Source organism: Streptomyces sp. NPDC050535 (assembly GCF_044457665.1).
In the GTDB taxonomy this organism is placed as follows: domain Bacteria; phylum Actinomycetota; class Actinomycetes; order Streptomycetales; family Streptomycetaceae; genus Streptomyces.
Map to the genome: position 1 here is coordinate 1 of NZ_JBITHE010000010.1, position 228,847 is coordinate 228,847.

208 protein-coding genes, 2 tRNA genes and 5 pseudogenes are annotated in these 228,847 nt (G+C 70.2%); 157 read left to right on the forward strand and 58 right to left on the reverse strand.

What is annotated here, in order from left to right; all coding sequences use genetic code 11:
* Window positions 1-929, reverse strand: a pseudogene (locus ACIBLC_RS22365) (Fe-S oxidoreductase); the annotation flags it as partial.
* Window positions 930-1,190: 261 nt separating this feature from the next.
* Between ACIBLC_RS22365 and ACIBLC_RS22370 the strand changes: the two are divergent.
* The 5 genes from ACIBLC_RS22370 to ACIBLC_RS22390 all read left to right on the forward strand — a co-directional run bounded on the left by ACIBLC_RS22370 (window position 1,191) and on the right by ACIBLC_RS22390 (window position 6,671).
* Window positions 1,191-2,342, forward strand: coding sequence for an MraY family glycosyltransferase (locus ACIBLC_RS22370; RefSeq protein WP_399212860.1), 1,152 nt, complete (start codon window positions 1,191-1,193; stop codon window positions 2,340-2,342).
* 138 nt (window positions 2,343-2,480) lie between these two features.
* Window positions 2,481-4,328 carry a molecular chaperone DnaK gene (gene dnaK, locus ACIBLC_RS22375; RefSeq protein WP_399212861.1) on the forward strand — a complete coding sequence of 616 codons (1,848 nt, stop codon included), beginning with the start codon at window positions 2,481-2,483 and terminating at the stop codon, window positions 4,326-4,328.
* Window positions 4,325-4,990 (forward strand): nucleotide exchange factor GrpE, encoded by a 666-nt coding sequence (gene grpE / locus ACIBLC_RS22380; RefSeq protein WP_399212863.1) that lies wholly within the window; start codon window positions 4,325-4,327, stop codon window positions 4,988-4,990. Before dnaK ends, grpE begins: the two co-directional genes overlap by 4 nt.
* Before the next feature lie 33 nt (window positions 4,991-5,023).
* Window positions 5,024-6,211, forward strand: a complete 1,188-nt coding sequence (dnaJ, locus tag ACIBLC_RS22385; RefSeq protein ID WP_399212864.1) for a molecular chaperone DnaJ — start codon at window positions 5,024-5,026, stop codon at window positions 6,209-6,211.
* Window positions 6,212-6,218: 7 nt separating this feature from the next.
* Window positions 6,219-6,671 (forward strand): heat shock protein transcriptional repressor HspR, encoded by a 453-nt coding sequence (locus ACIBLC_RS22390; protein ID WP_399212865.1) that lies wholly within the window; start codon window positions 6,219-6,221, stop codon window positions 6,669-6,671.
* Between the two features lie 62 nt (window positions 6,672-6,733).
* Here ACIBLC_RS22390 and ACIBLC_RS22395 read toward each other — a convergent pair whose 3' ends face one another.
* Together ACIBLC_RS22395 and ACIBLC_RS22400 are read right to left on the reverse strand one after the other, a co-directional pair.
* Window positions 6,734-8,788: a PA14 domain-containing protein gene (locus tag ACIBLC_RS22395; protein WP_399212866.1), complete on the reverse strand. Its 2,055-nt coding sequence runs from the start codon at window positions 8,786-8,788 to the stop codon at window positions 6,734-6,736.
* 153 nt (window positions 8,789-8,941) lie between these two features.
* Complete coding sequence (locus ACIBLC_RS22400; RefSeq protein WP_399212868.1) at window positions 8,942-10,657, reverse strand: PA14 domain-containing protein; 1,716 nt, start codon at window positions 10,655-10,657, stop codon at window positions 8,942-8,944.
* A gap of 289 nt (window positions 10,658-10,946) precedes the next feature.
* On the opposite strand from ACIBLC_RS22400, the gene ACIBLC_RS22405 reads away from it, so the two are divergent.
* Entirely contained in the window at window positions 10,947-12,074 is a 1,128-nt protein-coding gene (locus tag ACIBLC_RS22405) for a sugar ABC transporter substrate-binding protein (RefSeq protein WP_399212869.1), read from the forward strand.
* Between the two features lie 46 nt (window positions 12,075-12,120).
* Here the strand turns inward: ACIBLC_RS22405 and ACIBLC_RS22410 are convergent, their stop codons facing one another.
* The 3 genes from ACIBLC_RS22410 to ACIBLC_RS22420 are packed head-to-tail and all read right to left on the reverse strand — an operon-like array spanning window position 12,121 to window position 15,507.
* Window positions 12,121-12,984, reverse strand: coding sequence for a transglutaminase N-terminal domain-containing protein (locus ACIBLC_RS22410; RefSeq protein WP_399212870.1), 864 nt, complete (start codon window positions 12,982-12,984; stop codon window positions 12,121-12,123).
* A gap of 2 nt (window positions 12,985-12,986) precedes the next feature.
* Window positions 12,987-13,919 carry an alpha-E domain-containing protein gene (locus tag ACIBLC_RS22415; protein ID WP_399212871.1) on the reverse strand — a complete coding sequence of 311 codons (933 nt, stop codon included), beginning with the start codon at window positions 13,917-13,919 and terminating at the stop codon, window positions 12,987-12,989.
* Between the two features lie 37 nt (window positions 13,920-13,956).
* Window positions 13,957-15,507 (reverse strand): circularly permuted type 2 ATP-grasp protein, encoded by a 1,551-nt coding sequence (locus tag ACIBLC_RS22420; protein ID WP_399212874.1) that lies wholly within the window; start codon window positions 15,505-15,507, stop codon window positions 13,957-13,959.
* 471 nt (window positions 15,508-15,978) lie between these two features.
* Between ACIBLC_RS22420 and ACIBLC_RS22425 the strand changes: the two genes are divergently transcribed.
* Window positions 15,979-17,055 carry a LuxR C-terminal-related transcriptional regulator gene (locus ACIBLC_RS22425; protein ID WP_399212875.1) on the forward strand — a complete coding sequence of 359 codons (1,077 nt, stop codon included), beginning with the start codon at window positions 15,979-15,981 and terminating at the stop codon, window positions 17,053-17,055.
* On the opposite strand, the gene ACIBLC_RS22430 is transcribed toward ACIBLC_RS22425, so the two are convergent.
* Complete coding sequence (locus ACIBLC_RS22430; protein ID WP_399212876.1) at window positions 16,976-18,022, reverse strand: helix-turn-helix transcriptional regulator; 1,047 nt, start codon at window positions 18,020-18,022, stop codon at window positions 16,976-16,978. The genes ACIBLC_RS22425 and ACIBLC_RS22430 overlap by 80 nt on opposite strands.
* Before the next feature lie 155 nt (window positions 18,023-18,177).
* Here ACIBLC_RS22430 and ACIBLC_RS22435 point away from each other — a divergent pair, with 155 nt between their 5' ends.
* Complete coding sequence (locus ACIBLC_RS22435) at window positions 18,178-18,360, forward strand: hypothetical protein (protein WP_399212877.1); 183 nt, start codon at window positions 18,178-18,180, stop codon at window positions 18,358-18,360.
* A gap of 3 nt (window positions 18,361-18,363) precedes the next feature.
* On the forward strand, window positions 18,364-18,699 hold the full coding sequence (locus tag ACIBLC_RS22440) for a hypothetical protein (RefSeq protein WP_399212878.1): 336 nt from the start codon (window positions 18,364-18,366) through the stop codon (window positions 18,697-18,699).
* Between the two features lie 154 nt (window positions 18,700-18,853).
* Here ACIBLC_RS22440 and ACIBLC_RS22445 read toward each other — a convergent pair whose 3' ends face one another.
* Window positions 18,854-19,270 carry a pyridoxamine 5'-phosphate oxidase family protein gene (locus ACIBLC_RS22445; RefSeq protein ID WP_399212879.1) on the reverse strand — a complete coding sequence of 139 codons (417 nt, stop codon included), beginning with the start codon at window positions 19,268-19,270 and terminating at the stop codon, window positions 18,854-18,856.
* A gap of 213 nt (window positions 19,271-19,483) precedes the next feature.
* On the opposite strand from ACIBLC_RS22445, the gene clpB reads away from it, so the two are divergent.
* On the forward strand, window positions 19,484-22,081 hold the full coding sequence (gene clpB / locus ACIBLC_RS22450) for an ATP-dependent chaperone ClpB (protein WP_399213175.1): 2,598 nt from the start codon (window positions 19,484-19,486) through the stop codon (window positions 22,079-22,081).
* Between the two features lie 152 nt (window positions 22,082-22,233).
* A complete protein-coding gene (locus tag ACIBLC_RS22455) occupies window positions 22,234-22,770 on the forward strand; it encodes a YbjN domain-containing protein (RefSeq protein WP_399212881.1) in 537 nt (178 codons plus the stop codon).
* A gap of 298 nt (window positions 22,771-23,068) precedes the next feature.
* Here the strand turns inward: ACIBLC_RS22455 and ACIBLC_RS22460 are convergent, their stop codons facing one another.
* On the reverse strand, window positions 23,069-24,259 hold the full coding sequence (locus ACIBLC_RS22460; RefSeq protein ID WP_399212882.1) for a pyridoxal phosphate-dependent aminotransferase: 1,191 nt from the start codon (window positions 24,257-24,259) through the stop codon (window positions 23,069-23,071).
* A gap of 392 nt (window positions 24,260-24,651) precedes the next feature.
* Between ACIBLC_RS22460 and ACIBLC_RS22465 the strand changes: the two genes are divergently transcribed.
* Window positions 24,652-25,098: a hypothetical protein gene (locus tag ACIBLC_RS22465; protein WP_399212883.1), complete on the forward strand. Its 447-nt coding sequence runs from the start codon at window positions 24,652-24,654 to the stop codon at window positions 25,096-25,098.
* A 127-nt stretch (window positions 25,099-25,225) separates the two neighbouring features.
* On the opposite strand, the gene ACIBLC_RS22470 is transcribed toward ACIBLC_RS22465, so the two are convergent.
* Together ACIBLC_RS22470 and ACIBLC_RS22475 are read right to left on the reverse strand one after the other, a co-directional pair.
* Complete coding sequence (locus ACIBLC_RS22470) at window positions 25,226-25,669, reverse strand: hypothetical protein (protein WP_399212884.1); 444 nt, start codon at window positions 25,667-25,669, stop codon at window positions 25,226-25,228.
* Between the two features lie 3 nt (window positions 25,670-25,672).
* Complete coding sequence (locus tag ACIBLC_RS22475; protein ID WP_399212885.1) at window positions 25,673-25,963, reverse strand: UTRA domain-containing protein; 291 nt, start codon at window positions 25,961-25,963, stop codon at window positions 25,673-25,675.
* A gap of 100 nt (window positions 25,964-26,063) precedes the next feature.
* On the opposite strand from ACIBLC_RS22475, the gene ACIBLC_RS22480 reads away from it, so the two are divergent.
* From ACIBLC_RS22480 to kynU, 12 genes are all read left to right on the forward strand, one after another.
* Window positions 26,064-26,357, forward strand: a complete 294-nt coding sequence (locus ACIBLC_RS22480; RefSeq protein ID WP_399212888.1) for a hypothetical protein — start codon at window positions 26,064-26,066, stop codon at window positions 26,355-26,357.
* A 404-nt stretch (window positions 26,358-26,761) separates the two neighbouring features.
* Window positions 26,762-27,304: a DUF2617 family protein gene (locus ACIBLC_RS22485; RefSeq protein ID WP_399212889.1), complete on the forward strand. Its 543-nt coding sequence runs from the start codon at window positions 26,762-26,764 to the stop codon at window positions 27,302-27,304.
* A 184-nt stretch (window positions 27,305-27,488) separates the two neighbouring features.
* Window positions 27,489-29,150 (forward strand): polyamine aminopropyltransferase, encoded by a 1,662-nt coding sequence (locus tag ACIBLC_RS22490; RefSeq protein WP_399212890.1) that lies wholly within the window; start codon window positions 27,489-27,491, stop codon window positions 29,148-29,150.
* Between the two features lie 78 nt (window positions 29,151-29,228).
* Window positions 29,229-30,062: an SRPBCC family protein gene (locus tag ACIBLC_RS22495; protein WP_399212891.1), complete on the forward strand. Its 834-nt coding sequence runs from the start codon at window positions 29,229-29,231 to the stop codon at window positions 30,060-30,062.
* A gap of 239 nt (window positions 30,063-30,301) precedes the next feature.
* A complete protein-coding gene (locus ACIBLC_RS22500; protein ID WP_399212892.1) occupies window positions 30,302-31,090 on the forward strand; it encodes an aldose 1-epimerase in 789 nt (262 codons plus the stop codon).
* A gap of 9 nt (window positions 31,091-31,099) precedes the next feature.
* Entirely contained in the window at window positions 31,100-31,648 is a 549-nt protein-coding gene (gene pyrE / locus ACIBLC_RS22505) for an orotate phosphoribosyltransferase (protein WP_399212893.1), read from the forward strand.
* Between the two features lie 72 nt (window positions 31,649-31,720).
* Window positions 31,721-33,313: a recombinase family protein gene (locus ACIBLC_RS22510; RefSeq protein WP_399212894.1), complete on the forward strand. Its 1,593-nt coding sequence runs from the start codon at window positions 31,721-31,723 to the stop codon at window positions 33,311-33,313.
* Window positions 33,314-33,683: 370 nt separating this feature from the next.
* Window positions 33,684-34,706: a class II fructose-bisphosphate aldolase gene (gene fbaA, locus ACIBLC_RS22515; protein WP_399212895.1), complete on the forward strand. Its 1,023-nt coding sequence runs from the start codon at window positions 33,684-33,686 to the stop codon at window positions 34,704-34,706.
* 77 nt (window positions 34,707-34,783) lie between these two features.
* Window positions 34,784-36,304, forward strand: coding sequence for an MFS transporter (locus tag ACIBLC_RS22520; protein WP_399212896.1), 1,521 nt, complete (start codon window positions 34,784-34,786; stop codon window positions 36,302-36,304).
* Between the two features lie 385 nt (window positions 36,305-36,689).
* A complete protein-coding gene (locus ACIBLC_RS22525; RefSeq protein ID WP_399212897.1) occupies window positions 36,690-37,103 on the forward strand; it encodes a DUF3151 domain-containing protein in 414 nt (137 codons plus the stop codon).
* A 153-nt stretch (window positions 37,104-37,256) separates the two neighbouring features.
* Window positions 37,257-38,105, forward strand: a complete 849-nt coding sequence (locus ACIBLC_RS22530; protein ID WP_399212898.1) for a tryptophan 2,3-dioxygenase family protein — start codon at window positions 37,257-37,259, stop codon at window positions 38,103-38,105.
* Complete coding sequence (kynU, locus tag ACIBLC_RS22535; protein ID WP_399212899.1) at window positions 38,098-39,288, forward strand: kynureninase; 1,191 nt, start codon at window positions 38,098-38,100, stop codon at window positions 39,286-39,288. The genes ACIBLC_RS22530 and kynU overlap by 8 nt, the downstream gene beginning before the upstream one ends.
* 113 nt (window positions 39,289-39,401) lie before the next feature.
* On the opposite strand, the gene ACIBLC_RS22540 is transcribed toward kynU, so the two are convergent.
* Complete coding sequence (locus ACIBLC_RS22540; RefSeq protein WP_399213176.1) at window positions 39,402-40,010, reverse strand: TetR/AcrR family transcriptional regulator; 609 nt, start codon at window positions 40,008-40,010, stop codon at window positions 39,402-39,404.
* A 226-nt stretch (window positions 40,011-40,236) separates the two neighbouring features.
* On the opposite strand from ACIBLC_RS22540, the gene ACIBLC_RS22545 reads away from it, so the two are divergent.
* From ACIBLC_RS22545 to ACIBLC_RS22580, 8 genes are all read left to right on the forward strand, one after another.
* Entirely contained in the window at window positions 40,237-41,250 is a 1,014-nt protein-coding gene (locus ACIBLC_RS22545) for an alpha/beta hydrolase family protein (protein WP_399212900.1), read from the forward strand.
* 548 nt (window positions 41,251-41,798) lie between these two features.
* Window positions 41,799-42,797: an alpha/beta hydrolase gene (locus tag ACIBLC_RS22550; RefSeq protein WP_399213177.1), complete on the forward strand. Its 999-nt coding sequence runs from the start codon at window positions 41,799-41,801 to the stop codon at window positions 42,795-42,797.
* A gap of 43 nt (window positions 42,798-42,840) precedes the next feature.
* Window positions 42,841-44,040 carry an acyltransferase gene (locus ACIBLC_RS22555; protein WP_399213178.1) on the forward strand — a complete coding sequence of 400 codons (1,200 nt, stop codon included), beginning with the start codon at window positions 42,841-42,843 and terminating at the stop codon, window positions 44,038-44,040.
* 88 nt (window positions 44,041-44,128) lie between these two features.
* Window positions 44,129-45,619: a sensor histidine kinase gene (locus ACIBLC_RS22560; RefSeq protein WP_399213179.1), complete on the forward strand. Its 1,491-nt coding sequence runs from the start codon at window positions 44,129-44,131 to the stop codon at window positions 45,617-45,619.
* Window positions 45,616-46,287 (forward strand): response regulator, encoded by a 672-nt coding sequence (locus ACIBLC_RS22565; RefSeq protein ID WP_399212901.1) that lies wholly within the window; start codon window positions 45,616-45,618, stop codon window positions 46,285-46,287. The genes ACIBLC_RS22560 and ACIBLC_RS22565 overlap by 4 nt, the downstream gene beginning before the upstream one ends.
* A gap of 183 nt (window positions 46,288-46,470) precedes the next feature.
* A complete protein-coding gene (locus ACIBLC_RS22570; protein ID WP_399212902.1) occupies window positions 46,471-47,817 on the forward strand; it encodes a sensor histidine kinase in 1,347 nt (448 codons plus the stop codon).
* A complete protein-coding gene (locus ACIBLC_RS22575) occupies window positions 47,814-48,497 on the forward strand; it encodes a response regulator (RefSeq protein ID WP_399212903.1) in 684 nt (227 codons plus the stop codon). Before ACIBLC_RS22570 ends, ACIBLC_RS22575 begins: the two co-directional genes overlap by 4 nt.
* An 88-nt stretch (window positions 48,498-48,585) precedes the next feature.
* Window positions 48,586-49,806, forward strand: a complete 1,221-nt coding sequence (locus tag ACIBLC_RS22580) for a cytochrome P450 (RefSeq protein ID WP_399212904.1) — start codon at window positions 48,586-48,588, stop codon at window positions 49,804-49,806.
* On the opposite strand, the gene ACIBLC_RS22585 is transcribed toward ACIBLC_RS22580, so the two are convergent.
* The 3 genes from ACIBLC_RS22585 to ACIBLC_RS22595 all read right to left on the reverse strand — a co-directional run bounded on the left by ACIBLC_RS22585 (window position 49,790) and on the right by ACIBLC_RS22595 (window position 51,107).
* On the reverse strand, window positions 49,790-50,014 hold the full coding sequence (locus ACIBLC_RS22585) for a hypothetical protein (protein ID WP_399212905.1): 225 nt from the start codon (window positions 50,012-50,014) through the stop codon (window positions 49,790-49,792). The genes ACIBLC_RS22580 and ACIBLC_RS22585 overlap by 17 nt on opposite strands.
* Before the next feature lie 144 nt (window positions 50,015-50,158).
* Entirely contained in the window at window positions 50,159-50,350 is a 192-nt protein-coding gene (locus tag ACIBLC_RS22590) for a hypothetical protein (protein WP_399212906.1), read from the reverse strand.
* Between the two features lie 319 nt (window positions 50,351-50,669).
* Window positions 50,670-51,107, reverse strand: coding sequence for an ATP-binding protein (locus ACIBLC_RS22595; protein ID WP_399212907.1), 438 nt, complete (start codon window positions 51,105-51,107; stop codon window positions 50,670-50,672).
* Between the two features lie 189 nt (window positions 51,108-51,296).
* Between ACIBLC_RS22595 and ACIBLC_RS22600 the strand changes: the two genes are divergently transcribed.
* Window positions 51,297-52,169 (forward strand): helix-turn-helix domain-containing protein, encoded by an 873-nt coding sequence (locus tag ACIBLC_RS22600; protein ID WP_399212908.1) that lies wholly within the window; start codon window positions 51,297-51,299, stop codon window positions 52,167-52,169.
* Window positions 52,166-52,369, forward strand: a complete 204-nt coding sequence (locus ACIBLC_RS22605) for a DUF397 domain-containing protein (RefSeq protein ID WP_399212911.1) — start codon at window positions 52,166-52,168, stop codon at window positions 52,367-52,369. The genes ACIBLC_RS22600 and ACIBLC_RS22605 overlap by 4 nt, the downstream gene beginning before the upstream one ends.
* Before the next feature lie 19 nt (window positions 52,370-52,388).
* Here ACIBLC_RS22605 and ACIBLC_RS22610 read toward each other — a convergent pair whose 3' ends face one another.
* Window positions 52,389-54,005 carry an ABC transporter permease gene (locus ACIBLC_RS22610; protein WP_399212912.1) on the reverse strand — a complete coding sequence of 539 codons (1,617 nt, stop codon included), beginning with the start codon at window positions 54,003-54,005 and terminating at the stop codon, window positions 52,389-52,391.
* Window positions 54,002-54,916 (reverse strand): ATP-binding cassette domain-containing protein, encoded by a 915-nt coding sequence (locus tag ACIBLC_RS22615; RefSeq protein ID WP_399212913.1) that lies wholly within the window; start codon window positions 54,914-54,916, stop codon window positions 54,002-54,004. Before ACIBLC_RS22615 ends, ACIBLC_RS22610 begins: the two co-directional genes overlap by 4 nt.
* 103 nt (window positions 54,917-55,019) lie before the next feature.
* Here ACIBLC_RS22615 and ACIBLC_RS22620 point away from each other — a divergent pair, with 103 nt between their 5' ends.
* A complete protein-coding gene (locus ACIBLC_RS22620) occupies window positions 55,020-55,517 on the forward strand; it encodes a GbsR/MarR family transcriptional regulator (RefSeq protein WP_399212914.1) in 498 nt (165 codons plus the stop codon).
* A 20-nt stretch (window positions 55,518-55,537) separates the two neighbouring features.
* Here the strand turns inward: ACIBLC_RS22620 and ACIBLC_RS22625 are convergent, their stop codons facing one another.
* Window positions 55,538-57,121: a hypothetical protein gene (locus ACIBLC_RS22625; RefSeq protein WP_399212916.1), complete on the reverse strand. Its 1,584-nt coding sequence runs from the start codon at window positions 57,119-57,121 to the stop codon at window positions 55,538-55,540.
* Window positions 57,122-57,357: 236 nt separating this feature from the next.
* Window positions 57,358-58,239, reverse strand: coding sequence for a diacylglycerol kinase (locus ACIBLC_RS22630; RefSeq protein WP_399212917.1), 882 nt, complete (start codon window positions 58,237-58,239; stop codon window positions 57,358-57,360).
* Window positions 58,240-58,428: 189 nt separating this feature from the next.
* Between ACIBLC_RS22630 and ACIBLC_RS22635 the strand changes: the two genes are divergently transcribed.
* Window positions 58,429-59,712, forward strand: coding sequence for an adenylosuccinate synthase (locus ACIBLC_RS22635; protein WP_399212918.1), 1,284 nt, complete (start codon window positions 58,429-58,431; stop codon window positions 59,710-59,712).
* A gap of 98 nt (window positions 59,713-59,810) precedes the next feature.
* Here ACIBLC_RS22635 and ACIBLC_RS22640 read toward each other — a convergent pair whose 3' ends face one another.
* Window positions 59,811-61,001: an acyltransferase family protein gene (locus tag ACIBLC_RS22640; RefSeq protein ID WP_399212919.1), complete on the reverse strand. Its 1,191-nt coding sequence runs from the start codon at window positions 60,999-61,001 to the stop codon at window positions 59,811-59,813.
* Window positions 61,002-61,307: 306 nt separating this feature from the next.
* Between ACIBLC_RS22640 and ACIBLC_RS22645 the strand changes: the two genes are divergently transcribed.
* Window positions 61,308-61,598 (forward strand): hypothetical protein, encoded by a 291-nt coding sequence (locus ACIBLC_RS22645; RefSeq protein ID WP_399213180.1) that lies wholly within the window; start codon window positions 61,308-61,310, stop codon window positions 61,596-61,598.
* Between the two features lie 163 nt (window positions 61,599-61,761).
* Here the strand turns inward: ACIBLC_RS22645 and ACIBLC_RS22650 are convergent, their stop codons facing one another.
* From ACIBLC_RS22650 to ACIBLC_RS22660, 3 genes are all read right to left on the reverse strand, one after another.
* On the reverse strand, window positions 61,762-62,412 hold the full coding sequence (locus ACIBLC_RS22650) for a hypothetical protein (protein ID WP_399212920.1): 651 nt from the start codon (window positions 62,410-62,412) through the stop codon (window positions 61,762-61,764).
* Between the two features lie 140 nt (window positions 62,413-62,552).
* The gene (locus ACIBLC_RS22655) at window positions 62,553-63,266 is read right to left on the reverse strand and encodes a GntR family transcriptional regulator (RefSeq protein ID WP_399212921.1); all 714 of its coding nucleotides are present in this window, start codon (window positions 63,264-63,266) and stop codon (window positions 62,553-62,555) included.
* 235 nt (window positions 63,267-63,501) lie between these two features.
* Window positions 63,502-64,857, reverse strand: coding sequence for an aspartate aminotransferase family protein (locus ACIBLC_RS22660; RefSeq protein ID WP_399212922.1), 1,356 nt, complete (start codon window positions 64,855-64,857; stop codon window positions 63,502-63,504).
* A gap of 215 nt (window positions 64,858-65,072) precedes the next feature.
* On the opposite strand from ACIBLC_RS22660, the gene ACIBLC_RS22665 reads away from it, so the two are divergent.
* The 4 genes from ACIBLC_RS22665 (at window position 65,073) to ACIBLC_RS22680 (ending at window position 69,858) form a co-directional block, all read left to right on the forward strand.
* Window positions 65,073-65,699, forward strand: coding sequence for a type 1 glutamine amidotransferase family protein (locus ACIBLC_RS22665; protein ID WP_399212923.1), 627 nt, complete (start codon window positions 65,073-65,075; stop codon window positions 65,697-65,699).
* Window positions 65,696-66,187 (forward strand): MarR family winged helix-turn-helix transcriptional regulator, encoded by a 492-nt coding sequence (locus tag ACIBLC_RS22670; RefSeq protein ID WP_399212924.1) that lies wholly within the window; start codon window positions 65,696-65,698, stop codon window positions 66,185-66,187. Before ACIBLC_RS22665 ends, ACIBLC_RS22670 begins: the two co-directional genes overlap by 4 nt.
* Before the next feature lie 79 nt (window positions 66,188-66,266).
* The gene (locus tag ACIBLC_RS22675; RefSeq protein ID WP_399212926.1) at window positions 66,267-68,237 is read left to right on the forward strand and encodes a protein kinase; all 1,971 of its coding nucleotides are present in this window, start codon (window positions 66,267-66,269) and stop codon (window positions 68,235-68,237) included.
* Window positions 68,238-68,328: 91 nt separating this feature from the next.
* On the forward strand, window positions 68,329-69,858 hold the full coding sequence (locus ACIBLC_RS22680) for a substrate-binding domain-containing protein (RefSeq protein WP_399212927.1): 1,530 nt from the start codon (window positions 68,329-68,331) through the stop codon (window positions 69,856-69,858).
* Between the two features lie 49 nt (window positions 69,859-69,907).
* Here the strand turns inward: ACIBLC_RS22680 and ACIBLC_RS22685 are convergent, their stop codons facing one another.
* On the reverse strand, window positions 69,908-70,666 hold the full coding sequence (locus ACIBLC_RS22685; RefSeq protein WP_399213181.1) for an SLATT domain-containing protein: 759 nt from the start codon (window positions 70,664-70,666) through the stop codon (window positions 69,908-69,910).
* A gap of 314 nt (window positions 70,667-70,980) precedes the next feature.
* Between ACIBLC_RS22685 and ACIBLC_RS22690 the strand changes: the two genes are divergently transcribed.
* The 4 genes from ACIBLC_RS22690 to ACIBLC_RS22705 all read left to right on the forward strand — a co-directional run bounded on the left by ACIBLC_RS22690 (window position 70,981) and on the right by ACIBLC_RS22705 (window position 74,344).
* Window positions 70,981-71,325 carry a YbaB/EbfC family nucleoid-associated protein gene (locus tag ACIBLC_RS22690; protein WP_399212928.1) on the forward strand — a complete coding sequence of 115 codons (345 nt, stop codon included), beginning with the start codon at window positions 70,981-70,983 and terminating at the stop codon, window positions 71,323-71,325.
* 97 nt (window positions 71,326-71,422) lie between these two features.
* The gene (gene recR / locus ACIBLC_RS22695; protein ID WP_399212929.1) at window positions 71,423-72,022 is read left to right on the forward strand and encodes a recombination mediator RecR; all 600 of its coding nucleotides are present in this window, start codon (window positions 71,423-71,425) and stop codon (window positions 72,020-72,022) included.
* A complete protein-coding gene (locus ACIBLC_RS22700; RefSeq protein WP_399212930.1) occupies window positions 72,015-72,674 on the forward strand; it encodes a DUF5063 domain-containing protein in 660 nt (219 codons plus the stop codon). The genes recR and ACIBLC_RS22700 overlap by 8 nt, the downstream gene beginning before the upstream one ends.
* Window positions 72,675-72,781: 107 nt before the next feature.
* A complete protein-coding gene (locus ACIBLC_RS22705) occupies window positions 72,782-74,344 on the forward strand; it encodes a hypothetical protein (RefSeq protein WP_399212931.1) in 1,563 nt (520 codons plus the stop codon).
* Window positions 74,345-74,395: 51 nt separating this feature from the next.
* Here ACIBLC_RS22705 and ACIBLC_RS22710 read toward each other — a convergent pair whose 3' ends face one another.
* Complete coding sequence (locus ACIBLC_RS22710) at window positions 74,396-74,803, reverse strand: hypothetical protein (RefSeq protein WP_399212932.1); 408 nt, start codon at window positions 74,801-74,803, stop codon at window positions 74,396-74,398.
* 78 nt (window positions 74,804-74,881) lie between these two features.
* Between ACIBLC_RS22710 and ACIBLC_RS22715 the strand changes: the two genes are divergently transcribed.
* The 10 genes from ACIBLC_RS22715 to ACIBLC_RS22760 all read left to right on the forward strand — a co-directional run bounded on the left by ACIBLC_RS22715 (window position 74,882) and on the right by ACIBLC_RS22760 (window position 84,433).
* Complete coding sequence (locus ACIBLC_RS22715) at window positions 74,882-75,697, forward strand: helix-turn-helix transcriptional regulator (RefSeq protein ID WP_399212933.1); 816 nt, start codon at window positions 74,882-74,884, stop codon at window positions 75,695-75,697.
* Complete coding sequence (locus ACIBLC_RS22720; protein WP_399212935.1) at window positions 75,694-75,885, forward strand: DUF397 domain-containing protein; 192 nt, start codon at window positions 75,694-75,696, stop codon at window positions 75,883-75,885. The genes ACIBLC_RS22715 and ACIBLC_RS22720 overlap by 4 nt, the downstream gene beginning before the upstream one ends.
* Window positions 75,886-76,031: 146 nt before the next feature.
* Complete coding sequence (locus ACIBLC_RS22725; RefSeq protein ID WP_399212936.1) at window positions 76,032-76,367, forward strand: hypothetical protein; 336 nt, start codon at window positions 76,032-76,034, stop codon at window positions 76,365-76,367.
* Between the two features lie 167 nt (window positions 76,368-76,534).
* On the forward strand, window positions 76,535-76,981 hold the full coding sequence (locus ACIBLC_RS22730) for a hypothetical protein (protein WP_399212937.1): 447 nt from the start codon (window positions 76,535-76,537) through the stop codon (window positions 76,979-76,981).
* Window positions 76,978-79,074, forward strand: coding sequence for a tetratricopeptide repeat protein (locus ACIBLC_RS22735; protein ID WP_399212938.1), 2,097 nt, complete (start codon window positions 76,978-76,980; stop codon window positions 79,072-79,074). The genes ACIBLC_RS22730 and ACIBLC_RS22735 overlap by 4 nt, the downstream gene beginning before the upstream one ends.
* Before the next feature lie 34 nt (window positions 79,075-79,108).
* Complete coding sequence (locus ACIBLC_RS22740; RefSeq protein ID WP_399212939.1) at window positions 79,109-79,222, forward strand: hypothetical protein; 114 nt, start codon at window positions 79,109-79,111, stop codon at window positions 79,220-79,222.
* 317 nt (window positions 79,223-79,539) lie between these two features.
* The gene (locus tag ACIBLC_RS22745) at window positions 79,540-80,832 is read left to right on the forward strand and encodes an aspartate kinase (RefSeq protein WP_399212940.1); all 1,293 of its coding nucleotides are present in this window, start codon (window positions 79,540-79,542) and stop codon (window positions 80,830-80,832) included.
* A complete protein-coding gene (locus ACIBLC_RS22750) occupies window positions 80,832-81,926 on the forward strand; it encodes an aspartate-semialdehyde dehydrogenase (protein ID WP_399212941.1) in 1,095 nt (364 codons plus the stop codon). Before ACIBLC_RS22745 ends, ACIBLC_RS22750 begins: the two co-directional genes overlap by 1 nt.
* Before the next feature lie 432 nt (window positions 81,927-82,358).
* Window positions 82,359-83,027 carry a SigE family RNA polymerase sigma factor gene (locus ACIBLC_RS22755; RefSeq protein ID WP_399212942.1) on the forward strand — a complete coding sequence of 223 codons (669 nt, stop codon included), beginning with the start codon at window positions 82,359-82,361 and terminating at the stop codon, window positions 83,025-83,027.
* Window positions 83,028-83,485: 458 nt separating this feature from the next.
* A complete protein-coding gene (locus tag ACIBLC_RS22760) occupies window positions 83,486-84,433 on the forward strand; it encodes a hypothetical protein (protein WP_399212943.1) in 948 nt (315 codons plus the stop codon).
* A gap of 137 nt (window positions 84,434-84,570) precedes the next feature.
* On the opposite strand, the gene ACIBLC_RS22765 is transcribed toward ACIBLC_RS22760, so the two are convergent.
* The gene (locus ACIBLC_RS22765; RefSeq protein ID WP_399212944.1) at window positions 84,571-85,392 is read right to left on the reverse strand and encodes an SURF1 family protein; all 822 of its coding nucleotides are present in this window, start codon (window positions 85,390-85,392) and stop codon (window positions 84,571-84,573) included.
* 112 nt (window positions 85,393-85,504) lie between these two features.
* Here ACIBLC_RS22765 and ACIBLC_RS22770 point away from each other — a divergent pair, with 112 nt between their 5' ends.
* Entirely contained in the window at window positions 85,505-87,367 is a 1,863-nt protein-coding gene (locus ACIBLC_RS22770) for a prolyl oligopeptidase family serine peptidase (RefSeq protein ID WP_399212945.1), read from the forward strand.
* Between the two features lie 102 nt (window positions 87,368-87,469).
* On the opposite strand, the gene ACIBLC_RS22775 is transcribed toward ACIBLC_RS22770, so the two are convergent.
* Together ACIBLC_RS22775 and ACIBLC_RS22780 are read right to left on the reverse strand one after the other, a co-directional pair.
* Window positions 87,470-89,386 (reverse strand): NAD-binding protein, encoded by a 1,917-nt coding sequence (locus ACIBLC_RS22775; RefSeq protein WP_399213182.1) that lies wholly within the window; start codon window positions 89,384-89,386, stop codon window positions 87,470-87,472.
* Between the two features lie 169 nt (window positions 89,387-89,555).
* Window positions 89,556-90,443 carry a dienelactone hydrolase family protein gene (locus ACIBLC_RS22780; RefSeq protein ID WP_399212946.1) on the reverse strand — a complete coding sequence of 296 codons (888 nt, stop codon included), beginning with the start codon at window positions 90,441-90,443 and terminating at the stop codon, window positions 89,556-89,558.
* 200 nt (window positions 90,444-90,643) lie between these two features.
* Between ACIBLC_RS22780 and ACIBLC_RS22785 the strand changes: the two genes are divergently transcribed.
* Window positions 90,644-91,906, forward strand: a complete 1,263-nt coding sequence (locus ACIBLC_RS22785) for a PucR family transcriptional regulator (protein ID WP_399212948.1) — start codon at window positions 90,644-90,646, stop codon at window positions 91,904-91,906.
* A gap of 225 nt (window positions 91,907-92,131) precedes the next feature.
* Window positions 92,132-93,439: a phytase gene (locus ACIBLC_RS22790; RefSeq protein WP_399213183.1), complete on the forward strand. Its 1,308-nt coding sequence runs from the start codon at window positions 92,132-92,134 to the stop codon at window positions 93,437-93,439.
* A 99-nt stretch (window positions 93,440-93,538) separates the two neighbouring features.
* On the opposite strand, the gene ACIBLC_RS22795 is transcribed toward ACIBLC_RS22790, so the two are convergent.
* Together ACIBLC_RS22795 and ACIBLC_RS22800 are read right to left on the reverse strand one after the other, a co-directional pair.
* Window positions 93,539-94,951 carry a condensation domain-containing protein gene (locus tag ACIBLC_RS22795; RefSeq protein ID WP_399212949.1) on the reverse strand — a complete coding sequence of 471 codons (1,413 nt, stop codon included), beginning with the start codon at window positions 94,949-94,951 and terminating at the stop codon, window positions 93,539-93,541.
* Window positions 94,952-95,117: 166 nt separating this feature from the next.
* Complete coding sequence (locus tag ACIBLC_RS22800; RefSeq protein ID WP_399212951.1) at window positions 95,118-95,666, reverse strand: hypothetical protein; 549 nt, start codon at window positions 95,664-95,666, stop codon at window positions 95,118-95,120.
* A gap of 263 nt (window positions 95,667-95,929) precedes the next feature.
* On the opposite strand from ACIBLC_RS22800, the gene ACIBLC_RS22805 reads away from it, so the two are divergent.
* From ACIBLC_RS22805 to ACIBLC_RS22815, 3 genes are all read left to right on the forward strand, one after another.
* Complete coding sequence (locus ACIBLC_RS22805) at window positions 95,930-97,150, forward strand: amidohydrolase family protein (protein WP_399212952.1); 1,221 nt, start codon at window positions 95,930-95,932, stop codon at window positions 97,148-97,150.
* A gap of 216 nt (window positions 97,151-97,366) precedes the next feature.
* Window positions 97,367-97,561 (forward strand): ferredoxin, encoded by a 195-nt coding sequence (locus ACIBLC_RS22810; RefSeq protein WP_399212953.1) that lies wholly within the window; start codon window positions 97,367-97,369, stop codon window positions 97,559-97,561.
* Entirely contained in the window at window positions 97,558-98,493 is a 936-nt protein-coding gene (locus ACIBLC_RS22815; RefSeq protein ID WP_399212954.1) for an FkbM family methyltransferase, read from the forward strand. The genes ACIBLC_RS22810 and ACIBLC_RS22815 overlap by 4 nt, the downstream gene beginning before the upstream one ends.
* 116 nt (window positions 98,494-98,609) lie before the next feature.
* Here the strand turns inward: ACIBLC_RS22815 and ACIBLC_RS22820 are convergent, their stop codons facing one another.
* The 5 genes from ACIBLC_RS22820 to ACIBLC_RS22840 all read right to left on the reverse strand — a co-directional run bounded on the left by ACIBLC_RS22820 (window position 98,610) and on the right by ACIBLC_RS22840 (window position 106,565).
* A complete protein-coding gene (locus ACIBLC_RS22820) occupies window positions 98,610-99,461 on the reverse strand; it encodes a glycosyltransferase family 2 protein (protein WP_399212955.1) in 852 nt (283 codons plus the stop codon).
* A gap of 208 nt (window positions 99,462-99,669) precedes the next feature.
* Window positions 99,670-103,749 carry a hypothetical protein gene (locus tag ACIBLC_RS22825; protein WP_399212956.1) on the reverse strand — a complete coding sequence of 1,360 codons (4,080 nt, stop codon included), beginning with the start codon at window positions 103,747-103,749 and terminating at the stop codon, window positions 99,670-99,672.
* Between the two features lie 702 nt (window positions 103,750-104,451).
* Window positions 104,452-104,525, reverse strand: a tRNA-Pro gene (locus tag ACIBLC_RS22830).
* A 33-nt stretch (window positions 104,526-104,558) separates the two neighbouring features.
* The gene (locus ACIBLC_RS22835; protein WP_399212957.1) at window positions 104,559-105,353 is read right to left on the reverse strand and encodes a Pr6Pr family membrane protein; all 795 of its coding nucleotides are present in this window, start codon (window positions 105,351-105,353) and stop codon (window positions 104,559-104,561) included.
* Window positions 105,354-105,638: 285 nt separating this feature from the next.
* Window positions 105,639-106,565 (reverse strand): metallophosphoesterase, encoded by a 927-nt coding sequence (locus ACIBLC_RS22840; RefSeq protein ID WP_399212958.1) that lies wholly within the window; start codon window positions 106,563-106,565, stop codon window positions 105,639-105,641.
* Window positions 106,566-106,701: 136 nt separating this feature from the next.
* Between ACIBLC_RS22840 and ACIBLC_RS22845 the strand changes: the two genes are divergently transcribed.
* Entirely contained in the window at window positions 106,702-107,169 is a 468-nt protein-coding gene (locus ACIBLC_RS22845) for a GatB/YqeY domain-containing protein (RefSeq protein WP_399212959.1), read from the forward strand.
* Between the two features lie 350 nt (window positions 107,170-107,519).
* Here the strand turns inward: ACIBLC_RS22845 and ACIBLC_RS22850 are convergent, their stop codons facing one another.
* Window positions 107,520-109,838, reverse strand: coding sequence for a transglycosylase domain-containing protein (locus ACIBLC_RS22850; RefSeq protein WP_399212961.1), 2,319 nt, complete (start codon window positions 109,836-109,838; stop codon window positions 107,520-107,522).
* Window positions 109,839-110,245: 407 nt separating this feature from the next.
* On the opposite strand from ACIBLC_RS22850, the gene ACIBLC_RS22855 reads away from it, so the two are divergent.
* The gene (locus ACIBLC_RS22855) at window positions 110,246-110,584 is read left to right on the forward strand and encodes a WhiB family transcriptional regulator (protein WP_365430232.1); all 339 of its coding nucleotides are present in this window, start codon (window positions 110,246-110,248) and stop codon (window positions 110,582-110,584) included.
* Between the two features lie 204 nt (window positions 110,585-110,788).
* On the opposite strand, the gene ACIBLC_RS22860 is transcribed toward ACIBLC_RS22855, so the two are convergent.
* Window positions 110,789-112,363, reverse strand: a complete 1,575-nt coding sequence (locus ACIBLC_RS22860) for an ArsA family ATPase (RefSeq protein WP_399212962.1) — start codon at window positions 112,361-112,363, stop codon at window positions 110,789-110,791.
* Window positions 112,360-113,337 (reverse strand): ArsA-related P-loop ATPase, encoded by a 978-nt coding sequence (locus ACIBLC_RS22865; RefSeq protein ID WP_399212963.1) that lies wholly within the window; start codon window positions 113,335-113,337, stop codon window positions 112,360-112,362. The genes ACIBLC_RS22860 and ACIBLC_RS22865 overlap by 4 nt, the downstream gene beginning before the upstream one ends.
* 118 nt (window positions 113,338-113,455) lie before the next feature.
* On the opposite strand from ACIBLC_RS22865, the gene ACIBLC_RS22870 reads away from it, so the two are divergent.
* The 4 genes from ACIBLC_RS22870 (at window position 113,456) to ACIBLC_RS22885 (ending at window position 115,921) form a co-directional block, all read left to right on the forward strand.
* Window positions 113,456-113,614 carry a DUF4177 domain-containing protein gene (locus tag ACIBLC_RS22870; protein WP_355686832.1) on the forward strand — a complete coding sequence of 53 codons (159 nt, stop codon included), beginning with the start codon at window positions 113,456-113,458 and terminating at the stop codon, window positions 113,612-113,614.
* The gene (locus tag ACIBLC_RS22875; protein ID WP_399212964.1) at window positions 113,611-114,081 is read left to right on the forward strand and encodes a RidA family protein; all 471 of its coding nucleotides are present in this window, start codon (window positions 113,611-113,613) and stop codon (window positions 114,079-114,081) included. Before ACIBLC_RS22870 ends, ACIBLC_RS22875 begins: the two co-directional genes overlap by 4 nt.
* A gap of 143 nt (window positions 114,082-114,224) precedes the next feature.
* Window positions 114,225-115,094 carry an NUDIX hydrolase gene (locus tag ACIBLC_RS22880; RefSeq protein ID WP_399212965.1) on the forward strand — a complete coding sequence of 290 codons (870 nt, stop codon included), beginning with the start codon at window positions 114,225-114,227 and terminating at the stop codon, window positions 115,092-115,094.
* Entirely contained in the window at window positions 115,091-115,921 is an 831-nt protein-coding gene (locus tag ACIBLC_RS22885; protein ID WP_399212966.1) for an MBL fold metallo-hydrolase, read from the forward strand. The genes ACIBLC_RS22880 and ACIBLC_RS22885 overlap by 4 nt, the downstream gene beginning before the upstream one ends.
* 45 nt (window positions 115,922-115,966) lie before the next feature.
* On the opposite strand, the gene ACIBLC_RS22890 is transcribed toward ACIBLC_RS22885, so the two are convergent.
* The gene (locus ACIBLC_RS22890) at window positions 115,967-116,620 is read right to left on the reverse strand and encodes a nucleotidyltransferase (RefSeq protein WP_399213184.1); all 654 of its coding nucleotides are present in this window, start codon (window positions 116,618-116,620) and stop codon (window positions 115,967-115,969) included.
* Window positions 116,621-116,923: 303 nt separating this feature from the next.
* Window positions 116,924-117,598, reverse strand: a complete 675-nt coding sequence (locus ACIBLC_RS22895) for a Crp/Fnr family transcriptional regulator (protein ID WP_016642758.1) — start codon at window positions 117,596-117,598, stop codon at window positions 116,924-116,926.
* Window positions 117,599-117,928: 330 nt separating this feature from the next.
* On the opposite strand from ACIBLC_RS22895, the gene nth reads away from it, so the two are divergent.
* From nth to ACIBLC_RS22910, 3 genes are all read left to right on the forward strand, one after another.
* A complete protein-coding gene (gene nth, locus ACIBLC_RS22900) occupies window positions 117,929-119,029 on the forward strand; it encodes an endonuclease III (protein ID WP_399212967.1) in 1,101 nt (366 codons plus the stop codon).
* Window positions 119,030-119,149: 120 nt separating this feature from the next.
* On the forward strand, window positions 119,150-119,872 hold the full coding sequence (locus ACIBLC_RS22905) for an NUDIX hydrolase (protein WP_399212968.1): 723 nt from the start codon (window positions 119,150-119,152) through the stop codon (window positions 119,870-119,872).
* A gap of 120 nt (window positions 119,873-119,992) precedes the next feature.
* Window positions 119,993-121,192 (forward strand): MarP family serine protease, encoded by a 1,200-nt coding sequence (locus ACIBLC_RS22910; RefSeq protein ID WP_399212969.1) that lies wholly within the window; start codon window positions 119,993-119,995, stop codon window positions 121,190-121,192.
* Window positions 121,193-121,218: 26 nt separating this feature from the next.
* On the opposite strand, the gene ACIBLC_RS22915 is transcribed toward ACIBLC_RS22910, so the two are convergent.
* The 6 genes from ACIBLC_RS22915 to ACIBLC_RS22940 form a co-directional block, all read right to left on the reverse strand.
* Window positions 121,219-121,398, reverse strand: coding sequence for a hypothetical protein (locus ACIBLC_RS22915; protein WP_399212970.1), 180 nt, complete (start codon window positions 121,396-121,398; stop codon window positions 121,219-121,221).
* Window positions 121,399-121,537: 139 nt separating this feature from the next.
* Window positions 121,538-122,485 carry an alpha/beta fold hydrolase gene (locus tag ACIBLC_RS22920; RefSeq protein ID WP_399212971.1) on the reverse strand — a complete coding sequence of 316 codons (948 nt, stop codon included), beginning with the start codon at window positions 122,483-122,485 and terminating at the stop codon, window positions 121,538-121,540.
* The gene (locus ACIBLC_RS22925; protein ID WP_399212972.1) at window positions 122,482-122,970 is read right to left on the reverse strand and encodes a phage holin family protein; all 489 of its coding nucleotides are present in this window, start codon (window positions 122,968-122,970) and stop codon (window positions 122,482-122,484) included. The genes ACIBLC_RS22920 and ACIBLC_RS22925 overlap by 4 nt, the downstream gene beginning before the upstream one ends.
* Before the next feature lie 43 nt (window positions 122,971-123,013).
* Window positions 123,014-124,417, reverse strand: a complete 1,404-nt coding sequence (gene nhaA / locus ACIBLC_RS22930) for a Na+/H+ antiporter NhaA (protein WP_399212973.1) — start codon at window positions 124,415-124,417, stop codon at window positions 123,014-123,016.
* A 246-nt stretch (window positions 124,418-124,663) separates the two neighbouring features.
* The gene (acs, locus tag ACIBLC_RS22935) at window positions 124,664-126,664 is read right to left on the reverse strand and encodes an acetate--CoA ligase (RefSeq protein ID WP_399212974.1); all 2,001 of its coding nucleotides are present in this window, start codon (window positions 126,662-126,664) and stop codon (window positions 124,664-124,666) included.
* 614 nt (window positions 126,665-127,278) lie between these two features.
* The gene (locus ACIBLC_RS22940; protein WP_399212975.1) at window positions 127,279-129,702 is read right to left on the reverse strand and encodes a SulP family inorganic anion transporter; all 2,424 of its coding nucleotides are present in this window, start codon (window positions 129,700-129,702) and stop codon (window positions 127,279-127,281) included.
* 334 nt (window positions 129,703-130,036) lie between these two features.
* On the opposite strand from ACIBLC_RS22940, the gene ACIBLC_RS22945 reads away from it, so the two are divergent.
* The gene (locus tag ACIBLC_RS22945; protein WP_399213185.1) at window positions 130,037-131,308 is read left to right on the forward strand and encodes a hypothetical protein; all 1,272 of its coding nucleotides are present in this window, start codon (window positions 130,037-130,039) and stop codon (window positions 131,306-131,308) included.
* On the opposite strand, the gene ACIBLC_RS22950 is transcribed toward ACIBLC_RS22945, so the two are convergent.
* Complete coding sequence (locus ACIBLC_RS22950) at window positions 131,298-132,278, reverse strand: ATP-binding protein (protein WP_399212976.1); 981 nt, start codon at window positions 132,276-132,278, stop codon at window positions 131,298-131,300. The genes ACIBLC_RS22945 and ACIBLC_RS22950 overlap by 11 nt on opposite strands.
* Before the next feature lie 101 nt (window positions 132,279-132,379).
* On the opposite strand from ACIBLC_RS22950, the gene ACIBLC_RS22955 reads away from it, so the two are divergent.
* Window positions 132,380-133,204 (forward strand): oxidoreductase, encoded by an 825-nt coding sequence (locus ACIBLC_RS22955; protein ID WP_399212979.1) that lies wholly within the window; start codon window positions 132,380-132,382, stop codon window positions 133,202-133,204.
* A gap of 487 nt (window positions 133,205-133,691) precedes the next feature.
* Here the strand turns inward: ACIBLC_RS22955 and ACIBLC_RS22960 are convergent, their stop codons facing one another.
* Window positions 133,692-134,516: an HAD family hydrolase gene (locus ACIBLC_RS22960; protein ID WP_399212980.1), complete on the reverse strand. Its 825-nt coding sequence runs from the start codon at window positions 134,514-134,516 to the stop codon at window positions 133,692-133,694.
* Window positions 134,517-135,093: 577 nt separating this feature from the next.
* Here ACIBLC_RS22960 and ssd point away from each other — a divergent pair.
* Together ssd and ACIBLC_RS22970 are read left to right on the forward strand one after the other, a co-directional pair.
* Window positions 135,094-136,188: a septum site-determining protein Ssd gene (gene ssd / locus ACIBLC_RS22965; RefSeq protein WP_399212981.1), complete on the forward strand. Its 1,095-nt coding sequence runs from the start codon at window positions 135,094-135,096 to the stop codon at window positions 136,186-136,188.
* On the forward strand, window positions 136,185-137,234 hold the full coding sequence (locus ACIBLC_RS22970) for a TadA family conjugal transfer-associated ATPase (RefSeq protein WP_399212982.1): 1,050 nt from the start codon (window positions 136,185-136,187) through the stop codon (window positions 137,232-137,234). The genes ssd and ACIBLC_RS22970 overlap by 4 nt, the downstream gene beginning before the upstream one ends.
* Here ACIBLC_RS22970 and ACIBLC_RS22975 read toward each other — a convergent pair.
* Window positions 137,120-137,521, reverse strand: coding sequence for a helix-turn-helix domain-containing protein (locus tag ACIBLC_RS22975; RefSeq protein WP_399212983.1), 402 nt, complete (start codon window positions 137,519-137,521; stop codon window positions 137,120-137,122). The two genes, ACIBLC_RS22970 and ACIBLC_RS22975, sit on opposite strands and share 115 nt — an antisense overlap.
* 140 nt (window positions 137,522-137,661) lie before the next feature.
* Between ACIBLC_RS22975 and ACIBLC_RS22980 the strand changes: the two genes are divergently transcribed.
* The 48 genes from ACIBLC_RS22980 (at window position 137,662) to ACIBLC_RS23215 (ending at window position 170,082) form a co-directional block, all read left to right on the forward strand.
* Entirely contained in the window at window positions 137,662-137,904 is a 243-nt protein-coding gene (locus tag ACIBLC_RS22980; protein WP_399212985.1) for a helix-turn-helix domain-containing protein, read from the forward strand.
* Window positions 137,901-138,089: a hypothetical protein gene (locus ACIBLC_RS22985; RefSeq protein WP_399212986.1), complete on the forward strand. Its 189-nt coding sequence runs from the start codon at window positions 137,901-137,903 to the stop codon at window positions 138,087-138,089. The genes ACIBLC_RS22980 and ACIBLC_RS22985 overlap by 4 nt, the downstream gene beginning before the upstream one ends.
* Before the next feature lie 83 nt (window positions 138,090-138,172).
* Window positions 138,173-138,952: a hypothetical protein gene (locus ACIBLC_RS22990; RefSeq protein WP_399212987.1), complete on the forward strand. Its 780-nt coding sequence runs from the start codon at window positions 138,173-138,175 to the stop codon at window positions 138,950-138,952.
* Window positions 138,949-139,596, forward strand: coding sequence for a hypothetical protein (locus tag ACIBLC_RS22995; protein WP_399212988.1), 648 nt, complete (start codon window positions 138,949-138,951; stop codon window positions 139,594-139,596). The genes ACIBLC_RS22990 and ACIBLC_RS22995 overlap by 4 nt, the downstream gene beginning before the upstream one ends.
* Entirely contained in the window at window positions 139,593-140,105 is a 513-nt protein-coding gene (locus ACIBLC_RS23000; RefSeq protein WP_399212989.1) for a hypothetical protein, read from the forward strand. The genes ACIBLC_RS22995 and ACIBLC_RS23000 overlap by 4 nt, the downstream gene beginning before the upstream one ends.
* Window positions 140,102-140,470, forward strand: a complete 369-nt coding sequence (locus ACIBLC_RS23005; RefSeq protein WP_399212990.1) for a hypothetical protein — start codon at window positions 140,102-140,104, stop codon at window positions 140,468-140,470. Before ACIBLC_RS23000 ends, ACIBLC_RS23005 begins: the two co-directional genes overlap by 4 nt.
* A gap of 70 nt (window positions 140,471-140,540) precedes the next feature.
* Entirely contained in the window at window positions 140,541-141,134 is a 594-nt protein-coding gene (locus tag ACIBLC_RS23010) for a hypothetical protein (protein ID WP_399212992.1), read from the forward strand.
* Complete coding sequence (locus ACIBLC_RS23015; RefSeq protein ID WP_399212994.1) at window positions 141,131-141,673, forward strand: hypothetical protein; 543 nt, start codon at window positions 141,131-141,133, stop codon at window positions 141,671-141,673. The genes ACIBLC_RS23010 and ACIBLC_RS23015 overlap by 4 nt, the downstream gene beginning before the upstream one ends.
* Window positions 141,674-142,073: 400 nt before the next feature.
* The gene (locus tag ACIBLC_RS23020) at window positions 142,074-142,472 is read left to right on the forward strand and encodes a hypothetical protein (protein ID WP_399212996.1); all 399 of its coding nucleotides are present in this window, start codon (window positions 142,074-142,076) and stop codon (window positions 142,470-142,472) included.
* A complete protein-coding gene (locus ACIBLC_RS23025) occupies window positions 142,469-142,708 on the forward strand; it encodes a hypothetical protein (RefSeq protein ID WP_399212997.1) in 240 nt (79 codons plus the stop codon). Before ACIBLC_RS23020 ends, ACIBLC_RS23025 begins: the two co-directional genes overlap by 4 nt.
* Window positions 142,709-142,791: 83 nt before the next feature.
* Window positions 142,792-144,135 (forward strand): hypothetical protein, encoded by a 1,344-nt coding sequence (locus tag ACIBLC_RS23030; RefSeq protein ID WP_399212998.1) that lies wholly within the window; start codon window positions 142,792-142,794, stop codon window positions 144,133-144,135.
* Window positions 144,136-144,154: 19 nt separating this feature from the next.
* Window positions 144,155-144,484, forward strand: a complete 330-nt coding sequence (locus ACIBLC_RS23035; protein ID WP_399212999.1) for a hypothetical protein — start codon at window positions 144,155-144,157, stop codon at window positions 144,482-144,484.
* A complete protein-coding gene (locus ACIBLC_RS23040) occupies window positions 144,481-145,002 on the forward strand; it encodes a hypothetical protein (RefSeq protein WP_399213000.1) in 522 nt (173 codons plus the stop codon). Before ACIBLC_RS23035 ends, ACIBLC_RS23040 begins: the two co-directional genes overlap by 4 nt.
* On the forward strand, window positions 144,999-145,367 hold the full coding sequence (locus tag ACIBLC_RS23045; RefSeq protein WP_399213002.1) for a hypothetical protein: 369 nt from the start codon (window positions 144,999-145,001) through the stop codon (window positions 145,365-145,367). The genes ACIBLC_RS23040 and ACIBLC_RS23045 overlap by 4 nt, the downstream gene beginning before the upstream one ends.
* A 108-nt stretch (window positions 145,368-145,475) precedes the next feature.
* Window positions 145,476-145,826 carry a hypothetical protein gene (locus ACIBLC_RS23050; RefSeq protein ID WP_399213004.1) on the forward strand — a complete coding sequence of 117 codons (351 nt, stop codon included), beginning with the start codon at window positions 145,476-145,478 and terminating at the stop codon, window positions 145,824-145,826.
* Window positions 145,819-146,736: a hypothetical protein gene (locus ACIBLC_RS23055; RefSeq protein ID WP_399213005.1), complete on the forward strand. Its 918-nt coding sequence runs from the start codon at window positions 145,819-145,821 to the stop codon at window positions 146,734-146,736. The genes ACIBLC_RS23050 and ACIBLC_RS23055 overlap by 8 nt, the downstream gene beginning before the upstream one ends.
* Before the next feature lie 158 nt (window positions 146,737-146,894).
* Window positions 146,895-147,269 carry a hypothetical protein gene (locus ACIBLC_RS23060; protein WP_399213006.1) on the forward strand — a complete coding sequence of 125 codons (375 nt, stop codon included), beginning with the start codon at window positions 146,895-146,897 and terminating at the stop codon, window positions 147,267-147,269.
* Between the two features lie 145 nt (window positions 147,270-147,414).
* Entirely contained in the window at window positions 147,415-147,822 is a 408-nt protein-coding gene (locus tag ACIBLC_RS23065; protein WP_399213007.1) for a hypothetical protein, read from the forward strand.
* Between the two features lie 234 nt (window positions 147,823-148,056).
* Window positions 148,057-148,302, forward strand: a complete 246-nt coding sequence (locus tag ACIBLC_RS23070; RefSeq protein ID WP_399213009.1) for a MerR family transcriptional regulator — start codon at window positions 148,057-148,059, stop codon at window positions 148,300-148,302.
* A 95-nt stretch (window positions 148,303-148,397) separates the two neighbouring features.
* The gene (locus tag ACIBLC_RS23075) at window positions 148,398-148,655 is read left to right on the forward strand and encodes a hypothetical protein (protein WP_399213010.1); all 258 of its coding nucleotides are present in this window, start codon (window positions 148,398-148,400) and stop codon (window positions 148,653-148,655) included.
* 12 nt (window positions 148,656-148,667) lie between these two features.
* Window positions 148,668-148,955, forward strand: a complete 288-nt coding sequence (locus ACIBLC_RS23080) for an HNH endonuclease (RefSeq protein ID WP_399213011.1) — start codon at window positions 148,668-148,670, stop codon at window positions 148,953-148,955.
* A 2-nt stretch (window positions 148,956-148,957) separates the two neighbouring features.
* On the forward strand, window positions 148,958-149,254 hold the full coding sequence (locus tag ACIBLC_RS23085; RefSeq protein ID WP_399213012.1) for a hypothetical protein: 297 nt from the start codon (window positions 148,958-148,960) through the stop codon (window positions 149,252-149,254).
* A gap of 6 nt (window positions 149,255-149,260) precedes the next feature.
* Window positions 149,261-149,455, forward strand: a complete 195-nt coding sequence (locus tag ACIBLC_RS23090; RefSeq protein ID WP_399213013.1) for a hypothetical protein — start codon at window positions 149,261-149,263, stop codon at window positions 149,453-149,455.
* Window positions 149,456-149,457: 2 nt separating this feature from the next.
* Window positions 149,458-149,898 carry an AAA family ATPase gene (locus ACIBLC_RS23095; RefSeq protein WP_399213014.1) on the forward strand — a complete coding sequence of 147 codons (441 nt, stop codon included), beginning with the start codon at window positions 149,458-149,460 and terminating at the stop codon, window positions 149,896-149,898.
* A 315-nt stretch (window positions 149,899-150,213) separates the two neighbouring features.
* Window positions 150,214-150,525 (forward strand): hypothetical protein, encoded by a 312-nt coding sequence (locus tag ACIBLC_RS23100; protein ID WP_399213015.1) that lies wholly within the window; start codon window positions 150,214-150,216, stop codon window positions 150,523-150,525.
* Entirely contained in the window at window positions 150,522-152,084 is a 1,563-nt protein-coding gene (locus ACIBLC_RS23105; RefSeq protein ID WP_399213017.1) for a terminase, read from the forward strand. Before ACIBLC_RS23100 ends, ACIBLC_RS23105 begins: the two co-directional genes overlap by 4 nt.
* Window positions 152,066-152,269 (forward strand): hypothetical protein, encoded by a 204-nt coding sequence (locus ACIBLC_RS23110; protein WP_399213018.1) that lies wholly within the window; start codon window positions 152,066-152,068, stop codon window positions 152,267-152,269. Before ACIBLC_RS23105 ends, ACIBLC_RS23110 begins: the two co-directional genes overlap by 19 nt.
* Window positions 152,259-152,504 carry a hypothetical protein gene (locus ACIBLC_RS23115; protein ID WP_399213020.1) on the forward strand — a complete coding sequence of 82 codons (246 nt, stop codon included), beginning with the start codon at window positions 152,259-152,261 and terminating at the stop codon, window positions 152,502-152,504. Before ACIBLC_RS23110 ends, ACIBLC_RS23115 begins: the two co-directional genes overlap by 11 nt.
* On the forward strand, window positions 152,501-153,820 hold the full coding sequence (locus tag ACIBLC_RS23120; protein WP_399213022.1) for a phage portal protein: 1,320 nt from the start codon (window positions 152,501-152,503) through the stop codon (window positions 153,818-153,820). The genes ACIBLC_RS23115 and ACIBLC_RS23120 overlap by 4 nt, the downstream gene beginning before the upstream one ends.
* Window positions 153,820-154,632, forward strand: a complete 813-nt coding sequence (locus ACIBLC_RS23125; RefSeq protein ID WP_399213023.1) for an HK97 family phage prohead protease — start codon at window positions 153,820-153,822, stop codon at window positions 154,630-154,632. The genes ACIBLC_RS23120 and ACIBLC_RS23125 overlap by 1 nt, the downstream gene beginning before the upstream one ends.
* Complete coding sequence (locus ACIBLC_RS23130) at window positions 154,629-156,086, forward strand: phage major capsid protein (protein WP_399213024.1); 1,458 nt, start codon at window positions 154,629-154,631, stop codon at window positions 156,084-156,086. The genes ACIBLC_RS23125 and ACIBLC_RS23130 overlap by 4 nt, the downstream gene beginning before the upstream one ends.
* A 64-nt stretch (window positions 156,087-156,150) precedes the next feature.
* Window positions 156,151-156,492, forward strand: a complete 342-nt coding sequence (locus ACIBLC_RS23135) for a hypothetical protein (protein WP_399213025.1) — start codon at window positions 156,151-156,153, stop codon at window positions 156,490-156,492.
* On the forward strand, window positions 156,489-156,911 hold the full coding sequence (locus ACIBLC_RS23140) for a hypothetical protein (RefSeq protein ID WP_399213026.1): 423 nt from the start codon (window positions 156,489-156,491) through the stop codon (window positions 156,909-156,911). Before ACIBLC_RS23135 ends, ACIBLC_RS23140 begins: the two co-directional genes overlap by 4 nt.
* A gap of 8 nt (window positions 156,912-156,919) precedes the next feature.
* The gene (locus ACIBLC_RS23145) at window positions 156,920-157,477 is read left to right on the forward strand and encodes a head-tail connector protein (protein ID WP_399213027.1); all 558 of its coding nucleotides are present in this window, start codon (window positions 156,920-156,922) and stop codon (window positions 157,475-157,477) included.
* Window positions 157,478-157,957, forward strand: a complete 480-nt coding sequence (locus tag ACIBLC_RS23150) for a hypothetical protein (RefSeq protein WP_399213028.1) — start codon at window positions 157,478-157,480, stop codon at window positions 157,955-157,957.
* Window positions 157,958-157,960: 3 nt separating this feature from the next.
* On the forward strand, window positions 157,961-158,293 hold the full coding sequence (locus ACIBLC_RS23155) for a hypothetical protein (RefSeq protein WP_399213029.1): 333 nt from the start codon (window positions 157,961-157,963) through the stop codon (window positions 158,291-158,293).
* Window positions 158,290-158,457 carry a hypothetical protein gene (locus tag ACIBLC_RS23160; protein ID WP_399213030.1) on the forward strand — a complete coding sequence of 56 codons (168 nt, stop codon included), beginning with the start codon at window positions 158,290-158,292 and terminating at the stop codon, window positions 158,455-158,457. Before ACIBLC_RS23155 ends, ACIBLC_RS23160 begins: the two co-directional genes overlap by 4 nt.
* Complete coding sequence (locus ACIBLC_RS23165) at window positions 158,457-158,942, forward strand: hypothetical protein (protein ID WP_399213031.1); 486 nt, start codon at window positions 158,457-158,459, stop codon at window positions 158,940-158,942. The genes ACIBLC_RS23160 and ACIBLC_RS23165 overlap by 1 nt, the downstream gene beginning before the upstream one ends.
* A 1-nt stretch (window position 158,943) precedes the next feature.
* On the forward strand, window positions 158,944-159,450 hold the full coding sequence (locus ACIBLC_RS23170; protein ID WP_399213032.1) for a hypothetical protein: 507 nt from the start codon (window positions 158,944-158,946) through the stop codon (window positions 159,448-159,450).
* A 15-nt stretch (window positions 159,451-159,465) separates the two neighbouring features.
* On the forward strand, window positions 159,466-159,912 hold the full coding sequence (locus tag ACIBLC_RS23175; RefSeq protein ID WP_399213033.1) for a hypothetical protein: 447 nt from the start codon (window positions 159,466-159,468) through the stop codon (window positions 159,910-159,912).
* A gap of 140 nt (window positions 159,913-160,052) precedes the next feature.
* Window positions 160,053-162,872: a hypothetical protein gene (locus tag ACIBLC_RS23180; protein WP_399213034.1), complete on the forward strand. Its 2,820-nt coding sequence runs from the start codon at window positions 160,053-160,055 to the stop codon at window positions 162,870-162,872.
* Window positions 162,873-163,832, forward strand: a complete 960-nt coding sequence (locus tag ACIBLC_RS23185; RefSeq protein ID WP_399213035.1) for a phage tail protein — start codon at window positions 162,873-162,875, stop codon at window positions 163,830-163,832.
* A 1-nt stretch (window position 163,833) separates the two neighbouring features.
* Window positions 163,834-164,991 (forward strand): siphovirus ReqiPepy6 Gp37-like family protein, encoded by a 1,158-nt coding sequence (locus ACIBLC_RS23190; protein WP_399213036.1) that lies wholly within the window; start codon window positions 163,834-163,836, stop codon window positions 164,989-164,991.
* A 4-nt stretch (window positions 164,992-164,995) separates the two neighbouring features.
* Window positions 164,996-165,937, forward strand: coding sequence for a hypothetical protein (locus ACIBLC_RS23195; RefSeq protein ID WP_399213037.1), 942 nt, complete (start codon window positions 164,996-164,998; stop codon window positions 165,935-165,937).
* A gap of 1 nt (window position 165,938) precedes the next feature.
* Entirely contained in the window at window positions 165,939-168,509 is a 2,571-nt protein-coding gene (locus tag ACIBLC_RS23200; protein WP_399213039.1) for an SGNH/GDSL hydrolase family protein, read from the forward strand.
* Window positions 168,510-168,635: 126 nt separating this feature from the next.
* Complete coding sequence (locus tag ACIBLC_RS23205) at window positions 168,636-169,556, forward strand: N-acetylmuramoyl-L-alanine amidase (protein ID WP_399213040.1); 921 nt, start codon at window positions 168,636-168,638, stop codon at window positions 169,554-169,556.
* Window positions 169,557-169,573: 17 nt separating this feature from the next.
* Window positions 169,574-169,801 carry a hypothetical protein gene (locus ACIBLC_RS23210; RefSeq protein WP_399213041.1) on the forward strand — a complete coding sequence of 76 codons (228 nt, stop codon included), beginning with the start codon at window positions 169,574-169,576 and terminating at the stop codon, window positions 169,799-169,801.
* On the forward strand, window positions 169,798-170,082 hold the full coding sequence (locus tag ACIBLC_RS23215) for a hypothetical protein (RefSeq protein ID WP_399213042.1): 285 nt from the start codon (window positions 169,798-169,800) through the stop codon (window positions 170,080-170,082). The genes ACIBLC_RS23210 and ACIBLC_RS23215 overlap by 4 nt, the downstream gene beginning before the upstream one ends.
* Window positions 170,083-170,133: 51 nt before the next feature.
* Here the strand turns inward: ACIBLC_RS23215 and ACIBLC_RS23220 are convergent, their stop codons facing one another.
* Complete coding sequence (locus ACIBLC_RS23220) at window positions 170,134-170,676, reverse strand: flavoprotein (protein ID WP_399213043.1); 543 nt, start codon at window positions 170,674-170,676, stop codon at window positions 170,134-170,136.
* Between the two features lie 131 nt (window positions 170,677-170,807).
* On the opposite strand from ACIBLC_RS23220, the gene ACIBLC_RS23225 reads away from it, so the two are divergent.
* From ACIBLC_RS23225 to ACIBLC_RS23240, 4 genes are all read left to right on the forward strand, one after another.
* On the forward strand, window positions 170,808-171,992 hold the full coding sequence (locus ACIBLC_RS23225; protein ID WP_399213044.1) for a helix-turn-helix domain-containing protein: 1,185 nt from the start codon (window positions 170,808-170,810) through the stop codon (window positions 171,990-171,992).
* Between the two features lie 99 nt (window positions 171,993-172,091).
* Window positions 172,092-172,388 (forward strand): hypothetical protein, encoded by a 297-nt coding sequence (locus tag ACIBLC_RS23230; protein WP_399213046.1) that lies wholly within the window; start codon window positions 172,092-172,094, stop codon window positions 172,386-172,388.
* 165 nt (window positions 172,389-172,553) lie between these two features.
* Window positions 172,554-173,435, forward strand: coding sequence for a radical SAM/SPASM domain-containing protein (locus ACIBLC_RS23235; RefSeq protein WP_399213047.1), 882 nt, complete (start codon window positions 172,554-172,556; stop codon window positions 173,433-173,435).
* A gap of 68 nt (window positions 173,436-173,503) precedes the next feature.
* On the forward strand, window positions 173,504-174,562 hold the full coding sequence (locus tag ACIBLC_RS23240; protein WP_399213048.1) for a 50S ribosomal protein L11 methyltransferase: 1,059 nt from the start codon (window positions 173,504-173,506) through the stop codon (window positions 174,560-174,562).
* Window positions 174,563-174,670: 108 nt separating this feature from the next.
* On the opposite strand, the gene ACIBLC_RS23245 is transcribed toward ACIBLC_RS23240, so the two are convergent.
* Together ACIBLC_RS23245 and ACIBLC_RS23250 are read right to left on the reverse strand one after the other, a co-directional pair.
* Window positions 174,671-174,844, reverse strand: coding sequence for a helix-turn-helix transcriptional regulator (locus ACIBLC_RS23245; protein WP_399213049.1), 174 nt, complete (start codon window positions 174,842-174,844; stop codon window positions 174,671-174,673).
* Window positions 174,845-175,336: 492 nt separating this feature from the next.
* Window positions 175,337-176,884, reverse strand: coding sequence for a recombinase family protein (locus ACIBLC_RS23250; protein WP_399213050.1), 1,548 nt, complete (start codon window positions 176,882-176,884; stop codon window positions 175,337-175,339).
* A gap of 87 nt (window positions 176,885-176,971) precedes the next feature.
* Between ACIBLC_RS23250 and ACIBLC_RS23255 the strand changes: the two are divergent.
* The 6 genes and pseudogenes from ACIBLC_RS23255 to ACIBLC_RS23280 all read left to right on the forward strand — a co-directional run.
* Window positions 176,972-177,325: pseudogene (locus ACIBLC_RS23255) on the forward strand (ATPase, T2SS/T4P/T4SS family); the annotation flags it as partial.
* A 51-nt stretch (window positions 177,326-177,376) separates the two neighbouring features.
* Window positions 177,377-178,249: a type II secretion system F family protein gene (locus ACIBLC_RS23260; RefSeq protein WP_399213052.1), complete on the forward strand. Its 873-nt coding sequence runs from the start codon at window positions 177,377-177,379 to the stop codon at window positions 178,247-178,249.
* The gene (locus tag ACIBLC_RS23265) at window positions 178,246-179,034 is read left to right on the forward strand and encodes a type II secretion system F family protein (RefSeq protein ID WP_399213053.1); all 789 of its coding nucleotides are present in this window, start codon (window positions 178,246-178,248) and stop codon (window positions 179,032-179,034) included. The genes ACIBLC_RS23260 and ACIBLC_RS23265 overlap by 4 nt, the downstream gene beginning before the upstream one ends.
* 54 nt (window positions 179,035-179,088) lie before the next feature.
* A complete protein-coding gene (locus tag ACIBLC_RS23270; RefSeq protein ID WP_399213054.1) occupies window positions 179,089-179,298 on the forward strand; it encodes a DUF4244 domain-containing protein in 210 nt (69 codons plus the stop codon).
* Window positions 179,299-179,368: 70 nt separating this feature from the next.
* Window positions 179,369-179,773 (forward strand): TadE family type IV pilus minor pilin, encoded by a 405-nt coding sequence (locus ACIBLC_RS23275; protein WP_399213056.1) that lies wholly within the window; start codon window positions 179,369-179,371, stop codon window positions 179,771-179,773.
* A 203-nt stretch (window positions 179,774-179,976) separates the two neighbouring features.
* Window positions 179,977-180,315: pseudogene (locus ACIBLC_RS23280) on the forward strand (Rv3654c family TadE-like protein); the annotation flags it as partial.
* Window positions 180,316-180,821: 506 nt separating this feature from the next.
* Here ACIBLC_RS23280 and ACIBLC_RS23285 read toward each other — a convergent pair.
* Window positions 180,822-183,275 (reverse strand): DEAD/DEAH box helicase, encoded by a 2,454-nt coding sequence (locus ACIBLC_RS23285; protein ID WP_399213058.1) that lies wholly within the window; start codon window positions 183,273-183,275, stop codon window positions 180,822-180,824.
* An 80-nt stretch (window positions 183,276-183,355) separates the two neighbouring features.
* On the opposite strand from ACIBLC_RS23285, the gene bldG reads away from it, so the two are divergent.
* The 11 genes from bldG to ACIBLC_RS23340 all read left to right on the forward strand — a co-directional run bounded on the left by bldG (window position 183,356) and on the right by ACIBLC_RS23340 (window position 200,099).
* Window positions 183,356-183,709: an anti-sigma factor antagonist BldG gene (gene bldG, locus ACIBLC_RS23290; protein WP_266457251.1), complete on the forward strand. Its 354-nt coding sequence runs from the start codon at window positions 183,356-183,358 to the stop codon at window positions 183,707-183,709.
* Between the two features lie 125 nt (window positions 183,710-183,834).
* Window positions 183,835-184,272: an ATP-binding protein gene (locus ACIBLC_RS23295; RefSeq protein WP_399213059.1), complete on the forward strand. Its 438-nt coding sequence runs from the start codon at window positions 183,835-183,837 to the stop codon at window positions 184,270-184,272.
* A 316-nt stretch (window positions 184,273-184,588) separates the two neighbouring features.
* On the forward strand, window positions 184,589-186,994 hold the full coding sequence (locus ACIBLC_RS23300; protein ID WP_399213060.1) for a sodium-translocating pyrophosphatase: 2,406 nt from the start codon (window positions 184,589-184,591) through the stop codon (window positions 186,992-186,994).
* Window positions 186,995-187,221: 227 nt separating this feature from the next.
* Window positions 187,222-187,821 carry a small secreted protein gene (locus ACIBLC_RS23305; protein WP_399213061.1) on the forward strand — a complete coding sequence of 200 codons (600 nt, stop codon included), beginning with the start codon at window positions 187,222-187,224 and terminating at the stop codon, window positions 187,819-187,821.
* Window positions 187,822-187,993: 172 nt separating this feature from the next.
* Window positions 187,994-189,517 (forward strand): methyltransferase, encoded by a 1,524-nt coding sequence (locus ACIBLC_RS23310; protein ID WP_399213062.1) that lies wholly within the window; start codon window positions 187,994-187,996, stop codon window positions 189,515-189,517.
* Between the two features lie 228 nt (window positions 189,518-189,745).
* Window positions 189,746-189,943: a hypothetical protein gene (locus tag ACIBLC_RS23315; protein WP_399213063.1), complete on the forward strand. Its 198-nt coding sequence runs from the start codon at window positions 189,746-189,748 to the stop codon at window positions 189,941-189,943.
* Between the two features lie 237 nt (window positions 189,944-190,180).
* Window positions 190,181-192,994, forward strand: coding sequence for a type I DNA topoisomerase (gene topA / locus ACIBLC_RS23320; RefSeq protein ID WP_399213064.1), 2,814 nt, complete (start codon window positions 190,181-190,183; stop codon window positions 192,992-192,994).
* A gap of 253 nt (window positions 192,995-193,247) precedes the next feature.
* The gene (gene tmk / locus ACIBLC_RS23325; RefSeq protein WP_399213066.1) at window positions 193,248-196,697 is read left to right on the forward strand and encodes a dTMP kinase; all 3,450 of its coding nucleotides are present in this window, start codon (window positions 193,248-193,250) and stop codon (window positions 196,695-196,697) included.
* A gap of 250 nt (window positions 196,698-196,947) precedes the next feature.
* On the forward strand, window positions 196,948-198,153 hold the full coding sequence (locus ACIBLC_RS23330) for a DNA polymerase III subunit delta' (RefSeq protein WP_399213067.1): 1,206 nt from the start codon (window positions 196,948-196,950) through the stop codon (window positions 198,151-198,153).
* Window positions 198,154-198,302: 149 nt separating this feature from the next.
* Window positions 198,303-199,919 (forward strand): alpha/beta hydrolase, encoded by a 1,617-nt coding sequence (locus tag ACIBLC_RS23335; protein WP_399213068.1) that lies wholly within the window; start codon window positions 198,303-198,305, stop codon window positions 199,917-199,919.
* A 106-nt stretch (window positions 199,920-200,025) separates the two neighbouring features.
* Window positions 200,026-200,099, forward strand: a tRNA-Thr gene (locus tag ACIBLC_RS23340).
* Window positions 200,100-200,454: 355 nt separating this feature from the next.
* Here the strand turns inward: ACIBLC_RS23340 and ACIBLC_RS23345 are convergent.
* A pseudogene (locus ACIBLC_RS23345) lies at window positions 200,455-201,045 on the reverse strand (site-specific integrase); the annotation flags it as partial.
* Between ACIBLC_RS23345 and ACIBLC_RS23350 the strand changes: the two are divergent.
* From ACIBLC_RS23350 to ACIBLC_RS23375, 6 genes and pseudogenes are all read left to right on the forward strand, one after another.
* Window positions 200,966-201,625, forward strand: a pseudogene (locus ACIBLC_RS23350) (radical SAM protein); the annotation flags it as partial. The pseudogenes ACIBLC_RS23345 and ACIBLC_RS23350 sit on opposite strands and share 80 nt — an antisense overlap.
* Complete coding sequence (locus ACIBLC_RS23355) at window positions 201,622-201,789, forward strand: hypothetical protein (RefSeq protein ID WP_399213070.1); 168 nt, start codon at window positions 201,622-201,624, stop codon at window positions 201,787-201,789. The pseudogene ACIBLC_RS23350 and the gene ACIBLC_RS23355, both read left to right, overlap by 4 nt.
* A gap of 78 nt (window positions 201,790-201,867) precedes the next feature.
* Complete coding sequence (locus ACIBLC_RS23360) at window positions 201,868-202,734, forward strand: GNAT family N-acetyltransferase (RefSeq protein ID WP_399213072.1); 867 nt, start codon at window positions 201,868-201,870, stop codon at window positions 202,732-202,734.
* A 377-nt stretch (window positions 202,735-203,111) separates the two neighbouring features.
* On the forward strand, window positions 203,112-205,154 hold the full coding sequence (locus ACIBLC_RS23365; protein ID WP_399213073.1) for a helicase HerA domain-containing protein: 2,043 nt from the start codon (window positions 203,112-203,114) through the stop codon (window positions 205,152-205,154).
* Complete coding sequence (locus tag ACIBLC_RS23370; protein WP_399213074.1) at window positions 205,154-206,554, forward strand: hypothetical protein; 1,401 nt, start codon at window positions 205,154-205,156, stop codon at window positions 206,552-206,554. The genes ACIBLC_RS23365 and ACIBLC_RS23370 overlap by 1 nt, the downstream gene beginning before the upstream one ends.
* The gene (locus ACIBLC_RS23375; protein ID WP_399213075.1) at window positions 206,551-207,765 is read left to right on the forward strand and encodes a DNA adenine methylase; all 1,215 of its coding nucleotides are present in this window, start codon (window positions 206,551-206,553) and stop codon (window positions 207,763-207,765) included. The genes ACIBLC_RS23370 and ACIBLC_RS23375 overlap by 4 nt, the downstream gene beginning before the upstream one ends.
* Window positions 207,766-208,749: 984 nt before the next feature.
* On the opposite strand, the gene ACIBLC_RS23380 is transcribed toward ACIBLC_RS23375, so the two are convergent.
* Window positions 208,750-213,024 (reverse strand): caspase family protein, encoded by a 4,275-nt coding sequence (locus ACIBLC_RS23380; protein WP_399213076.1) that lies wholly within the window; start codon window positions 213,022-213,024, stop codon window positions 208,750-208,752.
* Window positions 213,014-213,841: a hypothetical protein gene (locus ACIBLC_RS23385; protein WP_399213077.1), complete on the reverse strand. Its 828-nt coding sequence runs from the start codon at window positions 213,839-213,841 to the stop codon at window positions 213,014-213,016. Before ACIBLC_RS23385 ends, ACIBLC_RS23380 begins: the two co-directional genes overlap by 11 nt.
* A 2,018-nt stretch (window positions 213,842-215,859) precedes the next feature.
* Here ACIBLC_RS23385 and ACIBLC_RS23390 point away from each other — a divergent pair.
* The 8 genes from ACIBLC_RS23390 (at window position 215,860) to ACIBLC_RS23425 (ending at window position 225,372) form a co-directional block, all read left to right on the forward strand.
* The gene (locus ACIBLC_RS23390; protein ID WP_399213078.1) at window positions 215,860-218,037 is read left to right on the forward strand and encodes a hypothetical protein; all 2,178 of its coding nucleotides are present in this window, start codon (window positions 215,860-215,862) and stop codon (window positions 218,035-218,037) included.
* Between the two features lie 149 nt (window positions 218,038-218,186).
* Window positions 218,187-219,722: a GT4 family glycosyltransferase PelF gene (pelF, locus tag ACIBLC_RS23395; protein ID WP_399213186.1), complete on the forward strand. Its 1,536-nt coding sequence runs from the start codon at window positions 218,187-218,189 to the stop codon at window positions 219,720-219,722.
* Window positions 219,719-221,071, forward strand: coding sequence for a hypothetical protein (locus ACIBLC_RS23400; protein ID WP_399213080.1), 1,353 nt, complete (start codon window positions 219,719-219,721; stop codon window positions 221,069-221,071). Before pelF ends, ACIBLC_RS23400 begins: the two co-directional genes overlap by 4 nt.
* 131 nt (window positions 221,072-221,202) lie before the next feature.
* Window positions 221,203-222,210, forward strand: coding sequence for an SDR family NAD(P)-dependent oxidoreductase (locus tag ACIBLC_RS23405; protein WP_399213081.1), 1,008 nt, complete (start codon window positions 221,203-221,205; stop codon window positions 222,208-222,210).
* A gap of 50 nt (window positions 222,211-222,260) precedes the next feature.
* A complete protein-coding gene (locus ACIBLC_RS23410) occupies window positions 222,261-222,974 on the forward strand; it encodes an NDP-sugar synthase (RefSeq protein WP_399213082.1) in 714 nt (237 codons plus the stop codon).
* Window positions 222,975-222,977: 3 nt separating this feature from the next.
* A complete protein-coding gene (locus tag ACIBLC_RS23415) occupies window positions 222,978-223,883 on the forward strand; it encodes an NAD-dependent epimerase/dehydratase family protein (protein ID WP_399213084.1) in 906 nt (301 codons plus the stop codon).
* Window positions 223,880-224,548, forward strand: a complete 669-nt coding sequence (locus ACIBLC_RS23420) for a spherulation-specific family 4 protein (RefSeq protein WP_399213085.1) — start codon at window positions 223,880-223,882, stop codon at window positions 224,546-224,548. The genes ACIBLC_RS23415 and ACIBLC_RS23420 overlap by 4 nt, the downstream gene beginning before the upstream one ends.
* Window positions 224,545-225,372, forward strand: a complete 828-nt coding sequence (locus ACIBLC_RS23425) for an endo alpha-1,4 polygalactosaminidase (RefSeq protein WP_399213086.1) — start codon at window positions 224,545-224,547, stop codon at window positions 225,370-225,372. Before ACIBLC_RS23420 ends, ACIBLC_RS23425 begins: the two co-directional genes overlap by 4 nt.
* A gap of 96 nt (window positions 225,373-225,468) precedes the next feature.
* Here the strand turns inward: ACIBLC_RS23425 and ACIBLC_RS23430 are convergent, their stop codons facing one another.
* Together ACIBLC_RS23430 and ACIBLC_RS23435 are read right to left on the reverse strand one after the other, a co-directional pair.
* Complete coding sequence (locus tag ACIBLC_RS23430; RefSeq protein WP_399213087.1) at window positions 225,469-225,711, reverse strand: hypothetical protein; 243 nt, start codon at window positions 225,709-225,711, stop codon at window positions 225,469-225,471.
* A 176-nt stretch (window positions 225,712-225,887) separates the two neighbouring features.
* Window positions 225,888-228,650 carry an AAA family ATPase gene (locus ACIBLC_RS23435; protein ID WP_399213088.1) on the reverse strand — a complete coding sequence of 921 codons (2,763 nt, stop codon included), beginning with the start codon at window positions 228,648-228,650 and terminating at the stop codon, window positions 225,888-225,890.
* Between the last annotated feature and the right edge of the window lie 197 nt (window positions 228,651-228,847).

Sequence of the window (228,847 nt, forward strand, 5' to 3'; positions counted from 1 at the left end):
GACTGGCAGCGCCCGCACTCCGTACACGTGGAAAAATCGAGGAGGCCCTTCCAGGAGAACTGCTCGATCTGGGAGACGCCGAAGACGTCGTCCTCACCCGGGTCGGTGAAGTCGATCGCCTTGCCCGCGGACGTCATCGGGAGCAGCGCGCCCAGCGCGACCCCGCCGCGCGCGTCGCGCTTGAACCAGATGTTGGGGAAGGCCAGGAAACGGTGCCAGGCCACCCCCATGTCCGTCTTCAGCGACACCACGATCATCCAGATGAACGAGGTGCCGATCTTGATCATCGCGGTGAGATAGATCAGGTTCTGCAGCGTGCCGGTGTCGGTGTCGCGGAAGAGTGCGACGACCGGGTAGGAGGCGAAGTACGCGGCCTCGTAGCCGTGCACGCCCACGAGGGCGCCCTCCATGCCGCGCAGCGTCATGATCGCGAGCCCGATGATCAGGATGACGGACTCGACGAAGTAGGCCTGGCCCGTGTTCGATCCGGCGAAGCGGGACTTGCGGCCCGGCTTGTCCGACGTGGAGAGCTGGCGGATGACGATCAGCGTGAGGATGCCGAGGACCGTCATCAGGCCGATGAACTCGACGAACACCTCGTACGGCAGCCAGTGGCCGACGATCGGCAGCACCCAGTCGGCCTGGAAGAGCTGCCCGAAGGCGTTCACCAGAGTCGCGATCAGCGAGAAGAAGCCGATGGCGACGAACCAGTGCGCGATGCCGACGACGCCCCAGCGGTTCATCCGGGTGTGGCCGAGGAACTCCCTGACCACCGTGACGGTGCGCGCGGTCCAGTCGTCGGTTCGGGTGTCCGCGGGGACGTCCTGGCCGAGCCGTACGAACCGGTAGATCTGCGCGATGGCTCTGCTGAACAGCGCCACGCCGACCGCGCTGATGACCAGCGACACAATGATCGCGGCGAGTTGCATTTGGGGGCTCCTCGGGCCTGCGAGGTTGGTTCTTGGGGTGGTCTGGATGTTTCTTGGAACAGATGAACAGATTACTAAGCGGTAACTTAGATGTTGTCCGAGACTACCCACTTCTTGCGCCGCACTGTAGCCAGGGGTGCGGTGATCTGCGTCGCTGAGGGTTGCCTGAGTGTGGTGCCCCACATATCGGCTCTGCGCGGACACGTAAAGCTGATCGTGTTATTCGCACAGTATTGTGACATTTAAGCCTAAATTGACGACGTGTTGTATGGAATCGTCGCCGCCATCGCCGCCCTGCTTCTCACCGCCGTGCTCGCCGCCCTGCTGCGGATGTTCGCCCTGCGTTTCGGGGTGGTCGAGCGGCGGCGCCCGCGCGCGGTTCCGCTGCTTGGCGGCGTGGCGGTCGCCGGGGGAACGGCTCTCGTGGCCGGGGCCGGGGTGTGGACGGAGGTCGCTCCGCTGGGAACGGCGGCCGGGCGGCTGCTGGTGGCCGGGATCGGAGTCGCACTGCTCGGGCTGCTCGCCGACCTGCGCGCCGTGCCGCCCGTGGTCCAGGTGGCCGGGGTGGGACTCGCCGCCGCGCTGACCATGCCGTACGGCGAACTCGGCGTGCTCGGCGGGATGCTGGGCGTCGTCCTGACCGTCGTCGGCACGTTCGCCTTCGTCTCGCTCGACCACGCCGACGGGGTGCTGGGGACCGTCGGGGTCGTCACCGCCTTCGCCCTTGCCGGGTGCGCGGCCGTCGAGGTCATGGACGGGACGGCGGTGCTGCTGAGCGTGCTGGCGGCGGCGCTCGCCGGGTTCCTGATGCAGGGGCGGCCTCCGGCGCGGATCGTGCCGGGGCGCTGCGGGGCGCTGTTCGCCGGGTTCGTGCTGGCCTCGGCGGCAGTGCTTGTGCACGGCGGGCGGGAGACGGGATCCGGAGGCGCCGCGCTGTTCTCGCTGACCGCTGTCGGACTGGCCGATCTCGTTCTCGCGGCCCGGCGGCCGGGTGGGCACCTCGCTCATCGGCTCCGGCGGACCGGGCTGACCCGGCGCGGGGTGACCGTGGTGATCGGCGGTGCCGCCTTCGCCGCGGTGGCGGTGGGGCTGCTCATCGACCTGGGGTGGCTGGGCGCGAACGCCGCGTGGTGGGTGGCGGGAGTGGCCGTGGTGGTGGTGCTCGTGGGGCGTGCGGGTCCGGGCCCCCGTGCTCGCCGTCCCCGTGGGTTCCCGGCGTCCAGGGGTTCCGCTCCGCCCAGGGCCCCGGCCGCCCGTCGTTCCCGTGCGTTCCCGGCTCCCGAGAGTTCCGTTCCGCCCGGGGCCCCGGGCGCCCAGCGGGCCCGCTCTCACCTGTTCCCGGCGTCCAGGGGCTCCGCTCCTTCCGGGCCGCCGGCCGCCCGGAGGCCCGACCTCACGTGTCGGACGACCTGAGTGTCCCCAGGTCAGAGGCAAGATGCGCGTAAGGAGGAGATAAGAGTTGAGCCTCCTCGACTCAGCTCTGTTGACCGAGTGGCGAGAGTCGTGCACACTTGAGCCTGTTCCACTCAAGTCATTGCTGGAGGAATTGAAATGGCACGTGCGGTCGGCATCGACCTGGGCACGACTAACTCCGTCGTCAGCGTTCTGGAGGGCGGCGAGCCCACCGTCATCACCAACGCCGAGGGTGCCAGGACCACGCCGTCCGTCGTCGCCTTCGCGAAGAACGGTGAGGTGCTCGTCGGCGAGGTGGCCAAGCGCCAGGCGGTCACGAACGTGGACCGGACGATCAGGTCCGTGAAGCGTCACATGGGTACGGACTGGAAGATCGAGCTGGACGGGAAGCACTTCAACCCGCAGCAGATGAGCGCCTTCATCCTGCAGAAGCTGAAGCGCGACGCGGAGTCCTACCTCGGCGAGAAGGTCACGGACGCGGTCATCACCGTTCCGGCGTACTTCAACGACTCCGAGCGTCAGGCGACGAAGGAGGCCGGCGAGATCGCGGGTCTCAACGTCCTGCGCATCGTCAACGAGCCGACGGCCGCCGCCCTGGCGTACGGGCTCGACAAGGACGACCAGACGATCCTCGTCTTCGACCTCGGTGGCGGCACCTTCGACGTCTCGCTGCTCGAGATCGGCGACGGCGTCGTCGAGGTGAAGGCCACGAACGGCGACAACCACCTCGGTGGTGACGACTGGGACCAGCGGGTCATGGACTACCTGGTCCAGCAGTTCCGCTCCGGTCACGGCGTGGACCTGGGCAAGGACAAGATGGCCCTCCAGCGCCTCCGCGAGGCCGCCGAGAAGGCCAAGATCGAGCTGTCCTCGTCCACCGAGACCTCGATCAACCTGCCCTACATCACGGCTTCCGCCGAGGGCCCGCTGCACCTGGACGAGAAGCTCACGCGCGCCCAGTTCCAGCAGCTCACCGCTGACCTTCTGGAGCGCTGCAAGACGCCGTTCCACAACGTCATCAAGGACGCCGGGATCAACCTCTCCGAGATCGACCACGTCGTTCTCGTCGGTGGCTCCACCCGTATGCCCGCCGTCGCCGAGCTCGTCAAGGAGCTGACCGGTGGCAACGAGGCCAACAAGGGTGTGAACCCGGACGAGGTCGTCGCCATCGGCGCCGCCCTCCAGGCCGGTGTCCTCAAGGGCGAGGTCAAGGACGTCCTGCTCCTCGACGTCACCCCGCTGTCCCTCGGTATCGAAACCAAGGGCGGCATCATGACCAAGCTCATCGAGCGGAACACGACGATCCCGACCAAGCGGTCCGAGATCTTCACCACCGCCGAGGACAACCAGCCCTCCGTGCAGATCCAGGTCTACCAGGGCGAGCGCGAGATCGCGGCGTACAACAAGAAGCTCGGGATGTTCGAGCTGACCGGTCTGCCGCCGGCCCCGCGCGGCGTCCCGCAGATCGAGGTCGCCTTCGACATCGACGCCAACGGCATCATGCATGTCACGGCCAAGGACCTCGGCACGGGCAAGGAGCAGAAGATGACCGTCACCGGTGGCTCCTCGCTGCCGAAGGACGAGGTCAACCGGATGCGCGAAGAGGCCGAGAAGTACGCGGAGGAGGACCACGCCCGCCGCGAGGCCGCCGAGTCCCGCAACCAGGGCGAGCAGCTCGTCTACCAGACGGAGAAGTTCCTCAAGGACAACGAGGACAAGGTCCCCGGCGACGTCAAGACCGAGGTCGAGGCGTCCGTCGAGGAGCTGAAGGCCGCGCTCAAGGGCGAGGACTCCGCCGAGATCCGCACGGCCACCGAGAAGGTCGCCGCCGTCTCGCAGAAGCTCGGACAGGCCATGTACGCCGATGCCAACGCCGCTCAGGCCGCGGGTGACGCTCCCGGCGCCGAGGCGCCGAGGGCCGACGACGACGTGGTCGACGCGGAGATCGTCGACGAGGACCGTGACCGCAAGGACGGTGCCGCGTGACGGAGGAGACCCCGGGTTTCGACGAGAAGCCTGACGTCCCTTCCGGCGCCACCCCTGACGACGCCGAGCCGAAGGCCGCCCCTGAGGGGGCGGCCCCGGCCGGGGACGAATCAGCAGCACAGGCACAGGCCCAACTGGCCGGTCTGACAGCCCAGCTGGACCAGGTGCGTACGGCGCTCAGTGAGCGCACCGCGGACCTCCAGCGGCTCCAGGCCGAATACCAGAACTACCGCCGCCGGGTCGAGCGCGACCGGATCGCGGTCAAGGAGGTCGCCATCGCGAACCTCCTGACCGAGCTCCTGCCCGTGCTCGACGACATCGGCCGCGCGCGGGACCACGGCGAACTGGTCGGCGGCTTCAAGTCGGTCGGCGAGTCCATGGAGAGTGTCGCGGCGAAGCTGGGGCTGCAGACCTTCGGCAAGGAGGGCGAGCCCTTCGACCCGATGATCCACGAGGCCCTGATGCACTCGTACGCTCCGGACGTCACGGAGACGACGTGCGTGGCGATTCTCCAGCCGGGGTATCGGTTCGGCGAGCGCACCATCCGCCCCGCGCGGGTGGCCGTCGCCGAGCCGCAGCCGGGCGCGCAGGCCGTCAAGTCCGAGGACGCCGCGGCCGAGGCGGCGGACGACAAGGAGAGCGGTGGCCCGGACGAGGGCTGACGTCGCACGCACGAGAGAGGAGGGACGTCGGGGATGAGCACCAAGGACTTCATCGAGAAGGACTACTACAAGGTCCTCGGCGTCCCCAAGGACGCCACCGAGGCCGAGATCAAGAAGGCGTACCGGAAGCTCGCCCGCGAGTTCCACCCGGACGCCAACAAGGGCAACGCCAAGGCGGAGGACCGCTTCAAGGAGATCTCCGAGGCGAACGACATCCTCGGGGACCCCAAGAAGCGCAAGGAGTACGACGAGGCCCGCGCCCTCTTCGGCAACGGCGGCTTCCGTCCGGGCCCCGGCGCGGGCGGCGGCAACTTCAACTTCGACCTGGGTGACCTCTTCGGAGGCGGTGCCCAGGGCGGCGGCGGACCGCAGGGCGGCGGCTTCGGCGGCGGCATCGGTGACGTGTTCGGCGGCCTGTTCAACCGTGGCGGCACGACCACCGGCACCCGTACGCAGCCCCGGCGCGGCCAGGACATCGACACCGAGGTGACGCTCAGCTTCACCGAGGCGGTGGACGGCGCGACGGTCCCGCTGCGGATGACCTCGCAGGCGCCCTGCAAGGCCTGTTCGGGCACCGGCGACGCGAACGGCACGCCCCGCGTGTGCCCGACGTGCGTCGGCACCGGCCAGGTCGCGCGGGGCTCCGGCGGCGGGTTCTCACTCACCGACCCCTGCCCCGACTGCAAGGGCCGCGGTCTGATCGCGGAGACCGCGTGCGAGGTCTGCAGCGGCAGCGGGCGCGCCAAGTCGTCGCGCACGATGCAGGTCCGTATCCCGGCCGGCGTCAGCGACAACCAGCGCATCCGTCTGCGCGGCAAGGGCGCCCCCGGTGAACGGGGCGGCCCGGCGGGCGACCTGTACGTCACCGTCCATGTCGACGCCCACCCGGTCTTCGGCCGCAAGGGCGACAACCTCACCGTCACCGTCCCCGTCACCTTCGCGGAGGCGGCCCTCGGCGGCGAGGTCAAGGTGCCCACGCTGGGCGGACCCGCGGTCACGCTGAAGCTGCCGCCGGGCACGCCCAACGGCCGCACCATGCGCGCCCGCGGCAAGGGCGCGGTCCGCAAGGACGGCACCCGCGGCGACCTGCTGGTCACCGTCGAGGTGACGGTCCCCACGGACATGTCGGACAAGGCTCGTGACGCCCTGGAGGCGTACCGCGAGGCGACCGTGGGCGAGGACCCGCGGGCGGAGCTGTTCCAGGCCGCGAAGGGAGCATGAGGACGCCATGGACGTACCCGGCCGTCGACGCAACCCGTACGAACTGACCGAGGAGACGCCGGTCTACGTCATCTCGGTGGCGGCCCAGCTCTCCGGCCTGCACCCGCAGACCCTGCGTCAGTACGACCGCCTCGGCCTCGTCTCCCCGGACCGCACCGCGGGCCGGGGCCGCCGCTACTCCGCGCGCGACATCGAACTGCTGCGCGCCGTCCAGCAGTTGTCGCAGGACGAGGGCATCAACCTCGCCGGCATCAAACGCATCATCGAGCTGGAGAACCAGGTCGCCGCGCTCCAGCAGCGCGTCGGCGAACTCCAGTCGGCGGTGGACGGCGCGGCAGCCGCGATGCAGCAGCGCGAGGCGGCAGTCCACGCCTCGTACCGCCGCGACCTGGTCCCCTACCAGGAGGTCCAGCAGACGAGCGCGCTGGTGGTGTGGCGGCCGAAGCGGCAGCCGGAGTAACCGAGCGCGTGAAGGGGCCGGGAGGTGTTCGACCTCCCGGCCCCTTCGGCGTGCGCCGGGCCCTACTCGGCCCGGGGTGCCAGGGCCGCCCAGGCGTCGCCGGGAGCGGATTCGGTGCCGTCGGCGTGCAGGGCGGTCACCCAGTAGAAGTGGGTGGTGCCGGCGGCTGCCGTGCTGTCGGTGTACGAGAGGCCGGTGACCGGCTCGGCGGTCAGCGGCTCGTACGCGGCGGTCGACGGGTTCCACCGGTACACGCGGTACCCGGTGATGTCCGTCCCGTAGTACGAGCTGGACAGTTTCCAGTCGAGCAGCACGGTGCCGGCGGCGGAATCGGCCTCGGCGTCGACGGTGACCAGCCAGTCGGCCGGCGTCTCCACGGTGGGCCGCAGGTCGTACTCGGTGACGGTGGTGGACACCACGTCGTCGGCCGACGTGTAGTTGGAGTTGCCCGAGGTGTCCACGGCGTCCACGAAGTACGTGTGGGTCTCGCCGTCCTGGAGGTTCGCCGAGTCGACGAGCCGGCTGCTTCCCGCCCCGACCCGGCCCACGTACGTGGTGCCGGTGCCGTCGTCCACCGTGCTGAGCCGGAAGACGTTGTACTCGGCGAGATCGGCCGCCGGACTGTCGTCCCAGTCCAGGACCGTGCCGTACTCGGTGGCGGTGGCCGTGAACCCGGTGACGAGCGGCGGAGCGGTGGCGTCGCCGTAGGAGAACTGGTGGACGCCCGACGGCGCCGACTCGCGCCCGAGGGCGTCGACGCTGGTCACCCAGTACACGTAGAACCCGTCGTGCGGGCTCGGCACGACCGTGGTGTCCGTGCAGGCGTAGGCGTGGCGGGTGCCGTAGGCGGTGTCGGTGAGCTTCGGGGCGCAGGGCACCACCTGGGAGTCGACGACGGCGAACGTGCCCGTCGCGGCGTCGAAGCGCCGCTCCTCGCGGTGCACCCGGAACTCCGTCGGCGAGTGCGGCGAAACCCACCAGGACAGGTCTACGCCGCCGCCGTCCTCCGGGCGGTTCTTACCGCCGAGGAAGTACGGCACGGCGAGCGGCCGGGCGTTGGACACCACGGAGGAATACCCGGTGTTGCCCGCCGCGTCGGTCGCCGCGACCTTGTAGTACGAGGTCTCCCCGTACGGGGCTGTCTCATCGGTCGCCGAGTTGCTCAGGTTCTTCGCGGCCACCGTGAACGGGCCGCCCGGCGCACCGGACCTCAGCAGCTCGTACGTCAGCGATCCCTCGGGGGACATCCACCAGAGGCTCACCCCGTCCAGGGAGGAGTTCCCGAGGACGGTCAGATCGGTGACGGTCGGCGCCACCTTGTCCACCGTGGTGACCGCCTGGTCGGCGGTGCCGGCGGACTCGTTGCCCGCCTTGTCGTACGCGCGGACCTCGTAGAGGAAGGTCGCCCCCGCCTTGGGCAGCGTGCTGTCGGTGTACGAGGTGGCGGTGGTCGTCGCCAGCGGCCTGGTCCCGAAGGTGCTGCCCCGCGGGCGGCGGTAGACGCGGTAGCCGGCGACGTCCATCTCCTGGTTCCTCGACCAGGTGAGCTTGGCCTTGCCGGTGGCCTTGTCGTACGTCGTCGTGCTGCCGCCGGGGGTGAGCGGCTTGACCTTGTCCACGGCGGCAGTGGTCCGCGGCGCGTACGTGAGCTTGACCTTGGCGGAGCCGGTCCAGTTGACGTAGTCGATCCGCAGGGTGTGGGTGCCCTTGGGGATCGTGAGGTTCAGGCTCTTCGAACGTGAACCCGTCGTGTTGGACCAGAGGTCGATCTTGCGGCCGCTGTCCAGATAGACGCGGATCCCGTCCGTACCGGAGGCGGCGATGGTGAAGGGGCCTCCGGACCCGAAGTTCCGGGTGACGGACCAGCGGACGCCGAAGTTGTCCTTCGGCAGGCCGGTGACGGGGGCGCCGCTCCAGCTCTGGTCGACGGCCGAGTCGCAGTCCGTCTTCTTCGGCGACCCGGAGAAGGCGGTGTTCGCGAAGAACTGCCGCTTGTAGACCGGTGATGCGCAACTCGTCGCCGCGCTGGCGGAGTTGGCGGCCACGAGCAGGCCGGCCGCGCTGATGAACACGACGCTGCAGGCGACCGCGGCCGTCGTGGGTCTCGCTGGGTTCATGCGTTCCTTCGCTCCTGGTCAAGCCCTGATCGTCGGCGGCACGGGAGCCGCCGACGATCAGGACTCGCGAGGAGGGAACTTGGTTGTACGGGGCGGGCACGTAGAGGGGGCCGGGAGGTTGATCGCCGCCCGGGCCCTTCGGTGTCGCTCGGGTCACCGCGCGGGTGCGGTGGCCGTCCAGTCGCCCGCCGGCACCGACTCGGTGCCGTCCCCGGCCAGGCTGGTCACCCAGTAGAAGGACGTGGTGCCGAGCTGGGCGCCGGTGTCGAAGTAGTAGGTGACACCGCTGCCGAGGTCGGCGATCCTCTCGTACGTCCCGGTGGCGGGGTTCCAGCGGTAGACGCGGTAGCCGGTCGTCTCCTGGGAACCGGAGCTCCAGTTCCATTCGAGGTGGTTCCCGTCGCCGCCGTCCGCGGCCGACGCGTCCAGCTCCAGCGGGGAGCCCTCCGGAGTCGCGACGCTCGGCGTCACATCGAGTTCCGTCGACACCACGATGTTGGCCTCGCCGGTCCACTTCCAGCTGGAGAGCCAGTTGTCGTCGTACGCGTCGATGAAGAAGCAGGCCTCCTCGCCGTCGGGCAGGGTCGCGTACTCGTACGAGGTGGTGTCGGCGAACAGCCACTCCACCTCGTGCACGGAGCAGACCTTCTCCTCCTCGTCGCCCACGAGTTCACCCCGGTAGACGAGGTACCGCCCGAGGTCGGGCGCCGGGTTCGGGTCCCAGGCCAGCGAGAAGCCGTACTCGGTCGGTGTGGCCGTCAGCCCGGTCACCGCGGGCGGCGGAGTGCTGTCCCGGTATGTGGCCTCGACGGTGGCGGAGCGGGCGGACTCGTTGCCCGCCGCGTCGCGGGCGGTCACCTGGTAGGTGTAGGTGCTCTGTTCCACCGCCGAGGTGTCCAGGTACGAGGCCGTGTTCGCGTCCCCGATCCTGACGTACGCGTTGCTCCCGCTCGGCGCCCGGTACACCCGGTACGACGCCGCTCCGCCGACCGCGGTCCACTTGAGCCGGAGTCCGTCCTCCACGGCGTGGGCCTCCAGCCCGGTGGCCGCCGCGGGCGCCGTCCGGTCGGCGGTGGTGACGGACCTGTCCGCCGTGCCCGCCGACTCGTTGCCGGCCTTGTCGTAGGCGCGGGCCTCGTAGGAGTACACATCCCCCGTCGTGGGGAGCGTGGTGTCCGTGTACGAGGTGGACGTCGTGGTCGCGAGCGGCTTGGTGGGGAACTCCGCCCCCTTGAGGCGGCGGTAGACGCGGTAGCCCGCGAGGTCCATCTCCTTGTTCCTGGACCAGGTGAGCTTCGCCCTGCCGGTGGCTGTGTCGTACGTGACCGCGGTGCCCGTCGGGGTGAGGGGCGTGACCTTGTCGACGGCGGCCGTGGTGCGGGGGGTGTAGGCGAACTTGACGTTCGCGCTGCCGGTCCAGTTCACGTAGTCCACCCGCAGGGTGTGCTTCCCGGCGGGGACGGTGACATTGACGGTCTTCTTCACCGTCGAGGACACGTTCTTCCAGATGTCGACCTTGCGGGTGCCGTCCACGTACACCCGGATGCCGTCCTGCGCGGCGACGGGCAGGGCGAAGGGGCCGCCGGAGCCGAAGTCGCGTGTCACCGACCAGCGGACGCCGAAGTTGTCGGACGGCAGACCCGAAGCGGGCGCGCCGCTGCCCCAGTTCTGGTCGACAGCCGTATCGCAGTCCGTTTTCTTCGGTGTACCCGAGAAAGTGGTGTTCGCGAAGAACTGCCGCTTATAGACGGGTGAGGCGCAGGTGGTCGCGGCGGAGGCCGGAGCGGCGGTCGCGGCGAGCAGGCCGCCGGTGGTGGCGGTCGCCAGCGTCATGGCGAGCGCCGTTCCGCCGCGTCTGACTGGTCTCATGCTTCCCCTGTCACGTGAGGTGGTGTTTTCGGCCACCACCAAGACGCCCGAGCGGGGCGATGGGTTGTACGCGCGCGCACCGAGAACCCTGTGAAAAGAGTGAAACGTGTAAATCACTGAGGTTCGGTGGAAGTGGGCACGCACCCCCTTTCCATCGTGTTCACTTGGGGAACACAGAACGCTGTTGCCATCTCGTTAAGTGGTTAGTCCTTGACGCTCGGGTCATCGCCGCGTTGGCTTTCAGCCACCTGGGTCGCAATGCTGCAACCTCGCCCGGAAGGCACCTGATGTGAACACTCGTAACACCCGTCGGCGGCGGACCGTCATAGCCCTGTCCTGCTCCGCGATGGCCGTCTCGCTCGTCGGCTGCGGTGTCGTGGACGGAATCGGTGGCAGCGAAACCAAGGCCAGCCCCACCAAGGGCGACGACATCAAGGTGGGTCTGCTCCTCCCGGAGACGGAGAACACGCGTTACGAGAAGTTCGACTACCCCATCATCAAGTCGGAGGTGGCGAAGCTCACCGGCAACAAGGGATCGGTGGTCTACGCCAACGCCGGGGCGGACGCGAAGAAGCAGGCCGCCCAGCTCCAGGAGATGGTGGACGAGAAGGTCGACGTGCTCCTCGTGGACGCCGTGGACTCCAAGGCCATCGCGTCCGGCGTGCAGGCGGCCAAGGACGCGGGCATCCCCGTCATCGCCTACGACAGGCTGGCCGAGGGCCCGATCGACGCCTACGTCTCCTTCGACAACGAACTCGTCGGCGAGGTGCAGGGCAAGGCACTCGTCGGTGAGCTGGGCAGTGGCGCCGCCAGCAAGAAGATCATCATGATGAACGGCTCGCTGACCGACCCGAACGCGGCGCAGTTCAAGTCGGGCGCCATGGTCGAGCTCCAGGACAAGGTCAACATCGCCAAGACGTACGACACCAAGAACTGGGACCCGGTCGAGGCCAAGAAGAACATGGAGAAGGCCGTCGCGGCTGTCGGCCTCGACAACATCGCGGGCGTGTACGCCGCCAACGACGGCATCGCGGGCGCGGTCATCGACGTCATGAAGACCATGGGCGTCAACACCGTGCCGCCGGTCACCGGGCAGGACGCGGAGCTCGCCGCGGTGCAGCGCATCGTCAAGGGCGACCAGTTCATGAGCGTCTACAAGTCCTACCCCCAGGAGGCCAGCGTCGCCGCCGAGATGGCGGTGTCGCGGGTCCAGGGCCGCACGATCGAGTTCGACGCCCTGGCGAGCGACAAGGTCGACAGCCCCACCCAGAAGAACGTCCTGGCCGCGCTCGTCCCGGTGGTCGCCCTCACCCAGGAGAACATCAAGGACACGGTCATCCAGGACGGCATCTACAAGATCAAGGAAATCTGCACGGCCGACTACCAGTCCGCGTGCAACGCGCTCGATCTGAAGTAGCGAGCAGGGCCCCGCGGCCGGCAGCGGTCCGTCGCGGTTCGTGGGCTCAGGCCACCCGGGTGAACTCCACCGTCACCTCGGGCGGCCCGCCCGCGACCCCGCGGTAGACCCCCTTGTGCGGCGTCACGTCGTCGTAGTCGCGTCCCCGGCCCACCACCACGTGGGACTCGGCGGCGCGGGTGCTGTTGGTGGGGTCGTAGCCGTTCCAGTCGCCGGCCCAGTACTCGATCCAGGCGTGGCTCTGGCCCGCGACGGGTCGGTGGAGTTCGGCGTCCGGCTCGGGGTGCAGATAGCCGGAGACATAGCGGGTGGGCAGGCCGAGGCCGCGCAGCAGGGCGGCCGTCAGGTGGGTGATGTCCTGGCAGACGCCCGCGCCCTGTTCCCAGGCCTCCATGGCGCCGGTGTTCACCCCCGTGGCGCCGGGGATGTACGAGACCTGCCCGGTGACCAGGGACGAGACGGCAACGGCGGTCTCGTGCGGGTCCAGCCCCGCGGCGGCCGCGCGGGCCCGCTCCACCAGCTTCGCCGACACGGTCGTCCGGCCGGTCGGCGCCGCGAACTCCAACAGGCGTGACCCGGAGGTGAGTTCGGCGATCTCCGACCAGGCGGGGGCGGCGCTCGGCGGCCCCGGCGGTGCCGTCTCCACCAGGCTCGACGCCGTGATGGTCAGATCCGCGTGCGGTTCCATCAGGTCGAAGCCGGTGACCTGGGTGCCCCAGTAGTCCCAGTACGACCAGGTCGGGGTGGTGGGGTTCACCGTCACCCGGGCGTCCAGGGTGGTCTGGCCGGGGAGCGTCAGCGGGGTCATCCGGACCTCGTTGTGCGAGGAGACCGCGGCCTGTGTGTATGAGACACGGGTGGTGTGCCGGATCCGGAGCCGACGGGTCGCCGTGTTCGTGTTCCCGGTCATGGTCATGCTCCTGCCTGGGCCCACTCGACGGGCCCCTGGTTCGGGAAGAACTTCTCCGCGACCGCCTCCGCCGAGGCCGTACACGCCTGCTGCAAGTCCCTCAGGAGAAGCGGGAGTTGCTCCTCCAGCGCGGACAGGTCCAGATACTCCAGCCGGGTCCGCATCCGCCCTATCGGCCGGCGCGCCGGGTCCTGTCTCGGGCGCCCCAGCGCCGCCAGGCACTCCTCCGCGGTGGTCAGCGCGTGCAGCGCCGAGCGCGGGAAGTCCCGGTCCGTGAGGAGGAATTCGGCCACTCTCGGGGTGTCGCCGAAACCGCCGTAGACCCGGGCATACGCCTCGTCGGCGCCGCTCGCGCTGAGCAGTGTCGGCCAGTCGGGAGCGTGCGCGGCGTCCAGCACCCGCACCGACAGCAGCCGTACGGTCATGTCGACCCGCTCGAGGCTCCGTCCGAGGACCACGAACCGCCAGCTGTCGTCCCGGCTCATCGTCGAGTCGGCGAGCCCGAAGAAGAGAGCGGCCCGGCGGCGTACGAGCTCCAGATAGCCGTACGGGCCCGTCCGCCGGGAGGCCAGCCGCTGGTCGGCGAGCGCGTGCCAGGTGGAGTTGAGGCACTCCCACATCTCGGAGGAGACCGCCTCGCGGGCGCTGCGCGCGTTCAGCCGGGCGGCGCCGATCGCGCCCTCGATGGCGCAGGTGGAGCGGGCGTCGAAGGCGAGCTGGTCCAACACCTGCTGCATGTCGACGCGTTCGCCGCCCGCGTCGACGCCGAGGATCGCGTACAGCGACCGGCAGGCCACGTCCTCGTCGCGCCAGGGGTCCTCCAGGAGCCGGTGCAGATAGGCGTCGAGGATGCGGCCGGTGGCGTCCGCCCGCTCCACGTACCGGCCGGTCCAGATCAGGGCTTCGGCTATCCGGGAGAGGATCACGTCGTTCACGGTCGTACCTCCTGGGCCTGAGGAACCGGAGAAGCGGTCACTGCTGCTGGGCCCCTTCCTGTTCGGCGGCGCGGTCGCCGTCGGGGCCGAACTGGCGGGGGACGACGTCCAGGGCGGCGACGGTGCCGGCGGCGAGCGGGGCCGGCTGCTCGGTGGGCCCCTCGGCCAGCACCCAGGTGTCCTTGGAGCCGCCGCCCTGGCTGGAGTTGACGATGAGGTTGCCCTCCTGGAGCGCGACCCGGGTGAGCCCGCCGGGCAGCACCCACACATCGCTGCCGTCGTTGACGGCGAACGGGCGCAGGTCGATGTGGCGCGGTGCCATCCGTTCACCCGCGAGGGTGGGGGAGGTGGACAGGGCGACCGGCCGCTGGGCGATCCAGCCGCGCGGATCGGCGGCGACGGCCGCGCGCGTGCGCTCCAGGGTCTCCCGGTCGGCCTTCGGGCCGATGACGATGCCCATGCCGCCTGCGCCGTCCACGGGCTTGATGACCAGTTGGCCGATCTGGTCGAGGACTGCCTCCAACTGGCCCGGCTCGTCGGGCCGGAAGGACTCGACGTTGGGGAGAACCGGCTCCTCGGAGAGGTAGTAACGGATCAGGTCGGGGACGTACGTGTAGAGCAGCTTGTCGTCGGCGATGCCGTTGCCGACGGCGTTCGCGAGGGTCACCGTGCCCGCCTGCGCGGCGTTCATGATCCCCGGGCAGCCGATCACCGAGTCGGGCCGGAACTGGAGCGGATCGAGGAAGCCGTCGTCGAGCCGCCGGTATACGACATGGACGGGCACCTCGCCGCGGGTGGTCCGCATCCACACCCGGTTGCCGCGGCAGACCAGGTCGTGGCCCTCGACCAGCTGCACGCCCATCAGCCGTGCCAGCAGGGCGTGTTCGAAGTAGGCGGCGTTGCTGGGGCCGGGGGTGAGGACGACGACCCGGGGGTCGGTCACCCCGTCGGGGGCGGACGCCCGCAGCGCGGCCAGCAGCTTCTGCGCGTACCCGTCCACCGGCACCACGTGCTGCTCGGCGAACAGTGAGGGGAAGATCCGCGTCATCGCGCGGCGGTTCTCGATGACGTACGAGACGCCGGACGGTACACGGACGTTGTCCTCCAGCACCCGGAACTCGCCCGCCTCGTCCCGTACGAGGTCGATCCCGGCGACGTGAATCCGTACCCCGCCCGGTGGCTCGATTCCGTGCGCGGCGCGGTGGAAATGCGGGGAGTTGAGCAACAGCCGCCACGGCACCACCCCGTCCTCGAAGGCGCGGCAGGGGCCGTAGGCGTCACCGAGATAGGCCTCCAGAGCCTTCACCCGCTGGGCGACTCCGCGCTGGATGAGGTCCCATTCGAGTGCGTCGAGGATGCGCGGCACGAGGTCGAGCGGCCAGGGCCGCTCCTCGCCCGCGAAGGCGTAGGTGACTCCCCGGTCGGTGAACGCCCGCGCCATCTGGTCGGCCCTGAAGCGCAGTTCAGTCGGCTCGATCGGCTGCAGCGCGGCCAGCACCGGCTCGTAGGCGGTCCTGACCTCACCCGGCCGCACAAACATCTCGTCCCACGCGTCGGCCAACGCGTACGCGTCAAATATGTCCGCCATGGACTGACGTTAAGTGTGGTACGTAACACACTGATCACTCGGTGGTTTCGGGCAGCTCACGTGGTGTGTCGCCGTTCTCCGGCCGGGTTTTCGGCGGGTGCCGCGGGCCCTGCGGCACCGGGGGAATCCGGCCAGGGCCGCCATCGCGCCCGTGGGGGGCGGCTCCACGATGTACCCGATGAACGGGCCGTCGCCTTCAGCTTGTTGCAAAGACCGGCGCGGAGGTGAGGATATATGCGGACACATGTGGGCGATAGGGCGTGGCGCGACGGCGCAGCCGTGTTGCGATGGCGGACCGGGCCGCGCATAGTGGCGCTGCGGAAGCGCGGAGGCGCGGAACACGCGGGCGTTGTGGAAGTCGCCGAAAACGGGGAATACGCGGACACGTGGAGATCGGACGCGTGAAGGCGCTGGAGCCGTCGGCAGGACAGGCCGGGCGGGAGCGGGAGATGGCCGGGCAGGAGTGGGGAGATGGCCGGGCAAGGGACGGACAGGCATCCGCACGGCGCTGACCAGCTGTGCGTGGCGGGAGACCGGGTGTACTCCCGGGCCGTACGGCGCGGCCGTGTGCCCCGCGAGGACGCGGAGTCGGTGCCCTGCCTGCTGGAACTGGCCCTGCTGCACCCCGACCCCGACGACATGGCGTGGCTGGTGCCGACCTCGCCGCAGGAGGTCATGACCCGCCTGCTGCGCGGGGTGTACGCGGAGGTCAGCGCGAGCCAGGCGCGGGTGGGCGAGGCGGTGTCCGCGTTCGAGTGGTACGCCGGTCTCGGCGGGCGCGTCCAGGCACCGCCGGAGGGCGCGGCGATCCGCGTGCTGGACGGACTGCCCCGGATCCGGGCCGCCATGGACTCGGCGACCGAGGCCTGCACGTCCGAGGTGCTCACCGTGCAGCCGGGCGGCATCCGCCGCGAGGACGAACTCTCCGAGGGCCTGCACCGGGCGCTGGGCCTGCGCCGCCGCGGCGTCCGTATGCGCGACCTCTACACCCATGTGGCCCGGCACGGCCAGGGCCTGTTGAACTACATGGAGCTGATGGGCGAGGCGGCCGAGGCCCGCACGCTCGACGAGGTCGTGGAGCGGCTCATCCTCTTCGACCGCACGGTCGCCTTCATCCCCGCGAACACGGACCGCACGATAGCGCTGGAGCTGCGCCACCCGGCCCTGGTCGACTACCTGGTGACCGTCTTCGAGCGTCTGTGGCGCCTCGCGATCCCGCTCGCCTCCCAGCTCCCCTCGACGGGCATCGAGGGCATCACCTACCGGGAGCGGTCGATCGCGGCGCTGCTGGCCGAGGGGCACCAGGACGCGGTGGTCGCCGAGCGGCTGGGGATCAGTGTGCGCACCTGCCGGGCGCACATCGCCCGGCTCTCGGAGACCCTGGGGGCGGCGAGCCGCACCCAGCTGGGCGTCCGCATCGCCCAGGCGGGCCTGGAGGACACGCCGCGCGCTCCGGAGCCGGCGGCGGTCACGGTTCCTGACGTGTCCGGTCCGGCGGGGGTGTCTGATCCGGCCGGGGTGCCGGGCCCGGCTGGTCCTCCTGCTTGAGCATTCCCGACCGGGCGATGAGGAAGCCGAGCTGTGCCCGGCTGCCGCTGCCGAGAGCCGTGGCCAGCTTGGCTATGTGGGCGCGGCAGGTGCGGACGTTCATGCCGAGCCGGCGGGCTATGGCCTCGTCGACATGGCCCTCGATCAGGAGCTTCGCGATGGAGTGCTGGATGTCGGTGATGCCGTCGGGGGCGGTCTCGTAGGGGGCGCCCGCGTTCAGCGGGACCGCGCGGCCCCACATGAACTCGAAGACCTTGACCAGGTAGCGGACGAGGCCGGGGTGCCGCAGTTCCAGGGCGACCTGCCGGTCGTCGCGGGTCGGGATGAAGGCGACGGTCTCGTCGCAGATGATCAGCCGCTCGACCAGTTCGTCGATGGTGCGGTACTCCACCTTGCCGTTGGAGAACTGGTCCACGTAGGCCTGCGTCTCGGGGCTGTAGCGGGCCGTGTGCTGGTAGAGGGTCCGGATGCTCACGCCGCGTTCGGTCAACGGCCTGTCGCGCTCCAGCCCCTGGATGAGGGTGTGCTCGAGCCGGCGGCCGCTCGGCTGGACCGTCAGCATCTCGTTCTGGCACTGGGCCGTGGCCAGGTCGAGTGCCCCGTTGATCCGGTCGAAGCCTTCGAGGACCGTGATCGAGTGCGTACTCGCCGTCGCCTGGGCACTCAAGGTCATGAACGGCTCGAAAGCATCGGCCAGTTCGATCGACATCCGCCGGCGCTCTGTGATTTCGCTTTCCAGGGGGTTGATCCGCTGGGCCAGAGCGACCGACGGGGGCACCGGACGCAGCCAGTTCGCGTCGTCGGGATCGGGATGGAGAAGGGCGAACTCCATCAAGCAAGGAACGGCCTCGACGTCCGCGCGAGCGATGCGTCCTGTGCGGAGAGCGTCCGCGTAAAGGCGGCCACCTTCCTGGCACAGTTCGGTCACCGCATGGGGATGTGTCCCATTAGTTCTGTTCGTTGCCAAATCTCCACCCCCCAGGGTCCTGAACGTGCAGGAACATGATGCATCGATTGTGTGGCCACCACGTGCCTGAATGAGCCATCGTCTAACTCGACGGGGGAAGAGGAGACCTTCAAGTGAGGACGAAGCCGATTATGCGTAGGAAAATGCTTCGGTCGATGCTTGTCGCCGCCTTCTCCGCCGTCGTGGCCATCGGAGCGCTGAGTGGCCTCGCCGGTGCGAAGAGCGACGGCCAGGGGGACAGCACCTGGGGTGCCTCGGTGGTGGCGACCACAGACCAGAGTGACGGAGCGTTGGGTCCGGTGTCTCCGGACGTCGCAGATGACAGCACCTGGGGCTGACTTATGACGACTCCTCCTGATGACCGCTCCTTCCGCAGAGAAATGGCCACCGCCTACCGCTCCGGATGGCACTTCATCGATCTGGTCACCGCTATCCCCCACAGTGGTGACTCGTTGATGGTGACGGTATTCGGAGAGCCGGTCGTCGTCACGCGCGACGACGACGAGGATCTGCGGGCGTACCGGTGTCTGCGGCGGCCTCGGGGGGCGCCGCAGCCAGTACGGTGCGCCATCCGGTACGGAATGATCTTTGTGAACCTCGATCAGCGTGACCATCAGCTGGACGAGCCGGAGGCCCCGGAAGTACAGACCATCTCAGCCACCCCCCGCAGTGCCTGACGCGATTCCCCCGTCGTAGTAAATCGCGCAGGTACTTCCCCCCGCAGCGGCGTCACCGTGACCTGAACACGGTGACGCCGCTGCAGTTTTCGGCGAAAGATCCAGGTATCCGCCGATCGGTCCACCCGGTCGTGCGTCGCCATATGGGCCGGAATCAGCCGTGCCCCAGTGCCGAGGTCAGTTCGATCTCGATCACCACCCGGGAGGGGTTGGGGGACGGCACCCGCCCGTACCGCTCCGTGTACCGCTGCTCCGCCTCCGCGATGCGCCCGGGCTCGGCGGACACCGTGGCCCGCCCCTCCAGGGTCGCCCAGCGGCGTCCGTCGACCTGACAGGCGGCCACCCGCACCCCGTCGGGGCCCGCCGCCCGCACGTACCCCACCTTCGCGCTGGACTTGTTCGCGATCACCCGAGCCAGACCGGCCTCGGGATCGTATGTAACACCGACGGGCACCACGTGCGGGCTTCCGTCGGGGCGCAGGGTCGTCAGCGTGCACAGGTGCCGCTCCCGCCAGAAGCCGAGATAGGCGGCGTCCGGCCGTCGCGGGTCCACTGGAGGTGAGGGAGCCATGGAGCCGAATCTACTTCCCCTCGATCACCGGGGCCCGCATCCGTCCCCGCATGCGTCCCCGCGTCCGTTCCGGCATCCGTTTCCGGATCCGTCCCCCGCATCCGTCCCCGCTCCAGCCTTGAGTGGAATAGACTCAACTTTGTGCCCGTTGGCACACTCAGCATGGGGATGGCGGCCGACCAGCCCAAGGAACCCGAGGAGGAGTACGCGACCGTGGACACCGAGCTGACCAACAGGAGCCGGGACGCGATCAACGCGGCCAGTACCCGGGCCGTGTCCGGGGGCCATCCGGACCTCACCCCTGCCCACCTGCTGCTGGCGCTGCTTGAAGGCCAGGACAACGAGAACATCATCGATCTGCTGGCCGCCGTCGAGGCGGACCAGGCCTCCGTACGGACCGGCGCCGAACGCGTGCTCGCCGGGCTGCCCAGCGTCACCGGATCCACCGTCGCGCCCCCGCAGCCCAACCGCGAGCTGCTCGCCGTCATCGCCGACGCCGCCGAGCGGGCGAAGGAGCTCGGCGACGAGTTCATCTCCACCGAGCACCTGCTCATCGGTATCGCCGCCAAGGGCGGCCCGAGCGGCGACGTACTCTCCCAGCAGGGGGCGGACGCCAAGAAGCTCCTGGAGGCGTTCCAGAAGAGCAGGGGAGGGCGCCGGGTGACCACCCCGGATCCCGAGGGCCAGTACAAGGCACTCGAAAAGTTCGGCACCGACTTCACCGCCGCGGCGCGTGAGGGCAAGCTCGACCCGGTCATCGGCCGGGACCAGGAAATCCGCCGGGTGGTGCAGGTCCTGTCCCGGCGCACCAAGAACAACCCCGTCCTCATCGGCGAGCCCGGCGTCGGCAAGACCGCCGTCGTGGAGGGCCTCGCCCAGCGGATCGTGAAGGGTGACGTCCCGGAGTCGCTGAAGAACAAGCGGCTCGTCTCGCTGGACCTCGGCGCCATGGTCGCGGGCGCCAAGTACCGCGGGGAGTTCGAGGAGCGGCTCAAGACCGTCCTCGCCGAGATCAAGGGCTCCGACGGGCAGATCATCACCTTCATCGACGAGCTGCACACCGTCGTTGGCGCGGGCGCCGGCGGCGACTCCTCCATGGACGCCGGCAACATGCTCAAGCCGATGCTCGCGCGCGGCGAGCTGCGCATGGTCGGCGCCACCACGCTCGACGAGTACCGGGAGCGGATCGAGAAGGACCCCGCCCTGGAGCGCCGCTTCCAGCAGGTCCTCGTCGCCGAGCCGTCCGTCGAGGACACCATCGCGATCCTGCGCGGGCTCAAGGGGCGCTACGAGGCCCACCACAAGGTCGTGATCGCGGACAGCGCGCTGGTCGCCGCCGCCACGCTCTCCGACCGGTACATCACCTCCCGCTTCCTCCCCGACAAGGCCATCGACCTGGTCGACGAGGCCGCCTCCCGGCTGCGCATGGAGATCGACTCCTCCCCGCTGGAGATCGACGAACTCCAGCGCCAGGTGGACCGGCTCCGGATGGAGGAGCTGGCGCTGGAGAAGGAGACCGACCCCGCCTCCCGCGAGCGCCTCGAAAGGCTGCGCCGCGACCTCGCCGACAAGGAGGAGGAACTGCGCGGCCTGACCGCCCGCTGGGAGAAGGAGAAGCAGTCCCTCAACCAGGTGGGCGAGCTGAAGGAGAAGCTCGACGAGCTCCGCGGCCAGGCCGAACGGGCCCAGCGCGACGGCGACTTCGACACCGCCTCCAAGCTGCTGTACGGCGAGATCCCCACCCTGGAAAGGGAGTTGGAGGAAGCCTCCGAGGCCGAGGTGGAGGTCTCCAAGGACACCATGGTGAAGGAGGAGGTCGGGCCCGACGAGATCGCGGACGTGGTCGGCGCCTGGACAGGCATCCCGGCAGGACGCCTCCTCGAGGGCGAGACCCAGAAACTCCTGCGCATGGAGGAGGAGTTGGGGCGCCGGCTCATCGGACAGGCGGAGGCCGTGCAGGCGGTGTCCGACGCCGTACGGCGCACCCGCGCCGGAATCGCCGACCCGGACCGGCCCACCGGATCCTTCCTCTTCCTCGGCCCCACCGGCGTGGGCAAGACCGAACTCGCCAAGGCCCTCGCCGACTTCCTCTTCGACGACGAGCGGGCCATGGTCCGCATCGACATGAGCGAGTACGGCGAGAAGCACAGCGTCGCCCGCCTGGTGGGCGCGCCCCCCGGCTACATCGGGTACGAGGAGGGCGGCCAGCTCACCGAGGCGGTGCGCAGGCGGCCGTACAGTGTCGTGCTCCTCGACGAGGTCGAGAAGGCGCACCCCGAGGTCTTCGACGTGCTCCTCCAGGTCCTGGACGACGGCCGGCTGACGGACGGTCAGGGCCGGACGGTCGACTTCCGCAACACCATCCTGATCCTCACCTCGAACCTGGGCAGCCAGTTCCTGGTCGATCCGCTGAGCTCCGAGGAGGAGAAGAAACAGCAGGTGCTGGAGGTCGTACGGGCCTCCTTCAAGCCGGAGTTCCTGAACCGGCTGGACGACCTGGTGGTCTTCTCGGCCCTGGACAAGGCGGAGCTTGAGCGCATCGCCAGGCTCCAGATCGGCCGCCTCGCCAAGCGGCTCGCGCAGCGGCGCCTCACCCTGGAGATCAGCGACGCGGCGCTGGCCTGGCTGGCCGAGGAGGGCAACGATCCGGCTTACGGTGCCCGCCCGCTGCGCCGCCTCATCCAGACCGCCATCGGCGACCGGCTCGCCAAGGAGATCCTCGCGGGCGAGGTCAAGGACGGCGACACGGTCCGGGTCGAGGCCTTCGGGGACGGACTGATCGTGGGCCCGGCGACGGGCAAGACGCTGTAGGCCGCGGCACCCGCCGTCGCTGAAACCCGCCCCTCGGCAGCAGCCGGGGGGCGGGGCTGTTGCAGGTTGGGTGCGAGGCGAGAGAGGGTGGGGTGCGAACGTCTGGTCTCAGCGATGGCCGGACGAGTCAGACGACTGCAGGAGTGTCACAGATGTCCATCGACCCGTCTTCGATTCCGAACTTCGGGGGCCAGCCCGAGCCGCAGCCCGGCGGACCGGCGGGCCCCGTCGTCCCGGATCAGGACCTTGTGAAGCAGCTCCTGGAACAGATGGAGCTGAAGTACGTCATCGACGACGAGGGTGACCTCGCGGCGCCGTGGGAGCAGTTCCGTACGTACTTCATGTTCCGTGGGGAGGGTGACCAGCAGGTCTTCTCGGTGCGGACGTTCTACGACCGGCCGCACCAGATCGAAGAGAAGCAGGCGCTCCTCGAGTCCATCGACGACTGGAACCGTCGTACCCTGTGGCCGAAGGTCTACAGCCACACGCACGACGACGGCACCGTCCGTCTGATCGGCGAGGCGCAGATGCTGATCGGCACCGGCGTGAGCCTGGAGCACTTCGTGTCCTCCACGGTGAGCTGGGTGCGTGCCGCCATCGAGTTCGACAAGTGGCTCGTCGAGCAGCTCGGCCTCGAGCAGGAAGTCAACGAGGCGGAGAAGCCCGAGGGCGAGGGCGACGAGGGGTAGTCCTCTCGCCACCGAGAGTGGTGCGTGTCGCCACCGAGAGTGGTGCGTGCGCGATCGCGACCGGATACGCGCCGTTCGCGCTGTTCGCGCAGGGGAGCCCGGCCAGGGCGCCGACCGTCATGGTCGTGCGCCGGGGCCGGGCTCCCGCCGTTCGTGTGTCCGTGCGCCCGCGAGGGCGGCGGCGCGGGCGGGGGCGGCGCGGGTGGCGGCGCGGCGCCGTCCACAGCCTGTGGGGAACTTGCCGCCGCCCCGGTGGCACCGGGGCGGCCTCGAGCCGCCACCGGGCCCCCGTGAGCCGCTACCAGGCCGCCTTGAGCCGCGTGACCGCTTCCTCCAGGACCGCCGTCCGCTTGCAGAAGGCGAAACGGACGAAGGGCGCGCCGGCCTCCCGGTCGTCGTAGAAGACGGCGTTCGGGATGGCGACCACGCCGGCGCGCTCCGGCAGGGCGCGGCAGAAGGCGAAGCCGTCGGACTCGCCGAGCGGCCGGATGTCGGTGGTGACGAAGTACGTGCCCGCCGGCCGGAAGACCTCGAAACCGGCGTCCGCGAGCCCCGCCGACAGCAGGTCCCGCTTGGCGAGCATGTCCGCCCGGAAGTCCTCGAAGTAGGAGTCCGGCAGCGTGAGCGCCTCGGCGACGGCGTACTGGAACGGCCCCGAGGACACGTACGTCAGGAACTGCTTCGCGGACCGTACGGCGGTGACGAGATCGGGGGTCGAGGTGATCCAGCCGACCTTCCAGCCCGTGAACGAGAAGGTCTTCCCGGCCGAGCCGATCGTGACCGTGCGCCCGCGCATCCCCGGGAACGAGGCCAGCGGCAGGTGCTCGGCGTCGTCGAAGACGAGGTGCTCGTACACCTCGTCCGTCACCACCAGGAGGTCCCGCTCCACCGCGAGCCGCGCGATCTCGGTGAGCTCCTCACGGGTGAGCACGGTGCCCGTGGGGTTGTGCGGGGTGTTGATCAGCAGCAGCCGGGTGTTGTCGGTGACGGCGTCGCGCAGCTCGTCCAGGTCGAGCCGGAAGCGTCCCTCGTGCGGGCGGAGGGTGACGGGGACCCTGGTGCCGCCGGCCATCGCGATGCAGGCGGCGTAGGAGTCGTAGTACGGCTCCAGGGCGATCACCTCGTCACCCGGTTCGAGCAGCGCGAGCAGGGTCGCGGCGATGGCCTCGGTGGCGCCCGCCGTGACGAGGACCTCCCGGTCGGGGTCGTACGACAGGCCGTACCGGTGTTTCTGGTGCGCGGCGACCGCCGTACGCAGCTCGGGCACGCCGGGACCCGGCGGGTACTGGTTGCCGCGCCCGTCACGCAGCGCGCGCACCGCCGCCTCACGGATCTCCTCGGGCCCGTCCGTGTCGGGGAAACCCTGGCCGAGGTTGATCGAGCCGGTACTGAGGGCCAGTGCCGACATCTCCGCGAAGATCGTCGTGCCGAACTCGGCGAGCCGGCGGTTGAGCAGGGGGCGGCGGGCATGGGAGGTCATGCCCGTCATCCTGCGCCCAAGCTCTGGAGTTCCTCAACTCACGTCCGGGGGTTGGCACCTGCGGCGGGACCCGACGCACCGCCTCTGAACAGGGGGAGAACGGTCGGCAACTGTCGTCACCTGTCGACGTTGGCCGCCCTCGGACGGCCCACAGACGGCCCGGCCCAGGGCCCGAAGAGCCGCCATCGCTAGCGGATAGCGAGCTAGACAGCGTCCGCAGCGTCCGCCGGGCATCGCTCACCGCCTGTAACCCGCCACGCAAGAGGAGCACCACGGGCCCCTGACGTGCTTCTCTTGCGTGGCGGTCTGCGCCCGGAGACCACGGAAGGACGCCACTACAATCGCAGCGAAGGCGAAGCGCCAGGCCGAGATTCCGGCACCGGTGTGAGGGAGGGGTCAGGATGTTCGGCTGGAAGAAGAAGCTCAACGATCAGAACGATCTGATGGCGCAGCTAAGGCCCGACCTGAGTCGGGAATCGCTCGGCGTCGGGCCCGACTTCCCGGGCGTCGCCCCGAACCCGTTCCTGAGCAGTGATGCACGGAAGCGCAATGCGGAACTGCGTACGGGGGCGCTTGCGCTCGGCGTTCTTGTCGACTGGCGGGAGGTCAACAGCAATCCACGCGTGGTCCTGATGTTCGACGTGGAGACCGTCGGCGGCATCTCGTTCCGCGGTATCGCAGACGAAGACCTCACGATCACCGAGCTCACTCGACTCGCCCCAGGACAGACGTTGCCCGTGCGCTACCGGCCGGCCGTCATGGACCACTACGTCGCCCTTGTCCGGGACGCGGACCCCGCCCACGTGCGGCAGCTCTCTGACGAGATCGCGAGCCGCAAGCGGACCTGAGGCCTAGCACCTCGCCCTGCTAGGTCTAGCAGCAACGCTAGCAACCCAAACGGCCGTTGATCAGGTCCCTGGCACCTAGCAGGCCACATACAGAGACCCCCGATCCTGGGCGGATCAGAGGTCTCGATTACTTGGGTCGTTCGCTGGAGGCTCCCATCGCGGAGCGGATCGCAGCACGTGCCGCTCGAACCCCGGTTTCATCGTCCAGCGGTAGGACCACCGCTTCGTCGGCTACCACGGGCTCTTGAAAGCCGAAGGTCAGGGGCGGCAGGTCCAAGAGTCGGCTTCGGGCAGCCTTCGTGGTCTTCGCTGCTTCGTCCGTGCTGGTCGCGCCGACGAAGCCCATGCCCTGCATGGTGAGGTGCAGCCACTGGATTGGGACCATGTCGAGTGTCTGGAACGGGGCCAGGGTGAGCTGATACGCGCTGGTCAGTCGATGCAGTTGCGCCTGCCCTGAAAACGTCAGGTGCCAGGCGTAGCCGCGCTGTCCGGCCTGCCAGCCAGGGCGCCACCACCAGTGGTCATGCATCACTGGCGCGTGCACTCCGGGGGGCAGATCGGCGAAGCTCACGTTTCAGACCTCCGAGGGGGAGTCGGGCTCAACAGCCTCTGGCTCTATGGCGTACTCGTCCACGATGACGATCCGGTCCGCCGGCCATGTGGATTCTGAGACTTCCAGCACTCGCCCATCTTCGGCGCGCGCTGTGTGCACGACAGTCATGACGGGTGCTCCGAGCGGCAGTTCCAAAGAGGCCGCCTCCTCGGGGTCGGCATCCTGCTTTGCCACAGGTCTCTTGCCGACGTATAGCGGGCACCTGCCAGATCCTCCACGCTCAGAAAGCGCGAACCCTCTGGAGTTCCTCAACTCTGCTTTGGCACGTGAGACGCGAGGGCATCCCCCTCTCACGCAAGTAGCGAGGCGCCCACGGGGGGTCGTCTCGGGGGAACGAAAGGAGGGTGGAGCCATGGTCATCGGCATCATCCTGGCGGTCTTCGGCAGCACCCTGTTCGCGATCTTCGGGTTCCGCGGGCGGAAGGACAAGAAGGTGGCGCTGACGAAGGCGTCGAAGACGGCCAAGGCCTCGAAGAGGAAGAAGTCGCGCGGCGGCGGTTCCTCGCACAGTTGGTGGGCCGGCGGGGCGAGCGGTGGCGCCTCGTCCTGCGGCGGCTCGTCGTCGTCCTGCGGAGGCGGGTCCTCCTGCGGCGGCGGCTCGTCGTCGTCCTGTGGCGGCGGGGGCGGATGCGGCGGAGGCAGCTGACACGGGGCAGCTGAGCTCCTCGGGGGAACCGCATCCGGAGCACGAAGAAGTGCCCGTCGGGCGACGACCGCCGACGGGCACTTCCACGCGCCGGGGCGCACGCCGTAGTTGAACAGTTGAGCTGTGAAGCCCTCGGGGGGATGGAAACCCCACGAAGTTGGGTAAAAACGCTGTGGTGGCGCCACAGTTCATGATTCCCTCTAAATCACCAACGCAGCCCCAAGGCCCTGTCGTCGCCATGACGTCTGCCGGGCGACGCCTGGCACCGCCCCTTGGGGGAAGACGCCAAGAGGACGACAGGCCTCGGATCGTCCTTCCAGACCGGGCTGACCGGGCCGATCTCCCGGTACCCACCGGGTGCGCCGGACCCCCCACCTCCCTTTGCGTGCTAGCGGAGCCGACCCATGCTCACGACCCTCGAAACCTCGTACACCGACACGCGCGCGGCCGACCTCGCCTGGACCCTGGGGCGCGAGCCGCTGCCCGCGCTCGCCATCCTCGATCTCGAACTCCGCGGGGCGAAAATGCAGCTGAGACTCCTCGGCGCGTCCCACCAGGTCCTCCTGGAGGAGGAACAGGGCAGTTGTTCGGAGACCGTCGCGTGCATCCCCGGCAGCAGTACGCCTCTGCCGCTCGGCGTGGCCAAGCGGGTCGGCGACTGGGAGTACGAGTTCGCGGCCCGCGTGGAAACCCTCTCCCACGGCTCCTTCGCGGGCCGCGCCCAGGAGTTGCTGGCCCTCGTAGCCGACCACCCGAACGGCCTGGCGGGCGTCTTCCCGGGCAGCCCGCACGCCTTCACCGCCATGCTGGCCCAGCGCCACGAGGGGCAGGTGCACTGGCGTACGTGGCACGCGTATCCGCAGGACGGCCAGTTGGTGGCGACCCGGACACGGGTGGGGGTGCGGATGGCGGCGGAGGCGGATCTCCTCAGTTCGTCCGGCGTCTGAGGACGGAGGGCGGAGCCGCGGGGTGCGACAGGGGGCCGGAGGCGGAGCCCCCGGGTGTGGCAATGGGGATCCGGAGGCGGCGCCCCAGGACGCGACCCGCGTCAACTCCGGTTACACCTGAACGCGCCAGTTCCACACGTGTGGGTGACGAGACGTAGTGTCGCCGTGACGTACCGTTCGCAACGTGATCGAACCGCACGCGCCCGCACCCCCCGGCGTGCCCCCGTCCTGGGGCGGCGTCCAGGGGCAGGCGCGGCTGCCCGTCCGCCCGCGAACCGGCCGGTTCCTCGTCCTCGCCGGGGTGTTCGTCTGTGCCGCGTGCGGACTCGTGTACGAACTCGAACTCGTCGCCCTCGCCTCGTACCTGATCGGTGACTCCGTCACCCAGGCCTCCGTGGTCCTCTCCGTCATGGTCTTCGCCATGGGCATCGGCTCCCTCGCCGCGAAGCGCCTGCGCCCGCTGGCCGCGGCCGGCTTCGGCGCGGTCGAGACGGCGCTCGCCCTGGTCGGCGGCAGCAGCGCGATGGTCCTGTACGCGGTGTTCGCCTGGACCGGCGACTGGGGCGGCGCCTGGGCGGACGGCTCCCGCTATCTGCTGGTCGCCTTCTCCCTCACCATCGGCGTGCTGATCGGCGCCGAGGTCCCCCTCCTCATGGAGCTGATACAGCGCGTCCGCCGTCAGGACCCCGGCGGCGCGGTGGCGGACCTCTTCGCGGCGGACTACGTGGGCGCGCTGGTCGGCGGCCTGGCCTTTCCCTTCCTCCTGCTGCCCTGGCTCGGCCAGCTCACCGGCGCGCTGTGCACCGGCGGGGTGAACGCGCTGGCCGGCGGCGCACTCGTACTCGGCCTGTTCCGCAGGGACCTGACCCGGCGCGCCCGCTGGGCGCTGATCGTCGCCAACCTGCTGGTGCTCGGCCTCCTCGCCTCGGCGGCGGCACTGGTCGACGACTTCGAGCGGGCGGCGCGGCACGCGGTGTACGGGGCGGAGGTGCGGGTCGCGGTCCAGACGGGGGTGCAGGAGGTCGTTCTCACCGGCGGCACCCACGGCCGCCCGCTCGACCTCTTCCTCGACGGCCGCCTCCGCGTCAGCGGCCGCGACGAGCGCCGCTACCACGAAGCCCTCGTCCACCCCGCGATGAACGGCCCCCACGCGCGCGTGCTCATCCTCGGCGGCGGCGACGGACTCGCCGCCCGCGAGGTGCTGCGGTATCCCGGCGTACACCATGTCGACGAGGTCGAACTCGACGCCGAGGTACTCCGGCTGGCCCGCCAGGACCCCGCGCTGTCCCGGCTCAACGGTCACGCGTACGCCGACCCCCGGATGCGCGTGGTCACCGCGGACGCCTTCACCTGGCTGCGCGGCGCCCCCTCGACGTACGACGTGGTGATCTCCGACCTCCCCGACCCCGGCATCACGGCGAGCACGAAGCTGTACTCGCAGGAGTTCTACGGCCTGGTGCGCCGCGTCCTGGCTCCCGGCGGCCGGCTCGCGGTCCACGCGGGTCCCGTGGCCACCCGCCCGCGCGTCTTCTGGACGATCGACACGACGATCCGCACCTCCGGGCTGCGCACCGCGCCCTACCGCGTGGGCGGGCGGGACACCGGCTTCGCGGCCGGCCCCGACCGCACGGCGGGCACGTCACCCGCCCCGTGCGACTGGGGCTTCGTCCTGGCGGCCCGTCCGGGAACCTCCGGTGCGGCACCGTCGCTCGGCCTGGATCCGGCGAGCCCGAGCCCGCGCACCCTGACGCCCGCCGCCCTGGCCGCGGACGCGCGAGCGGCCTCCCGCACCCGGATCACCGGCCTGCCGCCCTCCACGCTGGTGCATCCGCGATACGCCGAGTGAGTCGCGGGCGGGAGAATCCCGCCGGAATCCCGTCGTACGAGGGTGCGGTCCCGGTCGTGCTGGGTAGGCTCGGCCGACATGGAGCATGAGGTGCACGTTCCGGTTCCGGCCGAGCGGCTGCGGGAGTCGCTGGGCGATCCCGCGCGGGTGGCCCGGGCGGTCCCCGGGCTCCAGCAGGACGCGGGGACTCCACCGGTCTCCGGCCGGCTGAAAGTCCGTTTCGGCGGCCACACGATCACCTACCGCGGCACGCTCTCCGTCACCGCCCAGGAGGACGGTTCCTATGCCGTCGAGGGCGACGCGACCGAGGCCCGCGGCAGCGGTTCGGTGAAACTCACTCTCGCGCTGCGGCTGCTGCCCGCCGAAGGCGGTACGACGGTCACCGTCCGTGGCACGGGGTCCGCCGACGGGCGGGTGTCGGAGCTGGCACCGGACGCGGTGTCCGCCGCCGTGGTGCGGCTCCTGGACCGGTTCCTGGAGAACCTGGCCGCGGCGTCGGCGGTGCCGTCCGAGCCGGCCGAACCCTCACCCGCCGACTTCGACGCCGGTGTGCCGGCGCCGTCTCTTGAGCCTCCGGTCGAGCCTCCGGTCGAGCCCTCGGTCGAGGACGATCTCGTGGCGGAGGGCTTCGGGGGGGAGTTCGGGGACGAATCCCTCGAATCCCTCGAATCCATCGAGTCACTGGATTCGGTCGAGGAGGAGTCCATCGCCGAGGCCGCGCACGCTCGGCGGACGATGATCGGCCGCAGTGCGGAGGAGGTCGACCACTCACCGCCCCGGGGCCGTTATGCCCCCGTCCCCGCCCCGGAGACCACCAACGCCCGCGCCACCCTCCGCTGGGCCGCCCCCGCGGCGGCCTTCGCCCTCGCGTCGGCGATCGTCGTGACGCGGGCCCTGCGCAAGCGGCACTGAGGGCCGCGGGTTGGGCTTTCTCGCCCCCTCCGCCCCTGCCCGTCCCTTGTTCCTGGGGCTCCGCCCCAGACCCCGCTCCTCAAACGCCGGAGGGGCTATTTCCAGCCCGTCCGGCGTTTGAGGACGAGCGCGTCAGCGCGAAGCGGGGGTCTGGGGGCGGCAGCCCCCAGGAACGGGACGGGCAGGGGCGGAGGGGGCGAGAAAACTCTCCGCGTCCCCGCCCCAGTAGGGTCACCCCCGTGAGTAGCGAAGACATCACGCTGACCGCGGGTGACGCGGAGGTGACCGTGCTGCCGGGAAACGGCGGACGGGTCGGGAGTCTGCGAGTCGGAGGCATCGAACTGCTGCGCCAGGGCGCGAAGTTCGGGTGCTTCCCGATGGTCCCCTGGTGCGGCAGACTCCGCGACGGCCGCTTCCTGGACGGCGCCACCGTCCAGCAGATGCCGCTCAACTCCCCACCGCACGCCATCCACGGCACCACCCGGGACGCCGCCTGGCGCACCGCCCGCACCACCACGAACGAGGCCGTGATCACGTACGACCTCATCGCCCCCTGGCCCCACCCGGGCCGCGTCACCCAGGCGTTCACCCTGACCGAGGACGCCCTGACGCTCACCATGTCCGTGGAGGCGTACGACTCCTCCTTCCCCGCCCAGATCGGCTGGCACCCGTGGTTCAACCGGAACCTCGGGGAGCAGGACGTGACGGTCGACTTCACCGCCGCCTGGCAGGAGGAGCGCGGCGATGACCACCTCCCCACCGGACGGCGCGTCGAGCCGGGGCCCAGCCCCTGGGACGACTGCTTCGGCATGCCGGACGGGGTCGACGTCACGCTCACCTGGCCCGGCCAGCTGGAGCTGAAGGTCGCCAGCCGTGAGGAGTGGGTCGTCGTGTACGACGAGCAGGCGGCCGCCGTGTGCGTCGAGCCGCAGACCGGGCCGCCGAACGGGCTCAACACCCTTCCCCACCTGGTCACCCCCATCGAACCCCTGGAGGCGGCCACGACCTGGACCTGGCGGCGCCTCTAAGCTGGCCGTATGAGTGACGTACGCGACGCGCTGTTGCAGCAGATCAAGGACAAGGCCGTGGTGCACGGCAAGGTGACCCTCTCCTCGGGTCTCGAGGCGGACTACTACGTGGACCTGCGCCGCGTCACGCTGGACGGCGAGGCCGCGCCGCTGGTCGGGCAGGTGCTGCTCGACCTCACCGACGGGCTCGACTTCGACGCGGTCGGCGGGCTCACCATGGGCGCCGACCCGGTGGCCACGGCCCTGCTGCACGCCGCCGCCGCGCGCGGAAAGCGGCTGGACGCGTTCGTCGTCCGCAAGGCCGCCAAGGAGCACGGGCTCCAGCGCCGTGTCGAGGGTCCGGAGATCGCCGGCCGCCGCGTGCTCGTCGTCGAGGACACCTCCACCACCGGCGGCTCCCCGCTCGCCGCCGTCGAGGCGGTGCGCGAGGCCGGTGCCACGGTCGTCGGCGTCGCGACGATCGTCGACCGGGCGACCGGCGCGGCCGAGAAGATCGAGGCGGGCGCCGGAGTGCCGTACCTGTTCGCGTACTCGAAGGACGAACTGGGCCTGGACTGACAGGTCGGGTAGATGCACATCAAAATGAAAGAACTGGACACTTAAACACAAACGCGCTGTTAGCGTCGGAGCATGGTCACGCACCGGCGCTATCTCGGCGTACTCAGGATCTCCCAGGACACGGACGCGTCCACATCGATCCAAGGGCAGCGCGAGAGCATCGAGTACTACGTCAACGCGCCTCACTTTCCTGGGACTCTCATCGGCTGGGCCGAGGACGCGGACGTATCCGGGGGGCTCTCTCCGTTCAAGCGTCCCGGCCTCGGCAAGTGGCTTACTGGGCGTGCGGACGAGTTCGACGGCATCATCGCCTTCAAGGTCGATCGCCTCACACGCCGTGCGCTCCACTTCAACCAGCTTCTGGAGTGGGGGCGGGACAACGACAAGCGCGTCATCTGCGTCTTCGAGGGATATGACTCCGAGAACCCTCAGACGAAGATGGTCGCGCAGGTGACCGCCGTCTTCGCCGAAGCCGAACTCGACGCCGTCATCAAGCGCGTCAACGAGGGAGTGCGAAACCGTCTCGACAATCTGTCCTGGGTCAGTGGTACTCCGCCCATGGGTTATGCCATCAAGCGCGTTCCGGGACAGAACCGCAAGATCCTCGTCAGGGACCCCGGGTACGCCGCAGTCATGGACCGAATCGTTCAGGGGGTCGCGGACGGGAAGACGTTCAACAGGATCGCACTGGACCTGAACGAGGCGAAGGAACCGACCTGGAGCGACTACCGGCTGACGCTACGGGGTCTCGAACCCAAGGGCGCGTACTGGCAACAGACGACCGTCGGCAACGCCGTGCGGCGGCCCGCGTTCGCGGGTGTCTACACGTACAAGGGCGAGGCCATCGAGGACGACAGGGGGAACCCCGTCCTGATCGCGGAGGACCCGTTCATGTCCTTCGGGGAGTGGTCCGAACTCATCGCAAGGCTGGAACCGAAGCAGGCGAACACCCAGCCCCGGGCGCGAGTCTCGAAATACGCGCTCACCGGGATCGTCCTGTGCGGTTCCTGCGGCAGCTCGCTCGGCTCCACCTCCGTCAGCAGGAAGCACGGCCGATACCACGCCTACTACCGCTGTTCGAAGCGCGCGAAGAAGGGCGCATGCGACGCCCGGATGAACATGCGCGTGTCCGAACTGGAAGGGATCTTCGACGCGACCTTGAACGACGCCATTGGTGAACTCGAGGTCATGCGAAGGGTTCCGGGCAGTCGACGGGAACTCGAAGCGTCGCTCGCGAAAGTGGAGCAGCGGCTGGCGAAGCTGGAGCACGACTACAGCGCGGGGCGGTACGACACTCCGGACATGGAGGAGACGTACTGGCGCCTCCTGAAAGCGCAGACGAGCAAGCGGGGCTCGCTCAGGGAACTGCTCGCCGAATCGGTCGGTGACACCTTCGAGGGCACCGGAGAGAAGTTCCGCGATGTCTGGACCGCCAAGAGCGCGCAGGACCGCACCGTGTTTCTTCGTGAGCACGGCGTCAGCGTCCGTGTCTGGCAAGACCTGGTACCCCACGCGAAGTACAGCGCAGTCTTTGACTTCGGTGACATCGCCGCCCTGGCCAGAGCTGCCGGGGTGCAGTTCCCCGGCGCCACGGACCGGCTTGTCGCCCACTACCGGTGCACGCCCGAGGACATCCCTCAGGAGTACCAGGAGCCTGTTTCCTGAGGCGCCCCCCAGGAGCTCTCCAGAGGCCGCACCGGCCTCTGGCCCCAGTGCGACGTTCACCGAGCGCGACCTGAGGGCGCATCCCGCCTTCCGCAGTCCCTCGCGCCGGCATTTCGGCGAGTTGATCGGGGAACGTAGCGGGCATCGGCGGGCACGAGCTCGAACGCGGAATCTTGGCCGTCGATGCCCTCGATGCGCGGGTCGTACTTCGGCTTGACACCGTGAGTCTGGCGAACTTCTCGTACGAGGACATCCGGGCTCTTCCCGCACCTCGGCGCGGCGGTAGCCTGGGGGCGCACACCAGACGGCCGAACGGCCACGGCGCAGTGGCTCTCCCAGCCCCGCGACACCCGCATGAGAGGATTGTGTCTTGGCTATCGCAACCCCCGAGGTCTATACCGAGATGCTCGACCGGGCGAAGGCAGGCAAGTTCGCCTACCCGGCCATCAACGTGACCTCGTCGCAGACCCTGCACGCTGCGCTGCGCGGCTTCGCGGAGGCGGAGAGCGACGGCATCATCCAGATGTCCACCGGTGGCGCGGAGTTCCTTGGCGGCCAGTACAAGAAGGACATGGTGACCGGCGCCGTCGCGCTCGCCGAGTTCGCGCACATCGTCGCCGCGAAGTACGACGTCACGGTCGCGCTGCACACGGACCACTGTCCCAAGGACAAGCTGGACGGCTATGTCCGCCCGCTGATCGAGGTCTCCGCCGAGCGCGTGGCCAAGGGCCTCAACCCGCTCTTCCAGTCGCACATGTGGGACGGCTCCGCCGAGACCCTCGCCGACAACCTGGCCATCGGCCAGGAGCTGCTCGCGAAGGCCGCCGCCGCGAAGATCATCCTTGAGGTCGAGATCACCCCGACCGGCGGCGAGGAGGACGGCGTCAGCCACGAGATCAACGACGAGCTGTACACGACGGTCGACGACGCGCTGCGTACCGCCGAGGCCCTCGGCCTGGGCGAGAAGGGCCGCTATCTGCTGGCCGCGTCCTTCGGCAACGTGCACGGTGTCTACAAGCCGGGCAACGTAGTCCTGCGCCCCGAGCTCCTCAAGGACCTCCAGGAGGGCGTCGGCGCCAAGTACGGCAAGGCGAGCCCGTTCGACTTCGTCTTCCACGGCGGCTCCGGCTCCACGGCCGAGGAGATCGCCACCGCGCTGGAGAACGGCGTCGTGAAGATGAACCTGGACACCGACACCCAGTACGCCTTCACCCGGCCCGTCGTGGACCACATGTTCCGCAACTACGACGCCGTCCTGAAGGTCGACGGCGAGGTCGGCACGAAGTCGAAGTACGACCCGCGCACCTGGGGCAAGCTCGCCGAGGCCGGCATGGCCGCGCGTGTGACCGAGGCCTGCGCGGCGCTGCGCTCGACGGGCACCAAGCTGAAGTAACGGTCATCCGGTAACGGACATCTCCTGTTGGGGCTCGGCACCCGCGCGGTGCCGGGCCCTTCCGTATGCTCCGGGGTATGGCTGCTCCCGCGCAGGAGAAACCGGCGGAACCCGGCGTCAGGATCTCGAGCCCCGCGGGCAAGTGGATCCTGCTGACCACCGTCCTCGGCTCCAGCATGGCCATGCTGGACTCGACGGTCGTCAATGTCGCGCTGCCCCGGATCGGCCGTGACCTGGACGCGGACCTCGCTGCCCTCCAGTGGACCGTGAACGCGTACATGCTGACCCTCGCGGGGCTGATCCTGCTGGGCGGCTCGCTCGGCGACCGCTTCGGGCGGCGCAAGGTCTTCGTCATCGGGGTGGTGTGGTTCGCCGCCGCCTCGCTGCTGTGCGGGCTGGCTCCGAGCGGCGGCGTGCTGATCGCCGCCCGGGCGTTGCAGGGGATCGGCGGGGCGCTCCTCACACCCGGTTCGCTCGCGCTCATCCAGGCCTCCTTCCATCCCGACGACCGGGCCAGGGCCGTCGGCCTGTGGTCGGGGTTCGGGGGCGTCGGCGCGGCGGTCGGCCCGTTCCTGGGCGGCTGGCTGGTGGACGGACCCGGCTGGCGCTGGGTGTTCCTGCTGAACATCCCGGTGGCGCTGCTGTGCGCGCCGATCGCCCTGCGGCACGTTCCCGAGTCTGCGGGGAGTACCTCGCGTGCGAGTGAGGCAGCTGCCGGGGGTGGGCATCCGCACCGGGGCTTCGACGTGCTGGGAGCCGTCCTCGGCGCCCTGTCGCTGGCGCTGGTGACGTACGCGCTGATCGAGGCGCGCGGCGGTTCCCCGCTGGTGTGGGTGGCGGCGGTCGCGGGCGTGGCGGCGGGCGTGGCGTTCGTGTACGTCGAGCGGCGCAGCCCCGATCCGATGATGCCGCTCGACATCTTCGCCTCGCGCCAGTTCACCGCGGTCAACCTGGTGACCCTGTGCGTGTACGCGGCCTTCGGCGGCTTCTTCTTCCTGGCCGCGCTCCAGCTCCAGGTCGTGGCGGGTTACTCGGCCCTCGGTGCCGGTACGGCGCTGCTGCCCACGACCGTCCTCATGCTGCTGTTCTCCGCCCGCTCGGGCGAGCTCGCCCAGCGCATCGGGCCGCGTATCCCGCTCACGGTGGGGCCGCTGCTGTGCGCGACCGGGATGCTGCTGATGCTGCGGGTCGGCGAGGGCGCCTCGTACGTCGCCGATGTGCTTCCCGCGCTGGTGGTCATGGGGCTGGGGATGGTGACGCTGGTCGCGCCGCTGACCGCCACGGTGCTCGCCTCCGTGGACACCGGGCGGGCCGGGCTCGCCAGCGGTATCAACAACGCGGCGGCCCGCTCGGCCGGCCTCATCGCCGTGGCCGCGCTGCCGTTGCTCGCCGGGATGGGGGCGGAGGCGTACCGGTCGGCGGACGCCTTCGACGCCGCGTTCCGCCGTGCGATGCCGTTGTGCGCCGGGGTGCTCGTCCTCGGCGCGGTGGTGGCCTTCGCGACCGTCCGCCGCCCCGCACCGGACTGCCGGCGCCCCGAGTGCCGCACACACGGGTGGGTCACGGTTCCGCCGCTGGAGCCGTCCAGGCGGGGCTGAGCTGGAGGGGCTGTTTTCAGCCCGTCCGGCGTTTGAGGACGAGCGCGTCAGCGCGAAGGGGGGTCTGGGGGCGCAGCCCTCAGGAACGGGATGGGACGGGTAGGGGCGGCGGGGGCGAAAACAGCCGGACGCCGTCACAGGCGCGGGGTGCTTTCCCCGGCGAAGCGGTACCTGGTGCGGGGTGCTCTCCCCGGCGTAGCAGCATCCGGTGCGCGGTGCCCTCCCCGACGAAGCAGCATCCGCACGGCACGCCCTCCCCGGCGAAGCAGCATCCGGCACGGCACGCCCTCCCCGCGAAACAGTGACCGGCGCAGGCCGCCCTCCCCCGCGAAACAGCGCCACACCCCGTACAGCCCGCGGCGGCGAATGGCGCAGACTGGAAACCATGACGATTCACGAGAACCTCCTCGGGGGACCGCCCCCGACCCACCTCCCCGATGACCCGGAGCCCCGCGAGCTCCTCGCGAACGGCACGGCCCCCGCCGACGTCGCCGCCAAGTACCCCACCTCCTCCCTCGCCTGGGCGCGGCTCGCGGACGAGGCGTACGAGCGCGGCAGTGTCGTCGAGTCGTACGCCTACGCCCGTACCGGCTACCACCGCGGCCTCGACACCCTGCGCCGCAGCGGCTGGAAGGGGCATGGCCCGGTCCCCTGGGAGCACGAGCCGAACCGCGGCTTCCTGCGTGCCCTGCACGGCCTCGCCCGCGCCGCGCAGGCGATCGGCGAGCAGGAGGAGTACGAGCGCTGCAGCCAGTTCCTGAAGGACTCCTCGCCGTCGGCGGCTCACACGCTGGGCTAGTACGCGGCACGTTTGTGCAGGTCCGCCTGGTGTGACCAGGCGGACCTTGCGTTTGTGGTGGACGATTGCGGAGGATGCCGGTGGGGACCGGGGCCCCCGTGTCGGAATCGGCAGGGGCGGACCGCTACCCGGAGTACGCATCAGGAGACAGCGATGTCGTCCCAGCAGGCCCTGCCCGCAGAGGCTCAGGAGCCCGAGACCCCGCATCTCGACTTCCACGGCACGACGCCCTACGAGGACTACGTACAGGCGGACGTCCTCACCCACCTTCAGCACCTCCGCTCCGACGATCCCGGCGAGATGGTCTTCCTGGTGACCACCCAGGTCATGGAGCTGTGGTTCACGGTCATCGTCCACGAGTGGGAGACCGCGGCGAACGCGCTCCGTGATGACCGGGTGCCGGTCGCGGTGGCCGCGCTGAAGCGTTCCGTACGGGAGCTGGAGGCGCTGAACGCGTCCTGGCGGCCCCTGGCGCAGCTCACGCCCGCGCAGTTCAACTCCTACCGCGGCGCCCTCGGTGAGGGTTCCGGCTTCCAGTCGGCGATGTACCGCCGGATGGAGTTCCTGCTCGGCGACAAGTCCGCGTCCATGCTGGTCCCGCACCGGGGCGCGCCGCGCGTCCACGCGGAGCTGGAGAAGGCGCTGCACGAACCGAGCCTGTACGACGAGGTGTTGAGGCTGCTGGCGCGGCGCGGGCACCCGATCCCGGCGGCCGTGCTGGAGCGCGATGTGTCCCTGCGCTACGAGCCCTCGCAGGCTGTCGAAGAGGCGTGGACGTCGTTGTACGCGGGCGACGAGCACGCCGAACTCGCCCGTCTCGGCGAGGCGTTGACCGATGTCGCCGAACTGGTGTGGCGCTGGCGCAACGACCATCTCGTCGCCACCCGCCGCGCGATGGGCGCCAAGACCGGCACCGGCGGCTCCGCGGGGGTCGCCTGGCTGGAGAAGCGGACGCGGAAGAACGTGTTCCCGGAGCTCTGGACGGCGCGGTCCCATGTCTGAGCCGCGTGCCAGGGCCGAGGAACTGGACTCGGCCGACGAACTGGCCGGGCTGCGTGAGCGGTTCGTCCTCGACGACGTGGTGTACCTGGACGGGAACTCGCTCGGCGCGCTGCCCGCGAACGTCCCCGGTCACCTCGACGACGTCGTACGCCGTCAGTGGGGCGAGCTGCGGATCCGGTCCTGGGACGAGAGCGGCTGGTGGACGGCGCCGGAGCGGATCGGCGACCGGATCGGGCGGCTGGTCGGCGCGGCGCCCGGCCAGATCGTGGTGGGCGACTCCACAAGTGTCAACGTCTTCAAGGCGGTTGTGGGTGCCGTCCGGCTGGTGAAGCTCACGGGTGAGGACCGGGACGAGATCCTGGTCGACGCCACGACGTTCCCCACGGACGGGTACATCGCGGAGTCCGCGGCGCGCCTGACGGGTCACACGCTGCGCCCCGTCGCACCGCATGAGGTCCCGGACGCGCTGGGCCCCCGTACGGCCGCGGTTCTCCTGAACCACGTCGACTACCGCACCGGCCGCCTGCACGACCTCCCGTCCCTGACGTCCGCGATCCACGCGGCGGGCGCTCTCGCGGTCTGGGACCTGTGCCACAGCGCGGGCGCCCTGCCGGTCGACCTCGACGCCCACGGGGTCGACCTCGCGGTCGGCTGCACCTACAAGTACCTGAACGGCGGCCCGGGTTCACCGGCGTACCTGTACGTGCGCGAGGAGCACCAGGACCGTTTCGACTCCCCGCTGCCCGGCTGGAACTCCCACACCGACCCCTTCGGCATGAGCTCCGGCTACGAACCGGCGCCGGGTGCCCGGCGGGGCCGGGTGGGCACTCCGGACATCCTGTCGATGCTCGCCCTGGAGGCCGCCCTCGAGGTGTGGGACGGCGTCTCCGTGGACTCCGTCCGCACCAAGTCCCTCGCTCTCACGGACTTCTTCCTCGAATGCGTCTCGGCGTACGTCCCCGAGGGCCGCGTCGAGTGCGTGACACCGTCCGCACACGCGGAACGCGGCAGCCAGGTCGCACTGCGCTGCCCGGAAGCGGGCCAGATCATGAAGGTCCTGATCGAGCGCGGCGTGATCGGCGACCTCCGCCACCCGGACGTCCTCCGGTTCGGTTTCACTCCGCTGTACGTCGGCTTCGGTGACGTGGAGCGGGCGGCGAGGGTGCTCGGAGAAGTCTTCTAGCCGGTCCGGCGTTTGAGGACGAGCGCGAAGCGCGAAAGGGGGGTCTGGGGGCGCAGCCCCCGGATACGGGACGGGAAGGGGCGGAGGGGGCGAAAACCCTGACTCCGCCCCACTCACCGGCGGACGACGTACACCCCGGCCGCGGCCGCGGCGAACGCCGCCGCCGCGGCCCGCTCCGCGGCATCGTCGTCCGGCGCCACCCCGCTGGTGAGCAGGCCGTAGTACAACGGCGCCGACACCGCGCGAACCACCACCGCGGCGTCGGTCCCCACAGGCAACTCCCCCCGGACAACCCCTTGTTCGACACACGGCGCCCACTCGGCCACCCGCACCTCGTAGAACCGCCGCAACGCCTCCGCCGTACGCCCGTCACACGCAGCCGCCGCGATCACCGCACGGAACAGCGCCCCCTGCCGGGGATCGGCGAGCGTCCGCCGTACGAGCGCGGCATTGGCCCGCAGATCACCCAGCACCGACCCGGTCTCCGCGCGCGGCGACGACTGCTCCGCCATGTCGCTCAGCAGATCGGCGACCAGCCCGGTGACGGAACCCCACCGCCGGTACACCGTGGTCTTCCCCACCTCGGCCCGGCGTGCCACGTCGGCGAGGTCGAGATGCGCGAAGCCCTGCTCGGCGAGCACGTCACCCGCGGCACGGAGCACGGCCGCGCGGACGCGGGCGGTGCGCCCCCCGGGACGTACGGTGCCGGGCTCTGCGGACATGGCGGACATGGCGTACTCCTTCGCGGACGGGACCGCGGGCGCGCGCCTCCGTGTCGGCGTCGGGCGCGGGCCCGCTTCTCAGCGTAACGAAACAGTAGAACCGTTTAACCCTAACCGAGCGTGACATCCGCGTGTCGGTGCACGTCACGGGCCTGATACCGTCCCCGCCAACGGCCGAACTCTTCCCTGGTCCGCCAAATCCGTTACACCGCTGAGAGGTTGGAGCATGCAGGACGACGCCGCAGCCCGGGACGACGCCGCGGACGGGACCACCCCACGCGGGACCGACGCGCATGCGCTGGGCGGCAACGCGGACGCGCGGGGTGGCACCGCGCACCCGGGAGGGGGTGACGCCGCCGCGATCCATGAGGCCGCGGCGCGACGCGATGCCGCGGAAGAGGCGTCCGCCTTCTCGCACCCGCCGGTCGATCCCGACGTCAGTGCCGCGTACGGCGACCACCCCGACCAGGTGATCGACTTCTACGCCCCGCGTGAGCCCGACCCCGCCGTCCTCGCCCCCCTCGTGGTCGTCCTGCACGGCGGCGCCTGGCGCGCCCCCTACGACCGCCGTCACATCACGCCGTTCGCGGACTTCCTGGCCCGCCGCGGGTTCGCGGTGGCCAACGTCGAGTACCGCCGGGGCGCCGCGATTCCCTCGCAGGGCGGCGACGGTCCGGTCGCCGGCCGCTGGCCGGACACCTTCGACGACGTCGCGGCGGCGCTCGACGCCCTGCCCGCGCTCGTACGGGAGAAGCTGCCGCAGGCCGACTCCCGCCGCATCGTGGTCACGGGCCACTCCGCCGGCGGTCACCTCGCGCTGTGGGCCTCCGGCCGTCATCTCCTGCCCGCCGACGCGCCCTGGCACCTGGACCGCCCGGCGCCCCTGCGCGGCGTCGTCGCCCTCGCCCCGATCGCGGACTTCCAGGTCGCGGAGAAGCTCGACGTGTGCGGCGGGGCCGCGCGTCAACTCCTCGGCGGGGAGGGCGTGTTCGCGGACCGACTGCCCTACGCCGACCCGGCGCACCTCCTCCCCACCGGGATCGCCACGACCCTCGTGCAAGGCCGTACCGACCTCGTCGTCCCGCAGGCGGTCGCCGAGTCCTACGCAGACGCGGCGGCGAAGGCGGGCGAGGTGGTCGGCCTGACGCTCCTGGAGGACGTCGGTCACTTCCCCCTGATCGACCCGGCGGCGGACGCGTGCGCGGTGGTGGCGGAGGAGATCGCCCAACTGGCCTGGTGAGGGCGGGGGCTGGTTGCCGGGTTGTCCGGGCCGTCCGGGTCGTCCGGTTCACCTGGGTTGTCCGGGCGGTTCTGGTCGGTGGGCGCCCGGGGCGGGGGCCGGTGAGCGGCGCCGGTGTTCGGCTGCCCCGGGAATGGCCGGTGGGTGGCTGGTGAGCGGCTGGTGAGCGGCCTGTGCCGGCTGCTCGGTCATACCCGTCATACCTGAGAGCTAGCTCTCAGGTGAGCTCCCTGGCGGGACGCCGACCACAGGTGACGATCCGTAACTTCCCATCCAGTGGCGCCCGATGAGCGGGCGTACGGGGAGGGAAGGTCGGCATGGGGTTCGGGGAGAGGGCGGGCGAGGCGGGGAGCGGGATATCGCCTACGGGGCGGGTGCCGGTTCCGATGACGGTGCCGGAACCCGTCGCAACGCCGGGGCGGGTCGCAGCGCTGGTACCGGCACCAGCACCAGCACCGAAGTCGGCCGCGACGCCGCCGCTGGCCGCGACGCCGGCGCCTGTCGCAAGGCTGGTGCCCGTCGCGACGCCGGCGCCCGTCACGGTCCCCGTGGCGCCGACGCGCACGTCGGCCGGACGTGCCGGACGTGCCGGACGTGCCGGACGAGCGGTCCGGCGACTGCGCCGCACCCTGCTCGCCGTGCTGGTCATGAGTGCGGTCGTCGTCCCCGTGGCCGCGGCCGCCGCCCGGCCCCGGATCCCCGCCCCGGCACCCGCGGCACTCGCACCGGTGACGGCATCGACGCTGGAGGAGGCGTACGCGGCCAACGGCGCGAACGCGGCGGAGGCCGCCAGGATGGCCGCGGACAGCGGCGACAGCACCCGCGCCGCCGCCGACCGGGCCATGGCCGACACCTCCCGCCACTTCCTCTCCTTCGACGGCCGGGGCCCGGGGCAGGCCGTCGAGGTCCTCGGTGACCTCGCCGAGGCGGATCGCGTCGCGGTCCTGGTCCCCGGTTCCGACACCACCCTGGAGACGTACGACCGGTTCCGCGCCGGCGCCCTCTCCCTGCACGGGCACCTCGGCCCGCGTACGGCCGTCGTCGCCTGGCTCGGCTACGAGGCACCCCGCACGGTGAGCACCACGGTGCTGACCACAGCCCGGGCCGACGACGCGGCCCCGCGCCTGAAGGGGTTCATACGCGAACTGCGCGGCGTCCTGGGCGAGGAGGCGTCCGTCTCCCTGCTCTGCCACTCCTACGGCACGGTGGTCTGCGCACGTGCGGCGCGGGGCCTGGACGTGGACGACATCGCCCTCGTCGGCAGCCCGGGCACCGGCGCGGACTCCGTCGCGGCGCTGCACACCCCCGCCCGTGTCTGGGCGGCCCGCGGTGCGGGCGACTGGATAGCGGACGTCCCGCACGCACGCGTCGACCTCTTCGGCACCACCGTCGGCTTCGGCGCCGACCCGGTCTCCCCGGACTTCGGCGCCCGTGTCTTCGCGGCGGGCGGCGTCGGCCACAGCGACTACTTCACCCCGGGCTCAGTGTCCCTGGACAACCTCGCCCGAATCGTCCTCGGTGACACCTCGGAGGTAACCCGTGCGTGAGACTCACCCGCACCCCGTGCGAACGGCCGTACCCGGCGCAGGCATACGGGCGGCGGCACACGGCATACGGACCGGCGCCCGTCGTATCGACGAGCGGACCCCCGCGGATCGGGACCGCGCGGTCGACGCCCTGCGCGCCCTCGCCATTCTCGGTGTCGTACTCGGCCACTGGCTGGTGACGGCCCTGGTCGCGGACGGCGGTGCGCTGCGTACGGCGAGCCCGCTGCGGTACCTGCCCTGGCTGGCGCCCATCTCCTGGCTGTTCCAGACGCTCGCCGTGTTCTTCCTGGTGGGCGGCCATGTGGCCACGAAGAGCTATGCGTCGGCGCGGGCCCGCGGCACGACGTACAGGCAGTGGCTGCGCGGCCGACTGGCCCGGCTCGGCAGACCGGTGGCGGCGGTGCTGGCCCTCTGGACGGTGGCCGCGGCCTGCCTGCTCGCGTCGGGCACGGGCTTCGAGACGGTCCACGTGCTGGTGAAGCTGGCGCTGTCCCCGCTGTGGTTCCTCCTGGTCTTCGCGGGACTGACGGCGGCGACGCCCCTGTTGACGCGGATCAACCCGTTGTGGCCGCTGGTCGTCGTTCTCCATGTGGATCTCATTCGCTTCGGCTTCGGTGGTCCGTCCTGGCTGGGCTGGGTGAACGTCGCGGCGGGCTGGCTGGTGCCGTACACGCTGGGCGCGGCCTGGACGCGCGGTGAGCTGGACAGTCGTCGCGCGGGCTGGGTGCTGTTCGGCTGCGGGGCTGCGGCGACCGCGGGGCTGGTGGCCTGGGCGGGCTATCCGGCCTCGATGGTCGGCGTTCCGGGCGCGGCGGTCTCCAACCTGAACCCGCCGACGCTGGCCGTCGTCACCTTCGGGCTGGCCCAGTGCGGTCTCGCCCTGCTGCTGCGGGGGCCGCTCCGCCGCTGGACGAGGCGCCCCGTGGCCTGGGCCGCGGTGGCCCTCGCCAATCTCTCCGCGATGACGATATTCCTGTGGCACCAGACGTCCCTGATGGCGGTCACCGCCCTGGGCCTCCTCATGGGACGGCTCCCCGGCCTGCACACCGTCCCCGACAGCCTCGGCTGGGTGGCGGCCCGTCTCACCTGGCTCCCTGTCTTCGCCCTCGCCCTCGCCGTCTGCCGGTCCGCCTTTCGCACCTGGGAGAGCGGCCCCCGCCGTCGCATGGGCCGGCCTTCCCGAGTCGTCCGCGTCCACCGCCGTCCCGACCCCGCCGGAGCCAAGGCGGTGCCCCGTGCCTAGGGTTCACCCCGTGAGCGGCGCGAGCGACAACAGCATCGAGCGTGGCGACGCCTCCGACACACCGCCGCAGCCGTCGGTCCCGCAGTGGATCGGGCAGCGAATCCGCCAAGTCGTGCGGACGTTGGCGGAGGACGGGGCGAACTTCGCCAGGCTGCCGTTGCCGCCCCTGTCGCGGCCCCGGTGGCTCCGGTGGTTCCCGCATGTCGTGGTCATCGTGGCCGCGGTCGTCGCCACCCTCGCCAACACGGAACAGATGAGCACCGTCTCCGGCGCCGACGCGGAGCTGGGTGTGCTGACCGCGCTGGCCCAGGGCATCGGCATGGTGCTCGTGCTGTGGCGGCCCGTTCCGGCCTGGTGGCTCTCGCTGGTCGCCACGTTCGTGGCCGCCGAGGCGGCGCGCTCCGGCCTGAGTTCGCCGCACGCCGGCCGTTTTGAGAGCGAGGTCGCCTGGCCGTGGGGCCCTCCCGGCCTTATCGCGCACGCGATCGTGCTGTTCCTGCTGGCTCTGCGGGTGCCCACCCGGGTGGCCATGGAGGCACTGGCCCTCACCGCGTTGCTGACGTACGTCTTCCAGGGGCTCCTCGGCGCCGTTTCGTACTCCTCGACGGGAGTGCTGGCGGTCGTCGTCTTCGCCGCCGTCGTTCTCCTCGGCACCGCCCTGCGCGGCCGCCGCGAGGCCCGCAGCCAACTCGTCGAGCAGGCCTCGCTGACCGCGGAGGAGCGGGCGCGCCGCACACTGTTGGAGGAGCGCACCCGGATCGCGCGCGAGCTGCACGACGTGGTCGCCCATCACATGTCGGTGATCTCCATCCAGGCCCAGGTCGCCCCGCACCTCGTCGAGAACCCGTCGAACGAGCTGAAGGAGAATCTGGAGGGCATCAGACAGAACGCCCTGGAGGCACTCACCGAGCTCCGCCGCGTCCTCGGCGTCCTGCGCTCGGAGAACCCCGAGGACCCGTACGGCCTCGGGGCCGGCGCCGGTGCCAGCCCCGGCTCCCCGCAGCCCACGCTCGACCGCCTCGAAGCTCTGGTCGAGAACACCCGCGCGGCCGGTCTGGAAGTGACCACCGAGATCACCGGCGAGCAGCTCCCCCTCTCGCCTGGCGTGGAGCTGTCCGCGTACCGGATCATCCAGGAGGCGCTGAGCAACGCCCTGCGGCACGCGCCCGGTTCGGTCGTCCGTGTCGAGCTGTGGCACTTCCCCCGCGGCCTCCAGGTGCGGGTCATCAACTCCAGACCCGAGCGCCCGGCCCCGCCGTCACCGGGCGCGGGACACGGTCTGCTCGGTATGCGGGAGCGTGCCGCGATGCTCGGTGGCACCCTCGTGACCTCGGAGACCTCGCACGGCGGCTTCGTGGTGGCGGCCTTCCTGCCCCGCGGTGACGCCTCCGACGCCGACGGCTCCGCGGGCGGCGACTCCACCGGCGCCGCGATCGTCGTGAAGTCCGTGGGCACCACGGCCATCACGAACCCCCCGGACTCCACGGCCATCACGAACCCCCGGGACTCCAAGGCCATGACGAACGCGTCTGACTCCCCTGGCTCCACAGGCTTCGCAGGAGAAGAGAACCCAAGATGAGCGGCACCATCCGCGTACTGATCGCCGACGACCAGCAGATGGTCCGGCAGGGCTTCACCGTGCTGCTCAACACCCAGCCCGACATCGAGGTGGTCGGCCAGGCGGTCGACGGCATGGACGCGGTCGTCCAGGTCGCCGAACTCACCCCGGACGTCGTCCTGATGGACATCCGCATGCCCGAGCTCAGCGGTATCGACGCCACCAGACGCATCACCGAGGCCACGCCCCAGATCAAGGTGCTGGTGCTCACCACCTTCGACCTCGACGAGTACGTGTACGACGCCCTGCGAGCCGGCGCCTCCGGGTTCCTGCTCAAGGACGCTTCCGCGGACCAGCTCGCCGAGGCGGTACGGGTGGTCGCGGCCGGCGATGCCCTGCTCGCACCCGGGATCACCCGCCGTCTCATCGCCGAGTTCTCCCGGCTCGACTCCACACCCCGCTCTCCGCTCAAGCAGCGGGTGGGCGAGCTGACCGAGCGCGAGACGGAGGTGCTCGCCCACATCGCCCAGGGCCTGTCGAACGCGGAGATCGCCGAGCGCCTCGTCGTCGCCGAGCAGACCGTGAAAACCCACGTGGGCCGCATCCTCGTGAAACTCGGCCTGCGCGACCGCACCCAGGCAGCGGTCTTCGCCTACGAGTCAGGACTGGTACGCCCGTCCGGCTACTGAGCGGCGGCGGGCCCCACCCGCCGCGCCCACCCGCCGCGACTACCCCGCGCGCGCCCCTCCGCCCTTACGATCCACCCCTCCGACGAGGGACGGCGGGGATACCCGTAGTACCTGAGACGGACCCCGAAGGACCCTCCTCCCTGGTGACGACCACCGCCCCCACGGCGGCCTACCGTCTTCAGTGTGACCGAGACGACCCAGACGCAGATGACGCCGCCGGGCGGGGCCAAGCCACGCAGCCCGGAGTTCCGGCTGGCCGCGGACGCCCTGCGCGGGCTGCGGCAGGACATGTTCCATGACGCGTTCGCCTACCGTCCGCTGCCGCGGATGCGGGTGGACGGACCGCTGACCCGGCGGCTCCCCGAGGGCATCCGGAAGTACGCGGCCTGGACCCCGCACGCCGCGGTGGTGGCGGCCGGACTCTTCGCGATGGGCATAGCGAACACCGCCAGCGGCGGCAGTGGCAGCTTCATCGCACTGGTGTGCAGCCTCCTCGCCCTGCTCCCGGTCCTGCTGACCCTGATCCGGCCCGTCGGTGCCTTCTGGTTCTCGTTCGCCGCTACACCGGCCGCCGGGGTCTTCTTCATCAAGTGGAGTGACTGGCCGTGGATGCCGGGCAGCTTCGTCACCCACCTGGTCGTGCTGACGGTCGTGGCGCTCCGGACCCGGCCGCGCATCGCCGCGTGGATGTGGATGCTGACCGCGGTGTACGGATTCGTCGCCGAGATCTTCTTCCAAGGGGGGTACTACAGCTCCAACACCGTGCCGCTGCTCTTCGTCTCCGCCGTGGCTCTCCTGGTCGTCACCGTCCTCCAGGTGCGCCGGGAGGCGGAGCAGGAGGTGACCGCCCACCAGTCGGAGACGGCGCAGGAGCGTTCCAGGCGCACCCTCCTGGAGGAGCGCACGACGATCGCCCGCGAGCTGCACGACGTGGTCGCCCACCACATGTCGGTGGTCGCCATCCAGGCCGAGGCCGCCCCGTACCGAGTGGAGAACCCGCCGCCCGAGCTGGAGCAGGCCTTCGTCACGATCCGGGAGAACGCGGTGGCGGCCCTGACCGAGCTCCGCCGCGTGCTCGGGGTCGTACGGGCGGAGGACTACGAGGCGCCGGACGCACCTCAGCCCACCCTCGCCGACCTCGACACGCTTCTGGCCAATGTGCGCGACGCCGGCCTGACCGTCGGGAAGGCGGTCACCGGCGCGGTGCGCGAGCTCCCGCAGGGCGTCGAGCTGTCGGCGTACCGCATAGTCCAGGAGGCCCTGAGCAACGCCCTGCGGCACGCCCCGGGCGCGGCGGCCCGGGTCGAGATCGGCTACGTCCTCGGCGGGCTCGGCCTGCGCATAGTCAACGGCCCGGCGCCGACGGCGAGCCTGACGAAGTCCACACACGGCGCGGGGCACGGCATCACCGGCATGCGCGAGCGGGTCTCGATGCTGGACGGCGAGATGACGGCGGGCGTGACGGGCGACGGGGGATACGAGGTGGCGGTGTTCCTGCCGGTGCCCGCGACCGTGGAGGAGACAGGATGACGAGCGCTGCCGGCGGCACCATTCGTGTCCTGATCGCCGACGACCAGGTGATGGTCCGCGAGGGCTTCTCCGTGCTGCTCGGCGCCATGCCGGACATCGAGGTGGTCGGCGAGGCGGTCAACGGCCGGGAGGCGGTCGAGCGGGTCCGTGAGCTCGCCCCGGACGTCGTGCTGATGGACATCCGGATGCCGGAGATGAACGGGATCGAGGCGACCCGGGAGATCGTCGCCGCGGACGGCGCCGCGAAGGTGCTGGTGCTGACGACGTTCGACCTCGACGAATACGTGTACCAGGCGCTGCGCGCGGGCGCCTCCGGCTTCCTCCTCAAGGACGCCTCGGCACGCCAGCTCGCCGACGGGGTGCGGGTGGTGGCCGCCGGGGAGGCGCTGCTCGCTCCGTCCGTGACCAGGCGGTTGATCACCGAGTTCTCCAAGCTCGCGGAGGAGCCCCGGCTCTCGGCCACGGCGCGGGCGGCGTACGGCGATCTGACCGACCGGGAGACGGAGGTGCTGGTCCTGATCGCGCAGGGTTTGTCGAACGCGGAGATCGCCACGCGGCTGTTCGTCGCCGAGTCCACGATCAAGACGCATGTGAGCCGGATCCTGGTGAAGCTGGGCCTGCGGGACCGGACGCAGGCGGCGGTGTTCGCGTACGAGGCACGGCTGGTCACGCCCCGCTGACCTGGGAGGGGAGTCGTAGTGGGCCGGAGGGGGCCGAGCGTCGAGACGCCTCTGTTCAGCGGGGGGCGGGTCGGGCTAGCGTCCGGTCATGGCAGCTTTGGAGACTCCGCAGACCTTCGACCCGTGGGACCCGGCGTTCTTGGCGGACCCCTACCCGGCGTACGAGGAGCTGCGTGCCCGTGGCCGGGTGCACTACTTCGAGCCCACCAAGCAGTGGCTGGTTCCGCACCACGCGGACGTGTCGGCGCTGCTGCGGGACCGCCGCCTCGGCCGGACCTACCAGCACCGCTTCACACACGAGGAGTTCGGCCACTCCGCGCCGCCGCCCGAGCACGAGCCGTTCCACGTCCTGAACGACCACGGCATGCTCGACCTGGAGCCGCCGGACCACACGCGGATCCGGCGGCTGGTGTCGAAGGCGTTCACGCCGCGCACGGTGGAGCGGCTCAAGCCGTACGTCGACGAGCTGGCGGGGAAGCTGGTCACCCGGCTTGTCGCGGCGGGCGGCGGCGATCTGCTCACCGATATCGCCGAGCCGCTGCCGGTTTCGGTGATCGCCGAGATGCTGGGGATCCCGGAATCCGACCGGGCGCCGCTGCGGCCGTGGTCGGCGGACATTTGCGGGATGTACGAGATGAACCCCTCGCAGGAGACGGCGGCGAAGGCGGTCCGGGCCTCGGAGGAGTTCACGGAGTATCTGCTCGGGCTGATCGGGGCCCGTCGCAAGGAGCCGGGCGATGACCTGATCTCGGGTCTGATCGAGGCGTACGAGGACGGGGAGCGGCTGACGGAGCAGGAGATGATCTCGACCTGCGTGCTGCTGTTGAACGCCGGGCACGAGGCGACGGTCAACGCCACGGTGAACGGCTGGTGGGCGCTGTTCCGCAACCCGGGCCAGTTGGCCGCCCTGCGTGCGGATCACTCGCTCGTTCCCACCGCGGTGGAGGAGCTGATGCGGTACGACACCCCGTTGCAGTTGTTCGAGAGGTGGGTTCTCGACGATGTCGAGATCGACGGGACGACAATTCCCCGCGGCTCCGAGATCGCCATGCTCTTCGGCTCCGCCAACCACGACCCGGCCGTTTTCACCGCACCCAAGGAGCTGGACCTCTCCCGCGCGGACAACCCGCACATCTCCTTCAGTGCGGGAATCCACTACTGCATCGGGGCGCCGCTCGCCCGCCTGGAACTGACCGCGTCCCTGCGCGCCCTGCTGGCCCAGGCTCCGACACTCACTCTCACCGCCGAGCCGGTGCGCAAGCCGGCCTTCGTGATCCGGGGGCTGGAGGGGCTCAGCGTCGCGCTCTGACCCGTCGGCCGAGGGCCCAGAGTCCCAGTGAGGCGGCCACCCCACCCAGAACCATCAACGGGAGTTCCACGTAGATCACACTCCAGTCGGGCGCCTGCTCGAACCGCCGGAACCGTCCCTGGACGCCGACGGCCCAGACCGTCAGCCCCGCCCCCGCGCCGACAACGCCGATCAGACATCCACCGGCGGCCTGCATCCGTTGCCCCATGCCCGTCATGGACGTGACGCGGCGGCCCGGGGTTCCCGGGCCGCCGTGCCTTGTGTGAATTGCGTGTGTCCCCAGAGGTGTTGCACTGCCCAGCGCTGGGGGCGCGGCTTCCGCCCGACCGCTGCGGCGCCTCCGGAACGGCAGTCATCGGGGCGTGACGGTCTCGATCAGGGCCCGCGCCTCGCGCAACGCCTCTCGCAGTTCGCCCGCGGTCGCGCAGTCCCTGCCGCGGAACCGGCAGTCACCGGTACACGTCCTCACGTGACCGAGCCACGCGAGCCACTCCCGCTCCTCCGGCGCGGCCGACACCTGCACGCCGTCCGCCGCTTCACCCATGCCGTGGCCCCCATCCACCCGGGGACCACTCCTCGCCCATGGCTTCGCGCACGTACGGGCGGACTGGGTCGTCGTCGGCGTCGTCCCACCCGCGTTGCCACGGCTCGGGCGGGAACCCCGCTTCCTCGCACGGGTTCGCCACGGGCCCCACGTACGGGTCCGGGGTCCGTACCGGCCGGGCGACGTCGTGCGGATCCGGCGTAGCGCGTCCAGCCCGTCTGCGCGGCCGAAAGGGAAGTAACGCGCCCAGTAGAGCGACCACGCACAAAATGACGTTCTGCAATTCCGACAGCTCCTGTCCGGCTGTTGCCACAGCTCCTCAGCCGCTTCCTTCACGAGCCGGCCATGAGTCAGCCCCTTCACAGGGCTTCTCCGCAATGGCGAACCTGGCCCACACGCACTTCGCGTACGGCTGTTGCCGGTGTCCCCACGCGTCGGCCAACCGCCCGACGAGGACCAGGCCGCGCCCGTCCTCTCCGTCCGGGCCGGAGCCGCGGGCCTGAGGAAGCCGGTCCCTGTCGGGGTCCGAGACTTCGAGGACCAGGTCCGGCCCCCGTACGGAGAGCGTGACCTCGATCCGCGCGAACGCCACACGGCAGTGGGTCACGGCGTTGGTGACGAGTTCGTTCGCCGACACGGTGACGCTGTCGGCGAGTTCACCGGTGAGTCCCCAGTCGGCGAGGGTTCTGCGTACGTGGTGCCGTGCGGTCGGCACGTGTCGTGTGTGTTTGGGGATGTGGAAGGTGGTCGTGCGCATGTCGACGAACCGCCTGACGTGTCGTCAAGACCGCGCCGTGGGTTGGCGCGTGGTTTGACGGTAGGTCCAAATTCGCGACGCGTACAACTGAAACTCATGAATACATGCATCCGTTTAACTCGATCGTGTGATGCGGGCCTAGGGCTGACGCCCGGTGTGGCAGGGTTGCTGCAGAAGAGGGGAGGGCCCATGCCCGCAGGTGGACGGCCGACGGTACGTAGCAGGCGCCTGGGTACGGCGCTCAGGACGTACCGGCAGGCTGCGAAGCTCGACCAGCCGCGGGCGGCCGAGGTGATCGCTTCAAGTCAGGCGAGGATCAGCCGTGTTGAGAGCGGACACGCGACGCCTCGCGTCATCGAGGTGCGGCTGCTGCTTGACGCCTACGGTGTCGTGGACCGGGAAGTCCGCGACAAGCTTGAGGAGTTGGCCAAGTACTCGAAGAACCGGGGCTGGTGGCTCGAACACGCCGAACATCTGCGACCGGACTACCTGGACCACATCGCGTTGGAGGACGACGCGTCGTACATCCGGGAGTGGCAGCCGGTTCTCGTGCCTGGTCTCCTGCAAACTCCAGCCTATGCGGAGGCGGCCATTACCGCGGGGCCGAACTATGTTTCCCCGGAACGAGTCGCGCACTTGATCAAGGTGCGTGCGGGGCGACAGGCCAAGATCGATGAAGGCGGGGCGTTGTACTCGGCCATCCTTTGGGAGGCGGTCATCGTGCACCCATTGGTGAGCGTCGGGATTCACCAGGAACAACTGTCCGCGCTCCTTGAAATCGGGAAGAGGCGGAATGTCACTGTGCAGGTACTGCCGTTCAGTGCGGGGGCGCTCGCGGGCTCGACCTATGCCTTCTCCTCCTTCAGCTTCGACGCCGAACCGACTGTCGAAGCCGTGACCATGGAGAACCTGCTGGGCACATCGATCGTCGAACCGCCTGAGGATCTTGCCCGTTACGGCAACGCGTACGACCTACTCCGATCGGCGGCATTGGCACCGGATGCAAGCGCGCGACTCATTCGGAGCGCACTGCGAAGCAGCAAGAAAGAAGACACATCATGACCGAGGTCGTAGGCCCCTTCCGGAAGTCGTCGCACTCCTCGCAAGAGGGCAACTGCGTAGAGGTGGCCCCCACAACAACCGGCGACGGTGCCGTGCGTGACAGCAAGGCGCAGGGCGGTCCGTTGCTCGCCGTCTCCCGCGAGAGCTGGGCCGCGTTCGTCACCGGCGTGCAGGCCGGGGAGTTCGGCCGCTTCGCGTAGCGCGAGCGCGTCAGTCCCCTCAGCCGCTCAGGTCCCGGCGTCGTAGCGCCCCCAGCCCCAGCCCCGCCAGCGCCACCGTGGTCGCCGTGAGGATCAGGACCGGCGGCCATGTCATGTCGCCGCTCGGCAGCTTGGGGAGGTGGCCGAAGGGGGAGAGGTTCAGGACGGATCGGGGCACGTTCAGGGCGGGGCCGATCCAGCCGAGGAGGAGGACGAGTCCGGCCGCGCCCCAGGCGCCGGGGGCCAGTCGGGGGGAGAGTCCGTAGAGGAGGACGGCAAGACCGCCCAGGGTCCAGACGGCCGGGACCTGCACGAGGCTCGCACCGAGGATGGGCCCTAGGCCGGCGCCGTATCCCAGCCCCAGACCGAGCCCGCCGAGCGACATGATCAGCACCACGCCCCCGAAGGCGACGGCGAGGTGGCCGCAGGCCCAGCGCAGTCGGCCGACAGGTCCGGCGAGGACGGGCTCGGCCCGCTGCGAGGTCTCCTCGCCGTGCAGCCGCAGCACCGAGGAGACGACGTACAGCGTGGCGACCATCCCGAGCATCCCCACCATCGCCGCCAGGAACGCGTCCGTGATCCCGCTCTGGCCGCCCATGCGTTCGATGATCTCGCGGGTCTTCTGGTTGTCCCCGACGAGATCCGCCGCCCCCTTCGTCATCCCGCCGAAGGCCGTGCCGGCGGCCAGGAAGCCGAGGCTCCAGCCCAGCACGCTGCCCCGCTGGAGCCGCCAGGCCAGCGCCCCGGCACTGCCGAGCCGTCCCGACGCGGGCCCCGGCCGGGTGGGCAGGAAGCTCATGCCGACATCGCGCCGCCCGGCGAGTTCGTAGGCGATGGCTCCTTGCAGGGCGCAGGCGGCGGCGAACAGGAGCAGCACCCACCAGCGTTCGGCGGCGAAGGGACGGAGGTTCTCCAGCCAGCCGACGGGGGAGATCCAGGTCAGGACGGACGAGCCGTCGGTCGTCGCCGAGTCGCCTGCCGCCTTGAGGACGAAGGCCGCGCCGAGCAGCCCGCCCGTCAGCCCCTTCGCGAGCCGCGCGCTCTCGGTGAACTGCGCGACGATCGCCGCCATGGTCGCGAAGACCATGCCGACCCCCGCGACGGCGAACCCCAACGCCATTGCTCCGGCGGCGCCCTGGCCCGCCAGGCCGCCTGTGATCAGCAGGGCGAGTGCGCCGTTGGCGACGAGCGCCGTCAGCAGCGCCGCGGTCAGCGGGGCGCGCCGCCCCACCATGCCGGCGGAGATCATCTCCTGGCGCCCGCTCTCCTCCTCGTCACGGGTGTGCCGTACGACGATGAGCAGGCTCATGATCGCGGCGAGCACGCCGGCGTAGCCGCCGATGCGCCAGGCGGTGAGTCCGCCGAGCGAGTCGCTGAACACCGGCCCGTAGGTGGCGCGCAGGGAGCTGCTGGTGAGCAACTGCTTTGCCAGGTCGGCGCGTTCGGCCGGGGTGCTGTAGATGGTCTCCAGCGAGCCCGGCATGGAGACGACCAGCAGGGCGGTCACGCCGGCCCAGAGCGGGATCATCACCCGGTCGCGGCGCAGCGCGAACCTCAACAGGGTTCCGGTGCCCGCCAGTTGGCGGGAGCCTCCGGCCCGTACCGCGAAGGCCGGGGCGGTGCCGGCCGCGGTCATCGTGCCATCGCCCCTTCCGGGTCGCGCACGTCCTCCTGGTAGTGGCGCAGGAACAGTTCCTCCAGCGTCGGTGGGGTCGAGGAGAGCGACCGTACGCCGGAGTCCGTGAGGGAGCGGAGTACGGCGTCGAGCTTGTCGGTGTCGACGTGGAGCTTGACCCGCTTGCCGTTGACGTCGAGGTCGTGGACCCCGGGCAGCGTCGCCAACCCTGTTGGTGGGCACGCGAGTTCGGCGGTGACGCTGGTACGGGTGAGGTGGCGCAGGTCGGCGAGTGAGCCGGTCTCGACGGTCCGGCCCTTGCGGATGATGCTGACCCGGTCGCAGAGTTCCTCGACCTCGCTGAGGATGTGCGAGGAGAGGAGGATGGTGCGGCCGCGGTCGCGTTCCTCCTCCACGCACCTCTGGAAGACCTCCTCCATCAGCGGGTCGAGGCCGGAGGTCGGCTCGTCCAGGATCAGCAGGTCGACGTCCGAGGCGAAGGCGGCGACGAGGGCGACCTTCTGCCGGTTGCCCTTGGAGTAGGTGCGGCCCTTCTTGGTGGGGTCGAGTTCGAACCGCTGGATCAGGTCGGCGCGCCGGGCCTTGTCCAGACCGCCGCGCAGCCGCCCGTACAGGTCGATCACCTCGCCGCCCGACAGGTTGCGCCACAGCGTCACGTCACCGGGGACGTACGCGATCCGGCGGTGCAGTTCCACCGCGTCCGTCCAGGGGTCCCGGCCGAGCAGTCGCGCCGCGCCCGAGTCGGCGCGCAGCAGGCCGAGGAGGACGCGGATGGCGGTGGACTTCCCGGCGCCGTTCGGGCCGAGGAATCCGTGCACCTCACCGGACTCGACCTCCAGGTCGAGTCCGTCCAGCGCGTGCGTCTTGCCGAACGACTTGTGCAGTCCGGAGACGCTGATTGCCTTCGTCATGTTTCCGAACGTACGCTTCTTTCAGAAATTTGTGAAGTTAAGGAAATGTGTAAATGGCCGATACACTTGATGGCGGTGCGTGAGCAGGGGAGATGATCGAGGGATGACCGAATCCAGCGGAGCCGGACGGGACCCGGAGGCGGTGTCGAAGTTCGTCGAGGGCTTCGCGGCGCAGCTCGTCGAGGCGGGGATGACGCGGATGCCGGCCCGGGTCTTCGCCGCGCTGCTCGCCTCCGACACCGGCACCATGACCTCCGCCGAACTCGGCGAACAGCTGCGGATCAGCCCGGCAGCGGTCTCCGGCGCGGTGCGCTACCTCGCGCAGGTGCACATGGTCTCGCGCGAGCGTGAACCCGGCTCACGGCGCGAGCGCTACCGCGTGCACAGCGACCAGTGGTACGAGGCGCTGACCAACCGGGAGGCGATCCTCAAGCGCTGGGCGTACGCGCTGCGCGAGGGTGTCGACAGCCTCGGCGCCGAGACCCCCGCGGGGCGCCGGCTCGCCGAGACCCAGGCCTTCTTCGAGTTCATGGACGGCGAGATCGTCCTGATGATGGACCGCTGGCGCGTCCACCGGGACCAGGTCTTCGGCGAGGGGTGACCCTCTCGGTCACCCCCGGCTCATCGGGCCTGGCTGCCTCGCTTGACGGTGAGCACCAGCGCGCCGCCGAGCAGCAGGGCGCCCGCGCCCCAGGCCGCGGCCGTGAGCGCGCTGCCGCCGGTTGAGGCGAGGGATCCGGTGTCCTCGGCGGCGGAGACCGTCTGTGTCCGGGGGGTGTTGCCGCCGGTCGCGGCGATGGCGGACGCGGACGCGCTCGGTGCGGAGGCGCTCGGTGCCTGGGTGCCGCCGCCCTCCACCTCGACGGTGACGGCCGCGGTGTCGTTGCCGTGCGTGTGGTCGAACGTCATGGTGTTGCCGTAGGACGTGGTCGCCCGCGCCTCGCCGGTGGTCGTCCCGGCGTTCGCGCGGATCTCGAGGCCGAACCGGAAGGTGCGGGTGTCGCCGACGGTGAACTCCGTCGGGCGGGGGCCGCAGATGTACTGCGGCGCGCCCGGTGTCTGTTCACCGGTACCGGCCCGCGCCTCCTCGTTCCACACGCTGCAACGGCCCGGGATCCGCACCGCCTTGGTGCCGGTGGGGACGGTCACCAGGAGCGCGGGCTGGTCGTCGCCGGCGTTGTAGCCGACCCAGCCCGGGCCCTCGTTGCCGAGGGAGACGGTCACGTCCACCACATCGCCCGCTTCGCCCTTCGCGGTGTCGCCGCCCGCGACCATGTCGGCGGTGCTGTCGGCGTCGATGTGCTGCCTGCTGATCGGGGTGCCGTCGGTGGCGGCGTCTCCGGCGGCGACGAGGGAGAGTACGTTGCCGTTCCCCGGCGCCGGGGTGAGGTCAGCGCCGGACAGGGGCAGCGCCTCGTGGCTGAAGTACTCGAACAGGGCCTGTCGCGTCACGTCCAGCCCGACCGGCCGGTCCAGCCGGTAGCTCTTGCCGGGCTCGATCACCGTGTCGAACGTGCACAGTGCCTGCCGCGTGGTGCGGTACGAGGGCTCGCTGACCGTGGAGTACACGCAGTTGGTGTAGCGGTCCGCGTACGAGAGTCCGATGGTCGTACGCATCCGGAGCTGGACTCCGTCGGAGGGCAGGGTGCCGACGTTGCTGATCGTGACCGGGGTGGCGATCGTGGATCCGGGCTTGTCGCCCGTCCGCGTCGCCAGCCGGTTGACCTTCAGGTCGGTGGTGCCCACGGTCACCTTCGCGGTGGTGGAGACCACGGTGCCGTTGGCGGACGTGCCGCTGAGAGTCACCGTGCCGGTGGTGCCGAGCGGGGTGCCGGGCTTGGCACTGAGGCCGATGAGCGAACCGGCCGCCTCGCCCTCGGGGACGTCACGGGAGGGCCAGACGTAGATGTGGTCCGCCGGTACGGGCGCGTCCGCGGTGACCCAGTCGACGACGTCACTCAGGTCCGCCCTGATGGTGACGTCCTCGGCCGTGCCGGGGCCGTCGTTGCGCAGGCCCCAGTTGACCATCGTCGGGTCGTCCGGGGTCGGTGGCACGGGCAGTCCCAGGTCGTCGTCCTGCAACTCGACGCGTACGACCGGGCCGTCGGCGGCCTGGGCGGACGTGACCGGCAGCCATACCGCGACCGCGACCGTCGCCGCGAAAGCTGCCAGCACGGCTCCGACTCGATGCCGCCGCTGGGTCATCGGGGCTCCTCCCGGCGGAACGCCCATCGCCCCTGCCATGCCATTGAGACACCCGTCGGACACGAATGGTTGTCCTGGGGTTCATTTGGCTCGTCGGTGTCGGGGACAGCTGCTGGGGCCCATGGGGCTACGGGGGTGCCGCCGGAGGCTGTCGCCGGTGCCTCGGAGGGCTACGGGAGTGCACCACCTGCGCTCGCCACCCGCGCCCCCACCCATAGCCCGCCCGGGACGGCCCCTCACCTCACCGGCAACGTGAGTCCCCACGCCCTCTCCCAGACCACCCACGTGCGGGTTCGCACCGGGCCTCCGACCAGTGCGTCGGCGCGGTAGCGGAAGTCCGCTCCGGAGACGGTGACGCGTCGGCCCACGACCCGCAGCGGGGCGACCGCCGCTCCCACGGACACGGGCCGCACCACGACCTCGGCGCCCCCGAGAACTCCCGGCGTCACGGAAACCGCCTCCACGGGCTGGTCGAGGTCGACGACGAGCGCCCCGTCGACCTCGACCCGCAGCCGCATGGGCCGGGACGGGCGCGCGGGCGCGGATCCGGGCGCGGCGACCAGACGCCCCGGCCGCGAGGCCAGCGTGCGGACCAGTGACTGGCAGGTCCGCAGCCAGGGCGGCCGGACGGCGGCCGGGTCCCCGGCGAGCGGAACCCCGGCCGGCGAGGGCGACGGCGCGGGCAGCGACGGGATCCGCAAGGCCCCCACCACCACCCCGTCGCTGTCGTCCACCAGCAGATCCATCCGCCGCTCCGCCCCGTCGAGCACCGCCCGGGCCGCCGCCACGGCCCCCATGGGCACCCCGAGCGACCGGGCGAGCGACAGCACACCCCCCACCGGGACCAGGGACACGGCGCACGCCCCCAGCGCGCGCTGCCGGTGCAGCAACGAAACGGCCCGCAGCAACGCCCGGTCGTCCCCGACCACGACGGGCCGCCGGGACCCCCGCCGGGCGAGCGCGCGAGCAAATTCCTCAGGCCCGTCCGGGAGGCACACTTTCGTGGCCGCACCGGCGCTGAGCACGTCTTTTGCGATCCGTACCGACTCACCGTCACTGCGACGGGCGACCGGGTCGATGACCACCAGGAGCTGGTCGGGAAGCGCCACCTCGGTCATGCCTCGCTTCCTCGGGTAGCATCTTTGTGCAAGAGCCCCTTGCGCTATTGCGCCAGGGGCTTGGTCTATTCCGGGGCATCCGGTCCGAAGGTTCGCGGCCAAAGACGGCCGCCGGCGTACGCAGCCGTGCACAACAGCCGCGTACGTCCCCGACCTTGGACATGCCCCGCCCGGAAGGGGTGTACGCGCGTGCCCGCACTTGTGCTGCTCGGTGCTCAGTGGGGTGACGAAGGCAAGGGAAAGGCCACGGACCTGCTCGGCGGTTCCGTGGATTATGTGGTGCGCTACCAGGGCGGCAACAACGCCGGCCACACGGTAGTCGTAGGCGATCAGAAGTACGCCCTCCACCTGCTCCCTTCCGGAATCCTCACACCGGAGTGCACTCCGGTCATCGGAAACGGAGTCGTCATCGACCCGTCGGTCCTGTTCTCCGAGCTGAACGGACTGAACGAGCGAGGCGTCAACACGTCCAAGCTCCTGATCAGCGGAAACGCGCACATCATCACGCCGTACAACGTGACGGTGGACAAGGTGACGGAACGCTTCCTCGGAAAGCGGAAGATCGGCACCACCGGGCGCGGCATCGGCCCGACGTACGCGGACAAGATCAACCGTGTGGGCATCCGCGTCCAGGACCTGTACGACGAGTCGATCCTGACGCAGAAGGTCGAGGCGGCCCTCGACGGCAAGAACCAGCTCCTCACCAAGGTCTTCAACCGCCGGGCGATCGAGGTCGAGCAGGTCGTAGAGGAACTGCTGACCTACGCGGACCGGCTCAAGCCGTACGTCGCGGACACCGTGCTGCTCCTGAACAAGGCGCTCGACGACAACAAGGTCGTGCTCTTCGAGGGCGGCCAGGGCACGCTCCTCGACATCGACCACGGCACGTATCCCTTCGTCACTTCCTCGAACCCCACCGCGGGCGGGGCGTGCACGGGCTCGGGCGTCGGCCCGACGAAGATCAGCCGCGTCATCGGCATCCTCAAGGCGTACACGACCCGGGTCGGCGCGGGCCCGTTCCCGACCGAGCTGTTCGACGCGGACGGTGACGCGCTGCGCCGTATCGGTGGCGAGCGGGGCGTCACGACGGGCCGCGACCGCCGCTGCGGCTGGTTCGACGCCGTCATCGCCCGCTACGCGACCCGGGTGAACGGCCTGACCGACTTCTTCCTCACCAAGCTGGACGTCCTGACCGGCTGGGAGGAGATCCCGGTCTGCGTGGCGTACGAGATCGACGGCAAGCGCGTCGAGGAACTCCCGTACTCCCAGACCGACTTCCACCACGCCAAGCCCGTCTACGAGACCCTCCCCGGCTGGTCCGAGGACATCACCAAGGCGAAGTCCTTCTCCGACCTCCCGAAGAACGCCCAGGCCTACGTCAGGGCCCTGGAGGACATGTCCGGCGCCCCGATCTCCGCGATCGGCGTGGGCCCGGGGCGTGACGAGACGATCGAGATCAACTCGTTCATCTAGCGTCTGGTACGGCGCTTCAGCCGCGTTTCTCGTGCGTGTGCCCCCGTCCGACACCGGACGGGGGCACACGCACGAAGCGGGCGTTCGCGGCGCCCCGGCTACGTTCTCGTGGCCGGGGCCGGGGCCGGGGTCGTGGCCGGCTGTTCGGTGGTGCCTCGGGGGGCCGGGACTGTTACCTGCAGGGGTGGCTCCGGGGCGGCCGGGGGCGTGGATGCGGGTGAGTACACCGGCTGCTGGCGTGGTGCGGTGGGGGCGAAGAGCCAGCCGACCGGGGGGCGGGTCAGGGGCTGGACCAGGCGGCGGACCGGGGCGGAGCCGAGGATCATCGCCAGCGCGATCGCGCACAGCACCAGGGCGACGATCTCGACGCGGGTGTTCACCCGGGAGATCCAGTCCTGCTCCCGGAGCGGCAGGATGACCAGCGGGTGCAGCAGGTAGATGGTGAAGCCGCCGGCGCCCATCGCGGAGATCAGCGGCAGCCGTCGCCGGGGGATCAGGCGCAGCATGCACAGGACGAGGGCCGCGGCCGTGGCCAGCACCGCCAGCCGGATGGCCCAGGCGAACTCCAGGCTCAGCGGGTCGGCGGCGGTGTAGTGGTGGCGCATCGACAGCCAGTTGCCCTTGATGTCCTTGTGCCACAGCCAGCCCACGGCACAGGAGGCCAGGAGGCCGGAGACCGCCACGGGCAGGCTCCAGCGGCTGGTGAACCAGGCGTTCAGGTGGCCCTGGCCGATCCGCCAGCCGAGGTAGAACAGCGGCAGGTAGACGAGGGTCCGGCTCGCGGAGAACGGCAGACCGAACTCGTCGATGTATCCGACGGCCAGCGCGATGCCCGTGGTGATGATCAGCGGGTACCGCAGCTGCACCACCAGCGGCAGCAGCAGCCGCCAGCAGAAGAGGGACATCAGGAACCACAGGGTCCACGGCAGCTGGACCACGTGCAGGACGAACTTGGAGCCCAGCCAGTAGTTCTCCACCGAGAAGAGCAGGCTGAACATCAGGGCGGGCAGCGCGATGCTCTGCAACAGGGAGCGCAGGTTGCGGGAGCTCAGCGGACCCGCGCTGCTGAACACGCCGGCCAGCATGACGAAGGCCGGCACCCGGAACGCCCAACTGGCGATGTGGAAGGCGTGCAGCACCTCCACCCGGCTCATGATGCTGCCCACGGTGTGCAGGACCACGATCAGGGTGGCGGAGGTGAACCGGGCGTTGTCCCACCACGGATCCCGGGAGCGGGCGGCTCGCTCGGCTCCGGCGTCGGCGGCTGGTCTCGGGAGTGGCTTGTCCATCGTGGCGTCATGCTCCTGACAGCGGGTAGGCCCCGTCAGGCGCTCGTTCTCCTGACAGTGGGTAGACCGGTCAGGCGCTCATGGTGCAGATGATCGGACCGGGCAGCTGTGAGCATACTGTGAACCCCGTGGTGAATGGCGCCGTTTGCTGACGGTCGGGCAGCATGGGGACCCGGGTGTCCGTGGTCGCCCCTTCCGCCCGGTTGAGCCGCACGTGAGGGCGTCGCACGACCGCGCACACCTCACATAACGGGCATAGGCTGGATGTTCAAACGCATGCGCGCCGACGAGGAGAAGGTGAGTGCGATGCGCGTCCTGCTCAGGGCGACGATGGACACGGAGAAGTCGAACGAAGCGCTCCGCAGCGGCAAGATGTCCGAGCTGCTGACGGAGATCCTGGACCACATCAAGCCCGAGGCGGCCTACTTCGGGCCTCTCGGTGGCCGGCGTACCGCCCTCCTGGTCCTCGACATGAAGGACAGCTCGGAGGTGCCCGCGGTCGGTGAGCCGTTCCTCACCCACTTCAACGCCGAGCTCGAGATCACCCCGATCATGAACGGCGAGGACCTCCAGAAGGGCCTCGGCCAAATGCGCTGACCGCTCGCCGGGCAGGGGTGCAAGGGGCGCGCGCGGTGCGGTGTCCGCGGGCGGATCCGGACCGCTCACGATCAGGGCGGCGGTGCGGTGTCCGCGGGCACGGCCGGACTGTTCACGACCAGGCCCCGCTCGCGGACACCGCTCCGTCTCCGCCGCCTTCGCCTCAGCTGAAGACGATCATCGATCCCTGCGCCAGGCTGCGGGTCGCGGCCGCGTGCAGGCCCAGCCAGACATGGCGTTCGCGGGCGAAGGGGCTGGCGTCGTAGGGGGCCGGGGCGGCCGGTTCCTCCAGGTCCGTGGGAGCCCTGGGAGGCTGCGGCGTGGCCGGCGGGTTGGCCGGGTCGATGCCGATCGACGGGGCCACGAACTCGAGTTCGCGCAGAAGGGTCTGGGAGGAGCCCAGCGGGCCGCCGCCCGCGAGGAGTTCGTCGTTGGCGAGCGGATGCGGGAAGTCGACAGGGACGTACGCGCCCGCGTGGTCGTAGTGCCAGACGAGGTGCGACTGCTGGGCGTTCGTCCCGAACATCTCCAGCAACTGCTCGTAGTCACCGCCGAGTTCGTCCACCGGCGTCACCGCGAGCCCGCACATCTGGAGCAGGTACGCGCGGCGCAGGAAGTGCAGCGCGTCGTAGTCGAACCCCGCGACCGGGGCCACGTCGCCGGACAGGCCCGGCATGTACGCGTACACGGGGACCGGTGGGAGTCCTGCCTCGGCCAGCGTCTTGTCGTAGAGCGCGAGTTCTTCGGCGAAGGGATTGTCGGGGGTATGGCACAACACGTCGACGAGCGGGACCAGCCACAGGTCACAGGCCAACAGACGGCTCCTCTAGCTCCTTGGTGTGCACGATGGTCAGGGAAGCGTAGTGCGCGCGGCGGCCTCGGTCAGGTACCGGTGCACAACTCCGGTTCTCCACCGATCGCCCGAAGCGCTCCCCGTCAAACGTTCCGGCGCCCTCAAGCGCCGGATCCGTCCGGCCCCTGGGCCAGGCCCTCGATCAGCGCGAGTGAGTGCGCGTTGTACGCCGCCACGATCGCCTGCGCCTCGGCCGGGTCGCGGCGGACGAGGGCGTCCACGAGTTCCGTGTGGGCCGACCACAGCCGGCCCCTGAGGTCGGCCACCCGGCGCAGGTGCTGGACCGCGCAGGCCCAGGACTGGATGCGCAGCCGGTGCAGGAAGTCGCCGAGGTAGGGGTTGCCGAAGAGGCCGCTCAGCTCCCGCCAGAAGCGGAGGTCGTAGCCGATGAGGATGTTCAGCTCGCCGGCCGCCGCGGCGCGCTGGGCCTCCTCGCCGCGGCGGCGGACGCCCGCGAGGGCGGCGGTGGTGCGGGGGTCCTGGGGCCGGGTCAGGGCGCCGGTGGTGATGGAGCGGAAGATGCCGTCGGTGACGAGGCTCCGCGCCTCGATCATGCCGCGGTAGTCGGCGGCGGAGTACTCGCGTACGCGGAAGCCGCGGTGCTGGTCGGCCTCCAGGAGGCCCTGGGCCGAGAGGTCGACCAGGGCCTCGCGGACCGGGGTCGCGGAGACGCCGTACTGCTCGGCGATCTCCTTCACCGTGAACGCCTGGCCCGGCTGGAGGCGGCCGGCCAGCACCTCGTCGCGGAGTGCGTCCGCGAGCTGCTGGCGCAGGGTGCTGCGGGTTACGGCGCCCTTGCCGCCGGTGCCGGGCATGGTTGTCGGGCTCCCTTGTCGCTGGTGTCCAGGAGCCAGTCACCTTACGCGGTGGGCGGTAGGGGAGGGTTTTTTCGCCCCCGCCGCCCCTGCCCGTCCCGTCCCCGGGGGCTGCGCCCCCAGACCCCCGCATCGCGCTGACGCGCTCGTCCTCAAACGCCGGACGGGCTGGAAATAGCCCCTCCGGCGTTTGAGGAGCGGGGTCTGGGGCGGAGGGGGCGAAGAACTCCCCGCCTCACACCACGTGCTCGTCCGCCACCGTCAGCGCCTCGTCCAGGACCGCGAGTCCCTCCTTAGCCTCGCCCTCGGTGATGTTGCAGGGCGGCACGACATGGGTGCGGTTCATGTTGATGAAGGGCCACAGGCCGCCCGCCTTGGCGGCGGCACCGAACGCGGCCATCGGGGCGTTGTCGTCGCCGGCGGCGTTGTAGGGGACCAGCGGCTCCCGCGTCTCCCGGTCCCGCACCAGCTCAAGGGCCCAGAAGACCCCCGTACCGCGCACCTCGCCCACGCTCGGATGCCGCGAGGCGAGCTCGCGCAGCCCGGGCCCGATGACCGTCTCACCGATCCGCGCGGCCTGCTCGACGATCCCCTCCTCCTCCATCACGTTGATCGTGGCGACGGCGGCGGCACAGGCCAGCGGGTGCCCGGAGTACGTCAGACCGCCGGGGTACGGCCGTCGTGCGAAGGTCTCCGCGATCGCCCCGGAGATGGCGACGCCGCCGAGCGGCACGTACCCGGAGTTCACCCCCTTCGCGAAGGTCAGCAGGTCCGGCGTCACGTCGTAGTGATCGGCGGCGAACCACTTCCCCGTACGCCCGAACCCGGCCATGACCTCGTCCAGGACGAAGACGATCCCGTACCGGTCGCAGAGCGCGCGCACCCCCGCGAGATAGCCGGGCGGCGGCGTCATGATGCCCGCCGTGCCCGGAATCGTCTCCAGGATCACGGCCGCGATCGTGCCCGGCCCCTCGAAGACGATCGTGTCCTCCAGGTGCTGGAGCGCCCGCTCCGACTCCTGCGCCTCGGTCTCCGAGTGGAAGGGGGAGCGGTAGAGGAAGGGCGCCCAGAAGTGGACGACACCCGCCGCGCCGGTGTCGCTCGGCCAGCGTCGCGGGTCTCCGGTGAGGTTGATCGCGGCGGAGGTGGCTCCGTGGTACGAGCGGTATGCGGAGAGGATCTTCGGGCGCCCGGTGTGCAGACGCGCCATCCGCGTCGCGTTCTCGACGGCCTCCGCGCCACCGTTGGTGAAGAAGATCTTGTCCAGGTCGCCGGGGGTCCGCTCGGCGATCAGCCGGGCCGCCTCCGAGCGCGCCTCGACGGCGAAGGCGGGCGCGAACGTCGTCAGGGTCGCGGCCTGCTCCTGGATCGCGGCGACGACCTTCGGGTGCTGGTAGCCGATGTTGGTGAAGACGAGCCCGCTGGTGAAGTCCAGATACCGCTTGCCGTCGTAGTCCCAGAAGTAGGACCCCTCCGCGCCGGCGACGGCGAGCGGGTCGATGAGCTCCTGCGCGGACCAGGAGTGGAACACGTGCGCACGGTCCGCGGCCTTCACGGCGGCGCCGGCCTGGGGGTTGGGCTGAGGGGTCATGCGCCGAAGCGTAAATGTCCACGACGCGGACGCGATATCGGCGTCCTGTCTGCGGTCGTGGGCTTTACGCGACAGTCTGTCGGGCTTCACAGAGAGTGCTTCACAGGCAGTGCTTCGCAAGGAGTGCTTCGCAAGGAGGAGGCTCTCCCTCGGGATCGATTGACAGCATGCTGTCCAAGTGACAGCATGCTTACATATTCACCCGAGGAGGAACCATGAACCGCGAATCCCGGTCCACCGCCGCCCCCAAGCCCGTACACCTCGCCGTCTACGACACGTTCGCCGACTGGGAGACGGGCCACACCACCGCCCACCTCGCCCGCGCCGGCCGCGAGATCCGTACCGTCGGGCCCACCCGGGAGCCGGTGACGACCATCGGCGGCCTCCGCGTCCAGCCCGGCCTAGCCCTCGACGAGCTCCGCCCCGAGGACAGCTCGCTGCTGATCCTCACCGGCGCGGACCTCTGGGACGCGGGCGACGACCTGGCCCCCTTCGCCCGCAAGGCCCGCGCGTTCCTCGACGCGGGCGTCCCCGTCGCCGCCATCTGCGGCGCCACCGCCGGTCTCGCCCGCGAGGGCCTGCTCGACGACCGCGCGCACACCAGCGCCGTGTCCTTCTACCTCGCCGCCACCGGCTACCAGGGCGGTGAGCGGTACGTCGACACCGACGCCGTCACCGACGGGAACCTCGTCACCGCGGGTCCCACCGAACCCGTCGCGTTCGCCCGCGAGGTCTTCGGGCTCCTCGGGGTGTACGAGGGTGAGGTGCTGGACGCCTGGTACCGGCTGTTCCACGACTCCGACGCCGAGGCCTACGCCGTACTCGAAAAGGCCGGGCAGTGAGCGAAGCACGCCAGGACCTGTTGAGCCGCAGCGCACTCGGCGTCTTCCGGCTGAACGGCCAGTTCCTGTCCGTGGCCGAGGAGTTGGCGCGGCCCGCCGGACTCACCGCGGCCTGGTGGCAGGTGCTCGGCGCGGTGCTCCGCGAGCCGCTGCCCGTCTCCGGCATCGCCCGCGCGATGGGCATCACCCGCCAGAGCGTGCAGCGCATCGCCGACCTGCTGGTGGAGAAGGGGCTGGCCGAGTACCTGCCCAACCCCGCGCACCGCCGCGCCAAGCTCCTCACTCCGACCGGGGACGGCCGCGCCGCGGTCACCGCGATCGACCCCGGCCACGCGGATCTCGCCGACCGGCTGGCCGAGACCCTTGGGGAGGATCAACTCGCCGAGACCGTAAGGGTGTTGGAACGCCTGTCGGCCGCGCTCGACGCCCTGGCGACGGACAGTGCGGGTGATGTCACAAAATCGGCACGCCCTGTTACGGAACCGTAGACACCGCTCCGCCCGCCGCCCCGTACGGCCGCACTATCCTCGGGCTGTCGCACAGGTACGGGGGAGGGTGGGCGCAGCCATGGAGAACCTGGCACCGGGGGATCCTCAGCAGGTCGGGGCGTATCGGCTGCTGGCGCGGCTCGGCGTCGGCGGGATGGGGCACGTGTATCTCGCGCGGTCCGACCGGGGACGTACGGTCGCGGTCAAGCTGGTGCGCCGGGAACTCGCCGAACAGGAGGAGTTCCGGGCGCGGTTCCGGCACGAGGTGCTGGCCGCGCGACGGGTCGGCGGGTACTGGACGGCGCCTGTCCTCGACGCGGACACCGAGGCCGAGATCCCCTGGCTGGCCACGGGTTACGTCGCGGGGCCCAGCCTCCAGGCCGTCGTGGGCCACGACCACGGGGCGCTGCCCGAACGGTCGGTGCGCATCCTCGGGGCGGGGCTCGCCCACGCGCTCCGCGACATCCACGCCGCGGGGCTGATCCACCGGGACCTCAAGCCCTCGAACATCCTGGTCACCATCGACGGCCCCCGCGTCATCGACTTCGGGATCGCGCGCGCCCTGGAGACCATGACCGAGAGCGGCCTCACGCGCGCCGGCGCGCTCGTCGGCTCCCCCGGGTTCATGGCCCCCGAGCAGGTCCGCGGTGACCGCATCACTCCCGCGTGCGACGTGTTCTGCCTGGGCTCGGTCCTCGCGTACGCCGCCACGGGCGCCCTTCCGTTCGGTTCGGCCGACTCCGGTGTGCACGCGATGATGTTCCGCATCGCGCAGGAGGAACCCGGCCTGGAGGGCGTGCCTGAGGGCCTCGCCGATCTCGTACGGGCCTGCCTGCGCAAGGATCCGGCCGCCCGTCCCTCCCTCGGCCGGATCCTGGAGCTGACCGGCGCGGAGGACACCGTCCTGGACGGGCGGTCCCGCGATCCCTGGCTGCCGAGTGCGCTGGTGGCCCAACTCGGGCGGCACGCCGTGCGGTTGCTGGACACGGAGAACCCGGACGAGGGGCCGGATCCGGGGGAGCCGACGACACGGCTGACGCCGGTACCGGCCGCCCCGGCCGCTGCCCCCGCCCCGGCGCCGGACCTGTCCGAGGCGCCGGCCGCGCCGGTACCCGCGGCTCCGCCCCAGGCCTCCCCCGAGCACGCCCCCGCCCCCTCCGAGGAGACCCCGAACCAGCCGGCGCCGGGACGGCCCGCTCCGGTGGGCAACATGCCCACGATGGTCGCGGGCACGGACGCCGCCATGGGCGCGGGGCACGCGTCGCCCTCGTCGGCCGCCCCGCATCCCGCGGCCGCCCCGCTTCCCGGGTACGGCCATCCGCAGCAGCACCCGCAGCCGTCGGCGTACCCGGCGCAGGGACCGCATCCCGCGTACGGCTATCCGCAGCAGCACAGTTGGAGTCAGCAGCCGGGGCAGTACGGGCCGACTTCCCCCTACGGTCCCGGAGTCGCGCCGCACGCCCCCGAGCCCGAGGGCCCGCGCAGAAGCGGCCGTTCCACCGCGGCCCTGATCGTCGTGGCCCTGGTCGTCGCGCTCGGCGCGGGCGGCTCCGTGTACGCGCTGATGAGCGGTGACGGGGATGACGGGCGCGACGACTCCAAGGCGTTGCCCACCACCGGCGCGTCCACGACTCCGGGGCCGACCACACCCGAGCCGTCCGCCACGACCCCGAGTTCCTCGTCCTCGACGCAGGCATCCGAGGACGGGGCGGTCCCGGAGGGATACCTCGGCACCTGGAGTGCGGGCATCGACAACGACAGCGGTCACAACACCCGCCAACTGGTCATCAGACAGGGCGAGGTGGGCGACAACGTCCTCGCGCTCACCGCGGACGGCGAGGGGTACCACTGTGTCTTCCGGGCCGTGCTGACCGCGGCCCCGGACACCGGAGGGTCGTTGGCGATCGGCCCCTCCGAGGTCTCCGTCGGCGAACCGGCCTCCTCCTGCTCCCCGGGGGCCGCCTCCGAGGTCACGCTCCTCCCGGACGGCAGCCTGCGCCGGGTGAACACGGGCTCGGGCGAGGCCCTGACGTACACGAAGAGCGGCTGACGGTGCCTCAGAAGTTCACCTGAGGTCTCCCGGAGGTTCCCGCTCCGCGCCGTACCGTGTCCGCACCAGCGGGCTCGGGGGAGTGGCGCACGTGGAGTGGCTGAGCGCAGAGAACGTGGTGGCTGTCGGGACCGCCGTGATCGGTGTCGTCGCCTCCGCCGTGATGGTCTGGTACGAGCGCCGGGTGCCGCGCCGCAAGCAGATCGGGTACCGCGTACAGATGGACAACCCGATCGGTGACGACGCGCGTTCGGGGCGGGCGAACGTCCGGCAGGGACTGTTCGACGAGGCGCCCGGCATGGCCGACGCCACGCTGGTGCTGCTGCGGATAGAGAACGACGGTTCGCAGAGCATCGCCGGTGACGACTACACGAGCCGTGAACGGCACGGCCTGACCGCGGTGTTCACGGACCGCACCATCCGCGGCGTGTCCGTCACCCAGCCGCCCGGCACCGACCACCTGATGGACCACTTCACGCGTGCCGCGGGCCTCGCCTACGAGGGCAACACCCTGCTCATCCCGCGCGTCCCGCTCAACCGGGGCGAGCACTTCAAGCTGCTCGTGCTGCTGTCCGGCGGTGACGTGGGTGACCCGGTACGGATCATCGGCGGGATCCGGGACGGCGAGGTCCGGCCCAACCGCAGTACGACACCGGACGACCAGCCGCCGCTGTTCAGCCGCGCGGCCCGGCTGATCACCGTGCTGCTCACCGTGTGCGTGGTGACGCTCGCGTTGATCGTCGTGCTGCGGGACGGGACCCGGCCCCCGATCGGCTGCGCGACGGGCAGCCTGACGATCACCGGCTCGACCGCCTTCGCGCCCGTGATGCGCGAGCTGGCCGAGAAGTACGAGGGTGACTGCGCGGGTTCCGACATCACGGTGGACGCGCACGGCAGCCAGACGGGGCTGCGCGATCTCAGCACCGCCGGACTCAAGGCCAAGAAGGGTTCGCCGCCCGTCATCGCCCTCTCCGACGGGCCCAAGCCGGACGGACTCGACAAGCTCCGCGAGAACCGCGTCGCCGTCTCCGTCTTCGCGCTGGTCGTCAACAACAGGATCCCGCTCGTGAACATCTCGATCGAGGACACCCGCCGCCTCTACCGCGGCGAGATCAAGAACTGGCAGGAGCTCGACGGCCCCGACCTGCCCGTCCTCCTCGTCAGCCGGGACGCCAACTCCGGTACCCGGCAGGTCTTCCAGCGGCGCGTCCTGGAGCGCGGCGAGATCGCCAACTCCTCGCTGGACTGCGTCCACAAGGACGACCCGACCGCCCCCGTGGTGCGCTGCGAGCTCGACTCCACCGACCAGGTGCTGAGCACGGTGGCCAAGCTGCCCGGCGCGGTCGGCTACAGCGAGCTCAACAGCGCCGACAACGTCGACGGCCTGCACCGGATCGGTCTCGACGGGCACGACGCCTCCGTCGAGGACCTCGAACACGGCACCAGCAACTACCCGTACCGGGAGATCGAGTACGCCTACACCTACGGCGCGCCGCCCGCCGACTCCCTCGCCTCCAGCTTCCTCACCTACATGAGGGGCGTCGGCCAGGACGTGATCCGCACCCACGGCCACCTGCCGTGCGGGACGCCGGTGGGGCTGAGGATCTGCGGCGAGGGCTGAGCGCGCGGCTGCGTTGGCCCTGCGGGGTTCTGACGGGCACCTCGGCTTCCTACCGGGGCTCCGGCGGGCGCTGCCGGGGCATGTTCGGACGGGTTCCCGGCGGTAGCGGGTGCCGTCCCGGGGAGGACCCCTCGGGACGCGGCGAGCCGGACATCGACGAGTGGATCCCCATCGGCGCCGAACCCGTACGGAACTCCACCATCCAGTCCGCCGTCTCGGCCCGCACCAGCTCCGTCACGTCGTCCGAGAACCGCCGCAGTACGCCGAGACAGCGGTCGGCGGCCTCGCTGGCCGTCCCCTCCGTGGGGCCCAGGACCTCCCGTACGCTCTCGGACGCCCAGTCGAACTGAAGCACCTGAAGGCGGCGCTGCACCGCCTGGGCCGTGGCCACATCCCTTATCCAGCCGGACGTCACCCCGAAGAACCGGTCCCCGGCGACGCACGCGCCCCCGAGCAGCAGCGCCATGTACCCCCAGGGGGCTACCCCGCCGACCGCGCCCGTCAGATCGAGCAGCGGCAGGGCGGCCCCGGCGACGGCCCCGAGCGCGGCCCCGCCCCGCAGCACCCGGGCGCCCCGCCGCTTGCGTACCCGGTCCGCGAGATACCAGGAAGCCGTGTCGAGCGCCCCGCACTCCACCCACCGGTACAGCTCGTCGAGCCGCTCCGCGGGCTCGCCCCAGTCCCCGAGCGGAAACGGCCGCCCTGTCAGGTCGCCCGGCCGGGGTCCCGCGGCGCCGTCGTCGCGCCCGCCCGGCCCGCCCCGCCCGTCCTGGGGCGGCCCCTCGGGCCGCATCTCCGGCTGGCTCACCCGGCACTCCCTACTGACGACGGTGATGACGTTGCGTGACGTCACGTGACGCATGATGCAGGAGCGTCGCCCCCTTCTTACCGCCCAATGGGTGGCGATGGACCGGGTTTCACCGCTTTTCCGACCGGAAGTGGGGCTTGATCAGGTATAGGCTTCCGGGCCGACTCACTCGAAAGAGTGCTTGGGCGACGGGCGCGCGGACCACGTAGGCTCGTGCTGAACGGGAAAATCCCGCTCTCGAAGCCGTACCCGAAGCGGTCCTCACAGCCGTTCCCGGGGCGGTCCCCGCAGCCGTACGAAACCAGGAGCTGATCGTGATTCCCGGTGGTGGCCAGCCCAACATGCAGCAGCTGCTCCAGCAGGCCCAGAAGATGCAGCAGGACCTCGCGAACGCGCAGGAGGAACTCGGGCGCACCGAGGTCGAAGGCCAGGCGGGCGGCGGCCTGGTGAAGGCGACGGTGACCGGTTCCGGCGAGCTGCGGGCCCTGGTCATCGACCCGAAGGCCGTCGACCCCGACGACACCGAGACCCTCGCGGACCTGGTCGTCGCGGCGGTCCAGGCGGCCAACGAGAACGCGCAGGCGCTCCAGCAGCAGAAGCTCGGCCCGCTGGCCCAGGGCCTCGGCGGCGGCAGCGGTATTCCCGGCCTGCCGTTCTGAGGCCGAGGCCCGCCTATCTAAGAGGGGCGCGGGCCAACTACGGTACGTACGTACCGCCGAAGCACGTGAGACATGAGGACCCAGGAAAGGCAGTCCTTTGTACGAAGGCGTGGTCCAGGACCTCATCGACGAGTTGGGGCGGCTCCCCGGCGTCGGTCCCAAGAGCGCGCAGCGGATCGCCTTCCACATCCTCCAGGCCGAGCCGACGGACGTCCGCCGGCTCGCGCAGTGCCTGATGGAGGTCAAGGCGAAGGTCCGCTTCTGTGCCACCTGCGGGAACGTCGCGCAGGAGGAGCTGTGCGGCATCTGCCGCGATCCGCGCCGCGACCTGTCGGTCATCTGTGTGGTCGAGGAGCCGAAGGACGTCGTCGCGGTCGAGCGGACGCGCGAGTTCCGGGGCAAGTACCACGTGCTGGGCGGAGCGATCAGCCCGATCGAGGGTGTGGGCCCGGACGACCTGCGGATAAGGGAACTCCTCGCCCGGCTGGCCGACGGAGTGGTCACCGAGCTGATCCTCGCCACGGACCCGAACCTGGAGGGCGAGGCCACGGCCACGTACCTCGCCCGCATGATCAAGCCCATGGGCCTCAAGGTCACCCGCCTGGCCAGCGGCCTCCCTGTGGGTGGCGACCTGGAATACGCGGACGAGGTCACGCTCGGCCGCGCCTTCGAGGGGAGACGACTCCTAGATGTCTGACGCCACGCTGCACGACACCACCCAGGACCCGGACGACTTCGTGGTCCAGATCGCGGACCAGGTGGAGAGCTTCCTCGTAGCCGTCGCGGAGGTGGCGAAGGGCGACGAGCCGGACTCGGCCGTCCCCTTCCTCCTCCTGGAGGTCTCCCAGCTCCTGCTGGCCGGCGGCCGCCTCGGCGCGCACGAGGACATCCTCCCCGACGAGCGCTACGAGCCCGATCTGGGCCCGGAGCCCGACGTGGACGACATCCGCGAGCGCCTCGCGTTGATGCTGGAGCCGATCGACGTCTACTCCGAGGTCTTCGACCCCTACGAGCCGCGCAAGGCCCCGGTCCCCGCGCGGATCTCCGACGACCTCGCCGACGTCATCGCCGACCTGCGCCACGGCATGGCCCACTACCGCGCGGGCCGGACCACGGAAGCCCTCTGGTGGTGGCAGTTCTCCTACTTCTCCAACTGGGGCTCCACCGCCTCCGCGACCCTGCGCGCCCTCCAGTCCGTGGTCGCCCACGTCCGCCTCAACCAGCCCCTGGCAGAACTGGACGGCCTCGACACCGACCAGGACCTCGGCGAGGACGCCCTCGCGGAGGAGGCCGGGAAGGTCATGGCGGAGGAGATCGCCGGGCCGTTGGGGCTGCGGACGGTCAAGTAGGCGGCGCTCGTTGAACCGTCGTGCGGCGTTTCCCGTTGTGGTGCACCGTAGTCCGCTCGTGATTGGGCGGACTGTGACCGGTAGGAACACGAGGGGGAGGATCCGCTATGGCTGTTGACATGGCAGCGCTCGAACGTGGTATCACGAAGACGAATGAACGCCTGGATAGTTACAGGGGATTCCGGCGGGACGACAACCCCGGTCTCCGTGATTCCGTGGACGCCGTCTTCGACAGAATGCGGGTGGAAGGCCCGGAGATAAATACCGGCGTAACGCCTGTAGAGAACCAAGCGGTCGTCGACCACATGATGGAACTGTTCAATGAACAGAAGGCCTTCGAGGTACGTGGCAGCTGGCGAATACAGAATCAGGACAAGCCCGAGTACGCCAGTGACGACGCTTGGCGAAAAGCTCTCTCGGAGGCGGCCGCAACCCATGTCCAGAACACCGGAGGGTGGTCGAAGACGACCGGCATGCCGGCCGAGCTGTTGGCGGAGAATAGCAACGGCAGGACCCTGGAGATCACGGCACCCGGTTCGGCTTTCGACGGCATTCACTTCGGCAACGACCGAGACACCCCTTTCCCCACTCTGAACTACGTTTGGGGCGGGCAGTCGAAGGACTTCATGGCCGGAAGCCGTGGGATGGTCCACGCGCAAGTGCTGCGGGGCATCGACGAAAGCAGCGTGCTGAACAAGATCGAGATGCCCGAGCTGCTGAGAAAGATGTCTGAGAAAGAAGTCGACGGTGTCACTTTCCACGTGCGCCGAAGGAATCAGCAGACAGGTGTGTTGGATGAGACCGACACATTCACCGTCGCCTCCAGGGCGTCCTGGGCCCGGGTTCAGATGCTCCAGAAGACGGATTCGTACATCCAGGAACAGGGTCGGGAATACCAGACCCAGCAGATCGGGCGCGCGATCTACCGGAACCGCGACGGGATGCAGCATTCACTCGACAACTTCAAGAAAATCATTGACGCCGCGCACGAGGATCCGAACACGGCCGTCATCATGACGTCCTCCCAGACGCCGTTCCCTGACAACTACGCGGTTTCCGCCCAGGAGTGGCAGGGGTGGGAACGCCGTGCTTCGCAGGGCTCGGACGCACCGGCGAACTGGGTCTCCCAGGAAACGGCCGTGTATACGCTGATGGAAAAACTCGATTCCATCCAGACCAAGTCGGGAACACAGTCGCCCGCGTCGACGGAGTCGGGTGAGCAGAGTCGGCCGACCCTCGACAGGTCGGAGACCGTCGCGACGGTGCAGTCCCGGGGTTCCGTCGGCGACGGGACTCTCGCGCCGGTGACCACCACCGTCAGCCGCGGGGACCGGATGGAGCCTTCGTCCTCCCAGCAGCTTCCGACAGTCGCCGAACACCAGCCCGGTGCCCGGGAGCTGGCGTTCCGGACCCCGCAGTACGGGGGGGAGCCACTCGCGCACATCACGACTCAGTCGACCGTGGCATCGCCGGCGGAGGTGCGCAACGCGCCCTCTTATTTCGACTCGCAATCCTCGTCGAGCGCCCCCGCCAATCCGACAGGCGGATTCCTGCAACGGGACGGGGCGTCTCCTTCGGGAGACAGCACCTCCTCGAGTGACGGGATCGGTGAGCCGCTGACCCGGGTCAAAGCCAACACCACACCGCCTCCGGCGAAGCGCGGCCGGTAGGGCGACGGCACTCGTTCTGCGGGAGATGGGCGCCGGGTGGCGAGTGCGGCGTCACCCGGCGCCCACCGCCGCCAGCAGCGACTCCGCGGCGACGAAGGGAGCGTCGGGGGTCGGCTCGCTGTACCAGCGCAGGGGCCAGGTGTTGCCGTCCAGGGCCGGGATCCCGATGTAGGTGAGGCTGAGCGTGCTCCGCCCGCCGAACTGCTGTACGCCGAGGGGCCAGTCGTGTCGGCGTACCTCGCCCGGTGCGAGCAGGAAGTACATCCACCGGTATCCGGTCGCCTCGCAGACGATCGGTCCGGCGTCCCCGCCGTCCGCCGCCTCGATGAGCCGCCCGGCGACGCGTTCCCCTCGGGCGCCCTCGATCCGTACGGCGTCGAAGTGGACCCCCGTCACACGGAGTTGATGCCCGGACGCGGGGATCCAGTCGGGGCGGTGAATTGCGTTGGTCATGGTCACACGGTGGTGGATGCCGAGCTACGCTCGGTAGTGACCGGGGGGCTACGCGCCGGGGTGTGTCAGTCGGAGGTGGCCGCTGTGTCAGTCCAGTACAACTCCTCTGCCACGCCGTCGCCGGTCAACTGGCGCTACAGCGGCAATCAGCTGAAACGCTGGCGTATGAAAGCCAACGTCAGCCGCGAGGAACTGGGCGCTGCCGCCAACTATTCGCCGGACACCATCAAGGCCATGGAGCAAGGCGTACGGATGCCGACACCGCGCGTGCTCGACGCGGCGGATGAGTTGTGTCACGCGGAGGGATTGCTCAGCGCGGCCAAGGACTACGTGCAGAGGGAAAAATTTCCCGCGCGTGCTCAGGACTACATGCAGTACGAGCGTGAGGCGATCAACCTCTGGTGGTACGAAGTCGCTCTGATCCCGGGGTTGTTGCAGACCGAGGTCTACGCGAGGGATCTGATCGGCAACCACACTCCGCCTCTCGATGAGGAGACCGTCGAGGAACGGGTTATGGCGAGGCTGGAGCGCCAGGGAATCCACACGCGCAAGCCGCTGGCAGCCTGCAGCTATGTGTTGTACGAGGCGGCACTGCGCGGCCCCTACGTGGACAAGGAGCAACTGCTGCACCTCTTGGAGATGGCGAAGGTGCGCAACGTCTCGATCCAGGTGTTGCCCTACGGCAGGGCAATGACCGCCGCGCTCCACGGACCGATGGTGCTTCTGGAGACCGGAGATCACGAGCGCTTCGCCTACACGGAGGCCCCGTCCGCCAGTCAGCTGACCTCTGACCCAGCAGTCGTCAGTGCGCAGACCGAGCGACTTAGCATGATCCGCATGATGGGCCTTGACCCAGACGAGTCGGCCCGTTTCATCGAGCGGATGGTGGATGAGCTATGAACGGCGAGCTGAAGTGGTTCAAGGCCAGCTACAGCGACGGTGAGGGCGGCGCCTGCGTCGAAGTCGCCCTCCCCGCCCCGCGGTCGACCATCCACATACGCGACTCCAAGAACCCCACCGGCCCCGAACTCACGGTCGCCGCCCCCGCCTGGTCCGCCTTCATCTCCGCAGTTCAGCCCGGAGCCTGAGCCCCGACATCCGAGCTCTTCCCGGGCTACGGCAAACGCACATCACGCTCAACCTCGGGCTCGCCGTCCGAGCGGCATGCCGCGTGTGGTTCCGGGTTGCGATGATCCCTGCCGGGGGCGGCACGCTTGTCGGTACCGTGCTGTTCATGACTGAGAGCCAAGTCGGTGGGGTCGAGGCGTTGCTCGGCGAGGAGATCCTCCCTCTTGCCGTCGGCACGTTCGTGGTGACGTTCACGGGTGTCGGACTGGGACGGGATCGGGCCCGGAACGTGTTGGACAAAGAGATCTACCGCCGGTTCGGGAAGCCCCGCGGAAGCGACGCCCATCACGCCTACAAGGCGGTCATCCTTCAGATCGTCCTGATCTGGGAGCAGGCGCGGATCGCCGCCCGGGCCTCCACCGGAGGTCTGACCCTGCTCCCCGATGGTGCCCGGCTGCTCGACGCCACGGACGCGGTCGACGGACTGCGCGCCCTGCTCTGAGCTCGGCATCCATGGTCTGAGGTCGTCATGGGCCTCGAACCAGGACGTTGACCTCCGCGTTCGCCGGGCGCTGGGACGCCCTTCGTCTGATCATGTGCTCCGACCGAGCCGAGGAGCTGTCCGCCGGCACCTGACGATCCACACCCCGGGCACGCCATGATGTCTCCATGAGTTCAAAGGCAGTGCTGTGGACCGGAATCGGACTGTGTGTGGCGGGGGCCGCCGGGCTGGTCGTGGGCGGCTTGCTCGATGTCGAGGCGGCTGACCCGTGGGCGAGTGTGGCGGGAGGCGCCGCCGGACTGGTCGGACTCGCGCTCACGTTGTACGTGCTGGTCACGCAGTCATCGGCGCCCGCGCCGCCCGCGTCCTCGGTGGCCGCGAGCGGCGACCGGTCGGTCGCCGCGGGCGGGAACATCGGGTCGGCGGCGACAGGCGACGGCCCCTCGCCCGCCGCCGCTGCACCGGCACCGACTCCCGCTCCCGCATCCCTACCGTCGCCGGTACCCCCGGCGACACCCGGGCCGCCGCCCTCCCGCGGGAACGTCACCGCCTCCGGTGAGCGTTCCGTCTCCGCCGGTGGCGACATCGGCAGCGCGTCTACGGGGGACGCGTGAGCGACGGTTCGGTGTCGGCGTCCGGCGAGCGGTCGGTCGCCGCGGGCGGGGACATCCGCCAGGTGGCGACCGGGGACTTCGCCACCCTGGCCGAGCACGCGACGGTGCTGCCGCCGGAGGCGTTCACGATGGGGCCCTGCACCTCCCCGGTGCGGAACGTGCCCCCGCGTGCCGCGCGGTTCGTCGGCCGGGCACGTGAACTCGCCCTGCTGGAACAGGCGTTCGGCGAACCCGGCGGAGTGGTCGTGCACGCCGTGCACGGGCTCGGCGGCATCGGGAAGTCCGCGCTGGCCGCACACTGGGCGGCGGGCCGGACAACGGACCTCAACCCGGTCTGGTGGATCACCGCCGAGTCCCCGACCGGTCTCGACGCGGGCCTCGCCGCCCTCGGCCGTGCGCTGCAACCCGCCCTGGTCGACGCCCTGTCCGAGGAAGCCTTCCGCGAACGTACGCTCCAGTGGCTGGCCGCCAACGACGGATGGCTGCTCGTCCTGGACAACGTCTCCGACCCCGCCGACATCGAGCCCCTGCTCGCACGGGCTCCGGGCGGCCGCTTCCTGATCACCAGCCGCTGGGGCGCGACGAGTTGGCGCGGTATCGCCGAATCCCTGGACCTCGACGTGCTCGAACTGGCCGAGGCCGTCGAGCTGTTCACCGGCATCCACCGGGGAAGCGCCGACGGCGTCGAGGAGCTGTGCCGCGAACTGGGCTGCCTGCCGCTGGCCGTCGACCAGGCCGCCGCGTACTGCCGGGAAGCGGGAATCGGCGCGCGAGAGTATCTGAGGCTGCTCGCCGGCTATCCGGCGGACATGTACGCCGCCACGGCGGAGGGCGGCGACGCGCAGCGCGCGGTGGCCCGGGTGTGGCGCGTGACACTCGACCAGCTCGCCGGCACCCCCGAGTGCCGGACGATTCTGGAGGCCATCGCCTGGTGGGCGCCGGACGGGATTCCGCGTGAGTATCTGGCACCCCTGGGGAGTCCGCCGAAGATCACCGAGGCACTCCGGCGCCTCGCGGCCCACAGCATGATCACGCTGCGCGGCGGCACGATCTCGGTGCACCGGCTGGTGCAGGCGGTGGCCCGCACCCCCGCATTGGGCGGATCGGAGATCAGCCGCAGGCTCGTCGAGACCGTGCGCGGCCTCGCCGTCATGTTGCTCACGGACGCGGAGATCGTGACCGACGAGGACAGTGACCCGCAGGCCACCCACCGTGTCTGGGCGACGCATGTCGAGGCTCTGGCCGCCCGGTCCGCGCTCGAGACGGACACGGTCGAGGCCGCGGACCTCTACGGCTCGGCCGGTCTGCAGTACGCCGTCGACGGTCACATCGCCCGCGCGGTGTCGCTGTGCGAGCGCGCGGTGGACATCGCCCTGCGGGTCTGCGGACCGGACCACGAGACGACACGTGCGCTCCAGAGCCAGCTGGCCGACGCCTATGACGCGGCCGGGGAGTCGGGCCGGGCACTCGCCCTCAGCTCACGAGTGCTCGAGGACGCCGAGCGCACCCTCGGGCCGGATCACCCCGACACCTTCCCCCTGCGCAGCACCATGGCCGATCTGCTGGCGAAGAGCGGCGAACGGGAGCGTGGAGAGACGCTCGCCCGCGAGAACGCCGAGGCCGCGGCACGGGTACTGGGCGACGACCACCCCGACACCGACGAGGCGCGGCTGACCCTGAGCACCATTCGGCGGCTGGCGGAGTCGGAGAAGTTCGTGGCGGGCGCCGTCGAGGTCGTCGAGCGACGACTCGCCGACGCGGTAGCCGAGTTGGGGGAGGAGCATCCGATGACGGCGACCCTCATGATGGAACTCGCCGTCGCGTGGCGGAAGGCCGGTGAGTACGGCAAGGCCGTCCAGCAGATCGCGGAGACCGAGGCGGTGTGCCGGGCGAACTACGGAGACACCTCGCTGCTCGCCCTGAACGCCCGTGTCCTGCACGTGGTGATCCTCCGGCGGGCCGGAAACGACGTGCGCGCCGACGAGTTGGCGGCCGAGACCCTGGCGGACATCAACCAGTCGCTCGGTGACGCTCCCTTCGCCCGCAAACTGCGCTACGCACTCACCCCGGAGGCCCTGGCGGACAACGAGTGAACCGCGGTTCTACGAGTTCCACCTCACCGACCCGGTGACCGGCGCGAAGAGTACCGCCGAGGCGCGCTATACGTACGAGTACGAGAAGCGTGGCGGCGAGTGGCTGATCGTCAACCACCACTCCTCGCTGCTGCCGACCGGAGGCTGACCGCCGCACCGGGGCCGCCGCGCCGGGGGCACCCCGGCCGAGCGACCCCTCGTACAGGAAAAACGAATCACTACTCTTCGGTGTTACACGGCGCACTCTTCGGTGTGACACGGCGCACTTCTCGCGTGGCGGCTGTCCGGATCGGGCAGGTGCCGTTCCGGAGCGGCCGGAGGCCTTCGCTGACCTGACGGACCGGGTGATCACTTCGTGGGCGGGACATCTCACGATGCGATACCCCGGAGGGGAATTCCGGCCGCTCGTTAGACTGAGCCGACCGCTGTCGTGCGGTGCAGAGACTGAATGATCGAGGAGCGCACGTGGGCCTTGTCGTGCAGAAGTACGGGGGTTCCTCCGTAGCCGATGCCGAGGGCATCAAGCGTGTCGCCAAGCGGATCGTGGAAGCGAAGAAGAACGGCCACCAGGTGGTCGTGGTCGTTTCCGCGATGGGCGACACGACGGACGAGCTGATCGATCTCGCCGAGCAGGTATCTCCGATGCCCTCCGGGCGCGAGTTCGACATGCTGCTGACCGCCGGAGAGCGGATCTCCATGGCGTTGCTGGCCATGGCGATCAAGAACCTGGGCCACAGCGCGCAGTCGTTCACCGGCAGCCAGGCCGGTGTCATCACCGACTCCGTCCACAACAAAGCGCGGATCATCGATGTCACGCCGGGCCGTATCCGTACGGCGCTGGACGAGGGCAACATCGCCATCGTCGCCGGGTTCCAGGGCGTCTCGCAGGACAAGAAGGACATCACCACACTCGGCCGCGGCGGGTCGGACACCACCGCCGTCGCGCTGGCGGCGGCTCTCGACGCCGAGGTGTGCGAGATCTACACCGACGTGGACGGCGTGTTCACCGCCGACCCGCGGGTGGTCAAGAAGGCGCGGAAGATCGACTGGATCGCCTTCGAGGACATGCTGGAGCTGGCCGCCTCCGGATCCAAGGTGCTGCTCCACCGCTGTGTGGAATACGCGCGCCGCTACGACATCCCGATCCACGTGCGCTCGTCCTTCAGCGGACTGCAGGGCACCTGGGTCAGCAGCGAACCACCCGTTCTGAAGACACGGCAGCAAGGGGACCAGAAGGTGGAGCAGGCCATCATCTCGGGTGTCGCTCACGACACCTCCGAGGCCAAGATCACGGTCGTCGGCGTTCCGGACAAGCCCGGCGAGGCCGCCTCGATCTTCCGCGCCATCGCCGACGCCCAGATCAACCTCGACATGATCGTGCAGAACGTGTCCGCGGCCTCCACCGGCCTCACGGACATCTCCTTCACCCTTCCCAAGACCGACGGCCGCAAGGCCATCGACGCCCTGGAGAAGGCGAAGGGCGTCATCGGCTTCGATTCGCTGCGCTACGACGACCAGATCGGCAAGATCTCGCTCGTCGGCGCCGGCATGAAGACGAACCCGGGCGTCACGGCCGGCTTCTTCGAGGCGCTGACCGCGGCCAACGTGAACATCGAGCTGATCTCGACCTCCGAGATCCGCATCTCGGTCGTCACCCGCGCCGACGACGTGAACGAGGCCGTGCGCGCCGTGCACACCGCCTTCGGGCTCGACTCCGACAGCGACGAGGCCGTCGTCTACGGAGGCACGGGCCGCTGATGGCCCGTACCGGATCGCGAACCGAACGGCCGACGCGAAGGGAACGCCCGACGCTCGCCGTTGTCGGCGCGACCGGGTCCGTCGGCACGGTCATGCTCCAGATCCTGTCCCAGCACGCCGACATCTGGGGCGAGATCCGCCTGATCGCCTCCCCGCGCTCGGCCGGCCGCAAGCTGGCCCTGCGCGGTGAGGAGGTCGAGGTCGTGGCCCTCACGGAGGAGGCCTTCGACGGGGTCCACGTCGCCATGTTCGACGTACCCGACGAGGTGGCCGCCCAGTGGGCGCCGATCGCCGCCTCCCGGGGCGTGGTGGTCGTCGACAACTCCGGCGCCTTCCGGATGGACCCGGACGTGCCCCTCGTCGTACCGGAGGTCAATCCCCACGCGGCCCGGGTGCGCCCGCGCGGGATCATCTCCAACCCGAACTGCACGACCCTCTCGATGATCGTGGCCCTCGGCGCGCTGCACGCCGAGTTCGGGCTCCGCGAGCTGGTGGTGTCCAGCTACCAGGCGGTGAGCGGGGCGGGCCGCGCGGGTGTCGACACCCTGCGCCAGCAACTGTCGCTGGTCGCCGGTACGGAACTGGGGACCAAGCCCGGTGACGTACGTCGTGCGGTCGGGGACAACACGGGGCCGTTCCCCGAGCCGGTGGCGCTGAACGTGGTGCCGTGGGCCGGGTCGCTTGCCGAGGACGGATTCTCCTCGGAGGAGATGAAGGTACGGAACGAGTCCCGCAAGATCCTCGGACTCCCGGCGCTTCCGGTGGCCGTGACGTGCGTACGCGTCCCCGTCGTCACCACGCACTCCCTCACCGTCCACGCCCGCTTCCAGGCCGAGGTCACCGTCGCCAAGGCGCGGGAGATCCTCGCCACCGCACCCGGCGTCGTGCTGTTCGACAACCCGGCCGCCGGTGAATTCCCCACCCCCGCCGACGTGGTGGGCACCGACCCGACCTGGGTCGGGCGGGTACGCCGGTCGCTGGACGATTCGACGGCACTCGAACTGTTCGTGTGCGGGGACAACTTGCGAAAAGGTGCGGCATTGAACACGGCGCAGATCGCGGAGCTCGTGGCGGCGGAGATCGGCCGGGCGTGATTTCCGCGTTCAAGGTGTAACGCCCTGGCGTGATTTCCGCGTTCCAGGTGTCCGACGGCCGGAATCCTGGTGGCGGCAGCAGGATTCATTTGTAGGATCTGTGTCGGATGTGTGGTGCGAGCATCCGGATGGGCGTCCCGGTCTTCAGGTGACCGGTGTGGCCGGATGTGTGGTGCGGTCGATGATCCACACCACTTGAATCGAGTCACCAGCTGTTCGAAGATTTTCCTCCCCGTCCTCCGCAACCGTGCGGACGGCGGGGAGCGTCTTTGCGGTCGCCATTCAGGGGTGGCCAGGCGTCGCGGTAAAACGGGACATAGGGGATGAGCTTGTGCGCATAAGGGCATTTGACGCGCGGTCAAGAGAGGTGCCTGACGCAAACGCGATGCCTGACGCGTACAACCCTGGCGGGGGGACGCGTGTCCAACAGGCGTGGCAGAGGTACTCGATTTCACAGCGGTACAGACAAGGGGCAGCGCCCTGCGTCCGCCCCGCCGACTTCGCGGCCCCGGTGCGCCCGGCGGCATGCCGGTGATCGCGCCGATGCCCGCGGCGCGCCCCTCCCGCATACCCGGCCAGCGTGACGGCGCCGAGGACAGCGCGGCCGCCGGAACGACCGTCGACCATCTCACCGAGACCTACCGCGCGCACTACCGCTCGCTCCTGGGTCTCGCGGCGCTCCTGCTCGACGACACCGCGTCCTGCGAGGACGTCGTCCAGGAGGCCTTCATCCGGGTGCACTCGGCGCGCAAGCGCGTCCGCGACCCGGAGAAGACCCTCGCGTACCTGCGCCAGACCGTCGTGAACCTCTCGCGCTCGGCCCTGCGCCGGCGCATCCTCGGCCTCAAGCTGCTGTCCAAGCCGATGCCCGACATGGCGAGCGCCGAGGAAGGCGCCTACGACCAGTTGGAGCGCGACGCGCTGATCAAGGCGATGAAGGGCCTCCAGCGCCGCCAGCGTGAGGTCCTGGTGCTGCGCTACTTCGCGGACATGACCGAGGCCCAGGTCGCTGAGACGCTCGGGGTGTCGCTGGGGTCGGTCAAGGCGTACGGCTCGCGCGGGATAGCGGCGCTCCGTATCGCCATGGGGGCGCCGGCATGAGTGGGCACGAAGAACGGCGGCGTGCCGGGAAACCCGGGCGCCCCGAGCACGAGTACGAGCGCCCTGAGCACGAGTACGGACGCCCCGAGCACGAGCAATCGCACACTGGGAACGGAATTGTGAATCACGGCCCCGAAGGACACGGCCGCGAAGGACATGGCCCACAGGGAAAGGGCTCTGAGGGGCCGGGTTCTGAGAACCCGGCGTCTGAGAGGCCGGGTTCTGCGGGACGGACTTCGCAGGCACCAGCTTCGGAGGGACAGGCTCCCGAGGGGCACGCTTCGGAGACGCAGGGGTCTGACGCGCGAGGTTCGAGTGAGTCCGGTCCGGGCGGAGGCGGCCTCGCGGGGGTCGGTTCCGGGGGGACCGGTTCTGGAGGGCCCGACGCCGGGGGGCCCGACTCCGAGGGTTTCGGCTCCGAGGGTTTCGGCTCGGACGAGCAGGCGCTGCGGCTGCTGTTGCACGAGGCCGTCGGGGAGATCGAGCCCACCGACGGTACCCTGGAGCACCTGCGCCGCGCGGTACCGGCCAGGCGGGCCCGAAAGCGCCAGGCCGTGGTCGGTATGGCGGCGGCCGCGCTCTTCATCGGCACCGCGGTCCCGGCCCTGCTGCACGTCTCGAACGCCACAGGATCGAACGCCGATCCGTCCATGGCGGGCAACACCTCGCAGACCCAGGGCGGTTCGGGCCAGGGCAAGGCCACGGACGGCGGGGAGCGTGCGGTGGGCGGTTCCTCCGGCGCCACCAAGGACTCGGACAGGACAGGCCGCCCGGCCACGCCGGAGGCGAGCAAGGGCGCGGCCAGCGGGGAGGCCACGGGGGATGCCGATCCGACGGCGGTCTCCTCGGTGAGCGCGCCCGCGTGCAATCCCGAGCAGCTCGGCGGGACCACCAGCGTCCTCGGCGACCCTGACTCCACCGGCACGATCTACGGCTCCTTCGCCGTCTCGAACATCTCCACCACCCTGTGCGCGGTCAGCGGCCCGGGCACCGTCGGTACGACCACGGCGGGCGCGGCGGACTCCGCCAAGGTCGGTGTGGTGAACCACGTGGCGGGCGACGTGGCCACCGGGCTGCCCGACCCGTCCACGGAGGTCGCCTCCCTGGCCCTGGAGCCGGGTGCCTCGTACGTCGTGAAGTTCGCCTGGGTGCCCTCGGAGACCTGTCCGACCACGAGCGAGCCCTCGCCGGACCCGTCGACCTCGGATGCCACCACCGTCGGCGGCACCGGGACGGACAGCGGCGGCACCTCGACGCAGCTCGTCACGGAGGACGGGCTCGCCGACGGCAGCGTCACCATCTCGCACACGGACCAGACGGGTACGGCCACGGCGTCCACGACGGTCGCCAACGCGTGCGCGGGGACGGTGTACCGCACCGGGATGCTGGCGCCGGAGGTCTCGTAGCCGACGGCTGACGGCCTGCGTCGGCCACGAGGAAGCCACGAGGCGGCCACAAGTCGTCCGCGGGCCGGTACGGGGTGGGTACGCCGACAACGCGACGCTACGAGACGAGACGAGTCGGGGTAGGGCCGGCCGGCTGGCTAAGCGACCGGGGTCCGGTCGGCGGCGGTGTCCGCGCCCGCCGGTGCCGGCGTCGGTTCCGCGTCCGGGACCAGGCCCAGCTCCGCGTCCCTGGCGAACTCCGCCTCGCGGCGCAGCAGCCGGAACCACATGAAGAGCACGAAGCCCGCGAAGACGAACCACTCACCGATGTAGCCGAGGTTCTGGAACGCCTTCAGGTCCAGGCCGGTGTCCTGTGGCGCGGTCGCGGGAACCGCCGTCATCCCGCTGTCGGCGACGGCGAGGGTGATCCACGCGTCGTACAGCTTGTACGGGACCAGGTTCACCAGCGACGCCGCGCTGATCGCGCCGGTCTGGCCCTCGGGCAGCCCGCCGACCGCACTCACCCCGTTCGACCCCGGGCTCTCGGACGCCTGGAGCGCACCCGTCACCGTGACCTCACCGGTGGGCGGGGCCGGGGCCTTCGCCGGGTCCGCCTTGCCGGGCAGCCAGCCCCGGACGACGGGCAGCGCCCGGCCGTCGGCGGTCTTCAGCATCGTCAGGACGTAGAAGCCCTGCTTGTCGTCCACATCGCGGTCGGGCACGAGCAACTGGTCGGCGTACCGGCCGGTCGCGACGGCCTGGTTGCCCGAGGTGCTCTTGTCGACGGGCAGCAGCTCGGCGAGCGGCCGCGCCGCTTCCGTCTTCGCCGCCTCGACCTGCTTGTCGGCGTCGCGGCTGGTCTGCACCCGGTCCTCGAACCGTCCCAACTGCCACGACCCCATGAAGACGCAGAAGGGGATGGCCAACAGCATGAAGACGTTGATCCCCCACCAGCGGGGCGTCAGCAGGAACCGGTACACGCCTTCAAAGGTACGGGGCCGCCGGGCGGGGGAGGGCGCCGGGGTACGGCGGTTATCCACAGGCTGGGGACCTCGGCGGCGGATTGTCGTGCGGGCCAGGCACTATGGGGCCATGACTGAGAGCAACGGGTCCATCCCGGGGAAAGCGGCCGCAGCGCAGGACGGATCCACGCCGGACTGGGAGAAGCGTTTCAGGGCGCCGCGGGTGTCGCTGCCGGACTGGGCGGAGGACGCACCGCACCGCTCGCTGTTCGTCTCGAACGCGACGGGGACGTACGAGTTGTACGCGTGGGACCGGACCACCGGTGAGCAGCGCCAGGCCACGGACCGGGCGAACGGCACGACGGACGGGGTGCTCTCGCCCGACGGCGAGTGGATCTGGTGGTTCGACGACAAGGACGGCGACGAGTTCGGCATCTGGCGCCGCCAGCGCTTCGACGGCTCCGGGACCTCCGACGGTCCCGATGAGCCCGCCGCTCCGGGACTCGAGCCCTCCTACCCCGGCGGACTCGCGATCGGCCGGGACGGGCGCACGGCTGTCGTGGGGCGCTCCACGGACGAGGACGGCTCGACGATCTACGTGGCCAGGTCCGGCGAGGCCCCCGTGGAGATCTACCGTCACCGGGAGTCCGCGGGCGTCGGTGACCTCGCGCACGACGGTTCGCTGATCGCCGTCGAGCACACCGAGCACGGCGACGCGATGCACTCGGCGCTGCGGGTGCTGCGTCCGGACGGTTCGACGGTCGCGGAGCTCGACGACACCGAGGGCGGCACGGTCGAGCTGGGCCTCGAGGTGCTGGGCTTCGCCCCGGTGGACGGGGACACCCGGCTGCTCGTCGGGCATCAGCGGCGCGGCCGTTGGGAGCCGATGGTGTGGGACGTGGCGACCGGTGAGGAGACGGACCTCGCCCTCGACCTCCCCGGTGACGTGGGCGCCGAGTGGTATCCGGACGGCTCCGGACTTCTGATCGCGCACAGCTTCGAGGCCCGCAGCGACCTGTGGCGTTACGACCTGGCGTCACACGAGCTGACTCCCGTGCCGACGCCCGCGGGTTCGGTGTCCGGTGCGACGGCCCGGCCCGACGGCACCGTGGAGTACCTGTGGTCGTCGGCGGCCGAGCCGTCGGTGGTCCGCTCGACGTCGGGCGCCGTGGTCCTGGACCCGCCGGGCCTGAAGTCCCCGGGGTCCGTTCCGGTGGAGGACGTCTGGGTGGAGGGCCCCGGCGGCCGCATCCACGCCCTCGTCCAGAAGCCGGCGGGCACGAGTGGCCCGCTCCCGACCGTCTTCGACATCCACGGTGGCCCGACCTGGCACGACAGCGACTCGTTCGCGGCGGGCCCGGCGGCCTGGGTGGACCACGGGTACGCGGTGGTGCGGGTCAACTACCGCGGTTCCACCGGGTACGGGCGCGAGTGGACGGACGCGCTCAAGCACCGTGTCGGCCTCATCGAGCTGGAGGACATCGCGGCCGTCCGCGAATGGGCGGTGGCCTCCGGACTCGCCGACCCCGACCGGCTGATCCTCACCGGCGGTTCCTGGGGCGGCTACCTCACCCTTCTGGGCCTGGGCGCCCAGCCGGACGCCTGGGCCCTCGGCATCGCCGCCGTCCCCGTCGCCGACTACGTGACGGCGTACCACGACGAGATGGAGGCACTGAAGGCCATGGACCGCACCCTCCTCGGCGGCACCCCGGAAGAGGTCCCGGAGCGCTTCGAGGCGTCCTCCCCCCTGACCTACGTAGACGCGGTGAAGGCCCCGGTCTACATCTCGGCCGGCGTCAACGACCCCCGCTGCCCCATCCGCCAGGTAGAGAACTACGTGGACCGCCTCGCGGCCCGCGACGCCGTCCACGAGGTCTACCGCTACGAGGCGGGCCACGGCTCCCTGGTAGTCGACGAGCGCATCAAGCAGGTCAGGCTGGAGCTGGACTTCGCAGAGAGGCACGTGGGGGGAATCAGCCCGTCCGGCGTTTGAGGACGAACGACGAGCGCGAAGCGCGAAAGGGGGGTCTGGGGGCACAGCCCCCAAGTACGGGACGGGAAGGGGCGGAGGGGGCGAAAAACCACCCCCGCCCCCCTACGCTCCGGCCCGCTCCCGAGCCCGCCGCCCCAACAACTCCGCCAGCCCTCGCCGAGTCGCCGCCAGCACCACCCGGTCCTCGGCCCGCAGCACATACGTGGAGGGAAGGTCCCACACCAGCCCCGAGGCCCGGTCGGCCGCGGACCTCGGGGACGAGGATGACGAGGAGGAGGACGACGCCGACCCCGGACCGGTGTCCAGCGCCAGCACCCGCCAGGCCCCCGCCCGGAACGCCTCCCCCACGGTCCGCCCCTCCAACTGCGCATGCCCGCCCACCGTCACCGCCGCGAACAGCAACACCCGCCGCTCGACGGGAATCGCCCCGAGGATCTGCCGCCCCATCATCGCTCCGGCGAACGCGGGCGCGGCCAGATGGGACACACTCCGGCTCCGGGTGAGCGCACCCGGATGCGCGGCCCGCAGGGTCCGGTACACGGCGGTCGCGAAGTCGTCGTCGTACAGCCGGAGCACCACCCGCAGATCGGGCCGTACGGTCCGCGCGTACAACGCGGCCTCCAGGTTCGTGGTGTCCGCGCTGGTCAACGCCAGCAGCGCGTGCGCCCGATGGATCTTCGCGGCCTCCAGTACGCCTTCCTGCGTGACGTCCCCGAGCACCACGGGCACCCGTAGGCGCCGGGCCATCGCGAGGCCGCGCGCCTCGGGGTCGGCCTCGACGCAGACGACGGGGATGTGCAGCTCGCGCAGGCGCGCCAGCACGCGTGTGCCGATCTTGCCGACCCCGAGGAGCACCACGTGCCCGGAGAGTCCACGCGGCGGACGGCGCAGCGCGGAGCCGCTGCGGAAGGTGCCGAGCGCCTCCAGGACGGCGGCGAGGAGCACCGGCAGCAGGAGCAGCCCGATGAGCCCGGAGAAGAGCTGCAGCACCTGTTCCCCCATCGGCCGTCCGATCGCGGGGTCGTTGATGCCGAAGAGATCGAGCAGCGTCAGGTAGGTCGCACGCAGCGGATGGTCCCCGGTGACGACCATCGACGCGATCGCGAGGGCGATCACACACGCCACGAGCCCGGCGAACGACCACCGCAGTCGCCGCGACATCAGCGAGCCGAACGGTACGACGCTGCGTCCCGGGGGCGAGGAGGGGCCGGAGTAGGAGACCGTCTCCAGTACGACGGTTCCGCGTCCGGTGGCGGCGGCCACCGCTCCTTCGTCGGGCAGCAGCCGGGGCCCCTGGTCGCCGCTGCTTTCGGACCCGTCGGCGCCCGCCGGGTCGCTGGCGGTGGTGGACAGCAGGGCGAGCGTGCACAGTCCGGGGTCGGCGACCTCGCCGGGAGCGGGCGGCGGGCGTTCCACCGCGCGCAGCATCAGCCCGTCCGTCTGGACGACCTTGCTGGTGCCTGCCACGGCGGTCGCGGCCAGCGCGGGCGCGGCGGTATCGGCGTCGGACAGGACGGTGGTGGACGCGTCGAACCCTCCGCCGTCCGCGCCCTCCGAGGCGGCGGCCAGTGCCGAGGCCTGGTCGAGGAGCGCCTCGATGTGCTGGCCCAGGCGCCGGTTGTAGAGGCGCAGTACCAGCCGGATCCGCGGGTTGATCCGCCGGGCGGTGAGCGCGGCCCTGATGTTCGTCTCGTCGTCGTCGTACACCAGCGCCAGTGCGGCGGCCCGTTCGAGCCCCGCGTCCGTGAGCACCGCCTCGGTGAGCTCGGCGGCCTCCAACACCCTTTCGGTACGCGGGGGTTCGGCCGTCCGGACGGTCGGGGCATCGCCGTTCCCGGCGGCCCGGTTCACCGCGGCGGACACCCGGCCGAACAGCGCGGTGGCCCGCGTCCGCCCCACCACCGGCGGACGCACACTGCGCTGGGCGGGCGGCACGACCAGGGTGACCTGCTCGCCGTACACCCCGCGCAGTTCGGCGGCCAGCCGGTGCGCCAGGGCGTCGTCCCCGGACACGATCATGTGCGCGGAGGCGGCAGTTGACGCGCCGGGTGTGCTCGATGCGCTCTGCGACGGAAGTGTGGCCACGGGAGAGAAGACTGCCTCAGCCGTACGAGTGGTTCCACCACGCGTCGCTGACGCGACTCGCGCGAGGGGCACACCGCCAGGGCATGCCCCTCGCGCCGACGGGTCAGCCGTTGGGGCAAGTGCCCCGGTACTGGCTGATGTTGGTGTTCGGCGCAGGCACCGGGCAGAGGAACTGGTCGTAGCGGGTGTCGTCGTCGACGAACCGCTTCAGCCAGGACAGCGCGTACTTGCCGACGGTCGGACTCTCACTGGCCGGATCGAGGTGCCCCGCGTCGTTGAGCTCCAGATAGGCCTTCTCCGGGGCGGCCGTGATGCTGGTGTACTGCGGGATCGCGTGCGAGGCGACGGGAGCGATGGCGTCGTTCTCCGCGCCGATGATCATCGTGGGGACCCTGTCGCCCTCCCAGGTGGTGTCCGGCTCCCAGGGCGCCAGCGGGATCGCCGCCTGGAGGGCCGGCCTGCTCACCGTGGCCCTGAGCGTGCCGCCTCCGCCCATCGAATGGCCCATCACCGCGAGGCGGTTGGCGTCGACGCGGTCCCGCACGGAGCTGCGCGTGGTGAGGTAGTCGAGGGCCGCGAGCAGCTGCTGGCCCCGCGCCTCCGGCAGGTCGGTGCCGTTGAAGCTGTCCAGGGTGAACACGACGAACCCCTGCGAGGCGAGTCGCGGGCCCAGCCACTGGATCACGGCCTGCGGGGAGACGAATCCGGGGATGACGGCGACCGCGCCGAAGGTGCCCGCGGTGGTGGAGGTCGGGTAGTAGATCGTGCCGTTCTTGAAGCCGGTCGCGCTGCCGGACGGCACGTTCAACTGGCTCACGGCGAAGGTCCCGCGTGAGGCGGTGACGCTCGCCTCGGTGGGGGCCGGGCCGCGTTCGTAGGGGTTGGCGGCGGCGCCGGCCGGGCTGTTGACGCCGAGCGCCACGGCCAGCGAGAAGCCGGCGAGCAGCACGCCGACTCGCCTTGCCGCGGCTGACCTCGTGGAGGATCGCATGGGGGTGTTCCTCTCGTGGGGTGCGGGTTCGAGAGGAATGGTGGAAGCGGCGGGGCGGGCACCGCTGTATGGGGCGGCGGGTAATTCGGGGCGGTGGTTGTCGGTTCCCCGCAGGGTTGGCCGCGGCCCACAGTTTCCGGAACCTGCCTTATCACTCAGGTGAGTTGACGGTCCTGCCGCAACGCCAGGAGCATCCGAGAGTGACCTACTTACCGTTGGCCCCGCCGGTGTCAGGGACGGTGTCGGACCTGCTGCGCCCGCACCTCCACGACGCCGTCGAGGAGATCGAGCACCAGGTCCGCATCCATGTCCTCGGCACCGGCCAGCCCCTGGACGGCGACTACGAGCACATGGTCCACACCGTCATCAGCGAGACCGTCGCGCACTTCGTCGACTCGCTGGGCCGGGACGAGTTCCGCGGCAGAGAACCGCGCGCGGCCGAACTCCGCGCGCTCTACACCCGGTTGGGCGCCGAGGCGGCGATCCGGGGCCGCAGCGCCGATCTGCTGCAGAGCGCGCTGCGGCTGAGCGGCCAGATCGTGTGCCGCCGGTTCATCAAGGACGCCTACCGCTTCTCCTGGCCGCGCGAGACCCTCGCCACCCTCACCGACAACCTCTTCGAACTGCTGGGCAGAGCCGCCGACGCCGGGGCGCAGGGGTACGCCCGTCAGCAGGGCCTCATGGCGAGCGACCGCGCCCATCACCGCACCCGGCTGCGTGACCTGCTGCTCCGCGAACCTCCGCCCGCGCCCGACGCGCTCGCCGCCCAGGCCGGGGCCGCCGGCTGGGCCGTACCCCACACGCTCACGGCCGTGGCGCTGCCGCCGGCGCCGCGCGCGCAGCCGTCCGGCCGGGTGCTGCCCCCGGACATCCTGCCGAACTGGGACCCGCCGGGCCCCTACCTGATCGTCCCCGACCCCGACACCCTCGGCCGGGAACGCCTGCACACGCTCCTCGCTCCGTTCGGCTCCACCGGGATCGGGCCCACCGTGCCCCCGTCCGGCGCCGCGGCCTCCCTGGGCTGGGCGCGCCACACCCTGCTGCTGGTCGAACGGGGCATCCTCCCGTCGGGCCGGCCGGTCCGCGCGTCCGACCACACGGCGCTGCTGGCCGCCGCCCGCGCGGAAGACCTCATCGGCACCACGGCGTCGCCCTTCCTGAACCCCCTGCTGGCGCTGCCCCCGGCCCGCCGGGCCCCGCTCCTCGCCACGCTCCTCACCTACCTGGAGTCCGGCGACAACGCCGTCACCACCGGAAGGCGGCTGCGGGTCCACGAACAGACCGTCCGCTACCGCCTGCGCCGCATCACCGAGCTGACCGGGCATCTCTTCGACGACCCCGCCCAACGCCTGGACCTGATGCTCACGCTGACCTGGCTCGTCCACGTGCCACCGGCGCCGAGAACCGGCAACGCCGGGCGCGTCGCGCGCGGCGACACCGCGCCTCGTACGCCGGGCCGTTGATGTCCACCACAGGGGATGTCCGGAGCAAGGGCCGGCCGACCGGCTCACCGACGGGCTCGGGCCCGCACCACTTCAGCCGAACTTACTCTGACGTACCGCTGAACTCCTCATGGCGACCTGGACAGTTGTTGGTCCTCTGGGCGCAAGATTCCCCACGCACTATCGGCAGGGCCCCGACACTCGTCGCGGCATGTCACCGACAGTAAGGAAGCGCCCGTGAGACCTGTGAGAACACACCGCGCCCCGCGGCGAGCCGCCGTCCTCGCCCTGGGCACCGCGCTGGTCTCCCTCCTCGCGACCTCCCCCGCCGGAGCGGGCACCTCCGGCCTGCCGGTGGTGCGGGCCACCAGCGAGACCGCCGCGCTGTACGACGACGAGGCGGGCGGCAACTCCGACGCCGACGACCCGGCGATCTGGCGCAACGCCGCCGATCCCGGCCGCAGCCTCGTCGTGGCCACCGCCAAGGAGGGCGGCCTGAAGGTCTACGACCTGAAAGCCCGCCTGGTCCAGGAGCTGGCCGCCCCGAAGCCGCCCGCCGAGGACGACGCCCCGGGCCGCTTCAACAACGTCGACCTCGTCTCCGGACTGCGCACCTCCGCCGGCCGGGCCGACGTGGCGGTGGTGAGCGACCGGGGCAACGACCGGCTGCGTGTCTACCGCGTCGACCCCTCCCGACGCGGCGGCCCGCTGACCGACATCACCGACCCGGCCGCCGCGCCCGTGTTCTCCGTCGACCAGAGCGAGATCAACGACCAGCGGACCGCGTACGGCCTCGCCACCTGGACGAACAAGGCCACCGGACGGACGTACGCGCTGGTCAGCCAGCGGGAGCGGACCCGGCTCGCGTTGCTCGAACTGGTCCCGGCCGCCGGCGGCAAGGTCGGCTACCGCAAGGTGCGCACCCTGGACCTGCCGTCCTCCTTCCGGCTGCCCGACGGCACCTCGTGGAGCCCCTGCGCCGAACCCGGCGAACTCCCGCAGGTCGAGGGGATGGTGGTCGACCCGGCCACCGGCACGCTCTACGCGGGCCAGGAGGACATCGGCATCTGGCGGCTGCGCGCCGACCTCACCGGCAAGCCCGTCCTGGTCGACAGGACCAGGGAGTTCGGCGTCCCCGGCGTCTACGACGAGACGACCGAGGAGTGCGTGGCAGGCGCCGACCCCGGCTACGGCGGCAAGCGCCTGTCGGCCGACGTCGAGGGCCTGACCCTGCTCCAGAAGCGCGGCGGCGAGGGCTACCTCCTCGCCTCCAGCCAGGGCGACAACACCTTCGCGCTGTACGACCGCAAGGGCAACGCCTACGAGGGCGGCTTCCGCGTCGGTGCCGCCTCGGCGACGCTCGACAGCGTCGAGGAGTGCGACGGCGCGGCCGTCCTGAACTCCCCGCTGGGCAAGCGCTATCCGCGCGGACTGCTCGTCGTGCAGGACGGCGACGAGACCCCGGGGGTGCCGGACGGAGAAGGCGGCACGCGTACGGCGACGGGCTTCAAGTTCGTCGACCTGGGGGCCGTGGTGGACGCGGCCCGTCTGTGACGAACGCGGGTATCCGCCAACGGCGTTGAGAAGTCGGGCGGGCGCGGCCGGGGTCCGGGACTCGTCCCGGGGTCGCGCCCGTGGCCGCCGCCCCGCACCTCAGACCCGGGCGCGGGCGGCCAACTCCCCTTCGCGGCTGCGCGTCACCGACACGATGTGCTCCCGCAGCCCCTCGGCGTACAGCCGCATGTTCTTGTACGCGATGTCGGTGGCCGGGTAGCGGCTGGCGAACTGGAGTCCCTCGTGGACCCTGGTGAGCCAGGCGCACACCTGGTCGCCGTACGAGATCCGGATCAGCCCGTACGCCTTCAGCTCCTGCCACCGCTCGGAGCCCGGGATGCCGCGCGAGTCGACGAGCGAGACGATCGAGTACAGGTCGGGGGAGGTGGGCCGGAAGTCGGAGCCCAGCAGCCGCAGTACCCGGGCGATGGGCATCCGGGACAGCGGCCGGCTCTCCCGCAGCGCGGCGCGGACCATCCCCAGCGCGCTGTCGAAGTCCGTCGCGCGGGCCACCGGGATCTCGATCGGCGCGCCGCCCACGTACCAGCCCATCGAGTCCGACCACTTGGACTTCGCCCGGGTGTGGAACGGCACGACGGTGCGGTACACCTCCTGCCCGCCGATCTCGCGGACGATGAGCGCGGTGGCCGCGAGGATGCCGACCAGGCTGCCGCCGTAGGGCCGGCAGTACGCCTCGAAGGCCGCCGCGTCCGGGTCGTCCACGAGCATCTCGCACATGAACCTCTGCTCGGGCAGGGGCCCTTCGTCGTCGAGACCGAGGTCGACGGGGAACCCCGGCAGCTTGCCGCCGCACTGGGCGATGAACTCCCGCCAGCGGGCGACGATCGCGTGCGTGTCGTCGATCTCGTCGGCCTGCGCGCGCTCGATCGCGCAGAAGTCGACGTAACTGGCGACCGGTTGAGCGGCCACGGTGCGGCCTTCGATGCCCGCTTCGTAGAGTTCGTGGATCTCGGCGGCCATGCGGTGCAGTGAGTACGCGTCGACGTTGCTGTGGTCGAACGCCATGTAGACACTCGCGCCGTCCGCCCGTACGACCGCGGTGTAGATGAAGTTCGGCCAGTTCAGCGCGTCCGCCGCGACGTCGAAACGGTCCTGCAGGTAGCGGGTCAGGGTGGTCGCCTCGGCGAATTCGCCGACGTCCTCGCGGTGCAGTACGACCGACTCGGCGTCCAGTGTGAACCGGCGCATGTCGTCGCCGATCCAGCGGAAGCCGCTGCGCAGCGTCTCGTGCCGAAGTGTCCAGTCGAGCAGGGCCTGTTGGAGGACGTCGAGATCGACCTTCCCCGGAATGTCGAACGCTGTGCCCAGCCAGGTCGGCACGAACAGGCCGTCCTCCCGCACCTGTCGCGCGGTCCGGACGTGCGACTCCTGCACGTACGCCGGTGGCCTGCCGTCGTCCGGCAGTGCGGCCGCGGCCTCGACGGAACTCGGATGCAGCGTCCACTCCACGAGACATCCGGGCCGGATCTCGCAACGCTGGATGTCGGACATTCGCACAGAGCTCTCCGTTCGCATGCCCCCGGGACGTGGTCAGGGCAGTGGAGGGGCGGACACGACAAGACCAACGATTCGGATGATCGGAAAGAAACGCCGTGGCCGGACGGGAGCCCCACGAGGGGCGCGACGGCGGTCCCGGAGGACCGCGGCCGGGCCCCCGTCAGAGATGCAGCATCGATATGACCTCGGGGCTGCGCACACCCGTCGACACCTGCGGAAGTTCCTCGCCGGGCCGTATCCAGCCCGCCTGTTCGGCGGCGGCGACGGCGGCCGCCTCGGCCGCGTCCGCCCTGGCGTTCAACGTCTCGTTCGCGCCCAGTCCCTCCGCGCCCGCGGCGTCCGCGGCGGCCCGGGAGGCGAGCAGAGCGGCGTCGCACGCGGCGACGGACGGCTCGCTCGCGCCGTCGTGGAGCCTGCCCATCCGGGCGGCCTGGGCGGCGGAGGCGGCGGCGTTCCTGGCGCAGCGCGAGTCGGCGGCGGGCGCGGGGGCGCTCTCGGTGAGGACGGCGAGGGCCTGGGCGGCGACGCGGGCGGCGTGAGCGGCTTTCCAGGCGGTCTCCTTCTCCGCCGGGTCACTTCCGGGTGCCTCGTCGAGGTCCGCCCCGGAGTCCTGCCGCTGAATGTGGTGGGCGGTCGCGGCGGCCCGGAACGCGGCGCTCCGGGTGCGCGCTGCGTGGCTCGTCCGCGGTGTCCGCGCGGGGTCGCTCATCTCCGTCTCCTCGTCTGCCGGGACGACAGTGCCCGGAGGATGGCAGGTACGGCGTGAAGAGGCCAGAGCCGTGCGGCGGCGTACGTGCTTGCTCTTGCTGTCGGGAGTGGCGTCGCCTAGCCTGAATCCGTGAATCTGATGGACCGTCAGATACGACCGTCAGATACGACCGCCGGATACGGGATGGCGATTCGGCCGTCGGATACGAGACGGAGATTCGACAGGCAGCGTCGGGGATTTCGACAGGCAGCAGGGAGTGGGACGTGGTCAGTACCCAGAGCGGCACCGGGGAAATTCCCAGGGTCATCAGCGTGGACGACCACGTGATCGAGCCCGCGCACCTCTTCGAGACATGGCTCCCGAGCAGGTACCGCGACCTGGGGCCGAAGCCCTTCACCGCCGGTATCGGTGACCTCCAGTACATCGGCGGGAAGTACCGTTTCACCACGGACCCGGCCGGTCAGATCACCGACTGGTGGAGGTACGAGGACGAGGTCTTCCCGTACAAGCGCATCATCGCGGCCGTCGGCTTCTCGCGGGACGAGATGACCCTCGACGGCATCACGCGCGAGCAGATGCGGCGCGGCTGCTGGGACCCGAAGGCGCGTCTCGCGGACATGGACCTCAACCACGTGGAGGCCTCGCTCTGCTTCCCGACCTTCCCGCGGTTCTGCGGGCAGACCTTCGCGGAGGCCAAGGACAAGGAGGTCGCGCTCGCGTGCGTCCGCGCCTACAACGACTGGATGGTCGAGGAGTGGTGCGGCGACAGCGGAGGGCGGCTGATCCCGCTGTGCCTGATCCCGCTGTGGGACATCGACCTCGCCGTCGCCGAGATCAGGCGCAACGCGGCCCGTGGCGTACGGGCGGTGACCTTCAGCGAGATTCCGACGTACCTGGGGCTGCCGTCGATCCACTCCGGTTACTGGGACCCGTTCTTCGCGGTGTGCGAGGAGACCGGGACCGTGGTCAACATGCACATCGGTTCCTCGTCGCAGATGCCGGCCGCGTCGCCGGACGCACCGCCGGCCGTCCAGGCCTCGCTCAGCTTCAACAACGCCATGGCGTCGATGATGGACTTCCTCTTCTCCGGCGTCCTGGTGAAGTTCCCCCGCCTCAAACTGGCTTACAGCGAAGGGCAGATGGGCTGGATCCCGTACGCCCTCGAACGCGCCGACGACGTCTGGGAGGAGCACCGCGCGTGGGGCGGGGTGAAGGACCTGATCCCGGAGCCGCCCTCGACGTACTACTACCGCCAGATCTTCTGCTGCTTCTTCCGGGACAAGCACGGCATCGCCTCCATCGACACCGTGGGCGTGGACAACGCGACCTTCGAGACGGACTATCCGCACGTCGACTCGACCTGGCCGCACACCAAGCAGGTGGCGGAGGACCACGTGGCCGGTCTTTCCGCGGAGGTGACGTACAAGCTGTTGCGGGGCAACGCCATTCGGATGCTGCAACTGCCCTTCGACCAGGGCGTCTAGAGGCCCGTCTCCCGGCGGGCGCGATCCAGGGGCCGGCGGTCGCGGGGCCGCCCGTGCCGCCGAGGTCGCCCGTGCCGCCGGAGCCATCCGTGCCGCCGGGTAGCCGTCGGTTCGGCGGAGGGTCCGGCGGGCAGTCAAGAGGGGAAGCCACCTGGCTTCCGACCGGCGCGTCGGCCCGCTCAGAGGGACGGCGCCCTCTTGCAACGGGAGTACGAAATGAAGGTCTCCGTCGACCACGAGCGGTGTTACGGCTCAGGTGACTGCGCCCACCGGGTCCCCGCCGTGTTCGTCCTGGCGGAGACCGGATACGGCACGGTCCTGCCGGGCGGCGAGGACAGCGGCGCCGATCCGGAGGTCCAGGAGGCGGCCGACTGGTGCCCGTCCCAGGCGATCGTCATCGCCGACCGGTGACGGGGCGGACGAGTCACCCCGTCTCGGAGGCGCTGGTCACCGTCGGGCGCCGGTATGTGCGGGGCGCGCCGGGCTCGTTCGGCAAGGCGCTGCTGGCCGAGCGCCTGCTGAATCCCCATCTGAGGGAGCATCCGCGCCGACGGGTCGTCGAGACGCGGTCCGGTGCGCGGTTCGCCGTCGACACCCAGGATCTGATCCAGCGGTATCTGTACCTGTTCGGGGTCTGGGAGCCGCACATGACGAGCTGGCTCCGGAGTCGGCTGGGACCGGGGGACGGGTTCGTCGATGTCGGCGCCAACATCGGCGTGTTCAGCGTGCTGGCCTCGCAACTCGTCGGCGCGCAGGGGCGGGTGGTCGCGATCGAGGCCTCACCGGTGTTCCACCAACGCCTGTTGGGCGAGGCCCGGCTCAACGACTGCCACAACCTTCGCGCGGTCAACGTCGCGGTGTCCGACAGCCGCCAGACGCTGACGTTCGTGCTGGCGAGCTCCCGCAACATGGGGGCGAACAGCATCGTCCCCTACGACGGCCCCGCGGAGTCCACGTTCACCATCGAGGCCCTTCCGCTGCCCGAACTGCTCGATCCGGCGGAGGTCGCGAACGCCCGGGTGATCAAGATCGACGTGGAGGGCGCGGAGGGCAAGGTCGTCCGCGGCCTCGCGCCCATGCTGGACGACCTCCGGCCCGACGCCGAGATCTCGATCGAGGTCACGCCCGGCCGCATGGCCCAACTCGGCGACTCCGCCGACGAGTTGCTAAAGACCATGACCGGCGCCGGCTTCCACGTCTACCGCATGGAGAACGACTACTCCCCGCGCAGCTACCCACGCGCCCTGAGCGCCGCGCCCCGCGTCCCGATGCGATGGCGGGGACCGCTGCCCGGCGAGAGCGACCTGGTGTTCTCCAGGCTGGATGTGGAGGCGCTGGTCTAGAGAGATCCCCGGCGATCCGGTGTTCTCCGGGTTGGATGTGGAGGCGCTTGTCCAGGGCGATCCCCACCCCAACGTCGCCGCCCCCGTTCCCTCAGCCCCCCGCCGCCCCCGTTCCCTCAGCCGTCGCCCCCGTCGCCCCCGTCGCCCCCGTCGCCCCCGTCGCCCCCGTCGCCCTCGGCCGTCGCCCCGTCCCCCTCGGCCGGCGCCCCCGGACAGCCCCACCCGAACCCGGCCAACGCCCTGGCCCTGGCCTCCACCACGGCCATCCGAGCCTCCCGTTCGACGGGATCGACGTGCGAGGCCTGGCCCGTCGCCTGCCCCGCCCACTTCCGGTAGAGCAGCCCGACCTCCGCCGAGAACCAGCCGCGGCTGACGGCGTTCAGCGCGAGGAGCAGCCCGGTGTCCTCGGAGGCCGGCAACGCCATCCACCCGCCGAGCGCGAGCAGCAGATCACGCCGTACGAAGAGCGTCGCCGGGTGCACCTGCGCGAGGAAACCGTTCGCCTTCCAGAAGTCGAGCACGGCCCCGCGCTCGATCGGCCCGTTGTCGGGGTCCCCGGGAAACGCGCTGGTCGAGCCGTCGGGAAGCAGGTCCAGGACCCGGGAGGTCGCCCACGAGAGGGTGCGGTCACCCTCGAGGGCGGCCAGGTCGCGGGCCAGCGCGCCCGGAGTGAGCCGGTCATCGGCGTCCAGCACCTTGACGTACTCGCCGTCGGCATGGGCGAGCGCGATGGTCCGGGCGACACCGGGACCGCCGGGACGACCCTGCCGGAAGGTCACACGCTCGTCGTCGGGCACGTAGGGGGCGACCGCGTCGGTGCTCCCGTCCTCCTGGATCACCCAGTGCCACTCCCACCCCCGCGGGAGCCGCTGCTCGCACAGCGACCGGTGGGCCTCCGGCAGGAAGCGGGCCGAGGGCCCATGGACGGCCGTGACAACGACGACGCACCGGCTCACGGCGGCACTCACCAGCTTTCCGGCGGAGTGGCGAACGGCGCCCGCGAGCGGACATGGAAGAACCCGACCGCTGGAGACGGGGGATGCACCAGCGATCGGGTCGAACCCTAGAGTAACAAGGCTGATTGAGCGGCGGGAGTCGACTGCCCAGCTGTATAGAGGAGTTGTGATCGGGATCACGTGTCGCCGTGCCGTCCGTACGGCGAGCGGCACGACTCCGTCACTCCTCGCACGGAGGCTCGTACGAGAGCCGAGGCAGGTACTCGTGCCACTTCTCCGAGGTGAGCACACCCCGGGTGGTCGAGCAGATGCGCCGGATCGCCTCGTCGACGTCGAGGTTCCACAGCCGGACGGTGTCGACGCCGCTCGACACCCCGAGCATGTGGCTCTTGGGACTGAACGACAGGAAATTGCCCGTCTTGGCGTTGGGGCTCATCGACTGCCCGATGGGTGAGGCGTCGGACGGGTCGCCGACGTTCCAGAGCCGGACCGTGTTGTCGTTGCCGCCGCTCGCCAGAGTGCGGCCGTCCGGGCTGAACGTGAGCGACACGACGGCCTCGGTGTGGCCGGACAGGGGCTTGCCCAGCCGCGTCGCCCTGAGCGGGTCGGCGATGTCCCACAGCCGGACCGTGTCGTCGTCGCTGCCACTGGCCAGCGTCTTTCCGTCCGGGCTGTAGTAGAGCGCGTTGATGGGCCCCAGATGCCCGGTGAGAGGCGAGCCGAGCAGGGAGGCGTGCCGGGGGTCGGCCACGTTCCAGAGCCGGATGGTGTCGTCCGCGCTGCCGCTGGCGAGCGTGCGGCCGTCAGGGCTGAAGACCAGCGAGTTGACATAGCCCTTGTGGCCGGTGAGCGGAGCGCCCAGCGGCAGCAGGCGGTGCGGGTCGGCGGCGTCCCACAACTGGATGGTGCGGTCCTCGTAGCCGGTCGCCAGGGTGCGCCCGTCCGGGCTGAAGGCCAGCGTGTCGGGGCCCGCGAACCGGGTCCGCAGCTCGACCGGCCCGTGGGTGACGGGCCGTGCCGGGCGGGTGACGGTCCACAGCTGTACGGCGCCCGCCGTCAGCACCGCGAGGGTGCGGCCGTCGGGGGAGAAGGTCATCGAACGCACATCGCCCCGCGCGGGCGTGATGGCCTCGCCCAGCGACCTGGGCCGGTCGGGCCGCGCCACGTCCCACAGCCGGACCCGCCCGTCCCGCGCCGCGGTGGCCAGCACCTGACCGTCCGGACGGAACGCCCCTATCCGGCCGATCATGTCCGACGTCGGGATCGACCACAGGCGGACCTTGCTGTCACCGCTCCCGGTGGCGAGCGTACGGCCGTCGGGGCTGAAACCCAGGGCGTACATCTCGCCGCTGCTCCCCGCGAGCGGCTCCCCGACCTGCGAGGGGTAGGCCGGGTCGCTGACGTTCCACAGGCTCGCCGTACTGTCCGCGCTCGCGGCGGCGAGCATGCTCCCGTCCGGGCTGAAGGCAACCGACCAGATGGGCCCGGTGTGACCGGTGAGCGGCGGCCCGAGCTGCGCGGGATGCCGGCGGTCGGCCACGTCCCACAGCCGTACGGTGTCGTCCGCGCTGCCACTGGCGAGCGTACGGCTGTCGGGGCTGAACGCCACGGAGTGCACCAGGTCCGTGTGGCCGGTCAGCTCCTTGCCGATCCGCGCCGGACGACCGGGACCGGCGAGGTCCCACAGCCTGATCATGTCGTCGTCGCCGCCCGCCGCGAGCGTCCGCCCGTCCGGGCTGAACGCCACGGAACGCACGGCGGCCGCGGGACCGGTCAGCTTGCCGAGCACCTGCGGCCGCCGCGGATTGCGCATGTCCCACAGCCGCACGGTGTGATCCTCGTTGGCGGAGGCCAGCGTCTGCCCGTCCGGGCTGAAGGCCAGCAGGTAGATCGTGCCGCCGTGCGCGGTCAGGGGTGTGCTGAGCTGGGCGGGATGGCGGGGGTCGGCCACGTTCCACAGCCGGATCGTGCCGTCGTCGGAGGCGCTGGCGAGGGTGCGGCCGTCGGGGCTGAAGACCGCGCTGCTCACCCAGCTCGTGTGGCCGGTCAGGGGCTCGCCCAGTGGCACGGGCCGCGTCGGGTCCGCCACGTCCCACAGCCGTACGGTCCTGTCGTAACTGGCGGTGGCCAGGATCCGGCCGTCCGGACTGAACGAGGTGAGGTACACGGCGCCGGTGTGACCGAGCAGCGGTGTGGCCAGCGGCGCGTTCACGATCGAGATCAGCCGGTTGTTCGCGCCTTCGTCGTGCGGCCGCAAACGGTGGGCCACCAGGTCGAGTTGGGCTGAGAGCGAGGGATCCGAGTACTGGACGCGGTCGGCCTCGGCGACCACCTGCTCGAACACCGCGTCGTTGCGCTGCTGCCACGCGACCACCGCCGACCCGACGGCCAGCACCGCCAGGACGACCAGCGCCGACACCGCGGCACGGCCGATCCAGACCGTACGCCTGCGCAGCCTGACCGACGCGGCCAGGAACTCCACCGCGCTCCGGGTCAGGAAGAGGTCCCCGGCGCATTTCGCCCAGTCACGGGCCTGTTCGAGACGGGAACCCCGGTAGAGCAGTGACGTGTCGCGCTTCGACCCCTCCCAGGCCCTGCCGTCCTCCTCCAGCCGCTGGCGCAGCAGGTTGCTGTTCTTGTCCTCGTCGATCCAGTCGCGCAGGCGCGGCCAGGCGTGCAGCAGCGCCTCATGGGTGATCTCCACGGTCTCCGCGTCGAGCGTCACCAGCCGGGCGCGGACCAGCGCCTCGAGCGACTCCTCCGTCTTGCCGGGGTCGGTCGACTCGTCCGCCAACTGGCGGCGAGTTCCCCGTCTGCGGGTGGCCTGCGTGTCCTCGCCGAGCCTGACCAGCCGCAGGAGCAGCAGTCGCGCGGCGGTGCGTGCCGCCGGGTCGAGACCGGACCAGGCCCGCTCGGCGGTCGCCGCCACCGCTCCCTGGATGCCGCCCGCCGCGCGGTAGCCGGCCAGCGTGAGCCTGCCCGCCTTCCGCCGCTGCCAGGTGGCGAGCAGGGCGTGCGAGAGGAGCGGCAGCACACCCGCGTCGTGCGTCCCGCGGGGACCGTCGGCGCTCAGCTCCCGGACGATCAACTCCGCGAGGCCCGGCTCGAGTTCGAGGCCGACCGCCTTGGCCGGGCCGGTCACCGTCTCGCGCAGTTCCGCGGTGGCCAGCGGCCCGAGCACCATGTGCCGGTGCTGCAGGGCGTCGGCCAGTTCGGGATACCTGAGGCACTGCTCGTAGAAGTCGGCGCGGATGCCCAGGACCACCAGTACGGGGGCCGGCTCACCGGCGTCCGCCGGCGAGCACGCGGCGTGCAGCAACTGGATGAAGGCCCGCCGGTGCGCCTCGTCCGAGCAGAGGGTGAACGCCTCCTCGAACTGGTCCACGATGAGGACCGGCCGGCCGGCGGCGGACGTCTCGCCCACGGCCCACGCCGTCACGGCCTCCTTCACCCGGTGCGCGAATCCCGGGGTGCAGGGACCTTTGGCCGCCGGTTCCCCCAGCGCGGGGACGACCTCCGCGAGCCCGGGTATCCGGAGGGTCAGCTCGGCGAGCGGATCGGCTCCTGGTACGAGTTGCAGCACCGTCCTGGTCCGTCCGCGGTCTCCGCGTGCGCCTTCCCCTCGTCCGCGGTCTCCGCGTACGCCTTCCCCCCGTCCGCCGTCTCCCCGTCCGCTGTCCCGGAGGGCGGGCACCAGACCGGCGTTCAGGAGGGAGGACTTGCCCGCACCCGAGGCCCCCACGAGCATCACCAGGCCACCGGTCTTCTCCGCGGCGTGGAGCTGGGCGATGAGCGCGTCGGTGCTCCGCTCACGCCCGAAGAACCACCGGGCGTCCTGCTGACGATAGGAAGCCAGCCCCCGGTACGGGCACACCCCCCCGAGCGCCGGGTCCTCGACGCCCGACTGCTCGTCCCCTGCCGCTTCAGCCGCTGCCACGGACGCCCCGGCGCGGTCACCGACGGGGTCGGCCACCGCTCGCTCCCACAGCCGCTGCCACTGGGCAGGGTCGTACAGGCCGGGGGACACCGGCGTGGGCCGCGAGCGCCGTGCTTCGGGGATCAGGATCTGGAGGACCGCCGCGAGGGCGGTGAACTGGGCGGGTACGTTCTTGGCCCGTCGCCAGTCACTGATGCGCTGCGCGGACACCCGTACGGGGCGCCCTCGTTCGTCGACGCGCTGAAGTCGTACGACCGCTTGGGACACTCGGCTGAGGGGAGGATTGCCGGCCTCCCTGTAGAGCAGGGCGAGACGCTCCGCGAAGGCTGTGCGTGCCCCTGAGTCGGAACTCAAGGCCTCCACCCCATAACTTCCCGCGCATCTGATCATCCGGACCGGATAACTCACCTTATACGGCTGACCTGCGGTTAAGGCATCGCGCGGCCTCCGGAACCTCCTCCGTGGAGGCCACAACTGGCAGGATCGTGACGCAGGAACACATGAACCGCGCACCGCCCGGACAGGCCACCAGCCCAGTGCTCGCAGAGCGACCCATGACGCTGCATGTTTTCGGTCAACTTCCGTCGGAGTGACGACACGGCGGCAAGAGCCACGCCGCGCGAGCCAAGAACCCGCGAAGCCGTCCCGCCCGCCCAAACCACCGCCGCCACACACCCCAGGCCCCAGGCCCCAGGTCCCCTTCGCCTCGATCCGAGCCGGTACGACACCACGGCCGGACCGGCACAGCCCGCACCGTTCGGTACCGGTCCCCACGTGGGGAGGGACCAGTACCGAACGGTGCGGCCCAGCTACGGAAGAGCGACCCAGCCGAAGAGGCGGCATGGCCGAAGGGGCGGCATGGCCGAGGAGGTTGCCAGCCGGGCGGCTGCCCGTCGAACCGCAGCCCGCCGTGCCTCTCATGACGCCGCTGCACCGCGGAACCGCAACAGGCGAAACACCACTCGCCGGGACCCGCTTCCCAAATAGCCCCCAAAACAGGGCCACAAACCAAATCAGGCCCGGCGCTGATCTCTCAGCACCAAGCCTGACCTGGTATTCCACATGTCGGGGTGGCGGGATTTGAACCCACGACCTCTTCGTCCCGAACGAAGCGCGCTGCCAAGCTGCGCTACACCCCGATTGTCGCTGGTGTGGCGGCGACGTCGTTTACTTTAGCCCACTGGTGGCTGGAGACGAAATCCGGTTTCGGGGTGTCTGGACCGGCGGCGGACCAGGTCGGGGCGGAGGTGATCGAGGGTGACGAGGAGGATGGCGAGGGCGTAGAAGGTGAGGCCGAGGAGCAGGGCGTTGGCGAGGACGCTCGGGTAGCCGTGCCGGTCTACGTCCATGAAGGGGTAGAGATAGCGCGCCGGGGTCCCCGGCGACATCATCGCCCCGCGGGCCAGCGAGAAGGCCAGGTAGGCGAGGGGATAGAGGAGCCAGGCCGCCGCGTGGCGGAAGGCCAGTGGCGCCGGGCGGGTCAGCAGGAGCCAGTCCACCACGGCCGCGATCGGCGTCACCGTGTGCAGGAGGTGGTTGGCAACCGCCTGCCAGCCGGTGGGTGGAGCGGCGTCCCCCGTCATCGAGAAGACGCTGGACTCGTTCGCCAGGATCAGGTGGTAGACCAGGCCCGTGATCAAGACGTAGAGCAGGGTGCCGCCGGTCATCACGCCGGGCAGCGGTCGGCGGGCCGTCCACGCGCGGCAGGCCGAGGCGGTGAACACCACCGCCACTAGCAGGCTGCTCTGGACCGTGAAGTAGCTGAGCACGCGGAGCGGGCTGCCCAGGATCAGGTCGATGGCCACGCCCGTCGCGGCCGCCAGGGCCACGAGGATGCGGAAGGCCGCCGCCAGCGGGCGGCGTACAGGAGCCACCACCGCCGTCGCGGGGACGAGGAAGGGGGCCGGCGCGGGGATACCCGGTATCGCGGGGAGGTCGGGTATGTCCTTGGGGATCGGGGCGATCATGGCCCCACGCTAAAGCGGATCCGCAAATCGGGCGATGCGGGTCATCTAGGTGGGTTACGCCCTGTGTAAGGCCTCCGGGATCCGGCCTCCGGCCTCCGCGATTCGGGCTGTCTAGATTCTGGGCCGTCCGAGACCCGCGTCGTCCAGGACCCGGCCGTGCAGGACCTGAGCCGCCCGGCGCCCAACCTGTTCCGACCGACCCGTTCAGCCCTGTTCGACTCAACCCCGTCCGGTTGGCCCAACCCCCGGCCCGGTCAACCCACCGCCGCGCGCCCGCTCCGCGAACTACTTCCGCTCCACCAACGTCAGCAACGAAGCCTCCGGCGGGCAGGCGAACCGTACCGGTGTGTAGCGGTTCGCGCCGCAGCCCGCCGAGACGTGCATGTAGGACGTCCGCCCCTCCGCCGTATGCGTGGACAGGCCCTTGACGCGGTCCGTGTCGAGGTCGCAGTTGGTGACGAAGGCGCCGTAGAAGGGGAGGCAGAGCTGGCCGCCGTGGGTGTGGCCGGCCAGTATCAGGGGGTAGCCGTCGGCGGTGAACGCGTCGAGTGTGCGCAGGTACGGGGCGTGCACCACGCCCATCGAGAAGTCGGCCGACTCGGACGGGCCGCCGGCCACGCGCGCGTACCGGTCCCGCTTGATGTGCGGGTCGTCGAGGCCGGTCAGCTCCACGGAGGCGCCCTCGATCTTCAGCTCCCCGCGGGAGTTCGTCAGGTTCAGCCAGCCCGCCGTGTCGAAGGCGTCGCGCAGGTCCTCCCACGGGTTGTGGATGGCGTCCACGACAGGCTTGTTGCCGTTCAGCCCGTGGTGGCCCTGGGCCTTCTCGAACAAGTACCGGGCGGGGTTGCGGAGTTTGGGCCCGTAGTAGTCGTTCGAACCGAAGACGTACGCCCCCGGGAGGTCCATCAGCGGACCCAGCGCGTCCAGCACCTCGGGGACGCCCTCGGGGTCGGAGAGATTGTCCCCGGTGTTGATGACGAAGTCGGGGCGCAGGCCCGCGAGGGAGCGCAGCCAGCGCTGCTTCTTGCGCTGACCGCTCACCATGTGGATGTCGGAGACCTGGAGAACGCGCAGCGGCCGCATGCCGGGCGGCAGCACCGGCACCGTCACCCGTCGCAGTCGGAAGGAACGGGCCTCGAACCCTGCCGAGTACAACAGACCGGCGGCGCCCACCGCCGTGATTCCCAGGGGTACTCCGTATAGCGCGCGCATACGTCCATCGTGTCAGACCGCGGCCACCCGGCGTGCCCCCCTGTGGACAACCCCGTCGCGCACGCGGTCCGTCGCGACGGACACCGCCCCGAAATCAACAGGCAGCCGCCTCTCCACACCTGCGACAATCGACGGCATGACCACGCTCAAGTCGAAGCTCAAGGAAGACCTCAACACTGCCATCAAGGGGCGCGACGAGCTCCGCTCCTCGACGCTCCGGCTGACCCTTGCCGCGATCACCAAGGAGGAGGTCGCGGGCAAGACCAAGCGCGAACTCTCCGACGAGGAAGTGCAGAAGGTGATCACCCGCGAGGCGAAGAAGCGCCGCGAGGCCGCGGACGCCTTCGCGCAGGGCGGGCGTCCCGAGTCGGCCGAGCGGGAGAAGGCGGAGGGCGAGGTCCTCGCCACCTACCTGCCCAAGCAGCTGTCCGAGGACGAGCTCCGGCAGATCGTCGCCCAGGCCGTCGAGGAGGCGAAGGCGGCGGGCGCCGAGGGGCCGCGCGCCATGGGCCAGGTCATGAAGATCGTGAACCCGAAGGTCGCGGGCCTTGCGGAGGGCGGCCGCGTCGCCGCCGTGGTCAAGCAGCTCCTCGCGGACGGCTGACCGACCGAGCGCCGATCCGAGCGCCGATCCGGACGCCATTCCGTCGGCGAACCGGACACCGAGTCATCGACGATCCGGACGCCGAGCTATCGGCGAACCGAACTCTGAGCCGGCGACGCACCGGCCGCGGAGCCGACAGGGCATGGACCCTGAGCCACCAACGCACCGATCCTGGCTCCGAGCCGACAGCTCACCACCCCCGCCCGCTCCACCCCCGAACGACCCTTCCACGCGTACGACGGTGGGGGCGGCCCTGGTAACCAGGGCCGCCCCCACCGTCGTATCACCTACAGGAACCGCTCAAGCACAGCCCTAGCCCTAGCCAGCCCTAGCCCTAGCCCTGGAACGAACTACCCGTCCCGCCCGCCATTCCCGTTCCCACCGTTGCCCTGTCCCCGGATGAACCCCTCGGGGAGGGAGAAGGTGGGCGTCGGGACGGTCTCGCCGCCGGTCGTGAGGCCGGTCGTGCCGCCGTTCGTGGTGAGGCCGCCGTCGGTCTGGCCGCCGTTGTTTCCGTTCCCGTTCCCGTTCCCGTTGCCGTTTCCATTGCCGTCGTCCCCGTTGTCCCCGTCGTCGTTGCCCTTGTCCTTGGGCTTTTCGGCGTCGGGGATGTTGACGAGGTTGAAGGACGGGGATTCCTTGCCCTCGAGGGCGCCGGTCATCGCGTCCTTCCAGATGGGACCCGGTACCTGGCCGCCGTAGACCTTCTCGTGCCAGACGCCGCCGATCGTGATGTTCTCCATCTCGACCTTCTGGGTGGCGCTGCCGACCCAGACCGCGCCGGCGAGGTTCGGCGTGTAGCCGACGAACCAGGCGTTCTTGCGGGAGTCCGTCGTACCCGTCTTACCGGCGTTGGCGCGGTCGGTGAGACCGGCCGCCTGGCCCGTACCGGAGTCGATCACGCCGCTCAGCAGGGTGTTGACGGTGTCCGCGGTCTTCTCGGACATCGCCCGCGAGCAGGTGGACTTCGGCACCGCGAGGGACTTCTGCTTGTCGCCGACCTTCTGCGTGATCGACTCGATGGCGACCGGGGTGCAGTACATGCCCCGGGCGGCGAAGGAGGCGTACGCGGTGGCCATCGTCAGCGGCGAGAGGCCCACCGCGCCGAGGGCGATGGACGGGCTCTGCGGCAGCTTGTCGCCGTTGCCCTGGGTGACGTGCAGCTTGTTGGTCATGTCGACCACGGGGCACAGGCCGATGTCGGAGATCATCTGCACGAAGTAGGTGTTGACCGACTTGGCCATCGCGTCCTTCAGCCGGTAGGGACCGACCTCCGACTCGGCCTCGTTCTCCACCGTGTCGCCGTCCGTGTTGACCCAGGGCCGGCTGCCGCAGGTCTGGACGGGGCTCGGGTACTCCATGTCGTACGGCGACGCGTACTCCTGTGTCGCCGGCCGGCCCTGCTCCAGCGCGGCCGCCGCCACGAACGGCTTGAACGTCGAACCGGTCGGGAAGCCGTAGTTCGAGCCGCCCATGGAGTTGTTGACCGAGTAGTTGTACTCGGTCTCGTTCTTGCCGTAGCCGTACGGAGTCGACTGGCCCATTCCGACGATCTTGCCGGTGCCCGGTTCGACCAGGGTGGCCGCCGCGGCGACCGTGTCCGTCTGGTTGACGTGGTCCTTGAGTGAGGCCTGCACCGACTCCTGTGCCTGCGGCTCGAGCGTCGTACGGATCGTCAGGCCGCCCTGGTTCCAGATCTTCGCCCGCTGCTCCTTGGTCTTGCCGAAGACCGGGTCGCTGAGGAAGACCTTCTCCACGTACTTGCAGAAGAAGCTGGCGCCCTCGACCGCGGTGATGCAGCCGTTGTTCGGCTTGCTGACCTTCAGGCCGAGCGGCGCCTTCATGGCCTTGCCGGCCTCCGCCTGCGAGACGTCGCCCACCTCGGCCATGCGCTGCAGCACGGTGTTGCGGCGCTTGGTGGCTTCCGCCTCGTCGTTGACCGGGTCGTACCGGCTCGGCGACTGGACGATGCCCGCGAGCAGCGCCGACTCCTGGAGGTTCAGGTCCTTTGCGGACTTGGAGAAGTAGCGCCGGGCGGCGGCCTCGACACCGTAGGCCTGCTCCCCGAAGAACGTGATGTTCAGGTAGTTCTCGAGGATCTTCTTCTTGCTCAGCTTCTCTTCCAGCTGGATCGCGAACTTGAGCTCGCGGATCTTGCGGCCGATGGTCTGCTGGGTGGCCTGGGCGACCTTCGTCGGGTCGTCGCCGGCCTCTTCGACGAAGTAGTTCTTCACGAGCTGCTGGGTGAGCGTGGAGGCACCCTGGGACACTCCGCCGCTCTGCGCGTTCTGGTTCAGGGCGCGCAGGACGCCCTTCAGGTCGACCGCGCCGTGCTCGTAGAAGCGCGAGTCCTCGATCGCGACGATCGCCTTCTGCATGTACGGCGAGATGCCCTTGAGGTCGACGACGGTGCGGTCGCGTGAGTAGACCGTCGCGATCTGGCCGCCCTCGCTGTCCAGGATCGTGGTCCGCTGGCTCAGCTTCGGACTCTTCAGGTTGTCCGGAATCTCGTCGAAACTCTGGACCGAACCCTTGGCGGCGAGACCGAGCGCGCCCGCCGCGGGCAGCGCGATTCCGGCCATGACGGCACCTGCGAGCACGCTGACACCGAGGAACTTGGCGGCCTGCTGGAAGGGCGACAGCCCACCGCCCGAGCGCTTCTTTGGCATGAGGGCAGCCTACGTTCTCAATCACCGGACACGCGTATAGGCCTTGGCCTAAGCTGCTCTCAACTGTCACAGCAGTACGGCCATGTATCAATACGTCCGGCGACCCCGAATCGTTCCGGAGGTAGCCCAACTTTTTGTTGGGGGTGTGTCCGAATCCGCCTTGTGTGTCACCCGGCGTCCGTTGTGACTCAACTGAACTATCCCGGTTTGCCGGGAAACTCACGCATGTCGCCAGGTCACTCCCCCGGGTGATCTGCTGCCTACGCATAGTCCGTTCGGGCCATTCAAGATTGGGCCCGAAGGGGGTGTTGCGCTGTGCCCACCTTCCGTAACGTCCTCAACTGGCGGCGGTGAATATGCCGCTGCCGCCGTGGGGGAGCCTCGATTCGGGAGAGGACGGCGCCGGTATGGGCTGGGTAACCGACTGGAGTGCGCAGGCGGCCTGCCGCACTACCGATCCAGATGAACTGTTCGTTCAAGGAGCAGCGCAGAACAGGGCGAAGGCAGTGTGCACCGGATGTCCGGTGCGCACGGAGTGCCTCGCCGACGCGCTCGACAATCGCGTCGAATTCGGCGTGTGGGGTGGCATGACTGAACGGGAGCGCCGCGCGCTGTTGCGCCGGCGGCCCACCGTCACCTCGTGGCGACGCCTGCTCGAAACCGCGCGTACGGAGTACGAGCGCGGTGCGGGCCTGCTGCCCCTTGATGAGGAAGAGGTGTACGAGCGCTACTTGGCGGTGGGCTGAGGGCGGTCCCCTCAGGGGGTGTTCCGCTCAGGCCACCGCAGGCTTTCAGGTCTCCGGGCCACCGCGGGCCCAAGGCGGCCCCGCGGGAGCCCGATGGTCCGGACGGTCCGATGTGGAGCCCCGCGGGTCTCCTCAGGGTCTTCTGAGGCCTCCTTGGGGCCTTTTCGGGCCTCCTCAGACCCTTCATGGCACGAAGGCGCCGCGTCAGGCGCCGGATTCGGGCAGCTCCGGCCGACCGGCCGCGAGCCGGTTTCCGATGTCCCGCAGCCCTGCCAGGTCATGTACGTCGCCGGGCAGCGCCGCCACTTCGGCCACCGCAACCTCGGGGTGGAGGGCGGCGAAGCGGTCACGCGTGCGCTGCTCCCGGGAGAGCAGCTGCATGCGCTCGGCGTGCAGCCTCAGCAGGCCTGCGGTGAGTTGTTCGACGGTCCGGCCGGTGTCCGCGGCGGTCCCGTTTCCGTTTGTGGCGACAGTCCTGTCCGTGGCGGCGGGGGAGCCTCCGTCGGGATCGTCGGTAGCTGGTACTTCGGAAGCGGGAGATTCTGAACTGTCGTACGTGTCGGGAGAGTTACGAAGACCAGCCTTCCCGCCCCCCTGATCGACAATGCGAGCGCCGTCAAGATTTTCCGCGGCACCGGAGTCGGGGTTCTCCGCGGCATCGACGTCATGACTCTCCGCGGCGGCGAGTCCGAGGTTTTCCGCGGCGGCGAGCGCCCGCTCCGCCGACAGCTGAGCAGCGCCGCTGCCGTGCACCCGGTTGAGGACCAGACCGGCGAAGGGCATGTCCTCGGCCGCCAGCCGCTCCACGAAGTACGCCGCCTCGCGCAGCGCGTCCCGCTCCGGGGCCGCCACCACGAGGAAGGCCGTGCCGGGTGCCTGGAGCAGCTTGTACGTGGCGTCCGCGCGCGTGCGGAACCCGCCGAAGGTCGTGTCCATTGCGGACACGAAGGTCTGTACGTCCTTGAGGAGTTGGCCGCCCAGCAGCTTCCCCAGGGTGCCGGTCATCATCGACATCCCGACGTTCAGGAACTTCATCCCCGCGCGCCCGCCCAGCTTCGCCGGCGCCGTCAGCAGCCGGATCAGCCGTCCGTCCAGGAAGGAACCGAGCCGCTTGGGCGCGTCCAGGAAGTCGAGGGCCGAGCGGGACGGCGGGGTGTCGACGATGATGAGGTCCCACGCGTCCCGCGCCCGCAGCTGGCCCAGCTTCTCCATCGCCATGTACTCCTGCGTGCCCGCGAAGCCCGCCGAAAGCGACTGGTAGAAGGGGTTGTTCAGGATCGCGGCCGCCCGCTCGCGGTCCGCGTGCGCCTCGACGATCTCGTCGAATGTGCGCTTCATGTCGAGCATCATGGCGTGCAGTTCGCCGTCCCCTTCGACGCCCTTCACCCGGCGCGGGGTGTTGTCCAGGGAGTCGATGCCCATGGACTGGGCGAGGCGGCGAGCGGGGTCGATGGTGAGCACGACGACCTTGCGGCCGCGCTCGGCTGCACGCAGTCCGAGCGCCGCCGCCGTGGTCGTCTTGCCGACGCCGCCCGAGCCGCAGCAGACGACGATGCGGGTCTTCGGGTCGTCGAGCAGCGGATCGACGATCAGGAGGCGTGCCGATTCCAGTGCGCGACCGGAATCCGGGGCGTGACCGCTGTCCCCCGCGCGAGTGGAGTCGCGGGTGCGGGTGGAATCGCGTGCACGGCCTGATTCGCGCGAGTGGGTCGAGTCGCTCGTGCGGGTCGAGTCGCCCGTGCGGGCGGAGTCGTGTGCGCGGGCCGGGTCCGAACTCATGAGATCCCTTGCTGACGCAGGTCCTTGGCCAGTTGGAACAGGCCCGCCAGGGACATTCCCTCGGCGAGCAGTGGGAGTTCGTGCAGCGGCAGGCCCTGTTCCGTGAGCACCGCCCGCTGCTCGCGCTCCAGGGTGTGGCGCTCGGCGTACTCGGCTGCCTGTTCGAGCAGCGGGTCCACCAGCCGCTCGGCGACTCCGCCGCGCCGGGCGCCGCCGAGTCCGGCCGCGGACAGCGACTTGGCGATGGCGGTACGGGGGGCGGCTGCCGTGAGCTCGAGATCGGCGTCGTCGAGCAGTGCGGGCCGCACCATGTTCACGATGATCCGCCCGACCGGCAGCTTCGCGGCCCGCAGTTCGGCGATGCCGTCGGCCGTCTCCTGTACGGGCATCTCCTCCAGGAGCGCCACCAGGTGGACGGCCGTCTCCTTGGACTTGAGAACGCGCATGACGGCCTGTGCCTGATTGTGTATCGGGCCGATCTTCGCGAGGCCCGCAACCTCGTCGTTGACGTTCAGGAAGCGGGTGATCCGGCCGGTGGGCGGCGCGTCCATGACCACGTAGTCGTAGGCGAACCGCCCGCTCTTGTCCTTGCGGCGGACCGCCTCGCAGGCCTTGCCGGTCAGCAGCACGTCCCGCAGCCCGGGCGCGATGGTGGTCGCGAAGTCGATGGCGCCGAGTTTCTTCAGGGCGCGGCCGGCGCCGCCCAGTTTGTAGAACATCTGGAGGTAGTCCAGAAGGGCCAGTTCGGGGTCGATGGCGAGGGCGTACACCTCCCCGCCCCCGGGGGCGACGGCGATCTTCCGCTCCCCATAGGGCAGCGCTTCTGTTTCGAAGAGCTGCGCGATGCCCTGCCTGCCCTCGACCTCGACGAGGAGGGCGCGCTTGCCCTCCGTAGCGAGGGCGAGCGCGAGGGCGGCGGCTACCGTGGTCTTGCCGGTACCGCCCTTGCCGCTGACGACCTGGAGCCTGCTCACGTATTCGAGCCTAACCAGTCCGCCGCCTTACTAAGCAGGAGGCTGTGGACAACGTGTGGGCGAAGCGGCGCGAGAGGCCCGCGGGAGGCCACCCGGGACAGCCGCTACAGTCGCCCGTATGACCAAGTGGGAATACGCAACCGTGCCTCTGCTCGTCCATGCCACGAAGCAGATTCTGGACACCTGGGGCGAGGACGGCTGGGAGCTCGTCCAGGTCGTGCCCGGGCCGAACAACTCCGAGCAGCTGGTGGCCTACCTGAAGCGGGAGAAGGCATGAGCGGCGCCGTCGAGTCCAAGCTGGCGGAGCTCGGGCTGACGCTGCCCGAGGTCGTCCCGCCGCTGGCCGCGTACCAGCCCGCCGTGCTGTCCGGTGTGTACGTCTACACCGCGGGGCAGCTCCCCATGGTGGAGGGCAAGCTTCCGCTCACCGGCAAGGTGGGTGCGGAGGTCACGCCCGAGGAGGCCAGGGACCTGGCCCGCGTCTGCGCGCTGAACGCGCTCGCCGCGGTCAAGTCCGTCGCCGGCGACCTGGACCGCATCGCGCGGGTCGTGAAGGTCACCGGCTTCGTCGCCTCCGCCGCCGACTTCACCGGCCAGCCGGCCGTCCTGAACGGCGCCAGTGAGCTCCTCGGCGCGGTCCTCGGCGACAAGGGCGTCCACGCCCGCAGCGCGGTCGGCGTGGCGGTCCTCCCGCTGGACGCGCCGGTGGAGATCGAGATCCAGGTGGAGCTGACGGTCGCGTAGGCGTGCCTCTGTAGGGCGCGGGGAGCTGCTCGACCAGTCCCCACCGACCCGCGGCCGAGAGGCGGCCCGGCCAGGTCCGGGGCAGGGCGCGGTGATCGCCCGGGCCTCTCGAACATCCGCCCGGCAGGGGATAGCCTCCGGCCATGGCGAATGGGCAGTGGTTCCCTCCGGAGTGGCCCGACCGCATCCGTGCGCTGGCGGAGGGCACGCTGACACCGGTCGTCCCGAAGCGGGCGGCCACGGTGATGCTGCTCAAGGACGGGCCGGACACCCCGACCGTGCACATGCTGCGCAGACGCGCCTCCATGGCCTTCGCCGGAGGCGCGTACGCGTATCCGGGCGGTGGTGTGGACCCGCGCGACGACGAGCACCACATCCGCTGGGCGGGCCCCACGCGCGCGTGGTGGGCGGAAAGGCTCGGCGGCGACGAGACCTCCGCCCAGGCCGTCGTCTGCGCGGCGGTCCGTGAGACGTACGAGGAGGCCGGCGTCCTCCTCGCGGGCCGCACCCCGGAGACGGTCATCAGCGACACCACGGGCGACGAGTGGGAGGCGGACCGCGCCGCCCTGGTCGCCCGCGACCTCTCCTTCGCGGAGTTCCTGGACCGCAGGGGACTCGTCCTCAGGTCGGACCTGCTGGGTGCCTGGACCCGCTGGATCACCCCGGAGTTCGAGACCCGCCGCTACGACACCTGGTTCTTCGTGGCCGCCCTCCCGGAGGGACAGCGCACCCGCAACGCCTCCACCGAGGCCGACCGCACGGTGTGGATCCGCCCGGCGGACGCGGCGGCCTCGTACGACAAGGGCGAGTTGCTCATGATGCCGCCCACCGTCGCGACCCTGCGCCAGCTCATCCCGTACGGCACGGCCGCCGACGCCCTCGCCGCGGCACCCACCCGCGACCTGACCCCCGTCCTGGCCAAGGCCCGCCTGGAGAACGGCGAAGTGGTCCTCTCCTGGCCCGGTCACGACGAGTTCACCAAGCACATCCCGACCGGTGGAGCCCCCGCATGACCGACGCAGCCGCCCTCCCCGGCCAGCCGCGGGGCGGGGTGCTCTCCGGCCCCGCCACCGCGCGAGCCGTCAACGTCCTGGCCCCCAACCCGTCCGCGATGACGCTGGACGGCACCAACACCTGGATCCTGGCCGAGCCGGACTCCGAGCTGGCGGTCGTGATCGATCCGGGGCCCCTGGACGACGTACATCTGCGCAATGTCGTGGACACGGCGGAGAAGGCGGGCAAGCGGATCGCGCTGACCCTGCTCACGCACGGGCATCCCGACCATGCCGAGGGCGCCGTGCTGTTCGCGGGGCTGACGGGGGCGAAGGTGCGGGCGCTGGATCCGGCGCTGCGGCTCGGGGACGAGGGTCTCGGCGCCGGAGACGTGATCACGACCGGCGGCCTTGAGCTGCGGGTCGTACCCACCCCTGGACACACGTCCGACTCGCTGTGCTTCCATCTCCCGGCCGATCAGGCCGTTCTGACCGGGGACACCGTCCTCGGCCGCGGTACGACGCTGGTGGCCCACCCCGACGGCCGGCTGGGCGACTATCTGGACTCCCTGCGGCGGCTGAGGTCCCTCACGGTGGACGACGGCGTCCACACCGTGCTGCCGGGCCACGGACCCGTCCTGGAAGACGCCCAGGGCGCCGTCGAGTTCTACCTCGCCCACCGTGCCCACCGCCTCGCCCAGATCGAGACGGCGGTCGAGAACGGCTACCGGTCGGCGTCCCAGGTCGTCGCACACGTGTACGCCGATGTGGACCGCTCCCTGTGGCCTGCCGCCGAGCTGTCGGTCCGCGCCCAGCTGGACTATCTGCGCGAGCACGGGCTCATCTAGGCCCGTACCCCTCGTCAGGCCCTCAGCCAGACCTCTGGTCAGGTCTCAGTCAGGCCTCGGGGCTTTGACGCCGTGCACGCGCGCGTACTCCTCGGCCAGCCACGGGCCCAGGTCGTCGACGTACGACCGCAGGACGGCGGTGTCGCTGTTCGGCTCGTGGCCGAGGAGGGCCGCCTGCCGCATCTCCTCGGCCCGCTCCGGGTAGTACGCGGCGAAGACCGCGGCCATCTCCTTCAGGTCGCTGGTCCAGCCGTTCCAACGCGGCATGACCAGCGTGAAGGCGGTCCGTACGAGATGCCGTGACATGAAGCGCACCAGCGGGCGCCGGGCCTCTTCCGTGTCGGCGGCGTCGGCGATCCGCTCGCGCCAGCGCGGCAGGAACAGCGCGAGGTCGCCGTTGGTCTCGCGGGCGAGGAGCGAGTCGGGACGGTAGCGCGGCAGGTACTCGGCCAGATCCTCGCCCAGGAGGCGCGTACAGAGGCACGCGACGAACCAGCCGAGGTCGTGGGTCTCCGGGCCGCTCAGCAGCCGCGTACGGCTGAACAGGAGCGTTCCGGACCCGTCGACCTGCGCGAACTCCTTGTCCAGCGCGGCGTCGAGGGAGCGGGCGTCAGCGCGGTCCTCCTCGGTGGGCTCCTCGCGCAGGACGAGCAGCAGGTCGAGATCGCTGCGGCCCACGCGCGCGGTGCCGCGCGGAATCGACCCGTACGCCGTAGGCCCGTACGCCGTCGAAGAGGGCCATGGCGAGGGTCCCGCCCGATGTCCAGGCGCCCAGCGGTGCGCCTGGGCTTACCGTCTCGCGCCCGGTCTTCCACAGCCGCTGTGCCGGCGCCGGTCTCCGCTGCCACCAGCGTTTCGCCGGCTCCCCGGTCCAGACCGACTCCGGTGCCCCGTCCTCGTACGTCCCGCCCCTTTGCCCGTTGGGTCCCCACCCGGTGACAGCTGAAGGGCCCCACCTTGCGGCAGGGCCCTTCAGTAAGAAGTCGTACGACAGACGTACGGCTAGCGCGACCGCTTGGCGAGGCGCTCGACGTCCAGCAGGATCACGGCACGCGCCTCCAGGCGGAGCCAGCCGCGGCCCGCGAAGTCGGCGAGGGCCTTGTTGACCGTCTCGCGGGACGCGCCGACCAGTTGGGCCAGCTCCTCCTGCGTGAGGTCGTGCACGACGTGGATGCCCTCTTCGGACTGCACGCCGAAACGGCGGGAGAGGTCCAGCAGGGCGCGGGCCACACGGCCGGGCACGTCGGAGAAGACCAGGTCGGACATCTGGTCGTTGGTCTTGCGCAGGCGCCGGGCGACGGCGCGCAGCAGGGCGGCGGCCACCTCGGGCCGCGCGTTCAGCCAGGGCTGGAGGTCGCCGTGGCCAAGGCCCAGCAGTTTGACCTCGGTCAGCGCGCTGGCCGTGGCCGTGCGCGGGCCCGGGTCGAACAGCGACAGTTCGCCGATCAGCTCACCGGGGCCCAGGACCGCCAGCATGTTCTCGCGGCCGTCGGGGGAGGTGCGGTGGAGCTTCACCTTGCCCTCGGTGACCACGTAAAGGCGGTCCCCGGGGTCACCCTCATGAAAAAGAGCGTCACCGCGCGCGAGGGTCACCTCACTCATGGAGGCGCGGAGCTCCGCGGCCTGCTCGTCATCGAGCGCCGCGAAGAGCGGGGCGCGCCGCAGAACGTCGTCCACGAGTTCTCTCCTTGTCGACCTGCTCAGGGGATCTGGCTCCCCCTTGGTACCAGGGGACCGTGTTCCCCAGCTTGCCGGACGGTCCAAACAGTGTGATCAGTCACAAGTCTGCCGCACTGGTGTCCCGGGCAGTGCGGCAGGGGGCCAATTGGGGGCTGATCTCCAGGGTCCGGGGCGGATGTCGGTGCCGGGCTTTAGGCTGGCCGGGTGTCCAAAACGCCGGTGAGAGCACAGGTCAAGGGGGCTGGGCGGGTGGTTGCACGTCGGGATTCCGCTGTGGGCGAACATCCCACGGACGGTGCCAAGAAAGCGACAAAGGGAGCAAGCCGGGTGCCGGTGAAGGCGGCGGCCGAGCGGCCCACGAAGGAGGCGACGGCGCCGGCCAAGAAGGCGACGGCGCCCGCGAAGAGGGCCACACCAGTCGCCAAGAAGGCGACGACAGCCACCAAGGCGACGGCGCCCGCGAAAGCGGCCCCAGAGAAGGCGACGGTTACGGCCAAGAAGCCGGCCTCCGCCACCAATCCGGCCCCCGCCAAGAAAGCGACGGCCCCCGCCAAGAGGTCAGCACTCGCCGGGAAGGCAACCCCCGCCCGGAAGGCAACCTCGGCCAAGAAGACAACCCCCGCCAAGCCCCCGCAGAAGGCCCCCGTGCCAGACACCGCTCTCGTCCGCCGAGCCCGGCGTATCAACCGCGAACTCGCCGAGGTGTACCCGTACGCGCACCCGGAGCTGGACTTCGAGAACCCCTTCCAACTGGTCGTCGCCACCGTTCTGTCGGCGCAGACGACCGACCTGAGGGTCAATCAGACGACCCCGGCGCTCTTCGCCAAGTACCCGACCCCCGAGGACCTGGCCGCGGCCAACCCCGAGGAGGTCGAGGAGATCCTGCGCCCGACGGGGTTCTTCCGGGCCAAGACCAAGTCGGTGATAGGGCTTTCCAGGGCCCTGCGGGACGACTTCGGGGGCGAGGTCCCCGGCCGCCTCGAAGACCTCGTCAAGCTCCCCGGCGTAGGCCGCAAGACCGCCTTCGTGGTGCTCGGCAACGCCTTCGGGCGTCCCGGAATCACCGTGGACACCCATTTCCAGCGGCTGGTCCGCCGCTGGCAGTGGACCGACGAGAAGGAGCCCGACAAGATCGAGGCGGCCGTCGGCGCACTCTTCCCGAAGAGCGACTGGACGATGCTCTCCCACCACGTGATCTTCCACGGCCGCCGGATCTGCCACGCCCGCAAGCCCGCCTGCGGCGCCTGCCCCATCGCCCCGCTCTGCCCGGCGTACGGAGAGGGCGAGACGGACCCGGAGAAGGCGAAGCAACTCCTGAAGTACGAGAAGGGCGGCTTCCCCGGACAGCGCCTCAACCCCCCGCAGTCCTATCTGGACGCGGGCGGCATCCCGGCACCTCCGCTGGGGACAGCGCAGGGCACCGGATGACGGCTCGCGCCGGGGAACCCCGGGCAGCCGGACGACGTCCTTGGTCGGGAACACCCCAGGGTGCCGGTCGGAACGAACACGGCACCGGCAGGCGTTGGGAAGAACAGAACGGGGGTGGCGATGACGCACGGCAGTGACACGCACGACGGTCGGCTGGTGAGTGACGGGCAGGGCGGCTCGGTGACGGTGAGCAAGGACGGCCTGCCCGGCTGGCTCGACCCGGTGGTGCGTGCCGCCGAGACGGTGGAGCCGCTCCAGCTGAGCCGCTTCCTGCCGCCGAGCGACGGCGCGGGGCGCCAGTCCGCCGTCCTCGTCCTGTTCGGCGAGGGCGACCGCGGCCCCGAGTTGCTGCTCATGGAGCGCGCCACCTCGCTGCGATCGCACCCGGGGCAGCCCGCCTTCCCCGGCGGCGCCCTCGACCCCGAGGACGGCGACCCGACGACCGACGGGCCACTGCGGGCCGCGCTGCGCGAGGCCGAGGAGGAGACCGGGCTCGACCCCGGCGGCGTCCAGATCTTCGGCGTGCTGCCCAAGCTCTACATTCCGGTGAGCGGCTTCGTCGTCACCCCCGTTCTGGGCTGGTGGCGCCGCCCGACACCGGTGGGCGTGGTCGATCCGAACGAGACGGCGCGGGTCTTCACCGTCCCCGTGGCGGATCTCACGGACCCCGCCAACCGCGCCACCACCTCGCACCCCAGCGGCCACCGAGGTCCGGCATTCCTGGTCGAATCCGCCCTCGTCTGGGGCTTCACGGCGGGCATCATCGACCGGATCCTGCACTACGCGGGCTGGGAGCGGCCCTGGGACCGCGAGAACCAGGTCCCGCTCGACTGGCGCGCATGACAGGGTAGCCCCCGTGCTGTGTCTTCCTGGGGGACGCCGCACCCGTCCTCGGCTGCGCCGCGGGTCCCGCCCCCAGCCGAGACGGAGTGACCGCAGAGTGACGAGGCGAGGCTAGAAGCAGTGAACGTGCTGGACATCCTGTTGCTGGTCGCCGCCGTGTGGTTCGCGATCGTGGGCTATCGCCAGGGCTTCGTCGTCGGCATCCTGTCCGTGATCGGTTTCCTGGGCGGCGGTCTGGTCGCCGTCTATCTGCTTCCGGTCATCTGGGGCGCGTTCACCGACGACGCGGAGGTGAACACGACGGCCGCGGTCGTCGCCGTCGTCGTCGTCATCGTCTGCGCGTCGGTTGGCCAGGCCCTGACCACGCACCTCGGCAACAAGCTGCGCCGCTTCATCACCTGGTCCCCGGCCCGCGCCCTGGACGCGACGGGCGGCGCCCTCGTCAACGTCCTGGCGATGCTCCTGGTCGCCTGGCTGATCGGCTCGGCCCTGGCCGGCACGACGCTGCCGACGCTCGGCAAGGAGGTCCGCAGCTCCAAGGTGCTGCTCGGGGTGTCCCGCGCCCTGCCCAACCAGGCCGACACCTGGTTCGCCGACTTCTCCTCGGTCCTCGCGCAGAACGGCTTCCCGCAGGTCTTCAGCCCGTTCGCCAACGAGCCCATCACCGACGTACAGCCCCCCGACCCGGCCCTCGCCAAGAGCGCCGTCGCCATCCGCGCCCAGAAGTCCATCGTCAAGGTGATGGGCACGGCGCAGAGTTGCGGCAAGGTCCTCGAGGGCACCGGCTTCGTCTTCGGCGAGCGCCGGGTGATGACCAACGCACACGTGGTCGGCGGAGTCGACGAACCCACCGTCCAGATAGGCGGCGAGGGCAGGAAGTACGACGCGACGGTCGTCCTGTACGACTGGGAGCGCGACATCGCCGTACTCGACGTACCGGATCTGGACGCGCCCGCCCTTCAGTTCACGACCGAGGACGCGGTCAGCGGCAACAGCGCGATCGTCGCGGGCTTCCCGCAGAACGGCGCGTACAACGTCCAGCCCGCGCGCGTGCGCGGCCGCATCACCGCCAACGGCCCGGACATCTACCACCGGGGCACGGTGCGCCGCGACGTCTACTCGCTCTTCGCGACCGTCCGCCAGGGCAACTCCGGCGGCCCGCTGCTCACACCCGAAGGCAAGGTGTACGGCGTGGTGTTCGCGAAGTCGCTCGACGACGCCAACACCGGGTACGCGCTCACCGCGGACGAGGTCCAGGAGGACATCACCAAGGGCCGTACCGCGAACCAGCAGGTGGACAGCGACAGTTGCGCACTCTGACGCCGGTCGGATTACCGGTGGTCGTCTCAGCCTCGAGGATGGCGCAGCCGCACCGAGACCCAGCGGGCCCGACGGCGCAGAATGCGCGGAATCCCCACTCGGAGATCCGTGCCCGGCAGCGGCGGGGTGCCCCTCTGATGGGAGCTCAGGCCCCCGGTCGAGCGGCGGGTTCGTGCTGCGTCACTGAAGTCGTGCGTCCAGCCCATACCCCGACGTCTGCCCCTGCCCCAAGGTCGATAACCGCCCCCTGGCCCTCCAATTGGCCTATGCGTAAGGCATTCGCTGTTCGTAGGACAGACGTTCCCTTCCGGATATCGGACACCCGGAAGCCCTGCCCGAACGGCCTCACCGATCAGGCTCGGGATCCTTCAGCCAGTTGACCAACTCGGTCGAAAACGCCACCGGATCCTCCTCGTGCGGGAAGTGCCCGAGGCCGTCGAACAGCCGCCAGCGGTACGGCGCTTCGACGTACTCGCCGGAGCCCGCGGAGCTCCGCGTGCGCATCACCGGGTCGAGCGATCCGTGCAGATGCAGCGTCGGGACCCGAACCGGCCGCTTCATCCGCCGGTTGAACTGGATCCCGTCCGGGCGGGCCATGGACCGCACCATCCACCGGTACGGCTCGACCGCGCAGTGCGCCGTGGAGGGGATGAGCATGGCACGGCGGTACGTCTCCACCGCCTCGTCGTCCGGGAGGCTCGGCCCCGACCAGTCCCGGACCAGCCGGCCCACCAAGGCGCCGCCGTCCGCGATGAGTTGCCGTTCGGGAACCCACGGCCGCTGGAACCCCCAGATGTATGAACTCGCGGCCGTCTGCTTGACGTCGGAGAGCATGGCGTTGCGCCAGCGCCGGGGGTGCGGCATCGAGGAGACCACGAGCCGCCGTACGAGCTTGGGGCGCATCACGGCCGCCGTCCACGCCAGATATCCGCCAAGGTCGTGCCCGACCAGCGCGGCATCGGGCTCGCCCAGGGACCGTACGACCCCCGTGATGTCGAGCGCGAGGTTGGCGGGGTCGTAGCCGCGCGGGGTGCGGTCGCTGCCGCCGACGCCCCGCAGGTCCATGGCCACGGCGCGGAAACCGGCGTCGGCGAGCGCCACCAGCTGATGGCGCCAGGTCCACCAGAACTGCGGAAAGCCGTGCAGCAGCAGGACGAGCGGGCCGTCGCCCATCTCCGCGATGTGGAAGCGGGCGCCGTTGGCGGCGACGTCCCGGTGGGTCAGTTCCTGTCCGCCGGGGATGTCGAGGCGTACGACCGAAGTGGGCGCCGAAGGTGTGGCGGGGTCCGTCATGAGGACGAGCGTCCCACAGCCTCGATGGCCGCGGGCACATGATCCTGCGCCGACAGTTCCCGGGGGTGCGGCTTGGCGTTCTGGAGGACGCCCGCCGTCTCCTTGACCGAGGCCGCGACCTTCTGCGGGCCCTTGCTCTTCTTGGCCTTCTTCGCGAAGACCACGCCGATCAGCGCGAGTGCGGCGGCGAGCAGCACGTTCGCCGCGAAGGAGAGCAGGAAGCAGATCGCCATGTTCCAGTGGCTCCACGTCCGGATGCCGTACGCCAGCGCGAAGCTCAGCATCGGCAGCGAGAAGATCAGCACCGTGCCGGCCACCGCGAACGCGCCGCCGCTGATCGCCCCGCGCTTGACGTCCTCCTTGAGCTGCGCCTTCGCCAGCGCGATCTCGTCGTGCACCAGCGAGGACATCTCGGTCGTCGCCGAGGCGAACAACTGGCCGATGCTGCGTTCGGCGCCGACCGGACTGCCGTCGGGTGCACTCATCGTGATCTCCCTCTCCTGCATGTTTTTGTACGGTCGTGTCAGATCATGCCGGACCGTCGTCCTCGTCGCTCGCCCCGCCCGTCACTTCGGCAAGCCGTCGGTGCTCGGCGGCCTTCCGTTCGTAGATCTCGGCCATCCGCAAGTGGTACGCCGGTTTGTCCTGCTCGTAGATGTCGGGGATGCCGTCGAGGTCGTCGTCGCGCTCCTCGGCCTCCACCAGTCTGCGGTATTTGACGTTACGCAGTTTCAGCAGTGTCCCCGCGAACACGGCCGCGATGAGCGAGCCGACGAGGACGGCAGCCTTGACCTCGTCGGTGAGCAAGGCGTCGCCGTCGAAGGCGAGTTCGCCGATCAGCAGGGAGACGGTGAAGCCGATGCCCGCGAGGGAGGCGACGGCGAAGACGTCCGGCCAGGCCAGGTCGTCACTGAGCGAGGCCCTCGTGAACCGGGCCGTCAGCCAGGTCCCGCCGAAGATGCCGACCGCCTTGCCGACGACGAGCCCGAGCACCACGCCGAGCGTCTCGGGCCGCTGGAAGACATCCCCCAGGACGCCTCCCGAGACCGAGACCCCCGCGCTGAACAGTGCGAACAGCGGCACGGCGAGTCCGGCCGACAGGGGTCGTACGAGGTGTTCGACATGCTCGCCGGGGGAGTGCGGCTCGCCCTCGCGGCGGGTGCAGCGGAGCATCAGACCCATCGCGACACCGGCGATGGTGGCGTGGATGCCGCTGTTGTACATCAGCCCCCAGATGACGAGGGCGAGCGGCACGTACACATACCAGCCGCGTACGTCCTTCCTCAGCAGCAGCCAGAAGACGCCGAGGCCGACGACCGCGCCGGCCAGGGCGGCGAAGTTCAGGCCGTCGGTGAAGAAGACGGCGATGATCAGGATCGCGAAGAGGTCGTCGACGACTGCGAGGGTGAGCAGGAAGGCGCGCAGGGCCGACGGCAGGGACGTACCGATGACCGCCAGGACCGCGAGCGCGAAGGCGATGTCGGTGGCGGTGGGCACCGCCCAGCCGTCGAGGGAGCCGCCGCCGAGGACGTTCGTGAGGGTGTAGACGAGCGCGGGAACCGCCATGCCGCACAACGCGGCGACGACCGGCAGCAGCGCCGCCTTCGGGTCCCGCAGATCTCCCGCCACCAGTTCGCGCTTGAGTTCGATACCGGCGACGAAGAAGAACACGGCGAGCAGCCCGTCGGCCGCCCAGTGCTGGAGCGAGAGGTTCAGGCCGAGTGCGCCCGGGCCGATGTGGAAGTCGAGGACGGTCTCGTAACTGTCCTTGATCGGTGTGTTCGCCCAGATGAGCGCAGCGATCGCGGCCAGAAGCAGCAGCACGCCGCCCACGGTCTCGGTGCGGAGAGCTTCCGCCACGAAGTTCCGCTCGGGCAGGGACAGCCTGCCGAGGAACTTGCGGGTGGTGCTGGGGGGCGCGGGGGCGGGCACGGGGAGACCTCCGGTCGGATGGGCAGCACGAAGCACATGCCGACCAGACTTCCCGGCGCACCATGAGGACCTTGTCGAGTTGTTGACGCGGTAGTCAGCTTACCCAAGGTGTGGCGGGACCTATCCGGTGATCTTCACGGTAGGGGGAAACGGGGGGTTCGGCGCGTTTGCCGGCGAGGTGATCCAGGTGCGGAGGCCGACCCGGGTGTGGGGGCGTGTGGCGCCCCCACACCCGGGAGGGGCCGCTCAGTCCTCGCTCGCCGCCGCCGGCAGCTTCTCCTGGATCAGGTCCATCACCGTGGAGTCGGTGAGCGTGGTGACGTCACCGAGTTCCCGGTTCTCCGCGACGTCTCGCAGCAGGCGCCGCATGATCTTGCCCGAACGGGTCTTCGGCAGCTCGGCCACCGGCAGCACCCGCTTGGGCTTGGCGATCGGCCCGAGCACCGTGCCCACGTGGTTGCGCAGGGCGGCCACCAGCCCCTCGTCCTCGGCGGAAGCCGTCCCGCGCAGGATCACGAAGGCCACGATCGCCTGCCCGGTCGTCTCGTCCGCCGCGCCCACGACGGCCGCCTCGGCGACGGACGGGTGCGAGACGAGCGCCGACTCGACCTCGGTCGTCGAGATGTTGTGCCCGGACACGAGCATCACGTCGTCCACGCGCCCGAGGAGCCAGATGTCCCCGTCGTCGTCCTTCTTGGCCCCGTCCCCGGCGAAGTACTTCCCCTCGAACCGCGACCAGTACGTGTCGAGGAACCGCTGGTCGTCCCGCCAGATGGTCCGCAGCATCGAGGGCCACGGCTCGGTGAGTACGAGGTATCCGCCACCGCCGTTCGGCACTTCCCGCGCCTCGTCGTCGACGACGGTCGCCGAAATGCCCGGCAACGCCCGCTGCGCGGACCCCGGCTTGGTCTCGGTCACGCCCGGCAACGGCGAGATCATCATCGCGCCGGTCTCGGTCTGCCACCAGGTGTCCACGATCGGCGTGCGGTCGGCCCCGATGTGCTTGCGGTACCACATCCACGCCTCGGGGTTGATCGGCTCACCGACCGACCCGAGCACCCGCAGCGACGACAGATCGAACTTCGCCGGGATGTCGTCGCCCCACTTCATGAACGTACGAATCGCCGTTGGCGCCGTGTAAAGGATCGTCACCCCGTACTTCTGCACGATCTCCCAGAACCGCCCCTGGTGCGGGGTGTCCGGCGTCCCCTCGTAGATCACCTGCGTCGCGCCGTTCGAAAGCGGCCCGTACGTGATGTACGAGTGCCCGGTGACCCAGCCGATGTCGGCCGTGCACCAGTACACGTCGGTCTCGGGCTTGAGGTCGAAGACGGCGTGATGGGTGTACGAGGCCTGCGTGAGGTAGCCGCCGGAGGTGTGCAGGATTCCCTTGGGCTTCCCGGTCGTCCCGGACGTGTAGAGGATGAACAGCGGGTGCTCGGCCTCGAACGCCTCCGGGGTGTGCTCCGCGGACTGCCGGTCGACGATCTCGTGCCACCAGACGTCGCGGCCCTCGGTCCAGGCGACCTCCTGCCCCGTACGGCGCACCACCAGCACCTTGCCGACCCCGTCGACCCGGCTCACCGCGTCGTCGACGGCGGGCTTGAGCGCGGACGGCTTGCCCCGCCGGTAACCACCGTCGGAGGTGATGACCAGCTTGGCGTCCGCGTCCTGGATGCGCGTGGCGATCGCGTCGGCGGAGAACCCGCCGAAGACGACCGAGTGCGCGGCGCCGATCCGGGCGCACGCCAGCATCGCGACGACGGCCTCGGGGATCATCGGCAGATATACGGCGACCCGGTCGCCCTTCTCCACGCCCAGTTCGGTCAGCGCGTTGGCGGCCCTGCTGACCTCGTCCTTCAGCTCGGCGTAGGTGATGGCCCGGCTGTCCCCGGGCTCGCCCTCGAAGTGAAGGGCGACCCGGTCGCCGTTCCCCGCCTCCACGTGCCGGTCCACGCAGTTGTAGGCGACATTCAGCCTCCCGTCGGCGAACCACTTGGCGAACGGCGGATTCGACCAGTCCAGCGTCTCGGTCGGCTCGGTGGCCCAGGTCAGCCGACGGGCCTGCTCGGCCCAGAAGCCGAGCCTGTCAGCCTTGGCCTGCTCATACGCCTCCGCGGTGACATTGGCGTTCGCGGCCAGGTCGGCGGGCGGCGCGAACCTGCGCTCTTCCTTCAGCAGGTTGGCCAGGCTTTCGTTGCTCACGACATCTCCCTTTCCCAGGGTGTCCGTTGTGTCCCAGACCACAGCTCATCAGACCCGAGGGCCCGGTGACAAGGGCCGATCCCAAATTGGTTTAGACCTATCGAAGGTGGCGAGCCCTTCAACAGGACGCACTCTTGGGCACGTACGGCCAGACGTCGGGGTTCACCCGGCAACGTGCTCCGGGCCCCGGCCCAGGACCCAGCCGGGATGACCCCATGGAGGCAGGGGAGGCAGATCCCACGCAGGGGCGATCCACGACGCCTTCGCCGTAGTGGCACCTGATCCGCAGTTCTCCGTCAGGCCGTGGCCTCCTCCGCGGTGACGCCCCGCGTGTCGGTAAGCGGTGGCGCCCCGCGTCCCGGTAAGCGGCGAGGCTCCGCGTTCCGGTAGGCGATGATGCTCCGCATGCCGGTGAAGGCACCCGTTCCGGCGAGGACGAGTCAGCCCCCGCACGGCGGACCACCACACGCAGATGATCGACCCGTGGTGCACACCCGTCACCCGCGCGGCCCCTGTCGAAGCGGGCCGCGCACTACGAACAGGTCGCGCGTGACACGGAATGAGGTCAGGCGCGACGGCCGGACAGGTCAGGCGCGACGGCCGGACCGGTCACGCGCGATGGCCGGACCGTTCACGCGCGGCAGTCGGCGGACAGCTCACGCGGGATGCCGCAGATCCTCCGCCGCACTCACGTGCTCGAACAGCTCGGCCCCTTCGTGGCCGGCCAGCAGATACGCCTGCGCCTCGCCCACGTGGAAATACATCCCGTGCAGCTCGAGCGCACCCTCTCGCAGGGCCCGCGCCACGGATTCATGCGCCCGCAGATGCTCCAACTGCTGCACCACGTTGGTCAGACAGAGCTGCTCCACGGCGTCGGCGGGCGCCCGCCCGGCCAGCCGCGCCCACGGCCGGTCCTTGGTGGCCATCCGCTCCAGGCTCGGCAGCCCGTGCCGCAACCACCGCTTGAGCGGCGTCATCGCCCCTCCCGGCTCCGCGTTCATCAGGGCCTGCATCGCCCCGCACCCGGAGTGCCCGCACACCGTGATGGACCGCACCTTCAGCACGTCCACCGCGTACTCGATCGCCGCGGCCACCGAGTCGTCCCCGCTCTCCTTCCCGGGCAACGGCACGAGGTTGCCCACATTCCGTACGACGAAGAGGTCGCCCGGTCCGCTGGAGGTGATCATCGACGTGACGAGCCGCGAGTCGGCACAGGTCAGGAAGAGCTGTGACGGTCGCTGGCCTTCTCTGGCCAGCCGCGCCAGCTCACCCCGAACCAGCGGCGCGGTGTTGCGCTGGAACGCGCTGATTCCGCGCGCAAGTTGGTGCCCACTCCGGCTGCCCGCTCCGGAGGGCCCGGTCGCGTCAGCCGGTCCACCGGGCCCGCCCGCCCCATCTGGTCCACCAGGTTCGTCCGATCCGCCAGGACGGCTTCCTGGAGGTGTCGGCTGGGCGCTCGCGGAGGGCTCGCAGTGGTGATTGCGCCACGGTGTCCAGGGCCGGCAGCGGCAGTGTGCGGAGCTCGCGGGCTCGGTGATCCGGGTTCCGGTCCGCCCGGTGAGCTCGACCGTGCCGCCCTGCGCGCAGTGCGCGTTCTGCCAGTCCTGCAGTGCCTCGTACGCCGCGTGGTCCATGAACGAACCGTCCAACTCCACGACAGCGCTGGATCCTTGGGGCAACTGGTGCAGGACGCGGCTGAGCCGCGGCACCGCGAGGAACGTCAACTGGCCTCGTACGTGTACGTAATGGGTTCCTCCCTCTTCCTCGTGGGTGATGCGGGTGCGGGTGAGGCGGTGCAGGGCGACGCCGACGGCCACGGAGACCCCCAGGGCCACGCCCTCGAGCACTCCGACGAACACGACGCCGAAGGTGGTGACGGCGTACACCAGCACCTCACGGTGGCGGGTGACCGTGCGGATGTGGTGCAGGGACACCATCTGGATGCCGACGGCCATCACCAGGGCGGCGAGTGACGCGAGCGGGATCAGCTCCAGAATCGGGACCATCAGCAATGCGGCAACTACTACGAAAACGCCGTGCAGCATCGTGGAGTTCCGGCTCACGGCGCCGGCTTGCACATTCGCGGAACTTCGTACGGCGACCCCGGCGACGGGCAGTCCGCCGAGCGCGCCGGAGGCGATGTTGGCGGCGCCCTGGCCGAGCAACTCCCGGTTGAGGTCGGCACGGCCCACCCGGGTCTGCGACGCCGACCGCCGCGTCACCATCTTGTCCACGGCCACGGCGCCGAGCAGCGACTGCACGCTGCACACCAGGGTGACGGTGAGAACGGCGGCCACGATCCCGAGGACCGGCCCCTCGGGCAGCCCGGCCAGCGCGTGACTGCTCCAGGACGGCAGTTCGACCTTGGGCAGGGTCAGCCCCGCGAGCGAGGCGGTCGCGGTGGCCCCGGCGACCGCGACGAGCGCGGCAGGGACCTTCCGCAGCAGCCGGCCCGCTCGCCCGGGAATTCTCGGCCACGCGAGGAGAAGAACCAGAGTCAGCGCGCTCATCGACACCGCCGCGGGGTGGACGTTCGCCAACTGCTTAGGCAACCCTTGGATGTTGTCGAGTACGGAGCTCTGCGGAGTGCCGCCCAGCACGATGTGCAGCTGGGCGACGGCGATGGTCACGCCGATGCCGGCGAGCATGCCGTGCACGATCGCGGGGCTGACGGCGAGCGCGGTACGCGCCACGCGCAGGTATCCCAGGCCCAGTTGGGCGATGCCGGCGAGGACGGTGATGGCGCAGGTCGTGCGCCAGCCGTAGAGATGGATGAGCTCGGCGGTGACGACCGTGAGCCCGGCGGCGGGCCCGCTCACCTGGAGTGGCGAGCCGCCGAACCGTCCGGCGACCAGTCCGCCGACGGCGGCGGCCACGAGGCCGGACTGGAGCGGCGCGCCGGTGGCGAGGGCGATGCCCAGGGACAGCGGCAGGGCGATCAGGAAGACCGCGATCGAGGCCGACAGATCGGCGCCCGCGATACGGAATCGGCGGGGCGGGGTCGGCGGGGGGCTGTGGGGCTGGTGGATGCGCTCGGGCCGAGTCGAGTCGGCGGCGCGGGTGGGGACGCAGGCAGACATGGTTCCCGTCTCCTCCGGGGCAGCGCGGTCGCGGAACAGGTGATCCCCCGCCAGGGAGGCGGAGGGCGGGTCGCGGCCGTGGGTCACGGCGTGCAGCGGCGGGATTACAACGCTCGGTAAACGGATCGTAATGCAGAGTAAAGGCTTTGTGCGGAAAATGGTGGCAAATGGGGCATTGGATCACTCTCTGGAGTGAAGCAAGTATTTGATCGGCTTGTCGTACTTATTTGGTCTGAGCCTCGTGCGATCTTGGCGGGACTGTCAGCTTTAGCCGCATATCACCCAGAACGCGCAACCAGCGTTGCCCAGACTGAAGGAAGAAGGCGGGCGGATGATGGCCGTCACCCAGAGGATCGCCGCGGGCGTAGCACTCGCCGCGGCCTGCGCCACGGCGCTCGCCGGTTGTGCGCTCGACTCCAGCGGCTCCAAGGAGGGCACGCACGGTGCGAAGAAGGCGGCGGGAGCACCCGCGCCCAAGAGCGCGGTCCGCCTGATCGGCGACGGCTCCACCGCTTTCACCGGCGCGCAGCCCCATCTGCCACGCCAGGAGCGGCTGAAGCCCGGGCAGAAGCCCCCGCAGTTCGTGATCTTCTCCTGGGACGGCGCCGGCGAGGACAGCCAGAAGCTCTTCTCGCACTTCCGGAAGGTCTCCAGGGCCAACAAGGCCACGATGACGTACTTCCTGAGCGGCGTGTACATGCTCCCGGAGGACAAGCGCGACCTCTACAACCCGCCGCAGCACTCACCGGGCAGCTCCGAGATCGGCTTCAACGACGCGGCGGGCATCGAGGAGACGGTGAAGCAGCTGCGCGGCGCGTGGCTGGAGGGCAACGAGGTCGGCACGCACTTCAACGGCCACTTCTGCGGCGCCCAGGGCGGCGTCGGTGACTGGTCGGTCGCGGACTGGAAGGACGAGATCGCCCAGGCGAAGTCGTTCGTGAAGTCCTGGAAGTCCAACACCGGTATGAAGAAGGCGTCTCCGCTGCCCTTCGACTACGACAAGGAACTCATCGGCGCCCGCACGCCGTGCCTGGAGGGGCAGAAGAACTTCATGCGGGCCGCCCGCCAACTGGGCTTCCGCTACGACACCAGCGGTGTCAACGACCAGGTCTGGCCCAAGAAGAAGGAGGGCCTGTGGGACCTGTCGATGCAGCTCGTGCCCTTCCCCGGGCACTCCTACGAGCAGCTCACCATGGACTACAACTTCATGGTCAACCAGTCGGGCACCACCACCCAGGGCGACCCCGGCAAGCACGAGTTCTGGGGCGACCAGATGCGTGACGGCCTTCTCGAGGGCTTCGACCGCGCCTACGACGGCAACCGCGCGCCGCTGATCATCGGCAACCACTTCGAGTCCTGGAACGGCGGCACCTACATGCGTGCCGTCGAAGAGGTCATCGAGCGGGTCTGCACGAAGTCCGACGTGCGCTGTGTCTCCTTCCGGCAGCTCGCCGACTGGCTCGACGTCCAGGACCCGGCCGTCCTGGACAAGCTCCGCGGCCTGAAGGTCGGCGAGAGCCCGAGGCAGGGCTGGGCGTCCCTCCTCTCGGGCCGCCCCGCCCCGGCCCCGAAGGGCGTCCCGGGAGCGCCGGCGGTCAAGCCGTAGCCACCAGCCCCTCGCCGAGAACGAAGCCGGGGTCGACCTGCGCCGCCAAGTCCGCCCCGGTCCTCTCGTTGCCCCAACTGGTCGCGTTCTTCAGGTGGAAGTGGACCATCTGGCTCGTGTAGAGATCCCAGTCACGCAGTTCGTATCTCGCGTCGGCGGCGTCGTGCAGGGTGCGCAGCGAACGGCGGTTCGCTTCCTCCAGGAGCGCGAACCGGGGCGAGCGGCCCTTCTCCATGGAGCGCACCCAGTCCGAGTGCCCGACCGTGACCAGAAGGTCGTCACCGACTTCGGTGCGGAGGAAGTCGATGTCGTCCTGGCCCTGCACCTTGTTGCCGACGACCTTCAGGGCGACGCCGAAGTCACGCGCGTACTCCTTGTACTGGCGGTAGACGGAGATGCCCTTCCGGGTCGGCTCGGCGACGAGGAACGTGATGTCGAACCGGGTGAACAAGCCGGACGCGAAGGAGTCCGAGCCCGCCGTCATGTCGACGACGACGTACTCGCTCTGGCCGTCGACGAGATGGTTCAGGCAGAGCTCCACTGCACCGGTCTTGGAGTGGTAGCAGGCCACTCCCAAATCGGCCTCGGTGAACGGGCCGGTGACCATCAAACGGATGGCACCCTCGTCGAGTTCCACCGGCCGCGCACAGGCGTCGTACACCGGATTCTCCTCGTGCACCCGCAGCAGTCGCGACCCCTCGCCGGGCGGGGTTGTCTTGATCATCGTCGCGGCGGACGTGATGCGGGCGTTGGTGCCGCGCAGGTAGTCCTTGATCAGCGGCAGCCGTTCGCCCATCGCGGGCAGCCCGGCGGCGACCGACTCGTCCAGGCCCAGCGCGGCTCCCAGATGCTGGTTGATGTCGGCGTCCACCGCGACGACCGGGGCCCCGGAGGCCGCGAGGTGGCGGATGAAGAGCGAGGACAGCGTGGTCTTGCCGCTGCCGCCCTTCCCAACGAAAGCAATTTTCATGTTCACAAAGAGTAGTAGCGCGGTCGCCCTGGGTGCACCGCCCGCGTGAAGAACACCACTCCATCGTGGGGTGGGGCACGGGAGTGCGTAATGTCGTACTCATGAGTACGACAGGCGCGACCGCCGATCCGCTCGCGGCCCTGGGCTCTCTGCCCGGGGTGGCTGACTCCGTGGAGTCCGTACGCAAGTTCGTGGACCGGGTCTACGGGCACCGGATCATGCGGCGCCGCAGCAACGAGATCACGTCCGAGGCGGCGCTGCGCGGCGCACGCGGATCCGCGGCGCTGTCCGGAGCCGACTGGGCTCTCGAAGAGGTGCGCCGCCGTACCGATTTCAGTGCGGACATGGAGGGACGTACGGTCGGCGCGGCGCTCCGACTGACCGCCGAGGCGGGCCAACTGCTGTCCATCTGGCGGCAGTCGCCCCTCCGGGTGCTGGCCCGGCTGCACTTGGTGGCGGCCGCGGACAAGGGTGACCAGGTCGGGCGTCCGCGCCGGGACGGTGAACCGGTGGACGAGCCGCTCATCGAGCTCCCGCTGCCTGACGCCGACGAGGTCGCCGGCCGCCTTGAAGGCCTTTCCCAGCTGGTCATCGCGGGCGGTTCGGCCCCCGCCCTGGTCACGGCGTCAGTGGTCCACGGCGAACTTCTCTCGCTGCGCCCCTTCGGCTCCCACAACGGCCTGGTGGCGCGCGCGGCCGAGCGCATCGTCCTGATCGGCAGTGGCCTCGATCCGAAGTCCGTCTGCCCGGCCGAGGTCGGTCACGGCGAACTGGGCCGCGCGGCCTATGTGGCGGCCCTGGAGGGCTATGTCTCCGGTACACCCGACGGGATGGCTGCCTGGATCGCTCACTGTGGCAAGGCGGTTGAGCTGGGTGCCAGGGAGTCGACGGCCGTCTGCGAGGCGCTTCAGCGCGGGGCGGCGTAGGCCTCGGGGGTACTGGAAAACGCCCTCTACGAAGAGGGCGGAAAACTCCCTGAACAGGGGTGCGGCGGTACGAGGTCTCGTACCGCCGCTGGCATGTTCACCCGGTTACCAAGCGTCCTCGAATATTGCCCATCAGGCCGGGAACTGTGGCCCGTTTCCTGGTGCGGCTGGCCCGTAATCGACGGGTCGACGTCGCGTGGGTACCCGGTGTTCATGCGCGGTCCGTGGGGCCTCGGTTGCGTTTGAAGGTAATCCTTTCGGATGTCCTTGGTCTCGCGGGCCGTTAAACCCTTTGTACTCCAGGTCCTGAGGAAGCGGAACCCCTGAGCGCACATCTTTACTTTTAGGGCCAAACAGAACAAATCGGACGACGGTGTGCCGCTCGCGCACGCGTGACGTGAGCGGACGGACCGTACGCCGACCGCTGCTCCCTCGTCGTGGTGCCGATGTGTGAGCTGTGGCCGGGCATTTGTCGTCTGTGCTGTGGTCACACCACCGTCGCGCGTCGTCGGCTCGCATACCAGACGAGTCCCGCCGTGGCCGCCGCCGCTCCTATCGCGGCCGCCGCGACCAGGGCCGGACGTGGCGGTGTGGACAGCCGCTGCTTCAGTCGGACCGGGCGGTGGAAGTCCAGAATCGGCCAGGAGCGGGCGAGGGCCTCGCGTCGCAGCGTGCGGTCCGGATTCACCGCGTACGGGTGGCCGACGGATTCCAGCATCGGCAGATCGGTCGCCGAGTCGCTGTAGGCGTAGCACCGCGAGAGGTCGTACCCCTCGGACTCCGCCAGCTCCCTGACCGCCTCGGCCTTGGTGGGCCCGTAGGCGTAGTACTCCACCTCTCCGGTGAAGCAGCCGTCCTCGCCCACCACCATGCGGGTCGCCACCACGCGGTCGGCGCCGAGCAGTTCGCCGATCGGCTCGACCACCTCCGCGCCGGACGTGGACACGATCACGACGTCGCGTCCGGCCGTGTGGTGCTCCTCGATGAGGGACGCGGCCTCGTCGTAGATGATCGGGTCGATCAGGTCGTGCAGGGTCTCGGCGACGATCTCCTTGACCTGTTGGACGTTCCAGCCGCGGCACATCGCGGAGAGGTACTTGCGCATCCGCTCCATCTGGTCGTGGTCGGCGCCGCCCGCCAGGAACACGAACTGGGCATATGCGGTACGCAAGGCGGCCCTGCGGTTGATCAGACCGCCTTGGTAGAACGACTTGCTGAACGTGAGTGTGCTCGACTTCGCAATGACCGTCTTGTCCAGATCAAAGAAGGCTGCTGTGCGAGGCAAGGAGTGGTTTTCCACGAGCCTGAGCATAGGCGCCCACCATTCGGCGTAAGGTGAGGCGCGTGGGTTTGCCTGAGAGGGCTCTCGGGTACACCATGGAAGTCACGGATCGTTCGCGACCGTGCTAACCCGGTCTGGCTCCTCCCCCCCCCCGAGTCGGACCGTGGGGACGACCCCCGCTCTCCCCCCCGGCGGGGGTCGTCGCATGTCCGGATGCGTTTTCTCCGTCTCTTGCGTGGCCCTCAAACTCTTCTGTCGCGGCTATGGCCGCGCTTTTCGCATGCCCATGATCCGTCACTGTGTGTAGCGAATGGGCTGCTCTGCGGGAGCCGCTGAGGGGTCACCGGTATGGGTGAAGGCGATATTCACAGGCACTGAGTTGTCCACAGAAATCGACCAAGATCCACACGATTTCCCGCATCACTGCACCTTGATTCCAGTGCGCTCTGCTCGCGGCGAGTTCATGGCCGGTTCAGTTTGTCGGGCGCGTTTGGCCGGTTCGTATCGGCCGTTCATATGGAGGCCGGTTGCCGGTTCTCCACACAAGTGGGAATCAGCGGGGCGGTAGAGGGCCCCGCGAAGGAAGCAGCGAAGGGGGCTGGAGATCGTGGCGGGAGCCATCACAGACAACCGGCCGTCTGCCGCCGAGGGGCGGCAGGGCGGACCGTTGATCGTCACGGAGGACGCCGTACTACTGGACGACCTGCTGCGTCTGTGCGCGGCGGCGGGCGCCAGGCCGGAGGTCCACCACGGGGTGCCGGATCGCAGGGGCAGCTGGGAGTCCGCGCCTCTCGTGCTGGTCGGCGACGATGCCGCGCGGCGGGTGCGGGGGGCCGTGCGCAGACGCGGAGTCGTGTTGGTAGGCCGGGATCAGGACGATTCCGGCGTCTGGCGGCGCGCGGTCGAGATCGGCGCCGATCACGTCCTGATGCTGCCCGATGGCGAGCAATGGCTGGTCGACCGCATCGCCGACGTGGCCGAGGGAGTCGGCCGGCCCGCGCTCACCGTCGGAGTCCTCGGCGGGCGTGGCGGGGCCGGAGCGTCCACGCTGGCCTGCGCGCTCGCCGTCACCTCGGCGCGCGAGGGACGCCGCACCCTCCTCGTGGACGCGGATCCGCTGGGCGGCGGACTCGACGTACTCCTGGGTGGAGAGGCGACCGAAGGCCTGCGCTGGCCGGCGTTCGCCGCCTCGCGCGGCCGGGTCGGCGGCGGCGCTCTGGAGGAGTCGCTGCCCGAACTGCACGCGCTGCGCGTTCTGAGCTGGGATCGCGGCGACTCCGTGGCCATTCCGCCACAGGCCGTACGAGCGGTCCTGGCCGCAGCCAGACGGCGCGGCGGCGCGGTGGTCGTCGACCTGCCACGCCGCATCGACGAAGGTGTCGCCGAGGCCTTGGCCCAGCTCGATCTCGGGGTACTGGTGGTCCCCGCCGACCTCCGCGCCATCGCGGCCGCCGGACGCGTCGCGTCCTCGGTCGGCATGGTCCTGCGCGATCTCCGGGTCGCGGTGCGCGGACCGTATGCCCCTGGCCTCGACGACCGCGAGGTGGCACGGCTGCTCGGGCTGCCACTGGTGGGTGAAGTGCCCGCCGAACCGCCGCTGTTGGACGGCGGCGTGCCTCCCGGGGGATTCGCGCGAGGGCCACTCGCCCGCTTCTGCTCGGCCTTCTGGCAGCGGGTTCCGGTGGAAGGCGGGGGCGTATGAGCTGGGACGCGGCTCCGGGGATGGACTGCGGCGCCGGACTTGGCGGGAGCGCGGGCCTGCTGGACGGCGTACGGCAGTGGCTGGCGGAGAGCGGCTCCGAACCCACCCCCGCGCGGGTGGCACAGGCGCTGCGCGAGCAGGGGCGGGTGCTCGGGGACGCCGAAGTCCTCGGTGCGGCCGAGCGGTTGCGTTCCGAACTGGTCGGCAGCGGCCCGCTCGAACCCCTGCTCGCCGATCCGTCGGTCACTGACGTACTGGTGTCGGCGCCGGACCGGGTGTGGGTGGACAGGGGCGGCGGTCTGGAGCTGACTGCCGTCTCGTTCGCGGACGCGGCGGCGGTGCGGCGTCTTGCTCAGCGCCTCGCCGCGGTGGCCGGGCGGAGGCTGGATGACGCCCGGCCGTGGGTCGACGCCCGGCTGCCGGACGGCACACGCCTGCACGCGGTGCTGCCGCCGGTGGTTGTCGGCTCGACCTGTCTGTCCCTGCGGGTCGTACGGCCACGTGCGTTCACGCTCGACGAGCTGGTGGTGGCCGGGACGGTACCGCCGGGCGGGGAGCGGGTGTTGCGGGCGCTGCTGGAGGCCCGGCTGTCCTTCCTGATCAGCGGAGGAACAGGCTCAGGCAAGACCACCCTGCTGAGTGCGCTGTTGGGTCTCGTCGGCCCCGGGGAGCGGATCGTTCTCGCCGAGGACTCGGCGGAGCTGCGGCCCGACCATCCCCACGTGGTGCGCCTGGAAGGGCGGCCCGCCAACCAGGAGGGTGTCGGGCTCGTCGCGCTCCAGGACCTGGTCCGGCAGGCCCTGCGGATGAGACCCGACCGGCTCGTCGTCGGTGAGGTGCGGGGGCCGGAGGTGGTGTCACTCAATGGTGAGCACGCACCAACACTTCATACCGTGACAACCCCAGGCCAGAACCACGGCCTGGGGTTTGCCTACGCGCTGCGCTGTTCGCCGAGCCCTCGGGCTTTCGCCTCGCGCAACATGTCGACGATCAGCCTCCGGTGCTCCACGTCGATCGGCATCTCCCATGCCGTCCGCTCCAGCTGATCCGACATGTCCGCGTAAGGACGCTCGGGTTCCGGTGGCGGAAGAGGCTCGAGATCTGAGCCGTCTCGATATGCGCGTGTGAGCGTTCCCGGCTTGAGCTGGAGTGCTTGTTCCCAGGTGGCCCGTTTGCTGCGGCTGATAGTTGCGCGGCCGCGCTCGGCTGAACTCACCGACGTGACCGTGATCCCGATGAGGCGGGACACGGCGTCCTGGGTCAGGTCCAGATCCTCGCGGCGCCGAGCGAGCTGCTGCCCGACTTGGTGGGGGGCGTCATCTGAGGGTGTCACGACAGGAAGTTACTCCTTCGTTCTGGAAAAAGTCTAGAACTTCACTGCGTTACCTCAAGCAGTCTCTCTGTAGTTGCGCACTCTTGTGTTTCTGTTGAGCAAGACTTGTATAAGACTTACATGCGTGCTTGTATCTGGGCATGCCACTTCTCACCAATGGCGCCGGGCTTCGCGAGCGGCGCGAACTCAAGGGCATGACCCTGGCCGAGTTCGCTCGCAAGGCGGGCTACAGCGTCAATCACGTCAGCCAAGTTGAGCTCGGCAGGAGTAACGGCGGGCTCCGCTTCCTCCGTACGGCCGCCGACATCTTCGACTGCGGCATCGAGGACCTCACCAAGGGCTCTGTCCCCCGCCGAAAGTCGCCTGGGAGTGCGGCGGCATGAGCCGCCGGATCTGCCTGACCCCCGATGAGGCGTTCGAGGCGGGGTTCGCGGAGCTGTGCGAGCACCGGCTCGGGCCGGAGACGTGCCCGCAGTGCCGCCTGACGGAGGCCGAGATCGGACGCCTGGTCGTGCTGCTGCACGGCGCTGCCCGCGCCTCGGCGCAGTCGACCACGACGGCCGCCTGACCACACAAGACGGGGCCGCGCCGGCTGGACCCCGGACAGCGACCCCTCGGCACTACCTCACCCACTTACCGAATGAGGAGACCGTGAACGCATCATCCCACCCCGGCCCGTTGCCGGATGAGAGCATGACCCGCTCCTACGACGCACTCACTGTCGAGGCGATCGCTCAGAGCGCGGTCGACCAGGCGCAGGCCGTGACCCGCGCCGAGCTACAGGACCCCTCGTCCGCGGCCTGGTTCTACGACCGGTACAGGGCCGTCGCTGCCCTGTGTGACGGACGGCCCCTTCACCACATGCTGAGCGTGGGTGAGGTTCTCGCGTCGCTGGATGGCCGGGTGCCCACCACGATGCCGCTCACCATGACGTGGGACGGCGTCATCTCCGGCCCCGCCGGTGATGGACCCGGCGAGGCGACCCTCGTCGCGTGCACCACCTCCCGCGGCGGACAGACTGCCCTCGCCCTCACCGTCGAGGAGCGTCTCGCCCTGGGCGGGCAGCTCCTCGCGACCCTCCACACCGCCGAGGCCTGCCTCACGCCCGGCTGCGGCACCCCCGCTGACGAGCTCGACGCGTCCGACCCCGAGATCTGGGGCTGGATCTGCGCCGAGGTCGCCGGGGTCGAGGGCCCGGCGCGCTGGTGGTCCTCGGCGGCGTGCCTGCATGCGGCGATCGCCGCGGCGGCCGCCGAACTCGCCGCCGTCGACGAGGCGGTCGAGGCCGACCTCGTGTACCTCGACACCCAGCACGGGGAGGGAGCGGCGGACGAGTACCTCGTCCAGGTTGCCGAGGCCTCCGAGGTGGCGCTCGAGGACGAGCGCGGCCGCGACGCCGACGAGCCCGAGGACGGAGACGACCTCCGGTGAAGAGTGTTCAGGAGACGTACCTCGGCTGGGAGCAGCCGAGGCACCACCGGGGCTGCACGCAGACCGGGTTCGCTGTCGACTACCGGGTCAACGACGACGTCCCGCGCTATGGGGGCGGCTTCGGCGAGGAGAAGCCGGCGCACAGATGCAAGGACGAGCACTGCGGCCACCGCAACTCGTTCGCGGAGATGGTGGTCCGGATCGTGTGCCGCTCCTGCGGGGTGGCTGAGGTCATCACTGGCGAGAAGACCCCGGACACCGGCCACGGCAGCACCAGCACGAAGAGCCTCGGCTACGGCCTGCTGGCGCGTCGCGTGTCGGGCCTGCTGCTGTGGCCCGGAGACCCGTGGCTGTCGATCGGGCGTGCGGATTCCCCGGAGCCGCACGACTTCCTCGTCACCCGGCCCGGCGTCAAGCAGGTCACCGAGCCCGACGTGGTCGGGCAGATCACACAGGGCCGCGGACAGCGGGGCGGGGTGATGTGGGCGGCGAACGCGGTCGCGGCCAAGGACGGACAGTACGGCGTCCTCGGCCGCGTCAAGTGGGCGCACGCTCGCGATGACCTCAAGACGCCGACGGCCGCCGCGAAGTGGATCGCCGCGACGCTCGTCGAGACCTCGATCCCCGCAGGGGGTACCGCGTGAGCGCCATCGAGGAGACGGACGCCGCGGCGGCGGCTGCCGGGAAGAGCACCCGGCTGTCGCTGGGCGAAGCCACCCGGCTCACGCTGCCGCAACTGCCGTACGGGGACGCCGTACACGCGGCGCTCGCCGAGCTGGAGTTCCTCCCCGACACGCTCGACGTCGGGGTGCGCACGGAGACGATCGAACGTCCGCACCGGGAGCTCTTCTTACGGCTCGAGTGGCTGCCCGGGAACGAGGGCCTCATCCCGCAGGCCGTGCGGGCGGACGGGTTGATCTTGCAGTGGTCGCACCTGGCTGGCTGGTCGCTGCGTACCGGTGACGACCTGGTCGACCTCGTGCGCCTGGCCGAGCTCGCCGACCCGGCTGTCGTCGCCGACGTCGCGATGCATGCGGGGCTGTACGGCGTGCGTTCCATCGGCGAGCGGCCCGCCACGGGCGCCCGCTGGTCCGAGGCGGACCACCTCGACAGCGCCCTGGTCCAGTACGACGAGAGGCTGGTGATCTGGTGACCGCCATCGAATGGCTCCTCGCGTTCGGTGTCCTCGTCGCCTTGGCTTGGCTGATCGGGGCCGCCGCTGACACGGAGGTCGGCTACCGGGTTACCGACCGCGTGGGCACGGCCGTTGACGCGGCCCGCCGGACGTGGGCCTGCATCTGGATCGCCAGGCGGCTCAGTGCCGCAGTGGACAGGTTCCGTCGGCGGGAGCCGGAGCCGGAAGCCGCGCCGCCTCCGCCGCTGGAGCCGCCTCCACTCCTGCCTCCGCTCCGGCCGACGGCGTTCCGGATGCACATCGACATGGACGCCGGCACGGCCGAGGAGACCGCGGTCCTGGGCACCGCCCGCCACCGCCGTACGGCCGGGCGCACCACCTGATCTCCGGCCGGGCGTGCCGTGCCCTGACACCCGGCACGCCCGGCCGGGCACCAACCACTGAGGAATGACAATGCGTCGCACTGAGGCGATGAAGATCATCAGCCGTGTACTGCGCCAGCCCAGCAAGGACATGGCCCAGGCGGACATCATCTACGGCTACCCCATCTCGTTCGTGCAGGGCGCCGCAGAGGGGCCCAGGCCCTGGGGCATGGAAACCAGCATGCTGGCCCTGCGTATCGCGGCCGAGCTCCCGCTCACCGACGAGGCGGACCAGCCGCTGAGTCCGCTGGCCCAGGCCGAGGACGCCAAGCGCCGCCGGGACATCGTGGGCGAGCTCGCCGCGCTGAGCCAGGGTGACGCCGCGCTGACGTCCGCGCCCTGGTACCCGCTGCGCCCGGGCGACCTGGTCCACGTCGCGTACGAGCAGGCGGGCCAGATGGCCGCGTTCGGCGAGACGTACCTCGTGGGCGACGCGGGCGACGGCCTGCTCTCCATGCAGCTGCTCGCCCACACGTGCCCGGACGCCGAGCCCGACGGCATGGTCGGCTGCTTCGCGGTCGAGTCCGCTGACTGCCCGGTGTACGAGGCCTGGTTCGAGGCCGGGCCGCAGCGGCTGACGATCGTCCGCGACGGCCGCCCCGTCCACATCGGTGGCGCACGGTGAGCCCCGACTCGGCGCGCATCCTGCGCCGTAAGCGGGTGGCCGAACTGCGCCAGGCTGAGCCGGAGTTGAGCCACCGCGATATGGGGCTGCGCCTCGGCATCTCGAAGGACACCGTGCGCCGCGACCTCGACGACCTCGCCGCCACGGCGGCGCAGTCTGCGACAGGTGACGCGGTCGGCGCTGAGCTGGTGGCGCAGAGTGCGCCGCAGGTCAGTGAGGGTGGCGCACCGGGGGTGGCGCAGGATGCGCCACGGCTGGAGCTGCCGCGCCGGATGGTGGGTCCGCTCGACGGGATCGACGTGCGCCACGCGGCCGCGCTGCGCCGCGACCTGGCCATCCTGGCGCAGACCGGCCGCAGCCCGGAGGGCATCGTGCATGACGCGGTGCTGGAGATGGCGCGCCACTACAGCAGGGCGCTCGCTACTGGCGCACTCCCGCCCGGGCGGCCGTTCGCCGTCATGGCCATGGAGTTCAGGGCACTGCCCGCCCTCGACGACCCCGCGGCACCGTCCGGCCTGCCGCCGGGCGAGGGCGCCTGAGACCGGGTCCGGCCGCTCGGCCGCTCACCCCCCCTCGGAGGGGCGGCCGGACCCACCCCCATCACCGACCCGTTGTAGATCGAGGTGGCTGATGTATCGCACCTGGCTCCTGCTGTCTCTGCTTCTGCTCGGCGTGGTCCTGGACCACCCCGGCGCGACGGCGGCCGCCTCGACCCCGCCCGCTCTCGCGGCCGCCCGGTAGTGCCCATACCCGGCTGGATGCTCGCGCGCCGGCGCCGCCGGGGCGGGTGCGACGTGCCCTCGCCGCCCCACGAACTCACCTACGCCCGGTTCTACCCCTGCGGCTGGCGCTGCGACCGCCACAGCCCCGCCGCGTACCCGACGGGGCCCGCTGCGGCCCGTCCCTCCCGCCCGTCCGACATCACGACCAGGAGTACCGATGCCTGAAGCATCTGCCAGACCGACGCCGCGCATCATGGTCACGGCCCGGCGTCCCGCCCCGTCCGAGCCCGCGGCCCCGTACGACCGCCGCGCGTGGGAGCGGGCCATCATGTCCGGCGGCGTCCTGCACTCGAACGCGCGGCTGGTCGCCCTGGCCCTCGCGCATCACGCCGGCGAGAGCGGCCACCTGCCCGCCGGGCACGTGCAGGACGCCCGGAACCTCACGCGGGACTGCGGGCTCGACGGGAAGTACGTACGTCTCTCGCTCACGTACCTCGAGGAGCTCGGCTACATCGAGCGGCCCTCCATCCATGGCTGGCGGGAGCCGCAGCCGCGCCCGGTGACCCTCACGCTGCCGGCGTCGTACCGGCCGCCGAATCCCGGGACCCGACCATGACCGGCCCGGCCCGCCAGTTATCGATCCTGCCCGACGACCCGCCCGCCTACGGCGGACCGCCGGCAGTGCCCGCGGTCCCGATCCGCACCTCCGGCCAGACCGAGTACTCGGTCCAGTGCACCGGCCCGGGCGGCTGCGGCGAGCACCACCGGCACGTCAGCACGGGCATCAAGTCGGGCCCGTGCGGCGCCGAGTACACCGTCCCCCTCGACGAGGGCGACACCGACACTTCCTAGGACACCCGTTGACCCGTGCGCCCGCACCCCGCGAGCCCCGCCACGAAAGTGGTGGGGCCCGTGGTGCTGGCCGCGGGCAGTGGGTGAAGTACCCGCTGCGCCTGGTGCTCGACGCCGCGGCGTACGCGGACGCCGACACCAAGGTCTACGGCAAGGTCCGGGCCCTGGCGCGCGGCCGCGACTGCGAGGCCTCCGTCGCCCGCCTCGCCGAGTTCACCGGCCTGTCCGTCTCCACGGTCGAGAAGTCCCTCACGCGCCTCTCGCGGCCCGCGCCGACCGACGGCATCGCGGAACTCACGCGCCGCCAGCGCAGCCACCGCGTGACCGGCACCGGCCGTACGAACGCCCGCACCTACCGCGCCCTCGACGACAGCGAGCGGTTCGTGTGCGCGCCCGTACGGGCCGCCGACGCCCTGCGCGGCACCCTGCACCGCCTCTACCTCCTCCTCCGCTACACCACCCTCGTCGAGAAGCGGGAGATCACCCTCGCCGAGATCGCCACGGTGCTGCGCCACCACGGCGGCAAGCACGCCGGGCAGCCCCTGCACGAGGGCACCGCGGCCCGCCTCCTCGACGGACTCGAGGAGGCGGGCTGGATCACCCAGGACAAGAGGGCCGGCTACCGCGGCCGCCACACCATCACCGTCCACGACGACCCTGTCCGCCCCGTCGACGAGCCCGCGCCGACACCGGACGGACCCGGCGCCCCGGCCAGTTCGACTCCCGATGCTGAAGGCGGGGCGGCTCCCGATCTTGAGGGCGGGGCCCCCGCGTATAAGGAAGACCTAGAACTGAACGACCAGGGAAAAAGCACGGAGGCCGGTGGTTCTTTCCGCCGTAGGCGAGATGACCGTAAGTGGGTCGCGGCCTCAAGTGACCGCCCGGTAACACCAGTTGTCGCTCCCGCGACGTTCCGGCCCGGCGTACGCCCCGCAGGGCGCCCCGCGTACGCCGGACCGCCGCTCACCATCAGCCCGGACGCCTGGGAGCTCCTGGCGCCCGTCCTGGCCCCCGTGCAGGACCTTCTGCCGGACGTCAACGCGTTCATGACCCGGCGCATCGTCCGGGAGATCCTGCGGCAGATCCGCGAAGGCATCTGGCCCGAGGACATCCGCGACCAGGTCGCCCGCCTCCGACGCTCCACCGAGGACATCCGCGACCCCGGCAGCTGGCTCCTCGGCGCCGTCCTGCCCGAACGCCCCGGACCCTGCGGCCGCCCCGACTGCCACCACGGCTACATGCGCCACACCGGCGCCCCCTGCAAGGCCTGCGCCGACACACCCAGCCGAGGCACACCGGCCCGCGGCCGCGGACACCCCCCACCCACCGCACTCCAGGAATGCCCCGGCTGCGCAGCCCCCTTCCGCCCGCCCCTGCGACATCCCACCTGCCGCCTCTGCCACACCGAGTTGCCGACCGGCACCTGACCCGAGAGGACCCCGTGCGATGCCCTACACGCGCCCCACCCCGCCCAACGGCCCCGGCCGCTGCCCCAGATGCGACGCCGCCGTCCTCTGGTGCCTCAACTCGAACAAGAACACCCAGGCGATCAACGCCCAGCGCGTCGGCTACGGCAACCAGGCCGTCCGCCAGGACGTTGCCGGTCGCTGGCACGTCCGCCAGCTCACCAAAGCCCGCCCGTCCCTCGAGGGAAGCGAAGCCCTCCACTACCCGCACGCCCCGACCTGCACCGCCGCGCCGCCCGTACAGACCCCACGCCGCCTCTCCGCTACCCGGGTCCGCAGCGGCGTGCGCCCCGTCAGGTGGCAGCGATGACCACCCCTGAGAGCACCATCGCCGATCTGCTCCGTGCGGGGCTCGGCACCCGGGAGGTACGCGCGCAGACCCGCGCCGACTACGGCCGCATAGCCCGCATCCGCCGCCGGTACGGCATCCCCGTCCCGCGGCAGCAGCCACCCACCCGCAGCATCGCCGACGCCCTCGCCCTCTACGCCGAACCCCACGGTGACGGCCACCTGCGCTGGACCGGCCCCACCCGGGGCCGTACTCCGCTCCTCCTCGCCGAGGGGGAGCGCGCCAACGCACGTGCCGTCACGTTCAGCCGCCACTGGGGCCGCCAACCCGTCGGCTACATCCGCACCACCTGCACCGCACCGGGCTGCCTGGCCGGTGCACATCTCGCCGACAGCCTCGCCCGCACCGCCGCACGGCACCCCGACCCCACCGAGGCCATCACCCACCTCATCCAAGGCGGCGCCGGCGACCAGGAGATCGTCACCCGCCTCGGCGCCAGCACCATCAGCCGCCTCCGCCGCACCGGACGGGCCTCATGACCCAGCACGCACCCCACGGCCACCTCGGGGTCATCCAGGACGCCATCGAGAACTGGTGGATCACCGCCGACCCGAGCAAACCGCTCGACACCCCCGACGCCGCCCGCCAGGTCGAGGAGCAGCTGCTCCACGCGGGGTTCTACATCGCCCCCTACACCCGGAAGAAGCCCATGACTGCCCCCCGGCCCCGCCGCCGTACCGTCGCGGCCTCCATCGCTCTCGCCGCGACCGTCGCGGCCGCCACCCTCGCCGCCGCCCTCACCGACCGCTGGTGGCCCGCACTCCTCGGCGCTGTCGTCACCGCCGCCTTCACCAACGAGGCCATACGCACCCTCGCCCACCGCCGCAACTGGACCCAGCCTTGAGCCTCGCGCGCGCCCATATATCGCGCGCGTGAACGCAGGCGCGCGCGAGACGTATCAGCCACCTACCCGCCAGTACACATGACCGCCCGCCACCGTACGGAGACCCTCATGGCCGACCCCACCGCCGAGCAGTTGCAAGAGCTCCGCGACCAACTGCGCGCCGAGATACGCGAGGCACACGGAACCCTCAAGGACCTCCGCGCCGAGATCAAGACCGCCCGCGAGCTCGTCCCGCTCCTCACCGACGAGGCGTTCTCCGCCGAGGTGGCCAAGCAGCTCGGACAGCTGGAAGAGGTGACCAAGGACGCCATGGACACATCCGTCGCCCGGGTCACTGCAACGTTCGACCAGCTCCGCGACGTCCTCCTCGGGCAGGACCGACAAAGCCGACGGCGAGGCAGGACCCCGATCCCCGACCTCCTCAGGGGCCACCCGCCGGTCGAGGCCGACCGTGAGTAGCTGCCTCGTGCCCGCCTGCGGCCGCGGACTGCGCCCGGACGAGGCGCACCGCGCGGCATGCGGCCGCTGCGAACACCGCATCCGCGGCTGGCTGCGCGAGCTCGCCCGCCAACTCCCGCTCCTCCAGGCGTCGTTGCAGCACGAGCGAGGCGCCACCCAGGGCGGCCCCCGCGGCGGCCGCGCACACGCACCGCTCCCCGTACGCGGCGACGTCCTCACCCTTCTCGGCCCCGCCGCCCCCGGCCCCGTACGCGACCCGTCCGGCGACCAGGGCGGCCCCGTGCCGATCCACGCGCTCATCCGCGCCTGGGCCGAACTCCTCGCCGACGAGCGCGGCCGGCCCCTGCCCCGGCTGCGGCCCGGCGAGACGTACGGCGGCTACCTCGCAGCCCACCTCCCCTACGCCCTCACCCGGCCCTGGATCGCCGAGCTGCACCAGGAGCTCGCCGACCTCATCCGCCGCGTACGCGCCATCACCCGCACCGAACCCCAGCGCCGCCCGAGGCCCGCACCGTGCCCAGGCTGCGGCGCCTTCGGCCTCGTCCAGGAGGACTGGCAGACCTACATCGACTGCACCGTCTGCGGCCAGCTCCTCACCCCCGACGAGTACACCGCCCACGCAGCACGCGTCATGCCCGCCCTCTACCGCACCGCCCTGCTCATCACCGTCCACGAGAGGATCACCACCATGACCACACCCGACCGCGCCACCGTCCGCGTCCTCCTGCTCCACGGCGACCAGGCCGAGATCGTCGCCGACGCGCCCTCCGAGGAGCGCGCCGAGCCCGCCCGCTACCCGGCCGCAGAGATCGCCGACGCCCTCGGCGTGCCCGTCGCCCAGCTCCCCGGCACGCGCCTCACCGCCGCCGTCGGAGACGACGACCGACTGTCCGGCTGGCAGCGCGCCTGACACCGCCAAAGGGCCCCCGATCTGCACGAATCGGGGGCCCTTTGATCGCCCACAGGTGTTGCAATCCACTAATCAAGTGTTGTAAAGTACTACTCATGAGGGAGGGGCTGCGAACCCCGAACTCTGATCCATCTCAACTCAACAGTGGAAGGACAGTCATGGCTGATCATGACGACGAGGTCATGGGCGAACTGGCCCACGCGATCTCGACGGTCTACACGATCCTCGTCGACGTCTGCGGGATGCTCCCCGTGCCGATCGGTCTCCCGACCGACCAGCACATCCCCGCAGCGGACGCAGTCCCCGCAATCCGGCGGGTCACTGAACTGGCAGGCGAGCAGCCGATGGGCGACCTCCAGGCGATACAGCTCTACAGCGGCTGCATCCACCTCCTGGCCGCCATCGACCTCTACGCACTCTGTGCAGCGAGGTACCACGACACCAGGGCCGAAGGAGCCAGCGCCAACCTGCTCCACGCAGAGACCGCGCTGACGACCCTGGCTCGCTGGCTGGTGATCAACGAGGCTGACTGATCCAACGACCGCCCCCGGCACCCAGCCGGGGGCGGCCCCACTGAAGACACGAGACCGGCAAGGGCCAGGCCGAAACCTCGGCACGAAGCGCCGTTGCGAAACCCTCACCGGTCGATCCATCCCTCTCAAGGAAGGACAGACCCTCATGGTAGTCCGCACCCCCGAGACCGTCGCCGAGATCGCCCAGCGCACCGGACACCCCCTCACCACCGTCCGCAACACCTGGACACGACACCCCGACTGGCCCGCCCCCCTCACGCAACGCCGCGGCCGCTGGAAGCTCTACGACCCCGCCCACGTCGACACCTTCATCCGCGACCACATCGAGCGCCAGGAGCCCGCCACCGACCTCGAACCCCACCGCCTCTACACCGCCCAGGAACTCGAGGCCGCCGGCATCGGCATCAAGGCCGCCACCATCCGCGCCGACCGCTCACGCGGCCGCTGGCCCCAACCCGACGACACCAGCGACGGCGTCAACCGCTGGACCGGCCACACCGCCGCCCAGGCCCTCGACGGGCGGCGCGGGTACCGCCGCAGCCGCACCGCCTGATGTCACACCCCCGTGCCAAACTGGCGGCGCTCCAGGCTCAGATCGGCCGCTTCACGCGGAGTCACGACCGCCCGCCGCGCACCTGACCGCGGCGGGTCGTCGCGTTCCTGCTGGACAAAGATCGCCACTTAGCGCAACACTCGTGTCAACCGCACACGTGTGCCCATACGGAACCCTCACAGCCCCTGACCACTCCGGTCCGGGGCTGCGCTCGTCCCGTGGGGAGGCCGCGCCATGGCAGGACCCCTCTACACCGCCACCGAGGCCGCCGAGCTCGCCACCGGCTGGCGCCAGGCCGTCAGCATCGGCACGGCCACCGTCACCGCCGCCACCATCCGCTCATGGGCCCACCGCGGCCACCTCGACCCCGCAGGCCTCGACGACCATGGACGGCCGCTGTACGACCTCGCCGACCTCGCCCGGGCCGAGTACGCCACCCGCGGCCGCGCCCTACGCCTCGTGGGCATCGGCAGCCGGTAGGCAGCCGAGGGACGTCACAGAACGGCCACACTGCCATCACGCATCGCATGCGCCGCGCCATGATGCCCCCTCAGACCACACCGCAGGGGGAAGCGATGGCCAGCAGCTACAGCGACGTGCAGAAGGCTGTACGAGTCGAGAAGTTCCGCATCTGGTTCGCCTGGGTCTCCGGCGGAGTGATCATGGCGATCATCACGAACGCCACACGCAACGTCTCGGTCGTCAGCGTGATCACCGAGGTCCTGTTCTTCGTCCTCGGCATCCTCTCCACCGTCGCGGCCGTGCGCATGACCAGCGCCCTCAACCGCAAGGCCACCACCGCCCGCCGCGAGGTCCTCGGCAACGACCTGTAGCAGGAGGCGCCCGTGGCCCGTAACCCACGCAACGGGCGCCGCTACCGCACCCTCTGCCGACAGCAGCGCGCCCTAGGCCTGCCCTGCTGGATCTGCGGCCACGAGATCGACTACACCCTCACCGGCTACGCCGCACAACGCGACCGGTGGGCATTCACCCTCGACCACGCCACCCCGCTCACCCGCGGAGGCGACCTGCTCGACCCCGCCAACGCCCGCAGCGCACACCGACGCTGCAACTCACAGCGCGGCAACCGCATCGGCACCGCCGCCCCGGCCCGAGCATCCCGGAAGTGGTGACCATGAGCGACGGAGATCAGAGCTACGGAGCCTGGCGCGCCGAGCAGCAACGCCGTTCCCAGGCCCACGCGTTCGGCTGGGCCGAGCGCGCCACCGCCGAGTACGACCAGGCCATCCGACACGAGGACGACGCCCGCGCCCGGCAGAACAGTGACAACGCCTGGCAACGCGACCGCATGGCCGACGAACGCAGGCTCGCCCAGTTCCACGGCGTACGGTCCACCGAGGCCCTGCGCCTCGCCGAGATGTGGGCCCGCGTCGCCGGTGCCCTCGCCGTCGGCGAGCTGCCCGTCGGGTGAAGCACCGTGCTTGAGACTCTGCTGCGCCGCATCGCCCGGCGCTGCGAGACGCACGACCGAGCGTCCTACGCGGTGACGCGGCGGCTGGAGGACAGCCTTGGCCTGCCGCCCAGCAGACCACCCGCCAGCCTCGTCGACGAGCTCAGCAACCCGGACATCATCGACTGCGGCCACCGCTGGTGCACGCACGCGCGGAGGTGACCGTGCTCTACGTGATCACCGGCCCGCCGGCCTCGGGCAAGAGCACCTGGATCCAGGCCCACGCGAAAGCCAAGGACGTCGTCATCGACCTGGACCGCATCACCCTCGCGCTCACCGGCCCGGGCGCACCCCAGTGGTCCCAGGACCGCATCCACGTACGCATCGCCCAGCGCGCCCGGTACGCAGCCATTGACGAGGCGGTCCAGCACCTGGACGAGACCGATGTGTTCCTGATCCACACCATGCCCAGCCCCAAGGCACGGGCGAAGTACCGGCACTTGGGCGCCAAGATCATCGTCGTCGATCCGGGTGAAGAGGTCGTGCGCGAGCGTGTCGCAGCCATGCGGTCGCCCGCCATGGACGGCGTGGTCACCCGGTGGTACCGGGAGTACCGGCGCGGCGGGTCGCGCCCGGTCACCGCGCAGACGTCACGCGAGTGGTGACCCGGCCCGGCCGGTGCCGAGTGTCAGGGGAGCGCGGCCGCCGTCGATTGTGTCCGATTCGCCCGCTTCCCGAGGCGTCGAGTGGTGGAGGGGAGGGGGGCCGTGACCGGACGTGAATCAAGGAGCCGGGCGACCCAAAAGCCCTTGTCGCCCGGTTCTCTCCCCGCGGCGATCGCTAATGCGGCCGAACCGAGTTCGACCGAATTAGCGGCCATGATCATCGGCGGCCCCGTCCGCTAATCCACCCGAACCAGGTTCGGCCCTTTTAGCGGCCCATGATCACTTGCCCTCGGGCCCTGCCTACGGAGGGTGATCATGGACGACAAGCCTCGGCGCCGCACCCTTCGAGCCGGCGACGTCACCCGCGCCACCAAGTCAGAGCTCGACGAGCTCGGCGTGCTGTCCGCCACCAACGCCCAGGCGGCCGCGGCCGTCCGGCTCGCCAAGGAGCTCGACTCGGCCGGCGACCCTCGGCATGCCGCCGCCGTCGCCCGCGAGCTGCGCCAGGCCATGGCCGTCGTACGGGCCGCCGCTCCCCCCACGGAGCGGGGCGACCGTCACGACCGGGTCGCACAGCAGCGTGAGGAGCGGCAGGCCAGGGCCAGGGCTGCCGGAGGCGCCGGATGATCGGCAGCCAGACCCCGCGGATCCTGTCGGTGCCCTGGCGCCGCCGCGTTGACACCGGCCGGTGGGACGGTGCCGAGGACCGGGAGGCGCTCGACTTCACCTCACCTGCCGGCAAGGAGTGCATCGACCTGGCCGAGGACGCCCACGTGGTCCTCGACCCGTGGCAGCGGCTGGCTTTCCACCACTCTCTGGCCGAGGACGACGAGGGCCGGTGGGCATCCCTCGACGTCGTCCTCAACGTGGCCCGTCAGAACGGCAAGGGCGGGTTCCTGGAGCTCAGGCAGCTGGGCGAGGTCATCCTGTTCGGCGGGAAGCTGGTCATCCACACCGCCCATCAGTTCAACACCGCGCAGGAATCGTTCCTGCGACTGGACCAGATGATCGAGGGCTCCTACGCCCTGTCGCGCCGTGTGAGGACCGTCAAACGCTCGCACGGCGAAGAGGGGTTCACGTTCTTCAACGGCGCCCGCATCCGCTTCCTGGCGCGCGGCAGTGACAGCGGCCGAGGGTTCTCTGGCGACCTGGTCCTCATGGACGAGGCGATGAAGCTGCGGGCGGCCCCCATCGGCGCCCTCATGCCGGTTCTCTCCGCCCGCCCCAACCCGCAGTTGGTCTACACCGGCAGCGCGGGCATGGGTGCCGAGAGCGAACAGCTGGCGTTGCTGCGTGCCCGGGCCCTGGCCAAGGACGGCCCGGACGCGTCGCTCACCTACCTCGAGTACTCGATCGCGCCGCACGCCAAGGAGTGCCCGCAGGACGCTGAGGGCCGCATCACCTGCGAGGAACACGACGACCGCGACAGCGAGGCCTCGATCGCCCGGGCCAACCCCGCGCTCGGCATCCGCATCCGCACGGCGTACGTCCTCCAGGAGCGGCGCAGCATGCGGGCTGATCTGTATGACCGTGAGCGTCTCGGGGTGGGCGAGTACCCCGAGGTCACAGACGAGACCTGGCAGGTCATTTCCAAGGCCAAGTGGGAGGCCTGCGAGACCGGCACGTCCAAGCCGGAGGATCCCGTCGGGTTCGCCATCGACACCAACCCCGAGAGGACGTGGACGGCGATTTCCGTGGCCGGCGCGTCGGGGGACGGCGTCCATGCCGAGGTCGTCGAGCACCGGCCCGGTACGGACTGGGTCGTGCAGTACGTCCTCGAGCGTGACCAGAAGTGGAGCCCCTGCGCGTGGGTGATCGACGAGGGCGGTCCGGCCGGCTCGCTGGTGCCCGCGCTGCGCAAGGCTCTGGCGTACGAGGACGACGAGGACCGTGAGGACCGCTCTGAGCTGGTCATCTGCCCGAAGGTCCGTCAGCTCGCGCAGGCCTGCGGCGGGTTCTACGACCACGTGGAGAACGGCACCCTGCGGCAGATCGGTCAGGCCCCGCTGACTGCCGCGCTCGCCGGCGCGCAGAAACGCGACTTGGGCGACGCGTGGGCGTGGACGAGGAAAAGCGACGGCGTGGACGTGAGCCCGCTGGTGTCCGCGACCTACGCGGTGTGGGGGTGGGAGATGTACCACGACGTCGAGCCTGAGGAGGCGGAGCCGTGGGGCTTCTACGGGTGACCCGGTGGTCGAGGCTGGCCCGGGTCCGCCTCGGCTACTGGGCAGGCTGCGCGGGCCTCTCAGCGGGCACGGGAGTGCAGTTCGGGACGGGCCTGGGGCTGATGGCGGGCGGCGCGCTGACCGCGGCCACGTTCCTCTTCGTCGTCGACGTCGAGGCGGAGAAGGGGGACGACGATGACGAGTGAAGTGACCTTGGAGAGGGTGCCCGGCGGGATCCGGATTCTGCACGCGCCGCGGCTGGCGTGCATCTCCCTGGAGGTGATCGCCGCGGCCTGCGGCCACGAACTGCAGGTGAACGGGGACCGGATCACGATTGCGGACCAGGTCGTCTACCAGGTGACCGCCTGGCAGGCCTCGCCGCCCGGTCTGACCGTCGCGCTGATCGAGGACCGGCGGCCCAAGACGGAGGGCAGGCAGTGACGAGCCTGTGGCAGCACGCACGGCGGCCGGCCTCACGCGATGACGAGTCGTGGTCGGTGGGCGGGAACATCTACTACGGCACCGGCCGGCCCATCGACGGCAAGGAACGCCCGCTCCCGCAGGAGTTCGAGGCCAAGGTCCGCCACGCGTACAAGAGCAACGGGCCCGTGTTCGCGCTGATGGCGGTGCGGCAGCTGCTGTTCAGCGAGGCACGGTTCCAGTTCCGGCAGATCCGCAACGGCCGGCCGGGGGAGCTGTTCGGTACGCCGGCGCTGGGGCCGCTCGAGACGCCGTGGCCCGGTGGGACCACCGGCAACCTCCTGTCCCGGTACATCCAGAACGCCGACCTGGAGGGCAACGGGTACGTCACCAACTACAACCCCGGCCGGCTGAAGATGCTGCGACCCGACTGGGTCACGATCATCACCGCCTCGGAGGAGGAACCGAACCTCGCCAGCGAGGCGATCGACTCCGAACTGATCGGCTACATGTACGACCCGCCCACCGGCAGCGAGCCGTGGTTCCTGCTGCCCGAGCAGGTCGGGCACTTCGCGCCGTACCCGGACCCCGAGTTCCAGTTCCGCGGCATGTCGTGGCTGACACCCGTGATCCGGGAGATCGTTGGCGACACCGCGGCGACCCGGCACAAGCTGAAGTTCTTCGAGAACGGGGCATCGCCGCAGGTCGTCGTATCCATGGACGCGTCCGTGACGCCGGACAAGGTTCGGAAGTTCCAGGCGCTCATGGACTCCCAGCACCGCGGCGTGGACACCGCCTACAAAACCCTCTACCTGGGCGGTGGCGCGGACGTCACAGTCGTGGGCAAGGATCTGCACCAACTCGACTTCAAAGCCACGCAGGGCGCCGGTGAGACGCGTCTCGCGGCCGCCGCAGGTGTCCCTTCGGTCATCGTCGGGTTCTCCGAGGGACTGGCCGGATCGTCGCTGAACGCCGGCAACTACGCCAGCAGCAGGCGCCGTCTGGCAGACGGCACCATGCGGCCGCTGTGGCGCGAGGCCGCCGGATCCCTCGCCCCGCTCATCGATGTCCCCGCCGGCGCCGAGCTGTTCTACGACACCCGGGACATCGCGTGGCTGCGCGAGGACCGGCAGGCGGCCGCGGAGATCCAGGGCCTGGAGTCCCGCACGATCCGCGCGCTGGTCGACGCCGGCTACGAGCCCGCTTCCGTGGTGGCCGCGGTGGAGGCCGAGGACTTCACCCTGCTCAAGCACTCGGGCCTGTACTCCGTGCAGCTGCAGAAGCCCGGGAGCGGCAAGCCCAGTTCACCCGCCCCAGAGCCAACGGAGGAGCCGTGATGGAAGCGTTCGTTCGCAGCTTCCCGCTGGAGGACATCCATGTCCGCGCCGGCGGTGACGGCCGCACGGTCGAGGCCTACGCCGCGGTGTTCGACACCCCGACGGAGATCTACGACCAGGACGGCCACTACAACGAGGACATCGACCGCCGTGCGTTCGAGCGCACCCTGAACCAGCTGGCCCCCGCGGGCAGCCGCACCACCTGGCGCGTGGGGGTGCTCTACAACCACGGCCGGACCCTGTTCGGCACGCCCTCGGAGCGTGGGGCGATGCCGATCGGCGCGCCGGTGGAGATCAAGACCGACAGCCGCGGCCTGCTCACGGTCACCCGCTACAACAAGACCGAGCTGGCCGACGAGGTCCTGGAGAACATCCGCGAAGGCAGCATCAGTGCACAGTCGTTCAGCGGTGCGTTCGTACGCTCCGACCCCGGCCGCTCGCCCCGCGGCGGCTGGCGCGCCGATGCGAGCGGCAAGCTGCGCACCGTACGGCGCCAGGAGATCAAACTGCGGGAGTACGGGCCGACCCCGTTCCCCGCCTACCCGGACGCTGCCGTGATCGGCGTCCGTGCCGAGCAGGTCATGCCCCTGCTCGCCGAGCTGTCCCCCGACGAGCGGGACAAACTCGCCCAGATGCTTCGGACCGGTACTCCGCTGGACCCGCCCGCCCAGGGCACTCCGACGGACCCGCCGGCCGCCGGCGGCCCCAACCCGGGGCCCGCCGCCGAGGACCCGCCCGCAAGGCACTCCGCTCGGCAGCAGATCGCGTGGATCAAGCTCCGCGCAGAGATCAAGGCCAGGAGGGCTCTGTGACCACCAAGCGGAAGAAGAAGAGCGAGAAGCTCAAGGAAGGCCTGGACGCGCTGCGTTCCGAGCTGTTCGAGCTCGAGGAGCTGGAAGAGCCGGAAGAGGAGCAGGTCACCCGGGCGCGGGATCTCCTCACCGAGGTTGACACCGCGCAGGAGGCCTACGACGAGCAGGTCGAGCACGAGCGGCGTGTAGACGCCGTCCGCGCGGCCGCGACCGTCCCGGGCAGCCAGGAGCGGCCCGAGGGCGACGGCCCGCATTTCATGCGGCAGCGCGGCAACCCCTACGAGGAGCTCGACCGCATCCGCGGCGCGAACCTCAACGACCGGGACATCCGCGGTGACCTGCGCAGCCGCGCCCTGTACGCGGTGGAACTCGCGGCAGAGATGATCACCGAGGACCAGCAGGAGCGCGTCGAGCGCCTGGTCCGCTCCGACCGGCGCGGCCGGATCGCGCAGCACCTGCTGCTGACCGGATCGGACGAGTACCTGCGGGCGTTCGAATCCCTGCTGGAGAACGCGGGCAACCCCGCGCTCCTGGACGCGGACGAGACCGCGGCATACCGGCTGGCCGAAGCGCACCGGCGGGCGATGACCCTGACCGACGCGGCGGGCGGCTTCCTCGTGCCGTTCACCCTGGACCCGACGATCATCCTCACGAACGCCGGCAGCGCGAACCCGTTCCGGCAGGTGTCGACGATCAAGACGATCACCACGGACACGTGGAACGGCGTGTCCAGCGCCGGCGTCACGGCGTCGTGGCTCGCCGAGGCCAACGAGGTGGGTGACAACTCGCCTGGTTTCTCTCAGCCGTCCATCAAGCCGGAGAAGGCGTCGGCGTGGGTGCAGGGTTCGTTCGAGGTCCTGGCGGACTCCGGGTTCGCCACCGAGGTCGGGCCGCTCCTGGCGGACGCCAAGGACCGCCTTGAGGCCACGGCGTTCGCCACGGGCGACGGCAACGGCAAACCGAAGGGCGTGGTCCCGGCGGTCGCCGCGGTGGCTGGCTCGGTCGTGGCTTCGGCGACCACCGACACCTACGCGGTAGCCGACGTGTACGCCGTCGAGCAGGCCCTGCCGCCGCGCCACCGGATCACCGGCCGGCCGTCGTGGATGGCGGCGAAGCCGATCATCAACAAGACGCGGCAGTTCGACACCGCCGGGGGCTCCAGCTTCTGGGCGAACCTCGGGATGGGCCAGCCCGAGCAGCTGCTCGGCGCACCCATCAACGAGGCCTCCGCGATGGACGGCGTGATCAACGCGGGCGCCGACAACTACACGCTCCTGCTCGGCGACTTCCGGAACTACTACATCGTCGACCGGGTCGGAATGACCATGGTCTACGAGCCGCTCGTCAAGGGCGCGTCCGGCCGCCCGACCGGTGAGGCCGGCTGGTTCGCCTACTGGCGCGTCGGCGCCGACGTCGTCAACGCGGACGCGTTCCGGCTCCTGAACGTCACCTGATCCAACCCACCCCAGGGCGCGGCCGGCACACAGCGGCCGCGCCCTCCTCGTTCCAGGAGCACCCGTGTACCGAGCGAAAGAAACGTTCTGGGCGCCGGGCAACCGGCACGTCGTGAAGGGCGATCTCGTCGCTGCGCACGACGTGGTGGTGGAGGGCCGCGAGGAGCTGTTCGAGGCCGTCGTCATCCCCCAGGCCCTCGAGCCCTCCCAGGCCACCTCAACACCGCAGGAGACCGAACCCCCCGCACCGGAACCTGTACCGGCCGCCGAGACCGGCCCCTCCGACGCCGACATCCAGGGCTACGCCGGCAGCAGCGAACCGCCGCCCGCCGCGGCCGCCAAGAAGACCGCAGCGAAGAAGACCACCACGGCGGCACGCACACCGGCAGGAGGCGACGCGAAGTGAAGCGATCCGTCTACACACACGTCCGTGCCCGCGTCTCACTGGCGATCGCGCTCCGTACGGCGACAGCCAACGGGACCTCGGTCGACCGGAAGCTGTCCGGCGCGTCCGGCACCAACGAGTGGTACCAGTCGGCAGCCCTGATCGTCCACGCCGGAACGATCACCGATGGCACGCACGCCATCACCTTGCAGGTGTCCGACGACAACGCGACGTGGGGAGCCGCGCCCGCGGCCGACCTACAGGGCTCACTGCCCTCGATCGTCGCGGCGGACGACGACAAGCTTTACGAGGTCGGCTACATCGGCAACGCGCGCTACCTGCGGGCGGTGACCACCGTCTCGGGCACCACGACCGGCGGCATCTACGGCGCCGTCATCCTGCTCGGGTTCCCCAACGTCCTGCCCATCTCCAGGACCTAGGGGCCGGTGTGGCACTGCTGACCCTGGCCGAGGCGAAGCTGCAGCTCAACCTCACCAGCGACACCGACGACACCGAGCTGCAGACGTACGTCGACGCGGTCAGTCCGGTGATCGAGGAGTTCATCGGGCCCGTCGAACCGCGCGAGGTGACCGAGCGCCAGGACGCGGAGCACGGGCGCCGCATCCTGGTCCTGCGCACGACACCGGTCCTGTCCCTGACCTCGGTGGAACCCCTCCTCGCCGGCGGTGTCTCCTACCCCGTCGGGGGCCTGGTCCTGGATCCGGACACCGGGGAGGTCCGCCGGCATGACGGCGGCTGGTTCCGCGGCCTGCTGCTGTTCACCCTGCAGGCCGGCAGGACCCCCACGCCGCCCACCGTCAACCTCGCCGCGCGGATGCTCGTCCAGCACCTGTGGCGCACCCAGCGCCCGGGCCGCAGCGGCGGCCTGCCCGGCGGCGGCGAGGACTACAGCGTCGGCCAGCCCATCCCCGGATTCGGCTACGCCGTGCCCAACCGCGTCCTCGAACTGCTCGCCCCGTACCGACTGCCCCCAGGAGTTGCGTAGATGGCATCCCGAGTTCCCGAAGTGATCGATGCGCTCGTGGCGTTGGGCCAGCTCGAGCCGGAGTACGAGCCGGGCCCTGACGGCAAAGGCGGCGTGGTTGTGGCGGACGGCCCGCAGGTCACCGGCGACGCCGCCCCGGACTGGCTTGTCGTTGGGTTCGACGGCGACCCGGACGGAGATTTCGAGGCGGCACAGACCGTGGGCGGCTGGTCCGACCTCGGTAGCGGCCGCGAGGAGGAGTTCCAGATCACCGTGGCGGCGATCGCCAACCGCGGTGACAAGGACGTCGTCGCCGCACGCCGGCGCGCCTACGAGATCGGCGCGCGCGTCGAGGACTGGCTACGCGCCGATCCGGGCCTCGGCCTGCCCTCGATCGAGATCGCCGTCGCCGGCACACGGCTCATACAGGACCAGACCGAGCAGGGCGCGCACGCCCGGCTGCTGCTGTCGGTAGCCGGCCGCGGCTTCACGAGGAGGTAACGCATGGCTGCACTACCCACACAGGTGCCACCGCTGACCGGCCTGGCCGTCGACTTCGACCCGGCCGCGGGCGGCGGGGACACCTGCCTGACTGGGGCCGGTGTGCTGCTGCTGGTGAAGAACGGCGACGCCGGATCCCACACGGTGACCCTGGTGACCCCGGGCACTGTCGACGGACTGGCGATCGCCGACCGGGCCATCCCGGTGGCGGCCGGCGTGACCGAGGCGATCCCCGTCACGAACGCCTACCGCAACCCGTCCACCGGCCGCGCCAACATCACGTACGACGGTGTGACCTCGGTCGAGGTCGCAGTGATCCGGGTGGCGGTCGCATGAGCGACGTGACTATGACCCACTCCGAGCTTCCGGGCGAGCACATCACGGTGCGCGAGAGCTCGGTGCCGCACTACCAGGCATCCGGCTGGGAGATCGCCGACGAGGTCCCCGCCCCGCGCAAGCCGACGGTGAAGCGCCGTCGGCAGACAGGAGATGAGAGCTGATGGCTGCCACGCCGATCAACGCGTCGGTCCGCTACTACCGGCGCGGGACGACCAAGGTCATCTGGGCGCCGACGGTCGCGAACAAGAGCGCACCGAGCCGCTCGGAGATCAACGCGGGTACCGCCCTGGAGGGCGAGACGGGGGCCATGGGCGGCTGGCAGACCACGTCCGGCACGGTGCCCACCGCCGCCCTCGGTAGCCGCTTCACGCCCGTCGTGGGCGGCGAGATCACGGCCGCCGACAGCTCGCTGACGTTCTGGGCGAGCAAGGACGGCGACGACGTCCGCACGCTGCTGCAGCGCGAGGACACCGGGTTCATCATCTGGATGGACGAGGGCGACGTCGGAGGACAGACGATGGATGTCTACCCCGTGACGGTCATGTCCCAGGCCAAGATCCGCGAACTCGACCAGGCCGCCCAGATCATGGCCCAGTTCGCCATCACCTCGGAGCCCGCCGAGAACGTCACCATCCCGGCGGCGTGATATGCCCACGGTGCAGATCCTGGGCACCGGGCAGCTGACGGACCTGTCCCGCCAGCTGCGGCGGGCGGGCGGTCCGCGGCTGCGGCAGAACACCAGTCGGCGGATCCGCCGCGCGGCCGAGCCACTTCACCGGGATCTCCAACGCTCGATCCGCTCGGTGCAGCTGCCCGGCTCCGGCCGCAAGAAGCGCGGGGGGCCGTCGGCCACCACGCGGCCGCTGCGGGCCGGTATCGCGGGAGCCGTGCGTATCAGCGTGCGGACGGGTGCCACCCCTGGTGCCCGTGTCTGGCTCGACTCCTCACGCCTGCCCGCGGGCGTGACCATGGGCGTCCCCTCACGGATCAACGAAGGCCGCCTGCGCCACCCGGTGTTCGGCAACACCAAGCGGTGGACGAACCAGTGGGCACGGCCAACCGGCTGGTGGTCAGGCCCCGTTGCAGCCGGCACGCCACGGATGCGCGCCGAGATCGAACGCGTCCTGGGCGATGTCCGCCGGGACCTCCAGTGAGAAGAGAGACAACGGATGATCATCACGCACACCCCCGCTGAGGGCGACGTCGAGACCCTGTCGACAGACGACCTATCGGCGCTCGAGGCCGCCGCCGTCGAGGCCGCCATGGGCGATGTGCCGTGGCGTCGGATCGAGGACCTGCTCCGGGCCCAGGATCCCACCGCCATGCGCGCCATTCTGTGGGCGTTCCGCCGACGTGCGACGCCGGAGCTCCCGTTCAGCGACTTCGACGTACCCGGGTGGAAGCGCCGGCTCAAAGCGCGCATCGAACGCAGCGACATTGACGAGGTCCTCGACCACATCATCGTCGAGGCCCTCGCTAAGAACGAGGACGCCGCGATCGATGCGACCCTGCCGCACCTGCGCAAACTGGCCAACGACCGGGCCGACGTCGACCACGCGCTCGACGCCCTGGGAAAAGGCCACCTGGCACGGGGCCGGGCGGACTCCGCGGACTGATCGAACAGTACGAGCCGCTGTTCTACCACTACCTCAGCATGCAGCCGAGCGAGTTCGACCGGCTGCCCGTCGAACGGTTCCTGCGCCTGGTCGCGTGGATCGACCGGCACGCCGCCACGAGATGACGAGGGGGTGAGCCGGTGCCCGAGCGCCTGACATTCACCCTCGCCGGCCGCGACGAACTGACGCGCGTCATGAACGGCACGGCCGACTCAGCCGACCGTCTGCGGCTGCAGATGTCGGGGATCACCGGAGACGCGGACGGCAGGCTGCACGACCTGCAGGGCCGCTTCCTGACCACCGACGAGGCGCAGCGCCGTCTCGCCGGCAGCACCGACGGCACCCGCTCCGCGTTCCGCTCACTGTCCGACTCGGCCGACAAGCTGGGCGAGTCCCTCAAGGCCAGCCTGATCAGCCTCGCACCGGCGGCGATCCCCGCGGCCGCGGGCCTCGCCGGGTCCGCGGCAGCTCTGGCCGGCCAGCTCGGAGCGGTGACCGTGGCGGCCGCCGCCTACGGGCTCGCGCTGGGACCGCAGATCGCGGCCATCGGCGAGGCGGCTGACGCGGAGAAGAAGTGGCGATCGGCCGTCGAGACATCGGGTGCCGCCTCGCAGGAGGCCGTCAAGGCGCAGGCCGAGTATCAGCGGCAGCTCGACAAGCTCCCGCCCGCCACCCGCGAGGCAGCCGTTGCGGTAGGCATCCTGAAGGCCGACTTCAAGGACTGGTCCGACGAGCTCTCGGGCGACGTGATGGGCCCGTTCACCAAGGGCGTCGCCGTCGCCAACAAGCTCCTCCCCACGACGTCGGGCCTCGTCCGGGGTGCGTCGACCCAGTTCGACCGGCTGATCACCATGGTCGGCGGCGGCATCAGCACGCCAGGGTTCGACGCACTGAACAACCGGTTCACGAATTTCACCGAGCGGACCATGCGCCGCGGCGTCGACCAGCTCACGGTGTTCCTGGCCAAGTTGGATGCCGGCGAGTACGACAGCTCCGGCCTGTCGCAGTTCTTCGACTACGCCGAGGCCAACGGGCCCGTCGTGTGGGACACCCTGGAGAACGTCGGCGAGGCTCTGCTGCACGTCCTGGAGGCGGGCTCCGAGGTCGGCGTCGGCATGCTCGACGTGATCAACGCCCTGTCGGGTGTGGTGTCCGCGGTCCCGCCCGAGGCGATCGCCACGCTGCTGCAACTGGCGATCGCCATCAAGGTCGTGAAACTAGCCGGCGCAGGAATCGGCGTGGCCCAGGCGGGAATGGCCGCCCTGGGCGGGCAGATCATCGCCATGCGTACGGCGGCCGCGGCCACGCCCGGTGCCCTCGCAGGAACCACCGCGGCGATCGGCGCCCTGTCGCGCGGGGCGCGACTTGCCATGGCCGGCACGGGCATCGGCCTGCTGCTGATCACGCTGGATGCCCTGTCCAGCTCGAGCCGTGAACCCAAGGCCGACGTCGACAAACTCACCACCTCGCTGGCCACGCTCGGCGACACGGGCAAGGTCAGCGGCGAGGCACTGCGGGTGTACGGCGCCGACCTGGGCGGGCTGGCCGACGCCCTCGGTACGCTCGCCCGGCCGAGCAGCCTCGACCAGGCGCAGCAGTTCCTGACCGGTCTGATCGGCATGGACTCCACCCCGGTCAAGAACGCCAAGGCGGACTTCGAGGCGATCGACGAGGCCCTCGTGAACCTCGTGTCCGGCGGCAAGACCGAGCTCGCCGCGGCGGCCCTCAACAACGTCATCGCGACACTGCGCAAGCAGGGCTACACCGCCGACGAGGTCCGGGCGCAGCTCGACGACTACAAAGCTGCCCTAGCAGGCCAGGCCCTCGAGCAGCAGCTCGCCGCGCAGTCGATGGGACTCTTCGGCACCCAGGCGCAGGAAGTCAAGGCGCAGCTCGACGAGCAGAAAACGTCCGCCGACGGACTGCGCCAGGCGATCGAGGCGCTGAACGAGGTCAACCGCAGCGGCCTCACAGGGATGATCGGGTTCGAGGCCGCCATCGATGCCGCAACCACCGCGGCCGCGGAGAACGCCGGCGTCCTGGACATGCAGGGCAACAAGCTCACCCTCAATACCGAGGCACAGCGGACGGCCGCGCAGTCGCTCAGCGAGCTGGCGTCCAAAACGGACTCGGCGGCCGCGGCCGCACGGGAGTCCGGTGCCTCATGGGGCGAGGTCAACGGCATCTACGAGCGCGGCCGCGCGACCCTCCTCAAGACCGCACAGCAGATGGGCCTCACCCGCGAGGAGGCCAAGAGGCTGGCAGACCAGATCCTCGCCACCCCCGACAAGACCGCCAAACTGCGGGGCAACCTGGAGGACTTGGAGGCCAAGCTCAAGTCCGCCAAAGGCCAGTTGTCCAAGGTCCCCGACTCGCGAAAGGCCAAGGTGCGGGCGGAGATCTCGGACCTGGAAGCGAAGATCCGCGAGGCGCGGCGGCAGCTGGACGCGCTCGACGGCAAGGTGTCCAACACGTACGTCCGTACCTACTTCGAGACGGTCGGCCGCCCGGGGCAGACGGTTCCAGCCGCCCACCGCCCCGACCTCGCAGCAGGCGGACGCGTACGCGGGTACGCGTCGGGCGGCGAGATCCAGTACTTCCCGTACGGCGGCTACGTCCAGGGCCCGGGAAGCCCGACGTCGGACAGCGTCCTGGCGATGTTCGGGTCCGGTGCGGTGGCGGGTGTCTCCGACACCGAGTACGTGGTGCAGTCGGCGGCCGTTCGCAAGTACGGCCTTGGCCTGATGGATGCCCTCAACGACGGCCGCGTGCAGATAGGGCGGGGCGCACCCCGCCCGGGCCTGCCCGCGGCGCCGGCGACGAGCACGGTAGCGGCGGTGAGCGACCGTCCGCAGGTGGCGTACAACGTCTACCCCCGCCAGTCGGTGATCAGCGTGGAGGACCTGCGGCTCCTGCAGCGGCAGGAAGAAGCACGCCAGCGCGTAGGGAGGCCCAGGTAGATGCCCCTGATCACAGCGCCGTACGTCGCACCGGAAGTACCGGAGACCCCACCGGTCGACGTCCCGGAGATCGGCTACGCGGCGATCACCTACATCGACCCGTCCGGCACCCGGTGGCCGATGACCGACATCACCGCCGACTGGTACACCCTCGCCGAGGGCGTGTCAGGCATGGGAGCGGCGCCGTACACGCTGACCTCGGACCCGCACCCGCGCGGCGGCGCGCGGCTGCGGCACGTCCAGCCGCAGCCGCGCACCATCGTGTGGCCGCTCCTGGTCAAGGGCGCCGACCACATGGCGTTCACGACCAACTGGCGTGCGCTCGGGAGGGCGTTCACGCGCACCCTGCGGGAGGGCCCGGGGATTCTGGAGGTGGCGCGCCCGGACGGCACCGTGCGCTGGATCGCCGTCTACTACCAGAGCGGGTGGGACGGCCGCGGACAGACCGCGACCGGCATCACCTGGGACAGCGCCGTCCTCACGCTGTGGTGCGAAGACCCGTACTGGGTGGACGCGGTACCGGTGCCGGTGCACCGCGAGGCCGACGCGCCGGGCGACTTCCTCGACCCCTACCCCACGGTGTCCTCCTCGCAGGTGCTCGGGGACACGACCGTCAACAACCCGGGCGACGTGTACGTATGGCCGACATGGCTGATCACCGGCCCCGCCAGCCTGATCGAGTTCACCCACCGGGACACCGGCGAGGCCTTCACTCTGGATCCCGACGCGAGCGCGATCGGGCACGGCAACCTGCTCGCCGGCGAACAGGTGTCGATCCGCACCGACCCCCCGTCGGTCCGCTACGAGAACGGCGACAACTGGTTCGGCGCCCTCGACTGGCCGGGCGCCACCCTGTGGGGGCTCGCCCCCGGCGACAACCGCGTCACGTTCACCCTGTCGGGGTCCGGAGCCGGCTCGGCCGTCGACCTCGTTTTCAGTCCCCGATACGAGACGGCCTGACATGGCGATCCAACTGCTGATCCTCGACGCGGACATGGCCGTCACCGGCGACCCCATCGACGGGTGGACGGAGCTCGACTGCACCACCCGCTTCAACGAGCCGGCGTCCGGGTGGTTCACCGCACCGGCGCGGCCCGAGGTCATGACACAACTCCAGCCGGGCCACCGCCTCGTGGTCGTCCGCGACGGGCAGGTGTGGACGTCCGGACCGCTGGAGATTCCACAGGACTACGCGTGGAGCATCGACGGCAGCCCAGGCGTCGGCGAGGTGACCGTGAACTTCTCCGACGACCTCGCCTTGATCGCGGGCTACATCACCTGGCCCACCCCGGCCTCGGCGTGGTCGGCACAACCGGACCTCGGGTCGCGGACGCTCCTGCCCATGAACTCGGAAGAGATCATCCGCACGCTCGTCGATGAGAACTGCGGGCCTGGTGCCAGGGCGGAGCGCCGCATCCCGCACCTCGCCCTGGACACGGTCGCCGGGATCGGTTTCACCATGGGCGTGAAGACGAGGTTCGAACCGCTGCTGGACGTCTGCCGTTCCGTGGCTAGGCGCTTCATCCCCATCGGGTTCCGCACCCGCATGGCCGGCGGGGAGATCCTGTTCGGCTGCTACGAACTGCAGGACCGTACCGCCACCGCGCGATTCTCCGTGGGGCTGGGCAACCTGCGGGCGGTGCGGTCCAAGCTGTCCGGGCCGACCATCACGCACGCCCTGGTGCAGGGCGGCGAGGTCGAGTCCCCGGCGGACCGCAAGTTCGTCCAGGTCGTCGACGCGGTCCCCTCGCCAGGGTGGTGGCGGGTAGAGAAGCTCGTCGACGCGAGCGAGGACACCGACGCCGACGGACTGCTCACCGACGCCGGCCATGCAGCGCTCAGCGACGGGGCCGCGCAGGTCGAACTCTCCACCGTCACCGTGGACACCGCGGACCTGCGCGCCGGCTACGACTACGGCCTCGGCGACCGGGTCACCGTCGAGCTGCCCACCGGCCTCGAGGTCGTCGAGACCGTGCAGTCCATCCACCTGCAGGCCACCCCTGAATCCGGCGAGTACGTCACCACCCTGATCGGGTCGCCCGAGGCCACCAGCGATCCGCAGATGGTGCGGCTCCTACGCGAGCTGGGCCGCAGGCTCGGCCGAATCGAAGCGAGGTAAGCACGTGGCTCAGCTCTCGTGGCCCAGCCCGGGCTACAACGACCGGGCGGTGAACGACACCGAATACGAGGCGATGGCCGGCCGGTTCTCCGACGACGGGGTCGACGGCGCACCCACCGACACCGCCGTCGTCTCCGCCGGGACAGGACTCACGGTCAACGTGAGGGCAGACGCCCACGCCTCGGTCCGCGGGCACGCCTGGACCTCCGGCCCGTCCACCGTCGCCCTCGCGGTCGGCGCCAACAGCTCGGGCTCGACCAGGGTCGACCGCGTCGTCCTGCGCCTGGACCGCTCCACCTGGACCGTACGGGCCGTCGTCAAAGCGGGCACGCCAGGAGCCGGGGCACCGCCGCTCACCCAGCAGACCGGAGACACCGGGGTCTACGAGGTCCTCCTCGCCGGGGTCACCGTGCTGAACGGCGCGGCCGCGGTGAGCGTCACTCGTGCCGAGACCTACATCGGCGCACGCATCCGGCCCGCCCTCTCCTCGCACCGCAACCCGAACCCGGTCGTCGGCGAGATGTGCCTCGAGACCGACACCGGCCGCATCCGCGCCTGGAACGGCGACGCCTGGACCATCGTCTACTCCAACAGCGGGACCGTCACGCTGGACGCCCTGGTGGCCGGGTGGGACAGCGTCGCCTCATCTGTCCTGGAGGTCCGCTCCGGAGCGGTGCATCTGCGACTCGGCGGCTTCCGCCGCGTCGGCAGCACGCTGGCAGCCGACACCGAGAGCCGGCTGCCCGTGCTCATCCCGTCCGCGTACCGCCACCCCAGCCGCGACCAGTACGCGCTCGCGTACGTCTCGGGTGTCGAGATCGCCCGGCTGATCATCTACTCCGCCGCCGACGACCGCCCGGGCCAGGTGTGGATCACGAACAAACCTTCCATCTCCAACGGGGAGAGCGTGTTCCCGGCGAGCGGGATCAGTTGGGTGGTGGACTGAGATGGCACGGAACGAATTCGGGGCAGGCGTCGGGGACTTCATCGTCCGCCCGAGTGACGGCCTGTGGGGTGTCGCCGCCAACGCGACCGTCATGTTCTACGACGCGCCGACCGAGGGCACGCAGCACACAGATCTGCTGATCTCAGGTGGCACACCGGCCACGTCGGTGGCCGCCAATGAGTACGGTGCACTGCCGAGGTTCCAGGGACCTGACGGCGTGACCGGCATGTGGGCCGACTCAGGCGGCACGTCGCGCGCCTGGGTGTCCGCCCACAACCTGACCTCAGGCGGCGGGGGTGGATCCTTCTCCTCCCTCGTCCGCGTGGTCGCCTCGGCGACCGCACCCGCCGACGTACGCGCAGCGGCGACCTACGTGTGTGACGGGACCGCCGACCACGTCCAGATCCAGCAGGCGATCAACGACGCGCGGGACAACGGCGGCGGCGAGATCCTGCTGACGGTCGGCGACTTCGATACGACCGGGCTGATCTCGGTGGAGGGTACCGACGACGTCGACGTCGAGATCGGCATCACGATCCGCGGCCAGGGCGCACGAGCCACCATGATCAAGGCTGGCCCCGGCCTGGCCGCAGCCATCCACCTGTCGAAGGTCGTGCGGTTCCACCTGCAGGACATCGGCATCGACGTCCAGGGCGCCACCGACGCCATCACGTCCAGTACCACCAACGGCGAGCTCAGCGGGCATCGTTCGTTCTGGAACTCCACCCTGACCAACGTGCAGATCAACGGCCCATGGGACGGATCGCACACAGGGTGGGCACTCAATCTGGGGTCCGCCTTCAGGTCCGTGTGCACCAACGTGGAGATCGGCGGAGTCGGCAATGGGGTCCGTCTCTACTCAGAACACGGGGACTTCAACCCCGGGGATTCGATCTTCGACCGAGTGTTCGTCGACCTGAAGGGCGACAATGGCGTTGCCTACGAGATCGCCAGCACGACCTCCTCCGGCGTGATGAACCAGCTGGAGTTCCGGATGTGCGAGGCCATCACCGATGGCACCGGGGCTACTGGTATCCGCATCACCGGCGTTGGTGGGTGGGGCACCTCCCACACCAACTGGGAAGGGATCAACCTCGAAGGTTTCGACAAGCTCTTGGACTGCGACTACGGATCTTCGAACCGGTTCCGGTTCAACCACGTCAGCTTGCGCAACGCGGCCGGGCTCACGGCCTTCACCTTCGGCGCGAACAGTTTCAACAACACCGTCGAGCACGGCGGCCTGCTGTACGCGGAGGCCAACTGCCGCCTGTACGCCGACGCCAACACGATCGAGGTGAACTCGCCCAACCGGGTGCTCAACACCCGCGTGTACGGGGACGTCGGCGTAAAGGTCACCGGCACCCCCAACCCCGCCGGCACCACGGTGCGCAGCCGGATCCTCGGAAACACCAACGCACGCACGCCGGACGGCCCTGGCATCTACGTGCCGCCCGGATGGGGGAAGTTCTGGACAGCGAAGCGAACCGCGGCCGCGGCCGGATCGGGACTCGCCCGGATCGTGACAGTGGGCGGCTCGGCGACGCAGGGCATGTACGCCTCCAACCCCCGCACGAAGTCCTGGCCTGGCGTCATGGCCAGCACACTTCAGGGCCTCTACGGGAACGGGGGATCCGGGCTGCAGCAGACTTCCCTGTCCGCGACGGTCCTCGCGTCCGGGGACTCGGCCGCACTCGCCGCCTGGACGACCGCCGGCGCCGTCGTCACCCAGACCGGAACATGGGTGCAGGGCGGATCCAAGTACGGGCCGGGCGCGAACTACATCTACAACGACGTCACCGGCTCGACGCTCACGTTCAAAGCGCGCGGCACTGTGGTCAAGATCCACACGGTCGTGGGATCCGGCACCCGCCCGGCGATGCTCTACTCGATCGACGGCGGCTCTGACGTATCCGTTGCCCAGCCATCCGGCACCGCTGCTATCCAGACCACCACTATCAGCGGCCTGTCGGACGTCGAACACACGGTCGTCGTGAAAGTGGGCACCGCGACCACTGGCCAGTTCCTCTCAGTGTGCGGCGTGTCCGGCGAGAAGACTTCCGGCATTGTCGTCCACAACTGCGCCTTGGCCGGAGCCACCTCGGCGACTTACGGCCTCAACGCGACGACCGCGCTGAACGCGGTATGGAACGGGGGCCCAGACTTCCCGGCCGATCTGGCGATCTACACGGCCGGACCCAACGACGCCGCCGCGAACACGACCGGCGATGTGTGGGCGGCGAACGTCGCGAAGTGGATCAAGGCCGTACGGGATACGGGCAGCGCGATGGGGGACACCGACATCATCCTGGCCACCCCCCACCTCGGCACTCACGACGTGACGAACTTCAAGTACCAGGACTACGCCGAGCGCGCCCGCGCCCTGGCCGACGTCTACGGGTGCGCGGTCGTGAACTGGTGGGCCATGGGCCGCAACTCGTGGGCGTACTGGAACGGCCTCGGCTACTGGGGCACGAGCGCCGGCACCGGCGCGGCCGGCACGGACGCGGTCCACATGAGTGACGCTGGCTTCCAGTTCATGGCCGACAGCCTGCTCCCACTGCTCACCAGCTGAGCACGCCCATCCACGCGCTTCACCTTCAGCCTCGCGCCACCAGGCCGGGGCTTTCCCTATGCCCTGGGAGGCACTCATGCCCACAGAGATCGACCCCGCGACGTGGACCAGACGGCGCGGTGCCTGATGGCCACACCGCTCACCGTCACGCAGCTGCTCGCCGCGTTCAAGGCCGAAGGCCTCGCCTACCGCGAGCACACCGGCTGGAAGACCCACAACCGAGAGGCGGCGACGGGCAAGAAGTTCGGCCCCGTGATCGGCGTGCTGGTCCACCACACGGCGGGACACGACGACAAGGAGCTCTGCTACAAGGGCAGGTCCGACCTCCCCGGCCCTCTCTGCCACGCCTGGCTGGGCAAGACCGACGGCCTATGGCTGATCGGCCACGGCCGGACGAACCACGCCGGCTCCGTGGACCTCGACGTCGTCAACGCCCTGCGGGACGAGAAGTCTCCGCTTCCGCCCGACAACCAGACGAACGCCGACGGCAACGACCTGCTGTACGGCCTGGAGATCGAGAACCTCGGCAACGGCAAGGATCCCTATCCGGACGCGCAGTACCGCAGGGCCGTGCTGTGGGCGGCTGCCCTGTGCCGGGCGCACGGCTGGTCGGAGAAGTCGGTCGCCGGGCACAAGGAAGTCCAGCCCGGGAAGATCGATCCGAGCTTCGACATGGACGACTTCCGGGCCGACGTGAAGAAGCAGCTCGCGAGCACGGCGGTCAAGCCCGCCCCAACTCCCCTGCCCAGCATTCCGCGTGTCGACCTGTCCCGGCTCATCGGCGCGGCGAAGAAGGACCCCGCCGCCAAGCAGGGCCACGTCAGCTACATGGCGGGCACCAACCTCACCGAGGCCGCCCTCGTACGGCTCGGCTACCTCGCCAAGACGTACGCCGGCGACGGCTCGTTCGGGTCCACCACGGTCACCGCCTACGCCAAGTGGCAACGCCACCTCGGCTACACCGGCGACGACGCCAACGGCATCCCCGGCAAAACCTCGCTGACTCAACTCGGCACGTCGACAGGCCTGTTCACCGTCACTGCCTGACCTGGAAGGACACACCCATGCCCAGAGAATCCACCAAGCACACCGCGCGCACCGTCCTTCAGACCACGGTCGGTGTCGCTGTCGCGCTGCCCGGCATCGTCGCCGCCTCCGGGATCCCCGCGGCCCTGCCATGGGTAGCCGGCGCCCTCGCGATCGCGGGCGGCGTCGCCCGGGTCATGGCCTTGCCCAGCGTGCAGCAGCTGCTTCCCGGATGGCTGCGTACGGAGGACGGAGCCCGGGAGTGAGCGTGCCCGAAGCGTCCGTAGCGATCGAGTTGGAGCGACTCCGCGGTACCGTCGCTACTGGATTCGCGGAGGTCAAGGGCAGCCTGGCGGTGCTGGTCGAGCGGTCGGATCGCAACGAGCGAGACTTGCAACAGCTCCGCCAGGACACCGAGAAAGACGTCAGCGACTTGCGGACCGAGATAGAGAACCTGAAGAGGAACCGATGGCCTCTCCCTGCCGTCGCCGCACTCACCGGGCTTGTCGCGCTCGGCCTCACCCTGTACGAGATCGCTGGACGCTGACACAAAGGCCCCCTCTCGCTCTGGCGGGAGGGGGCCTTTCGGCGTGCCAGGCTAGGGCCCAGGTGTGACGATCCGCTCGGCCGCATCGAGGGCGAGGTGCCACGGGTAGCCCTCTGGGCGTCCCTGGCCGGGCTGGTTGGGAATGAACCCGCCCTCGCCGTAGAGCACCGTCACACCCATCTCTCGTAGCTCCTCGACGCTCCGCTCGAACTGGCGGTGTTGAACGTAGGCCGCGTTCACACACGGCATCGCCACCGTCGGGATCTGCTTGCCGATCCCCTCGGCGACGACTCCGACCACGAAGTCGTGAGTCAGCCCGAGCGCCCACGAGTTGATGCTGTTGAAGGTGGCCGGCGCGAACAGGATGACGTCCGCCTTCGGCCACACGTCAGGCTCGCCCGGCATTTTGTAGTCGGACCGCACTGGGTGCCCGGTCAGTCGCTCGAGCTGGCCCAGCTGTGAGTCCAGCCAGCGGGCCGCCGTAGGGGTGAGGCCGAGGCACACGTCGAAGCCGCGGGCCTGCGCGTCCTCGATCACCTTCGCGACGTCGGCTACGGGGGGCGCTGCCGAGCCGAACAGGTACAGAGTGGTCATGGCGCCATCCCACCTTGACGGCCGGCCAACATGCAACCGCCCCCGATCCGGATGGAACGGGGGCGGACGCCTGACTCACGCGACTGGGCGCGAGTACCGTTCCAGATGACGAGTCGGGAACGGAGACCAGTATGCCCAGACTGGACGACGACCATGTTGGATCCCGCATCAGGGAACAGCGGAAGTTGGCCAGGCTCACACTGCGCCAACTCGCCGACCGGCTTCCCTATTCGTACAGCCTGCTTACCCAGGTCGAATGCGGCGCCCGCCCCGCTACGGCGGATTTCGTGGCCGCGTGCGCGCATGCCTTGACGGTCGACGTCACCGCGTTGACAGGACAGCCCTACGTGACCGAATTACAGCGGGACCGGCTTGCCGAACTGGTGCGGCCTATCCGTGAATCCCTTGACCTGTACGACCTAGGCGTAAATCCTGACCTCGTTGTCCGGCCAACGGCTGAACTCGTTATCGAGGCGGACCGGTTGTGCTCCGAGGTCCGTGCCACGCACCTGCGGAACGCCGCCCGTGCCCTTCCGGGGGTGATCGCCGAGCTAACGCACGCGGCATGGTCGACGCCGTCCACCCAGTTGTGGCAGGCACTCGCCTCTACGTACCGCACCGCGCACGACATCACCGTGAAGCTCGGCTACTACGACCTCTCGGCTGTCGCCCTGGACCGCATGGACTGGGCAGCGCAGCGGGCCTCAGATCCTTGCGTTGCCGCGGTCCGTCAGTACATGAGGGCACTGGTGTATTTCCGGGAGGGCGAGTACACGATCGGGCAACGCCTCATCGCCTCCGGACACGGCATGATCGGGCAAGCCGAAAAGACCCGCGAGGCGCTGGCAGTCGCAGGACAACTCCATCTCGGCGCGTCAGTCATCGCTGCTCGGGCCGACGACGTGACCGCAGTCGTCCAGCACATCACCGAAGCCCGCATCATCGCGAAGCGGATCGGAGATGCCTCCGAAGTGCACTGGCTGTCCTTCGGCCCCACCAACGTGGCCATGCACCGTATGTCCGCAGCCGTCGAAATGCGCCACTTCGACGCTGCGCTGAAGCAGGCCCGGAAGCTGAAGCTGCCGCCGTCGCTCGCGACGTCCCGCCGCGCCCACTTCCTGATCGACCGGGCGCGCACGGAGATGGAGACCGGCCACAGCGACGCCGCGCTCGATCACCTCGTCGAGGCCCGGCGGACGGCGCCCGAACAGACCCGCTACCACCCCGCTGCACGCGAGACCATCAGCAGCCTCGTTCATCTGGCCCGCCGCACACCCGACACCCTCAACCACATGGCCTCTTGGGTCGGTCTGTAGGCCGCTCTCACACCTCTCACAAAACTGTGAGAGTTCCGCCCTCCGTCCAGGTCCACGCTGGGTAGCGACCTGATCACCGACGGCGGGGATGCCATGAGCGTGACAGAACTACCCAGCGTGGAAGAGCTGAGCGAGGAGCAGATCCGCGGCAGGGCCTGTGTGTGGTGCACCGTGGCCCTGGAGCTGGCCGCGGGCATAGACCTCGGCGCCCGCCCCGGACAGTTCGCCGGTTCCGGCGTCTCCTGGTTTCCCCGTGGCTGCCCCTCTTGCGTCATCAGGATGATCTACCCGGAGCAGGTGTCGCACGCCAGCCAGTGCACGGCGTGCAACACCCGTGGGGGCATCTGCTCTAAGGGGGACGAACTGCGGAGTCTGCTGAGGCAGGCCCGGCGATGATCTGCTGCCTCTGCCAGCGCGATATCCGGCCGGGCGAGCTGTACGACCGGCATGACCACGACCGCCCGACGAGTGCGCCACTCACCAACTACAGCCACCGCGGCGGATGCCCCGACCCGTCGCCGGCTCCCGTAGCTGGTATGCACTAGAGATAGGAAATCAACGATGACGACCGCCCCGCCCGCCATACGCAGCTTGGAGCTGGAGATCACCGGCACTTGCCAAGCGGCCTGCTCGCACTGCTTTGCCGACTCCGGTCCCACCGTCGCCCACGGCAGCATGACCGGAGAGGACTGGAAGCGGGTCATCAGCGAGGCTTCCGAACTCGGCGTCGCGCTGGTGCAGTTCATTGGTGGCGAACCCACCCTGCGCCCGGACCTCCAGGAGCTTCTCACCCACGCTTTACGGCGCGGCCTCGCCGTCGAGGTGTTCTCCAACCTCATGCACGTGCGCCGCGAAATGTGGGACGTCTTCGCCCTCCCCGGCGTGAGCCTAGGCACGTCGTACTACAGCGACCGCGCCGACGAGCACGACCGGATCACGAAGGTGCGCGGCAGCCACCGGCGCACACGCGACAACATCGTGACCGCGATCGGCCGCGGGATCCCCGTACGCGCCGGCATCGTCCACGTTCTGGACGAGCAGCGCGTCGAAGAGGCCGAGGCAGAGTTGCGCCTCATGGGCGTTCAGCACATCAGCATCGACCGCACCCGTGCCTTCGGTCGCGGTGCGGCAGGCAAGGTGCCGGACCCCTCCGAACTGTGCGGACGCTGCACCCGAGGGCGTGCAGCCGTGATGCCCAACGGCGACTTGACGGGCTGCGTGATGTCCCGGGCGTGGCCGGCGGGGAACGTACGGGAACAGCCTCTCGGCGCCATCTTGACCGGCTCGGGATGGGCCGACATCGTCAGAATGGTGCCCGAGCCTGTCACGGGCGCCTGTGGGCCTGACGACAGCGGCGACTGCGACCCGGCCAACACTCCCGCGTGTGACCCCTCCTACTTGCTCCCGATCACCCGCTCACCTGCCCTGGGAGTCTCCGCGTGAACTGGCAAGACCACGCAGCCGTACTTGCCGACCGCTGCATCGGCGCGCAGTCTCGGTGGCACGGCCCTGTGGCAGCCACCCCGCGGCATCTTTTCGTCCCTCGCTGGTGGACGCGTGGCGCCGAGGGCTGGATGCTCCGGGATGGCCAGGGCGACGAACAGGTCTGGCTCGACGCCGCGTACAGCGACACCTCACTCGTGACCAGCGTGGGCCCGGTTCACGCCGACAACGCCAAACCTGATGACCGCCCGGTCGGCAAGCCGACCTCGTCCTCGACTCTGCCCAGCCTCGTCGTGCGGATGTTCCGGCACGCCCTGATCGAGGACGGACACGACCTCGCCGACGTCGGCACCGGATCGGGCTACGGGGCGGCGCTCGCCGTAGGCCGCCTCGGCGAGCGGCACGTCACCAGTTTCGACGTTGATCCGTACCTCGTGATGGCCGCCCGCAAGCGGCTCGACGAGATCGGCTTGCGGCCCACGGTGGCGGCGTACGACGCCACCGGCCAGCTACCGGGTACCTACGACCGCATCGTCGCCACCGTCGCCGTACGCCCCGTCCCAGCCTCCTGGCTCGCCGCTCTGAAACCTGGTGGACGCCTCGTCACCACGATCGCCGGGACCTCGCTCATCCTCACCGCTGACAAGGATGACGACGGCGGCGCTACAGGCTCCATCGAGTGGGATCGCGCCGGGTTCATGCACGCACGACACGGCGACGATTACCCGCCCGGAGCCAGCGACCTGCTCGACGCGGCCCGTACCCAGGAGGCACCGACCGAGCTCGGCTACTACCCGGTCGTCGACGTCACCAACGCCTGGGACCTAGCCTCGATGCTCGACCTCACCGCGCCCGGCATAGAGCACCACTTCGAGGATGACGCCGAGCGGCGCACCGCGCTCATGGCGCACCCCGACGGCTCGTGGGCCCGCGCGACCGGTCGGGGCTCTGAGCGTCCCGACGTCTGCCAGGGCGGACCCAGGCGCCTCTGGGATCTCCTCGACGAGGCTCGCACCTACTGGCTCACCGAGGGCGAGCTCCCCGTACGCGGAGCCAAGGTGTTCATCCGCCCCGACGGCACAACGATCATCGCTCGTGGGAAATGGCACGTGACACTCGCCCCCTAGTTCCCGGGCGTCCCTGGCCAGGACGACCCTCCCAATTCAGTTGGCCAGGCGGTGGGGCAGGGTCGCCTGCCTCACCGCCGAGCGCCCAGACCCGGCGTCGGCGGAAGGTCAGCGGACGAGGTCGGCGAGCGGGATGTCGAGGACGTGGGACAGGCGTAGGAGAGTCTCGTAGGTCGGGTTGCCCTGGCCCAATTCGAGCGCCTGCAAGGTGCGTCGGTCGACACGAGCGCTGAGATACGTCGTCTCCTGGGTCAGGTTGCATTCCAGCCGCCTGGCCTTCACCCGCTCCCCAATAGCTTGCTGGCGGGCACGGATCCACTCGTCGTCATCTGGCAGGTCACGGAGCACTCGACAAACGCTGTGGCGTGGGTGAGGCTGAGTCAGCGGAGTATATTCCGCTTTTCGTGATCATGAAGTTTTCGGCCCGATGGCCCCTATCGGCGGCCCCGCCGCCGCGTGCCGTCCGCCTGAACCGGCTGGAAGCACAGGCTTTTTCTGGTCATTTCGATGGACGCATGCATACGCCACTGGCACAATCAGTCACTGTTCAACAACGTGGTGTAAGCGCTTACGGGGGAAGGGTACGCATGGACCGCCTGAGGCAGCTCGGCGAGCGTCTCGACGTCATAGAAATCGCTCTCGCTGTAGCCCGGGATGAGCCCGAGCGCGAACATCGCGGCCGCATGCTGAGAGCCCTCGATGCCGCCACGGAGGCCGCGCGCGCGGAGCATGGAGAGGCTGAAAATGCCGAGGAGAAACGTTCCTCCTTACGCCTCATCCGAGGCGGCGAAGGCCCAGCGGCCGCCTCTCGAGCCGAACGCTGGACGAGTCGAATCCCGGACCGCGCCGAGCGGTCGGCAGGATGACCACCCGGAACAAGTCCTGCACGACCGTGGAGCGCACGTCGATCGGCTGCGCCGCCCAGTCCCCGCGGCCCATGCCAACCATCCGTGACAACCGGCGCAGCTTCGCCGACATCGCCATCTGCGCCCGCAGCTCGCCGATCTTCCGGTCGAAACTGGCCAACGACAGCAGAGCCAGAGTGGCATCAACGTCAGGGTTATCAGCGAGGGACTTCAGGTCCTCGCGTGTCGAATCCCGACGAGTCTCCAGAGCCGTGATCTGGGTCTGCACTTCCATGCCGCTCTGATCCGCGATCGCATGGTCAAGCTCAGCGGCGAACCGCTTGTCCGCCAGTAGTCGCAGCGTGCGGCCCTCCACGTAGGCGTCCATCAACTCCAGGTTGCGGGCGACGCTGCGGCACGACGGGCAGTAGTACAGCCTCGACGTCTTACGGTTGCGGCCGCCCGAGGGCTTACACCGCACGGTCACGTGAGGACCGGGGCACGCGGCCGCGGTGCATTCCTGCGGACTGGCTCCGGGCCTGTGGCACTGGTAGCACTCTGCCCCTCCCGTCAGCAGGTGTACGCGCTCCCGGCCCGCGTACGGGTTCTGTGCGGCACTCTCTCGGTACAGCGCCCGGATCCCCTCCCACGTCTCCACCGTGAGGGCGCCCTCCCATGCCGCGTCGTGCAACTGCCCCTTGTACTCGATGAACCCCGCCGTACGTGGGTTGAGCATCACGTTCCGCCAGCTCTTGACCGTCCACGGATTGCCCTCGGTCGTGCGGGCCCCCTCGGAGTTGAGCCAGCGGACCACCGCGCCCTGAGCCATGCCGGCTAGCTGCCGCTCGGCGCCGGCCTTGATGAACTGGATCTCGTCTTCGCGCGGCAGCGTGGTGTCGTACACCGGGACGGTGACGGTCTCGCCGGCGGAGTCGACCCTCTCGCGCGAGGACGTCTGGACACCCCAGCCATAAGGCCGTTTCCCTCCGGCGGTGCCCGGCAGTCCCTTCGCCACACGGGCCGTCACTCCCCGCTTCACCCGTCGGCTGGTGTTGTCCGACTCCTTGCATGCCTGCGCGGCCTCGATCCGCAGGATGAAGCGGTCATCTGGCGAGTCCAGATTGCGCGTCCCGGACGGCGACGCGATCCGCAGTGCCTGGCTCTCCGCGATGCTGATCAGCTTCTCAAGGTCGAACGGCTGCCGGATCAACCTGTCGCCGTGATACACGATCAGGCCGTCAATCTCGCCAGCCTCGATCGCCTTCAGCATGGCGTCCCACTGAGGGCGGTGACGGTTGCGCTGCCACGCCGACCGGGAGTTATCCGGGAAGACGTGCCGGTCCGAGACCCGCCAGCCCATGCGTCCCGCGAGCTCCCGGCAGTCCGACTCCTGCCGCTCGACCTTCTCGACTGACCCGTCCGGCGCGTACGACAGCCGGCAGTAGATGCCCGCGCGCACGGGCGTCGTGGTGACCATGCTCAGAGTGTAGGTGTGCATCGGGGGTTGAGAAGGCTCAATGGTCAACACGCACCAACACACTGTTGTGTTGGTGTATAGCAGGGGGTGAGCTCCTTGCTGGCCGCGTTGAACACCGGTCACGAGGGCGGCTGCGGCACGGTGCACGCGAACGCGGCGGCTCAGGTGCCCGCCCGCCTGGAGGCGCTCGGTACGGCCGCCGGGCTCGACCGGGCCGCGCTGCACAGCCAGTTGGCGGCGGCGTTGTCGGTGGTCCTGCATCTCGTACGAGACCGGGCGGGCCGGCGGCGGATCGCCGAGGTGCATGTGCTGGAGCGCGACCCGTCGGGGCTGGTGGTGACGGTGCCCGCGTTGCGGTGGGGCGCGGAGTCCTTCGCGTACGAGCGGGGGTGGGAGCGGCTGGAGAGGCTGCTTCGGGACGGGAGCGAGGGGCGGCAGTGAGGGCTTGGGGTCGGGATGGGAATGCGGAGCGGCGTGGAAGCGGGGAGTGGCATGGCGATCGGTGAGATGTCAGGGATGTCGGTCGGTGCGGCTATGGCTTGTGCCGGGGCGGCGGCCTGGTTGATGGGCGGGTGGGACTCGGGGGCGCGCAGGGCGCGGTTGCTGTTGGCGGGCGGCGGAGTGGTGGGGGCAGGGCCGCCCTGGGAGAAGGCGCTCGTCGGATGGCGGCGGCTGCGCGGGCGGCTGCGGGGCGAGGCGTGGTCGGTGGTCGCCGGGCTGGTGATCGCGTTGCTCGGTACGTCCGTGGTGCCGCTGGTTCTGGGGGTGGCCGGAGTGCCGATGCTCGGGAGGGTGCGGCGGGCCGCGGAGGCGAGGCGGGCGGTGGAGCGCCGGGGGGACGCGGTGATCGGCCTGTGTGGAGCGCTCGCCGGGGAGGTGCGGGCGGGGAGGCAGCCGGGTGAGGCCTTGCTCCGGGCGGCGCGCGAATCGGCAGGGCTCGGTGAGGCGCAGGCGGTGGTGCTGGCGGCGGCGCGGTTCGGCGGCGATGTGCCGGGCGCGCTCGCCGATGCCGCTCGGCAGCCGGGGGCCGACGGGCTGGTGGGGCTCGCCGCGTGCTGGCGTGTGGCCGTGGACCGCGGGGCCGGACTTGCCGCGGGGCTGGACCGGCTCGAGGGGGCGCTGCGTGCCGAGAGAGACCAAAGGGCAGATCTGCGAGCCCAGTTGGCCGGATCGAGGTCCACGGCGGTGATGCTCGCGGGGCTCCCGGTGCTCGGGCTCCTGCTCGGAACCGCCTTGGGCGCCGATCCCCTGCATGTGCTGTTGCATACCGGCCCTGGTTTGGCCTGTCTGCTGGTCGGCGGGGTGCTGGAGGGCGTGGGCCTGTGGTGGGCCATGCGAATCGTGCGAGGGGCGGAGGCAGCATGAGTGCGGAAGTTGTCCACAGGCTGGGGGTGGTCGTGTGCGCAACGCTGGCGTTCGGATGGCTGGCACGGTCGCTCTGGGCGGCGCGACGCGAGCGGAGGGTGCGTCGGAGGCTGGCTGAGTTGCTGGCCCTGAAAGCCGCGAAGAGCGAACGGCGCTTCGAGTTGGGCGGTGTCGGGCGGCAGTGGCTGCCCGTCGCGGGTGCCGCGTGCGCCGGCTGGGTGCTGGTCGGGGGTCTGCCCGGAGCCCTGGTGGGTCTGGCGGCCGGATTCGGTGTCTGGCGGTGGCGGCAGCGGCGCGGAGCCGGCCCTGCGGAGGAGTACGACCAGGCGCGGGCGGCGCGGCAGCTTCCGCTTGCCGCCGATCTGCTGGCGGCGTGCATCGCGGCCGGTGCGGGCCCTGTGGTGGCCGCTCAGGCCGTCGGGGAGGCACTGGGCGGACCTGTGGGGGAGCGGCTCGCGAGAGGTGCCGCTGAGGTGCGGCTCGGGAGTGAACCGGCCGCGGCGTGGCGGAAGGTGGCGTCGATACCGGGTGCCGGGCCGCTGGCACGGCTCTTGGAGCGCGCGGGGGAGTCGGGTGTACCGGCGGCGGTGCCCGTCGGTCGCCTCGCCGCAGAGGCCCGCGCCGAGTGGGGGCGCACCGCAACCGCACGAGCACGCCGGGCGGCCGTGATGGTCACCGCGCCTGTGGGGCTGTGCTTTCTGCCCGCGTTCCTCGCGATCGGCGTGCTGCCTGTGGTGATCGGGCTGGCCGGCGGGCTGTTGGGAGGGGGTGATGGCGTGCGGTGACCGTGTGCGGTGAACGACCAGGAATCAATGGGCTTGGACCTTACGGGGGTTGAGATGAGCAAGGCAGTACGAGTTCAGGTACGGATGCGAATGTGGCTTCTCGGGCTGATGCGGAGGGACACGGGAATGGTCACCTCCGAGTACGCGGTCGGAATCATCGCGGCGGTCGCTTTCGCGGCCGCGCTCTACAAGGTGCTGACGAGCGGGGAGGTCAGCGCGCAGCTTCAGGGGATCGTGGCGCGGGCACTCGATGTCCAGATGTGAACGGCGTGCGGAGGACGTGTCGGGTTGCCCCGATGGCGAGCGGATCGGTCGGGTCGAAAGGGTTGTCCCGATGGTGAGCGGGTCGGCTCGGGCCGAACGGATCGCCGGCAGGCGGGAACTCCGTTGCCGAGACGGGGGCTTCGTGACAGCCGAAGCGGCCGTGGTGCTGCCCGCGCTGGTGCTCGTGGCGATGGCCCTGGTCTGGGCCCTGCTCGCCGCCTCCGCGCAGATCCAGTGCCAGGACGCCGCGCGGGCGGGAGCCCGCGCGGCGGCCCGTCAGGACTCGCCCGACGCGATCCTGACGACGGCACGGAGTGCGGCACCGCGGGGCGCGCGGATCCAGGTGAGCCGGGAGGGCGACATGGTCCGGGTGACGGTCACGGCGACCGCACCGGGTCCCGACGCGCTGAGTCTGGAGCTGAGCGATGAGGCAGTGGCTCTGGCCGAGGAGACGGTGGGGGTGAGCGGGGGATGACTGTAGGTCGTTGGACCGGAGTCTCGCCGGTCCCGGAGGTCTCCGCGGTCTCGGAGGTCTCGGTGGTCTCCGCGGTCTTGGGGCGGCGGCGGTGTGCTGCGCCCAGGCCGGGCCGGTGGATCGGACGTGCCAGCGCTCGCGTGCGTCGCCGGGTCCACCCGGCGGACGGGGCAGGCAGGTTGGCGGGCTCCCGCAGGTCCGGCATGCCGGGTGGGCCGGACAGAGGGTCGGCGACCGTCTGGTCGGTCGGAGTGATCGCGGTGCTGTGCGTGGTTTTCGGGGTGGTGCTGGCTATGGGGCAGGTCGTCCTGGTCCGGCACCGGGCGGCGGGAGCAGCCGACTTGGCGGCGCTCGCGGCGGCGGACCACTGGATGGACGGTCCGACAGCCGCCTGCCGCGAGGCCGATCGAGTGGCACGGGCCCAGGACGCCCGGCTCGTCCGGTGCGCGATCGGCGGCGAGATCTCGGACGTCACGGCGGCGTCGGGGCGGGGGCCGTTCGCAGCGGAGGTCAGGTCGAGAGCGGGGCCTGCGGGGCCTGTTCAGGCGGCGGAGGTGGTGAGACCTCGGCGGTCGGCGGGACTTGCGGAGGCCACGGGGCTCGCAGAACCCGTCCGGGCGGCAGGATCTACGGGGCTGGCAGGGCTGACGCGGCTGAAGAGGCCTGTGGGGCTCCCAGGGCCTGTGGAAATGGCCGGACCCGTGCGGGCGGCAAGGCTTGCGGAGCTGAAGAGGCCGACTCTGGCCCTGACGGGAGGACTCGCCCGGTCGGCGGGGCGTCGGGCGGCGTCGGGGCCGACAGGACCGGTGCGGTCGGCAGGACCCGTGCGGCCCGCCGGACTTGCCGAACTGCCGGGGCCATCCGAACTGCCGAGGCCACCCGAGCTGCCCGGGTCGGCGCAGTCGACGGAACCCCCACAGCCGGCGATACCCGTGCCGCTTGCGGGGCCGGCGGACGCGGTGGGATCCGTTCAGCCGGTGGACCCCATGCCACCGGCTCACCGCGCCCCACCGCACGGCAGACCCGACGGCGTCGGTGACGCCGCCCACTAGCCCTCCGGCGCCCCGCGCAGCAGCTCCGTGAGCAATCGCACAGCGCCGCGCTTGTGCAAGGGGTCGTTGCCGTTGCCGCACTTGGGGGACTGGATGCAGGACGGGCAGCCGGCCTCGCACTCGCAGGAGGCGATGGCCTGCCGGGTGGCGGTGAGCCAGGCGCGGGCGGTGTGGAAGGCGCGCTCCGCGAAGCCCGCGCCGCCGGGGTGGCCGTCGTACACGAAGACGGTGGGAAGCAGGGTGTCCGGGTGCAGCGGGACGGAGACGCCGCCGATGTCCCAGCGGTCGCAGGTGGCGAAGAGCGGCAGCATGCCGATGGACGCGTGCTCGGCGGCGTGCAGGGCGCCGCCGAGGATCTCCGGGTTGATCCGGGCCGTGTCCAACTGGTCCTCGGTGACCGTCCACCACACGGCGCGCGTACGGAGCGTACGAGGCGGGAGGTCGAGTTTCGTCTCGCCAAGGACTTCACCGGTGATGACACGTCGGCGCAGGAAGGAGACGACCTGGTTGGTGACTTCGACGGAGCCGTAGCACAACCGGCCCTGGCCCCAGGGGATTTCGATGTCCGTCTCCAGGACGGAGATGGCGGTGGTGTCGCGGGCGACCGTCGAATAGGGCGGGTTGGCCTCTTCGACCAGGGCGACGGAGTCCTCGAGGTCCAGCTTGCGTACAAGGTAGGTGCGGCCCTGGTGCAGGTGGACCGCGCCCTCGTGGACCGTCGTGTGCGAGGCGGCGGCGTCGACCGTGCCGAGCAGTCGGCCGGTGCCGGCCTCGACGATCTGCACGGGGTTACCGCCCTCGCCGCGGATGTCGGTCAGGTCCGCGGCCCGCTCCCGGCGTGTCCAGTGCCAGGCCTTCGTCCGGCGGCGCAGCAGCTTCGCGGCCTCCAGTTGGGGCAGCAGGCCGGGGGACGTCGGGCCGAAGAGTTCCAGGTCGTCGTCGGTGAGCGGGATCTCGGCGGCGGCAGCGCACAGGTGCGGGGCGAGGACGTAGGGGTTGTCCGGGTCGAGGACCGTGGACTCCACCGGCTGGTCGAAGAGGGCCTCGGGATGGTGGACGAGGAAGGTGTCCAGGGGGTCGTCGCGGGCGACGAGGATCGCCAGCGCGCCCTGTCCGGAGCGCCCGGCGCGGCCCGCCTGCTGCCACAGGGAGGCCCGGGTGCCCGGGTAGCCCGCGATGACGACGGCGTCGAGGCCGGAGATGTCGATGCCGAGCTCGAGGGCGGTGGTGGCGGCGAGGCCGAGGAGTTCGCCGGAGTGGAGGGCGCGTTCGAGGGCGCGGCGTTCCTCGGGGAGGTAGCCGCCGCGGTAGGCGGCTACGCGCCGGGCCAGTGAGCGGTCGGTCTCGGCGAGGCGTTCCTGGGCGATCACCGCTATCAGCTCGGCGCCGCGGCGGGATCGTACGAAGGCGATCGAGCGCATGCCCTGGAGGGTGAGGTCGGTGAGGAGGTCGGCCGCCTCGGCGGTGGCGGTACGGCGGACGGGGGCGCCCTTCTCGCCGTGCAGCTCGGTGAGAGGGGGCTCCCAGAGGGCGAAGACCAGCTCGCCGCGCGGGGAGGCGTCGTCGGCGACCTCGACGACCGGGAGGCCGGTCAGGCGGCGTGCGGCGACCGAGGGCTCGGCGGCGGTCGCGGAGGCCAGCAGGAAGACGGGAGAGGCGCCGTAGTGGGCGCAGAGGCGGCGCAGTCGGCGCAGGACCTGGGCGACGTGGGAGCCGAAGACACCGCGGTAGGTGTGGCACTCGTCGATGACGACGTAGCGCAGGGCACGGAAGAAGGAGGCCCAGCGGGGGTGGGAGGGCAATATGCCGCGGTGCAGCATGTCGGGGTTGGTCAGGACGTAGTTGGCGTACTGACGTACCCATTCGCGTTCCTCGAAGGGGGTGTCCCCGTCGTACACGGCTGGGCGTACCGCTTTGCCCAAAGGTTGTGAAAGTTCCTTCACAGATCGGCGCTGGTCTGCGGCGAGGGCTTTGGTCGGGGCGAGGTAGAGGGCGGTCGCGCCGCGGCCGTTCGGGGCCTCGGAGCCGTCCACGAGGGCGGACAGGACCGGGACGAGATACGCCAGGGACTTGCCCGAGGCCGTACCTGTGGCGACGATCACCGACTCGCCGTCCAGGGCGTGCTCGGCGGCCAGTGCCTGGTGGGCCCAGGGGTGTTCGACGCCCGCGGCCTGCACCGCGGCGATGACCTCCGAGCGGATCCGGTCGGGCCAGACCGCATGGCGGCCCTCGCGAGGGGGCAAGTGCTCCGTATGAGTGATGCGCGAAGCCCGGCTCGGCCCCGAGGCGAGCCGGTTCAGGACCGTGCTCGGCGAGGGGCGGGAAGCGGTGTCCGTCGAGGGTCGATCGGATCGGTGATTCTTGGCCATCGGCACCGAGTGTGTCACTGGCATGACGGACAATGGGGCCAAGGCGTCGTGCACGCCTGCCGGTAAGTGATTGAATGCCATCGCGGCTGGCGAACCGTCCCGGGGGCTCTGCCGAGGTGTCCCGTGGGGCGACCGCTCGATAGCAAGGTGCTGGAGGATTCGTGGACCTGTCTCTGTCGACTCGCAGTGTGTCCGGCCCTAACGGCGACCGTACGGTCGTCGAGGTCGGTGGCGAAATCGATGTATATACCGCGCCCAAGCTGCGCGAGCAGCTGGTCGAGCTGGTGAACGACGGCAGTTTCCACCTCGTCGTCGACATGGAGGGCGTGGACTTCCTCGACTCCACCGGGCTCGGCGTTCTGGTGGGCGGCCTGAAGCGTGTGCGTGCCCATGAGGGCTCGCTGCGTCTGGTCTGCAACCAGGAGCGCATTCTGAAGATCTTCCGTATCACCGGCCTCACCAAGGTGTTCCCGATCCACACCTCGGTCGAGGAAGCGGTGAACGCCACCGACTGACCCGTCAGCGGGCCGCGAGCCGAAGGACGGCACAAGTCGCGCCCACGACGGCAGAAGCAAGGAAGGGGGGACCGGGTCTCGGCGGCCCGGCCCTCCGAAAGCACGCCCGTAGCTGAGGGGGATGCATGGCCACCGTTGAGCTCCGCTTCAGCGCGCTGCCCGAGCACGTCAGGACCGCCCGACTGGTGGCGGCAGCGGTGGCGCGCAGGGCCGGAGTGGACGAGGCCGTACTGGACGAGGTCAGACTCGCTGTCGGCGAGGCCTGTACCCGTGCCGTGGGACTGCACCAGAGCAGCGGCATCTCGGCGCCGGTGCGGGTGCTGCTGATCGAGGAGGAGAAGTCGTTCTCCATCGAGGTCGGCGACGAAGCTCCGCGCACGGCTCCCGGTGAGTCGGTGCCCGGTGTCTCCTCCGGCGACTCCGACGCGGAGACCGAGGAGGACGAGATGGGGCTCGCGGTCATCAGCGGCCTCGTCGACGACGTCGAGGTCACCGCCGGGGAGAACGGCGGACTGATCAGGATGAGCTGGCCGACCACGCCGCCGGCCGCGCTCACTTTCTGAGTACGTCCCCGTAGTCCCTCGCGACAGCGTAAGCAACCGAAAGGGCCCTGCTCAGCAGGGCCCTTTCGCATGCCCTGGCGCCCCTGCTGTCTCATTGACCGCCTTTCGTGAATGAATTCACGATCAGTGCCGCAATTATTTGATCAAGCGTCAACGGTTTTGGGGCATTACCTCTTTCGGGTCCCGTGGGCACCCGGCGATCATTTGCTGAAGAGCATGTGAGGCTAATTCCGTTTACCGCGCACTGTTTTGATCAGGTGCGGGTACCTACAATCCGTCCACATCTTGAGCTCGGTCCAAGCGTCAAGGAGGACGAATGGCGGGGCTTTCTACCCCTCATCAGTTTGACCAGTCCACAACCTTCGCAGCCGCAGTACTGACCGACGACAACCGTCTGATCGTGATGGTCATCGGGGTCGTCGCGCTCGCGGCGCTCGCGGTCGCCGGGGTCCTGGTACGCCAGGTGCTCGCGGCCGGCGAGGGCACCGACAGCATGAAGGAGATCGCAAGGGCGATCCAGGAGGGCGCCAATGCCTACCTGGGACGGCAGATGCGCACCCTCGCGGTATTCGCCGCGGTGGTGTTCTTCCTGCTCATGCTGCTTCCGGCAGACGACTGGAATCAGCGTGCCGGACGGTCGATCTTCTTCTTGATCGGCGCGGCGTTCTCGGCGACCACCGGTTATATCGGTATGTGGCTCGCCGTACGGAGCAATGTCCGCGTGGCCGCCGCGGCAAGGGAAGCGACTCCGGCGGAGGGTGAGCCCGAAAAGGATCTCACCGCCGTCTCGCACAAAGCCATGAAGATCGCTTTCCGCACAGGCGGCGTCGTCGGCATGTTCACGGTGGGGCTCGGTCTGCTGGGCGCCTCCTGTGTGGTGCTGGTGTACGCCGCCGACGCGCCGAAGGTTCTGGAGGGCTTCGGGCTCGGGGCCGCGCTGATCGCGATGTTCATGCGTGTCGGAGGCGGAATCTTCACCAAGGCCGCCGACGTCGGCGCCGACCTGGTCGGCAAGGTCGAGAAGGGCATTCCGGAGGACGATCCGCGCAATGCCGCGACCATCGCCGACAACGTGGGCGACAACGTCGGCGACTGTGCCGGTATGGCCGCGGACCTGTTCGAGTCGTACGCCGTGACACTGGTCGCCGCACTGATCCTCGGCAAGGCGGCGTTCGGCGACGCCGGGCTCGCGTTCCCGCTGATCGTGCCCGCGATCGGCGTACTCACCGCGATGGTCGGCATCTTCGCGGTGGCGCCCCGACGCTCCGACCGCAGCGGCATGTCCGCGATCAACCGTGGGTTCTTCATCTCCGCGGTGATCTCGCTGGTGCTGGTGGCCGTGGCCGTCTACACCTATCTGCCGGCGAAGTACGCGGACCTGGACGGCGTCACGGACGCGGCGATCGCGGCCAAGGACGGCGACCCGCGGATCCTCGCGGTCATCGCCGTCGCGATCGGCATCGTCATGGCCGCGCTGATCCAGCAACTGACCGGCTACTTCACCGAGACCACCCGGCGCCCGGTACGGGACATCGGCAAGAGCTCGCTCACCGGCGCGGCCACCGTCGTCCTCGCCGGCATCTCCATCGGTCTCGAATCGGCCGTCTACACCGCCCTGTTGATCGGCCTCGGCGTGTACGGGGCCTTCCTGCTCGGCGGTACGTCGATCATGCTGGCGCTCTTCGCCGTGGCGCTGGCCGGTACCGGCCTGCTGACCACGGTCGGCGTGATCGTGGCCATGGACACCTTCGGGCCCGTCTCCGACAACGCGCAGGGCATCGCCGAGATGTCCGGTGACGTCGAGGGCGCGGGCGCGCAGGTGCTCACCGACCTGGACGCCGTGGGCAACACCACCAAGGCCATCACCAAGGGCATCGCCATCGCCACCGCCGTACTCGCGGCCTCGGCGCTCTTCGGCTCGTATCGCGACGCGATCCTCACGGCCGCGAACGAGGTGGGCGAGAAGGTCTCGGGGCCGGGCGCACCGATGAACCTGATGATGGACATCTCCCAGCCCAACAACCTGGTGGGTCTCATCGCGGGCGCCGCGGTCGTCTTCCTCTTCTCGGGGCTGGCGATCAACGCGGTCTCGCGGTCCGCCGGGGCCGTGGTCTACGAGGTGCGGCGGCAGTTCCGCGAACACCCCGGGATCATGGACTACACCGAGAAACCCGAGTACGGGCGCGTCGTCGACATCTGCACCAAGGACGCGCTGCGCGAACTGACCACGCCCGGTCTGCTCGCCGTACTCACGCCGATCGCGATCGGGTTCACGCTCGGAGTGGGAGCCCTCGGCTCGTTCCTCGCGGGGGCGATCGGCACCGGCACGCTGATGGCGGTCTTCCTGGCGAACTCCGGCGGTGCCTGGGACAACGCGAAGAAGCTCGTCGAGGACGGTCATCACGGCGGCAAGGGCAGCGAGGCCCATGCCGCGACGGTGATCGGCGACACGGTGGGCGACCCGTTCAAGGACACCGCGGGACCCGCGATCAACCCGCTGCTGAAGGTGATGAACCTGGTGGCGTTGCTCATCGCGCCGGCGGTCGTCAAGTTCTCGTACGGCGACGACAAGAGCGTGGCCGTGCGCGTGCTGATCGCGGTGCTCTCGTTCCTTGTCATCATCGTCGCGGTGTACATCTCCAAGCGGCGCGGGATCGCCATGGGTGACGAAGACGACGCGGAGCGGGTGGCCAAGCCGGCCGATCCCGCGGTGGTGTCCTAGGGAGCCCCCGGTGCCCGGCCTTCTGGCTGGTCAGGATTCGGAGGAGTGCCACCCACTGGGCGGGCGGACGGCGCGTGCAGACGTGCGGTCCGCCCGCCTTGGTGTGCGTTCACACCTTCTCCGTGAGCCTTCTCTCGCTTGGTGCAAATGGCTCCAAAACATACTCACGCAGACATCCGGCGTGCGGATGTCGCGCGTACCCCGTGTATGTTCCGGGGCCGAGAGCCATGGAAGGGACCAACCCGGTGAACAAGAAGCTCGCGGCCGCACTGTCCGGCGGTGCGGTACTGGTACTGGCGCTGTCGGGATGCAGCAGTGACGACGACAACAACGACCAGCTGAACTCCTGGGCCAAGCAGGTCTGTGACGCGGTGCAGCCGCAGATCCAGAAGATCGCGGCGGCCAACGCCAAGATCCAGAAGGAGACCTCGGACGACAGCACTCCGGAAGAGGTGCAGAAGGCCGACTCCACTGGCTTCCAGGACATCTCCGACGCCTACAAGGTGATGGCGACCTCCATCCAGAACGTCGGGGCCCCGGACGTCGAGAACGGTGAGAAGAAGCAGCAGGACGCGGTCAAGGAGCTCAACGGCCTCTCCGCGTCCTACGCCGATCTGGTGAAGCAGTCGGACGCGCTCGACACCAAGGACCAAGCGAAGTTCGCGGACGGACTCAGCGGTGTGGCCGAGCAGTTGGGGAAGCTGGGCAAGAGCGGGAACGACGCCCTGAAGAAGCTCGAAGAGGGAGACGTCGGCAAGGCGATGGCGACGCAGGAGAGCTGCAAGACCGCCTCCTCGTCCGCCTCGCCCTCGGCGGCCCAGGGCTGATCCGGACACGCTGATTCTCCTGAGGGCTGCCCCGGGAGGGCGATCGTTCGTCAACCGAAAGACGGCCCGGTACGCGTGCGTGCCGGGCCTTCGGCGTGGCTTGTCCACAGGTGTGGGCGGCGAACCTTGAGTTGTCCACAGGCCCGCGCCCCCATTGCCGGGAGCGGACACAATGGGGGATGTGAGCAAATCCAGCCTGTTCCCCCTGCCCTCGTCCGGTCGTGTCGAAGTCGCCGCTCGGTTGCGTGACGCCCTGCTCGGGGCCGCCTTCACCGCCGACGGACTGCTCGACCTGCTCGGCGCCCCCGCCTACGCCGCACTGGCACGCAGCGAGACCGTGCCCGCCCTCCGGGCCACCCGGGGGGACACGCCGCTGGAGACGCTCGTAAGGCTGTTCCTGTTGCAGCAGCCCGTGCCGCACGCACGCCTGGCTGACGTTCTGCCGGTCGAGGACTGCGTGGAGAGCGGCTGGCTGACCCGGGTGGGCGGGGACGAGGTCGCCGCGACCGTGGACATCCGGCCCTACGGCGGTTCGGACGGACAGGACTGGTTCATCGTGTCCGACCTCGGCTGTGCCGTCGGCGGCGCGGGCGGCATCGGCAGCCGGGACGAAGGCGTCGTGCTCGGCGTGGGCGGCGCCTCCACGACCCTCGCGGGCATCACCGTCCGTACGCCGGTGGAGTCGGCCCTCGATCTCGGCACCGGCTCCGGGATCCAGGCCCTGCACGCCGCCCAGCACGCCACGCGTGTGACCGCGACCGACCTCAACCCCCGCGCGCTGCACATCACCGCGCTCACCCTCGCCCTCTCCGGCGCCCCCGCCGCCGACCTGCGCGAAGGCTCCCTGTTCGATCCGGTCGCCGACGAGACGTACGACCTGATCGTCTCGAACCCGCCCTTCGTGATCTCGCCGGGCGCCCGGCTCACCTACCGCGACGGCGGGATGGGCGGGGACGATCTGTGCCGGACGCTCGTTCAGCAGGCGGGGGAGCGCCTCAGGGACGGGGGATACGCGCAGTTTCTGGCCAACTGGCAGCACGTGGAGGGGGAGGAGTGGCAGGACCGGCTCCGGTCCTGGGTGCCGCGCGGCTGTGACGCGTGGATCGTGCAGCGCGAGGTCCAGGACGTCACGCAGTACGCCGAGTTGTGGCTGCGCGACGCGGGGGACCACCGGGTGGATCCCGCCGAGTACCAGGCGCGCTACGACGAGTGGCTCGACGAGTTCGAGGCGCGCAAGGTGAAGGCCGTCGGCTTCGGGTGGCTCACCCTGCGCAGGACGGCTGCCGCCGAGCCGTCGATCACGGTCGAGGAGTGGCCGCACTCGGTCGAACAGCCCCTCGGTGAGGCCGTGCGCGCGCACTTCGACCGCGTGGACTACCTGCGGGCGCACGACGACGCCGCGCTGCTCGGCGCGCACTTCAGGCTCGCGGCCGAGGTCGTCCAGGAGCAGGTCGGGCTGCCCGGTGCCGAGGACCCGGAGCACGTGGTGCTGCGCCAGAACCGCGGGATGCGCCGGGCGACGAAGGTCGACACGGTCGGCGCGGGCTTCGCGGGCGTCTGCGACGGCACGCTGAGCGCCGGCCGGATCCTGGACGCCATCGCCCAACTGGTCGGCGAGGATCCGGTGTTGCTCCGGGACCGGACGCCCGCGCAGATCCGGCTGCTGGTGGAGCAGGGGTTCCTTGAACCGGCGTAGTGGGGGCGGGTGAGCGGGGGCATGCCGCTCGGGGCGGCCGTACGCGTTCCGAAGCCCGGACGCGGCAGGTTCGAGACGAGTTGGGGCGGCGGACCGTGCCCCGCGTGCGGCGCGGCAGGAGTGGCTCATGGGGTGTCGGTCGCCCGGTGTTCACCGTGGGTTCGTGTGACCGCTGCCGGGACCTGCCAGCGTCCCGACCCTGAAGGCTCGGGACGGAAGGACAGAACAGTGGAAAGCGGACCGGCGATCTTCGTGGGAGTGGTGTTCGCGCTGTTCGGAGGCGGACTGCTGGCCTGGACCGTGACCAGGTTGCGGCGCGGCGAACCCGTCGCCGTCGGTGTGAACCGCGTCGCATCGGCGACGTTCGCGAGCGTCGCCGGAGCGGGGTCGCTGGCCCTCGCGATCTGGGTGCTCGCGCGCGTGTGACGGCGGCGACTTCGGTAACTGGGAGGTCACACTCCGGACAGAGCCGAAACGACTGGTCGACACGCCGGGCGGCAGGAATGGCGGTAGTCGGGTTACCGTTCGAGTGGCCGTTGCGGGCTTTTCCCGTTTGACACGGGGGCGGGATGTACCGTCACACTCCGCAGCGTCAGCACCATCCCGACCCCCGGGAGCAAGGCCTGGGGCGATCCCCCGCGTCGACCGGAGAGAAGAGCGAAGTTGTCCCCGACCAGCGACACCGCACACGGCGGCCGCCGACTCGTCATCGTCGAGTCGCCTGCCAAGGCGAAGACGATCAAGGGCTATCTCGGCCCCGGCTATGTCGTCGAAGCGAGCGTCGGGCACATCCGTGACCTTCCCAACGGTGCCGCGGAGGTGCCGGAGGAGTACACCGGCGAGGTGCGCCGCCTCGGCGTGGACGTCGACAACGACTTCGCGCCGATCTACGTGGTCAACGCGGACAAGAAGGCCCAGGTCAAGAAGCTCAAGGACCTGCTGAAGGACTCCGACGAACTCTTCCTCGCCACCGATGAGGACCGCGAGGGCGAAGCCATCGCGTGGCACCTCCTCGAGGTCCTGAAGCCCAAGGTCCCCGTCCACCGGATGGTCTTCCACGAGATCACCAAGGACGCGATCCGCAGCGCAGTCGCCAACCCGCGCGAGCTCAACCAGCGCATGGTCGACGCCCAGGAAACCCGCCGCATCCTCGACCGCCTCTACGGCTACGAGGTCTCGCCGGTCCTGTGGAAGAAGGTCATGCCGCGGCTGTCGGCGGGCCGTGTGCAGTCCGTGGCGACCCGCCTCGTCGTCGAGCGGGAGCGCGAGCGCATCGCCTTCCGCTCCGCCGAGTACTGGGACCTGACGGGCACCTTCGGCACCGGTCGCGCCGGGGACGCGTCCGACCCCTCGCAGCTGGTCGCCCGCCTCACGGCCGTCGACGGCAAGCGGGTCGCCCAGGGCCGCGACTTCGACTCGCTCGGCCAGATCAAGGGCGCCAACACGCTCCACCTGGACGAGACGAACGCCCGCGCGCTCGCCGCCGCCCTGGAGAACACGGACTTCGCGGTCCGCTCGGTCGAGTCCAAGCCGTACCGCCGCTCGCCCTACGCCCCGTTCCGTACGACGACGCTCCAGCAGGAGGCCTCGCGCAAGCTCGGCTTCGGCGCGAAGGCCACCATGCAGGTGGCGCAGAAGCTGTACGAGAACGGCTTCATCACCTACATGCGTACGGACTCCACGACCCTGTCGGAGACGGCGATCTCCGCCGCCCGCACCCAGGTCACGCAGCTGTACGGCGCCAACTACCTGCCGGACAAGCCGCGCACGTACGCCGGCAAGGTCAAGAACGCGCAGGAGGCGCACGAGGCGATCCGCCCGTCGGGTGATCGTTTCCGCACTCCGGCCGAGACGGGTCTGACCGGCGACCAGTTCAGGCTGTACGAGCTGATCTGGAAGCGGACCGTCGCCTCCCAGATGAAGGACGCGGTCGGCAACTCCGTCACCGTCAAGATCGCGGGCAGGGCCGCGGACGGCCGTGACGCCGAGTTCAGCGCGTCCGGCAAGACGATCACCTTCCACGGCTTCCTGAAGGCGTACGTCGAGGGCGCGGACGACCCGAACGCCGAGCTGGACGACCGCGAGAGCCGGCTGCCGCAGGTGACCGAGGGCGACCCGCTGTCCGCCGAGGAGCTCACGGTCGACGGGCACGCCACCAAGCCCCCGGCCCGCTACACCGAGGCCAGCCTGGTCAAGGAGCTCGAAGAGCGCGAGATCGGCCGCCCGTCGACGTACGCGTCGATCATCGGGACCATCCTCGACCGCGGATACGTCTTCAAGAAGGGCACGGCTCTCGTGCCGTCCTTCCTGAGCTTCGCCGTGGTCAACCTGCTGGAGAAGCACTTCGGCCGGCTCGTCGACTACGACTTCACCGCCAAGATGGAGGACGACCTCGACCGCATCGCGCGGGGCGAGGCGCAGTCGATTCCGTGGCTGCGGCGGTTCTACTTCGGCGAGGGTGAGGCGAGGGGTGCCGCCGAGGCCGGGAACGGCGACGGCGACCACCTCGGCGGCCTCAAGGAGCTCGTCACCGACCTGGGCGCCATCGATGCCCGCGAGGTGTCGTCCTTCCCCGTCGGCAACGACATCATGCTGCGCGTCGGGCGTTACGGACCGTACGCCGAGCGCGGCGAGAAGGACTCCGAGAACCACCAGCGCGCGGACGTCCCCGAGGACCTGGCCCCCGACGAGCTGACGGTCGAACTCGCCGAGGAGCTGCTGGCCAAGCCGAGCGGCGACTTCGAGCTCGGCGCCGACCCGGTGACGGGCCACCAGATCATCGCTCGCGACGGCCGCTACGGCCCGTACGTCACCGAGGTGCTCCCCGAGGGCACCCCGAAGACGGGCAAGAACGCCGTCAAGCCGCGTACGGCCTCACTGTTCAAGTCGATGTCGCTGGACACGGTGACGCTGGACGACGCGCTGAAGCTGATGTCGCTGCCGCGTGTGGTGGGCAAGGACGCCGAGGGCGTGGAGATCACCGCGCAGAACGGTCGCTACGGGCCGTACCTGAAGAAGGGCACGGACTCGCGGTCCCTCACCGCCGAGGACCAGCTCTTCAGCATCACCCTCGAAGAGGCGCTGGAGATCTACTCCCAGCCCAAGCAGCGCGGGCGCGCGGCCGCCAAGCCGCCGCTGAAGGAACTGGGCGCGGACCCGGTCAGCGGGCAGCCCGTCGTCGTCAAGGACGGCCGTTTCGGGCCGTACGTGACCGACGGCGAGACCAACGCGACCCTGCGGTCCGACGACAGCGTCGAGGAGATCACCCCCGAGCGGGGCTTCGAGCTCCTCGCGGAGAAGCGCGCCAAGTCGCCGGCCAAGAAGACCGCGAAGAAGGCTCCCGCCAAGAAAACGGCCACCAAGAAGGCCCCTGCCAAGAAAACCGCTGCAAAGAAGACGACGACTTCGAAGACGGCTGCCAAGAAGGCACCCGCCAAGAAGACCGTCGCCAAGAAGACGGCGGCTTCGGAGGGCTAGAGCGTCAGCGGGCCGGCAGGTCTGCGGGCGGCGGGTCGGAGGGCTGGTGACGGTGCCTTCCTGGCACCGCCCACCTAGTGCTTGACAGCGTCTTCCTGGTGTCGGCTTCCTGGCGCCGGACAGCGCCTTGCTTGTGCCTGGCAGCGTCTTCCTTGTGTCCGACGCGTGTGCGCCCCTACACCTTTTGGTGTGGGGGCGTCCGTATGTTCGGGCACCCCTTCGGGGAGTCAGTGGGTCCGGATAGGCTGTCAGGATGACGCGATCCGAGCAGCCAACGGGCCACGACCCGGCCCCCGACGACGCCCTGGTCGCGGATTCACGGGAGCGCGCCGTGCGCGCTCTGCTGCGCCAGCCGCAGCTGAAACGGCTGTGGAGCGCCCAGCTGGTCGGAGGTGTCGGCGACGCCCTGGCCCTGCTGGTCCTGGTCGTGCTGGCTCTGCAGGCGGCGATCTCCGAGGGGTCCTTCGGCGGTGGGTACCGCGGTGTCGCCCTCGCTGTGGCGGCCGTCTTCGGCGTGCGCATTCTCGCGACGCTTCTCTTCGGAGCCGTACTTCTGGGCCCGCTCACCACGCTGACCTCCCAGGACGGTCTGCTCGACCGGCGCTGGACCATGGTCGGCGCGGACGGTCTGCGGGCGGCGCTCCTGATCGTCGCCCCCCTGTGGATCGACTGGACGCCGGACGACGCGCTCGCCGCCATCCTCGTCGTCGCCTTCGTGACCGGTGTCGCCGAGCGGTTCTGGACGGTGTGCCGGGAGAGCGCGGCGCCCGCGCTGCTGCCCGCGCCCCCGCCGGAGGGCGCCACGGTGCGCCCGCTGCCGGACCACATGGACGCGCTGCGGCGCCTGTCGCTGCGTACGGGATTCCTGACGGTGCCGATCGCGGCCGCCACGCTCGTGGCCGTGTCCCTCGTCAACAACCTGCTGGGCACCGGGATCGCCTGGTTCGGCCAGCACCAGGCGGCGCTGGCCTCGTACGTCGCCGCCGGGCTGTTCGCCGCCTCGCTGTCGGTGCTCACCTTCCTCGAACTGCCCGACGCGCGCACCCCGCGCGCGCGGTCGCCGCTGGAGGGTCTGCGCCGCCCCAAGACGGGCACGGACGTCGAGACGGGCCGTACGGGCGCGATTCCGTTGCTGGTCCTGGCCTGCGCCGCTGTCGCCGCGGCGATCTCGGCCGCTGTCGCCGTCTCCGTGCTGCACGCCAAGGACCTGGGTGGCGGCCCGGTGACGTACGGACTGCTCGTGCTGGCGCTGACCGGCGGTGTGGTCATCGGCATCCGGACGGCCTCTTCCGTGCTGCCCGCGCTGTCGCGGCGCAGGCTGCTCGCGCTGGCGATCGCCTTCACCGGAGTCGCGCTGCTGGCCGCGGGTCTGGTCCCGGACGTCACCACCGTGCTGCTGATCGTCGGTTTCGCGGGCGTCGGCGCGGGCATCGCGGCGAACACCGGGCACGCGCTGCTCGACCTGGAGGCCGAGGACTACCGGCGGGCACGGACGACCGAGCATCTGCACGCCGTCGTACGCCTGTTCGTGGCGCTCGGCGCGCTGGCCGCGCCCCTGGTGGCTGCGGCGATCGGTCCGCACCGCCTGGAGAACGGCAAGTTCGTGTTCGCGCACGGGGGCGCCGCCTTCACCCTGATGCTGGTCGGCGCGCTGCTGCTGCCCGTCGCAGCGCTGGTGCTCGCCAAGGCCGACGACCGCTCCGGGGTGCCGCTGCGGCACGACCTGCGTGACGCGCTGCGGGGCGGTGACGACCCGGTGCAGGTACCGGCCGCCTCCGGGTTCTTCATCGCTCTGGAGGGCGGTGACGGGGCCGGGAAGTCGACCCAGGCGGAGGCGCTCGCGGAGTGGATCCGGGCCAAGGGCCACGAGGTCGTGGTGACCCGGGAGCCGGGCGCCACGCCGGTGGGCAAGCGGCTGCGGTCGATCCTGCTGGACGTGTCGTCGGCCGGGCTCTCGCACCGGGCCGAGGCGTTGCTGTACGCCGCCGACCGCGCGGAGCACGTCGACACGGTCGTACGGCCCGCGTTGGAGCGGGGCGCTGTCGTCATCTCGGACCGGTACATCGACTCCTCGGTGGCCTACCAGGGGGCGGGGCGCGACCTGTCGCCGACCGAGATCGCGCGGATCTCGCGGTGGGCGACCGACGGTCTGGTGCCGCATCTGACGGTGCTGCTGGATGTCTCGCCCGAGGCGGCGCGCGAGCGCTTCACGGAGGCGCCCGACCGGCTGGAGTCGGAGCCGGCCGAGTTCCACGCGCGCGTGCGGTCCGGGTTCCTGACGCTCGCCGCCGCAGACCCGGGGCGGTACCTCGTCGTCGACGCCGCACAGGAGCCCGAGGCGGTCACCACCGTCGTACGGCACCGGCTCGACATGCTGCTGCCTCTCTCGGAGGCCGAGGTGAAGGCCCAGGAAGAGGCCCGCAAGGCGGCCGAGGAAGAAGCCCGCCGGAAGATCGAGGAGGAGGCCGCGCGCAAGGCCGAGGAGGAGCGGCTGGAGCGTGAGCGCCAGGAACAGCTCGCCCGGTTGCGCGCGGAGGAAGAGGAGCGCAAGCAGCGCGAGTTGGAGGAGGCCCAGCGGCGCGAGGCCGAGCGACAGGCGGAGGAGGCCCGCCGGCGTGCCGAGGACGCCCGCCGCCGTGCCGAGGAGGAGCGGGCCCGCCAGCTCGCGGTGGAGCAGGCGCGCGCCGTCGAGCAGGAACGGCTGCGCAGGCTGGCCGCCGAGGAGGCGCGGCTGCGCGCCGAGGCGGAGGAACGCCGACTGGAGAAGCAGCGGAAGGCCGAGGAGTCGCTGTTGCGGGCGGAGGAGGCTCGGCGGGGGGCGGCGGAGGCAGCTGCGGCTTCTGCGGCGGCGCAGGCTGCGGCCGCGGCTTCGGCTGCCGCCGCTGAGGCTGAGGCTTCTCGGGTGGCTGAGGAGTCCGCGAAACGTGAGGAGTCCGGGCGCGGTGAGGGTGACGGGCCCGCTGCGGGATCGGGGCCTCGTGAGGGTGACGGGCCCGCTGCGGGATCCGGGTCTCGTGAAGGTGACGGGCCCGCTGCGGGATCCGCGTCGGCTTCTGCTTCGGGATCGCCTTCTGCCGACAATGAGACGACCATTCTTACGCCGGTTGTGGCGCCGTCCGCTGGATCGGCTCGGGCGGTGGATGACACGGCTGTGTTGCGACCGGTGCGGGCTGATGACGGCCCGGGCGGTGCGCGGTCCGATTCCGGGGCGCGGTCCGGCTCCGGGGCTGGTGGCCGTTCCGAGGGCCGGTCCGACGCCGAGGAGACGGCCAAGCTGCCGAAGCCTCCCGTGCCTGAAAAGGGTGCGGACGAGACGGCTGTGCTGCGGCCGGTGACCTCGGGTGCGGCGGACGAGACGGCTGTGCTGCCTCCGGTCACTTCGGGCGCGGCTGAGGAGACGGCCGTGCTGCCCCCGGTTCGGGACGCCGACGCGGGTGGCGGTGCCACGGGCGGTCCCGCGGACCGGGTGCCGCCGGGTTACTTCCGTGACGAGCCCCCGGTGCGGCGGTCCGACGACTCCGGCGACCGTACGCGCGAACTGCCCCAGGTCGACGCCGAGGGCACCCCGCGCCGGCGGCCTCGCTCCGACTGGGCGGAGGAGACACCGCTCGACGATCTCCCCACGCTGGCGGACGAACTGCTGGGCCCGCGTGACGATGACGAATGGGACGAGGAACAGGGGAAGGGCGGCCGGCGCCGCTGAGGTCGGGTGATCCCCGGTTGTGAGGCCGGGGGCTGACCGGCGCTGAGGGCCGGGGCGGGCCGGGGCGGGGTTCGGTCGGACGGACCGCGACCGGGCGACGGGGCCACGCCCGGTCGGATGGACCGTGGACGGCCGGTCGGCCGTTGAAGCGTGGTGGTCACGGCCGATCGACTTCGGCCTGGCACCCGTTGTCAGTGGTGACCCGCACAATGGACGCGGCAAGGCAAAATGCGACGAAAGGGCGGTGCCCATGCCTGTGTGGGACGACCTGGTGGGCCAGGAGAAGCTGAGCGAGCAGCTCACCGCCGCTGCCCGTGACGCCGACACCCTTGTCACGGCGATCGCCTCGGGAACCCCGCCGCCCGAAGCGTCCAAGATGACGCATGCCTGGCTGTTCACGGGCCCGCCCGGCTCGGGCCGATCCACTGCGGCGCGGGCGTTCGCGGCCGCGCTCCAGTGCGTGAGCCCCGACCGCGCGCTGGGCGGTGTCCCCGGCTGCGGCTTCTGCGACGGCTGCCACACCAGCCTGGTCGGCACCCACGCCGACGTGCGGATCGTCCGCACCGACATGCTCTCCATCGGCGTGAAGGAGACCCGCGACCTGGTCCGCGGCGCCCAGATGTCCCCGGCGACCGGCCGCTGGCAGGTCATCGTCCTGGAGGACGCCGACCGCCTCACGGAGGGCGCGGGCAACGTCCTGCTGAAGGCCGTGGAGGAACCCGCTCCCCGTACGGTCTGGCTGCTGTGCGCCCCGTCCATCGAGGACGTCCTGCCCACCATCCGCTCTCGCTGCCGCCTGCTCACCCTGCGCACCCCGCCCGTGGACGCGGTCGCCGACATCCTCGTACGCCGTGACGGCATCGATCCCGTCGTGGCTGCGGTGGTCGCGCGCGCGACGCAGGGCCACATCGGGCGGGCCCGCCGCCTCGCCACGGATCCGCGCGCTCGCGAGCGGCGCGCCGCCGTCCTCAGACTCCCGCTCCGGATCGACGACATCGGCGGCTGCCTCAAGGCGGCCCAGGAGCTGATCGACACGGCGTCCGAGGACGCCAAGCAGCTCGCCGAGGAAGTCGACGTCAAGGAGACCGAGGAGATGAAGGCGGCCCTCGGCGCGTCCCAGGGCGGTCGCATGCCCCGCGGTACCGCGGGCGTCATGAAGGAGCTGGAGGACAACCAGAAGCGCCGGAGAACGCGGACGCAGCGCGACGCGCTGGACCTGGCCCTGATCGACCTCACCGGCTTCTACCGCGACGTCCTGGCCCTCCAGCTCGGCACGCGGCTGGCCCTCGCCAACACCGAGTCCGAGGACACCCTGGAGCGGTTGGCCCGCGGCAGCTCACCGGAGGCGACCCTGCGCCGCATCGACGCGATCGCCGACTGCCGCACGGCCCTCGACCGCAATGTGGCCCCGCTGCTCGCGGTGGAGGCGATGACGATGGCACTGCGGGCGGGGTGACGGGGTTCGGGCGTCCGTGCGCGACCGGAGAGGCCGCCGTGGCCGGTGACGCCGGGCCTGGCCTGCGGGATTAGTTGACCGTGTCACTCGTACGAGGCGTGTGGGCGACTTATGGTGATCAACTCGTCGCACAGGGTTACGCTCGCGAGATGTACATCAGGTGCGCTCCTCGGCCGGCCCGGTCCGGCCGGTTGATCAGTTCCCCTGGGCTGTCCCGGCCCCTCCGCGCGGGCGGCGTGCTGCTGGCCGCCACGGCGCTGCTCGTCTCGGCGTGCTCCGCAGGGAGTTCGACCACGGCCGCGACGGCGGACACGGTGCTGACCCCGCTGCCCAGTTCCACGCCCTCGGCACTGTCGCCGTACTACGGGCAGAAGCTGACCTGGCGTACCTGCGGTGTGCCGGGCTTCGAGTGCGCCACGATGAAGGCGCCGCTCGACTACGCGAAGCCGGCGTCGGGCGACATCAGGCTGGCCGTCTCCCGCAAGAAGGCCACGGGGCCGGCGAAACGTCTCGGTTCGCTGCTGGTCAACCCCGGCGGCCCGGGCGGCTCGGCGGTCGGCTACCTCCAGGCGTATGCCGGTATCGGCTACCCGGCGGAGGTCCGCGCCCGCTACGACATGGTCGCCGTGGACCCGCGCGGCGTGGCCCGCAGCGAGCCGGTCGAGTGCCTCACCGGCAGTGAGATGGACACGTTCACACAGACGGACAGCACCCCCGACGACGAGAAGGAGAGGGACCAACTCGTCGACGCCTACGAACAGTTCGCCGAGGGGTGCGGGCAGCGTTCGGCCGGCCTGCTGCGGCACGTCTCCACGGTGGAGACGGCCCGCGACATGGACATGCTGCGGGCTGTGCTGGGCGACAGGAAGCTGACGTACGTGGGGGCGTCGTACGGAACGTTCCTCGGGGCGACGTACGCCGGGCTCTTTCCCGAGCGGGTGGGCCGGCTGGTCCTGGACGGCGCGATGGATCCGTCGCTCGGCGCGCGCAAGCTCACGGAGGGGCAGACGGCGGGCTTCGAGACGGCCTTCCAGTCGTTCGCGAAGGACTGCGTACGCCAGAGCGACTGCCCGCTGGGCGGCAAGGGCACCAGCGCCGACCAGGCAGGCAAGAACCTCAAGGCCTTCTTCCAGCGGCTCGACGCGGCTCCGATTCCGGCGGGCGACGCGGACGGCCGCGAGCTCGGCGAGGCGCTCGCGACGACGGGTGTGATCGCGGCGATGTACGACGAGGCTGCCTGGTCGCAGCTGCGCGAGGCGCTCATGTCGGCGATGAAGGAGAAGGACGGCGCGGGCCTGCTCTCCCTCTCCGACAGTTATTACGAGCGGGACGCCGACGGTAAGTACACGAATCTGATGTTCGCCAACGCGGCCGTGAACTGTCTCGACCTCCCGGCGGCGTTCTCGCGCCCCGACCAGGTGGAGAAGGCCCTCCCCTCATTCGAGAAGGCGTCCCCCGTCTTCGGCGAGGGCTTGGCCTGGGCCTCCCTGAACTGCGCGTACTGGCCCGTGAAACCGACCGGTGAACCCCATCGCGTCGAGGCGAAGGGCGCCGCCCCGATCCTCGTGGTCGGCACCACCCGCGACCCCGCGACCCCGTACCCCTGGGCCCAGGCCCTCGCCTCCCAGCTCTCCTCCGCCACCCTCCTCACCTACGTCGGCGACGGCCACACCGCCTACGGTCGCGGCAGCGAATGCATCGACTCCGTGATCAACCGCTACCTGCTCCGAGGCACCCCTCCGACCAAGGGAAAGCGCTGCTCATAGCCCTGCCGCCCACCCCGGAAGCGGCCCCCCGAGGCCTGTTCGGAGCACCCCCGGAAACTGTGTAGACTTACCCGCGTTGCTGATCGCACCATAGTGCGGACGGCGCGCCGCCTTAGCTCAGATGGCCAGAGCAACGCACTCGTAATGCGTAGGTCTCGGGTTCGAATCCCGAAGGCGGCTCCGGAAAACCCTGGGACTCACTCGCCGTGACCTGGGGTTTTTCCTTGCGCGGGGCATGACGCGTCACATGGCCGTGGTGCCGCGAGATGGCTTGCGTGAGCGATGCGTGAGCGGAGTGGTCCGGTGCCCTACTTCCTGGGTTTCTTCCGCTTGGCTTTCTTCTTGGCCCTGGCCTCGGCTTTCGCCTTGTCCTTGGCCTTCTTGGCGGCCCTACGGGCCTCCTCCGCCTCGGTCTTCCGCTGAAGCGAACCAGCCTGGCGGTGGCCTCGGCCGCGTTCTTGCCGACCTGCGGCAGAACGCTCTGGTAAATGTCCCGCGTGATCCGGGTGTCGCTGTGCCCGAGCGTGTCCGACACGATCTTCACGTCGATGCCGGCGGCGAGCATGAGCGTGGCCGCCCCGTGCCGGAGGTCGTGCAGCCGGATCGGCGGGAGCCCGGAGGCGGCGACGAGGCGCTCGAAGAGGTCGGTCATCTTCCCGGGATGGAGCCAGGAGCCGTCTTCCTGGGTGAAGACCATGCCGGTCTCGACCCACGCTGATTCCCACTCCTCGCGGTCCGCGTCCTGCTGTTCGCGGTGCCGTTTCAGGACTTTGGCGGTGTCGTCGTCGAGCGCGACCACGCGGAAGCCGCTGTCGGTCTTGGGCTCGGAGGTCTCGACCTCCCACCCGTCCTGGACGAGCTGGGCGGAGACGGTCAGGGAGTGGTCATCGAGGTTGGTCTCCGACCAGGGCTGCGCGCATGCCTCGCCCCGCCGCAGGCCGCGGAAGGCGATCAGGTGCCACATCGCGTACAGCCGGTCCTCCGCGAGGAAGTCGAGGAACGCGCCGGTCTGTTCGGGCGTCCAGACCATGACGGGGGAGGGCTTCACCAACGGCTCCTTGCTGTTCCGCCCCGACCTGCTCCAACTTTTCCGGGAATGCCCGCCGTACCGCCTCGTCGTCAGCATGTACGGCGGGAGCGAGGAGTCCTTCGACGCACTTACCCAGCGGCGCGGAGCCTGGAAGGCGTTCCGGCGTGGGATAGATGCCGCCCGCGCCGCCGGGCTGCCGCTGCGCATCAACATCGTGGTCACAGAGGACAACGCGAGCGAAGCCGACGAGATGGCCGCGCTCGCACGGGAGTGGGGTGTGGAGCATCACGCGTTCACCAACATGACCCCGACGATCTACGGCGGCGGCGAACCGCTCCTCGCGCAGTCCGCGGACCACCTGCGCCAGCGTAAACCGTTCGCCGGATGCAACGCCGGTCACACCTTCTTCCACGCCGACCCGCACGCCAGGGTCTCGATCTGCAAGGTTGGCCGCGACGACCAGATCGACCTCATGACCGAAGGCATCGAAGGACTGCGACGGCTCGGCACGATCGCCGACCGCCTGATGCTTCGCACCGGAGGGTGCGAGGGCTGCGCCCTGTCCGGCACATGCCGGGTCTGTCGCCCCCTGGCCAAGCACTACCAGGAGGCGAAGGCGCCGCTGCACAGCTACTGCCAGCACGGAGACTCGGAGAAAGAGAAGGTGAGCCCATGACGCCCGGACCCGTACCAGTACAGATCCTGACCGGACCACCCCGCAGCGCCCGCCGCGCGGCACCCCCGGTGGCCTCGGCCGCTGTGACGCTCGTCGCGGACCTGGACGACGTCGTCGAGAGCGCCGAGTGCTCCTGCGACGCCGGCGACGACAACCCCCACTAATCCCGGCCCGACCGATGTGCTCCGGCCCGTCACACTGAAGGGCCGGAGCACCCTCCCGTACAGCGCTAAGGTGCCCGCATGCTCTTCCGCTGGGACTGGCTCCGCCCCGTGCTCACCGCACCGGTCGTGCCCACCCTCGGCCCCGTCCACCCGCACGCTCTGACGGCGGACCTCTTCGAAGCCACCCTCCTCGTGGCCGCCGACCGGCGCTTCCTGCCGTACGACAAGGACCGCCGCTGGGGCAACGAGAAGCAGGAGGTCGTCCTTCCTGGCGATGTGGTCCACCACCCTGACCACACACTCATCCCGACTCTGTTGACCCGCGGCCGACGAGCGGTGAAGGTCTTCGCCTACGGTCACCGGAACGAACTCCTGGACCAGGCCGCCGAACTCGCAGCGAAGCTCGCGGCCCTCCACGGAGCAGCCTCTGCTCGCGTTGTCCGGCCACTGGGCCCGGAGACAACCCATACACTCGGCGTCCGCATCCAGCTCAAGGACTTTACGGCGCGGCACTGTCCCCCCTCCCTCGGCCCTGTCCGTCGGCTCGAAGACTGGCCCCTTCACATCCGCGGCACCTTCACCGCCTTCGCCCAGACGATGTCGGCCGACGGCTTCGCCTTCCTCGACCGTCTGATGAAGACCAAGGGATGCGGCCCGGTCCTCGTGGCCGTGGTGGAGGACCGTATTGTCGGTGCCATCGGCCCCATGGAGATCTGTCCCGACCCAACGGGCGTCGCCCAGCTCATGCCGCAGTACTTCGCTGTGCACCCAGACGCTCGCGGGCACGGACTCGGCCGGCACCTGTGGCGGGCAGCCATGCACTGGGGCCAGACTTGCGGCGCGGTGTACCAGCTCCTTCAGACCGAAGTCCGGGGAGCCTCGGATCACCTCTGTCGCAGCGAAGGGCTCGCCACGCTGGGTTTTCTCCACGACAGGACGGTCTGACGCAAGCTCGGCACGTTCCTGCTAATGATCAGGCCGCCGTGCGTCAGTGGGACGAGCTACCCTGCTCGCGTGATAGCAGGTGCTCTGCCCAGGCTGCACGAGGTAGGCCAAGGAGCATGGGCAGCCAGGTGAAGCGAAGAGTCTGCTCCCTGACCCGCCGCTGCTAGTCGGCCTACGCGGGCAATACCCCGATGGGGGTCTTGCTGTCGGCCAGGGATCGGATCAACTCAGCACCTGGCGAACTCACTTGGTACTAGGCTGATCTATCTCAGCAGCGCTGCGTGACGTCTTGTGACACTCAGCACGCTACGGGATCATTGATCTTGTCGGTCAGATGAGCGGGGGTTTCTGGTGGGTGCGTTCGGAGCGGGTGGAAAGTGACGGAATTCATTCCCGGCGTTGGCGCCGGGTCTTTGCTGCGGTCTGAGCTGCTTGCCGATGGTCGGTCGACCCGGATAGGTGCGATTCACCAGATCGACTACGGCCAGGCCGTCGTGCTGACTCACGATCGCTGGAAGTTCGACGCCGGTGGTATTCCGCAGTTCTCGTTCCTCCTCGCGACCGCGCAGGACGTCAACGAGCCACACGTCGACGATGACGAGGTGCTGCTTCTGCGCGTGGAGGGCACGTCGCCGCTGTCGCTTGAGCGAGACCTGCACGCAGTGCGCGAGGAGTCCCTGCGAACGGCTCTGTCTAACAACCAGGACCCATCGCCATCCGCCGTGCTCGATGCGGAGCTCGACCCGTTCACCAAGAACCGCGTGTCGTTCACTGGTGTGCGATGCAAGATCCTCGGCACCTTCTACGAAGACGACGTGGATGGGCAGAAGGTGCTGGAGTTCGGTGCCGACGTGGACAACTTCTACGCCACGTCCACATACCGAGTTCTGAAGCCTATCGGTGACGGCCTCGCGACGATCGCCTCCTACCTCAAACCGACCGGACGCCCGGTGGAACGCGTACGCATCGGCGCGGTGCGGTACTCCGCTACGCGGCGGCGAGCTAAAGCCGCCAAGCAGGCCGACGCCGCAGTCGAAGTCAACATCCGGGACTTCATTGGCAACAAGACCGCCCTGCTCGGCATGACTCGGATGGGCAAGTCGAATACCGCGAAGATCATCATCGCGCGCACGTTCGTGGTCTCCGAACGACAGCGCGCCGCTGGCGGTCACCCCATTGGTCAGCTGATTTTCGACCCGCAGGGGGAGTACGCCAACCCAAATGTGCAGGATGGTACCGAGATTGCGGCGATCGGTGCGGACCATGTCCGGATCTTCAAGTTCGGTGCGGACGGCACGCAGCCGCACGTTAAGCCTCTCAACATCAACTTCTTTTCTGAGAATCAGATTGACGCAGTCCAAGGGTTGATTTCCGACACTCTTAGCGGCGATGAGTCTGGTTACGTCAAGGACTTCGCGGGCATGTCCTACGCGGATGTTCCAGGAGATCGCTCCGCCACCACGCATGCCCAACGTGCCCGGCTTGTTCTCTATGGCGCGCTGATGCGCGCGGGGTTTGCAGTGCCGACAAATTTTCGCGCGCGAATCAATATCAGCGCCGCTTTTCAGCAGAAGATTGTCGCCGGACTCGGCCGTAACCCGTTTGTGCAAGTTGGGAGCAGTGCCAACTTCGTGGCCGTCGCTGCAGTAGACATCGAGAATGTCGTCGACAAGATCGTGGAGCTGCGCGACGCCGGGGATACCGACGCGACCAACTTCGCGAAGGACGTCCGCTGGAAGAGCGTTGAGCCAATTTTCACGACTCGCAGTGGGAACCGCAGCGTTCGCGGCTGGCGAAATCTGAATCCACTGCGCTCGTTTCACAGCCCTGCGACACAGAACGACCCTGCGATCGAGATCTACGAGGAGCTTCTCCGGGGGCGCATTGTGATTGTCGATTTGCATGTCGGGGCCGAAGCTGTGACCAAGGCGCTGAGCGAGTCGATTACGCGTCGGCTGCTTTCTAAGCAGACCGAGGTGTTTACCTCTGGGCAGGAACCGCCGCACATTCAGGTGATGCTTGAGGAGGCTCACAACCTGTTCTCATCGGATCGCTATAAGGATGACCTCGACGTCTGGGTCAAGCTCGCCAAGGAAGCGAGCAAGCTGAATCTCGGCATGACCTACGCGACGCAAGAGGTCTCCGGGGTGGCGCACCAGGTCAAGGCGAATACTGCCAACTGGGTTGTCGCCCATTTGAACAACACGACAGAGGTGCGGGAGCTGGCCAAGTTCTACGACTTTGGAGCGTTCTCAGATGCGATCATCGCCTCCGAGGACCGCGGGTATGTGCGGCTCAAGACACTGTCCTCGCCGTACATCGTCCCCGTCCAGATCGATCGGTACGACATCGCACTCGTCAACGAAGCACGAGCAGCAGCTGGTGACACGCCGTTGGCACTGAACGGGACGGCACTCTGATGCCGTACGAGACTGTCGGCGGGGCTCACGAGATCGCATCGCGGCTGGGGCATTCGGCGGCCGCCATCCGGGCGATCGCGGACCAACGCACCTTCCATGTTCCGGCTGAGGCGATCCAGGACCTGGATTCGATCCGCAAGCGAATCCGTCCGCGGGGCGACTTTGCTGCCCCGCCTGAGTCAAACCGACTCACCGCTGCGCTGGCGGTCGACGGTTCACACGTCGTCGAGCAGGTTCGTGACGGCCTGCCATCGGTCCTGTACGGGTTTGCACAAGCCGCCGCAGCGTACGTGGACCTCGGTGTCATGGAATCGCAGCGGGCCGAGCGGTTTGTGGACCCCTACAAGATCGAGCGTGCGGTAAACACCGCCCTCGTGACGCTGGACCTGCCTGTCTCCGGCGCGTACATACGCGCCGAGGTCGACATTGTGACCTCGTGGCGCGAGGTCATCAATGAGCTGTTTCGGCAGAAGAAAATCGACGTCAACCGCCTTGACCAGCCGCTGATGGACCTGCTATTCCTTCTACACGGCGTTCCCGGGGCGCCGGCGGCCACAGTGCCGGTTAACTGCCCGACGCAGGACTGCAAAAGGGACGTTCCTGTGCCGCCTGCTGGTGCCGATTGCGACGTGTGTGGCGTGCATCTTTTTCCCACCGACGTACTCCGTATCCACGAGGAGGTTGGCGAAGAGGGCACGAACCAGTCAGCTCTTGGGCGGCTTATGTCGGTCATTGAGCTGTTGGTGCTGGTCGGGCTGGCGACGCTACTGTGGGAGCAGTCACGCCATAAGGCTTTGCCTACGACGCTGTTCATCGTCGATGGCCCGCTAGCAGTGTTCGGCACACCAGCAAAGCTGCGCGGGCGAGCCCTTGATTACTTTCAAGCGATGGGCACCACTGCTCCGGGCAAGGCGCCATATATCTGCGGAATTGAGAAGTCTGGAGTTCTAGTCGACTACGCGCGCCAGCTGGCCCGGCACGACATTCTCGAACCGGGTGACCTGTTGGTATGCGACGAGCAGATCATCGCTCGAGTGGTCAACGCCAACAACGCCCGCGCCTATGGCAAGGAGACTTACTGGGGGCGCAAGTTCGTGTATCGCGCGCTTGATGGGCGGGTCGTCGTCCCGACCGTGCCCCCACCGACCGGTGCACCGTACGATGCCAATGGCGGCCAAGCCGACCCGGCAGCTTACCCGACGCTGCCAGCAATCCTCGACGTGATCGACCGCACCGGTTCCTCAATGTACGTAGATGGCATCATCCCCGTGGCAGCCGCGCACGGGAAGGCCGCATTCCCGATCGGTGTGGGCACCGATGTGCTCCGTCTCGTAGCCACCAAGCGTCTCGGTCTCGACTCGTCTGGTGGACAAGCAACTCCGGTACGGTTCGCCCCATGATCGAGAATGCGGCTGTGCTGTCGGCTGTCCCCCCTCCTGATGCTCACGTTGCGCATGTTGTTGCGTCGGCAATCCCGATGCACATCCTCGACAAGCCCCGCCCACTCGTTTCACCCCTTGGCGCTGTTGACCACGCGCTCATGATGAGCAGGTACCAGTCGCCACTGCGTTATCCAGGAGCAAAGTCGTCCCTTGCGCCCGTGATCGCCCGAATCTTGGATGCTGCCAAGGGGTCGAGGGCCGTTCCGGAAATCAACCTGCTGGTCGAGCCTTTTGCCGGTGGAGCGTCGGCGTCCTTGCGGCTCGTCGGCCAAGGGCTCGTCGACCGAGTGCTGCTCGCTGACGTGGATCCGTTGGTTACTGCCTTCTGGCAAGCCGCGGCTGCTGATACAGAGGCGCTGATCGACCGTATGCATGACGAGTGGACCCGATATGTCAAATCGGGCGGAGTAGCCGCCGTCGAGCGGTGGGACTACTGGCGTTCCTGGGAGCCCTCTCGGGAAGCGAAGCCTGCCACCGTCCGACTGGGATTGGCAACACAGTGCCTATTCCTAAACCGGACAACGTTCTCTGGAATCCTTCACGGTAAGGCAGGACCGATTGGTGGGCGCAAACAAGAGAGCCCATACGGTATTGGATGCCGATGGAATCCCGAGGCCATAGAGCAAAGGCTTCGATATGTCGGTCACTTGTACGACGCTGGCCGAATTGTCGATGTCTGGCACAAAGACTGGCGACGGACACTCGATGACTTGCCCAGTTACTACCCGCAGTTGATCCCGTCTCGCGTCATTGCCTACCTCGACCCGCCCTACATCCAAAAAGCCTCGCACTTGTACCGCACCTCATTCGACCCCCGAGGCGGATATGGCGGCGGCAGGGGTGGCAAGGCGGGATCAGACAATCACATGCTCCACATGCAGCTTGCCGGATATCTGCGCACCAAGGCGCAGTTTCGCTGGCTGCTCAGCTACGACAACAACCCAATGTTGACCGAAAGTACTTGGCTTTATGCGCATGCTCGCATGACGCCTAGCCGCGTGGATCGGGAAGCGCTTGGCGTACGCTCGTGGCCCTTGACTAAACGGTTGGTGAAAACGCGTTACACCGCTAGTGGCAAGACCGGTAAGCGCGATGCTGATGAACTCCTCATTACAACACTCCCGCCGTCCACTGTTCCCCTAGATCATCAGCTGCGCGAGCTGCCGTGATTGCTGGGGAGCATCCGCCCTCCATCACCTGTTCAGCACCCTCCATGCGTAATTGTTCGTGCCCGCGACCCGGTTCAGCTCTGTGCAGGTCGGCGCACGGCTTGGACGCCTAGGGGGCCACATCTGTTGGTCGGCTGCTGGCCACGATTCGTCCGAGACTACCTGTCGGTGACAGCTTTGGTGTTGCGATACGGACAGAGTTGTCGGGCGATCGCCCACCGGGGCATGTCCTGCGCGAGCCCATGAGTCGCCGGTTGCGGTCGGCGTAGTTTACGGTCCTTGCTGCGCCGATGCGCGACTATCGGGGGCTACTGCGACGGTTGGATCGGAAACGGAGAAACGAGCCGCTGGGCTGACGGTTACCACGCTACAGCGGTTTGGCGTGGCTCGAAGCAGCCAGCCTGCGTGAGCGCTGCGTGAGCGGACTGGTCAGCACCAGTCTGGACCAGCCGTCACGCTGATCAAGGTCGCGGGCTTTTGATCAGCGGAAATGGGATTTTGTGGCACCGTTTGACACAAGTAGAGATGATCTTGCAAGCCCTCGTAATGCGTAGGTCTCGGGTTCGAATCCCGAAGGCGGCTCTGAAGAGTGCAGGTCAGAGGGTTGAAGGCCCTTCGTGGGGAATCGCGGAGGGCCTTTCTCATGCCTGATGGGAACATTCCGGGAACGGTGACCGCGGATGTTTGTGTCTGTACGAACCGATTCATACCCGTGGGAGCCGTCTCGCCTCGGTTGATGGAGCTTGGGCTCGTACAGGGAAGGTCGATGAGTGGGCCGGACCTCATACCGTGGCTGTGCGTTGGCCGCGTGGCGCCGGAAACACGAGGCCGCTCAGAGGCTGCGACGATCGGAGCCTGAGTGTTCCCGGGTCTTGAGGGCGGGAGGCCGGATGGTCGGCTGTGCACGATGTGCTTGCACCATCGGCATCAGGGGTCCACAGAGACCCTTCGGGTCTGGTTAGGCGGCGCTTCCTTCGTGGAGTACTAGTCTGTCGGTGTCCGGTTGAAGACGGCGATGTCGCTGCCGAAGGAACAGATCAGAAAGCCCTCTGGGGCGACTGCCACCGCCCGGCAGGGTTCCGGAAAGTATGCGACTGCGATGGGCCCGCGCTTCGCCAGATCCCAGACCCGCGCTGTTCCGTCCTCGGAGCCGGTGACGGCGACTGGTCGCCCGTCCAGTGTGGTGCACGCCAGCGCGTGCACGATGCCGGTGTGGCCGGTGATGGGCCGACCGATGGGCTGGCCGGTGGCAAGATCCAGCACCCGTACGGTTCCGTCGTCGGAGCCGGTGACGATGACTGGTCGCCCGTCCAGTGTGGTGCACGCCAGCGCGTGCACGATGCCGGTGTGGCCGGTGATGGGCCGACCGATGGGCTGGCCGGTGGTCAGGTCCCACATCCGTATCGTTTTGTCGAACGCGTGAGTGACGGCGACAGGTCGACCGTCCAGGACACTGCATGCCACCCTGCCCACCGCGCCGCTGTGGCCGGTCAGTTGGCCGATGGGTCGGCCGGTGGTCAGGTCCCACACTCCTACCGTTCCGTCGGAGCCGGTGACGGCGACTGGTCGGCCGTCCAGCACTGTGCATGCCAGCGCGAACACCGTGCCTGTGGGGCCGGCCGGCCGGCCGACGGGGTGGCCGGTGGCCAAGTCCCACACCCGCATCGTCTTTTCGATGTATCCGGTGACGGTGACGGCGACTGGTCGGCCCCCCAGCACCGTGCACACCACACGATCTACCAAGTCGTCGGCGGAGAGGTTCAGTTGGCCGACGGGTTGGCCGGAGGGCAGGTCCCACACCCGAATTGGTGGGGAGAAGGAGCTGGTGGCGGCGACCGGCCGACCCTCCAACACGGTACATGTCACCGAGTGCACCAGGCTGGTGTGGACGGTCATGGGCTGACCGGCGGGTTGGCCGAAGACCAGGTCGCAGACCCGTACCGTCTGGTCGTCGGAGCAGGTGACGGCGACGGGTCGATCACCCAGCACTGTGCACGCCACCGCACGCACCCCGTTGGTGTGAGCGGTCAGTTGGCCCAAGGGCTGGCCGGTGGTCAAGTCCCACGCTCGCAGTGCTCCGTCGTCGGAGCCGGTGACGGCGACGTGCCGGTCGTTGAGCGTGGTGCACGTCACCGCACGCACCGCGCTGGTGTTACCGGTCAGGGGGCCGATGAGCTGGCCGGTGGTCAGCTCCCACACCTTCACTGTTCCGTCGAGGGAACCGGTGATGGCGACAGGTCGGCCATTGAGCACCGTGCACGCCACTGCCATTACCGGCCACGGGGTCACCATGCCGTTCCCTTCGAGCTGGCTGGCGCAGCGGGTCAGCAAGCCGATGGGTTGGCCGGAGATCAGGTCCCAGACCCGCACCGCCGCGTGGGTGTCGCCGGTGACGGCGACGGGTCGGCCGTTCAGCATCGTGCACGCCACCGCCCCCACCCTCGCGGTGTGGCCGGTCATGGGTCGGCCGATGGGTTGGCGGGTGACCAGGTCCCAGACCCGGACCGTTGCGTCCCAGGAGCTAGTGACGGCGACGGGCCGGCCGTTCAGCATCGTGCACGCCACCGCTGTCACGATGGCGGTGTGGCCGGTCATGGGTCGGCCGATGGGTTGGCCGGTGGCCAGGTCCCATATCCGAACCGTTTTGTCGTCGGAGCCGGTGACGGCGACGGGCCGGCCGTTCAGCACCGTGTATGCCAGCGCATCCACCGCGTCGGTGTGGCCGGTCATGGGTCGCTCGACGGGTTGGCCGGTGGTCAGGTCCCAGATCCGCACCGTGCGGTCGTGGGAGCCGGTGACGGCGACGGGCCGGCCGTTCAGCATCGTGTACGCCAGTGCCCGCACCGCGTCGGTGTGGCCGGTCAGGGTGTTGCGTACTGCGGGGGACACGGTTGCACCGGATGCGCTCAGGGGTTTCCACGCATGTTCGGCCGCTTTGCTGTTGAACGCCGCGAGCAGGGCTGGGGCGTTGTAGCGGGCGGCGTCCAGGGCGAGGATCTGACGGCGTTCGTCCACGCCCGCGTGGCGGTGGGTGGCGATGGAGGCGCGGTAGATCGCGGCCGGGAGCCGGGTGGTTTCGGACCGCACGGTGTGCAGGTGGACCATGAGGGCGTCGGGGTTGGCGTGGACCAGGTACTCGGGGTCGGTGACGAGATCGTCGAGGAGGCCGCCGTGGGCTGCGTGGGTGGCCAGGTGGCGCAGGGTGTACGGGTGGGCCCGCTTCCAGTCACGGCCCCCGTCGGGACCGTAGGGGACGTGGTCGAGGAGGGTGCGGGTGAAGGCTGCGTGGATGGCGGGCGCGTCGGTGTCTTCGCGGAGGTGTTCGGCGAGGGACTGGTGATAGAGGCGATAGGCGGAGCGGTCGGCCTCGGTGGCTTCGACGACGTAGGCGCCGGCGGTGCGGCGCAGCCACAACAGGTCGTCGTCGGTGTAGGTGTGGCCGGAGGCGGTGCTGGCCAGGGACGCCCAGAGGTCTTCCCAGGGCAGGCCCTGGCCTTCGGCGAAGGCCAGGGGGCGCAGCAGGTCGGCGGCGCGGGCGGCGTTGTCGCCGAGGCGTTCGGCCAGGTCACGGTGCATGGCGTCGCCGGGCAGGCGGGGCAGATCGGCCCTCCATGCGGGGTCGTCGGGGTCAGGTAGTTCGGGGTTGGCGGCCAGGGTGCCCGCGGTGATCCGGGCGACGAGGAAGGACCGCCCGGCGGCCGAGGCGACCTGGCGGGCGATGGCTAGACGCAGAGGGTCGGGGCAGGTGAGGTACGGGGAGTCGGGGCGGGCTTCGATGAGGTTGCGGACGGTGTAGACAAGCAGTGCCTCGGGGTCCGCGTAGCGGTCGGCATCGAGGTCGATCTGCTGTTCGCGTGGGAGACCGAGGCGGTCCAGCAGGTGCGGGCGGGTGCCGAGCAGCAGCCGGATGCGGCCGGCGGCGTGGGCGATCAGGGGGCGCAGAATGCTGCTGCACAGGGTGTCGGGGGTGGCGGCCTCGTCCAGGGCGTCGACCAGCACGGTGAGCGGCCTGCCGTGTGCTGTGAGGCGGGGTGCCAGGGCTTCGAGGAGTTCATCGACGGTGTCGTGGGCGCGTATGTGCGCTGCGGCGGCGATGCCGTGCAGAACCTGTTGGTCGGTCAGGTTCTGGGCGTAGATGGTGACGTCGACGGCGTCTTCGGAGGGAAGGATCTGCGGGTTCAGGCCGAGGCTGTCCAGGGGGACGGTGCGGCGGCGGTCCGGATGGGTCAGTGCGGCGATCAGCCCGAGTACGGCGGTCTTGCCGGATCCGGGGCCGGCGGTGACGGCGAGCGCGGGTCGGCCGGGGCGCTGGAGCCACTGGGTGATCTCGAGAAGTGCTTGGTGGCGGCCGGAAAACCACCAACCGACGCGGTGGGGGTCGGAGCTTCCCATCGCCCGTACCAGGAGCCGGGTGCGGAACTCGGTCGCGCGGCGCTCGGCGTGCTCCCCCCATTCGGCGGTCTGCTGGATGCCCAGGTCGACGCCGGTCAGGCGGACATCGTGGCGGGGGTTGGGCAGGAACGGGGGCACCGTTCCGGTCAGGGCGATCTGGGTCAGGCCGATGCGCTGGTGGCCGGGTCGGTCAGGGTGGTCGTTCATCTGCTGCACCACGGTGTCCAGCGGCAGAGCCTGCGGTCCGTGGCCCGCGGTGGCGAGGCTGGTCACTGCTTGTTCGAGCAGGTGGGGGAAGGCTCCGGTTTCGGCCTGCTCGTTGGACTGGGCGGAGGCGACGACGACGAACCCGGATCCGGATTCCTGGCCCCACTGGCGGTTCATCCTGGCCAGTGCGGACGCGGCGAGTTCGTTGCCGCCCTGGCCGGAGTAGCAGGTGTCCAACAGCAGCATCAGCCGCCTGACGTCGGTTCCCAGGAGCATCTTGCGGGCCAGGGTCAGGGTCGGCAGGGCGTCTTCGATGTCGTCGGGGTCGGTGTCCGCGGTGAGCAGGACGTGCTCACCGCCGTCGTCGAGGATCTCGCCATGTCCGGCGATGTATACCGCGATCAGGTCATCCGGACGACGTTCGGGGGACTTGCAGAACGCACGCAGCCGCTGCGTGAGCTGACCGCCGGTGGGGTCCAGGCCCAGCACCGGGGCAAGCTCGTAGCCGAGCCGGCCGGTGAAGAGCTCCACTATGCGTTCGCGGGCCTGTGCCAGGCTGGGCCGATCCCACCTCAGATGGGCGGAAGCCTTTGGATAACGGGTGATCGCGGTGGCGATCAGTAACCGGCGTGGGGCGGAGTCCGCGGACTCAGCGGGCATCGAGACCTCCGGAAATGGCCGCACCGGTGCGGCCATCGGTCAGGTAGGCGGTGGCGTCGTGGGCGTGCGAGCCGTTGTGGACCACCACCCCGCTCACCCGCTCGCCGAACAGGGGGCGCAGGTCTTTCACCAAGGCGACGGCGTCCCCCTGGTCGGCCAGATTCGTCCATGCCAGAGCATCCCCGCCCGGCCACGCACCGGTCGGGGCCGGCTCGGGCTGCAGGCGATCGAAGACCATCCTCAGCCCCAGCGGTGAGCCCAGGGTCACCAGGGCCCGCACACCGTGCCCGTCAAGGGCGCACAACGTCTCGTAAGCCACCACCGAGCCCAGCGAATGCGCCACCACCACCCGGGTATCGTCTCCGATCGCCGCTGACACCCGGTCCCGGGCAGCCTGACGCAGCCCGGGTTCCAGCAGATACCGGCGGGTCTGCTTCACATCGAAAACAAGCGCCCGCAACGCCAGACCCGAGAAGAACCGCGACCGGGACAAGGCCCGCAGCGCGGCCTGCGCCGACCGTGGCGTACGCGCCAGGGTGTCCCCGTCCGGCGGCGCCACCCGATCGTCCACCGCTGCGGCAGCCTGCCACCACGCGAAGAGCAGGTCCTGCTCGAACCCGCCCTCCACATCGGCGGCACCGTACACAGGATCGCCGACCGCCAGCGTCTGACCCTGCGGCCGGAACAGGTCCCCGTAAAACCCCATGGCCAGATCTCCGGGTGCCAGCGCGAGACCGCCGACCCGGCGCAGACCATCAAGCAGTGCCGGCCGCCAGTCCTTCAACAGGCTTTCCTCGCCCAACAGTTGCTTGCCCACCCCATGCACACCAACCACACGTGCCACGCCGCCCCCCGCCACCGTGCCGTCCAGCTCGGACCACTGTAGAAGCACACGACGTCGCCAGCACCGGCACCAGCACGTACAAATCGGCCCCGCCGCGAGAACAGCGCGCACCTGACGCAGTCCGTCGTGGTTCATGGATGACAGAGCCGGCTGCTACCGCGGCGGTCGCTGCTCAGCAGACCGGCCTCGGCCCATGGTCTTCAGGCAGTAACTGACGGGCGTCCTTTCGCTAAGGGCTGTCCCGTAATCCCCGGCGGGCGCACGATGACAGCTACGGCACCTCGCCGCGTTGTCGGATCGCCCGAATTGGCCTGGTATGAGGACGGTCCTCCGCCTTGCGATGCACCGCATCTGACGCCGCGCGCTGATCCACCGGGGATTACGGGACACCCCTTAGACCCAATGAGGTGGAAACTGCAGGGCACCGCCGGGGAGATACCGCAGTTCCCGACTTCGCTACGCTGTTGCCGCGCGGCTGACCTGTGCGAACGGTCATGGGCTCCGCCCCGGGTGAAGGGGACGGGATGCCTCTCTCATCCCAATGCGGGTGTGTAGCTCTCAGCTTCGAAACTCCTCGGCTCGTCGGAGGATCTGGCCGCTCAGCGGGGTCCCGTCCAGTCTCAGTACGGCGTCCGAGGGTTGTTCCCAGGGTCCGATGGGAACGTGGTGGGAACACGAGGATTAAGAACGATCGAGAAAGACTGAGAAGGGCCGAGTACGTAGAGGGCCTGTGAGCTTTGCTTGTTCGCGCGGGGCGGATCTGTCGGCGCAATGGGTCCCGGTGGAGAGCCGTGCGTGAGACTCCGTCAGGACACTCTCGACGTCTCGCCCCTGGCCGACGGGTGAAAGTCTCCTGGCTCCGATGCCCCGACGGGCGTCGTCGGGGCTGTCCGGCTCCGGTCGCGCCGTGCAGGCTGTGGCCGTCCACCGCGAGGCCAGGCCGGGCAGAGCCCGAGTCGCTTTGGACCGGGCGGTCGGCGAGCCGACGTCCAACCGCCCGGTCCAGCGCGTCGACGTCCGACCGCCCGGCCTGGCGCGGCGCCGTCGATGTGGGCCGGTAGTCGCCGGACCGTCGTTACCGCGGACAGGAACCGCTTCGGGAACATTGGGTCGAGGCGCATGCCGAGGCGTTTCAGGACGGGCAGCGGGGTGTCGGCGATCCACTCGCCGACCGTCGGCGGAGAAGTCGCCCCCGCCAGAACCGCGGCCGGCGCGAGCCCGCGGCCGGCAGCCGGCAGCCAGGGTGCGTCGTACGCCGCGTGGGTTGCGCCGCCTCGGCCCGCCGCTCCAGCAGGCACGGGACCTCGTCGGATACGACCCCGGCAGGCTTGGTCTTCCACTTGGACCACGGACCACGGACCACGGACCACGGGGCGTGGAGAACTCCATGGTCGCTCCATGGTCTTGGAAGCTGTTCCTGTCATGTTCCAGGGCGCCGCCGACCTGTCGGATAGCCGTAAACCGAGCGTCACGCGACTACGCCGGAACCCTGGGGGTGCGTCCAGGGATCCGACCTGGATCCAGGTCGCGGGGTCGGTTAGCGGATGTGGAGATAATTCGTACGGTCGTTTCGTCAGAATCGCACCATCGGGTGATCCGATTGGTGGCGGGTCGGCGAGGTGTCGGCCGAGATTCCGACGTTCTCCCAGACGGTTTGATTGAGAAGCGAATGCCCTCTGAGCTGCGCATATTCTTGATCATTTATGCGAGCGGTGGAGTGTAATCGCATGCTCCTGATTCCGTCGGATGGGCTCATGTGCGCCTCTGATGCCACAGGCCATAAGCCTCGACGGTGGGTCAGTAGGTGATATACCTCTGGGCGATGGGGGCGCGGGGATCGAAGGATTCACGCATACGCGGTTGCATTCAGCTTTGGCACGGTCGTGTCCGCGAATAAGTAAACCTGCGAAATTTCTATCACGATCTGATCGATATCTGATCCATTTGTTATGTCGCGCCGCAGTGAACTGCGGCGTTGGGGGGAGTTCATCATGCGTCGCAAGTTGTTGAAAGCCAGTGTGTGCGGCAGCGCTGCCGTGCTCACACTCGTCACGTCGCCGATAGCCGCGAAAGCGGCCACGCTGGAGCCGAGGATCGACCTGAAGGTGCTCGTCGTCGATGACGGGGGTCCGGCCACCGGGGCCATCACCGCCGAACTCGACTCGGCAGGTACCCCGTACACCAGGGTGAACCTGGCCGACAGCGGGCGGCCGCAGATCAACGCCACCTTCCTCAGCGACACCGTCGGCGGCCGTCCCAGGGCCAAGTACCAGGCCGTCGTGCTGCCGAACGACAACCCGTTCGGAGCCGGTTCCGCGGAGATGACGGCCCTCGCGACCTTCGAGCGGACCTTCGGCATCCGGCAGGCCGACGCCTACACCTACGCCAGGCCCGAGGTCGGGCTGAACTACGCGCAGGCACCCGGGTACATCGGCTCTCTCGACGGCACCACCGCCCAGGTGACGTCCGCCGGGAAGACCGGATCCTTCGGCTACCTCGACGGGAACGTCCCCTTCGAGGACAACGCGCCCAACGTGTCCGAGAGCTACGGCTACCTGGCCGTGCCGCTCGCCCAGCAGCAGGCCGGGGCCACGTTCACCAGCTATGTGGACGCCCCGATCCCGGGCAGCTCCGCACGCGGCTCGCTCGTCGGCGAGTACGCCCACGACGGGCGCCGGGAACTGGTCGTCAACTTCGTCTACAACCAGTACCAGGAGCAGTACCGGCTGCTCAGCCGGGGCATCGTCGAGTGGCTGACCCAGGGCATCCACCTGGGCGCCGGCCGCAACTACTTCGCGGTCCACGTCGACGATGTCTTCCTCGGCGACGACCGGTGGAACACCTCGCTCAACTGCACCCCCGGAGACGTGGACTGCGCCCCGGGCGAGGGCGCCACCCCCGACCCGATCCGGATGACGGCCGCGGACGCCCAGTACGCCAAGCAGTGGTCCGCCGGCCGCGGGCTCACTCTGGACATGGTGTTCAACGGCGGCGGCAGCGAGGACTACAAGGCGGAAAACGGCGGCGCCGACCCGACGGCGAACCAGCTCATCGCCGACAAGAGCGCCTTCCGCTGGGTCAACCACACCTACAAGCACCCGTTCCTGGGCTGCGTGCAGGACGTCAGCGTGGTGCCGTGGAAGTGCTCCACCGACGCAAGCGGAAAGACCCAGTGGGTCAGCCAGGCCGAGATCACCTCGCAGATCACCCAGAACCGCACCTGGGCCAACGGCAAGGGCCTCGCCCTCGACAACACGGAACTCGTCACCGGTGAGCACTCCGGGATGAAGGTGCTCCCGCAGCAGCCCGCCGACAACCCCAACCTGGCCCCTTCCCTGACCGCGACCGGGGTGAAGTGGCTGGCCAGCGACAATTCCCGAGACCCGCAGCAGCGCCAGATCGGCCCCGCCCTCACCGCGCCGCGCTTCCCGATGAACGTCTACTACAACGTGGGCCGCGCGGCCGAGGAGGTGGACGAGTACAACTTCATCTACACCAGCAAGGCCAACGGCGGCAGCGGCATCTGTGAGGGTTCCTCGACCACCACCTGCCTGAGTGCCCCGCTGGACCCACAGACCGGTTACATGTCGTACATCGTCCCGTTGGAGAGCCGCATCGCCCTCGGGCACGCGCTTTCCAACGACCCCCGGCCGGTGTACATGCATCAGTCGAACCTCGCCGAGGACCGCATCGCCTACCCGGTGCTGGACAAGATCCTGGGCGATTACACCAGCCTCTACGCGGCCAACACCCCGCTGGTCAATCTGCGGCTGAAGGACATCGGGACCGAGCTGAAGTACCGCGCCGCCTGGACCGCCGCGGTGAAGAACAACCAGGTCACCGGCTACCGGATCGGCAACACGGTCACCATCAGCTCGCCGAACGGCATCCAGACCCGCGCGACCATGCCCACCGGCACCACTCAGAGGCAGCTGATCGGCAGCACCGCCTTCGGCACCGCCTACGCCGGGCAGCTGTCCGGCTGGACCGCCCCCGGCCTGCTGCAGGCCTCGATCACCCTGCAACTGACCACGCAGGCCACGCCCGCGGCCCCCACCGCCACCGGCACCGCGGAGGTAGAGGCACCGGCGCCCGCGCTGCGTGTGCCCAGTGGTGTGGCCAGCCCTGTCCCGGCAGGCCCCGGCGACACCGTCCGCCGCAAGCGCTGACTGTGATCAACGGGCACGGCCGGCACCGCAGGCGCGAGCGTCCCAGCGGGTCCAACCGGCCCGACGGGACACGGGGATACGGGGATACGGGGACCTTGGCAGGGACCAACCGCACCATGTCGGCATTCGGGGACACACCGCCATCCGGCATGGCCAGGGCCATCACGGCCATCAACACCGGCGCGACGCGCGTCACCATGCTCACCGAGGGCACCTACCCGCACAGTCACGGCGGAGTGAGTGTCTGGTGTGATCAGCTCGTCCACGGCATACCCGACGTGGACTTCCAGATACTCGCGGTCACCAGTGACGGCCGCGAGCCGCTCACCTGGGAAACGCCCGCGCACGTCAGCAAGGTGGTCTCCATACCCACCTGGGGACCGACGCCGACCGGCCGCGCACCGCGCGGCCGGCGGCTGCGGGGCTTCCTCGACACCTACGAGATGTTCCTGCTGGCCCTCCTCGATCCCGGCCCCGGTTCCGGTCCGCATTTTGGCCCCAGCACCCTGGAGAGCTTCGCCCAAGGGCTGTACGGCCTCGCGGCACGGGCCCGGTACGGGGAACTGACGGCGGCGCTGCGCCACGAGGCGGCGCTGCGCACCCTGGCCGCCGTCTGGAACCGTCCGCACCTACCCACCCACGCCGCCCGGCCGACCATGCACGACGCGCTGACCGCGACCGACCTGCTGGAACACGCCCTGCGCCCACTGGCGGCCGTCCCACCCAGGCACGGGATCACCCACGCCGTCAGCGGCGGACTGGCGGCCCTACCCGGACTGCTGGCCCGGCACCTGCACGGCACGCCGCTGCTGCTCACCGAACACGGCGTCTACCTGCGTGAGCGCTACCTCGGTTACGGCGCCGGCGGTTACCACTGGCCGGTGAAGGCACTGCTGCTCGGCTTCTTCCGGCTGCTGGCGCAGGAGACCTACGCCCGCGCCGCGCTCGTGACGCCGGGAAGCCACTACAACCGACGCTGGGAGGAACGTGGCGGTACCGCACCCGACAAGATCCGTACCGTCTACAACGGTGTGGACCCCGGGGCCTTTCCTCCCGCCGGTCCGGAACCGGAGACCCCCACGCTGGCCTGGGCGGGGCGGGTCGATCCCATCAAGGACCTGGAGACGCTGATCCGGGCTTTCGCCCTGGTGCGCCGGGAGATGCCCCAGGCGCGGTTGCGGCTGTTCGGCGGCACGCCCAGTGGCGGTCAGGCCTACCGGGAGCGCTGTCAGGCTCTCGCCGAGGAGTTGGGGGCCGGTGACGCGCTGGTCTTCGAGGGCCGGGTGGAGGACATCCGCGACGCGTACGCGGCGGGCAACGTGGTGATGCTGTCCAGCATCAGCGAGGGTTTTCCCTTCACCCTCATCGAGGCCATGTCGTGCGGGCGGGCCACCGTCTCCACCGACGTGGGCGGGGTCCGCGAGGCGGTGGGCGACGCCGGACTCGTCGTACCGCCGCGCGAACCCGAGGCGATGGCGCGGGCCGCCCTGGAACTGCTCCGCGACCCGGCGCGGCGCGCCCAGATGGGCGAGGCCGCACGGCTGAGGGTGATCGATCAGTTCACCCTCCGGCGCACCATCGACTCCTTCCGGGAGATCTACGGCGCGCTGGCGGCGGGCGAGGACCGGACGCATCTTGCCGAGGACCCGGCGCCGCGCGCCCGACTGGCAGGAGGTGGGTGGTGAACCTGCCGGGCGACGACCGAACCGTATTACTGCGCCTGCCGACTCCGCCGCAGCGGCCGCCGGCCTGGGCCGACGACCCGCTCGACAAGCTCGCCGACCGGCTGGCGGACGTGTGCGGGGCCGCCGTTCACCCGGACGAGATCGCCGCGGTGCTGGAGTCCGACGGGCTGACGCACGAACAGATCACCACCCGTTACTCGCGACGGGATCTGTTCGCTGTCGCGGAGGAGCTGTACGAACGGGTGCCGCGCCGTTTCCCGGACCCCGGACCGGGGTCCGACCCGTGGCGGACCAGCCCGCGGCAGTGCCTGCTGCGCGGGATGCTGTTCGGGCTGCCGGGGCTGGCCTACCTTCTGGGCGCAGGGCTGCTGCCCGGCCGGGTCACCGGGCTCGCCGCCTCGGCACTCGTGGCCTGGGCCTGGAACCAGGCACTGGCCCACCGCGCCTACGTACGGCTCGCCGCGGGCGGCCGGCGGGAAGCCGCGCGGTGCCTGCTGCTCGGGGCCCCGGCCGGGGTGACGGCAGCGACGGCGGCCGCGATGGCCGTCTCGGGGACGGGCGCCGTCTCGGCCTTCGCGGCGGGAGAGGCGCTCTATCTTGCGGCGGCCACGGTGCTGCTCGTGCTGGGACGCGAACAGCACCTGCTGATCGCGCTCGCACCGACGGCGGCCGGGGCGGCCTGCATACCGCTGTGGCGCCCCGGCCCGGTGCCGGTCGTCGTGCTGCTGCTGGCCACCGTAGCGGCGGCGGTGCTGTCGGCGGTACGGGAGATCGTACGGTCCCTGCGCACCACGAGCTCCTCGGCACCGGGCACAACCCCGCTCACCGCTTCCGTCCCGTACGGGCTGTTCGGTCTGGCCGGCGGGGCGCTGACGCTGATGGCCCCGGCGGCGGGCAGGCCGGCCGCCGTCGTGCTGACGCTGAGCATGGGCGTGGCCGAGTGGCTGCTCTACCGCTACCGGAGCCTGACACTCAGAGCTCTGCGGCACAGCCGGACCCCTCGGGGGTTCCGGCTCCGGGCGGCCGGTGTGCTCGCCCTCTGCCTGACCCAGTACCTCGCGGTGCTCGCCGCCCCGGCGCTGTTCACCGGGGTGCCGACGCTGCCGCTGCTCGCCCTCGGCGCGGCGCTCTGGGTCGCCCTGCTGCTCCAGGCGGCCGGAATCGCCTGGCCGTCCGCCGTGGCCTGCCTCGGCGCCGCCTTGGCGGAGACGGCACTGTCGGGCGGGGCCTTCCCAGGACCGGCTCTGCTCAGCCCGGCGACCGCCGAGTTGGCGGCCTGTGGCTGCGCGACGGCAGTGCTGCTGGTGGTCGCGTGCACCCGGATGGGCCGGACCACGGCCCACCGCTGACCGGATCCCGGTAACCCGCGGCCCCGTGACCTCATGGCGCCCCGGCCCTGCAACGCCGCACAGGCGGTATCCCCAGTGACCCCGTGACCCCAACCGGGCCCGACCGATTCAGATTCAGAGGAGAAAGATCCGTGACCTCGTCCGCTCCCGTAACCGTCGCAGTAACCGGTGCCGAGGGATTCATCGGCTCGCACCTGGTGGAGGCGCTCGTCGCAACAGGGCACCGGGTACGCGCCATGGCCCAGTACAACTCCTTCTCGTCGTACGGCTGGCTGGAGACCCTGCCGCGGGACGTGATGGACAGTGTGGAGGTCGTCCTCGGCGACGTACGCGACGCCGGCTCGGTGCAGCACCTGCTCACCGGCACCGAGGCCGTCTACCACCTGGCCGCGCTGATCGCGATCCCGTACTCCTACCAGGCCCCGCACAGTTACGTGGCCACCAATGTCACCGGGACGCTCAACGTGCTGGAAGCCGTACGCAGGCTCGACATCCCCAGGATGGTGCACACCTCCACCAGTGAGACGTACGGCACCGCGCAGACCGTCCCCATCAGCGAGGACCACCCCATCAACACCCAGTCCCCGTACGCCGCTTCGAAGGCGGGCGGGGACCGGCTGGCCGACAGCTACCACGCGAGTTTCGGCACCCAGGTGGTCACCCTGCGGCCGTTCAACACCTTCGGGCCGCGCCAGTCCATGCGCGCGGTGATCCCGACCGTCATCGGACAGGTCGCGGCCGGAGACCGGACCATCGCCCTGGGCGACCTGCGGCCCACCCGGGACTTCATGTTCGTCAAGGACACCGCCCGGGCGTTCCTCGCGGTGGGCACCGCGCCCGCCGACGCCGTCGTCGGCCGGACCTTCAACGCCGGTACCGGCGGCGAGATCTCGGTCGGCGACCTGGTCACCCTGATCGGCAAGCTCATGGGGGCCGAGCTCGAGGTCCGCGAGGACGCGCAGCGCATCCGGCCGGCCGGATCGGAGGTGATGCGGCTGGTCTGCGACGCGTCACGGCTGCGCGCCGCCACCGGCTGGGCGCCCGCCCACAGCCTCGAAGAGGGTCTTGAGGCGACCATCGACTTCTTCCGCGACCCGGCGAACCTCGGCCGCTACAAGACCGGCATCTACAACGTCTGACGACTCGCTCCAGGCCATCGACCACCGACCGACCGACAACGGAGTCCGCCATGCACGCAGTCATTCTGGCCGGAGGCAAGGGTGTCCGGCTGCGCCCGTACACGACCGCGCTGCCCAAGCCGCTCGTCCCCATCGGCGACCAGCACGCGATCCTGGAGATCGTGATGCGGCAGCTCGCCAATGCCGGCTTCACCACCTGCACCATCGCCATCGGGCACCTCGGCCACATCATCCGGGCCTACGTCGGCAACGGCTCCCAGTGGGGCCTGCGCGTCGGCTACACCACCGAGGACAGCCCACTGGGCACCATGGGCCCGCTGCTGACCATGCTCGACCGGCTGCCCGAACACTTCCTCGTCATGAACGGCGACATCCTCACCGACCTCGACTTCGGCGCCGTACTGCGCAGTCACGAGGCGTCCGACGCGCCGCTGACCATCGCCACGTACTGCCGCGAGGTCAGGATCGACTTCGGCGTGCTCACCACCGACAGCAAGCAGGTTGTCGGCTTCACCGAGAAGCCGACCCTGGACTACCGGGTGTCCATGGGCGTCTACGGCCTCTCCCGGTCCACCCTGGACGGCTACACCCCCGGTCTGCCGCTCGGCTTCGACGAACTCGTCCTCGACCTGCTCCGCGACGGCAAGCCTCCGGCCGCCCACGAGTTCGACGGCTACTGGCTGGACATCGGCCGCCCGGACGACTACGACCGGGCCAACGCCGAGTTCACCACCCACCGCGACCTGCTGCTGAGGGGGGCCTGACCCATGCGCATCCTTGTCCTGGGCTCCACCGGGTTCCTGGGCCGGCACATCACGGAGCACCTGCGCGCCCTGTCGGGCGTGCGGGTGCTCCGCGCCGGCCGCTCCCCGGGCGCCGACCTGCGGGTCGACCTCACCACCGCCACCGTGCCCGCTCTCGCCGCCGACCTGCACGCGCTGGCACCGGACGCCGTCGTCAACTGCGCAGGCGCCGTCGGGGGCGGCCCGCTTCTGCTGGCGGAGACCAACGCCCGAGGGCCCGCCGTGCTGTGCGAGGCGTTGACCGCGGCCGGCATCCCGGTACGCCTGGTCCATCTCGGATCCGCCGGGGAGTACGGGACGACCGCCGGGCAGCCGCTCGGCGAGGACTCCGCCACCTGTCCGCAGGGCGCGTACGGGGCCACCAAACTGGCGGGTTCGCTGACCGTCGCCGAGGCCGCGCTGGACGCCGTCGTCCTACGGGTGTTCAACCCCCTCGGGCCTGGCTCGCCCGGCACCAGCCTGCCCGGGCGGCTCGCCGACGAACTCCTGCGCGCCGGGCCGGACGGCGCGGTGCGGGTCGGTGACCTCTCCGCGTACCGCGACTTCGTCGACGCACGGGACGTGGCCCATGCCGCCGCCCTCGCCGTCACCGCGCCCGGCCCGCTGCCCCGCATCCTCAACATCGCCGGCGGCAGAGCCACCCGGGTCCGCGAGGTCGCGGAAGGCCTGGCCCGGATCAGCGGATTCCACGGCCGGATCGCCGAGAACGGCACCGGTTCCCAGCGCTCGTCAGCCATCTCCTGGCAGCAGGCGGACATCACGGCCGCCGCCACCGCTCTGGGCTGGCAGCCCGAACGTACCCTCGCCACCTCGCTCGCCGACCTGTGGACCTCGCGCACCGGCCCGTCCCCGACCCCGCTGTCGGCATGACACAGGGCCGACTGCTTGTTCCGCTGTACGTCCACCCCGCTGTGGACCCTGCGGCGTGGCAGGCCCTGACGCGGGTCCCGTCGCTGCTGTACGGAGTCGTCCTCAACGTCGCCGACGGCCCCGGCGCGACCCGCGACCCGGCCTTCGCCGCCGCCGCCGGGGCTCTGCGTGCGGCGGGCGTACGCGTGCTCGGATACCTCGACTCCGCCTACGGCACCCGTCCCCACCGGACGGTGCTGCACGAACTGCGCCACCACATCAGCTGGTACGGAACCGACGGTGTCTTTTTCGATCAGGCCGGCGCCGAAGTCGGCATGCTGCCGTACTACCGCGCGCTGGCCGACGAGGCCCGCGACCACGGCGCCGGCACCGTCGTGCTCAACCCGGGAATCCACCCTGATCCCGGCTACGCCTCCGTCGCCGATCTGCTGGTCACCTTCGAAGGGGACTGGCAGACCTACCTCACCTCAGCCGTGCCCGCCTGGACGGAGGCGCACCCGCCGACCCGCTTCTGTCATCTCATCCACGGCGTCCCCGACGGCCTGTGCGACCTCGCCGCCGTTACCGCACGTACGCGTCGAGCCGACGTCCACTGCGCGGTACCGGGCGAGGGTGCGAACCCCTGGGCCGCCCTGCCCTCCGCCGTGAGGAGGGGAACCACGTGAGGTCCGCAACCCGCCGGCCACTCCCGCTGTCAGCCGCGTACCTGCTGTTCACGGGAGCGCTCGCGGGGCTGCTCGCCGGGTGCGTCAACGTCCCGGACCGCGCTCCCGACGATCGCCCGTCGGGAGCGCGCTGGCAACCGCGCCCCGGCACGGCCTGGCAGTGGCAGCTCAGTGGCCGCGTCGACACCAGCGTGGCCGTCCCCGTCTACGACATCGACGGTTTCGAGAACAGCGCCGCCGTCGTGCGACGCCTCCACGAGAGCGGCCGCAAGGTCATCTGCTACATCAACGCCGGTGCCTGGGAGGACTTCCGCCCCGACCGCAGCGCCTTCCCCGCCTCCGTCCTCGGCCGCTCCGACGGCTGGAGCGGCGAGCGCTGGCTCGACATCCGGCGCCGCTCGCTGCTCCGCCCCATCATGGCCGCACGTCTCGACATGTGCCGTGAGAAGGGCTTCGACGCCGTAGAACCCGACCTCCTGGACGGCTACACCAACGACACCGGCTTTCCGCTGACCGCCGCCCACCAGCTCGCCTACAACCGCATGATCGCGGCCCTCGCACACGAACGGGGCATGGCGGTCGGCCTCAAGAACGACCTGGAACAGATCCCCGACCTGGTCCGTGACTTCGACTTCGCGGTCAACGAGCAGTGCGCGGAGTTCGACGAATGCTCCTCGCTGAGTCCCTTCATCAAGGCGGACAAGGCCGTCTTCCACGTGGAGTACAGCGTGCCCAAGCGCACGTTCTGCCCGCTCGCCAAGCGCCTCCGCCTCGACTCGATGAGCAAACGGCTCGCCCTGGGCCGCTGGCGCAGCCCCTGCTGAACCCGCGGCCCGACCAGGGCGGCCCCTTCGGCGGACAGCCGGTGGAGAGAGGCGTCTGAACGGTGCATCACGGGGTGTCACGGCTCTGTGGACGCCTCAGGACTGGGTTCTCGTGATCCAGGACCGGTAGCTCCACTGAGTGAGTCCGCCGACGGTGAGGGAAGCGAGAGTCGCGCCCCAGTCGATGACGTGGGGCAGGCCGGGGAAGAAGGCGAAGAGGGCGAGCGTGGCCGTGAGGCCGGTGAGGAACGCGGCGAGTTCGGGGCGGCGTCGTGTGTGCGATGTCGGCTCTGTCCGGCATGCGGGGGCCGGACTCTTCGGCCGTGGGGGCTCGATCATGACAACTGGCTCCGGGATGTGGTGGCACTGGCTCGTACGCCGTACGCCGCGACCCACCGACGTGGACGTGGGCGCACGCATTGCCATAACGAGGCAGCGTCCGGGAAGAGTTGCTCCGCAGGGGACGTACGGCGGACGAAGGATCGAGTCGCGGCCGGAGCGCCCCCTCCGCCCCCTCAGACCCCCAGATCCGCCCGATCCCGAAGCTGCCTGCGTGAAGTGATGCCGAGTTTGCGGAAGATGTTGCGCAGGTGGGCGTCGATGGTGCGAGGGCTGAGGAAGAGGCGGGCGGCGACCTCGTTGGACGTCGCGCCGGTGGCGACCAGCCGGGCTATGTAGAGCTCCTGCGGGGTGAGTTGGTCGTAGGTGTGCCCGGTGCGGCTGCGGGCCTTCTCGCCGGTGGCGCGCAGTTCGTCGGCGGCTCGCTGGGCGAACGCCTCGAGGCCCGCGTCGGAGAGCAGTTCGTGGGCGGTGCGCAGGTGCAGCCGGCAGTCCCGCCTGCGGCCCTCGCGCCGCAGCCATTCGCCGTAGAGGAGATGGGCTCTGGCCCGGTAGGGGAGCAGGGGGCTCTTGTCGAGGTGCTCGATGGCTTCCCGGTAGTGCTCCTCGTCCCCGGTCACCAGGCCTCGCGCGTACGCGGCGATGCCGAGGCCCGAGGTGGTGCCGCCGGCCTCGGTGCGTTCGGTCAGTGATTCCAGGGCGGTGGCGGCGGTGTCGCGCTCGCCGCAGCGGACGGCCGCCTCGACCAGTTCGGGCAGGGAGATCCCGGTGAGGAAGAGGTCGCCGTGCGCGGTGGCCCGGCGGGCCGCGGCCAGTGCGGCCGGGTAGTCGGCAAGCCCGTTGTTCAGCACGGCCGTTGACCAGTGGACGTTGGCGATCAACTGCCCCGCGCCGCGCGCCGTCGCCGCCTCGGCAGCCGCCTCGAACAGCTCGGAGGCCTCCTGGCGACGGCCGCGCATCGCGGCCAGGTGGAGCCGGTGGTACCAGACCGGGGGCCCGCCCACCGCGTCGGCGATCGCCTCCTCCTCGGCGATCGCCGACGTCGCTTGCCCGAAGTCGCCCCTGAACGTGGCGCTGGACGCCACCTGGGCGAGGCCGAGGCGCAGTACCAGCGGGGAACCCGACTCCCGGCCCGTCTTCATCAGCCACTCGGCGACCGCCGAGTGGGTGTGCGGGTCCCACAGTTCGCACGCGAGGATCGAGGCGAGCGCCGGCCGCCGGGTCCACATCGGGGCGTCGCCGCCGTCGAGCGCGGCCCGTATCGAGGGAACCGCCGCCCGGTGTCCGTCGGAAGCCAGCAGGGTCAGCGCGTCCAGGATGTCCGGCGGGCGCGGCGCCGGAGCGGCGGGCCCCGGATCAGGCAGGGGCAACGCGCTCACGTACGGGCTCACTTGGCGACCGGCCGCGGCCAGGACCATGTCCATCACACCGTGCGCCCGGCCGACGACCAGGCTCATCTCGAGCGCGTCCAGGAAGCACTCCCGTGACCACTCCGGGTCAAGTGCCGACAGACGCTGGGCGGCCCGCAGCATGAACATCGGGCCGTTGCCGTCGTTGTGCCGTACGAAGGCGATCTGGCCCCGCAGCAGATCGACTCGGGCGTGCTGGAGCTCGTCCAGGGCGGCGTTCTCGACGGTGGTGAGAAGTTCCGCCGCGGTGTCGGTGGCGCCCGCGTCGAGCTTGGCGCGCACCGCCGCGAGCGTTCGCTCGATCCGCCGGCCGGTGTCCAGCGACAGGGCCGCCGCGCGTTCGATGAAGGCCGCCGCGGCCACCACGCCCCCGCGCGACTGGGCCCGGGACGCCGAACGCTCCAGCTCGGCGGCGACGTCGTCGTCGGGTCCTGTGCCGGCCTGGGCGCGATGCCAGGCCCGCCGGTCCGGGTCGATGACCGGGTCGGTGACCTCGGCCAACACCCCGTGGGCCGTACGGCGTTGACTCGCCTCCGCCGCCCGGTAGACGGCCGACCGGGCCAGCGGGTGGCAGAAGCGGACGCGGGTGGAGAACTCGACGAGGCCGGTGGCGGTCGCGGCCGCGCCTGCCGTCGTCACGTCGAGGTCCAGTCGCCGCGCGGCGGGCCACAGCAACCCGGGGTCGCCGGTCGGGTCGGCGCTCGCGATGGTCAGCAACAGCCGTGCCCCGGGCGGCGCTTCGGCCAGCCTGGCCTGGAAGCTGCGCTCGATCCGGGTCGGCACCGAGGACGCGTCCGGCGGGGCGAAGCCACCGGCCCTGGGCAGTTCGAGCAGCGCCAACGGGTTGCCGCGCGCCTCGGCCATGATCCGGTCACGCACCTGTTCGTCGAGCGTCACATGGCTCCGGGTCGCCAGCAACGCGCGTGCGTCGGTGTCGCGCAGGCCGTCGACGAACAGGCCCGGCAGATCGTCCAGTTCGCCGGCGGCACTGGGCAGTCGTACTCCGAACACCATGGCGACGGGTTCGGCGCCGATGCGTCGGGCGAGGAAGGCCAGCGCCTTCGCCGAAGCCGCGTCCAGCCACTGGGCGTCGTCGACCACGCACAACAGCGGGCGCTCACGGGCCGCGGACGCCAGCAGCTCGAGCGTCGCCAGGCCGATGCGGAACGCGTCCGGGGCGCCGGTGGCCAGTCCGAACGCGATCCGCAGCGACTCGCGGTGCGGGGCGGGCAGTTCGCCGAGTTGTCCAAGGACCGGCACACACAGCTGGTGCAGGGCGGCGAACGGCAACTCCGTCTCGTACTGCGAGCCGCACACCTGGACGACCCGGAACCCGGCCGCGGCCTGCCGGGCGCGTTCAAGCAGTGCGCTCTTGCCGATGCCGGCCTCGCCCCGCAGGACCAGCGCCCCGCCCCGGCCCTCGCGCGCGGCGCCGGTCAGCTCGTCGATGCGCCCGATTTCGTCCTGCCTGCCGACGAGTTGAGCGGTTCTGCCGACGAGTTGAGCAGTGGGGGGAACAGACGTCCGCATACCTCGTACGTTAGGCGAGCCCTCGCCGTCGAGGGAGCCGAACTGCCGAGCCCGCGCCGTCGGCGGTGTGCCGCACCCAGGGTGACGTCGGGACGTACGTCCTCGCGACCGCGGAGAACGCCTACGTGGCAACGCCCTTCGCCACCTAGGCGATGTTCACCGACGCGAGCGCGCGGGCGCCGGTGCGAGCTTGGAGG

Bases quoted from the DNA above. Each gene is read 5' to 3' on its own strand.
- ACIBLC_RS22970 (WP_399212982.1), top strand. From the start codon at position 136,185: ATGAGCTGGGACGCGGCTCCGGGGATGGACTGCGGCGCCGGACTTGGC.
- ACIBLC_RS23100 (WP_399213015.1), top strand. From the start codon at position 150,214: ATGGACGACAAGCCTCGGCGCCGCACCCTTCGAGCCGGCGACGTCACC.
- ACIBLC_RS22835 (WP_399212957.1), bottom strand. From the start codon at position 105,353: ATGATCGCCCCGATCCCCAAGGACATACCCGACCTCCCCGCGATACCG.
- ACIBLC_RS22855 (WP_365430232.1), top strand. From the start codon at position 110,246: ATGGGCTGGGTAACCGACTGGAGTGCGCAGGCGGCCTGCCGCACTACC.
- ACIBLC_RS23220 (WP_399213043.1), bottom strand. From the start codon at position 170,676: ATGACCACTCTGTACCTGTTCGGCTCGGCAGCGCCCCCCGTAGCCGAC.
- ACIBLC_RS22630 (WP_399212917.1), bottom strand. From the start codon at position 58,239: ATGACCGAGGTGGCGCTTCCCGACCAGCTCCTGGTGGTCATCGACCCG.
- ACIBLC_RS23390 (WP_399213078.1), top strand. From the start codon at position 215,860: ATGCGTCGCAAGTTGTTGAAAGCCAGTGTGTGCGGCAGCGCTGCCGTG.
- ACIBLC_RS22460 (WP_399212882.1), bottom strand. From the start codon at position 24,259: ATGACGGGCATGACCTCCCATGCCCGCCGCCCCCTGCTCAACCGCCGG.
- ACIBLC_RS23265 (WP_399213053.1), top strand. From the start codon at position 178,246: ATGAGTGCGGAAGTTGTCCACAGGCTGGGGGTGGTCGTGTGCGCAACG.
- ACIBLC_RS23040 (WP_399213000.1), top strand. From the start codon at position 144,481: ATGACCACCCCTGAGAGCACCATCGCCGATCTGCTCCGTGCGGGGCTC.
- dnaK (WP_399212861.1), top strand. From the start codon at position 2,481: ATGGCACGTGCGGTCGGCATCGACCTGGGCACGACTAACTCCGTCGTC.
- ACIBLC_RS22440 (WP_399212878.1), top strand. From the start codon at position 18,364: ATGACGACTCCTCCTGATGACCGCTCCTTCCGCAGAGAAATGGCCACC.
- ACIBLC_RS23150 (WP_399213028.1), top strand. From the start codon at position 157,478: ATGGCATCCCGAGTTCCCGAAGTGATCGATGCGCTCGTGGCGTTGGGC.
- ACIBLC_RS22980 (WP_399212985.1), top strand. From the start codon at position 137,662: ATGCCACTTCTCACCAATGGCGCCGGGCTTCGCGAGCGGCGCGAACTC.
- ACIBLC_RS22730 (WP_399212937.1), top strand. From the start codon at position 76,535: ATGAGTTCAAAGGCAGTGCTGTGGACCGGAATCGGACTGTGTGTGGCG.
- ACIBLC_RS22545 (WP_399212900.1), top strand. From the start codon at position 40,237: ATGCAGGACGACGCCGCAGCCCGGGACGACGCCGCGGACGGGACCACC.
- ACIBLC_RS22775 (WP_399213182.1), bottom strand. From the start codon at position 89,386: ATGATCGTGTCCGGGGACGACGCCCTGGCGCACCGGCTGGCCGCCGAA.
- ACIBLC_RS22530 (WP_399212898.1), top strand. From the start codon at position 37,257: ATGTCGTCCCAGCAGGCCCTGCCCGCAGAGGCTCAGGAGCCCGAGACC.
- ACIBLC_RS23370 (WP_399213074.1), top strand. From the start codon at position 205,154: ATGCCGTACGAGACTGTCGGCGGGGCTCACGAGATCGCATCGCGGCTG.
- ACIBLC_RS22770 (WP_399212945.1), top strand. From the start codon at position 85,505: ATGACTGAGAGCAACGGGTCCATCCCGGGGAAAGCGGCCGCAGCGCAG.
- ACIBLC_RS23380 (WP_399213076.1), bottom strand. From the start codon at position 213,024: ATGCCCGCTGAGTCCGCGGACTCCGCCCCACGCCGGTTACTGATCGCC.
- ACIBLC_RS23075 (WP_399213010.1), top strand. From the start codon at position 148,398: ATGGCCAGCAGCTACAGCGACGTGCAGAAGGCTGTACGAGTCGAGAAG.
- ACIBLC_RS22445 (WP_399212879.1), bottom strand. From the start codon at position 19,270: ATGGCTCCCTCACCTCCAGTGGACCCGCGACGGCCGGACGCCGCCTAT.
- ACIBLC_RS22640 (WP_399212919.1), bottom strand. From the start codon at position 61,001: ATGGACAAGCCACTCCCGAGACCAGCCGCCGACGCCGGAGCCGAGCGA.
- ACIBLC_RS22885 (WP_399212966.1), top strand. From the start codon at position 115,091: ATGACCGACGCAGCCGCCCTCCCCGGCCAGCCGCGGGGCGGGGTGCTC.
- ACIBLC_RS23430 (WP_399213087.1), bottom strand. From the start codon at position 225,711: ATGATCGAGCCCCCACGGCCGAAGAGTCCGGCCCCCGCATGCCGGACA.
- ACIBLC_RS23060 (WP_399213006.1), top strand. From the start codon at position 146,895: ATGGCTGATCATGACGACGAGGTCATGGGCGAACTGGCCCACGCGATC.
- ACIBLC_RS22870 (WP_355686832.1), top strand. From the start codon at position 113,456: ATGACCAAGTGGGAATACGCAACCGTGCCTCTGCTCGTCCATGCCACG.
- ACIBLC_RS22605 (WP_399212911.1), top strand. From the start codon at position 52,166: ATGACCGAGGTCGTAGGCCCCTTCCGGAAGTCGTCGCACTCCTCGCAA.
- ACIBLC_RS23205 (WP_399213040.1), top strand. From the start codon at position 168,636: ATGGCCACACCGCTCACCGTCACGCAGCTGCTCGCCGCGTTCAAGGCC.
- ACIBLC_RS23310 (WP_399213062.1), top strand. From the start codon at position 187,994: ATGGGGGATGTGAGCAAATCCAGCCTGTTCCCCCTGCCCTCGTCCGGT.
- ACIBLC_RS23175 (WP_399213033.1), top strand. From the start codon at position 159,466: ATGATCATCACGCACACCCCCGCTGAGGGCGACGTCGAGACCCTGTCG.
- ACIBLC_RS22410 (WP_399212870.1), bottom strand. From the start codon at position 12,984: ATGACCGGGAACACGAACACGGCGACCCGTCGGCTCCGGATCCGGCAC.
- ACIBLC_RS22655 (WP_399212921.1), bottom strand. From the start codon at position 63,266: ATGCCCGGCACCGGCGGCAAGGGCGCCGTAACCCGCAGCACCCTGCGC.
- ACIBLC_RS22905 (WP_399212968.1), top strand. From the start codon at position 119,150: ATGACGCACGGCAGTGACACGCACGACGGTCGGCTGGTGAGTGACGGG.
- ACIBLC_RS23115 (WP_399213020.1), top strand. From the start codon at position 152,259: ATGACGAGTGAAGTGACCTTGGAGAGGGTGCCCGGCGGGATCCGGATT.
- ACIBLC_RS23270 (WP_399213054.1), top strand. From the start codon at position 179,089: ATGAGCAAGGCAGTACGAGTTCAGGTACGGATGCGAATGTGGCTTCTC.
- ACIBLC_RS23375 (WP_399213075.1), top strand. From the start codon at position 206,551: ATGATCGAGAATGCGGCTGTGCTGTCGGCTGTCCCCCCTCCTGATGCT.
- ACIBLC_RS23285 (WP_399213058.1), bottom strand. From the start codon at position 183,275: ATGGCATTCAATCACTTACCGGCAGGCGTGCACGACGCCTTGGCCCCA.
- ACIBLC_RS23330 (WP_399213067.1), top strand. From the start codon at position 196,948: ATGCCTGTGTGGGACGACCTGGTGGGCCAGGAGAAGCTGAGCGAGCAG.
- ACIBLC_RS22425 (WP_399212875.1), top strand. From the start codon at position 15,979: ATGGCCGGGCAAGGGACGGACAGGCATCCGCACGGCGCTGACCAGCTG.
- ACIBLC_RS22985 (WP_399212986.1), top strand. From the start codon at position 137,901: ATGAGCCGCCGGATCTGCCTGACCCCCGATGAGGCGTTCGAGGCGGGG.
- ACIBLC_RS22590 (WP_399212906.1), bottom strand. From the start codon at position 50,350: ATGGGTGAAGCGGCGGACGGCGTGCAGGTGTCGGCCGCGCCGGAGGAG.
- ACIBLC_RS23200 (WP_399213039.1), top strand. From the start codon at position 165,939: ATGGCACGGAACGAATTCGGGGCAGGCGTCGGGGACTTCATCGTCCGC.
- ACIBLC_RS22665 (WP_399212923.1), top strand. From the start codon at position 65,073: ATGAACCGCGAATCCCGGTCCACCGCCGCCCCCAAGCCCGTACACCTC.
- ACIBLC_RS22595 (WP_399212907.1), bottom strand. From the start codon at position 51,107: ATGCGCACGACCACCTTCCACATCCCCAAACACACACGACACGTGCCG.
- dnaJ (WP_399212864.1), top strand. From the start codon at position 5,024: ATGAGCACCAAGGACTTCATCGAGAAGGACTACTACAAGGTCCTCGGC.
- tmk (WP_399213066.1), top strand. From the start codon at position 193,248: ATGACGCGATCCGAGCAGCCAACGGGCCACGACCCGGCCCCCGACGAC.
- ACIBLC_RS22420 (WP_399212874.1), bottom strand. From the start codon at position 15,507: ATGGCGGACATATTTGACGCGTACGCGTTGGCCGACGCGTGGGACGAG.
- ACIBLC_RS23305 (WP_399213061.1), top strand. From the start codon at position 187,222: ATGGAAGGGACCAACCCGGTGAACAAGAAGCTCGCGGCCGCACTGTCC.
- ACIBLC_RS22705 (WP_399212931.1), top strand. From the start codon at position 72,782: ATGGCTGTTGACATGGCAGCGCTCGAACGTGGTATCACGAAGACGAAT.
- ACIBLC_RS23260 (WP_399213052.1), top strand. From the start codon at position 177,377: ATGGCGATCGGTGAGATGTCAGGGATGTCGGTCGGTGCGGCTATGGCT.
- ACIBLC_RS22780 (WP_399212946.1), bottom strand. From the start codon at position 90,443: ATGCGATCCTCCACGAGGTCAGCCGCGGCAAGGCGAGTCGGCGTGCTG.
- ACIBLC_RS22400 (WP_399212868.1), bottom strand. From the start codon at position 10,657: ATGAGACCAGTCAGACGCGGCGGAACGGCGCTCGCCATGACGCTGGCG.
- ACIBLC_RS23050 (WP_399213004.1), top strand. From the start codon at position 145,476: ATGGCCGACCCCACCGCCGAGCAGTTGCAAGAGCTCCGCGACCAACTG.
- ACIBLC_RS23300 (WP_399213060.1), top strand. From the start codon at position 184,589: ATGGCGGGGCTTTCTACCCCTCATCAGTTTGACCAGTCCACAACCTTC.
- ACIBLC_RS22945 (WP_399213185.1), top strand. From the start codon at position 130,037: ATGGCCGTCACCCAGAGGATCGCCGCGGGCGTAGCACTCGCCGCGGCC.
- ACIBLC_RS22800 (WP_399212951.1), bottom strand. From the start codon at position 95,666: ATGAGCGACCCCGCGCGGACACCGCGGACGAGCCACGCAGCGCGCACC.
- ACIBLC_RS22925 (WP_399212972.1), bottom strand. From the start codon at position 122,970: ATGAGTGCACCCGACGGCAGTCCGGTCGGCGCCGAACGCAGCATCGGC.
- ACIBLC_RS23025 (WP_399212997.1), top strand. From the start codon at position 142,469: ATGACCGGCCCGGCCCGCCAGTTATCGATCCTGCCCGACGACCCGCCC.
- ACIBLC_RS22880 (WP_399212965.1), top strand. From the start codon at position 114,225: ATGGCGAATGGGCAGTGGTTCCCTCCGGAGTGGCCCGACCGCATCCGT.
- ACIBLC_RS22940 (WP_399212975.1), bottom strand. From the start codon at position 129,702: ATGTCTGCCTGCGTCCCCACCCGCGCCGCCGACTCGACTCGGCCCGAG.
- ACIBLC_RS23415 (WP_399213084.1), top strand. From the start codon at position 222,978: ATGCGCATCCTTGTCCTGGGCTCCACCGGGTTCCTGGGCCGGCACATC.
- ACIBLC_RS23210 (WP_399213041.1), top strand. From the start codon at position 169,574: ATGCCCAGAGAATCCACCAAGCACACCGCGCGCACCGTCCTTCAGACC.
- ACIBLC_RS23155 (WP_399213029.1), top strand. From the start codon at position 157,961: ATGGCTGCACTACCCACACAGGTGCCACCGCTGACCGGCCTGGCCGTC.
- ACIBLC_RS22700 (WP_399212930.1), top strand. From the start codon at position 72,015: ATGTCTGACGCCACGCTGCACGACACCACCCAGGACCCGGACGACTTC.
- ACIBLC_RS23045 (WP_399213002.1), top strand. From the start codon at position 144,999: ATGACCCAGCACGCACCCCACGGCCACCTCGGGGTCATCCAGGACGCC.
- ACIBLC_RS23355 (WP_399213070.1), top strand. From the start codon at position 201,622: ATGACGCCCGGACCCGTACCAGTACAGATCCTGACCGGACCACCCCGC.
- ACIBLC_RS22575 (WP_399212903.1), top strand. From the start codon at position 47,814: ATGACGAGCGCTGCCGGCGGCACCATTCGTGTCCTGATCGCCGACGAC.
- ACIBLC_RS22955 (WP_399212979.1), top strand. From the start codon at position 132,380: ATGAGTACGACAGGCGCGACCGCCGATCCGCTCGCGGCCCTGGGCTCT.
- ACIBLC_RS22435 (WP_399212877.1), top strand. From the start codon at position 18,178: ATGCTTGTCGCCGCCTTCTCCGCCGTCGTGGCCATCGGAGCGCTGAGT.
- ACIBLC_RS23235 (WP_399213047.1), top strand. From the start codon at position 172,554: ATGACGACCGCCCCGCCCGCCATACGCAGCTTGGAGCTGGAGATCACC.
- ACIBLC_RS22850 (WP_399212961.1), bottom strand. From the start codon at position 109,838: ATGCCAAAGAAGCGCTCGGGCGGTGGGCTGTCGCCCTTCCAGCAGGCC.
- kynU (WP_399212899.1), top strand. From the start codon at position 38,098: ATGTCTGAGCCGCGTGCCAGGGCCGAGGAACTGGACTCGGCCGACGAA.
- ACIBLC_RS22625 (WP_399212916.1), bottom strand. From the start codon at position 57,121: ATGACCCAGCGGCGGCATCGAGTCGGAGCCGTGCTGGCAGCTTTCGCG.
- ACIBLC_RS22510 (WP_399212894.1), top strand. From the start codon at position 31,721: ATGGTCACGCACCGGCGCTATCTCGGCGTACTCAGGATCTCCCAGGAC.
- ACIBLC_RS22950 (WP_399212976.1), bottom strand. From the start codon at position 132,278: ATGAAAATTGCTTTCGTTGGGAAGGGCGGCAGCGGCAAGACCACGCTG.
- ACIBLC_RS23065 (WP_399213007.1), top strand. From the start codon at position 147,415: ATGGTAGTCCGCACCCCCGAGACCGTCGCCGAGATCGCCCAGCGCACC.
- ACIBLC_RS22585 (WP_399212905.1), bottom strand. From the start codon at position 50,014: ATGGGGCAACGGATGCAGGCCGCCGGTGGATGTCTGATCGGCGTTGTC.
- ACIBLC_RS22520 (WP_399212896.1), top strand. From the start codon at position 34,784: ATGGCTGCTCCCGCGCAGGAGAAACCGGCGGAACCCGGCGTCAGGATC.
- ACIBLC_RS22660 (WP_399212922.1), bottom strand. From the start codon at position 64,857: ATGACCCCTCAGCCCAACCCCCAGGCCGGCGCCGCCGTGAAGGCCGCG.
- ACIBLC_RS22915 (WP_399212970.1), bottom strand. From the start codon at position 121,398: ATGGGCTGGACGCACGACTTCAGTGACGCAGCACGAACCCGCCGCTCG.
- ACIBLC_RS22610 (WP_399212912.1), bottom strand. From the start codon at position 54,005: ATGACCGCGGCCGGCACCGCCCCGGCCTTCGCGGTACGGGCCGGAGGC.
- ACIBLC_RS23295 (WP_399213059.1), top strand. From the start codon at position 183,835: ATGGCCACCGTTGAGCTCCGCTTCAGCGCGCTGCCCGAGCACGTCAGG.
- ACIBLC_RS23105 (WP_399213017.1), top strand. From the start codon at position 150,522: ATGATCGGCAGCCAGACCCCGCGGATCCTGTCGGTGCCCTGGCGCCGC.
- ACIBLC_RS22395 (WP_399212866.1), bottom strand. From the start codon at position 8,788: ATGAACCCAGCGAGACCCACGACGGCCGCGGTCGCCTGCAGCGTCGTG.
- ACIBLC_RS23435 (WP_399213088.1), bottom strand. From the start codon at position 228,650: ATGCGGACGTCTGTTCCCCCCACTGCTCAACTCGTCGGCAGAACCGCT.
- ACIBLC_RS23225 (WP_399213044.1), top strand. From the start codon at position 170,808: ATGCCCAGACTGGACGACGACCATGTTGGATCCCGCATCAGGGAACAG.
- ACIBLC_RS23410 (WP_399213082.1), top strand. From the start codon at position 222,261: ATGCACGCAGTCATTCTGGCCGGAGGCAAGGGTGTCCGGCTGCGCCCG.
- ACIBLC_RS22620 (WP_399212914.1), top strand. From the start codon at position 55,020: ATGACCGAATCCAGCGGAGCCGGACGGGACCCGGAGGCGGTGTCGAAG.
- ACIBLC_RS23250 (WP_399213050.1), bottom strand. From the start codon at position 176,884: ATGGTCACCACGACGCCCGTGCGCGCGGGCATCTACTGCCGGCTGTCG.
- ACIBLC_RS23185 (WP_399213035.1), top strand. From the start codon at position 162,873: ATGCCCCTGATCACAGCGCCGTACGTCGCACCGGAAGTACCGGAGACC.
- ACIBLC_RS22600 (WP_399212908.1), top strand. From the start codon at position 51,297: ATGCCCGCAGGTGGACGGCCGACGGTACGTAGCAGGCGCCTGGGTACG.
- ACIBLC_RS22480 (WP_399212888.1), top strand. From the start codon at position 26,064: ATGGTCATCGGCATCATCCTGGCGGTCTTCGGCAGCACCCTGTTCGCG.
- ACIBLC_RS22495 (WP_399212891.1), top strand. From the start codon at position 29,229: ATGGAGCATGAGGTGCACGTTCCGGTTCCGGCCGAGCGGCTGCGGGAG.
- ACIBLC_RS22840 (WP_399212958.1), bottom strand. From the start codon at position 106,565: ATGCGCGCGCTATACGGAGTACCCCTGGGAATCACGGCGGTGGGCGCC.
- ACIBLC_RS23165 (WP_399213031.1), top strand. From the start codon at position 158,457: ATGGCTGCCACGCCGATCAACGCGTCGGTCCGCTACTACCGGCGCGGG.
- ACIBLC_RS23020 (WP_399212996.1), top strand. From the start codon at position 142,074: ATGCCTGAAGCATCTGCCAGACCGACGCCGCGCATCATGGTCACGGCC.
- ACIBLC_RS23070 (WP_399213009.1), top strand. From the start codon at position 148,057: ATGGCAGGACCCCTCTACACCGCCACCGAGGCCGCCGAGCTCGCCACC.
- pelF (WP_399213186.1), top strand. From the start codon at position 218,187: ATGGCCAGGGCCATCACGGCCATCAACACCGGCGCGACGCGCGTCACC.
- ACIBLC_RS23360 (WP_399213072.1), top strand. From the start codon at position 201,868: ATGCTCTTCCGCTGGGACTGGCTCCGCCCCGTGCTCACCGCACCGGTC.
- ACIBLC_RS22920 (WP_399212971.1), bottom strand. From the start codon at position 122,485: ATGACGGACCCCGCCACACCTTCGGCGCCCACTTCGGTCGTACGCCTC.
- ACIBLC_RS23420 (WP_399213085.1), top strand. From the start codon at position 223,880: ATGACACAGGGCCGACTGCTTGTTCCGCTGTACGTCCACCCCGCTGTG.
- ACIBLC_RS22580 (WP_399212904.1), top strand. From the start codon at position 48,586: ATGGCAGCTTTGGAGACTCCGCAGACCTTCGACCCGTGGGACCCGGCG.
- ACIBLC_RS22455 (WP_399212881.1), top strand. From the start codon at position 22,234: ATGTCCATCGACCCGTCTTCGATTCCGAACTTCGGGGGCCAGCCCGAG.
- ACIBLC_RS22615 (WP_399212913.1), bottom strand. From the start codon at position 54,916: ATGACGAAGGCAATCAGCGTCTCCGGACTGCACAAGTCGTTCGGCAAG.
- ACIBLC_RS23085 (WP_399213012.1), top strand. From the start codon at position 148,958: ATGAGCGACGGAGATCAGAGCTACGGAGCCTGGCGCGCCGAGCAGCAA.
- ACIBLC_RS22845 (WP_399212959.1), top strand. From the start codon at position 106,702: ATGACCACGCTCAAGTCGAAGCTCAAGGAAGACCTCAACACTGCCATC.
- ACIBLC_RS22485 (WP_399212889.1), top strand. From the start codon at position 26,762: ATGCTCACGACCCTCGAAACCTCGTACACCGACACGCGCGCGGCCGAC.
- ACIBLC_RS23035 (WP_399212999.1), top strand. From the start codon at position 144,155: ATGCCCTACACGCGCCCCACCCCGCCCAACGGCCCCGGCCGCTGCCCC.
- ACIBLC_RS22725 (WP_399212936.1), top strand. From the start codon at position 76,032: ATGACTGAGAGCCAAGTCGGTGGGGTCGAGGCGTTGCTCGGCGAGGAG.
- ACIBLC_RS22860 (WP_399212962.1), bottom strand. From the start codon at position 112,363: ATGAGTTCGGACCCGGCCCGCGCACACGACTCCGCCCGCACGGGCGAC.
- ACIBLC_RS23160 (WP_399213030.1), top strand. From the start codon at position 158,290: ATGAGCGACGTGACTATGACCCACTCCGAGCTTCCGGGCGAGCACATC.
- ACIBLC_RS23335 (WP_399213068.1), top strand. From the start codon at position 198,303: ATGTACATCAGGTGCGCTCCTCGGCCGGCCCGGTCCGGCCGGTTGATC.
- ACIBLC_RS22565 (WP_399212901.1), top strand. From the start codon at position 45,616: ATGAGCGGCACCATCCGCGTACTGATCGCCGACGACCAGCAGATGGTC.
- ACIBLC_RS22960 (WP_399212980.1), bottom strand. From the start codon at position 134,516: ATGCTCAGGCTCGTGGAAAACCACTCCTTGCCTCGCACAGCAGCCTTC.
- ACIBLC_RS23010 (WP_399212992.1), top strand. From the start codon at position 140,541: ATGCGTCGCACTGAGGCGATGAAGATCATCAGCCGTGTACTGCGCCAG.
- ACIBLC_RS22540 (WP_399213176.1), bottom strand. From the start codon at position 40,010: ATGTCCGCAGAGCCCGGCACCGTACGTCCCGGGGGGCGCACCGCCCGC.
- ACIBLC_RS22720 (WP_399212935.1), top strand. From the start codon at position 75,694: ATGAACGGCGAGCTGAAGTGGTTCAAGGCCAGCTACAGCGACGGTGAG.
- ACIBLC_RS22750 (WP_399212941.1), top strand. From the start codon at position 80,832: ATGGCCCGTACCGGATCGCGAACCGAACGGCCGACGCGAAGGGAACGC.
- ACIBLC_RS23170 (WP_399213032.1), top strand. From the start codon at position 158,944: ATGCCCACGGTGCAGATCCTGGGCACCGGGCAGCTGACGGACCTGTCC.
- ACIBLC_RS22645 (WP_399213180.1), top strand. From the start codon at position 61,308: ATGCGCGTCCTGCTCAGGGCGACGATGGACACGGAGAAGTCGAACGAA.
- ACIBLC_RS23190 (WP_399213036.1), top strand. From the start codon at position 163,834: ATGGCGATCCAACTGCTGATCCTCGACGCGGACATGGCCGTCACCGGC.
- ACIBLC_RS22465 (WP_399212883.1), top strand. From the start codon at position 24,652: ATGTTCGGCTGGAAGAAGAAGCTCAACGATCAGAACGATCTGATGGCG.
- ACIBLC_RS23125 (WP_399213023.1), top strand. From the start codon at position 153,820: ATGGAAGCGTTCGTTCGCAGCTTCCCGCTGGAGGACATCCATGTCCGC.
- pyrE (WP_399212893.1), top strand. From the start codon at position 31,100: ATGAGTGACGTACGCGACGCGCTGTTGCAGCAGATCAAGGACAAGGCC.
- ACIBLC_RS22795 (WP_399212949.1), bottom strand. From the start codon at position 94,951: ATGTCCGACATCCAGCGTTGCGAGATCCGGCCCGGATGTCTCGTGGAG.
- ACIBLC_RS22810 (WP_399212953.1), top strand. From the start codon at position 97,367: ATGAAGGTCTCCGTCGACCACGAGCGGTGTTACGGCTCAGGTGACTGC.
- ACIBLC_RS22675 (WP_399212926.1), top strand. From the start codon at position 66,267: ATGGAGAACCTGGCACCGGGGGATCCTCAGCAGGTCGGGGCGTATCGG.
- ACIBLC_RS22875 (WP_399212964.1), top strand. From the start codon at position 113,611: ATGAGCGGCGCCGTCGAGTCCAAGCTGGCGGAGCTCGGGCTGACGCTG.
- ACIBLC_RS23275 (WP_399213056.1), top strand. From the start codon at position 179,369: ATGGTGAGCGGGTCGGCTCGGGCCGAACGGATCGCCGGCAGGCGGGAA.
- ACIBLC_RS22525 (WP_399212897.1), top strand. From the start codon at position 36,690: ATGACGATTCACGAGAACCTCCTCGGGGGACCGCCCCCGACCCACCTC.
- ACIBLC_RS22390 (WP_399212865.1), top strand. From the start codon at position 6,219: ATGGACGTACCCGGCCGTCGACGCAACCCGTACGAACTGACCGAGGAG.